This is a genomic window from Sphingobium sp. D43FB, assembly GCF_002312805.1.
Taxonomy (GTDB): Bacteria; Pseudomonadota; Alphaproteobacteria; order Sphingomonadales; family Sphingomonadaceae; genus Sphingobium.
Genome location: NZ_NMUA01000002.1, coordinates 110605 through 335429 on the forward strand (window position 1 = coordinate 110605; position 224825 = coordinate 335429).

Annotated in this window: 227 protein-coding genes and 1 tRNA gene (2 of these 228 only partly in view); 106 read left to right on the top strand and 122 right to left on the bottom strand. The window is 63.9% G+C overall.

All coding sequences use genetic code 11. The annotated features are described in order from the left end of the window. Positions 1 to 1547, bottom strand: partial view of a translational GTPase TypA gene (gene typA / locus SxD43FB_RS02340; RefSeq protein WP_037473516.1) — the 5' portion only. It extends 274 nt beyond the left edge of the window; 1547 of the gene's 1821 nt are visible here — the first part of the coding sequence; it begins with the start codon at positions 1545 to 1547; its stop codon lies off the left edge, out of view. A gap of 228 nt (positions 1548 to 1775) precedes the next feature. Between typA and SxD43FB_RS02345 the strand changes: the two genes are divergently transcribed. From SxD43FB_RS02345 to SxD43FB_RS25100, 3 genes are all read left to right on the top strand, one after another. Next, on the top strand, positions 1776 to 2999 hold the full coding sequence (locus tag SxD43FB_RS02345; RefSeq protein ID WP_037473514.1) for a toxic anion resistance protein: 1224 nt from the start codon (positions 1776 to 1778) through the stop codon (positions 2997 to 2999). 103 nt (positions 3000 to 3102) lie between these two features. Beyond that, the gene (locus tag SxD43FB_RS02350) at positions 3103 to 3813 is read left to right on the top strand and encodes a hypothetical protein (RefSeq protein ID WP_096060829.1); all 711 of its coding nucleotides are present in this window, start codon (positions 3103 to 3105) and stop codon (positions 3811 to 3813) included. A gap of 18 nt (positions 3814 to 3831) precedes the next feature. Beyond that, positions 3832 to 3987 (top strand): hypothetical protein, encoded by a 156-nt coding sequence (locus SxD43FB_RS25100; RefSeq protein ID WP_176482654.1) that lies wholly within the window; start codon positions 3832 to 3834, stop codon positions 3985 to 3987. Here SxD43FB_RS25100 and SxD43FB_RS02355 read toward each other — a convergent pair. The 11 genes from SxD43FB_RS02355 to SxD43FB_RS02405 all read right to left on the bottom strand — a co-directional run bounded on the left by SxD43FB_RS02355 (position 3984) and on the right by SxD43FB_RS02405 (position 14751). Next, positions 3984 to 4280 (bottom strand): PilZ domain-containing protein, encoded by a 297-nt coding sequence (locus tag SxD43FB_RS02355; RefSeq protein WP_255245579.1) that lies wholly within the window; start codon positions 4278 to 4280, stop codon positions 3984 to 3986. The genes SxD43FB_RS25100 and SxD43FB_RS02355 overlap by 4 nt on opposite strands. Before the next feature lie 83 nt (positions 4281 to 4363). Next, the gene (locus SxD43FB_RS02360; RefSeq protein ID WP_096060831.1) at positions 4364 to 5086 is read right to left on the bottom strand and encodes a methyltransferase domain-containing protein; all 723 of its coding nucleotides are present in this window, start codon (positions 5084 to 5086) and stop codon (positions 4364 to 4366) included. After that, on the bottom strand, positions 5086 to 6213 hold the full coding sequence (prfB, locus tag SxD43FB_RS02365) for a peptide chain release factor 2 (protein WP_096060832.1): 1128 nt from the start codon (positions 6211 to 6213) through the stop codon (positions 5086 to 5088). The genes SxD43FB_RS02360 and prfB overlap by 1 nt, the downstream gene beginning before the upstream one ends. Before the next feature lie 113 nt (positions 6214 to 6326). Further along, a complete protein-coding gene (yihA, locus tag SxD43FB_RS02370) occupies positions 6327 to 6974 on the bottom strand; it encodes a ribosome biogenesis GTP-binding protein YihA/YsxC (protein WP_096060833.1) in 648 nt (215 codons plus the stop codon). A gap of 147 nt (positions 6975 to 7121) precedes the next feature. Further along, positions 7122 to 8825: a membrane protein insertase YidC gene (yidC, locus tag SxD43FB_RS02375; RefSeq protein WP_096060834.1), complete on the bottom strand. Its 1704-nt coding sequence runs from the start codon at positions 8823 to 8825 to the stop codon at positions 7122 to 7124. Between the two features lie 32 nt (positions 8826 to 8857). Next, a complete protein-coding gene (gene yidD, locus SxD43FB_RS02380; protein ID WP_043150905.1) occupies positions 8858 to 9070 on the bottom strand; it encodes a membrane protein insertion efficiency factor YidD in 213 nt (70 codons plus the stop codon). Continuing rightward, a complete protein-coding gene (gene rnpA, locus SxD43FB_RS02385) occupies positions 9067 to 9483 on the bottom strand; it encodes a ribonuclease P protein component (protein ID WP_096060835.1) in 417 nt (138 codons plus the stop codon). The genes yidD and rnpA overlap by 4 nt, the downstream gene beginning before the upstream one ends. 32 nt (positions 9484 to 9515) lie before the next feature. Continuing rightward, on the bottom strand, positions 9516 to 9650 hold the full coding sequence (gene rpmH / locus SxD43FB_RS02390) for a 50S ribosomal protein L34 (RefSeq protein ID WP_006959075.1): 135 nt from the start codon (positions 9648 to 9650) through the stop codon (positions 9516 to 9518). A gap of 141 nt (positions 9651 to 9791) precedes the next feature. Next, positions 9792 to 10559 carry a DsbA family protein gene (locus SxD43FB_RS02395; RefSeq protein ID WP_096060836.1) on the bottom strand — a complete coding sequence of 256 codons (768 nt, stop codon included), beginning with the start codon at positions 10557 to 10559 and terminating at the stop codon, positions 9792 to 9794. Between the two features lie 2 nt (positions 10560 to 10561). After that, the gene (locus SxD43FB_RS02400) at positions 10562 to 11911 is read right to left on the bottom strand and encodes a M48 family metalloprotease (RefSeq protein WP_037473505.1); all 1350 of its coding nucleotides are present in this window, start codon (positions 11909 to 11911) and stop codon (positions 10562 to 10564) included. Between the two features lie 164 nt (positions 11912 to 12075). Further along, positions 12076 to 14751: a ribonuclease E/G gene (locus SxD43FB_RS02405; RefSeq protein ID WP_217988769.1), complete on the bottom strand. Its 2676-nt coding sequence runs from the start codon at positions 14749 to 14751 to the stop codon at positions 12076 to 12078. A 526-nt stretch (positions 14752 to 15277) separates the two neighbouring features. On the opposite strand from SxD43FB_RS02405, the gene SxD43FB_RS02410 reads away from it, so the two are divergent. From SxD43FB_RS02410 to SxD43FB_RS02435, 6 genes are all read left to right on the top strand, one after another. Further along, the gene (locus SxD43FB_RS02410; protein WP_096060838.1) at positions 15278 to 16558 is read left to right on the top strand and encodes an N-acetylmuramoyl-L-alanine amidase; all 1281 of its coding nucleotides are present in this window, start codon (positions 15278 to 15280) and stop codon (positions 16556 to 16558) included. A 61-nt stretch (positions 16559 to 16619) separates the two neighbouring features. Further along, complete coding sequence (locus SxD43FB_RS02415; protein WP_096060839.1) at positions 16620 to 19157, top strand: transglycosylase domain-containing protein; 2538 nt, start codon at positions 16620 to 16622, stop codon at positions 19155 to 19157. A 2-nt stretch (positions 19158 to 19159) separates the two neighbouring features. After that, positions 19160 to 19567: a DoxX family protein gene (locus SxD43FB_RS02420; RefSeq protein ID WP_176482655.1), complete on the top strand. Its 408-nt coding sequence runs from the start codon at positions 19160 to 19162 to the stop codon at positions 19565 to 19567. Between the two features lie 78 nt (positions 19568 to 19645). Next, positions 19646 to 21694, top strand: coding sequence for a carbon starvation CstA family protein (locus SxD43FB_RS02425; protein WP_096060840.1), 2049 nt, complete (start codon positions 19646 to 19648; stop codon positions 21692 to 21694). Beyond that, on the top strand, positions 21691 to 21876 hold the full coding sequence (locus SxD43FB_RS02430; protein WP_096060841.1) for a YbdD/YjiX family protein: 186 nt from the start codon (positions 21691 to 21693) through the stop codon (positions 21874 to 21876). The genes SxD43FB_RS02425 and SxD43FB_RS02430 overlap by 4 nt, the downstream gene beginning before the upstream one ends. 70 nt (positions 21877 to 21946) lie before the next feature. Further along, complete coding sequence (locus tag SxD43FB_RS02435; RefSeq protein ID WP_096060842.1) at positions 21947 to 22309, top strand: hypothetical protein; 363 nt, start codon at positions 21947 to 21949, stop codon at positions 22307 to 22309. A gap of 195 nt (positions 22310 to 22504) precedes the next feature. On the opposite strand, the gene SxD43FB_RS02440 is transcribed toward SxD43FB_RS02435, so the two are convergent. Both SxD43FB_RS02440 and SxD43FB_RS02445 read right to left on the bottom strand, forming a co-directional pair. Then, on the bottom strand, positions 22505 to 23422 hold the full coding sequence (locus SxD43FB_RS02440; protein ID WP_096060843.1) for an XdhC family protein: 918 nt from the start codon (positions 23420 to 23422) through the stop codon (positions 22505 to 22507). Between the two features lie 41 nt (positions 23423 to 23463). After that, complete coding sequence (locus SxD43FB_RS02445) at positions 23464 to 24138, bottom strand: S24 family peptidase (protein WP_037476398.1); 675 nt, start codon at positions 24136 to 24138, stop codon at positions 23464 to 23466. A 116-nt stretch (positions 24139 to 24254) separates the two neighbouring features. On the opposite strand from SxD43FB_RS02445, the gene SxD43FB_RS02450 reads away from it, so the two are divergent. Both SxD43FB_RS02450 and SxD43FB_RS02455 read left to right on the top strand, forming a co-directional pair. Continuing rightward, positions 24255 to 24440, top strand: coding sequence for a hypothetical protein (locus tag SxD43FB_RS02450; RefSeq protein ID WP_037476400.1), 186 nt, complete (start codon positions 24255 to 24257; stop codon positions 24438 to 24440). Then, positions 24437 to 24808 carry a hypothetical protein gene (locus SxD43FB_RS02455; RefSeq protein ID WP_037476402.1) on the top strand — a complete coding sequence of 124 codons (372 nt, stop codon included), beginning with the start codon at positions 24437 to 24439 and terminating at the stop codon, positions 24806 to 24808. The genes SxD43FB_RS02450 and SxD43FB_RS02455 overlap by 4 nt, the downstream gene beginning before the upstream one ends. 5 nt (positions 24809 to 24813) lie before the next feature. On the opposite strand, the gene SxD43FB_RS02460 is transcribed toward SxD43FB_RS02455, so the two are convergent. The 3 genes from SxD43FB_RS02460 to SxD43FB_RS24595 form a co-directional block, all read right to left on the bottom strand. Then, entirely contained in the window at positions 24814 to 25710 is an 897-nt protein-coding gene (locus tag SxD43FB_RS02460) for a hypothetical protein (protein ID WP_255245580.1), read from the bottom strand. Between the two features lie 39 nt (positions 25711 to 25749). After that, positions 25750 to 26994 carry a TIGR04063 family PEP-CTERM/XrtA system glycosyltransferase gene (locus tag SxD43FB_RS02465; RefSeq protein ID WP_096060844.1) on the bottom strand — a complete coding sequence of 415 codons (1245 nt, stop codon included), beginning with the start codon at positions 26992 to 26994 and terminating at the stop codon, positions 25750 to 25752. A 94-nt stretch (positions 26995 to 27088) separates the two neighbouring features. Further along, positions 27089 to 28054 (bottom strand): hypothetical protein, encoded by a 966-nt coding sequence (locus SxD43FB_RS24595; protein WP_141249444.1) that lies wholly within the window; start codon positions 28052 to 28054, stop codon positions 27089 to 27091. A 133-nt stretch (positions 28055 to 28187) separates the two neighbouring features. On the opposite strand from SxD43FB_RS24595, the gene SxD43FB_RS24600 reads away from it, so the two are divergent. From SxD43FB_RS24600 to SxD43FB_RS02480, 3 genes are read left to right on the top strand one after another with little or no spacing between them, the layout of a single operon-like run. Beyond that, on the top strand, positions 28188 to 28388 hold the full coding sequence (locus SxD43FB_RS24600) for a hypothetical protein (RefSeq protein WP_141249445.1): 201 nt from the start codon (positions 28188 to 28190) through the stop codon (positions 28386 to 28388). Continuing rightward, entirely contained in the window at positions 28381 to 29745 is a 1365-nt protein-coding gene (locus tag SxD43FB_RS02475; RefSeq protein WP_096060846.1) for a putative O-glycosylation ligase, exosortase A system-associated, read from the top strand. The genes SxD43FB_RS24600 and SxD43FB_RS02475 overlap by 8 nt, the downstream gene beginning before the upstream one ends. Then, positions 29742 to 30449 carry a hypothetical protein gene (locus SxD43FB_RS02480; protein ID WP_096060847.1) on the top strand — a complete coding sequence of 236 codons (708 nt, stop codon included), beginning with the start codon at positions 29742 to 29744 and terminating at the stop codon, positions 30447 to 30449. Before SxD43FB_RS02475 ends, SxD43FB_RS02480 begins: the two co-directional genes overlap by 4 nt. Here the strand turns inward: SxD43FB_RS02480 and SxD43FB_RS02485 are convergent. Continuing rightward, on the bottom strand, positions 30409 to 30963 hold the full coding sequence (locus tag SxD43FB_RS02485; protein WP_096060991.1) for a type 1 glutamine amidotransferase domain-containing protein: 555 nt from the start codon (positions 30961 to 30963) through the stop codon (positions 30409 to 30411). The two genes, SxD43FB_RS02480 and SxD43FB_RS02485, sit on opposite strands and share 41 nt — an antisense overlap. A gap of 103 nt (positions 30964 to 31066) precedes the next feature. Between SxD43FB_RS02485 and SxD43FB_RS02490 the strand changes: the two genes are divergently transcribed. After that, positions 31067 to 32074: a DNA topoisomerase IB gene (locus tag SxD43FB_RS02490; protein ID WP_096060992.1), complete on the top strand. Its 1008-nt coding sequence runs from the start codon at positions 31067 to 31069 to the stop codon at positions 32072 to 32074. A gap of 27 nt (positions 32075 to 32101) precedes the next feature. Beyond that, entirely contained in the window at positions 32102 to 33265 is a 1164-nt protein-coding gene (locus SxD43FB_RS02495) for a mechanosensitive ion channel domain-containing protein (protein WP_096060848.1), read from the top strand. 17 nt (positions 33266 to 33282) lie between these two features. Here SxD43FB_RS02495 and dgcA read toward each other — a convergent pair whose 3' ends face one another. Then, a complete protein-coding gene (gene dgcA, locus SxD43FB_RS02500; RefSeq protein WP_096060993.1) occupies positions 33283 to 34257 on the bottom strand; it encodes an N-acetyl-D-Glu racemase DgcA in 975 nt (324 codons plus the stop codon). Between the two features lie 101 nt (positions 34258 to 34358). Here dgcA and SxD43FB_RS02505 point away from each other — a divergent pair, with 101 nt between their 5' ends. Continuing rightward, the gene (locus SxD43FB_RS02505) at positions 34359 to 35663 is read left to right on the top strand and encodes a class I SAM-dependent methyltransferase (protein ID WP_096060849.1); all 1305 of its coding nucleotides are present in this window, start codon (positions 34359 to 34361) and stop codon (positions 35661 to 35663) included. A gap of 31 nt (positions 35664 to 35694) precedes the next feature. Next, the gene (locus SxD43FB_RS02510; protein WP_096060850.1) at positions 35695 to 37482 is read left to right on the top strand and encodes an ABC transporter transmembrane domain-containing protein; all 1788 of its coding nucleotides are present in this window, start codon (positions 35695 to 35697) and stop codon (positions 37480 to 37482) included. Positions 37483 to 37503: 21 nt separating this feature from the next. Here the strand turns inward: SxD43FB_RS02510 and SxD43FB_RS02515 are convergent, their stop codons facing one another. From SxD43FB_RS02515 to SxD43FB_RS02535, 5 genes are all read right to left on the bottom strand, one after another. After that, positions 37504 to 37833 carry a PilZ domain-containing protein gene (locus SxD43FB_RS02515; RefSeq protein ID WP_096060994.1) on the bottom strand — a complete coding sequence of 110 codons (330 nt, stop codon included), beginning with the start codon at positions 37831 to 37833 and terminating at the stop codon, positions 37504 to 37506. Between the two features lie 231 nt (positions 37834 to 38064). Then, positions 38065 to 38487, bottom strand: coding sequence for a biopolymer transporter ExbD (locus SxD43FB_RS02520; protein WP_037473523.1), 423 nt, complete (start codon positions 38485 to 38487; stop codon positions 38065 to 38067). 45 nt (positions 38488 to 38532) lie between these two features. Continuing rightward, positions 38533 to 39018: a biopolymer transporter ExbD gene (locus SxD43FB_RS02525; RefSeq protein WP_037473522.1), complete on the bottom strand. Its 486-nt coding sequence runs from the start codon at positions 39016 to 39018 to the stop codon at positions 38533 to 38535. 99 nt (positions 39019 to 39117) lie between these two features. Continuing rightward, the gene (locus tag SxD43FB_RS02530) at positions 39118 to 39888 is read right to left on the bottom strand and encodes a MotA/TolQ/ExbB proton channel family protein (RefSeq protein WP_037473520.1); all 771 of its coding nucleotides are present in this window, start codon (positions 39886 to 39888) and stop codon (positions 39118 to 39120) included. Between the two features lie 72 nt (positions 39889 to 39960). After that, positions 39961 to 40623 (bottom strand): energy transducer TonB, encoded by a 663-nt coding sequence (locus tag SxD43FB_RS02535; protein WP_069065925.1) that lies wholly within the window; start codon positions 40621 to 40623, stop codon positions 39961 to 39963. A 350-nt stretch (positions 40624 to 40973) separates the two neighbouring features. Here SxD43FB_RS02535 and SxD43FB_RS02540 point away from each other — a divergent pair, with 350 nt between their 5' ends. Further along, positions 40974 to 41750, top strand: coding sequence for a hypothetical protein (locus SxD43FB_RS02540; RefSeq protein WP_096060851.1), 777 nt, complete (start codon positions 40974 to 40976; stop codon positions 41748 to 41750). An 88-nt stretch (positions 41751 to 41838) separates the two neighbouring features. After that, positions 41839 to 43143 carry a homoserine dehydrogenase gene (locus SxD43FB_RS02545; RefSeq protein WP_096060995.1) on the top strand — a complete coding sequence of 435 codons (1305 nt, stop codon included), beginning with the start codon at positions 41839 to 41841 and terminating at the stop codon, positions 43141 to 43143. A gap of 7 nt (positions 43144 to 43150) precedes the next feature. Here SxD43FB_RS02545 and SxD43FB_RS02550 read toward each other — a convergent pair whose 3' ends face one another. Then, on the bottom strand, positions 43151 to 43594 hold the full coding sequence (locus SxD43FB_RS02550; RefSeq protein WP_096060852.1) for a hypothetical protein: 444 nt from the start codon (positions 43592 to 43594) through the stop codon (positions 43151 to 43153). Between the two features lie 107 nt (positions 43595 to 43701). Between SxD43FB_RS02550 and glpX the strand changes: the two genes are divergently transcribed. After that, on the top strand, positions 43702 to 44685 hold the full coding sequence (gene glpX, locus SxD43FB_RS02555) for a class II fructose-bisphosphatase (RefSeq protein ID WP_037478160.1): 984 nt from the start codon (positions 43702 to 43704) through the stop codon (positions 44683 to 44685). A 19-nt stretch (positions 44686 to 44704) separates the two neighbouring features. On the opposite strand, the gene SxD43FB_RS02560 is transcribed toward glpX, so the two are convergent. The 6 genes from SxD43FB_RS02560 to phaC all read right to left on the bottom strand — a co-directional run bounded on the left by SxD43FB_RS02560 (position 44705) and on the right by phaC (position 52019). Continuing rightward, positions 44705 to 45082 carry a MerC domain-containing protein gene (locus tag SxD43FB_RS02560; protein ID WP_037478159.1) on the bottom strand — a complete coding sequence of 126 codons (378 nt, stop codon included), beginning with the start codon at positions 45080 to 45082 and terminating at the stop codon, positions 44705 to 44707. A 74-nt stretch (positions 45083 to 45156) separates the two neighbouring features. Beyond that, on the bottom strand, positions 45157 to 46938 hold the full coding sequence (locus SxD43FB_RS02565; protein ID WP_096060853.1) for a sensor domain-containing diguanylate cyclase: 1782 nt from the start codon (positions 46936 to 46938) through the stop codon (positions 45157 to 45159). Between the two features lie 128 nt (positions 46939 to 47066). After that, entirely contained in the window at positions 47067 to 48566 is a 1500-nt protein-coding gene (locus SxD43FB_RS02570) for a catalase (RefSeq protein WP_096060996.1), read from the bottom strand. Positions 48567 to 48701: 135 nt separating this feature from the next. After that, positions 48702 to 49112 (bottom strand): ATP-dependent Clp protease adapter ClpS, encoded by a 411-nt coding sequence (gene clpS / locus SxD43FB_RS02575; RefSeq protein WP_096060854.1) that lies wholly within the window; start codon positions 49110 to 49112, stop codon positions 48702 to 48704. 119 nt (positions 49113 to 49231) lie between these two features. After that, positions 49232 to 50140 (bottom strand): phasin family protein, encoded by a 909-nt coding sequence (locus tag SxD43FB_RS02580; protein ID WP_096060997.1) that lies wholly within the window; start codon positions 50138 to 50140, stop codon positions 49232 to 49234. A gap of 139 nt (positions 50141 to 50279) precedes the next feature. Next, positions 50280 to 52019, bottom strand: a complete 1740-nt coding sequence (phaC, locus tag SxD43FB_RS02585) for a class I poly(R)-hydroxyalkanoic acid synthase (RefSeq protein WP_096060855.1) — start codon at positions 52017 to 52019, stop codon at positions 50280 to 50282. 143 nt (positions 52020 to 52162) lie between these two features. Between phaC and SxD43FB_RS02590 the strand changes: the two genes are divergently transcribed. From SxD43FB_RS02590 to SxD43FB_RS02600, 3 genes are read left to right on the top strand one after another with little or no spacing between them, the layout of a single operon-like run. After that, on the top strand, positions 52163 to 53371 hold the full coding sequence (locus SxD43FB_RS02590) for an LL-diaminopimelate aminotransferase (RefSeq protein WP_037474771.1): 1209 nt from the start codon (positions 52163 to 52165) through the stop codon (positions 53369 to 53371). Positions 53372 to 53393: 22 nt separating this feature from the next. Beyond that, positions 53394 to 53885 (top strand): DUF2721 domain-containing protein, encoded by a 492-nt coding sequence (locus tag SxD43FB_RS02595; protein WP_037474768.1) that lies wholly within the window; start codon positions 53394 to 53396, stop codon positions 53883 to 53885. After that, complete coding sequence (locus SxD43FB_RS02600; RefSeq protein ID WP_037474766.1) at positions 53882 to 54418, top strand: (2Fe-2S)-binding protein; 537 nt, start codon at positions 53882 to 53884, stop codon at positions 54416 to 54418. Before SxD43FB_RS02595 ends, SxD43FB_RS02600 begins: the two co-directional genes overlap by 4 nt. A gap of 4 nt (positions 54419 to 54422) precedes the next feature. Here SxD43FB_RS02600 and SxD43FB_RS02605 read toward each other — a convergent pair whose 3' ends face one another. Continuing rightward, complete coding sequence (locus SxD43FB_RS02605) at positions 54423 to 56984, bottom strand: HWE histidine kinase domain-containing protein (RefSeq protein WP_096060856.1); 2562 nt, start codon at positions 56982 to 56984, stop codon at positions 54423 to 54425. After that, positions 56977 to 57516, bottom strand: coding sequence for a biliverdin-producing heme oxygenase (locus tag SxD43FB_RS02610; RefSeq protein ID WP_096060857.1), 540 nt, complete (start codon positions 57514 to 57516; stop codon positions 56977 to 56979). Before SxD43FB_RS02610 ends, SxD43FB_RS02605 begins: the two co-directional genes overlap by 8 nt. A 228-nt stretch (positions 57517 to 57744) precedes the next feature. Here SxD43FB_RS02610 and SxD43FB_RS02615 point away from each other — a divergent pair, with 228 nt between their 5' ends. From SxD43FB_RS02615 to SxD43FB_RS02625, 3 genes are all read left to right on the top strand, one after another. Further along, positions 57745 to 58719 (top strand): RcnB family protein, encoded by a 975-nt coding sequence (locus SxD43FB_RS02615; RefSeq protein ID WP_255245581.1) that lies wholly within the window; start codon positions 57745 to 57747, stop codon positions 58717 to 58719. Between the two features lie 102 nt (positions 58720 to 58821). Then, positions 58822 to 59502 (top strand): 2OG-Fe(II) oxygenase, encoded by a 681-nt coding sequence (locus SxD43FB_RS02620; RefSeq protein ID WP_096060858.1) that lies wholly within the window; start codon positions 58822 to 58824, stop codon positions 59500 to 59502. A gap of 146 nt (positions 59503 to 59648) precedes the next feature. Further along, entirely contained in the window at positions 59649 to 60119 is a 471-nt protein-coding gene (locus SxD43FB_RS02625; RefSeq protein WP_096060859.1) for an RcnB family protein, read from the top strand. 194 nt (positions 60120 to 60313) lie between these two features. Here SxD43FB_RS02625 and SxD43FB_RS02630 read toward each other — a convergent pair whose 3' ends face one another. Further along, positions 60314 to 61909 carry a lysine--tRNA ligase gene (locus tag SxD43FB_RS02630; protein WP_069065915.1) on the bottom strand — a complete coding sequence of 532 codons (1596 nt, stop codon included), beginning with the start codon at positions 61907 to 61909 and terminating at the stop codon, positions 60314 to 60316. Between the two features lie 127 nt (positions 61910 to 62036). Between SxD43FB_RS02630 and SxD43FB_RS02635 the strand changes: the two genes are divergently transcribed. From SxD43FB_RS02635 to SxD43FB_RS02650, 4 genes are read left to right on the top strand one after another with little or no spacing between them, the layout of a single operon-like run. Further along, the gene (locus tag SxD43FB_RS02635) at positions 62037 to 62399 is read left to right on the top strand and encodes a PilZ domain-containing protein (protein WP_037472688.1); all 363 of its coding nucleotides are present in this window, start codon (positions 62037 to 62039) and stop codon (positions 62397 to 62399) included. A gap of 52 nt (positions 62400 to 62451) precedes the next feature. Then, positions 62452 to 65205 (top strand): ATP-dependent DNA helicase, encoded by a 2754-nt coding sequence (locus tag SxD43FB_RS02640; protein ID WP_096060860.1) that lies wholly within the window; start codon positions 62452 to 62454, stop codon positions 65203 to 65205. Beyond that, entirely contained in the window at positions 65202 to 65744 is a 543-nt protein-coding gene (locus SxD43FB_RS02645; protein WP_037472246.1) for a histidine phosphatase family protein, read from the top strand. Before SxD43FB_RS02640 ends, SxD43FB_RS02645 begins: the two co-directional genes overlap by 4 nt. After that, entirely contained in the window at positions 65741 to 66262 is a 522-nt protein-coding gene (locus SxD43FB_RS02650) for a GNAT family N-acetyltransferase (protein ID WP_096060861.1), read from the top strand. The genes SxD43FB_RS02645 and SxD43FB_RS02650 overlap by 4 nt, the downstream gene beginning before the upstream one ends. Here SxD43FB_RS02650 and SxD43FB_RS02655 read toward each other — a convergent pair. From SxD43FB_RS02655 to rpmF, 5 genes are all read right to left on the bottom strand, one after another. Beyond that, positions 66257 to 66595: a MerR family transcriptional regulator gene (locus tag SxD43FB_RS02655; RefSeq protein ID WP_096060862.1), complete on the bottom strand. Its 339-nt coding sequence runs from the start codon at positions 66593 to 66595 to the stop codon at positions 66257 to 66259. The genes SxD43FB_RS02650 and SxD43FB_RS02655 overlap by 6 nt on opposite strands. An 88-nt stretch (positions 66596 to 66683) precedes the next feature. Continuing rightward, on the bottom strand, positions 66684 to 66974 hold the full coding sequence (ihfA, locus tag SxD43FB_RS02660) for an integration host factor subunit alpha (protein WP_037472241.1): 291 nt from the start codon (positions 66972 to 66974) through the stop codon (positions 66684 to 66686). A gap of 76 nt (positions 66975 to 67050) precedes the next feature. Then, complete coding sequence (locus tag SxD43FB_RS02665; protein WP_096060863.1) at positions 67051 to 68019, bottom strand: beta-ketoacyl-ACP synthase III; 969 nt, start codon at positions 68017 to 68019, stop codon at positions 67051 to 67053. Next, positions 68016 to 69044, bottom strand: coding sequence for a phosphate acyltransferase PlsX (gene plsX, locus SxD43FB_RS02670; RefSeq protein ID WP_255245589.1), 1029 nt, complete (start codon positions 69042 to 69044; stop codon positions 68016 to 68018). The genes SxD43FB_RS02665 and plsX overlap by 4 nt, the downstream gene beginning before the upstream one ends. A gap of 66 nt (positions 69045 to 69110) precedes the next feature. Further along, positions 69111 to 69290, bottom strand: a complete 180-nt coding sequence (gene rpmF, locus SxD43FB_RS02675; RefSeq protein ID WP_006957677.1) for a 50S ribosomal protein L32 — start codon at positions 69288 to 69290, stop codon at positions 69111 to 69113. A 208-nt stretch (positions 69291 to 69498) separates the two neighbouring features. Between rpmF and SxD43FB_RS02680 the strand changes: the two genes are divergently transcribed. Beyond that, positions 69499 to 69930, top strand: coding sequence for an MAPEG family protein (locus tag SxD43FB_RS02680; RefSeq protein WP_096060864.1), 432 nt, complete (start codon positions 69499 to 69501; stop codon positions 69928 to 69930). A gap of 3 nt (positions 69931 to 69933) precedes the next feature. On the opposite strand, the gene SxD43FB_RS02685 is transcribed toward SxD43FB_RS02680, so the two are convergent. The 5 genes from SxD43FB_RS02685 to SxD43FB_RS02705 are packed head-to-tail and all read right to left on the bottom strand — an operon-like array spanning position 69934 to position 72880. Continuing rightward, positions 69934 to 70593: an MBL fold metallo-hydrolase gene (locus SxD43FB_RS02685; protein WP_096060865.1), complete on the bottom strand. Its 660-nt coding sequence runs from the start codon at positions 70591 to 70593 to the stop codon at positions 69934 to 69936. A 37-nt stretch (positions 70594 to 70630) separates the two neighbouring features. Beyond that, positions 70631 to 71059, bottom strand: a complete 429-nt coding sequence (locus SxD43FB_RS02690; RefSeq protein ID WP_037473224.1) for an Rrf2 family transcriptional regulator — start codon at positions 71057 to 71059, stop codon at positions 70631 to 70633. Between the two features lie 40 nt (positions 71060 to 71099). Further along, positions 71100 to 72140, bottom strand: coding sequence for a glycerophosphodiester phosphodiesterase (locus SxD43FB_RS02695; RefSeq protein WP_096060866.1), 1041 nt, complete (start codon positions 72138 to 72140; stop codon positions 71100 to 71102). After that, a complete protein-coding gene (locus SxD43FB_RS02700) occupies positions 72137 to 72493 on the bottom strand; it encodes an ArsC family reductase (RefSeq protein ID WP_037473222.1) in 357 nt (118 codons plus the stop codon). The genes SxD43FB_RS02695 and SxD43FB_RS02700 overlap by 4 nt, the downstream gene beginning before the upstream one ends. A gap of 6 nt (positions 72494 to 72499) precedes the next feature. After that, positions 72500 to 72880, bottom strand: a complete 381-nt coding sequence (locus SxD43FB_RS02705; protein WP_096060867.1) for a RidA family protein — start codon at positions 72878 to 72880, stop codon at positions 72500 to 72502. Between the two features lie 135 nt (positions 72881 to 73015). Between SxD43FB_RS02705 and SxD43FB_RS02710 the strand changes: the two genes are divergently transcribed. Further along, on the top strand, positions 73016 to 73306 hold the full coding sequence (locus SxD43FB_RS02710) for a hypothetical protein (protein WP_069065905.1): 291 nt from the start codon (positions 73016 to 73018) through the stop codon (positions 73304 to 73306). 4 nt (positions 73307 to 73310) lie between these two features. On the opposite strand, the gene SxD43FB_RS02715 is transcribed toward SxD43FB_RS02710, so the two are convergent. Then, complete coding sequence (locus tag SxD43FB_RS02715) at positions 73311 to 73721, bottom strand: group II truncated hemoglobin (RefSeq protein WP_096060868.1); 411 nt, start codon at positions 73719 to 73721, stop codon at positions 73311 to 73313. Positions 73722 to 73865: 144 nt separating this feature from the next. Here SxD43FB_RS02715 and SxD43FB_RS02720 point away from each other — a divergent pair, with 144 nt between their 5' ends. Beyond that, positions 73866 to 74387: a thermonuclease family protein gene (locus SxD43FB_RS02720; RefSeq protein WP_096060869.1), complete on the top strand. Its 522-nt coding sequence runs from the start codon at positions 73866 to 73868 to the stop codon at positions 74385 to 74387. Positions 74388 to 74409: 22 nt separating this feature from the next. Here the strand turns inward: SxD43FB_RS02720 and SxD43FB_RS02725 are convergent, their stop codons facing one another. From SxD43FB_RS02725 to SxD43FB_RS02750, 7 genes are all read right to left on the bottom strand, one after another. Further along, positions 74410 to 75033, bottom strand: coding sequence for a glycine zipper 2TM domain-containing protein (locus SxD43FB_RS02725; RefSeq protein WP_096060870.1), 624 nt, complete (start codon positions 75031 to 75033; stop codon positions 74410 to 74412). Positions 75034 to 75209: 176 nt separating this feature from the next. Beyond that, on the bottom strand, positions 75210 to 75464 hold the full coding sequence (locus SxD43FB_RS02730) for a DUF2442 domain-containing protein (protein WP_043150980.1): 255 nt from the start codon (positions 75462 to 75464) through the stop codon (positions 75210 to 75212). Continuing rightward, positions 75448 to 75690, bottom strand: coding sequence for a DUF4160 domain-containing protein (locus SxD43FB_RS02735; RefSeq protein ID WP_096060871.1), 243 nt, complete (start codon positions 75688 to 75690; stop codon positions 75448 to 75450). The genes SxD43FB_RS02730 and SxD43FB_RS02735 overlap by 17 nt, the downstream gene beginning before the upstream one ends. A 3-nt stretch (positions 75691 to 75693) precedes the next feature. Continuing rightward, entirely contained in the window at positions 75694 to 76302 is a 609-nt protein-coding gene (locus SxD43FB_RS24605; protein ID WP_141249446.1) for a hypothetical protein, read from the bottom strand. A gap of 35 nt (positions 76303 to 76337) precedes the next feature. Continuing rightward, complete coding sequence (locus SxD43FB_RS02740; protein WP_037473212.1) at positions 76338 to 77384, bottom strand: ribonucleotide-diphosphate reductase subunit beta; 1047 nt, start codon at positions 77382 to 77384, stop codon at positions 76338 to 76340. An 8-nt stretch (positions 77385 to 77392) separates the two neighbouring features. Next, complete coding sequence (locus SxD43FB_RS02745; RefSeq protein WP_141249447.1) at positions 77393 to 77668, bottom strand: hypothetical protein; 276 nt, start codon at positions 77666 to 77668, stop codon at positions 77393 to 77395. Positions 77669 to 77709: 41 nt separating this feature from the next. Beyond that, positions 77710 to 79602: a ribonucleoside-diphosphate reductase subunit alpha gene (locus SxD43FB_RS02750; RefSeq protein WP_037477715.1), complete on the bottom strand. Its 1893-nt coding sequence runs from the start codon at positions 79600 to 79602 to the stop codon at positions 77710 to 77712. Positions 79603 to 80189: 587 nt separating this feature from the next. Here SxD43FB_RS02750 and SxD43FB_RS02755 point away from each other — a divergent pair. The 18 genes from SxD43FB_RS02755 to SxD43FB_RS02840 all read left to right on the top strand — a co-directional run bounded on the left by SxD43FB_RS02755 (position 80190) and on the right by SxD43FB_RS02840 (position 96341). Further along, positions 80190 to 81710: a fumarate hydratase gene (locus SxD43FB_RS02755; protein WP_096060872.1), complete on the top strand. Its 1521-nt coding sequence runs from the start codon at positions 80190 to 80192 to the stop codon at positions 81708 to 81710. Between the two features lie 88 nt (positions 81711 to 81798). Beyond that, positions 81799 to 83160, top strand: coding sequence for a methyl-accepting chemotaxis protein (locus SxD43FB_RS02760; RefSeq protein WP_096061000.1), 1362 nt, complete (start codon positions 81799 to 81801; stop codon positions 83158 to 83160). A 538-nt stretch (positions 83161 to 83698) separates the two neighbouring features. Next, complete coding sequence (locus SxD43FB_RS02765) at positions 83699 to 84418, top strand: DUF433 domain-containing protein (protein ID WP_141249448.1); 720 nt, start codon at positions 83699 to 83701, stop codon at positions 84416 to 84418. Then, the gene (locus tag SxD43FB_RS02770) at positions 84415 to 84807 is read left to right on the top strand and encodes a hypothetical protein (RefSeq protein WP_096060874.1); all 393 of its coding nucleotides are present in this window, start codon (positions 84415 to 84417) and stop codon (positions 84805 to 84807) included. The genes SxD43FB_RS02765 and SxD43FB_RS02770 overlap by 4 nt, the downstream gene beginning before the upstream one ends. Positions 84808 to 84965: 158 nt before the next feature. Next, the gene (locus SxD43FB_RS02775; protein WP_176482657.1) at positions 84966 to 85325 is read left to right on the top strand and encodes a hypothetical protein; all 360 of its coding nucleotides are present in this window, start codon (positions 84966 to 84968) and stop codon (positions 85323 to 85325) included. A gap of 129 nt (positions 85326 to 85454) precedes the next feature. Next, the gene (locus tag SxD43FB_RS02780) at positions 85455 to 85745 is read left to right on the top strand and encodes a UvrB/UvrC motif-containing protein (RefSeq protein WP_096060875.1); all 291 of its coding nucleotides are present in this window, start codon (positions 85455 to 85457) and stop codon (positions 85743 to 85745) included. Positions 85746 to 85826: 81 nt separating this feature from the next. Next, positions 85827 to 86114: a CopG family ribbon-helix-helix protein gene (locus tag SxD43FB_RS02785; RefSeq protein ID WP_096061002.1), complete on the top strand. Its 288-nt coding sequence runs from the start codon at positions 85827 to 85829 to the stop codon at positions 86112 to 86114. A 183-nt stretch (positions 86115 to 86297) separates the two neighbouring features. Continuing rightward, complete coding sequence (locus tag SxD43FB_RS02790; RefSeq protein ID WP_096061003.1) at positions 86298 to 87515, top strand: MBL fold metallo-hydrolase; 1218 nt, start codon at positions 86298 to 86300, stop codon at positions 87513 to 87515. Positions 87516 to 87566: 51 nt separating this feature from the next. Further along, complete coding sequence (locus tag SxD43FB_RS02795; RefSeq protein WP_096060876.1) at positions 87567 to 89585, top strand: TonB-dependent receptor; 2019 nt, start codon at positions 87567 to 87569, stop codon at positions 89583 to 89585. Positions 89586 to 89613: 28 nt separating this feature from the next. After that, a complete protein-coding gene (locus SxD43FB_RS02800) occupies positions 89614 to 90459 on the top strand; it encodes a D-amino-acid transaminase (protein ID WP_096060877.1) in 846 nt (281 codons plus the stop codon). A 202-nt stretch (positions 90460 to 90661) separates the two neighbouring features. Next, on the top strand, positions 90662 to 91654 hold the full coding sequence (locus tag SxD43FB_RS02805; protein WP_096060878.1) for a MarR family transcriptional regulator: 993 nt from the start codon (positions 90662 to 90664) through the stop codon (positions 91652 to 91654). A gap of 69 nt (positions 91655 to 91723) precedes the next feature. Continuing rightward, positions 91724 to 91799: transfer RNA gene (locus SxD43FB_RS02810), tRNA-Val, on the top strand. Positions 91800 to 91916: 117 nt separating this feature from the next. Continuing rightward, positions 91917 to 92102, top strand: a complete 186-nt coding sequence (locus tag SxD43FB_RS24610; protein ID WP_141249449.1) for a hypothetical protein — start codon at positions 91917 to 91919, stop codon at positions 92100 to 92102. Positions 92103 to 92146: 44 nt separating this feature from the next. Beyond that, a complete protein-coding gene (locus SxD43FB_RS02820) occupies positions 92147 to 92374 on the top strand; it encodes a zinc-finger domain-containing protein (protein ID WP_176482658.1) in 228 nt (75 codons plus the stop codon). Positions 92375 to 92418: 44 nt separating this feature from the next. Beyond that, positions 92419 to 93861, top strand: a complete 1443-nt coding sequence (gene tldD, locus SxD43FB_RS02825) for a metalloprotease TldD (RefSeq protein ID WP_096061004.1) — start codon at positions 92419 to 92421, stop codon at positions 93859 to 93861. Positions 93862 to 93917: 56 nt separating this feature from the next. Beyond that, on the top strand, positions 93918 to 94493 hold the full coding sequence (locus SxD43FB_RS02830; protein WP_096060881.1) for a DUF924 family protein: 576 nt from the start codon (positions 93918 to 93920) through the stop codon (positions 94491 to 94493). Between the two features lie 158 nt (positions 94494 to 94651). After that, on the top strand, positions 94652 to 94990 hold the full coding sequence (locus SxD43FB_RS02835) for a P-II family nitrogen regulator (protein WP_037476545.1): 339 nt from the start codon (positions 94652 to 94654) through the stop codon (positions 94988 to 94990). Positions 94991 to 95003: 13 nt separating this feature from the next. Continuing rightward, entirely contained in the window at positions 95004 to 96341 is a 1338-nt protein-coding gene (locus tag SxD43FB_RS02840; protein WP_096061005.1) for an ammonium transporter, read from the top strand. Positions 96342 to 96571: 230 nt separating this feature from the next. On the opposite strand, the gene SxD43FB_RS02845 is transcribed toward SxD43FB_RS02840, so the two are convergent. The 4 genes from SxD43FB_RS02845 to crtY form a co-directional block, all read right to left on the bottom strand. Beyond that, the gene (locus SxD43FB_RS02845) at positions 96572 to 97528 is read right to left on the bottom strand and encodes a phytoene/squalene synthase family protein (RefSeq protein ID WP_096060882.1); all 957 of its coding nucleotides are present in this window, start codon (positions 97526 to 97528) and stop codon (positions 96572 to 96574) included. A gap of 63 nt (positions 97529 to 97591) precedes the next feature. Next, a complete protein-coding gene (locus SxD43FB_RS02850; RefSeq protein ID WP_096060883.1) occupies positions 97592 to 98173 on the bottom strand; it encodes a TIGR00730 family Rossman fold protein in 582 nt (193 codons plus the stop codon). Positions 98174 to 98178: 5 nt separating this feature from the next. After that, complete coding sequence (locus tag SxD43FB_RS02855; protein WP_096060884.1) at positions 98179 to 99660, bottom strand: phytoene desaturase; 1482 nt, start codon at positions 99658 to 99660, stop codon at positions 98179 to 98181. Further along, positions 99660 to 100808, bottom strand: coding sequence for a lycopene beta-cyclase CrtY (crtY, locus tag SxD43FB_RS02860; RefSeq protein ID WP_096060885.1), 1149 nt, complete (start codon positions 100806 to 100808; stop codon positions 99660 to 99662). The genes SxD43FB_RS02855 and crtY overlap by 1 nt, the downstream gene beginning before the upstream one ends. Positions 100809 to 100927: 119 nt before the next feature. On the opposite strand from crtY, the gene SxD43FB_RS02865 reads away from it, so the two are divergent. Both SxD43FB_RS02865 and dmeF read left to right on the top strand, forming a co-directional pair. Beyond that, on the top strand, positions 100928 to 101200 hold the full coding sequence (locus SxD43FB_RS02865; RefSeq protein ID WP_037474755.1) for a metal/formaldehyde-sensitive transcriptional repressor: 273 nt from the start codon (positions 100928 to 100930) through the stop codon (positions 101198 to 101200). Then, positions 101197 to 102183, top strand: a complete 987-nt coding sequence (gene dmeF, locus SxD43FB_RS02870; RefSeq protein WP_096060886.1) for a CDF family Co(II)/Ni(II) efflux transporter DmeF — start codon at positions 101197 to 101199, stop codon at positions 102181 to 102183. The genes SxD43FB_RS02865 and dmeF overlap by 4 nt, the downstream gene beginning before the upstream one ends. Before the next feature lie 131 nt (positions 102184 to 102314). On the opposite strand, the gene SxD43FB_RS02875 is transcribed toward dmeF, so the two are convergent. The 3 genes from SxD43FB_RS02875 to SxD43FB_RS02885 form a co-directional block, all read right to left on the bottom strand. Next, positions 102315 to 102746 (bottom strand): TIGR01244 family sulfur transferase, encoded by a 432-nt coding sequence (locus SxD43FB_RS02875; RefSeq protein WP_096060887.1) that lies wholly within the window; start codon positions 102744 to 102746, stop codon positions 102315 to 102317. Between the two features lie 327 nt (positions 102747 to 103073). Further along, the gene (recQ, locus tag SxD43FB_RS02880) at positions 103074 to 104846 is read right to left on the bottom strand and encodes a DNA helicase RecQ (RefSeq protein WP_096060888.1); all 1773 of its coding nucleotides are present in this window, start codon (positions 104844 to 104846) and stop codon (positions 103074 to 103076) included. A gap of 48 nt (positions 104847 to 104894) precedes the next feature. Continuing rightward, on the bottom strand, positions 104895 to 105215 hold the full coding sequence (locus tag SxD43FB_RS02885) for a hypothetical protein (RefSeq protein WP_096060889.1): 321 nt from the start codon (positions 105213 to 105215) through the stop codon (positions 104895 to 104897). A 38-nt stretch (positions 105216 to 105253) separates the two neighbouring features. On the opposite strand from SxD43FB_RS02885, the gene SxD43FB_RS02890 reads away from it, so the two are divergent. Continuing rightward, complete coding sequence (locus SxD43FB_RS02890; RefSeq protein WP_096060890.1) at positions 105254 to 106378, top strand: serine hydrolase; 1125 nt, start codon at positions 105254 to 105256, stop codon at positions 106376 to 106378. On the opposite strand, the gene SxD43FB_RS02895 is transcribed toward SxD43FB_RS02890, so the two are convergent. The 6 genes from SxD43FB_RS02895 to SxD43FB_RS02920 all read right to left on the bottom strand — a co-directional run bounded on the left by SxD43FB_RS02895 (position 106375) and on the right by SxD43FB_RS02920 (position 113042). Then, on the bottom strand, positions 106375 to 107163 hold the full coding sequence (locus tag SxD43FB_RS02895; RefSeq protein WP_096060891.1) for a PhzF family phenazine biosynthesis protein: 789 nt from the start codon (positions 107161 to 107163) through the stop codon (positions 106375 to 106377). The genes SxD43FB_RS02890 and SxD43FB_RS02895 overlap by 4 nt on opposite strands. Before the next feature lie 78 nt (positions 107164 to 107241). Next, the gene (locus SxD43FB_RS02900; RefSeq protein ID WP_096060892.1) at positions 107242 to 109023 is read right to left on the bottom strand and encodes an SLC13 family permease; all 1782 of its coding nucleotides are present in this window, start codon (positions 109021 to 109023) and stop codon (positions 107242 to 107244) included. Between the two features lie 250 nt (positions 109024 to 109273). Then, positions 109274 to 110344 (bottom strand): chorismate synthase, encoded by a 1071-nt coding sequence (gene aroC / locus SxD43FB_RS02905; RefSeq protein WP_096060893.1) that lies wholly within the window; start codon positions 110342 to 110344, stop codon positions 109274 to 109276. Then, positions 110341 to 111147: an enoyl-ACP reductase FabI gene (gene fabI, locus SxD43FB_RS02910; RefSeq protein WP_096060894.1), complete on the bottom strand. Its 807-nt coding sequence runs from the start codon at positions 111145 to 111147 to the stop codon at positions 110341 to 110343. The genes aroC and fabI overlap by 4 nt, the downstream gene beginning before the upstream one ends. Next, the gene (locus SxD43FB_RS02915; protein ID WP_176482659.1) at positions 111144 to 112109 is read right to left on the bottom strand and encodes a YihY/virulence factor BrkB family protein; all 966 of its coding nucleotides are present in this window, start codon (positions 112107 to 112109) and stop codon (positions 111144 to 111146) included. The genes fabI and SxD43FB_RS02915 overlap by 4 nt, the downstream gene beginning before the upstream one ends. Positions 112110 to 112124: 15 nt before the next feature. Next, on the bottom strand, positions 112125 to 113042 hold the full coding sequence (locus SxD43FB_RS02920; RefSeq protein WP_096060895.1) for a DnaJ C-terminal domain-containing protein: 918 nt from the start codon (positions 113040 to 113042) through the stop codon (positions 112125 to 112127). Between the two features lie 127 nt (positions 113043 to 113169). Between SxD43FB_RS02920 and pdxH the strand changes: the two genes are divergently transcribed. Continuing rightward, entirely contained in the window at positions 113170 to 113745 is a 576-nt protein-coding gene (pdxH, locus tag SxD43FB_RS02925) for a pyridoxamine 5'-phosphate oxidase (RefSeq protein WP_096060896.1), read from the top strand. 174 nt (positions 113746 to 113919) lie between these two features. After that, a complete protein-coding gene (locus tag SxD43FB_RS02930) occupies positions 113920 to 115251 on the top strand; it encodes a dicarboxylate/amino acid:cation symporter (protein ID WP_096060897.1) in 1332 nt (443 codons plus the stop codon). Between the two features lie 75 nt (positions 115252 to 115326). Here the strand turns inward: SxD43FB_RS02930 and SxD43FB_RS02935 are convergent, their stop codons facing one another. Further along, positions 115327 to 116211: a bestrophin family ion channel gene (locus SxD43FB_RS02935; RefSeq protein WP_096060898.1), complete on the bottom strand. Its 885-nt coding sequence runs from the start codon at positions 116209 to 116211 to the stop codon at positions 115327 to 115329. 144 nt (positions 116212 to 116355) lie between these two features. Between SxD43FB_RS02935 and SxD43FB_RS02940 the strand changes: the two genes are divergently transcribed. Further along, positions 116356 to 117678, top strand: a complete 1323-nt coding sequence (locus SxD43FB_RS02940) for a dicarboxylate/amino acid:cation symporter (RefSeq protein WP_096060899.1) — start codon at positions 116356 to 116358, stop codon at positions 117676 to 117678. A 45-nt stretch (positions 117679 to 117723) separates the two neighbouring features. Here the strand turns inward: SxD43FB_RS02940 and SxD43FB_RS02945 are convergent, their stop codons facing one another. The 6 genes from SxD43FB_RS02945 to SxD43FB_RS02970 form a co-directional block, all read right to left on the bottom strand. Further along, positions 117724 to 117906: a hypothetical protein gene (locus SxD43FB_RS02945; protein ID WP_096060900.1), complete on the bottom strand. Its 183-nt coding sequence runs from the start codon at positions 117904 to 117906 to the stop codon at positions 117724 to 117726. 5 nt (positions 117907 to 117911) lie between these two features. Beyond that, positions 117912 to 119201: an adenylosuccinate synthase gene (locus SxD43FB_RS02950; protein ID WP_096060901.1), complete on the bottom strand. Its 1290-nt coding sequence runs from the start codon at positions 119199 to 119201 to the stop codon at positions 117912 to 117914. A gap of 132 nt (positions 119202 to 119333) precedes the next feature. Then, positions 119334 to 120464: an ATP phosphoribosyltransferase regulatory subunit gene (locus tag SxD43FB_RS02955; protein WP_096060902.1), complete on the bottom strand. Its 1131-nt coding sequence runs from the start codon at positions 120462 to 120464 to the stop codon at positions 119334 to 119336. A gap of 3 nt (positions 120465 to 120467) precedes the next feature. Then, complete coding sequence (locus tag SxD43FB_RS02960; protein ID WP_255245582.1) at positions 120468 to 120851, bottom strand: endonuclease domain-containing protein; 384 nt, start codon at positions 120849 to 120851, stop codon at positions 120468 to 120470. A gap of 56 nt (positions 120852 to 120907) precedes the next feature. Further along, the gene (gene serA / locus SxD43FB_RS02965) at positions 120908 to 122488 is read right to left on the bottom strand and encodes a phosphoglycerate dehydrogenase (protein ID WP_096060903.1); all 1581 of its coding nucleotides are present in this window, start codon (positions 122486 to 122488) and stop codon (positions 120908 to 120910) included. Positions 122489 to 122606: 118 nt separating this feature from the next. Next, positions 122607 to 123767, bottom strand: coding sequence for a phosphoserine transaminase (locus tag SxD43FB_RS02970; protein WP_096060904.1), 1161 nt, complete (start codon positions 123765 to 123767; stop codon positions 122607 to 122609). A gap of 158 nt (positions 123768 to 123925) precedes the next feature. Between SxD43FB_RS02970 and SxD43FB_RS02975 the strand changes: the two genes are divergently transcribed. The 4 genes from SxD43FB_RS02975 (at position 123926) to dapD (ending at position 127246) form a co-directional block, all read left to right on the top strand. Then, positions 123926 to 124606, top strand: a complete 681-nt coding sequence (locus SxD43FB_RS02975; RefSeq protein WP_096060905.1) for an extensin family protein — start codon at positions 123926 to 123928, stop codon at positions 124604 to 124606. Between the two features lie 112 nt (positions 124607 to 124718). After that, on the top strand, positions 124719 to 125594 hold the full coding sequence (locus SxD43FB_RS02980; RefSeq protein WP_037472301.1) for a TIGR00730 family Rossman fold protein: 876 nt from the start codon (positions 124719 to 124721) through the stop codon (positions 125592 to 125594). A gap of 147 nt (positions 125595 to 125741) precedes the next feature. After that, the gene (locus tag SxD43FB_RS02985; RefSeq protein WP_096060906.1) at positions 125742 to 126413 is read left to right on the top strand and encodes a pyrimidine 5'-nucleotidase; all 672 of its coding nucleotides are present in this window, start codon (positions 125742 to 125744) and stop codon (positions 126411 to 126413) included. Further along, entirely contained in the window at positions 126410 to 127246 is an 837-nt protein-coding gene (gene dapD, locus SxD43FB_RS02990; protein ID WP_069065778.1) for a 2,3,4,5-tetrahydropyridine-2,6-dicarboxylate N-succinyltransferase, read from the top strand. The genes SxD43FB_RS02985 and dapD overlap by 4 nt, the downstream gene beginning before the upstream one ends. A 51-nt stretch (positions 127247 to 127297) precedes the next feature. On the opposite strand, the gene SxD43FB_RS02995 is transcribed toward dapD, so the two are convergent. Then, complete coding sequence (locus SxD43FB_RS02995) at positions 127298 to 127885, bottom strand: PAS domain-containing protein (RefSeq protein WP_037472297.1); 588 nt, start codon at positions 127883 to 127885, stop codon at positions 127298 to 127300. Positions 127886 to 128154: 269 nt separating this feature from the next. On the opposite strand from SxD43FB_RS02995, the gene SxD43FB_RS03000 reads away from it, so the two are divergent. Beyond that, positions 128155 to 128694 (top strand): glycosyl hydrolase 108 family protein, encoded by a 540-nt coding sequence (locus SxD43FB_RS03000; RefSeq protein WP_096061007.1) that lies wholly within the window; start codon positions 128155 to 128157, stop codon positions 128692 to 128694. Between the two features lie 10 nt (positions 128695 to 128704). Beyond that, positions 128705 to 128977, top strand: a complete 273-nt coding sequence (locus tag SxD43FB_RS03005; protein WP_096060907.1) for a 3TM-type holin — start codon at positions 128705 to 128707, stop codon at positions 128975 to 128977. A gap of 4 nt (positions 128978 to 128981) precedes the next feature. Here SxD43FB_RS03005 and SxD43FB_RS03010 read toward each other — a convergent pair whose 3' ends face one another. From SxD43FB_RS03010 to coxB, 12 genes are all read right to left on the bottom strand, one after another. After that, positions 128982 to 129653, bottom strand: coding sequence for a hypothetical protein (locus SxD43FB_RS03010; protein ID WP_096060908.1), 672 nt, complete (start codon positions 129651 to 129653; stop codon positions 128982 to 128984). Between the two features lie 26 nt (positions 129654 to 129679). Further along, positions 129680 to 130513 (bottom strand): hypothetical protein, encoded by an 834-nt coding sequence (locus tag SxD43FB_RS03015; RefSeq protein ID WP_255245583.1) that lies wholly within the window; start codon positions 130511 to 130513, stop codon positions 129680 to 129682. Between the two features lie 496 nt (positions 130514 to 131009). Continuing rightward, on the bottom strand, positions 131010 to 131561 hold the full coding sequence (locus tag SxD43FB_RS03020; protein WP_096061008.1) for a hypothetical protein: 552 nt from the start codon (positions 131559 to 131561) through the stop codon (positions 131010 to 131012). A gap of 57 nt (positions 131562 to 131618) precedes the next feature. After that, positions 131619 to 132488: a class I SAM-dependent methyltransferase gene (locus SxD43FB_RS03025; protein ID WP_096060910.1), complete on the bottom strand. Its 870-nt coding sequence runs from the start codon at positions 132486 to 132488 to the stop codon at positions 131619 to 131621. A 116-nt stretch (positions 132489 to 132604) separates the two neighbouring features. Then, positions 132605 to 134005 carry a threonine synthase gene (gene thrC, locus SxD43FB_RS03030; protein WP_096060911.1) on the bottom strand — a complete coding sequence of 467 codons (1401 nt, stop codon included), beginning with the start codon at positions 134003 to 134005 and terminating at the stop codon, positions 132605 to 132607. A 44-nt stretch (positions 134006 to 134049) separates the two neighbouring features. Then, positions 134050 to 134709 (bottom strand): SURF1 family cytochrome oxidase biogenesis protein, encoded by a 660-nt coding sequence (locus tag SxD43FB_RS03035; RefSeq protein ID WP_096060912.1) that lies wholly within the window; start codon positions 134707 to 134709, stop codon positions 134050 to 134052. Between the two features lie 85 nt (positions 134710 to 134794). Continuing rightward, positions 134795 to 135622, bottom strand: a complete 828-nt coding sequence (locus tag SxD43FB_RS03040) for a cytochrome c oxidase subunit 3 (RefSeq protein ID WP_096060913.1) — start codon at positions 135620 to 135622, stop codon at positions 134795 to 134797. 37 nt (positions 135623 to 135659) lie between these two features. Beyond that, the gene (locus tag SxD43FB_RS03045) at positions 135660 to 136235 is read right to left on the bottom strand and encodes a cytochrome c oxidase assembly protein (protein ID WP_096061009.1); all 576 of its coding nucleotides are present in this window, start codon (positions 136233 to 136235) and stop codon (positions 135660 to 135662) included. Beyond that, a complete protein-coding gene (locus SxD43FB_RS25105) occupies positions 136235 to 136372 on the bottom strand; it encodes a hypothetical protein (RefSeq protein WP_171899237.1) in 138 nt (45 codons plus the stop codon). Before SxD43FB_RS25105 ends, SxD43FB_RS03045 begins: the two co-directional genes overlap by 1 nt. Continuing rightward, positions 136369 to 137277, bottom strand: coding sequence for a heme o synthase (locus tag SxD43FB_RS03050; protein ID WP_096060914.1), 909 nt, complete (start codon positions 137275 to 137277; stop codon positions 136369 to 136371). The genes SxD43FB_RS25105 and SxD43FB_RS03050 overlap by 4 nt, the downstream gene beginning before the upstream one ends. Positions 137278 to 137367: 90 nt before the next feature. Beyond that, complete coding sequence (gene ctaD / locus SxD43FB_RS03055) at positions 137368 to 139062, bottom strand: cytochrome c oxidase subunit I (protein ID WP_069065770.1); 1695 nt, start codon at positions 139060 to 139062, stop codon at positions 137368 to 137370. A gap of 15 nt (positions 139063 to 139077) precedes the next feature. Continuing rightward, a complete protein-coding gene (gene coxB, locus SxD43FB_RS03060; protein ID WP_096060915.1) occupies positions 139078 to 140121 on the bottom strand; it encodes a cytochrome c oxidase subunit II in 1044 nt (347 codons plus the stop codon). Positions 140122 to 140405: 284 nt separating this feature from the next. Here coxB and pyrE point away from each other — a divergent pair, with 284 nt between their 5' ends. The 4 genes from pyrE to lepB all read left to right on the top strand — a co-directional run bounded on the left by pyrE (position 140406) and on the right by lepB (position 143159). Next, positions 140406 to 140987 (top strand): orotate phosphoribosyltransferase, encoded by a 582-nt coding sequence (gene pyrE, locus SxD43FB_RS03065; protein WP_037475784.1) that lies wholly within the window; start codon positions 140406 to 140408, stop codon positions 140985 to 140987. A gap of 3 nt (positions 140988 to 140990) precedes the next feature. Beyond that, positions 140991 to 141728: a pyridoxine 5'-phosphate synthase gene (locus SxD43FB_RS03070; protein WP_096060916.1), complete on the top strand. Its 738-nt coding sequence runs from the start codon at positions 140991 to 140993 to the stop codon at positions 141726 to 141728. Between the two features lie 142 nt (positions 141729 to 141870). Further along, positions 141871 to 142272 carry a holo-ACP synthase gene (acpS, locus tag SxD43FB_RS03075; protein ID WP_096060917.1) on the top strand — a complete coding sequence of 134 codons (402 nt, stop codon included), beginning with the start codon at positions 141871 to 141873 and terminating at the stop codon, positions 142270 to 142272. A 62-nt stretch (positions 142273 to 142334) separates the two neighbouring features. Beyond that, complete coding sequence (gene lepB / locus SxD43FB_RS03080) at positions 142335 to 143159, top strand: signal peptidase I (RefSeq protein WP_096061010.1); 825 nt, start codon at positions 142335 to 142337, stop codon at positions 143157 to 143159. Positions 143160 to 143203: 44 nt separating this feature from the next. Here lepB and SxD43FB_RS03085 read toward each other — a convergent pair whose 3' ends face one another. The 3 genes from SxD43FB_RS03085 to rpsU all read right to left on the bottom strand — a co-directional run bounded on the left by SxD43FB_RS03085 (position 143204) and on the right by rpsU (position 144500). Beyond that, the gene (locus SxD43FB_RS03085) at positions 143204 to 143569 is read right to left on the bottom strand and encodes a hypothetical protein (protein ID WP_096060918.1); all 366 of its coding nucleotides are present in this window, start codon (positions 143567 to 143569) and stop codon (positions 143204 to 143206) included. Between the two features lie 72 nt (positions 143570 to 143641). After that, a complete protein-coding gene (locus SxD43FB_RS03090; RefSeq protein WP_037477641.1) occupies positions 143642 to 144220 on the bottom strand; it encodes an FKBP-type peptidyl-prolyl cis-trans isomerase in 579 nt (192 codons plus the stop codon). 73 nt (positions 144221 to 144293) lie between these two features. Continuing rightward, complete coding sequence (rpsU, locus tag SxD43FB_RS03095; RefSeq protein ID WP_006957190.1) at positions 144294 to 144500, bottom strand: 30S ribosomal protein S21; 207 nt, start codon at positions 144498 to 144500, stop codon at positions 144294 to 144296. A gap of 229 nt (positions 144501 to 144729) precedes the next feature. On the opposite strand from rpsU, the gene SxD43FB_RS03100 reads away from it, so the two are divergent. Further along, on the top strand, positions 144730 to 145488 hold the full coding sequence (locus SxD43FB_RS03100) for a class II aldolase/adducin family protein (RefSeq protein WP_096060919.1): 759 nt from the start codon (positions 144730 to 144732) through the stop codon (positions 145486 to 145488). Positions 145489 to 145499: 11 nt separating this feature from the next. On the opposite strand, the gene SxD43FB_RS03105 is transcribed toward SxD43FB_RS03100, so the two are convergent. From SxD43FB_RS03105 to htpX, 5 genes are all read right to left on the bottom strand, one after another. Further along, on the bottom strand, positions 145500 to 147215 hold the full coding sequence (locus SxD43FB_RS03105) for a heparinase II/III family protein (RefSeq protein WP_255245584.1): 1716 nt from the start codon (positions 147213 to 147215) through the stop codon (positions 145500 to 145502). Between the two features lie 50 nt (positions 147216 to 147265). After that, entirely contained in the window at positions 147266 to 147928 is a 663-nt protein-coding gene (rpe, locus tag SxD43FB_RS03110) for a ribulose-phosphate 3-epimerase (RefSeq protein WP_096060921.1), read from the bottom strand. A 77-nt stretch (positions 147929 to 148005) separates the two neighbouring features. Beyond that, positions 148006 to 148497, bottom strand: coding sequence for a diguanylate cyclase (locus tag SxD43FB_RS03115; protein ID WP_069065438.1), 492 nt, complete (start codon positions 148495 to 148497; stop codon positions 148006 to 148008). Between the two features lie 54 nt (positions 148498 to 148551). After that, positions 148552 to 149844, bottom strand: coding sequence for a transcription antitermination factor NusB (locus SxD43FB_RS03120; RefSeq protein WP_096060922.1), 1293 nt, complete (start codon positions 149842 to 149844; stop codon positions 148552 to 148554). Between the two features lie 51 nt (positions 149845 to 149895). Beyond that, positions 149896 to 150828, bottom strand: coding sequence for a zinc metalloprotease HtpX (htpX, locus tag SxD43FB_RS03125; RefSeq protein ID WP_176482660.1), 933 nt, complete (start codon positions 150826 to 150828; stop codon positions 149896 to 149898). Positions 150829 to 150918: 90 nt separating this feature from the next. Between htpX and SxD43FB_RS03130 the strand changes: the two genes are divergently transcribed. From SxD43FB_RS03130 to SxD43FB_RS03140, 3 genes are all read left to right on the top strand, one after another. Continuing rightward, entirely contained in the window at positions 150919 to 151092 is a 174-nt protein-coding gene (locus tag SxD43FB_RS03130) for a DUF1674 domain-containing protein (RefSeq protein WP_069065441.1), read from the top strand. A 163-nt stretch (positions 151093 to 151255) separates the two neighbouring features. Further along, entirely contained in the window at positions 151256 to 151699 is a 444-nt protein-coding gene (locus tag SxD43FB_RS03135) for a hypothetical protein (RefSeq protein ID WP_037477155.1), read from the top strand. Between the two features lie 121 nt (positions 151700 to 151820). Continuing rightward, positions 151821 to 152702, top strand: coding sequence for a UTP--glucose-1-phosphate uridylyltransferase (locus SxD43FB_RS03140; protein ID WP_069065442.1), 882 nt, complete (start codon positions 151821 to 151823; stop codon positions 152700 to 152702). Between the two features lie 125 nt (positions 152703 to 152827). Here SxD43FB_RS03140 and SxD43FB_RS03145 read toward each other — a convergent pair whose 3' ends face one another. From SxD43FB_RS03145 to SxD43FB_RS03170, 6 genes are all read right to left on the bottom strand, one after another. Continuing rightward, on the bottom strand, positions 152828 to 153904 hold the full coding sequence (locus tag SxD43FB_RS03145; RefSeq protein WP_096060924.1) for an ISAs1 family transposase: 1077 nt from the start codon (positions 153902 to 153904) through the stop codon (positions 152828 to 152830). Positions 153905 to 154178: 274 nt separating this feature from the next. Continuing rightward, on the bottom strand, positions 154179 to 154766 hold the full coding sequence (ssb, locus tag SxD43FB_RS03150) for a single-stranded DNA-binding protein (protein WP_096060925.1): 588 nt from the start codon (positions 154764 to 154766) through the stop codon (positions 154179 to 154181). Between the two features lie 551 nt (positions 154767 to 155317). Then, positions 155318 to 157174 (bottom strand): ferrous iron transporter B, encoded by a 1857-nt coding sequence (locus SxD43FB_RS03155; RefSeq protein WP_096060926.1) that lies wholly within the window; start codon positions 157172 to 157174, stop codon positions 155318 to 155320. Continuing rightward, complete coding sequence (locus tag SxD43FB_RS03160; protein WP_096060927.1) at positions 157171 to 157440, bottom strand: FeoA family protein; 270 nt, start codon at positions 157438 to 157440, stop codon at positions 157171 to 157173. Before SxD43FB_RS03160 ends, SxD43FB_RS03155 begins: the two co-directional genes overlap by 4 nt. Positions 157441 to 157520: 80 nt before the next feature. After that, positions 157521 to 158177 (bottom strand): COQ9 family protein, encoded by a 657-nt coding sequence (locus tag SxD43FB_RS03165; RefSeq protein WP_255245585.1) that lies wholly within the window; start codon positions 158175 to 158177, stop codon positions 157521 to 157523. A 9-nt stretch (positions 158178 to 158186) separates the two neighbouring features. Continuing rightward, positions 158187 to 159068 (bottom strand): DMT family transporter, encoded by an 882-nt coding sequence (locus tag SxD43FB_RS03170; RefSeq protein ID WP_096060928.1) that lies wholly within the window; start codon positions 159066 to 159068, stop codon positions 158187 to 158189. 71 nt (positions 159069 to 159139) lie between these two features. Here SxD43FB_RS03170 and SxD43FB_RS03175 point away from each other — a divergent pair, with 71 nt between their 5' ends. After that, complete coding sequence (locus SxD43FB_RS03175; protein WP_096060929.1) at positions 159140 to 160234, top strand: alkene reductase; 1095 nt, start codon at positions 159140 to 159142, stop codon at positions 160232 to 160234. 65 nt (positions 160235 to 160299) lie between these two features. Here SxD43FB_RS03175 and ribH read toward each other — a convergent pair whose 3' ends face one another. The 9 genes from ribH to SxD43FB_RS03220 all read right to left on the bottom strand — a co-directional run bounded on the left by ribH (position 160300) and on the right by SxD43FB_RS03220 (position 170841). Continuing rightward, positions 160300 to 160722, bottom strand: coding sequence for a 6,7-dimethyl-8-ribityllumazine synthase (ribH, locus tag SxD43FB_RS03180; RefSeq protein WP_096060930.1), 423 nt, complete (start codon positions 160720 to 160722; stop codon positions 160300 to 160302). A 10-nt stretch (positions 160723 to 160732) separates the two neighbouring features. Then, entirely contained in the window at positions 160733 to 162013 is a 1281-nt protein-coding gene (gene ribB, locus SxD43FB_RS03185; protein ID WP_096060931.1) for a 3,4-dihydroxy-2-butanone-4-phosphate synthase, read from the bottom strand. Positions 162014 to 162083: 70 nt separating this feature from the next. Continuing rightward, positions 162084 to 162698 carry a riboflavin synthase gene (locus SxD43FB_RS03190; RefSeq protein WP_069065449.1) on the bottom strand — a complete coding sequence of 205 codons (615 nt, stop codon included), beginning with the start codon at positions 162696 to 162698 and terminating at the stop codon, positions 162084 to 162086. Between the two features lie 38 nt (positions 162699 to 162736). After that, entirely contained in the window at positions 162737 to 163726 is a 990-nt protein-coding gene (gene ribD / locus SxD43FB_RS03195) for a bifunctional diaminohydroxyphosphoribosylaminopyrimidine deaminase/5-amino-6-(5-phosphoribosylamino)uracil reductase RibD (RefSeq protein WP_255245586.1), read from the bottom strand. Positions 163727 to 163734: 8 nt separating this feature from the next. Then, positions 163735 to 164187, bottom strand: a complete 453-nt coding sequence (locus SxD43FB_RS03200) for a hypothetical protein (RefSeq protein ID WP_096060932.1) — start codon at positions 164185 to 164187, stop codon at positions 163735 to 163737. Between the two features lie 97 nt (positions 164188 to 164284). After that, the gene (locus tag SxD43FB_RS03205; RefSeq protein WP_096060933.1) at positions 164285 to 164998 is read right to left on the bottom strand and encodes an energy transducer TonB; all 714 of its coding nucleotides are present in this window, start codon (positions 164996 to 164998) and stop codon (positions 164285 to 164287) included. A 117-nt stretch (positions 164999 to 165115) separates the two neighbouring features. Next, the gene (locus SxD43FB_RS03210) at positions 165116 to 166381 is read right to left on the bottom strand and encodes a DUF445 domain-containing protein (protein WP_096060934.1); all 1266 of its coding nucleotides are present in this window, start codon (positions 166379 to 166381) and stop codon (positions 165116 to 165118) included. Positions 166382 to 166436: 55 nt separating this feature from the next. Continuing rightward, a complete protein-coding gene (locus SxD43FB_RS03215; RefSeq protein WP_096060935.1) occupies positions 166437 to 169592 on the bottom strand; it encodes an efflux RND transporter permease subunit in 3156 nt (1051 codons plus the stop codon). A gap of 79 nt (positions 169593 to 169671) precedes the next feature. Further along, the gene (locus SxD43FB_RS03220; RefSeq protein WP_096060936.1) at positions 169672 to 170841 is read right to left on the bottom strand and encodes an efflux RND transporter periplasmic adaptor subunit; all 1170 of its coding nucleotides are present in this window, start codon (positions 170839 to 170841) and stop codon (positions 169672 to 169674) included. Positions 170842 to 171067: 226 nt separating this feature from the next. Here SxD43FB_RS03220 and SxD43FB_RS03225 point away from each other — a divergent pair, with 226 nt between their 5' ends. Then, the gene (locus SxD43FB_RS03225; protein WP_037476498.1) at positions 171068 to 171316 is read left to right on the top strand and encodes a GlsB/YeaQ/YmgE family stress response membrane protein; all 249 of its coding nucleotides are present in this window, start codon (positions 171068 to 171070) and stop codon (positions 171314 to 171316) included. Positions 171317 to 171398: 82 nt separating this feature from the next. Here SxD43FB_RS03225 and SxD43FB_RS03230 read toward each other — a convergent pair whose 3' ends face one another. Beyond that, positions 171399 to 171653: a GlsB/YeaQ/YmgE family stress response membrane protein gene (locus tag SxD43FB_RS03230; RefSeq protein ID WP_037476499.1), complete on the bottom strand. Its 255-nt coding sequence runs from the start codon at positions 171651 to 171653 to the stop codon at positions 171399 to 171401. 209 nt (positions 171654 to 171862) lie between these two features. After that, positions 171863 to 172162 (bottom strand): DUF1153 domain-containing protein, encoded by a 300-nt coding sequence (locus SxD43FB_RS03235; protein ID WP_037476500.1) that lies wholly within the window; start codon positions 172160 to 172162, stop codon positions 171863 to 171865. Between the two features lie 533 nt (positions 172163 to 172695). Here SxD43FB_RS03235 and mnmA point away from each other — a divergent pair. The 9 genes from mnmA to SxD43FB_RS03285 all read left to right on the top strand — a co-directional run bounded on the left by mnmA (position 172696) and on the right by SxD43FB_RS03285 (position 186453). Next, a complete protein-coding gene (mnmA, locus tag SxD43FB_RS03245; protein WP_096060938.1) occupies positions 172696 to 173802 on the top strand; it encodes a tRNA 2-thiouridine(34) synthase MnmA in 1107 nt (368 codons plus the stop codon). 226 nt (positions 173803 to 174028) lie between these two features. After that, the gene (gene hisG / locus SxD43FB_RS03250; RefSeq protein ID WP_037476505.1) at positions 174029 to 174691 is read left to right on the top strand and encodes an ATP phosphoribosyltransferase; all 663 of its coding nucleotides are present in this window, start codon (positions 174029 to 174031) and stop codon (positions 174689 to 174691) included. 144 nt (positions 174692 to 174835) lie between these two features. Beyond that, complete coding sequence (gene hisD, locus SxD43FB_RS03255) at positions 174836 to 176125, top strand: histidinol dehydrogenase (protein ID WP_096060939.1); 1290 nt, start codon at positions 174836 to 174838, stop codon at positions 176123 to 176125. 21 nt (positions 176126 to 176146) lie between these two features. Then, complete coding sequence (gene nusB, locus SxD43FB_RS03260) at positions 176147 to 176593, top strand: transcription antitermination factor NusB (RefSeq protein WP_096060940.1); 447 nt, start codon at positions 176147 to 176149, stop codon at positions 176591 to 176593. Positions 176594 to 176753: 160 nt separating this feature from the next. Next, on the top strand, positions 176754 to 177668 hold the full coding sequence (gene thiL, locus SxD43FB_RS03265; protein WP_096060941.1) for a thiamine-phosphate kinase: 915 nt from the start codon (positions 176754 to 176756) through the stop codon (positions 177666 to 177668). A 354-nt stretch (positions 177669 to 178022) separates the two neighbouring features. Continuing rightward, a complete protein-coding gene (locus tag SxD43FB_RS03270) occupies positions 178023 to 180146 on the top strand; it encodes a sodium-translocating pyrophosphatase (protein ID WP_096060942.1) in 2124 nt (707 codons plus the stop codon). Positions 180147 to 180247: 101 nt separating this feature from the next. Beyond that, positions 180248 to 182197 (top strand): S9 family peptidase, encoded by a 1950-nt coding sequence (locus tag SxD43FB_RS03275; protein ID WP_096060943.1) that lies wholly within the window; start codon positions 180248 to 180250, stop codon positions 182195 to 182197. A gap of 263 nt (positions 182198 to 182460) precedes the next feature. Then, positions 182461 to 183456, top strand: coding sequence for a sensor domain-containing diguanylate cyclase (locus SxD43FB_RS03280; protein WP_096060944.1), 996 nt, complete (start codon positions 182461 to 182463; stop codon positions 183454 to 183456). 159 nt (positions 183457 to 183615) lie between these two features. Next, complete coding sequence (locus tag SxD43FB_RS03285) at positions 183616 to 186453, top strand: DNA methyltransferase (protein ID WP_096060945.1); 2838 nt, start codon at positions 183616 to 183618, stop codon at positions 186451 to 186453. On the opposite strand, the gene SxD43FB_RS03290 is transcribed toward SxD43FB_RS03285, so the two are convergent. After that, positions 186432 to 187103 (bottom strand): glutathione S-transferase family protein, encoded by a 672-nt coding sequence (locus SxD43FB_RS03290; RefSeq protein ID WP_037476369.1) that lies wholly within the window; start codon positions 187101 to 187103, stop codon positions 186432 to 186434. The two genes, SxD43FB_RS03285 and SxD43FB_RS03290, sit on opposite strands and share 22 nt — an antisense overlap. A 185-nt stretch (positions 187104 to 187288) precedes the next feature. On the opposite strand from SxD43FB_RS03290, the gene acs reads away from it, so the two are divergent. The 3 genes from acs (at position 187289) to SxD43FB_RS03305 (ending at position 192571) form a co-directional block, all read left to right on the top strand. After that, positions 187289 to 189232: an acetate--CoA ligase gene (gene acs, locus SxD43FB_RS03295; RefSeq protein ID WP_096060946.1), complete on the top strand. Its 1944-nt coding sequence runs from the start codon at positions 187289 to 187291 to the stop codon at positions 189230 to 189232. Between the two features lie 25 nt (positions 189233 to 189257). Continuing rightward, positions 189258 to 189770 carry a cytochrome b gene (locus tag SxD43FB_RS03300; RefSeq protein ID WP_096060947.1) on the top strand — a complete coding sequence of 171 codons (513 nt, stop codon included), beginning with the start codon at positions 189258 to 189260 and terminating at the stop codon, positions 189768 to 189770. 155 nt (positions 189771 to 189925) lie between these two features. Next, entirely contained in the window at positions 189926 to 192571 is a 2646-nt protein-coding gene (locus SxD43FB_RS03305; RefSeq protein ID WP_096061013.1) for a M1 family metallopeptidase, read from the top strand. A gap of 180 nt (positions 192572 to 192751) precedes the next feature. On the opposite strand, the gene ggt is transcribed toward SxD43FB_RS03305, so the two are convergent. Both ggt and SxD43FB_RS03315 read right to left on the bottom strand, forming a co-directional pair. Further along, positions 192752 to 194452 carry a gamma-glutamyltransferase gene (gene ggt, locus SxD43FB_RS03310; protein WP_096060948.1) on the bottom strand — a complete coding sequence of 567 codons (1701 nt, stop codon included), beginning with the start codon at positions 194450 to 194452 and terminating at the stop codon, positions 192752 to 192754. Positions 194453 to 194510: 58 nt separating this feature from the next. Then, a complete protein-coding gene (locus tag SxD43FB_RS03315) occupies positions 194511 to 195563 on the bottom strand; it encodes a quinone-dependent dihydroorotate dehydrogenase (RefSeq protein ID WP_096060949.1) in 1053 nt (350 codons plus the stop codon). A 352-nt stretch (positions 195564 to 195915) separates the two neighbouring features. On the opposite strand from SxD43FB_RS03315, the gene SxD43FB_RS03320 reads away from it, so the two are divergent. From SxD43FB_RS03320 to SxD43FB_RS25110, 12 genes are all read left to right on the top strand, one after another. Continuing rightward, a complete protein-coding gene (locus tag SxD43FB_RS03320) occupies positions 195916 to 196860 on the top strand; it encodes a helix-turn-helix domain-containing protein (RefSeq protein ID WP_096060950.1) in 945 nt (314 codons plus the stop codon). Between the two features lie 82 nt (positions 196861 to 196942). Beyond that, the gene (locus SxD43FB_RS03325; protein WP_043149212.1) at positions 196943 to 197353 is read left to right on the top strand and encodes an Rrf2 family transcriptional regulator; all 411 of its coding nucleotides are present in this window, start codon (positions 196943 to 196945) and stop codon (positions 197351 to 197353) included. Further along, positions 197350 to 198834 carry a Fe-S cluster assembly protein SufB gene (sufB, locus tag SxD43FB_RS03330; protein WP_043149210.1) on the top strand — a complete coding sequence of 495 codons (1485 nt, stop codon included), beginning with the start codon at positions 197350 to 197352 and terminating at the stop codon, positions 198832 to 198834. Before SxD43FB_RS03325 ends, sufB begins: the two co-directional genes overlap by 4 nt. Positions 198835 to 198968: 134 nt before the next feature. Beyond that, on the top strand, positions 198969 to 199376 hold the full coding sequence (locus SxD43FB_RS03335) for an endonuclease domain-containing protein (protein WP_255245591.1): 408 nt from the start codon (positions 198969 to 198971) through the stop codon (positions 199374 to 199376). Continuing rightward, the gene (locus SxD43FB_RS03340; protein ID WP_037476824.1) at positions 199373 to 199828 is read left to right on the top strand and encodes a hypothetical protein; all 456 of its coding nucleotides are present in this window, start codon (positions 199373 to 199375) and stop codon (positions 199826 to 199828) included. The genes SxD43FB_RS03335 and SxD43FB_RS03340 overlap by 4 nt, the downstream gene beginning before the upstream one ends. Before the next feature lie 173 nt (positions 199829 to 200001). Next, entirely contained in the window at positions 200002 to 200748 is a 747-nt protein-coding gene (sufC, locus tag SxD43FB_RS03345; RefSeq protein ID WP_096060951.1) for a Fe-S cluster assembly ATPase SufC, read from the top strand. 97 nt (positions 200749 to 200845) lie between these two features. Beyond that, positions 200846 to 201598, top strand: a complete 753-nt coding sequence (locus SxD43FB_RS03350; protein WP_096061015.1) for a SufD family Fe-S cluster assembly protein — start codon at positions 200846 to 200848, stop codon at positions 201596 to 201598. A 74-nt stretch (positions 201599 to 201672) separates the two neighbouring features. Beyond that, positions 201673 to 202926 (top strand): cysteine desulfurase, encoded by a 1254-nt coding sequence (locus tag SxD43FB_RS03355; RefSeq protein WP_096060952.1) that lies wholly within the window; start codon positions 201673 to 201675, stop codon positions 202924 to 202926. Next, a complete protein-coding gene (locus SxD43FB_RS03360) occupies positions 202926 to 203390 on the top strand; it encodes an SUF system Fe-S cluster assembly protein (RefSeq protein WP_096061016.1) in 465 nt (154 codons plus the stop codon). Before SxD43FB_RS03355 ends, SxD43FB_RS03360 begins: the two co-directional genes overlap by 1 nt. After that, a complete protein-coding gene (locus SxD43FB_RS03365; RefSeq protein ID WP_069065862.1) occupies positions 203390 to 203749 on the top strand; it encodes an iron-sulfur cluster assembly accessory protein in 360 nt (119 codons plus the stop codon). Before SxD43FB_RS03360 ends, SxD43FB_RS03365 begins: the two co-directional genes overlap by 1 nt. Positions 203750 to 203875: 126 nt before the next feature. Beyond that, a complete protein-coding gene (locus SxD43FB_RS03370) occupies positions 203876 to 204718 on the top strand; it encodes an NAD(P)-dependent oxidoreductase (RefSeq protein WP_096060953.1) in 843 nt (280 codons plus the stop codon). 49 nt (positions 204719 to 204767) lie between these two features. Then, complete coding sequence (locus SxD43FB_RS25110) at positions 204768 to 204923, top strand: hypothetical protein (protein WP_176482661.1); 156 nt, start codon at positions 204768 to 204770, stop codon at positions 204921 to 204923. Here SxD43FB_RS25110 and SxD43FB_RS03375 read toward each other — a convergent pair. Both SxD43FB_RS03375 and SxD43FB_RS03380 read right to left on the bottom strand, forming a co-directional pair. Next, a complete protein-coding gene (locus SxD43FB_RS03375) occupies positions 204920 to 205816 on the bottom strand; it encodes an EamA family transporter (RefSeq protein ID WP_096061017.1) in 897 nt (298 codons plus the stop codon). The genes SxD43FB_RS25110 and SxD43FB_RS03375 overlap by 4 nt on opposite strands. Further along, entirely contained in the window at positions 205809 to 206828 is a 1020-nt protein-coding gene (locus SxD43FB_RS03380; protein WP_096060954.1) for a beta-eliminating lyase-related protein, read from the bottom strand. The genes SxD43FB_RS03375 and SxD43FB_RS03380 overlap by 8 nt, the downstream gene beginning before the upstream one ends. 138 nt (positions 206829 to 206966) lie before the next feature. Between SxD43FB_RS03380 and SxD43FB_RS03385 the strand changes: the two genes are divergently transcribed. Together SxD43FB_RS03385 and SxD43FB_RS03390 are read left to right on the top strand one after the other, a co-directional pair. Further along, complete coding sequence (locus SxD43FB_RS03385; RefSeq protein WP_096060955.1) at positions 206967 to 208058, top strand: branched-chain amino acid aminotransferase; 1092 nt, start codon at positions 206967 to 206969, stop codon at positions 208056 to 208058. Between the two features lie 84 nt (positions 208059 to 208142). Then, positions 208143 to 209354: a UbiH/UbiF/VisC/COQ6 family ubiquinone biosynthesis hydroxylase gene (locus tag SxD43FB_RS03390; RefSeq protein WP_096060956.1), complete on the top strand. Its 1212-nt coding sequence runs from the start codon at positions 208143 to 208145 to the stop codon at positions 209352 to 209354. Between the two features lie 7 nt (positions 209355 to 209361). On the opposite strand, the gene queF is transcribed toward SxD43FB_RS03390, so the two are convergent. Then, positions 209362 to 209823: a preQ(1) synthase gene (queF, locus tag SxD43FB_RS03395; protein WP_096060957.1), complete on the bottom strand. Its 462-nt coding sequence runs from the start codon at positions 209821 to 209823 to the stop codon at positions 209362 to 209364. Between the two features lie 100 nt (positions 209824 to 209923). On the opposite strand from queF, the gene SxD43FB_RS03400 reads away from it, so the two are divergent. From SxD43FB_RS03400 to SxD43FB_RS03420, 5 genes are all read left to right on the top strand, one after another. Then, positions 209924 to 211111: a hypothetical protein gene (locus tag SxD43FB_RS03400; protein WP_096060958.1), complete on the top strand. Its 1188-nt coding sequence runs from the start codon at positions 209924 to 209926 to the stop codon at positions 211109 to 211111. Between the two features lie 69 nt (positions 211112 to 211180). After that, positions 211181 to 212026, top strand: a complete 846-nt coding sequence (locus SxD43FB_RS03405; protein ID WP_096060959.1) for a sulfurtransferase — start codon at positions 211181 to 211183, stop codon at positions 212024 to 212026. Beyond that, positions 212023 to 213228, top strand: a complete 1206-nt coding sequence (metC, locus tag SxD43FB_RS03410) for a cystathionine beta-lyase (protein ID WP_096060960.1) — start codon at positions 212023 to 212025, stop codon at positions 213226 to 213228. The genes SxD43FB_RS03405 and metC overlap by 4 nt, the downstream gene beginning before the upstream one ends. After that, the gene (locus tag SxD43FB_RS03415; RefSeq protein WP_037472127.1) at positions 213225 to 214481 is read left to right on the top strand and encodes a mechanosensitive ion channel domain-containing protein; all 1257 of its coding nucleotides are present in this window, start codon (positions 213225 to 213227) and stop codon (positions 214479 to 214481) included. Before metC ends, SxD43FB_RS03415 begins: the two co-directional genes overlap by 4 nt. A 45-nt stretch (positions 214482 to 214526) precedes the next feature. Continuing rightward, the gene (locus tag SxD43FB_RS03420) at positions 214527 to 215063 is read left to right on the top strand and encodes a sterol desaturase family protein (RefSeq protein WP_096060961.1); all 537 of its coding nucleotides are present in this window, start codon (positions 214527 to 214529) and stop codon (positions 215061 to 215063) included. Here SxD43FB_RS03420 and SxD43FB_RS03425 read toward each other — a convergent pair. The 4 genes from SxD43FB_RS03425 to SxD43FB_RS03440 all read right to left on the bottom strand — a co-directional run bounded on the left by SxD43FB_RS03425 (position 215032) and on the right by SxD43FB_RS03440 (position 219753). Beyond that, positions 215032 to 215523: a hypothetical protein gene (locus SxD43FB_RS03425; RefSeq protein ID WP_096060962.1), complete on the bottom strand. Its 492-nt coding sequence runs from the start codon at positions 215521 to 215523 to the stop codon at positions 215032 to 215034. The genes SxD43FB_RS03420 and SxD43FB_RS03425 overlap by 32 nt on opposite strands. A gap of 65 nt (positions 215524 to 215588) precedes the next feature. Beyond that, entirely contained in the window at positions 215589 to 215996 is a 408-nt protein-coding gene (locus SxD43FB_RS03430) for a SufE family protein (RefSeq protein WP_096060963.1), read from the bottom strand. A gap of 48 nt (positions 215997 to 216044) precedes the next feature. Continuing rightward, positions 216045 to 217304, bottom strand: a complete 1260-nt coding sequence (locus tag SxD43FB_RS03435; RefSeq protein WP_096060964.1) for an MFS transporter — start codon at positions 217302 to 217304, stop codon at positions 216045 to 216047. A 94-nt stretch (positions 217305 to 217398) separates the two neighbouring features. Then, on the bottom strand, positions 217399 to 219753 hold the full coding sequence (locus SxD43FB_RS03440; protein ID WP_096060965.1) for a TonB-dependent receptor: 2355 nt from the start codon (positions 219751 to 219753) through the stop codon (positions 217399 to 217401). Between the two features lie 162 nt (positions 219754 to 219915). Between SxD43FB_RS03440 and SxD43FB_RS03445 the strand changes: the two genes are divergently transcribed. Then, positions 219916 to 220530, top strand: a complete 615-nt coding sequence (locus SxD43FB_RS03445) for a TetR/AcrR family transcriptional regulator (RefSeq protein ID WP_096060966.1) — start codon at positions 219916 to 219918, stop codon at positions 220528 to 220530. A gap of 10 nt (positions 220531 to 220540) precedes the next feature. On the opposite strand, the gene SxD43FB_RS03450 is transcribed toward SxD43FB_RS03445, so the two are convergent. Further along, the gene (locus SxD43FB_RS03450) at positions 220541 to 223348 is read right to left on the bottom strand and encodes an EAL domain-containing protein (RefSeq protein WP_096060967.1); all 2808 of its coding nucleotides are present in this window, start codon (positions 223346 to 223348) and stop codon (positions 220541 to 220543) included. Positions 223349 to 224316: 968 nt separating this feature from the next. Beyond that, on the bottom strand, positions 224317 to 224825 hold the final stretch of the coding sequence (locus SxD43FB_RS03455; protein ID WP_217988770.1) for a 4-hydroxyphenylacetate 3-hydroxylase N-terminal domain-containing protein. The gene runs 964 nt beyond the window's last position; only the last 509 of its 1473 coding nucleotides appear in the window; its start codon lies beyond the right edge, outside the window — the gene reads right to left on this strand; its stop codon occupies positions 224317 to 224319.

The window sequence follows — 224825 nt, forward strand, 5'->3', positions numbered from 1 at the left end:
TCGCCGACGCCCACCATCAGGATGCCGCGTTCTTCAAGCGGACCCAGCGCATAGGCATTGGCTTCGCCCGACCCGTTGGAGATGAGGACGCCATTCTTGCGGCCTTCGATCGTGCCCTTGTGGGGGCCATATTTCTCGAACAGGCGGTTCATGATGCCGGTGCCGCGCGTGTCGGACAGGAATTCGCCATGATAGCCGATCAGGCCACGCGAAGGCGCGGAGAAGGTGATGCGGGTCTTGCCACCGCCCGAAGGACGCATGTCGGTCATTTCCGCCTTGCGCAGGTTCATCTTCTCGACAACCGTGCCGGAAAATTCATCATCGACGTCGATCATGACGGTTTCATAAGGCTCGGTCTTGTTGCCGTCCTCGTCCGTGCCGAACAGCACGCGCGGGCGGCTGATCGAGAGTTCGAAGCCTTCGCGGCGCATCGTTTCGATGAGCACGCCAAGCTGCAATTCGCCGCGGCCGGCGACTTCGAAACTGTCCTTGTCGGCGCTCTCCGTGACCTTCACGGCGACATTCGATTCGGCTTCGCGAGCGAGGCGATCGCGGATCATGCGGCTGGTGACCTTGGTGCCTTCGCGGCCGGCCATCGGCGAATCATTCACGGCAAAGCGCATCGAGAGCGTTGGCGGATCGATCGGCTGCGCCTGGATCGGTTCGGTGACCGAGATGTCGCAGATGGTGTTGGCGACGGTCGCGACGGAGAGGCCCGCCAGCGAGATGATGTCACCTGCCTTGGCTTCGTCAACAGGGACGCGGTCAAGGCCATGGAACGCCATGATCTTCGACGCACGACCGGTTTCAATGACCGTGCCGTCCATGTCGAGCGCGTGGATTGCCTGGTTCACCTTGACCGAACCGCTGGTCACGCGGCCGGTGAGGATGCGGCCAAGGAAGTTGTCGCGGTCGAGCAACGTCACCAGGAAGGTGAAGGGCACGCCATCGACTTCCACGGCGGGCGCGGGAACGTGATCGACAATCTTTTGGAACAGCGGCTTCAACGTGCCCGCCCGCAGCGTGGGGTCTTCATTGGCATAGCCATTGCGACCCGACGCATAGAGGACGGGGAAATCGAGCTGCTCATCGGTCGCTTCGAGCGACACGAACAGGTCGAACACTTCGTCCAGCACTTCCTGGATACGCTCGTCGGGGCGGTCGACCTTGTTGACGACGACGATGGGCTTCAAACCCAGCGCCAGCGCCTTGCCGGTCACGAACTTCGTCTGCGGCATCGCGCCTTCGGACGAATCGACCAGCAGAACGACGCCATCGACCATCGAGAGGATGCGTTCGACTTCGCCGCCGAAATCGGCGTGGCCCGGTGTATCGACGATGTTGATGCGGGTGCCTTCCCACTCGACCGAGGTCGGCTTGGCGAGAATGGTGATGCCGCGCTCTTTTTCGAGATCGTTGCTGTCCATCGCGCGCTCTTCGACGCGCTGATTGTCGCGGAAGGTGCCGGACTGGCGGAAAAGCTGGTCGACGAGGGTTGTTTTGCCGTGATCGACGTGCGCGATGATGGCGATATTACGCAGGGACATGTCTTGCCTTCGGGATATGTGTTGGCCCACGCCGACACAAGGTCACGCAGAGGCTTCGGCCGCGCCCCTACAGGAAATGACGCGTTGCGGCAAGAGCAGGGCCGCAGCCAAGCCAAAGGCCAAGTGCCTTCGTGCTTCCCATCGCGCGACGCGGCTCCTATCATCATCGTGATGATTGCGCCTTGAAGCGCAGGTGTTCTATATCGATATGACACCCAAGGAGATAGCATGGCTACGACTGCGCCCACCGCGACCCAGACCGCGACCGCCGATATGTTGAACCTGACCGCGCCCGACCCGGTGCCGGTCGTCGCGGCCGACAAGGCGGCCGGGCTGGTGCCGATTGACGAAGCGAAAAAGTCCAAGCTGGACGAGAAGGTCGATGCCTTCATCGACGATCTGGTGGCGCAGGATGCCAACAGTCCCGAATTCGGCGTGCGGGTCGACCAGTTGACCAATATGGGGCGCAAGGAAATCGCCGAAGCGGCCGGGCACAGCAACCGCTTCCTCGATCGCCCGGTACGCGCGATGGACAGCGACACCAAGGTCGGCGCGGACCTCGCCGAACTGCGCCGCACGGTCGAGGATCTGGACCCTGGCAAGCGCGGCAACCTGCTCGCGCCCAAGAAGCTGTTCGGGATCATCCCGTTCGGCAACAAGATGCGCGACTATTTCGACGGCTATAAAAGTGCGCAGGGGCATATCAATGCGATCCTGGGGTCGCTGGCCAGCGGCAAGGATACGCTGATCAAGGATAATGCCGCGATCGACGTGGAGCGGCAGAATATGTGGCAGACCATGGGTCGGCTGGAACAGATGATCCATATCAGCAAGACGATGGATGCGCGGTTGGAGGCCAAGGCGCTGGAGCTGGATTCGAGCGATCCGGCCAAGGCCAAGGCGATCCGCGAAAGCGCGCTCTTCTACATCCGCCAGCGGACGCAGGATCTGCTGACGCAGATGGCGGTGACGGTGCAGGGCTATCTGGCGCTCGATCTGGTGAAGAAGAATAATATCGAACTGGTCAAGGGCGTGGACCGCGCCAGCACGACCACGGTCGCAGCGTTGCGGACGGCTGTGACGGTGGCGCAGGCACTGGCCGGGCAGCGGCTGGTGCTGGAGCAGATCAGCGCGCTCAACACCACGACCGCGAACATGATCGATCGCACCGGCGAATTGCTGAAAAGCCAGACCGCGCAAATCCACGAGCAGGCTGCGTCCAGCACGATCCCGATCGAAACGCTGCAACGGGCGTTCCAGAATATCTATGACACGATGGACAATATCGACGCGTTCAAGATGAAGGCGCTAGAAAATATGAAGACGACGGTGACCACGCTGTCGGGCGAAGTGGAGAAGTCCAAGGGCTATATCGCGCGGGCGCAGGGCCAGGCCGAAGCTTCGCGCGATGTACGCGTGGATAATTCGCTGTTGAGCGCGATCGAGGGGTGAGAATGATCTGCCCCCCTCTCCCTTCGCTTCGAGCGTGTCGAGAAGCGGCTCGTGCAATGCCTGCGTTTCTCGACTTCGCTCGAAACGAACGGAGGTTGCAGCTATGAGCCGGTCCGATCGCGTCTTGGCCGATGCCGAAGCTGTGCTGCGCCGTCATAGCGAGCGCGGGCAGAGCCTGAGCGCGCGGGCGCGGCAGCGGCGCAATGCCGGGCTGATGCGCAAGGTCAAATATGCCTTCTGGGCTGTGCTGGCGGTGCTGCTGGGCAGCCTGGTCGCAGGGTTCGTGCTGCCGCTCGGCACCACCGGCGTGATGATTGCGCTGGGTGTGATGATCGCCGCGCTATTGCTGATTGCGCTGTTGCCAACGGAGACGAAGGTGAAGTCCGAGGCGCTGGCGCAGACGCCGCTCACCGCCTTGCCGCTGCAGACCGAAATCTGGCTGGAAAATCAGCGCAAGGCGCTGCCCGCGCCCGCGATCACGCTGGTCGACAGTATCGGCATCAAGCTGGAGACGTTGGCGCCGCAACTGGAACGGCTCGACCCGCAAGACCCGGCCGCGCAGGATGTGCGCCGCTTGCTGTCGGATCATCTGCCCGAACTGGTGACCGGCTATCAGTCCATCCCCCAGCCGATGCGGCGCGAAGAGCGGAACGGGCGCGTGCCCGAACAGCAGTTGATCGACGGGCTGGGCGTCATCGACGCGGAAATCGCGCGGATGAGCGAGCAATTGGCGAGCGGCGACCTCAACAAATTGGCGACGCAGAACCGGTTTCTGGAACTGAAATATCAGGAGGCGAAGGAATTGGGGGCGTAAGGCTCCCGCCCTTCCCCCATGATCCACCTCACGCTAATCATCGTCGATTTTCTGACAGGACTGCTGGCGGCGGGAGCCTGGGCGCTGGCGTCAGCGGGTGGCGCGATGGCAGCGCTGGTTGGCGGCGGGCTATTGGGGGTGTCGCTATTCCGGCGCTGGCGGCGCAGGCGCTAGTCGCCGCGCACCACGCGATCGACGGTCGGTTGCGGGAGCGGCAGGTCGAAATGGATGCCGAAGCGTTTGGCCCGGACCCACATGCCCCGCCCCGCCACACTCAGCGCGCTCGCTTCGATCACGACATGGTCGCCGACCTGTGGTGGACTGTCGCTATGCGCCAGCGCGCCCGTCATCGACAGGTCAAGCAGATGCGCGCGCACCGGCAAACCCTGCACGCGTAACAGAACCGGCTCGAACAATTTGAGCCGCGTTGCGCGACGGGCCGCGCCAAGCGAATGATGTTCCTGCAATCCTGTGCCTCCCGTTGGGAAGCATAACATGGGCGAGGACGATGCGTTCCCAACAAGAACCCTCAGGACGGCATTAACCCTCTTTATCGGTCATTGAGCGCGCAAGGAACAATACTGGCTGGATCGGGGCGCGCGGCGATGCGGCGGAACCGGGCGAAATAGCCGCCTGCGGTCGGCTTGGGGATCAGTTCTTCCATGCGGAAGCCCATGGCGGCCAGTTCGCAGGCAAGCAGGCGCGGCGGTGTGCCATGCTGGTCGGTCGGTCGATCGGCATCGACGACGATCAGTTCGCCATCCTTTTTCAACGCTGGGGACAGGTGCCACAGGAAGGCATAGGGCTCGGCGATCTCATGATACATATGCACCATCATGATCCGGTCGAAGCTATTTTCGGGAAGCCGGGGATCTTCGGGCGCGCCCAGCTTGACGCTGACATTATCCCATTTTTCGCGGGTGATGCGGCGCGAGAGTGCTTCGATCACTTCGGGCATGATGTCTTCGGCCAGCACGCGGCCCTGCGCGCCCACGCGCGCGGCGAGGCGGACAGTATAATAGCCCTCGCCTGCGCCAATGTCGGCCACGGTCATGCCGGGGCGGATGCCCGCCCGGTCCATGATATCCTCCGCCTCATGCACGCGGTCGCGCGCTTCCTCGCTGGACCAGCGGGTCGAAACGATCGGCGCGACCGGGCGATCGGCCTGGGGAAAAGGCTGGGCGGCGACGGCGCGCCTGGTCCCGTCGCCCGGCGACAGCATGTCGCAAGCGGCCAGCAGGACGGAGATGCCCACCAGCGCCAGGCGCATCATCAGTCGACATCCTCCACATCGACCTTTTCGCCCGTCACCTTTTGCGACAGCGCAGCGGCCATGAAAGGATCGAGCGCGCCGTCGAGAACATCGTCGGGCGCGGTCGAGGTGACGCCGGTGCGCAAATCCTTCACCAGCTGATAGGGTTGCAGCACATAGGAGCGGATCTGATGGCCCCAGCCGATCTCCGTCTTGGCCGCATATTCGCCTGCCGTGACGGCTTCGCGCTTGGCCAATTCGGCTTCGTAGAGCCGGGCTTTAAGCATGTTCATCGCGGTCGCGCGGTTCTTGTGCTGCGACCGGTCATTCTGTGACGCGACGATGATGCCGGACGGAACGTGGGTGATGCGGACAGCCGAATCGGTGGTGTTGACGTGCTGCCCGCCTGCGCCCGACGCGCGATAGGTATCGATCTTGAGGTCGCTTTCCTTGACCTCGATATCGATATCGTCGTCGATCACCGGATAGACCCACACCGACGAGAAGCTGGTATGGCGGCGCGCCGCGCTGTCATAGGGGCTTATGCGGACCAGCCGGTGGACGCCGCTTTCGGTCTTGGCATAGCCATAGGCATTTTCGCCCTTGATCAGGAAAGTCGCGGACTTGATGCCCGCCTGATCGCCCGCCTGATAATCGACCAGTTCTACCTTATAGCCGCGCCGCTCCGCCCAGCGGCGATACATGCGGGACAGGATTTCGGCCCAGTCCTGGCTTTCGGTGCCGCCAGCCCCGGCGTGGATTTCGAGATAGGTGTCGCTGGCATCGGCTTCGCCCGCCAGCAGCGCCTTGATCTTGTCCTCATCGGCGCGGTCGGCCAACGCCTTCAAGGAGGCGATGGCTTCGTTGACCATATCCTCATCGCCTTCGGCCTCGGCCATTTCGATGAGTTCGGCATTGTCCGCCTTTTCAGAGGCGATCGCGCGGGTCGCGCCGATCGCGCTGTCCAGCCGGGTGCGTTCGCGCATGACTTCCTGCGCCAGCTTCGCATTGTCCCACAGCGTCGGATCTTCGACGCGGGCGTTCAACTCGTCGAGGCGGCGCAGCGCGCGGTCCCAGTCGAGGAAGCGGCGCAACAGGTCCAGCGCGGCGTCGATACGATCGATATATTGCTGCGCTTCGGCGCGCATAGTCTCATCTCCAAGTGACGGCGGCCCGGCCGACGCTGCACGCTCCTTAGCGCGTCGCGGCGGGCTTGTCGAAGCGCGCTTCCTTCCCGATGCCGGGCCGGTTCGTCAAGCGCTTAGCCCTGGGTCACGCTTTCCAGCACGGCGGCACGCAGTTCGGGGATGCCCATGCCTTTTTCCGCCGACGTCGCGATGATGTCGGGATGGGCGGCGGGACGCTTGCGGATCGCGGCGGCCGTATCGACGAACACCTGTTCCAATTCGCTCGCCTTGATCTTGTCCGCCTTGGTCAGGATGATGCGGTAGCTGACCGCCGCGCCATCGAGCATGTCGAGCATGTCGGTATCGACATCCTTAATGCCATGGCGGCTGTCGATCAGGACCAGGGTGCGCTTGAGCGCGGCGCGACCGCGCAGATAGTCGTTCACCAGGAACTTCCATTTGCGCACGACGTCCTTGGGTGCCTTGGCATAGCCATAGCCCGGCATGTCCACGAGGCGGAAGCGCAGCGGTTCGCCCACGTCGAAGAAGTTCAACTCCTGCGTGCGACCCGGCGTGTTCGACGTGCGCGCCAGCGTGTTGCGGTTGGTCAGCGCGTTGAGCAGCGAGGATTTGCCGACATTGGAGCGGCCCGCAAAGGCGACTTCGTTCACTGCCATGTCGGGCAGGAATTCCAGCGCGGGCGCGGATTTGAGGAAAGCGATCGGGCCGGAAAAGACCTTGCGCGCTTCTTCGATGATGTCGGGATCTTCCATATCAGTCATCTTTCATTCCTCCCCTGCAAGGGGAGGGGGACCGGCGAAGCCGGTGGAGGGGGAGCGCCCCAAGCGCTAACGATGAAAGGGAAGCATGGACCGCCTGCCCCCTCCACCAGCCTTCGGCTGGCCCCCCTCCCCGTGCCGGGGAGGATATCATTTTACGACCGCCACGCTGAGCGCAGGATGGCGTTTGTAGAGCCACCATTGTTGCGCCATCGACAGGCAGTTGTTGGTGATCCAGTAGACCAGCAGGCCCGCCGCGAAGGGGGCCATGATGAACATCATCATCCAGGGCATGATCGAGAAGATCTGCTGCTGCATCGGGTCCATCTGGGCCGGGTTGAGCTTGAACTGCAACCACATCGAAATGCCGAGCAGCACCGCCAGCACACCGATCGCCAGGAAGGATGGCGGGGTGAAGGGCAGCAGGCCGAACAGGTTGAGGATATGCAGCGGATCGGGCGCGGACAGATCCTTGATCCACAACACGAAGGGCTGGTGGCGCATTTCGATCGTCAGCATCAGCACTTTGTAGAGGGCGAAGAAGATTGGGATCTGGATGAAGATGGGCAGGCAGCCCGCGAGCGGGTTGACCTTTTCCGTCTTGTAGAGCGCCATCATCTCCTGCTGGAGCTTGGGCTTGTCGTCCTTATATTTCTCTTGCAGCAGCTTCATCTTGGGCTGCACCGCGCGCATCGCGGCCATGCTGGCGAACTGGCGCTGGGCGACGGGGAACATCAGCGCGCGGACCACGAAGGTCAGGCAGATGATGGCGACGCCGAAATTGCCAAGCGTTTCGAACAGCCAGTGGAGCAGCGCGAAGATCGGCTGTTCAAACCAGTAGAACCAGCCCCAGTCGATCGCACGGTCGAACAGCTTCACGCCATCGCGCTCATAGGCCTGGAGCGTTTTGACTTCCTTGGCACCGACGAACAGGCGCTGGGTCTGGGTGACAGCCTTGCCGGGCGCGAGCATGGTCGAGCCGAGCGCGACATCGGCCTGATACTGGGTGCCCGCCCCTTTGCGGAACTGGCCCGCAAAGTCGGTATCCTTGCCAGGCACGAGCGCCGAGAGCCAATATTTGTCGGTGAAGCCGATCCAGCCACCCTTCGACTGAAACTCGCGGGTCGAGGGGCCTTCGTCGAGATCACTATAGTTGACGTCGTAATTAGCCGCGTTGTTGAACACGCCCATCGGCCCGATATGGATGGTCCAGGTGTCGGGATCCTTTGGCACGCCGGTACGGCTAATATAGCCATAGGGCTTCACGCCGACCGTGCCGGTGCCGCTGTTCGACACTTTCTGCGCGGCGGTGATCATGTAATTTTCATCGACCGACAGGCGGATTTCGAAGAGCTGGCCCGCACCATTGTTCCACGTCAGGGTGACGGGGCTGGTGGGCGTCAAGGCGCTGCCCTGCGCGGTCCAGACCGTATCCTTGTTCGGGGTCTTGAGCCCCTCCCCCTGCCAGCCGAAGCCAGCGAAATAGGCATCCTGCGTTCCGGCCGGGCTGTAGAGACGGACGTCGGCGGAATCCTTGGCGATCGTTTCCTTGTAGGTCGGCAGGACGATATCGTCGATGCGCGCGCCCTTGAGGTTGATCGAGCCAACCAGCTTGGGCGTGCGGATGGGGACGCGCGGGCCTTCCTTCAGCACGACGGCGCGGTCGCGAATCGCGGCGGGGCTGTCGGCGGCCGGGTCCGCAGCGGGGTTGGCGACCGGGGTGGTCTTGCCCCCTTCGATCCGGGTGACGGGCGGATTGGCGGCCGGAAAGAAATAGCCCGATACATAGGGCCAGCCGAACAGGATCGCTGCGGTCAGCAAAACCGCGAGAATGATATTCTTCTTGTCGTCCACGCTATTCGGCTCCGCCGTCTCTTGTGTCTTTGTCAGGGAACCGGGTCATAGCCCGACCCGCCCCATGGGTGGCATCGCATTAGCCGCTTGCCCGCCAGCCAGCTACCCTTGATCGCGCCATATTTGCGGATCGCGAGAATCGCATATTCCGAGCAGGAGGGCGCGAAGCGGCAGGAGGGCGGCAGGATGCGCGAAGGGCCAAGCTGCCAGGCGCGCGCGATCAGGATGAGCAGGCGACCGATCATGGGACTTTGCCCCTGTCCCCGCCGCTGCCACCGCCCTTGCCCCGGCCATGTCCCGTCCGCGCGCCATGGCGCGGCGGGCTATCGCCTGCTTGCGGCGCGCGCGCAATCTTGCCTAGCGCCTTTTGCAATTCGGTGCGCAGCAGGGTGAAATCGCGCTCGATCCCGCCATCGCGGCCAATCAGCACATGGTCTGCACCGGCAAAGCCATGGAGCGGCAGCAATTCGCGCGCGAGAACGCGAAAGCGGCGCTTCATCCGGTTACGGATGACGGCGCCGCCCACTTTTTTCGTGACCGTGATGCCAAAGCGCATCGCCGGATCGCCATCGGCCCGGTCGCGCACCAGCAGGACAAAGCCCGGCATGGGTGCACGCTTGCCGCGATTGGCCGCCAGAAAATCGGCCCGCTTGCCCATGATGGCAGGCGTAGCCGAAGGCAACCCTTCGATCAGGCGCTCAGGCTCTTGCGACCGCGCGCACGACGGGCGCGGATGATGTTGCGGCCGCCGGGGGTCGCCATGCGGGCGCGATAACCGTGACGGCGCTTCCGAACCAGATTGCTCGGCTGAAAAGTGCGCTTCATCGTTCATTCCTCAAAAAACAACTAGAGAATCGGGCGTGACAAAAAAGGGCCGCCAAAGCAGCGGCCGCAAGTCAGGGTGCGTCCGATAGGCAAAGGAGGGGTGGAAGTCAATGGCGGAGCGTGGCGCCCTTGGCGGTCGGATTATTTCCCGCGCGCGGCGGCGACGCCGCTCTGGAGCGCATCATAGCCGACCGCGCCGTTCAACACCTGGCCACCGATCACAAAGGTCGGCGTGCCGCTGGCCTGCAATTTCTGGGCGAGCGCGATGTTGGACTGGATTTCGGCGTCATATTTGCTCGATGCGATGGCGGCTTCGGCGTCAGCCTTGCTGATCCCCGCCTTGCCCGCTGCAGCGATGATGCTGTCGCGCGTCACCCGGCCCGCGCCATACATGGCCTTGTGATAGGCCATATATTGGCCGCGTTCGGCGGCGAGCAACGACACCTTGGCCGCGTCGCTGCTTTCTTCCGACAGGATGGGGAGTTCGCGATAGACGACCTTCACCTTGGCATCGGCGGCGACCAGCTTGGCAAGGTCCGGCAGCGAGGCGCGACAATAGCCGCAAGCATAGTCGAAAAATTCGACCACGGTGACGTCGGCATTGGCCGCGCCTTCCCATGCCCCGGCATAGGGCTTTTCAAGCGCGGCGCGGTTGTCAGCGATGGTGGTCGACATCCGGTTGGCCTGCAATTTCTCGATCGCCTGCGGGATGATCTCCGGGTGATCGAGAATATAGTCATGGACGATCTTCTCGATCGCTGCTTTATCCGTAGCGGCAACGGTCGCGGGTGCCTGCACGGCGAGCGCAGTGCCAGCGGCGGCCGCGATAAAGGCGATAGCGCCAAGAGTCATCTGGATCGTCCTGTTGGAAAGGGCCGCGCGAAAGCTGGGCCGGGGCTGGTCTGTCATCTTTATCTTTTCTTCCGCTGCTGCTCGATCGCCGCGCGCGAGGTCATGGCGATATCCTGCGCCCGCAGATAGTCAACCGTGCCCTGCTGCAACCCCTGCATCGCGGCGTCGGCGCTGCGCAGCGCCATGGGATGCTGGCCCATCATCGCATAGCGTTCCGCCGTCGCGAGCGCGGCACGCGGCGTGTCACCACGGCGGGCATAGACCACGCCCAGCTGATACCAGGCGAAGGGATTTTCCCGGTCGCGCGCTACCGCAATGCGGAGCACATCTTCGGCTTCGGCGAAATTGGCCTCATCCTCGGTCGCGATCAGGGCGTGGGCAAGCAGGACGGAAATCAACGGCTGGTTGGTGCGCTTGACCGCTTCGCGCAAGGGCGCGACCGCATCCTTGGGACGGCCGCTTTCGAGCAATATCTGGCCCTTGAGCTCCAGAAAATAGGGGTCGTTCGGCGCAGCCGCGAGCAGCGCGTCGGCCTCGTACAAGGCGCGCTGCGGATAGGCGCTTTTGTGCCAGGCATAAGCCCTGGCATAATGGGCCGGAATCGACTGGTCGCTTTCGGGATATTTGATCAATGTCTGCGTCGGTTCGGACACGAAGCCAACGAGCTTGGCCTTGATGCGCTCGAACCGGGCTTCAAGCTGCGGGTCGACCGGCTTTTCCCATGCCGGGTCGACGGTATAGACTTCGCGCAGCACATTGATGCGCTCGCCCGACAGCGGATGGGTGCGGCCGTAGCTATTGTCCTGTGGGATCGCGAGGCGATATTCCTGATTTTGCAGCTTCTTGAAGAATTCGAGGCTGCCCTTGCCGCTGACCCCGGCGGCGCTCAGATAGCGCGCACCCGCCAGATCCGCCGAGCTTTCCTGGCCGCGGGAAAAGGCGAGGAACCGGCTCATCGCGGCCTGCTGGCCCAGGCCCATGATGCCCAGGCCCGCTTCCGCGCCGCCCGCGGCGATCGCCGCCGCGCCCAGCACGAGGCTAAGCAGGGTGACGCCGGTCGCCTCACGCATGCCCTCGCCGAAACGGACGATATGCCCGCCCTCAATATGGCCAAGCTCATGCGCGACCACGCCCTGCACCTGGTTCACATTGTCCGCCTGCGCGATCAGCCCGCTATGCACCCAGACATATTGGCCGCCCGCAACGAAGGCGTTAATTTCAGGGTCGTTGATGACCATGATCTCGACATTGCGCGGCTGCATGCCGGCCGCTTTGACCAGCGGGGCGGACATATCCGCCATGAAGGCTTCGGTTTCAGCATCGCGCAAGATGCTTTGCGCCAGCGCGGGGCGCGCGACGCTGGTCAGCGCCAGGGCCGCGAGCGCGACGAGTTTCAACCGGCCCCGCATCAGCGGTGACCGTGGCATATAGGAGAGCAGACCATCACCGCCGCGCGGTGCCATGGTCGCCCTGAACCGCGCGTGAAGCGGGGCGGAATGAAAAGCGCCGCTGCGCTCCGGTCGGGACCGGCAAGGCAGCGGCGCTTGTTCATGGCGGTGGCGTCCCGTCCGGCTTATTGGCCGAAGGTGCGCTGCCACCAGCCGCGACGGGGCGTGCCGTCTTCATTCTGACCGTCGTCACTCTGAGCTTCTGCCGCATCGCCATCAGCGACGACCGATTCGGCCACCGGTGCCGGTGTCGGTTCGACCGGAGCAGGTGCCTCAATCGCGGCGTCGGGTGCGGCATCCTGGGCCACGGCGTCCGCCTTCTTGCGGCGGGTGCGCTTGGGCTTGGCGGGGGCTTCGACGGCAGTCGGTGCTTCGGCCGCCGCAGCCGCTTCCGCTTCGATCTGCGCCTTGGTGCGGCGGGTGCGCTTGGGCTTGACCGGGGCTTCGACCGGCGCCTCCTCGGCGACAACCGCTTCGGCCGGGGCTTCGACGGTCTCTACGACCGCTTCGGCTTCAGCCTTGGGCTTGCGGGCACGGGGACGGCGGCGAGTCTTGGGGGCTTCCTCTGCAGGAGCCTCCTCGTCGGGCGCTTGCTCGACCGGCGCATCTTCCACGACCGGCTCGGCGTCGGCCGATTCGGTGGCTTCCGCGTTCACAGTCTCATCACCACCTTCGCGACGGCGACGACCACCACGACGACCACGACGACCGCGACGACGGGCGCCGCCTTCCTCTTCGGTACCATCATTGGCTTCGATCGACTCGGCTTCGGCTTCACCCTCTGCGTCGGCATCGGCTTCGCTATCGCCTTCGACAGCGCCCTCGCCCTCGGCGGTGCCTTCGGTCTGGCCATCCTCACGCGGACCGCCACGACGGCGACGACGGCGGCGACGGCGGCGACCGCCTTCGCGATCCTCGCCCCGTTCGGCGCGATCGGCGGCTTCGGCCGGCGTTTCGGGCTCTTCGGCCTCCTCTTCCTCGGCCTCCGCTTCTTCCTCTTCCTCGATGACGTCGAAATCCTCGTCGTCTTCGGGAAGCGGCGCGTAGCTTACGACGCGCTCAGGGCGCGGGCCGCTGGCCTCGACCGACATGCGCGCACCCTCGACTTCGCCATCGGGCAAGATTTCGATCCGCACGCCATAGCGCTGCTCGATCTCGTCCAGTTCGCGACGCTTGTTGTTGAGGACGTAGAAGGCTGCTTCCTGGCTGGCGCGCAGGGTGATGCAGTTGCCGCGACCACGGGCCGCTTCTTCTTCCAACATGCGCAACGCCGACAGGCCCGCAGACGAGGCGGTGCGGACAAGACCGGTGCCTTCGCAATGCGGGCATTGGCGGGTCGAGGCTTCCAGCACGCCGGTGCGCAGGCGCTGACGGCTCATTTCCATGAGGCCGAAGCCCGAAATGCGGCCGACCTGGATGCGGGCGCGATCATCGCGCAGCGCTTCCTTCATCGCCTTCTCGACCTTACGGATGTTGGAGTTATTCTCCATGTCGATAAAGTCGATGACGACGAGGCCCGCCATGTCGCGCAGGCGCAACTGGCGCGCAATTTCGCGCGCGGCTTCCAGGTTGGTGGCGACGGCGGTCTGTTCGATGCCATGTTCACGGGTCGAGCGGCCGGAGTTGATGTCGATCGACACCAAGGCTTCGGTCGGGTTGATGACCAGATAGCCACCCGATTTCAGTTGCACGACCGGGTTGTACATGGCGGCCAGCTGATCTTCGACGCTGGCGCGCTGGAACAGCGATACCGGGTCGGCATATTGCTTCACGCGACGCACATGGCTCGGCATCAGCAGGCGCATGAAATCCTTAGCGGCGCGATAGCCTTCCTCGCCCTCGACGATGACTTCTTCGATATCCTTATTGTAGATATCGCGGATCGCCCGCTTGATGAGGTCACTGTCATTGTGGATCAGTTCAGGCGCAGCGGCCTGCAGCGTCTTTTCGCGAATCTCGTCCCACAGGCGGGCGAGATAGTCGAAGTCGCGCTTGATTTCCGGCTTGGTGCGCTGAAGCCCGGCGGTGCGGACGATGCAGCCCATGGACGACGGCAGCGCCATTTCGGCGATGATCGTCTTCAGCCGCTTGCGGTCGGCCGCGTTGCTGATCTTGCGCGAAATACCGCCGCCATGGCTGGTGTTCGGCATCAGCACGCAATAGCGACCGGCGAGCGACAAATAGGTGGTCAGCGCCGCGCCCTTATTGCCGCGCTCTTCCTTGACGACCTGGACCAGCAGCACCTGGCGGCGCTTGATGACGTCCTGAATCTTGTAGCGGCGGCGCAGCGCCATGCGCTTGCGGCGCAGTTCCTCGGCGGCATCATCGCCGGGCTTGCCGCGACGGCCCCGGTTCGGACGACCGCCTTCGGACGCCTCGCCCTCGGCCGCTTCGCCTTCGGGTGCGCTATCTTCATCATCGTCATGATGATGCGTCGCTTCGACGATCTCGACGCCCTCGCCATCCTCGTCCTCATCGTCGAAGTCGGCGCGCAACGCGGCCTCTTCTTCGGCATGCTCGCGCTCTTCGCGCAGCAGGGCTTCGCGATCTTCGCGCGGGATCTGATAATAGTCGGGGTGGATTTCGCTGAAAGCGAGGAAGCCGTGGCGGTTGCCGCCATAATCGACAAAGGCCGCCTGGAGCGAGGGTTCGACCCGCGTCACCTTGGCCAGATAGATATTGCCCTTGAGCTGCTTGTGCTCGGAGGATTCGAAGTCGAATTCTTCGATCCGGTTACCTTTGACGACCGCGACACGGGTTTCTTCCCGGTGGCGCGCGTCGATCAGCATACGCATTGTCATTTATGATTCTCCGGCGATGGCGGTCGACGGCGCTGGGCCGGGCCACCATGCGATAGTGAAGGGACGGCCGCCTGCGCGCCGGTAAGGGCGCGGATGTCGGCATCGTCCGGGTTAGATGGAAAAACTGCGCGTCTGCTGCGTCGGCAGGGCCGGACATGGCGCCGGGCCGAACCAACCACGCCGCGACGCCCGTTGCCGGGGTCAGCGTGGATGGAAATTCATGCCTCATGCAGCGTCAACCTGTTCATAACATCGGCGCGGCGGCGCGGATCGCGCCAACCTGCCGTCTTCTTGGGCCTGCGCCGCGCCGTATGGAAAAGACGGACATTGCAGGAATGTGAATGGGTAGCAGCCAAAGCGGTAGGGAGCAACGGTTGCAGGAAATATTATGTCGCGGACACCCTCCGCCACGCCCCTTCTGCCGCTTCATGCTGAAAATGCTGTTAACTCTCTCATTTTACCGAATCCAAGGCGGCGATGCTTAATCCGGTCTTTAGCGTGGGGACGCTGGACGGATGTAAACAGCATGAAATTTGGCTGGACGGCTGACTGGGCTGCGTTGCACAAGCGGTACATGTTTCTGAGCCTTGCCCTGGCAAGCACGATCGCCCTGTCGGTTCCCGGCAGCGCCGGTGGTATTTCCGGTGTCTTCGTGCAGAATGACCGGGTTGTTGTCCGCTTCGACGATCGCGTGAATGGCGCGTCGGCCTTCCTGCTGGACGCGCCGCGCCGGATCGCGCTGGATATCGATGGTGCGCAGGTCGGACGCGGCCATTTCGCCCCCGCCAGCAGCGCGGTGTCAGCCGTGCGACAGGGGCAGCTAAGCGACGACACGGCGCGGGTGGTGCTGGACCTCGTCAGCCCCGCCACGCTCGACCAGGCACAGATCGCCGCCGATGGCAAATCGCTGAGCTTCGCGCTGCAGGGCGTGACCGACAGCCGCTTTCGCAGCGAAGTGGGCAAGGGCCGCATGCGCTTCGACGCGCCGGCCGAGATGGCGGCCCGCCCGCAAAAGCGCCTCCATTCGATCACTGTGCCGATCCCGGCGGCGGCACGCGGCGTCTCGCTGCCCTCAGTCGAAGGGTCGCGCGATGGCGCACGGCCGCTGGTGGTGATCGACGCTGGCCATGGCGGCCATGATCCGGGTGCGATCAACACCGACATGGGCAAGCGCGAAAAGGATGTGACGCTGGCGATCGCGCAGGCGATCCGCGACCAGCTCGTCAAATCGGGCCGGGTGCGCGTCGCGCTGACCCGCGACGATGACAAATATCTGATTCTGCAGGAACGCTATGGCATCGCGCGCAAACTCGGCGCCGACCTGTTCATCTCCATCCATGCCGACGCGGCGGAGAATACGCAGGCGCAGGGCGCGACCGTCTATACCCTGTCGGAAACCGCGTCCGACCGCGAGGCGGCACGGCTGGCAGCGCGCGAAAACAAGGCCGACATCATCAATGGCGTCAATCTGGGCGGCCAGTCGGGCGACGTGTCCTCAATCCTGATCGACCTGACCCAGCGCGAATCGCTCAATATCTCGGCGAGCTTCGCCCGGTTGCTCCAGCGTGAAGCCGCGCCCTATGTGCCGTTCCGCAGCAGCTATCATCGTTTCGCGTCGCTGATGGTGCTCAAAGCGCCGGATACGCCCTCGATCCTGTTCGAGACCGGCTATATCAGCAATGCCGACGACGCGGCGTTTCTGTCATCACGCGAAGGCCAGTCGAAGATCGCGCGCGGCGTGGCCCGCGCGATCGAGGTCCATTTTGCGCGGAAGCTGGCGATGCGGAGCGGCACAGCGGGCGGGTAAGCCCATCGCCCGTCGATCCATACTGGCATTGCCCGCAATTTGACCCTAGAGCCTCGTACCCATGGAAGAGGCCAGCCCCGATACCGCCCCGTCATCCTTTGCCTATCGCTTGCGTCGCGACGCCAGTGGCGCAGGCGGCCTGCTGCGTCGCCTGTGGCAGCGGCGGCTGGTGCGCTGGGGCGCGATTGCGCTGGGCGGATTCCTCACCGCTTGCCTGCTGTTCTGGCTGATCTTTGCGCGCGGCCTGCCGGATGCCGCGACGCTGCTCGAATATGAGCCGCCGCTGCCGACGATCGTGCGCGATATCAATGGCCAGCCAGTCCACAGCTATGCCCGCGAACGGCGCGTCCAGTTGCAATATAGCGATTATCCGCCGCTGCTGATCCGCGCCTATCTGGCGGCGGAGGACAAGACTTTCTTCGAACATCATGGCGTCGATATTCCGGGCTTTGCGGGCGCGGTGGTCGATTATGCGAGCAAGCTCGGCTCCGGCCAGCGCGCACGCGGCGGTTCGACGATCACCCAGCAGGTCGCGAAGAATCTGCTGATCGGCGATGAATATTCGCCCACGCGCAAGGTGAAGGAGATGATCCTCGCCTACCGCATGGAAAATGTGCTGAGCAAGCAGCAGATCCTCGAACTCTATCTCAACCAGATCTTCCTCGGCCGGAACGCCTATGGCGTGCAGGCGGCCTCGCGCGCCTATTTCAACAAGGACGTTGCCGACCTCGCCCTGCATGAAATGGCCTATCTGTCGATCCTGCCCAAGGGTCCGGCCAATTATCGCCCCGAAAGCGAAAGCGGCATGGCCCGCGCGCTCGACCGGCGCAATTGGGCGCTGGGCGAGATGGTGAAGAGCGGCTGGATCACGCCTGCACAACGCAACGCGGCGGCGGCGCTGCCGCTCGGCACGGTCGCCATGCACAGTTCCAGCTTCGATGCGCGCGCGGGCGGCTATTATATGGAGGAAGTGCGTCGTCGCCTGATCGGCCTGTTCGGCGAAAAGGCGGAAGACGGCCCCAACAGCGTCTATGCCGGTGGCCTGTGGGTGCGCAGCCCCTATGATCCGGTGGTGCAGGACAGCACCGCCAACGCCCTGCGCAACGGCCTGCTGCGTTTCGACGCCGGGCGTGGTTGGTCGGGTCCGGTCGCCAAGATCAAGATCGACAATGGCTGGGAACGCGAACTGGCGGCGAGCTATATCGACGTCGATTATGCCGAATGGCGCGTCGCCGTCATCATCAGCCGCACCTCTTCGGAAGCGCAGATCGGCTTTGCCGACGGCAGCACCGGGACTCTGCCCGCAAGCGCGGCGCAAATGGCCTATCGCAAGAGCGGTGGCCCGGCCTTTTCCGCGATGCAGCCCGGCGACTTGATCGTCGTGGCGCGCAATGGTGCCAATTGGGCGCTGCGCAACATTCCCGAAGTGTCGGGCGGCATGGTGGTGGAAGAGGTGCATTCGGGCCGCATCCGCGCGATGCAGGGCGGGTTCGATGCGCGCCTCTCCTCCTATAACCGCGCGACGCAGGCGATGCGCCAGCCAGGCTCTACGATCAAACCGTTCGTCTATGCCGCCGCGCTCGATAGCGGGATGACGCCCGCCTCGATCATCGTCGATGGCCCTTTGTGCGTCTATCAGGGCGCAGGCCTGGGGCAGAAATGCTTCCGCAATTTTTCCGGCGGCAGCGCCGGGCCGCAGACGATGCGTTGGGGCGTGGAGCAATCGCGCAACCTGATGACCGTGCGCGCCGCCAGCCAGACCGGCATGGAAAAGGTCGTGCGGACCATCAAGGGATTGGGCATCGGCGATTATCAGCCCTACCTCTCCTTCGCGCTGGGCGCGGGGGAAACGACGGTGGAGAAGATGGTCAATGCCTATGCGACGCTGGCCAATCAGGGGCGGCAATTCCCGTCCAAGGTGATGGATTATGTGCAGGACCGGCGCGGCAAGGTGATCTGGCCCGAACGCTGGCGGCCGTGCGATGGATGCAACATGGCGAACTGGGACGGCAACCCGATGCCCCGCTTCGGCATGGAGGGCAAACAGGTGATGAACCCGATGACTGCCTATCAGGTCGTCCATATCACCGAAGGCGTAGTCCAGCGCGGCACCGCCACGGTGTTGGCGGATTTGAAGCGCCCGCTGTTCGGCAAGACCGGCACCACCAACGGCCCGACCAATGTGTGGTTCGTGGGCGGATCGCCCGACCTCGTCGCGGGGGTCTATATCGGCTATGATCAGCCGCGCAGCCTGGGCGGTTGGGCGCAGGGCGGCCGCATCGCCGCGCCGATCTGGAAAGCGGCGATGGCCCCCATCCTGGAAACGATGCCCAAGACGCCCTTCGTCGCCCCGGCTGGCATCCGCATGGTGCCGATCGACCGGCGATCGGGCAAGCGCGTCTATGGTGCCTGGCCGACCAGCGAGCCCAAGGCCGCGGTCATCTGGGAAGCGTTCAAGCCCGAATCGGAACCGCGCCGTACCATCCGCAAGGAGGAGGCCGAGGCGCAGGCGAAGGTCGCCGCCGCCAAGGCCGCGTCCGGCCAGCGCCGCCAGCGTACCGACAGCGACTTTTTGCAGGATCAGGGCGGGATCTACTAAGGGTGCGGCGGGACAGCCGCGCCCGACAGATTGCGCGCGTCATTTTGGCGCTGGCCTATCTGGTGGCGGGCGTCGCGCATTTGCGGTCGCCGGGCGGGTTCATCGCGATCACGCCCGACTGGGTGCCCTTCCCCGCCACCGTCGTCTGGTTGACCGGGATAGCAGAGATTGCCGGGGCATTGGGCTTGATGTTGCCGCCGCTGCGCAGGGCGGCCGGTATCGGCCTGGCGCTCTATGCGCTGTGCGTATGGCCCGCGAATATCCACCATGCGCTGGGCGACATTCCGCTGGGCGGGGTGCATTTGAGCTGGTGGTATCATGGACCGCGCCTGGCGCTGCAGCCCATACTCATCTGGTGGGCGCTATGGGCGAGCGGCGTGATCGACTGGCCGTTCGCGCGGCGGCGCTGATCCGACCATCGTGCGATTGTCTTTTGAGGCAAGCGGCTTACTGTGCCCCCTCCTGACCGACGATCACAAGAGAGAGCGATGACCCGGCATCTTCCCTGGATAGCGTTGGCGATTGTCGGCGCGGTGGCGCTCAGCGTCGTGGCGGTGTCACGGGGCGAGGCGGTCAATGCGCTGTGGATCGTGGTCGCGGCGGTCAGCAGCTTCCTGGTCGCCTATCGCTATTATGCGCTGTTCATCGCGCGCCATGTGATGCGGCTCGATCCGTCACGGCCGACGCCTGCCGTCCGCCGCGCCGACGGGCTGGACTATGTAGCGACCGAGCGGACCGTGTTGTTCGGCCATCATTTCGCGGCGATCGCGGGCGCAGGGCCGCTGGTGGGGCCTGTGCTGGCGGCTCAGATGGGCTATCTGCCCGGTACACTCTGGATCATCGTGGGCGTCGTGCTGGCGGGCGCGGTGCAGGATTTCATGGTGTTGTTCATCTCCATGCGCCGCGACGGCAAGTCACTGGGCGAACTGATCCGCATGGAGATGGGGCAATGGGCCGGGACGATCGCGCTGATCGGCGCGTTCATGATCATGGTCATCATCCTCGCAGTGCTGGCGCTGATCGTCGTCAAGGCGCTGGCAGAAAGTCCGTGGGGCATGTTCACGGTCGCGGCGACCGTGCCGCTGGCAATGTTCATGGGCGTCTATACCCGCTGGATCCGGCCGGGGCGGATCGGCGAAGTGTCGCTGCTGGGCCTGGTCGGGCTGCTCGCCGCGATCGTCTATGGGCAGGCCATTGCCGCCTCGCCGGTCTGGGGGCCGATCTTCACCTTCACGCCGGTGCAATTGTGCTGGATATTGATCGGCTATGGCGCGGTGGCGTCTGTGCTGCCGGTGTGGCTGTTGCTCGCGCCGCGCGACTATCTCTCGACCTTCCTCAAGATCGGGGCGATCGCGGCGCTGGCGATCGGCATCGTCATCATGGCTCCGCCGCTCAAAATGCCCGCGCTGACCCAGTTCGTCGATGGCGGCGGGCCGGTTTGGGCGGGCGGCCTCTTCCCCTTCCTGTTCATCACCATCGCCTGCGGCGCGGTGTCGGGTTTCCATGCGCTGATTTCCAGCGGCACCACGCCCAAGCTGATCGCCAGCGAAGCCCATGCCCCGGTGATCGGCTATGGCGCGATGCTGATGGAGGCGTTCGTGGCGATCATGGCGCTGGTCGGCGCGTCGATTCTGGACCCCGGCATCTATTTCACGATGAACAGCCCCGGCGCGATCATCGGCACCGATGCCGCGAGCGCGTCGGCCGCCGTCACGGCGATGGGCTTCCCGATCTCGGCCGACCTCATCACCCAGACGGCGAAGGATGTCGGCGAACATAGCATCATTTCGCGCACCGGCGGCGCGCCGACACTGGCGGTGGCGATGGCGGAAATTTTCAGCCATGTCGTCGGCGGCCCGGCGATGAAGGCCTTCTGGTATCATTTCGCCATCCTGTTCGAGGCGCTGTTCATCCTGACCGCGGTGGATGCGGGCACCCGCGCCGGGCGCTTCATGCTGCAGGATCTGATCGCGCTGGCGGTGCCGTCCTTCAAGGAGAGCAAAAGCCATGTGCCAGGCGTCGTCGCAACCGCGCTGACGGTCGCGGCCTGGGGCTTCTTCCTTTATCAAGGCGTCACCGATCCGCTGGGTGGGGTGAATACGCTGTGGCCGGTCTTCGGCATCTCGAACCAGATGCTCGCCGCAATCGCGCTGATGCTGGCGACGGCCGTGCTGTTCCGCATGAAGCGCGACCGCTTCGCCTGGGTGACGATGATCCCGACCGCCTGGCTGCTGGTCTGTACCCTGTCGGCGGGGTGGCTCAAGCTCTTCTCGCCTGATCCCAAGCTCGGCTTCCTCGCTCATGCGGCCAAGTTCGGCGCGGCGGCGGACAAGGGCGAAGTGCTTAGCCCCGCCAAGTCGATGGCGGAGATGGAGCGGATCATATTCAACGACCGGATCGACGCGACGCTGGTCGCGCTGTTCCTCGCCGTGGTCTTGTCGCTGCTGGTCTTCACGATCCGCACCTGCCTCGCCGCGCGCCGCAGCACAGAGCCGACCGCGCAGGAAATCCCCGCGCAACTGGTCCCGACGGCATGAGCGGGCTGTTCGACACACTGCGCCAGACCGCGCGGTTGATGGTCGGAATGCCCGACTATGACGCCTATCTGCGGCATTGTGAGGCCCATCATCCGGGGCAGCCGGTGATGGACCGCATCACCTTTTTCCGCGACCGCCAGGAGGCGCGCTATGGCGGGAAGAATGGCGGGCGGTGTTGTTAGGGGAGTGAAGCGTCCAGCAACACACGCTTACTGAGCTGATACAGTATCACCTCAAAAAGGGGACGAGAGCGTGTTTAGCTGGTTCAGGAAGAAGCCAAAGCCGTTACAGCCTGAAGGCAAGTGGGTAGTCGCTATCGAAGATGATCAAATCAGCGTCCGCAACGAATCCGGTCGTTTAAAATCGGTTGCTAAGTCAGATTTATCCGGGGTTGCCATCGAGACTAACGACAGCGGTCCTTGGGGTGCAGATGTGTGGTGGATGTTATTCGACGCTACTGACCAAATGGCCTGTACATTCCCTCAGGGGGCCAAAGGCGAGGATGCTGCAATCAATTGGCTGACGGCACTCCCTTCGTTCAATCACGGCGAAATGATCAGGGCGATGGGGTCCACGAACAACGCAGTTTTCGCAGTTTGGCGAAAGGAACTGTAACGTCCGCCATCCACCCCCTTGCCGTCATGCCGGGCTTGACCCGGCATCTATTGGCTCAAGGGTTCGGCGTCATTGAGAGGTTTAGGCTCATGGACCCCGGATCAAGCCTGTCCTGAGCCAGTCGAAGGGTCCGGGGTGACGGCATTTGGGGGCGGTTTCGTTCTTCAATCTGCCTGCCCTGTATCCACCTCCCCCTCACCGCATCCGGTTGAATCCCGCCACCATGCCCGCCGTGATCGACAGCGCGATTTCCGCGGCGCCGATCGCGCCAATGTCCAGCCCCGCCGGGCCGTCGATTCGTGCCAGATCGTCCGCGCCAAAGCCCATGGCCGCGAGCCGCTCCAGCCTTGCCGCGTGGCTTTTGCGCGAGCCTAGCGCCGCGATGTAGCCGGTCGGTGCGCGCAGGGCGGCGGCCAGCGCAGGGTCGTCGATCTTGATGTCGTGGCTGAGCGTGACCACGGCGGTCGATTCGCCGGGGAAGCGCGCGGCGATGGCGTCGTCGGGCCAGCGGTCGTCCAGTTCGACGCCGGGGAAGCGTTCGGCGGTGAGGAAGCGGCCGCGCGGGTCGATCAGCAACGGGGTCACGCCGATCGCCTGTGCCAGCGGCACGAGCGACTGGGCGATCTGCACCGCGCCGACGATCAGCAGGCGGCGGGGCGGATCGTAGCGGTTGAGGAACAATCCCTCCCCGCTCCCTTCCTGCGTCGTTCCGGTCGCCAGGTCGGTCGCCAGCGTGACGGCGCGCCCGCGCGCGCTGGCGGCGTCGATCGCTTCGAACAGGTCGGGGGGAAAGCCACCCTCCCCCACCGGCTGGACCAGCACTGCGATCTCGCCGCCGCAGGGCAGGCCGACCTCCCACGCATCGCCATCGGCCACGCCATAGGTTTCGACATGCGCCGCACGTCCGGCGATGACTTCAGCGGCGCGCTGCAAGACATCGGTTTCAACGCAGCCGCCCGAAATACTGCCTTCGAACCGGCCGTCTTCATGGACGATCATATGGCTGCCGCGTGGGCGCGGGGCCGATCCCCAGGTCGATACCACCGTCGCCAGCGCCAGCCGCGCGCCGCGCCACTCCAAGCCCTTGCGGATCACCGCGCCATTGTCGTTCACACCGATACTCCTTTGGCGCACAGATAGGGTGGCCTCATCCCCTACACCAGACGCCTGCCGGTCCAGACGACACGGCCGACGATGTCCACCAGCGCCGGGTCGATATCGGCCCAGTCGGGATAATGGACATTGTCGCTGACCACGCTGAACCGGCCGCGCAACGGTCCCATGGCGATTCGCTTGACCATCAGCACGCCATCGAGCCGCAGCACATAGACGCCATCGCGCAGCCGCAGCGCATCATCATCATGATCGACCATGATGTCGTCGCCGTCGCTCAGCGTCGGGGCCATCGATTCGCCATCGACGCGGATGATCGACACGCGCTGCGGCCGGACGCCCAAGTGCCGCAGCCAGTGCGCGTCGAACGCCATCACGCCCGCCGCGCGTTCATCCTCGTCCAGCGTGCCGCCGCCCGCCGACGCGCCCAGCGCCAGCCGGGGTACGGCGACCACGGCCGGCACGCTGCGCATCCGGCCGGACGTTGCCGACAGGGGCGCTGCCGCTGTCCCGCCCAGCATCTGTTCGGGTACGCCGAAATAGCGGGCCAGCACGCGGCGATCATCCTCATCCAATTTGCGCGGCGTCCCGCGCTTGATGAACTGCTGGATATAGGCGGGGTTGCGGCCGATCAGCCGGGACAGATCGGCATAATTCTCCCCCCGATCGGCGATCAGCCGTTCCAGCGCGATACGAGCGTCCTGCGATTCATCCATGATCCGTCCATTACTGATAAGATTTTTCCTAGACAAGTAGGAAATTGGCTTTGAGATAGGAATATACCTAACGGCTCGCGCGGGGCGAGTCGCCATGACAGGGGAGATTGAGGCCGATGCTGTTGCGCATGATCGAGACATTCCTTCGCCGCCACGAGATGCCGCCCGCCACCTTCGGGCGGGCCAGCGTGCGCGATCCACGGCTGGTCTTCGACCTGCGCGGCGGACGCGAGCCGGGCGAACGGATAAAGAGACGTGTAGAACATTTCATGAACACATATCGCAGGAGCAGCGGCCAATGACAAGCATCGATCCGCATGTGCGCGCGGGCAACCTGATCCGAAATCAAGCAATAGGAAAAGGCACGGCCGACCCCCTGCCCCGCCTGCTGGCCCAATTGCTCGCGCGGGCGGGCGACAATGCCCGCGTCGAACGGGCAGTGAGCCGCCCTTGGGCCAGCGCTTTGTTCGAGGGGCGACGCCATGTCGTGCGGCTGGCGATCAGCGGGGCGGAGGCGCAGGCGAGCAAGGCGCGCCTGCTCGATGGGATCAGCGAAGCGCAATGGGTGTTGCCGCGCCATTTCGTCGCCGACATCTGCGTCGATGCAGAGGGCGACAGCGCCGACGGCCTATGGGTGGAGCTGTCGGCGCTGACGATCGAGGAATGGTAGGAGAGTTAGCGCGCCCGGCCGGTCATGCTGCGCAACGTGCCCAGCGCGGCGCGCAATGCGGCGTCGGTGTCGGTATCGGGCGTGTCGCGCACCGGCACCGGCATGGCGGGCGGCATGTCGGCCAGCACCCGGATGTCATCGTCAGATGCGGTGCGGCGACGCTGGGACAGGCCGCGTTCCAGCCGCTCGGTCAACTGGCCGATCGTAAGCCCCTGGGTCGAGGGGCGCGGCGCTGGGGTTGGCAGGGGCGCCGGGGGTGCCTTGGCTTCGATGGCCGGTACGGCCTCTTCTGCCACCTCCGGCTCGACCATGGGCGCGGCCGGGCGCAGGAAGGCGGGCTGGGGCAAGTCCGCCTCGGCAACCGGCAGGGGCGCGGCGGGCATAGGGAAATCCGGCGTGGACCGGATGGCGGGCGCCTCCACCACGGACTGCGCCACCAGCCCGCGCCGTCCTGATTCGGGGCGGGCGAAAATATCGACGCCGTTCAGGTCGCGGCTGGCGAAGATCGGTGCGCGCGCCGGCGCATCGGGATGGGCATCGGCCCGGCGCAGCGTCGGCGGCGCGCCTTCGACTGATTCGATGGAACGGCCCCGCGCCAGTGCGGCCCATTTGGAAAATGCGAAACCCATTTTTCGTGCTCCCTTTGCGCGTTCGACGCGCTGCTTCTTTTCACTTGGTTCCGTCGCCACAATTGCGTCGCGCCGCATCGTCAAAATGATCCCCATCACCATTATAGCGGCGAAAAGAGCGATCAGTATTCGGGCCTTGAGGCCAAGTGGCGGCGCGGCGGCGGGCAGCGCTTCGCTCAGCCCACTGGACGCCACCAGCATTTCGATCAGCCCCACCGGGGTCAACAACACCGCCAGCGCGGCGACGAGGCCGCCCAGCGCTGCCATCACCATGGCCCGGTCTGGTCTTGATCCGCGTGGCGCCATATGCCGTCAGGCCGCCGCCCGCGCGCCGTCGGCTTGGGCCAGCAAGTGCTGGTAGACCGGTTCGTAGCGCAGGATATTGGCCGACCAGTTGCGCTCACGCTCGACAAAGGCGCGTGCGACGGCGCGGCGTTCATCCCAGGGCGCGCGATCGGCGAACAGCCCGGCAAGCGCGGCGGCGATGCTCGCCGGATCGTCGGGGGCAAAGAGTGTGCCGGTGACGCCATCCTCGATCAACTCGCGATGGCCGCCGACGCTCGACGCAGCGACGAGCCGCCCCTGCGCCATGGCTTCCAGCGGCTTGAGCGGGGTCACCAGATCGGTCAGCCGCATCGCCTTGCGTGGGTAAGCAAGAATATCGACCTGCGCATAATAATGTTCGACCTGGTCGTGCGGCACGCGGCCGACGAAGATGATATGATCGGCAAAAGGCGACGCCATCGCCTGTTCGCGCAACGCCTGTTCGCGCGGGCCACCGCCCACCATCAACAGCTTCGCTTTGGGCCGGGCACGCACGAGTCGCGGCATCGCGGCGATCAGGTCGTCCAGCCCTTCATAATCATAGAAGCTGCCGATGAAGCCGACGACATCGGCCCCCTCCAGCCCTAGCCTGGCCGTCAGCGCAGGGTCGCGCGGGACCGGATCGCCAAATTGTTCCATGTCGACGCCATTGGGCGACACGATGATCTTGCCCTTGTCGATGCCGCGCGCGATCAGGTCGCCGCGCAGCCCTTCGCAGATCACCGCCACCGCATCGGCCGCGCGCACGGCATGGGTTTCAAGCTGGCGGGTGAGCCAATAGCGCGGGCTGCCCTGCGTCCCCGTGCCGTTGCCGACCGCGGCATCCTCCCAGAAAGCACGGATTTCGTAGATCATCGGGATGCCGTGCCGCTTGGCGACGCGCTGCGCCGCGATGGCGTTGAGCACCGGCGAATGGGCGTGGATGATGTCGGGCCGCCAGTCGCGCACCAGCGATTCGATCGCTTCGGCATGGGCCGATATGTCGCGCCATTCGCGAATCAGGGGATTGCCGGTCGCGGGTTGTCCCGGCGTGCGGTGGAAATGGAGGCCATCGACCGCCTCTTCCAGCGGTGCCGTGCCGTCCTGTGGCTGTGGCGCGACATGGCGATGGCCGGTGATACCACGCACCGCCCAGCCCTTGGCCATCTGCGCGCGCAGGATCGCACGGGTCCGAAAGGTGTAGCCGCTGTGGAGCGGGAGGCTGTGGTCCAGCACATGGAGGATGCGAGTCATAGCCACATCTTCCTGCCCAAAAAGGATTAACGCCTCGTCAACTGTGCCTGAACGCCATGTCTCCCGCTCTTGCTAGGCGCGATTTGCCCAGCAGTCAGATAAGAAAATTGGCCAGTGGCTTTACGCTTTGCAACTGCGCCTCCAGTGAAAGCGTGTCTGGCACAGTTCGGGCATCGCCATATCGCGTGGCCAGCACGGCGGGTCTGGTTGCTGCCCTGTCAAGATAATCCATCACCGAGCCAACATCCAGTGCTATGCCGCCGCGCGACGCCCATATTGGTCCAATCACCTTCGTCCATATGCCTGCCGAAATGAACATCGGTTCACCGGGATAGGATGGCACGATCGCGTCCGCGAGCGACATCCATCGTTGCCAGAGAAAAGCATGATCACCACCCCATTTGCGCTCTGCCTTGGGGTAGCAAGGGCACTCGAAGTAGCGCATCCGATTGGGCAAGGCGTCAGCAATACGCTCAACAACCGCCCGACGATCTGCAGAGGTCACCAGAGCGAAGGAGGAAGCGTCAAACATGAGGGCCGACAGGAAACCAGCTTCCGCCAGGGATACATGGACCCAGGCGTCGGTAAGCAGCGCGCCTTCTGGAAGAACGAAGGCTTCCATCGCTTTTCGGGTTTGCGCGAGCCGCCTCGCATCGTCAGGCCCCAACCGTGTCCGTTCAAATTCACGTATGGGATATGTGGCTACCAGACGGCGGCGAATGGCATCATCGGGCGCGTGTAATATATGTGCCGAGATATCCTGTCCCAGCAGATCAGAACGCAGGCCGATTACGTCCGCCGACACTATAGATCGCTCCACGCAGCCAGCAAGAAAATCCACCTGCTCGGGCGTTACCGATAATCCCAGAAAAGATTTCAGATACTCATATTCGGACGTTCCAAGATCAGGCCTCGCGATAAGGCGCCCCGATGTGTCGCCATAACGCATCAAGGAACAGGATTTCCCGTTGTGAAAGCGCTCCGCGATCAACTTTGCGACTTCAGATGATGACGCAAGTTCAGCGGCTGAGTACGGCAGATTTCTTTTTGGCATGTGCAATCTGTAAATCCTAGCCCACCGGGACTTTGGGATATCGTAGGATGCTTTGTATCTGCAACGACATTGTGCCCGCAATCTGCTGCCCGGTGCGACGCGCCAGAGGGCCGCTGTGGTCACGCAGGGATTATGCGGGATGGACATGCAGCTTAACGCGCCGTCAACCCCGTCGCGCTACATGCTGGGAGGTGCGCACCCGGAACCCCATTACGCAATGATCGACACCTTATCCTTGCTGGTCAGCCATGGCGTGATCCTGCTGACGGCCTGGCGCCTGCTGTCGCGCCCCGACCTTGATCGCGATCCAGAGCCAGAGGGTGAGACGGGCGATGCGTGACCTGTTCTTCCTCGCCTTTCTGGGCGTCTTCTTCCTGATGGGGTTCAGGCGGCCGTTCCTGCTGGTCGCGGTCTATGCCTATATCGACATCGTCTCGCCCCAGCGCCTGTCCTATTTCCTGCTCAATTCGATCCCGATCTCCTTCATCGCCTTTGGCGCGATGGTGGGCGCCTGGCTGGTGATGGACGACAAGAAGGATTGCCGATTCTCGGCGCGGCAGGGGCTGATGCTCGTGCTGCTTGCCTGGTGCGGCTATACCACGATGACCGCCGATTTCCCGGTCGAGGCGCTGACCAAATGGAATTGGGTGTGGAAGGCGATCATCGCAGGCGTGTTCCTGCCGCTGGTGTTGCGCACGCGCTTGCGAATCGAGGCGATGACCGTTTTCATGATCCTGTGCGCCAGCACGATCATCATCAATGGCGGCCTCAAGACCGCCTTGTCGGGTGGCGGCTATGGCGTGCTCAACCTGATGGTCGACAATAATAGCGGGCTATATGAAGGCTCCATCATCAGCTGCGTCGCCATCTCGCTGATCCCGCTGATCCTGTGGCTCGCCAAACATGGCACCATCTTTCCGCCCGATTGGAAGGTGAAGGGTTTTTGCTATTGCCTGTGCCTCGCCTGCCTGTTGATGCCGATCGGCACAGAGGCCCGCACGGGCCTTGTCTGCATCGTCATCATGGCCGGGCTGATGCTGATGCGGTCGCCCCGGCGCTTCGTCTATGGGCCGCTGATGCTGCTGGCGGCATTGGTGTCGATCCCCTTCTTGCCCGCCAGCTTCACGCAGCGGATGCAGACGATCGAAAATCATCAGGGCGACGAAAGCGCCTCCACCCGCGTCGCGGTGTGGATGTGGACGCTCGACTATGTGAAGGACCACCCGGGCGGCGGCGGGTTCGACAATTATCTGCAGAACAGCTTTACCTATGTCGCGCGCAGCACAGTGACCGACAGCGGCGGCAGTCGCTTGGAAAGCCGGATCGTCACGGACAAGGGCCGCGCCTATCATAGCGCCTATTTCGAGCTGCTGGGTGAGCAGGGCTATTTCGGCTTTGCGGTCTGGGCGCTCATTCACCTTATCTGCTTCATTCGCACCGAATCGATCCGCCGCTTCTACCGCAAGCGCGACGGACCGCAGGAAGCGTGGATTTCGCCCTTCGCGCTGGCGCTGCAACAGGGGCATATCGTCTATATGATCGGATCGCTGTTCGTGGGTATCGCTTATCAGCCATTCATCTTCATGATGCTGGCGCTGCAGATTGGTCTCGACACCTATCTGACCCGCAAGCGCAAGACGGCGGCACGGCAGGATCTGGCCGCAGCGCTCGTCGCGCGGCAGGGCGTTCCGGCATGAGCGGAGAATTGCGGGCGCTGGGGTTAGCGCATGGATTGTTGCTGGGGCTGCTGCTGGCCTCGCCGATGATGGCACCGGCGCTTTTTTCGGCGGGTGTCGGCGCGCTGTTCGTGATGGGCGGCTTCCAACTGCGCCTTGCCGATCGACGCTGGGAGAGGCGCGATGGCGTGGGCGATTGGGTCAGCCATATCCGCATGGCCCCGCGACGGCTGTTCCCCTGGGGCGGAACGGCCACCGTAGCCGTCATCGCGGGGCGACCAACGGAGGCGCTGGCGATCCTGATGGCGGTGCTGGCGTGCGAGATGCTGCTCTATCCGCTGCTCGCGCCAGCCATGGGACGGCTGACGCGCGGCGGGATCGTGCTGATGCTTTTGTTGATGCTGCCGCTATGGGGGGCCGATGTCGCGGCGCTGCGCTACACCAGCGCCTATTTGGTCGGGATGGGCGGATGCGTGTTCTGGCTGCGCGGACCGGATGGCGATGGCCGGGCGCTGGGATGGGCCATCGCCGGATCGTGCGCCTCCGCTATGATCGCCGTCTTAGCGCCGGAGACCCGCGCCCACATGCTGGCGGGTGGCACATTATGCGCCACGCTGGCGCTCGCGCATCTATCGGTATTGCGCCGCCGCCCAGTGCCATGGCATCCGGGCGGCGGCACATCGTTCAGGCGGCTACGCTGGCCCCTTCGGTCACGGCCTTCGTAAAGGCTTCGACAAAGGCAGGGATGTCGTCGGGGTTACGGCTGGTGATGATATTGCCGTCGATCGCGACGGCCCGATCGACAACCGTTCCACCGGCGTTGGTGAGGTCGGTACGCACCGAAGGCCAGGACGTGACGGTGCGGCCGTTCACTACGCCCGCCTCGATCAGCAGCCAGGGACCATGGCAGATGGCGGCGACGGGCTTGCCTGCATCAGCGAAGGCACGGATGAGCGCGATCGCCTTTTCATTCACGCGCAGCGTATCGGGATTGGCGACGCCGCCGGGCAGGATCAGCCCGTCATAATCGTCCATCGAAACGGCATCGAGTGTGATGTCGGGGGTGATGGTATCGCCCTTTTCATCATGCTTCATGCCCTGGATCGGGTCGCTCTCAGGTGAGGCCAAGGTCACCTTGGCACCGGCTTTCATTAACATGTCGCGCGGATCGAACAGTTCGGATTGTTCGAACCCATCCGTGGCGATGATGAGAATATGGCTGTTTTCGATGGCGGACATAAGCGTCTCCTGCATGGGGGGAATGGCCGTTTAACGGCCCGGAGCCCCCATGGTTGCGGAACGAAGCGACGAAAGGCGGGTTTGGGGAGACGAGAAGGACATTATGCCCCAAACCGCCATAATTCATGCCAATGACAGCGTGCCCGGCATCACGCGCCGCGCGTTGAAACGGGGTTGGGCCTATCGCGACGCCGATGGTGCGCGGATCACCGACCGGGACGAGATCGACCGGCTGAACGCCATCGCCCTGCCGCCCGCCTATCGCGACTGCTGGTTCTGCCCCTCGCCTTATGGGCATATCCAAGCGACCGGCTATGACGACAAGGGGCGCAAGCAATATCGCTATCATGCCGACTTTCGCGCCGCGCGCGAGGCGGAGAAATATGCTGGATGCCCCAATTTCGGTCGCACCCTGCCCAAGTTGCGCGCCCGGCTGGAGGCGGACCTGTCCAAGCGGGGGCTGCGCAAGGATCGCACCATTGCGGCGGTCATACGCTTGCTCGACCTCGCCAAATTGCGCGTCGGCAATGAACATTATGCCACGACCAACAGGAGCTTCGGCGCGACGACGCTGCGTCGCCGTCACCTCGACCTCAACGGTCGGTCGTTGACACTGCGCTATCGCGCCAAGTCGGGCAAGGAACAACAATTGACCGTGACCGACAGTCGCCTGCTGCGCTTCGTGCGGCAGGTACAGGATCTGCCGGGCCAGCATCTGTTTCAATATCTGGACGAGGAGGGCGAAGCCCGGCCGATCACGTCAAGCGACGTCAATGCCTATATCGCCGATGCCATGGGCGGGCCGTTCACCGCCAAGCATTTCCGCACCTGGGGCGCGTCCACGATCGCCTTTGAAACATTGGCGGCCGGGCATGTTTCTTTGAAGGAGATGATCGACCCGGTGGCGGTGGCTTTGGGCAACACGCCGGCGATCAGCCGCAAATCCTATGTTCATCCCGCACTTATTGCCCTATGCAAGGAGGGGCAGGATGAATGGCGCGACGAGCTTCGCTTGCCGCGTCGAACACGATATCTGTCGCGAGAGGAACGCGGATTGATCGCCTTTCTCGATACTTTGGTGGACTGCGCCCCGCTTGCAGCGGCGGCCTGATCCGCACTCAACAGACTACAGGATAGCATGGCCAATACGAAAACCCCCGCCGACCCCGTCATCACGGTGCGGCCGCCCGATCTCGGCGCGATGTGGCGCTCGACCAGCGACTGGCTTGCCGTCCATTATGTCCAGATATTGATCGCCATCGGTGTCGGCGTCCTGATCTACCTCGCGCTGACGGCGCTGCGCGGGGTTGGCAAGCGGCACAAGGGGACGCGCGGCGATCCGCTAGGCTATGCCAATGTGCTGGGGCGGGCCGCCGCGCGCACGACGCATTTCTTCATGGTCATGGTCGCGGCGCGGCTGGTGGCGGGCTATGCCGATGCACCGGCTCCGCTCTACAAAACGATCGCCTTTCTCTTCACCATCGCGGCGGTGTGGCAAGCGGCCTTGTGGGCGCGCGAGATCATCCTGGGGTTGGTGGAGCGCAAGACGCTGGCGCAGGATGGCGGCGGCGAGACGCTCGCGAACGCGATGGGGCTTATCCGCCTGTTGGTCAGCGTCGTCCTCTTTGCCGTCGCGACGATCGTCGTACTGGATAATCTGGGCGTCAACGTCACTGGACTTGTCGCGGGTCTTGGTATTGGCGGCATCGCCATCGGCCTTGCGGCGCAGGGCATATTTTCCGATCTGTTCGCCGCCCTGTCGATCATCTTCGACAAGCCGTTCCGCCGGGGCGAGACGATCAATTATGACATGACGACCGCCACGGTCGAAAAAATCGGTCTGAAATCCACCCGCCTGCGCGCCATTACCGGCGAGAAGAAGGTGATCTCCAACGCCAATCTGCTGCAGAAGGAGATAACCAGCTATTTCACGCTCGACCATCGCCGGATCAAATTCGCGATCGGTGTCATCTACCAGACGCCGCCCGACGTCGCCGAACAGATTCCCGAAATATTGAAAACGATCGTCACGGATCTCGGCGCGAATTTCGTTCGGTCCGGTTTCATCAGCTTTGGTGCGTCGAGCCTGGATTTCGAAGTCGAGTTCGACGTCTATCTGCCCGATTGGGATGCTATCTACGTCATCCGGCATAAGGTCGGCCTGGCCATCCTGCGCCAGTTCAACGAACGCGGAATCGAATTCGCCTATCCAACCCAGACCAGCTTTACCGCGGCACCGGACGGGCGGATGGTTCTACCCTATCCCGATGTTCAGGCGGTGCGCCAGGTCGAGAAGGAATGAGGCTGTCGCTGAACGGATCAGCCCATGCCCCAGAGCGGGCCGGGTTGCAGTTGCCCGTCGCACAGCGCCAGCCCACCGTCGCGATCCTCCGCCAGTAATAGCGCGCCGTCCAGGTCGATCCAGTCCGCGCCCTGCGCCAACAGAGCGGCAGGTGCAATGCCAAGCGACGTGCCGAGCATGCAGCCGACCATGAGCCGGAATCCGCGCTCTTTCGCTTCGCGCGCCAAAGCCAAGGCTTCGGTCAGCCCGCCTGCCTTGTCGAGCTTGATATTGACCGCGTCGAAATCGCCTAGCCGGTCGAGATCGGCGCGCGTGTGGCAGCTTTCGTCGGCGCAGAGCGGCAGCGGCGCATGAACGCCCGCGAGGCGCGCCTCCTGCCCATGGATTACCGGTTGTTCGACCATCTCCACGCCCAAGGCCGCGAGTGCTGCTGCTTCTGCAGCGATGTCGCGATCATGCCAGCTTTCATTGGCATCGACGATCAGCCGCGCCGTGGGTGCGCCGCGCCGCACGGCGGCGATGCGGTCCTGGTCGCCCTCCCCCGTCAACTTGCATTTGAGCAACGCAAAGCCCCGCGCCGCCGCGACCCGCGCATCCTCCTCCATCCGATCGGGATCGCCCAAGCTGATCGTGAAAGCGGTCGCCAGCGGTGCGGGTGGTGCCAGACCGGCCAACTGCCACACCGACGCGCCCGCCTGCTTGGCCTCCAAATCCCATAAGGCGCAATCGAGCGCGTTGCGCGCCGCGCCGCGCGGCATGGCGGTCAGCAAGGCTTGGCGGTCCAATGGTCCGGTATAGGCGTGCAGGGCGGCGACGCAGCTTTCCGCGCTTTCGCCCTCATAATAGATGGCCGTGCCCTCGCCTTGCCCGACATGGGTGCCATCGCCCACGGTGCAGACGACGACATCGACATGCGTCTTGGCCCCCCGGCTGATGACGAAGGCACCTGCCACCGGCCAGCGTTCGACGGTCGCAGAGACTATACGGATCATCGCGCTTTCCTGCGTCATCGGTTGACCATGGTCGAGACCGTCATATGAGCGAAACATAAAGTCCGGCATAGTCCCATGATGCAACAAGGAGCCTATTTTCCGTGACATCCCGCGACCTGACCGGCTTTTTGCCCCTCAATGAAGCCCATGCCGCGCAAAGCGAGTGGCCGCGCCGCCTGTCGGACATGGCGTGGCGCATCGGTTTCGGTGCGATCGGCTGGCCGTGGTTGCTCGCCAGCTTGTCGGGCGGACGCCCCGCGGACAAGCGCGCGTTGCTCGATGAACTCGGCCTGCCGCATGACGCGCTCCCACATCTGGGCAGTTGGAAGGCCGATGTCGGTTTTCTGCGCCATATCGTGCGGGAAATTGCACGGCTACGTCCCGCCCATGTGGTGGAGTTGGGCGCAGGCGCTTCCTCGCTGATCGCGGCGCGAGCCTTGCAATTGCACGGCGGCGGGCGGTTGCACAGCTTCGACCAGCATGGCGGCTTTGTCGAGGCGACCCGGCAATGGCTGGGCGACCATGCGATCGACGCCGACATCCGCCATGCGCCGCTGACCCATGACAGCGCCGATTGGCCCGGGCGTTGGTATGCGCTGGAGGGTGTGCCGGAGCGCATCGATCTGATCATCATCGACGGCCCGCCCTGGAGCGTTCATCCGCTGGTACGGGGCGCGGCGGACAGCCTGTTTGCGCGATTGTCGCCCAATGGCGTGGTGCTGCTGGACGATGCCGCGCGGCCGGGCGAACGTATCGTTGCGCGGCGCTGGCGCGAGCGTTGGCCGCATATCGACTTTCGCCTGATGCGCGACGGGACCAAGGGCACGCTGGTCGGCCGTCGCCGCGATCTGACCGCGCCGGTCGCCAACGACAATGAGGATGGGCGCACATGGCGGCATATGCGCCGCGCGGCAGCGGTTGCCGCACTACTGGGCATCGGCTGGATCGCGCGGGGCGAATTGGGCGAATTTCCCCAGAGCGCGCAGGCGAGCAGCTTTCTGGACGAAGCGGCCGCCTCGCGCCGCGCCGGACTGCTGCGGCAGGGCATGGCCTCGCAGATCGAAAGCGCGACGTTCGACGCGCAGGAAATCCAGCGGTCGACCGGCATCATCCTGCCTGCATTGCCGGGCGATTGGCGGGTGACCGACGTTCAACTATTTCCAACGACCGACAGCCCCGCCATCGCGATGACCATCGTGACGCCGGAACAGGAGACGCTGTCCCTGTTCGCCGATAAGGCCGAAACCCCCGCCGAGGCCACGCCGCTGGTCGCCCGACGCGCGGGCGATGTGGTGGCCTATTGGGAAGTCGGCACCATGGCCTATGCCTTGACCGGCGAGGGTGACACGCGCCGCATCCTGCACCTCGCTGGCACCATCGCCCCCATGGGCAGGACGCCCCATTGAGGCTTTAGGGGCGGCCTGCTAAGCGCCGCGCATGGAGGATAGCCCGCAACCCACCGTCCGCGCCAATGCGCGACCCGCCCTTGGCAGCCTGGCGATGTTGTGGCGGTTCGCCCGGCGCTATCCGGCGCGCATTGCCGGGGCATTGGCTGCGTTGATCGTCTCGTCGGCGGCGACGCTCGGTATCCCCAGCGGCTTTCGTCTGGTGATCGACAAGGGGTTCATGGGCGGCGGCGACATCAGCCGCTGGTTCGAATATCTGCTGCTGATCGTCATCATCCTGGCGTTGGCGAGCGCGCTGCGCTTTTACTTCGTGTCCTGGCTTGGCGAACGAGTCGTCGCCGATATTCGCAGCGCCACCCAGGCCAATTTGTTGCGGCAGGCACCGCGCTTCTTTGAAGAAAACCGCCCGTCCGAAATCGCGTCGCGCATGACCGCCGACACGGCTATCGTCGAGCAGGTGGTCGGATCGACCGTGTCCGTGGCGCTCCGCAATCTGGTGACTGGGCTTGGCGGGCTGATCTATCTCTTCGCGCTGGCACCCAAGCTGGCGGCGCTGTTGTTGCTGGGCATTCCCGTCATCCTGCTGGTGCTGATCAGCCTGGGCCGCAAGGTGCGCGGCCTGTCGCGCGCCAGTCAAGATCGGCTGGCCGATGTCGGCAGCGTCACCAGCGAAGTGTTGGGCGCGATGAAGATCGTGCAGGCCTTTGGCCAGGAGGCCCGCGAGGCGATGCGGTTCAATGCAACCGTCGAGGCGGGTTTTGCGACCGCGCGCCGCCGCATCGGGCTGCGCGCGATCATGACCGCAGTAGTGATCGCTTTGGTGTTCGGATCAATCACTGCCGTCATGTGGCAGGGCGCGCTGGATGTTGCCGCGGGGCGATTGTCGGGCGGCAGCATCGCCGCGTTCGTGCTGACCGGCGGACTGGTCGCAGGGGCGTTCGGTTCGCTGTCCGAAAGCTGGGGCGACCTGTTGCGCGGCGCGGGGGCGGCCAGCCGCCTGCACGAATTGATGAGCGCGACGCCTGACATCCTGCCGCCTGCCGTGCCTGTACCGATCCCGGTCACCACCCATGGCGCGCGGCTGACCTTTGCCGATGTCTATTTTCATTATCCCACCCGCCCCGATCAAGCCGCGCTGAACGGCGTGTCGCTGGACATCGCGCCGGGCGAGACAGTCGCGGTCGTCGGGCCGTCGGGCGCAGGCAAGACGACCTTGATCCAGTTGGCGCAGCGCTTCTACGATCCCGACCAAGGCGTCGTGCGTCTGAACGGCGTGGCCCTGCCCGATGCCGATCCAGCCGCTGCGCGCGCTATGATGGCGATGGTGCCGCAGGATAGCGTGATCTTCGCAGCCTCAGCACGCGACAATCTGCGCTATGGTTGCTGGGATGCCAGCGATGACGAGATTTGGGAAGCGGCCCGCGCCGCCAACGCCGAAAGTTTCCTGCGCGCGCTGCCGCAGGGTCTCGACACATTCATGGGCGAAGGCGGGGCGCGTCTGTCGGGCGGCCAGCGCCAGCGGCTCTCGATCGCGCGCGCCCTGCTGCGTGATGCGCCGATCCTGCTGCTGGACGAGGCAACATCAGCGCTGGATGCGGAGTCCGAACGATTGGTGCAGGATGCGTTGGGGCGGCTGATCCAGGGACGGACCACCATCGTCATCGCGCATCGGCTGGCGACCGTGCGCGCGGCCGATCGGATCATCGTGATGGATGAGGGCCGGATCGTCGAACAGGGCGACCATGCGTCGCTGGTCGCCCAAGGCGGGCTCTATGCCCGGCTCGCCAGCTTGCAATTTCAGGATATGCCCGCCGCCTGACCCGTACCGTTGCGCCGTCCTTCAGGCGCGATTGGCGGCCTCGTGCAGTTTCACGACATGGTCGAGGATCGCCGGATGGAGCGGGTTTTCAAAGGCGCAACCCGCCTCATGCCCGCGCGTCCAGAGGACTCGCGCACGACGCCCCTCGAAGCCAGGCAACATGATCCATAAATCGCCACCAGGCAGCAGCTTCATGAAACTTTGCAACCGAAAGCCCGACACCGAGAGATCGGCGATCGCGCTCTTGACCCAGGTTTCGCCGGGCCGCCGAATCTTGACGCTGATCCGCACATGACGGCGTTCGGCAGCGCGCGCCTTATGGCTGGCTTGATGATGTCGATCGGCGCCCATGGCTTGCACTTCATTCCATTCACCGTTCAGTGTCGGGGATTGAGGTAAGGAAATGGTTAAACCCGCACATATCCGGTCAGTTTTGCGGTCCTGGAGATAGGTCAAAACCAAAAAAAAAGGGCCGCCCGAAGGCGACCCCTGATGGTCCGGCATGATCATGAGGTCCGTCTGCTATCCACTGCCCGCCAAACTGGGAAGTCCTGACGCGGGCAGAGAGAGGCAGATCAGGCCTTAAAAATTGCCATATTGTTCGTTGCCGACGAAACCCAATTTGGTGACGCCTGCCCGCTTGATCTCGGCGAGCACTTCATCAACGGTCACATAGCGGGTCTGCGCGTTCGGCTGGAACTGAAGTTCCGGCTCGACGGGCAGGCGCAACGACTGTTGCAGATACTGGCGCAGCGTCAGCAGATCGATCGCCGAACCGTTCCAGGTGATGATCCCGGCTGCGTCGATCGCAACCTTGTTCTTCACTGGATCGACCATGGGGGCGTCGTTCGTCGAGGACTGCGGCAGATCGATCTTCACCGCGTGGGTTTGGATCGGGATGGTGATGATGAACATGATGAGGAGCACGAGCATGACGTCGATCAACGGCGTCGTGTTCATTTCCATCATCGGTTCGCCATCGTCGCTACCGGCGCTCATTGCCATGGGGCGTACTCCTAGAAATTCACAATAATCAGCACGTATCGGATGTTACATACGGGTAGTTTTCATACCTGGTTCCGGCTCGGAAATGAAGCCGACCTTCGGAAAACCTGCGCGCTGCATCGTGTAGATCGTGCCGCCGATGCACCGATAGGGGGTATTGATGTCACCGCGGATATGCACTTCGGGCAGATCCTCCGGCGTCATATTCTCGATGCCGCCAACCTTCTTGATGTCCGCTTCCAGCTTGGCAACGGCGCGGTTGAGCAGGTCTTCGGAATTGACCTTGGTCATGTTCCAGTAAACCGCACAGCTACCGTCTTCTGCTGGCATGATGGACAGCGAGACGTTCTCCGGCTTGGTCGTCGTCGGTTCGAATTCGACCTTGGGAAGCTCTAGATCGACCGTCTGAAGCACGACAGGGACGGCGATCAGGAAGATGATGAGAAGCACCAGCATGACGTCGACGAGCGGCGTCGTGTTGATATCTGTGATCGGCTTTTCTTCGCCGGAGCCACCAACGCTCATTGCCATTGATCAGTATCCTAACATGTCTGTCATTTTAGACCGCACGCCAGGAGCGGCGATCTTGGGAGCCGAAGATGCGCGATGCATTCCGGCTCCCATATTTGATCAGGCCTTGGTGGCGGCTGCAGGAACCGGCTTGCCCACCTGGGCAGGAGCAGGCGTGCCGACAACCGGCTTCACTGCACCGTTCGAAACCATGTAGCCCAGCAGGTCGGTCGAGAAGGACGAGAGGTCCTCGGCGATCGCCTTATTACGGCGCTGCAGGAAGTTGTAGGCAAGCACGGCGGGAACCGCGACGACCAGACCCAGAGCGGTCATGATCAGCGCTTCACCGACCGGACCGGCAACGGCGTCGATCGATGCCTGACCCGAAGCACCGATCTTGATCAGCGCGCGGTAGATACCGATAACCGTACCGAACAGACCGACGAACGGCGAGGTCGAACCAACGGTCGCGAGGAAAGCGAGACCGCCGCCCAGCTTCCAGTTGATGGCATTTTCCGAACGGGCCAGCGAACCGTGCAGCCAGTCATGCGCTTCGACCGGATCGGTCAGCTTGCTGTGCTGTTCCTGAGCGGCGATGCCGTCATCGACCAACTGCTTGTAGGCGCTGTTCTTTTCCAGCTTGGCGACGCCTTCCTTCAGGCTGTTCGAACGCCAGAAGGTCGTGCGGACCTTCTTATACTGGTTGATGACCTTCTGCTGTTCGATCAGCTTGGTGAACAGCACATAGAAGGTGCCGACCGACATGCCGACCAGGATGATGAACACGGTCCAGGCAATGATGCCGCCCTGTTCCAGAGCTTCCATGAGGCCGTAGGGGTTGGCGGCTTCCGCGGCAGGTGCGGCAGCGGCCGCGATGATGGAGTTCAACATGATCAAGACTTCCCTCTCAATGAGATCAAGCGAAGGAAAGGCGGCGCGGTGCGCCCGCCCTTCCGTTCTGAATTATTCCGGCAAACGCCAAGTAATACGACCGTTGTACGTGTCGGACATATCCCTGCCATCGGAACCCTTGGCCGGCTTGAAGCGTGCGCGACGCGGCAGCAGGCGGCAGGTCGCTTCATCCAGATCGGAATGACCGGTCGATGAAGTGATGGTGCAGTTGGTCACGCGACCATCCGGGCCAATTTCCAGACGGAAACCAGCCGTACCCGAACGTTCTTCGCGCTGTGCGCGGCTCGGATAGTCGGCATCGCTGAGCCAGCTGCCTGGCGACCCACGCGGCGAAGCGCGCGTTGCAGCCTGAGGCGGCGGCGGCGGTGCAGCCGGTGGTGGGGGCGGTGCTGCGACCGGGACGGGGTTGAACACCGGAGGCGGTGTCCGAACCGTCTGAATCGGCGGCGCCGGGGTCGGAGTCTGCACGATCGGCGGCGGAGCCACTACCGGCGGCGGCTCGATCGGCTGATCTGGCGGCGGCGGTGGCGGCTCTTCGTCCGGTGGTGGCGGTTCCTCTTTCACGTCGATCACGTTCAGCTGTTCTGCCGCTTGTTTGACATATTTCATGCCAAGGCCGGAGACGAAGGCATAGCCAAGAACAGCGTGAATCAGGGCGACGATGATGATCGATATCGTGCGACTCGATCCTTCCGAGTGGTCAGCATAGGCCATTCAGCAACGACACTCCTTAACTCATCTTACCAATGGGTTCTACAAATCAGCCAAAAACGACCCCAACCGTCCGGGCTCCCCCCGGTCAGCTTTGGCCCCTGTCCTTCTATTTGCTACCGCGCAAACTCCTATCGCGGTGCATCGCGGCACGCAAACGCTTTATCGATATGTTCATTTGCGGTTACCACTTCATATAGGAATGACTTGCCTGTGACATCCTTGCCACTGGCCAATAACACAGGACGAAGCTGACCATGAAACCCGCCACCCTGATCCGCCGCCTCCTGCCGCCATGCCTCATTTTGGCCGCAAACATCCCCGTTTTTCCAGCTTTAGCGCTACAACAGCCGATGGTAGCGCAACCGGCCGGAACCGGTACGGGCCTGTCCTACGCAGACCTCGCCGACTTCGCCGATACCGCCCCGATGGTCGCGGTTGTGCGAATCCGCAACATCATCACTTTGAAGCCCGATCAGGCGCAAGGCGTCCCGCCGGGGCATAAACGGCTCTATATCGAGGCGGATGTGACGAGCTTGATTCGCGGCGAGGCGGGAATCAGCCCCCTTGTAACCTACCTGTACGACGCGCGATTGGACGCCCGCGGCAAGCTGCCCAAGCTCAAGAAGGCGTCGTTCATCCTGTTCGCCCGTCCCGCGACCCGCCCCGGCGAAGTGCAGTTGGTCGCCCCCGACGCGCAGATCGCAGCGACGCCAGTGATGGTGGACAGGGTCAAGTCCCTCCTGTCGTCTATGGTCGCGCGCGATGCGCCGCCGCGCATATTAGGCCTGGGCGATGCCTTCCATGTGGCGGGCACGGTGGCGGGCGAAGGCGAGACGCAGATTTTCCTGCGGACCGAAAATGGTGACCCGGTATCGCTGTCGGTGCTGCGTCGTCCGGGGCAGCCGCCGCGCTGGGCCGTCGCGCTCGGCGAAATCGTCGATGAAGCGGCGCGCGCGCCAGTGCCCGGTACGCTGCTCTGGTATCGACTTGCGTGCAGCCTGCCCCCTGTCCTCCCCGCCCGCGCGGTCCGCACCTTGGCCGTGGCTGACGCAGAGGCAGCGCGCGCCGACTATCGCCTGGTGATCGAAGCGCTGGGACCATGCGGACGGACCCGCATAGCGCCATGATCGAGGAGGGCAGCTTTTGCTTGGACCGCCGGGCGCGGGCGGCTATCAGCCCGGCTTTCATCATCTTCGCCAAGAAAGTGACGCCACCATGACCAATCTGCACCGCCATGCCCCGTTGCGCGTCGCGCTCGTCGGTCTCGGTACGGTGGGCGGCGGGGTCATTCGGCTGCTCAACACCAATGGCGACCTGATTGCCCGGCGTGCGGGGTGCCCGATCCAGATCGTCGCCATTTCCGCGCGCGACCGGAACAAGGATCGCGGCGTCGACCTGTCACCCTATGAATGGGTGGACGATATGAACAGCCTCGCCACCCGCGACGATGTCGATGTGGTGGTGGAATTGATCGGCGGATCGGACGGCCCGGCCCTCACCCTGGCGCGCCAGTGCCTGACTGCGGGCAAGCCGTTCGTCACCGCGAACAAGGCGATGCTGGCCCATCATGGACTGGACCTCGCCCGGCTTGCCGAAAAGGGCGGCATCGCCCTGAAATATGAAGCGGCGGTCGCGGGCGGCATCCCGGTCATCAAGGGGATGCGCGAAGGGGCTGCCGCCAACGAGATCAGCCGTGTTTACGGCATCCTCAACGGCACCTGCAATTACATCCTGACGACGATGGAGAAGGAAGGTCGGGGCTTCGACGAGGTTCTCAAGGAAGCACAAGAACTGGGCTATGCCGAGGCTGATCCCAGCTTCGACATTGATGGCGTAGATGCGGCGCACAAGCTGACCATACTTGCGAGCCTGGCGTTCGGTACGGAGTTGGATTTCGACGCGGTCGCCACCACCGGCATCCGCGACGTCATCGCCGCCGACATTGCCGAGGCCGCCGCGCTGGGCTTCCGCATCCGTCTGGTCGGCATGGCGCAGAATGGCGCGGACGGGCTGTTCCAGCGGGTGCATCCGATGCTGGTGCCGCTCGACCACCCGCTCGCGCATGTGGACGGGTCGCTGAACGCCGTCGTGGCCGAAGGGAATTTCGTCGGGCGCCTCTTCTTCCAGGGGCGTGGCGCGGGCGATGGGCCGACCGCGTCGGCGGTGGTGGCCGACCTGATCGACGTGGCGCGCGACGAATATGGCGATGCCTTCGCCATGCCGGTCGCCGCCCTGACGCCGCAGAACACCGCCGACGCCGGCGCGCGCATCGGCCGCACCTATCTGCGCTTCATGGTGCAGGATCGTCCCGGCGTGCTGGCGGAGATCGCCGCCGCCACGCGCGATGCGGGCGTGTCGATCGAAAGCATGATTCAGCGCGGCGCGCATCAGGAAGACGGCGTGCTGGTCGCCATCGTCACCCATGCGGGCGAGGAACGCTGCATCCGCGACACGCTCGAACGGCTCGCCGGGTCGGACAGTCTGCTCGGCACCCCGATGGTGATGCATATTCTCGACTGAGTGCCGCTCACCGTTGCCCCGTGCCCTTGAAGCGATCGGGCAGTGGGGGCGGTGGGGCAAGGTCGGCATCGGGGTCGACGATCGCCGTGATGCTCTTGCCGATCATGTCGGCCGCCTTCAAGACGGACAGGCCACCGACGCAACCCGCCCCCTGCCCGCCCGATACGCCACAACTGCCTTGCTTGACCGGCGCGGCCGAGGCGCGGGGCGTGTCACCACGCATCGGTGCGTTGCTGTCTGCCTCCTCTCGCGGGAGCGGGAGCCGCTCGCGCGCATTACGCTCTGCCTGGCTCTCCCCGCAGACGACGATGGCGTCCCCGCTACGGTCGCATCGCCGGATCACCTGCGTCTTGGTGCGATAGGCCGCCATCAGCGATTCGGTGTCGCGCGCCAGCGCCGTGCCTGGGTGGCTTGCGAGAAGGACGGTTGCAAAGAGGGTCAGGCGAACCATGCGCTCACAAGAGCAAGCGATCATGGCGGCATCATGGCCATGCTGCTCGACAAGGTTGGGGCGACCGCCTATCGCCTGCCCCCATAAGAAAAGGCAGAGGAATGACGATGGTACAGGCAAGTTCGCCCCTTGATCGGGTATTGGTGCTCGAAATGGTCCGCGTCACCGAAGCGGCCGCGATCGCCGCGTCGAAACTGATCGGCCGGGGCGATGAAAAGGCCGCCGATGCCGCCGCCGTCGAAGCCATGCGCCTGGCCTTCAATGACCTCTATATGGACGGCACCGTCGTCATCGGTGAGGGCGAACGCGACGAAGCGCCGATGCTCTATATCGGCGAGAAGGTCGGCAATGCGATCGGCACAGGTCCGCGAATCGACATCGCGCTCGATCCGCTGGAAGGCACCACCATCACTGCCAAGGCCGGACCCAATGCGCTGGCTGTCCTCGCCATTTCCGAGGAAGGTGGACTGCTCAATGCGCCCGACGTCTATATGGACAAGCTGGCGGTCGGCCCCGGCTATCCCGATGGCGTCATCGACCTCAACCGGTCGGCCAAGGAGAATGTCGAAGCCGTGGCCGCCGCCAAGGGTGTGGAGCCGAGCGACATCATCGTGTGCGTCCTTGATCGGCCGCGCCACGAGCGACTGATTGCGGAGTTGCGCGCCATTGGGTGCGGCATCATGCTGATCCCCGATGGCGACGTGGCAGGCGTGATCGCCACCACCGACCCGGAAACGACGATCGACCTCTATATGGGGTCAGGTGGCGCACCTGAAGGCGTGCTGGCCTGCGCGGCGCTGCGCTGCGTCGGGGGTCAGTTCAAGGGTCGGCTGCTGTTCCGCAACGAGGATGAGAAGCAGCGCGCGCGCAAATGGGGCATCACCGACCTCGACAAGATTTATGACCTGAAGGAATTGGCCAAGGGCGATTGCATCTTCGCCGCCACCGGCGTCACCGACGGATCACTGCTCGACGGGGTGAAGCGCCTGCCCGGCGGCAAGCTGACCACCGAAAGCGTCGTGATGCGCGCCAGCACCGGAACGGTGCGATGGGTGAAGGGCGAGCATCGCAACAGCCATAAGCCGCTCTGACGAGCGACGATGGCCGAGCCTAGCGCCCGGCGCGGTGATTGAGGTCGTGACCGAGCGCGAGGATGGCAACGCCAATCAGCGTATAGATGCTTTCCTGCCAGCCATGATCCATCGTCATCGCGCCCGCCATGACGCCAAGGCCGAGCGAACCGATCGCGGCGGGCATCATGAACCGGTGGACCATCGCGCCATGGCCGAGCGCGATCGCGCCCAACAGGATCGCCAGCACCAGGCCGACCTCATGGAACAGCGGGCTTTCGAAAATGCCCCCGGCGCTGGCCAATACGCCCAGCACGACGGCGGTAACGAAGCAATGCGCGACGCAGAGCCCCGATAGCGCCATCGCAATGCGATCGACGCGACCGGTCAACAGGGATTGGCGAAGGGTCGAGGACATGGACACCACATAGGCCAAGCCAGCGTAGGTTACAACATTACATCGACATTTTTTGTGAAAGCTCGCCGGGCGGTTCAGGCGGCGAGGCGCAGGCAGTTCCGGCCGCTATGTTTTGCGCGGTAGAGTGCCTTATCCGCCGCTTCGAGCATCGCCGATCGCGTGGACGTGTCATCCAGTTCGACCAGGCCCGCGCTAAAGGTGATGCCGATATGTTTGCCACAGGACACCGGGATCGGATCGAGCAATAGCGCGCGCAGACGTTCGCAGAGCAGACTTGCCCGATCGATGTCGCTGTCCGGCAGCAATATCGCGAACTCCTCGCCGCCCAACCGGCCTATACTGTCCTGGGCAGAAAGCCCCGGCGTCAACCGATCGACAAAGGCGGTCAGCACTTCATCGCCGACACCATGACCATGAACGTCGTTGACCGCCTTGAAATGGTCGATGTCGATCAGCAGCAGGCTGGACCGGACGCCATGCCGGGTCCGCAATATCTCGGCTTCCAGCTTTTCGAGGAAGGCGCGGCGACTATCCGCCCCCGTCAGCGAATCGCGGGCTGCGACTTGTTGCAGCGCGCGCTGCCGCGCCTTGTGGCGGGACATGTCGCGGATCGTGCTGATGACGCCGCTGGGCTGCCCCCGTTCGTCGACCACCGCGCGTGTGACCATTTCGCACCATTCCATGGCACCGATCGACAGGAGCGGCCGGAACTCGACCGTGTGGATCGACCCAGGGCGCATCAGGGCGCGACGATGGGCGGCGATCACCTGTGGCCGATCCTGCGGATCGACCAGATCGGCGGCGGATTGGCCGATCAGCAATTCCGGGGCGCAACCGACCTGTTCGAAGGCCGAGGGCGAAGCATAGTCGATTATGCCGGTGACGCCGATGTTCAGCACCACGTCGCCGCTATGTTCGGCGATCGCCCGGTAACGTGCTTCGCTTTCCCGCAACAGTTGGAACAAGCGCCGGCGTCCGTTCAATTCGGCGGCGACCGGCATCGACAGCAGGAAACTGAGCGCCAGATAGAATTGGAACGCCTGGATGCGCGCGCCCATATCGGCGGACACGATCGTCAACGGCCCCCCGCCCGACAGCGTGGCCGTGCCACCGACCAGCGCCAGGATCACGATCGAGGCCGCGGCACCCATATGTCCGACGCGAAAGGCGATCAGGACGAGCGGCAGGAGCGGCGCGAACAGCATCGGATACCGCGCCCAGTAAAAGATATGGACGATGATCAGGGTGAACAGCGCCAAGATGAGGACGGCCTCGATCTTTTCCGCCCTCGACTTGTCCCGCCGCCAGCGGCGCAACTCGCCTTGCATCAGCATCACCAATATCGGCGCGCAGATCAGCCCGCCCAGCGCATGGCCGGTATACCATTGGACCCACGACGCGCCGAACGACACCGGCGTCAACAACGACGCGACCGCCGCCGCCGGGATGCCCGTGATGACGTCGGCCACTGCGCACAAAGCCAGGATGAAGATCATCAACGGCCGGGTGGCGCCGATCGTCGGCCGATCCGACAGGAAATGACGGCAGATCAACGCCACGATCAACGCTTCGGCCATGTTGATGACCGCCATTGGGATCGCCGCCAGCGGCCCCATGCCGAACAGGCTGGTAGAAAGGGCGCTCGCTATGGCGCAGGTCAGAATGATGGGGGGCCAGCGCCGGACCCGCGTGGTCAGCAGCTTGGCCATCACATAGGCGTTCGCACCCCAGATGAACGCCAGACCGCCCTCGAAGCGCGACAATAGCAAAGCAAAAGTCGCCGCGACAAAGTAAAGGCTGCCGGTCAGAACCAGCGAAAGCAAGGCGCGGGATAGTCGAGAAGTGGAACGTTGCATGTTCCAACCTGGGATAGAGCGATATCGTTAAAATTTGCTCACGGCTCCTTTTGTCCAACAAAAGTCAAAGAAAACCCCCGGCGCGCAAACACCGGGGGAAGACTGGACGGGCGCTATCAGACCGGCTGTCAGGCGGATGCGTCGGCCAGGGTCTGATCGGTGGGAGCGGAGATGGACGGGTTGCGGTCCTTGATCGCCGCACGTGCCGATCGCACGCCTGCGCCATAGTCGGGGTGGACTTGATCGAACAGCTTGCACTGACGCTCTTCGATGAAGTCGGGGATGTCGCCCATGGCCGCGGCGATATTGGCAAACAGGCGGGCCTTTTGCCCTTCGTCGAACAAGTTGAACAGCGCGCGAGGCTGGACGAAATCATCATTGCCCTCGCGGTGGTTCCACCGATCGGCGTCGCCCGATATTTTGAGCGGCGGCTCGTCGAAGCGATGATCCTCGACCGGCCCGCCAAAGCTGTTCGGCTCATAATAGGCCGCCGGATTGGGATTGTTGGGGAAGAAACGCATCGCCCCATCCTTGTGATAATGGTTCACCGGACAGTGCGGCGCATTGATCGGCAACGCTTCATAATGGGTGCCGATGCGATGGCGATGGGCGTCGGCATAGGCGAAGATACGCGCCTGGAGCATCTTGTCGGGCGAAAAGCCGATACCCGGCACGATGTTGGACGGGCTGAACGCCGCCTGTTCGATTTCCGCGAAATAATTGTCGGGGTTGCGGTTCAACTCCATCACGCCGATGTCGATCGGCGGATAGTCCGCATGGGGCCAAACCTTCGTCAGGTCGAACGGGTTGTAGGACGTCTTGTCGGCGTCCGCTTCCGGCATGATCTGGACCTGCATCTTCCATTTGGGGAAATTGCCGGTCTCGATCGCCTCGAACAGATCCTCCTGCGTGGATTCGCGGGTGCGGCCGACGACTTGTGCCGCTTCCTCATTGGTCCAATGACGGTGACCCTGCATCGTCTTGAAATGGAATTTCACCCAGAAGCGCTCGCCTGCATCGTTGATCAGCGCAAAGGTGTGGCTGCCATAGCCGTTAATGTGCCGTATGTCGGTGGGCAGACCACGGTCGGACATCAGGATCGTCACCTGGTGCAGCGATTCGGGCGATAACGACCAGAAATCCCACATCGCGGTGGGTGACCGCAAGTTCGTGCGGGGATGACGCTTTTGCGTGTGGATGAAGTCGGGGAATTTCAGCGGATCGCGCACGAAGAAGACCGGCGTATTGTTACCGACCAGATCCCAATTGCCTTCGGGCGTATAGAATTTCAGCGCAAAGCCGCGCACGTCGCGTTCAGCGTCGGCGGCGCCCGCTTCGCCCGCCACGGTGGAGCAGCGCAGGATCATCGGCGTCTGCGCGCCGGGTTGTAGCACCTTGGCCTTGGTATATTTGGAAATGTCACCGGTGATCGTCAACACGCCATGCGCGCCCCACCCCTTGGCATGCACGACTCGCTCCGGCACCCGTTCGCGATTCTGGTGGGCCAGCTTCTCGATCAATTGATAGTCCTGCAGCAGCAAGGGGCCGCGCGGCCCTGCAGACAGGCTATTTTGATTGTCGGCGATCGGCGCACCCGCGCTGGTGGTCATGGTCGGCTTGTCGGCCATCATCATTCTCCTCATCTTGGATGAGGGGAGAATAGGCCCGAATGGCATTTCGACAAAACAGTATATACCGCGCTCGATGATCGATTTTACCGATCAACAAAAGCGCTATGCGCTTTTAGCCATGCACCCGAATGGTCAGGCTTTCTCCAGCGTGCATTGCAACGGATGCTGGTTCTGCCGGGCGAAATCCATCACCTGGTTGACCTTGGTCTCTGCAACTTCGTAGCTGAAAATGCCGCATACGCCGACGCCGCGTTGATGGACGTGCAGCATGACGCGGGTCGCCTGCTCCATGTCCATGCGGAAGAAATGCTGGAGAACGTGGACGACGAATTCCATCGGGGTGTAATCGTCGTTGAGCATCAGCACCTTGTAAAGCGAAGGCTTTTTGGTGCGCGTACGGGTGCGGGTCGCGATGCCGACGCTGGGGCCGCCAGGGCCTTCGCCTTGGTCGTCCTGGTCCTGACCCGCCATTGTCGCAGGGTCGGCATAGGCTGAGGTGATGCTGTTCATGATGCTGCAGAATATGGCGATTTGTCCGGCCATGGCAAGGGGCCGATGGGGCAGGACGGTGCAGCAGAGCGGATTTCAGCGTTAACGCAAAGGGGCGCCCTTCCCATCGGGGAAGAGCGCCCTTTCAACTACAGGCAGGAAAGCGCGGGCGCTTAAGCGGCCAGCGACTTCACCTTGTCGGTGACGAGCGTCACGCGCGCGGTCAGCGGCTGGGCGATGTCGCCAGCAACCTTCATCATCGCTTCGCTGTTCTTCGCGGCTTCCTTGGTGAATTCGTCGAAGCTGCTGGAGAACATCTGGCTCTGCAGCTGGAAGAATTCGGTCGGCGTCTTGACGGTCGCGAAGCTCTTGAGGGCGGCGGTAGCCTTCTCGAAATTCTTGCGGCTGTAGTCGACGGCTTCCTGGCTCATCGTTTCCATGGCCTTGGCAGCGATCTTGCTCGATTCGACCATGGCTTCGACATTGCCCTTGGCGATGTCGCTCATTTCTTCGATCGCCTTGGTCGACTTCTCGACGCTGGCCTTCGCCTTTTCATTCATGTCGGCATAGGCGGTTTCGAGCTTGGCCTTGGTGTCCTCGGCGAACTTCTTTCCGGTTTCCATCACGTCGTTCATGATCTTCGTTCCTTCTGTTGCCGGCAGCGGCAGGGTTGCGGTCGTCTTGGCCTTTTCGTCGAGGCTCTTTGGTGTCTCAGCTTCGGGGGCCGCCTCAGCGGCCACTTCCGTATCGGGTTCGGGCATGGCATCGACGGCCGTCGTTGCAGCGACGATCGCCGCGGGACTGGCATCTGTTGCCTTCACCGATTTGGCGGATGGATTGGCATCCATCGCAGGCACGGATTTGGCGGACGGATTGGCGTCCATTGCGGGGACCGATTTAGCCGATGGATTGGCGTCCATCGCCGGAACGCTCGATGCCGCCTTGCGCGGGGCAGGTTTCCGAACGGCCGGTGCAGGCTCGATCGCCGCCTCAGCCGCTTTCAATGCTTCGCTTGCCGATAATGTCGCCGAGTCGCGTTTACCGGGCTGGGCATTGCGTCCGGTCTTTGGGGTAACAGCCATGACCATCCTCCGTTTGTTGCACTGCACAATAAGCCTGCGAATAAGAAATTGCAAGATTTATTGTGCAGTGCAACAAAAGTGCCATCTGCGGCCTGTCGCATACCGCGAACGGCTCGCCGCAGCGTGGTGAAGGGCGTGCTTATTCGCCTTTCACATAGCGCCCTGGCGCATCTTCGATCGCCTTGAGCCGCCCCTTGCCTGGCTGGCGCGCGCCCTTGACCGCGACGGTGCGCGAATCGATCGTTTCGAGCCAGCCGCGCCAGTCCGGCCACCAGCTTCCTTTGGTTTCCTTGGCCTGCGCGACGAAGGCGTCGAGCGTCGGCTGGGCCTCGTCGCAGACCCAATATTGATATTTGTTGGCGGCAGGCGGATTGATGACGCCAGCAATATGCCCGGATCCTGCCAGCACGAAGCGGATCGGGCCGGACAGATTTTCAGTCAGCTTCCAGACGCTTTCCAGCGGCGCGATATGATCTTCCTTGCCAGCCTGAACATAAGCGGGCGTCTGCACCGTCTTGAGGTCGATCGGCGTGCCATCGACACTGATTGCGCCGGGGGTCACCAACAGATTGTCGCGATAGAGCTGGGTCAGATAGTCGCGATGCCAGCGCGCGGGCAGGTTGGTGGTGTCGCCATTCCAGTAGAGCAGGTCGAACGGCGGATAATCCTGCCCCAACAGATAGTTATTGACGACATAGTTCCAGATCAGGTCGCGCCCGCGCAGGAGGTTGAAGGTCAGCGCCATGTAGCGCCCGTCAAGGAAACCGCCGGTCGATAATTTGTCCACCAGCTTCATCTGTTCATCGTCCACGAACAGGGTCAGGTCGCCTGCCTTGCTGAAATCGACCTGGGCGGTGAAGAAAGTCGCGCTCGCCACCTTGTCCGCCTCGCCCCGTGCCGCCAGCAGCGCCAGCGTCGCCGCCAACGTGGTGCCCGCCACGCAATAGCCGATCGTATGGACGCTCTTGACCTTGAGCAGGCCTCGCACCGTGTCGATCGCATCGACTTGGCCGCGCAGGATATAATCGTCCCAGGTCAGATCCTTCATCGAGGCATCGGCGGATTTCCACGACACCAGGAAGACGCTGATCCCCTGATCCACGGCCCATTTGACGAAGCTTTTTTGTGGGGACAGGTCGAGAATATAGAAACGGTTGATCCACGGCGGGAAAATGATCAGCGGGGTCTCCAGCACCGTGTCCGTCGATGGCGCATAATGGATCAATTGGTAGAGCGGGGTTTCATGGATGACCTTGCCCGGCGTCGCGGCGATATTGCGGCCCAGTTCGAACTGGGTGCCGTCGGTGTGGGTCAGTTGCCCCTTTTCCATGTCGGCTAGCATATGCTGCAGGCCCTTGACCAGATTCTCGCCGCCGCTTTCGATCGTCTTCTGGACAACCGCCGGATTGGTCAGCGGAAAGTTGGAGGGCGACAGCGCATCGAGCATGCCCCCGGTCGCAAAGCGCAGCTTGGCCTTCTGCTTGGGGTCCACGCCATCCACCGCATCGGCCAATTGGGTCATATAGTCCGATACCAGCAGATAGCTCTGCCGGATGATGTCGTAGAAGGGATTTTGCGTCCAGGCCGGGTCGGCGAAGCGGCGGTCCTTGCGCGCGGCGGGGCTGTCGGCCGGAACGGGGGCTGGTTCATCTCGCCACATGCCGCCCGAATCGATGAAGCGTTGCCACATTGCCAGCCCTTCGTCGGCAAAGCTCGATTGAATGCGCGCCACGGTTTGCGGATCGAAAGGCAGCGTCATGCCCGACGCGCCTGCCGCCTGCTCCAGCATCAATTGCTGGGCGCGACCGATCGCATGCGTCCATTGCTGCATCTGGTCCAGCGTCGGCAGATGCGGCTCCATGACATCAGCTTTATCCATGGCCACTCTCCTCTTCCTGGCATCAATTCATCGCGCCGCTTTTTCTGGCGTGGCGCAGGCTGGCCGGTTATAGCCAGATTGTGACGCGACAACGGCGTGCGCCGCACTATTCCCTACCGAGAGCTTTCAGGAAAGCCCCTATAATGTCCGAAGAATTCTACCGCATGAAGCGCCTGCCCCCTTATGTCATCGCCGAAGTCAATGCGATGCGGGCGGCGGCACGCGCGGCGGGGGAGGATATTATCGACCTTGGCATGGGCAATCCCGACCTGCCGCCGCCGCCGCATGTCATCGACAAGTTGATCGAGGTGGTGCGCAAGCCCGACGCCCATGGCTATTCCCAGTCCAAGGGCATTCCCGGCCTTCGCAAGGCACAGGCCAATTATTATGGTCGCCGCTTCGGCGTCGATGTCGACCCGGAAACCGAAGTCGTCGTGACCATGGGGTCGAAGGAAGGGCTGGCGAGCCTCGCCACCGCGATCACCGCGCCGGGCGATGTCGTACTGGCCCCCAACCCTAGCTATCCGATCCATATGTTCGGCTTCATCCTGGCGGGCGCTACGATCCGGTCGGTGCCGACCACGCCGGATGAGAATTATTTTCGCTCGCTCGACCGGGCGATGGCCTTCACCGTGCCGCGCCCGTCGATCCTGGTCGTCAATTATCCGTCCAACCCGACCGCCGAGACGGTGGACTTGGCCTTTTACGAGCGGCTCGTTGCCTGGGCGAAGGAGAATAAGGTCTGGATCTTGTCCGACCTTGCCTATTCCGAACTTTATTATGACGGCAAACCGACGCCCTCGATCCTGCAGGTGCCGGGCGCGAAGGACATCGCAGTCGAGTTCACCTCGCTCAGCAAAACCTATTCCATGGCGGGCTGGCGGATCGGCTTTGCGGTCGGCAACAAACAGTTGATAGCGGCGATGAGCCGGGTGAAATCCTATTTGGACTATGGCGCGTTCACACCGATTCAGGCAGCGGCTTGCGCAGCGCTCAACGGGCCGCAGGATATCGTCGCAAAGAACCGCGAGCTTTATCACAAGCGCCGCGACGTGCTGGTGGAAAGTTTCGGCCGCGCCGGATGGGACATCCCTGCCCCGCCCGCCTCCATGTTCGCCTGGGCACCGCTGCCGCCTGCGCTCAAAGAGATGGGGAGCCTCGAATTTTCCAAGCAATTGCTCACCCATGCCAAGGTCGCGGTCGCGCCAGGCGTGGGTTATGGCGAGGATGGCGAAGGCTATGTCCGCATCGCCCTGGTGGAGAATGAGCAGCGGTTGCGGCAGGCCGCGCGCAACGTGAAGAAATATCTCCAGTCGATGGGTATCAACACGCCCGCTAAGGGCGCAGCCTGATCAACAGGCGAACAGGAGCGTGATGAGCGGCTTTATTTCCCTGCCCCAGGTTTCGCAGGTCGCCCAGACGATCCAGCTGGCCGTGGCACCTGTGTTTCTGCTCGCCGGGATCGGCGCATTCCTCAACGTTTGCGCCGCGCGTCTGGCGCGCGTCATTGATCGGGCGCGGGTCGTCGAAAAGGCCGTGATGGTGTCGCGTGGCGAGGAACATGACCGGTTGGTCGGCGAAATTCGTGTACTCGACCGGCGGATGAGCGTGGTCAACGGCGCGATTTTCCTGTGCGTGGCGTCGGGTTGCGCCATCTGCCTGGTCGTGATCCTGCTGTTCGCCTCCGAACTGGTCGATGCCCATCTCGGCACGGCGATTGCCATCCTGTTCATTCTGGCGATGCTGTTGCAGGCAGCGGCATTCGGCACCTTCATTCAGGAAATCCGGCTGGCCGCTCGCACCATCCATATCCGCAACGAAGTCCTCTATCACAAGGCCGAGGCGGAGGAAGAAAACGCGGCATGACCCGCTTCACCGTCAATGACCGGCCCGTACAATATCGCATGGACCCGGAAACGCCGCTGCTTTGGGCGTTGCGCGATGCGTCGAACCTGACCGGCACCAAATATGGCTGCGGCACCGGCGATTGCGGTGCCTGCACGGTGGACATCGACGGCGAAGCGGTCCGGTCCTGCCAGGTCACGATCGGCAAGACCGAAGGGCGGTTCGTCACGACGATCGAGGCGCTGTCGCCCGATCGCGGCCATCCGCTGCAACAAGCGTTCGCCGCCGACAATGTATCGCAATGCGGCTATTGCATTCCCGGCATGATCATGGCCGCGTCGGTGCTGCTGCGCCGGAGCAATGACCCCAGCGATGAGGATATCGACGCCGCGATCACCAATATCTGCCGATGCGGCATCTATCCCCGGTTGCGTGGCGCGATCAAAAGGGCGGGACGAATCATGCGCGGGGAAGAACGGGTTGCCGCCGCGCCGCCGCCCGGCATCACCCCGGAAAATGCTTCGAAGACGGTGCCAGCGCTCGGAAAACCCTGACTGCTTAGTCGGACGGCGCGATCATCGGTCCCAAGGCCTGAGCGAGCGTCGTGCCCGAATAGGGTTTCTTGACCAGCACGATATGCGCGAACCGTTCGGGCAATTCCAGTCCGTCGCCATAGCCGGTGGCAAAGAGGAAGGGGATGCCCTTCTGTGTCAGCAGGTCCGCCACCGGCAGGCTGGTTTCGTGGCCGAGATTGAAGTCCAACACCGCCAGGTCGATCGACTGGACCATGATCGCTTCCTGGGCGCGACCGACGCTGGCGACGGTCGAGACGTCGGCCCCCAGATCGCGCAGCGCATCCTCGCCATCCATGGCGATGATCATATTATCCTCGACCAGCAGGACGTTGCGGCCACGCAGCAGGCCGGGCGTCACGGCTGTTGCCGGCTTTGCCCGATCCCGCGACACGGCTTCGGGCAGGACCGAGACGATATGCCGCGAGGGAATGCAGAAATGCGCTTGGATCCCGGCCAGCCGGTAGTTGATTTCGGCATGTCCCTCCAGATCATAGGGGATGGAGCGTTCGATGACGGTCGAGCCGAAACCCCGGCGCGTCGGCGCGACCACGGCGGGGCCACCGCTTTCAGTCCAGTCCAGCAGCAGGCTGCCATCCTCGTCCACGCGCCAGTCGATCGTCACGGTGCCGCTGTCCGACAGCGCACCATATTTGGCGGCATTGGTCAGCATTTCATGGATGACCAGCGCCATGACGGTGAAACAGCCGGGCGTCAGCAACACATTAGGACCGGACAATTGCACCCGGTCGCGGCGCTCGCCCAGATAGGCGCCTGCTTCCACCTCTATGAGGTCGTACAGGCGCGCAGGGCTCCAGCGATCAGCGGTGATCTGATCATGCGCCCGCGCAAGCGCATGGACGCGGCTTTCGAGCGTACCGATAAATTCCTCGACCGTCGCCGCACTATCACGGGTCTGCGACAACAGGCCGCGGATCAGCGAAAGGATGTTGCGGACACGGTGATTGAGTTCCGCGATCAGCAATTCCTGCTTCTCGTTGGCGCGCTGCCGTTCCTGATCCGCCGAATCGGAGAGGCGCAGAACGACTTCGAGCAGGGCGGTGCGCAGCGCTTCTGCCACACGCAATTCGGCAGGGGCAAAGGGCAGCGCTACGCCCTTGACCAGCTGCGACCAGCTTTCGAAGCTCTTGCGCGGGGTCAGGCGCGGGCCGTTGGGGCCATATTCGATATGCTTGTCCTGCTGCCCGGCCCAGCGCACCGAGCGCAGCTGTTCGGCCCGGAACAGCACGACATAATCGCGCGGACGACGCGACAGCGGGATCGCCAGCAGTCCGGCTGCGCGGTCGGCATAATCGGCCGCACCCGGCAGCACCGCAGAAAGATTGTCCGTGGTATAGATTTGGCTGGCCGCCACGCGATTGAGCATCGTGACGATGGCCGAGAAGGCCGCAGGATCGGGCGTCAGGCCGGAAAAGGTCATCTGCCCGTCGATATAGATGCCCACGCCATCGGCCGGAATCGTGTCGAAAATGATGTCGCCAAGCCAGCGGGCATTGGACAGCAGGTCATGATCCTGCGCGACGGCAGCCATCAACCGGTCGGCCACCTGCCGCGCTTTGCCCTCATAGGTGGCCGTTTCGGCACGCTCGCGACTTTCGAGCATCATCGAGAAGATCTGGCCGAACAATTCGGCCGCGCTGCGCTGCGCGAAAGTCGGCAGGCGGGGCGCATAATGGTGGCAGGCAAACAGCCCCCATAATTTGCCTTCGACGATGATCGAGATGGAGAGCGATGCCCCCACCCCCATATTGCCGAGATATTCGATGTGGATCGGCGACACGGCGCGGGTGAGGCACAGCGACATGTCGAGCGCCGCTCCGGTGGGATCGAGCGCAGGCACCACCGGAACCGGCACGGCCTTCACATCGGCGATCACGCGGAAGATATTGCGCAGATAGAGGGCGCGGGCCTGCACCGGAATATCCGATGCGGGGTAATGGAGGCCATAAAAACTATCGACACCAGAGCGCAGCGCTTCGGCGACCACCTCGCCGTCGCCGCCCTCCGCAAAGCGATAGACCATGACCCGGTCGAAACCGGTCAGCGCCCGCACCTGCCGCGCGCCATCGCGCAGGAACGGGGCCATGCCCTCCACCTGCGCCAGCCGGGAGACCATCGAGCGGACGATGCTGCTTGCCTCCATCTCGTCATGGGAAGCGGGTTCGCCCTCGATCACAACCAACTGCCCGGAAAAATGCACGGCGATGTCGAACGCCGGGCCACCGTCCATCAGCGCCAGAGAGAAGATACGCTCGACCGAATCGGGACCGCGCAGCAGGGTGATGCGGTTGCGCAGCATATGGATCGCATCGGCGGAAAAGACCGCACTGATCGGCTGGCCGAGCAAGGCTTCGGGTTCATGGCCGATGAAGGCGGCACTATTGGCCGATACGCGCGACACCAGCCAGTCGGCAGTCAGCGCGATCAGAAAACCGAACGGCTGGATCGTGCCAAGGACATGGATCGGCTCGCGATCGCAATTGGTAAGGTCGACGGCGAAGCCAGTCGCTCCGTCGACATCAGCCATGCGCAGCCGCTCGCTCTGCCGTGCCCGCTTGCGAGAAGAGGGCGAAGGCCGCCTGGGCACCCTGCACGGCGTCGTCCAGCCAGCCTTCGCCGCCTTCCGCACCAGCGCTATCGAGCGCGTGCTGGAAGGCAATCCATTCGCCCTTGCCATGGACCGCCGAGAGATAGGCAGTGGGCAGATCGGGTGCGACCTTGCGCGCCAACATGGCACCGCCAAGCCGCGAGCCTTCGAGCGCGTAGAGCAGCCCCCAGCGATAGCCCTCGCTGGCACGATCCTCCAGCGGCAGGGGCGCGGGCATGGCCTGTCCCAGTGCCGCGATGTCGGACGCCAACAGCGGCAGGCGGGGCACCGACGGCCGTGCAACCGGCTCCAGCGCACCCAAAGCGCGGGCATGGGCCGTCAGAAAGCGGCGATAGCTGTCGGGCGAATCCATCGCATGATCAGCAAACAACGCATCGACCTGTCGATGATTGTCTGTCGTTGCGTCGCGCAAGGCCAGGCGGATTGCGCCAACATGGGGGGATTTTTTCACGGCGCAGTCCTATAGCGAGTTCGTGACCGCTGCACTGATCTGGATCAGCTTTTATGCTTGCACAGCACATATCGAACATCGGGCACGCGATATTTATCATGATCGCAAGATGAACCATAGTCCATGTTCACCATCGTCCAATGCTTTCAAATGGCTGACGAACGGGTTCAGACTTGCGACACGCCGAATGGCATAGTCGTACACCATCAGGGCGCAATGTGTGCCCGCATGAAGAAAGTCCGAACCATGTTCAGGAAGATGATGCTGGCGGGGTTGATGAGCGCGACATTGCTGAGCGGCATCGCGCCTGCCTATGCACAAAGTGAGCCGCGCGACCGTGGCAATCGCAGCGAGCGGATGCAACGGCCTGATCGTGGTGCGGGCGAACAGCGGGGCAATCGCATGGTTCGGCCGCAAGGCGAGCAATCCTACCGCTGGCAGCAGCGCGGGAATGTAAGCGCGCAAGGGCAACCACAGATACAGCGTCCGGCCCAGGCACCAAGGCCCGCCGTCGGGATGGCACCCTATCGCCCCGACATGCGCGATCAGCGCCGTGCCGACCCGCGCGTGCGCGCCACGCCTGATCGCAACCTGCCCAACCGGGTCGTGACCACACCTGGCCAACGCGACGGATGGCAGGACCGACGCGAGGAACGGCGAGACGATCGCCGGGATGTCCGCGCAGACCGCCGGGATGGACGGCAGGACTGGCGTAATGATCGACGCGACGATCGCCGTGATGATCGACAGGATCGGCGCGACGACCGCAGGGACGATCGGCGCGACGACCAGCGGTGGAACAATAACCGTGGCTGGGTAGCGGGCGTCGGCAACAATAATTGGAACAATGGCCGCCGCTATGACGATCGCGCGCGCTGGAGCAACCAGAGGCGCTGGGACAATGGCTGGCGGCAGGATCGGCGCTATGACTGGAACAGCTATCGCAGCCGCAATGGCAACCAATTCCGCATGGGCCGCTATTATGCCCCGCGTGGGTGGGACTATGGCTATCGTCGCTTTTCGGTCGGGATCACCCTGTCCAGCCTGCTCTATGCCAATAATTATTGGCTGAACGATCCCTATGCCTATCGCCTGCCGCCTGCCTACGGCACGCTGCGCTGGGTCCGCTATTATGACGACGCCATGCTGGTGGATGTTCGCGATGGCTATGTCGTCGATGTGATCCACGGGTTCTTCTGGTGACGTGACGATACTTCCTGAACTGGCCTTCAGGAACCCCTGACCCCGGAGCGGCAACGCTTCGGGGTCTTTTCATGCGCCTGCGGTCTGTGGCAGGAAGCCCCAATGACGGACATAGTGGATGATGGCGGCATTGCCTCCCCTGCGCGCGCACAGATCGGTGCGGGCGTGCGCGCTCGGCTGGAGCGCAACCCGATGGTCAGCCGCATCGACAGCGACCGGATCGACATCTTCGGACGCCACGGTTTTCTGAGCAGCGCGGAATGTGCGGGTCTCCGCGCGATCATCGACGCAGGCGCGCAGCCATCGACATTGTTTTCGGGCAGCGCGAATGCGGACTATCGCACCAGCCATAGCTGTAATCTCGACCCCTTCGACGACTTGGTCCGAACGGTCAGCGATCGGATCTGCGCCTTGACCGGCTTGCCCGCCGATCATGGCGAAACCTTGCAAGGCCAGCGCTATGCGGCGGGGCAGGAATATAAGGTTCATTGCGACTATTTTCCGGTCACCGCCGATTATTGGCAGCGGATGCGCAAGAGCGGCGGACAGCGTAGTTGGACCGCCATGATCTATCTGTCGGACGTGGAAGCGGGCGGCGAGACGCATTTCCCGCATTGCGAATTCATGGTGCCGCCGGTTGAGGGCATGTTGCTGGCATGGGACAATATGGACCGGACAGGCGCGCCCAACGCCATGAGCCTGCACGCCGCGCGTCCCGTGGAAGCTGGCACCAAATATGTCGTGACCAAATGGTTTCGCGAGCATCGCTGGGGCACGGGATGACAGTTACAATTTGCGACATAAATGACTGAAAACTGACAGACGCATTCGCGCATCGTTCAGCCGCGGAGCGGCATATCTCTGTGTGTTGGCAGCGGAACCGGACCTTTTCCTCTCGGTTGAGCCGCCAGACACAATGGAGACGAGATATGCGTAAACTGATCATCCTGGGCCTGCTGGCCGCAACGGTTGCGCCGAGCGTTGGATCGGCGCAGTCCGCCCGCGAAGTCCGCCAAAGCCAGCGCGAACTGCGCGAAGAGCAGCGCGATCTGCGCCAGGCGCAGCGCTATGGCGACCGCCGCGATGTGCGCGATGAACGACGCGACGTGCGCGAGGCGCGCCGCGAAGTACGCGAAGACTGGCGCGACTATCGCCGCAGCCATCGCAGCGTCTATCGCGCCGGCAACTGGCGCGCCCCCTTCCGCTACAATCAGTGGAATGCAGGCGCGCAGCTTCGCCCGGCCTATTACAACTCGCGCTATTATATCAGCGACCCCTATCGCTATCGCCTGCCCCGTCCGGGCATGAACCAGCGCTGGGTCCGGCATTATAACGATGTGATGCTGGTGAATGTGCGCAATGGTCGCGTGATCCAGGTGCATCGCGGCTTCTTCTGGTAAGAGTCCGCCGACAGGAGAACGGCCCCAACGCACAAGCGTTGGGGCCGTTTCTCTGGTTTCATCCCTTGGCCGCGCTGCCCGTTGCCGGGCAGGCGCGGCCGATGGCACGCAGGGCGCGCCATCAGTCCGAAAGGGGGGTGGACTGACCCGCAAACGGCTTGTCCGGGCAAATGTTCCAGCGCGAAGCGCTGCCTTTACGCCGCCAGCGCTTCCGCAATCAGAGCGCGGCTGTTGGCGATGCCGTAAAGCGCGATAAAGCTGCCCATGCGCGGCCCCTGATCCGCGCCGAGCAGCGTCTGGTAGAGCGCTTTGAACCAGTCGCGCAGTTCAGCGAAACCGAACGCCTCGTCCTTGCCGATGGCATAGACGATATTCTGGATATCCTCGGCCGATGCGCCTTCCGGCAGCGCGGCAAGTTCCGCATCCAGCCTGCGCAGAGCCGCCGCCTCATGCTCGTCGGGCGCGCGACGTTGCAGCGTGGGGGCCACGAAATCGCGATGATAGGCCAGAGCATGGCCGATCAGCGCGTCCAATTCCGGGTAGGTTTCCGCATTGGCATCAGCGACGTAATTTTTGAGATAGGCCCAAACCTGATCGCGGCTGGCATCCCCCATCACGCCGACAAGGTTCAGCAACAGGCCGAAAGTCACTGGCAGCGTGCCGTCCGGCAGCTTGCCATCATGCACATGATGGACCGGGTTGCCGAGCTGCTGCTCGATCGCCTGGTTGGCATAATTGCCGCGAAACTGCCAATATTCATCGACCGCGCGCGGGATGACGCCCATGTGCAACTGCTTCGCCTTCTTCGGCTCGCGATAGGCATAGAAAGCCAGGCTTTCCTGCGGACCATAGGTCAGCCATTGTTCAAGGCTGAGGCCATTGCCCTTAGACTTGGAGATTTTCTCGCCCTTTTCGTCGAGGAACATCTCGTAATTGAAGCCTTCGGGCGGCCGTGCGCCGAGCGCGCGGCAGATTTTGGACGATTGGGTCACCGAATCGATCAGATCCTTGCCCGCCATCTCATAATCGACGCCCAGCGCGACCCAGCGCATCGCCCAGTCGACCTTCCATTGCAGCTTGGCTGCCCCGGACAGGATCGATTGTTCGATCATCTCGCCCTCATCCTCGAAACGGATGAGGCCAGCGTCGGCGTCGATCACCTCGACCGGCACCTGCAGGACGATGCCGCTCTTGGGGCTGATCGGCAGCACCGGCGAATAAGTTGCCTGCCGTTCCTTGCGCAGGGTCGGCAGCATGATGTCCATGATGGCCTGATAATGGCGCAGGACATTTTTGAGCGCATCGTCGAACGCACCCGCCTGATACCGGTCGGTGGCGGACACGAATTCATAATCGAATCCGAAACGGTCCAGAAACTCCCGCAGCATCGCATTATTGTGGTGCGCGAAACTTTCGAACTTTTCGAACGGATCGGGCACCTGTGTCAGCGGCTTGCCCAGATGCTGCGTCAACATCGCCTGGTTGGGCACATTGTCGGGCACCTTGCGCAGCCCGTCCATATCGTCGCTGAACGCGATCAGCCGGGTCGGCACATCCGACAGCGCATGCCAAGCATTGCGGACCATGGTGGTGCGCAGCACTTCGTTGAACGTACCGATATGCGGCAGGCCCGATGGACCATAGCCGGTTTCGAACAGGATATGTCCCTTGGCCGGAACGCCGCCGTCCGGCCCATGGGGCGGATAGCGTTTGAGCAGCTTGCGCGCTTCTTCATAGGGCCAGGCCTTGGCCGCCTGCGCGGCGGTACGGAGCGTGTCGGATACGGTCATGCCCGGCCTCTACCGCCCCGCCCCGCGAAAGGGAACGGCTTTTGCTGACAATCCCCGTTAGGAATTGGCCGTCTTTGCCTTTCATTAACCTTGAATGTTGATAATGGCTGCGGTGATTGGAGGCGATATGCAGATCAAGCGCAGCCGTGAGCGCATCTCCGTCGAGATCCCCATCGTCGTCACGACGGTGCTCGACAGCTTGCGCGGCGTGATCGTCGACTTGAGCGAAGGCGGTGCCCAGGTCGTTGGCTGCACGCTCCCCCCGAAATCCCAGTGCCAGCTCGACTTGGATGGCTATAGCGTGTTCGGCACCGTTCGCTGGTCCGAAGAGGACCGGATGGGCATTCGCTTTCCCTACGAATTGACCGAGGGGCCGCTGTTCGAAAAGCTAGAAGCGGTAAAGGCAGCCCGCCGTGCGCCACTCCCCTTTCAACCACGCCCGCAATCCATGGGCATGGGGGGTGGCGGATTTGGCCGCCGTACAGGCTGAAAGCCAACCAAAACAGGTTTTCCTTTTGTTCCTGTTCGCCTAAGCCGGGCAGGTGATCGACCCCGCCGACCTTCCCGCCCTTCACGCCAGCCATGGCGGCATCTGGTTGCGCGATAGCGGCCGCACGCAGGGGCTCGCCAAGGGACGAGCGATCGCCCGCGCGGCCGAAACCCCCGTGCTGCTGCTCAATGCACCTTTGACCGGCCAGCGGCTCGGCTATCCCGAATTGAACGGCCTCGACCTGCTGGAATTATGGGCTTTTCTCCACCCCGCCCGCTTTCTGGTGCCCACACCCAAGGGGCTGGCGGCGGCGCTCAATTTGGCGGTTCCGGCCAGCGAAGGCGACATTCCCGGCCTGCTGCAACAAGCGGCACAAGTGATGCTCGATCGGCTGGGATCGACCGACTGGACCGAGCGCGAAGGCGGCTGGACCGCAGCGCAATCGCTGCACCGGTTGCGCTGGACCTGGGCACCGCTGGTCGCGCCGCGCATCGCCAAGCCCAAGGAAGCCGAACGCTGGCTCTTTTCCAAATTGCCCGAATGGGAGGAGGCGCAGCCCCGCCCCGCCCCGCGCACGATCGCGCTGGATGAAGGACAGGTGCTGGCCCGGCTCGACGCACTGACCGGTGCAGGAGCCGAACCGCGTCCTGGTCAGCGCGCTTATGCCGCCGCCGCCAGCGCTGCCTTCCTGCCGCGTCGCCATCGCGACCAACCCAATATGCTGCTCGCCGAAGCAGGCACCGGCATCGGCAAGACGCTGGGCTATCTCGCCCCCGCCTCGCTCTGGGCGGGACAGGCGCAGGGGACGGTGTGGGTGTCGACCTATACCAAGGCGCTGCAGCGCCAACTCGATCGCGAATCGCTGCGCCTCTTTCCCGACCCCGCCATTGCGGCGAAGCGGGTGGTGGTGCGCAAGGGGCGGGAAAATTATCTTTGCCTGCTCAATCTGGAAGACGCGCTACAGGGCGGCTTTACCGGCCGCGCGGCGATATTGGCACAACTGGTCGCGCGCTGGGCAGCGTTCAGCAAGGATGGCGACATGGTCGGCGGCGACCTGCCCGGCTGGTTGCCAACGCTGTTCCGGCGCAATGGATCGACCGCGCTGACCGACCGGCGGGGCGAGTGCATCTATGCCGGCTGCCCCCATTATCGCAAATGCTTCATCGAGCGGTCGTCGCGGGCGAGCGCGGATGCGGACATCGTTATCGCCAATCATGCGCTGGTCATGATCAACGCCGCGCGCGGGCGGGAAACCGGCCAGCGACCACAGCGAATCATCTTCGACGAGGGCCATCATCTATTCGATGCCGCCGATTCGACCTTTTCAGTCGCGCTGTCGGGGCAAGAAGCGATCGAGCTGCGCCGCTGGATCATGGGGCCGGAGGGCGGATCGCGCGGGCGGCGGCGCGGGCTGGCGGCGCGCCTGTCCGATCTTGCCAGCTATGACGAGGAAGGCGGACAAGCGATCCGCGCAGCGATCGACGCAGCGCAGGCGCTGCCCGCTGACGAATGGCTCAAGCGCGTCGTCGCAGGCGAACCGTTCGGGGGGCTGGAAGCCTTGCTGACCGCGGTACGCGCCACCGTCTACGCCCGCGCCGCCGATACGGGCGAGGCGGATGCAGGCTATGGCATGGAAACCGAGCTGGCCGAACCGGACGGCGCACTGGTCGAGGCGGCACAGGAAGCGGCGCTGGCGCTCGACGCGCTCATCAAGCCATTGGTGCGGCTGGGGCGGCGGCTGGAAGCGGTGATAGAGGATGCGCCCGACTGGCTGGACAGCGCGGCGCGGGCGCGGATCGAGGGCGCAGTGGCATCGCTCGGCTGGCGGCGCGACCTGATCGCGGCCTGGCTAGCGCTACTCACGCGCATCGGCGGCCCGGCGGACCCCGACTATGTCGACTGGCTGGCCGTCGACAGGATCGAGGGGCGCGAGTTCGACATCGGCATCCACCGCCACTGGCTCGACCCCAGCCGTCCGCTCGCCGAAGCTGTGCTGAAACCGGCGCAGGGGGTGATCGTCACCAGCGCGACTCTCAAAGGCGGCGGCGAATGGAGCAATGCGGAGGGGCGCAGCGGCGCAGTCCACCTGCCCCATGGTGCCGAGCGGTTCGAGGCAGCCAGCCCCTTCGACTATCCGGGGCGCGCCGAAGTCTTGATCGTCACCGACATCAAACGGGGCGACATCGCCGGGCTCTCCGGTGCCTATGGCCGCTTGATCGAGGCGGCGAGCGGCGGCACGCTGGGGCTGTTCACCGCGATCCGGCGGCTGCGCGGCGTCCACGCGCGCATTGCCGACCGGCTGGCGCGCGCGGGCCTTCCGCTTTACGCGCAGCATGTCGACCCGATCGACACCGGCACGCTGGTCGATATCTTCCGCGACGATCCGCGCGCCTCGCTGCTCGGCACCGATGCCTTGCGCGATGGTGTGGACGTACCGGGCCATTCGCTGCGGCTGGTGGTGATGGAGGGGGTACCCTGGTCCAAGCCTACAGTGCTGCACGCGGCGCGGCGACTGGCTGGCGGCGGCAATGCCTATGACGACCGGCTGATCCGCGCGCGGCTGGCGCAGGCGTTCGGACGGCTGATCCGCCGGGCCGAGGACAGGGGCAGTTTCGTGATCCTGTCGGCCGCCATGCCCAGCCGACTATTGAGCGCCTTCCCGCCGGGAACGCCCATCCGTCGCCTGACGCTGGACGAAGCGATCCTGGCGGTCAACGCCAGTGCGCGCGCGCAAACGCTTGGCGAAGCCGCCGCTTTGGGGCATCAGGGGGCCGAATCCGGCATGCCCCCCCAGGAGACAGAATGAAACGGCTGACCCTGTTGCGCCACGCCAAGTCGGACTGGGACGATCCGGTGGCTCGGGATTTCGACCGGCCGCTGAACCGCCGGGGCGAAAAGGCTGCCATATTGATGGGCCAGTTCGCCGCGCGCCGCGCCATGCAGTTCGACATGCTGGTCGCCTCGCCTGCTGTGCGGGTCGTGGAGACGCTGGACGTCTTCTTCACGGGCTATGGTCAGATACTCGACGCGCATTGGGACCGGCGCATCTACCTCGCCTCCTCCCCCATCCTGTTCGACGTCGTCCGCGACCTGCCCGACAAGGCCGACAGCGTTTTGATGGCAGGACATAATCCGGGGCTGGAGGAGTTGATCCTCGACCTCGTCCCGGATGACGGCAACAATGACTTGCGCGAGAATGTGGAGGCGAAGTTCCCGACCGCCAGCATAGCAGTGCTTGACCTCGCCATCGACCGCTGGTCGCAGGCAAAAGAAGGTGTCGCAACACTAGCCAGCTTCACCCGACCGCGCGACCTCGACCCCGCATTGGGGCCAAGTTCGCGGTGACGCCGATCACGTGGCGCCGGGCGGAGGCACGCGACGCCCCTGCCCTCTCCATCTTGGGCGGCGCGACTTTCCTCACAAGCTTTGCCCATGATCATCCGGGCGCGGCGCTGACCGCCCATATCCGCACCGCGCATGGCGAGGCCTATTATGCATCAGCGCTCGCCGATCCGGCGCAGACGGTACTGATCGGCGAAACTCCGCTGGGCGCGGCGGTGGGCTATGCGATGATCACCCCGCCCGACCTGCCGATAGCCACCGACCCGGCGCGTGACGTGGAATTGAAGCGCGTCTACCTGCTGCATGGCTGGCAGGGTGGCGGGCATGGCGATGCGATCATGGCGCTGGTGGTCGAAGAAGCGCAGCGGCGCGGGGCGCGCCGATTGCTACTTGCCGTCTATCCGCAGAACGAACGCGCACGTCGCTTCTATGCGCGACATGGCTTTGGCGAGATCGGCGAATTGACCTTCATGGTCGGGGACGTGCCGTTCCGCGACCTCATCTATGCGCGAACGCTATAAAGCGATCGCACGCGCCAGCGTAGCACGGATGGTTTCGAGACGCGTCAGCAGGTCTTCTTCGGCCTGCGGCGGCGAAACCGGAGGAGCAGCACCATTGCCATCCTCCAGCGCCTTTTGCGCACCCTTGACGGTGAAGCCCTCCACGTTGAGCAGATGGTGAATGCGGCGGGCGAGATCGACGTCGGCGGGGCGGTAATAGCGCCGATTGCCGGAACGTTGCAGCGGTCGCAACTGCGGAAACCGCGTTTCCCAATAGCGCAAGATATGCTGGGCCAGACCCAGTTCACCGGCCAGTTCGCCGATGGTCAGAAATGCCCCCTCCGTCTTTTTCATGACAGCGATGTTGCACCCACAGCCGGGCGCGCGTCAACCATGGTAAATGTCGGAGAAAGAAGAAAAAGCCAGCGGGCTATGATGGGAATCAGGCGACCCGGTCGCGCATCGTCTGGCTGGCGCGAAACGTCAGCACCCGACGCGGCTGGATCGGCACCTCGACTCCGGTCTTGGGGTTGCGACCCATGCGCTGCGTCTTGTCGCGCAGGACGAAGGTGCCGAAGCTGGAGATCTTCACATTCTCGCCGCGCTCCAGCGCGACCGACATATGATCGAGGATCGATTCGACCAGCGCAGCGGCTTCCGCCCGCGACAAGCCGACATGGCGGTTGAGGCTTTCCGCCAGATCCGCGCGCGTCAATGTACCCGTGCCGCTCATAACCCGTCGCTCCCCGATGACAGAGCGCCAAATTGACCGATTTATGCCAAATGTGCAAGCATTGCCTGCCGTTACGTCACAGGCGAATGACGCAGGCGCCCCAAGTGAAGCCACCACCCATCGCTTCCAGGACGATGAGTTCGCCCGGCTTGATCCGCCCGTCGCGCACCGCGAGGTCGAGCGCCAGCGGAACCGACGCAGCGGATGTATTGGCGTGGCGGTCAACGGTCACCACCACCCGGTCGGGTGACAGCTTCAATTTGCGCGCCGTCGCGTCGAGAATGCGGGCATTGGCCTGGTGCGGGACCAGCCAGTCGATGTCGGCATTGGTCAGGCCCGCCATCGCCATGACTTCGTTGAGGACCGAGGCGAGGTTGACGACCGCATGGCGGAACACCTCCTGCCCGCGCATCCGCAATTTGCCCACGGTCTGCGTCGTTGACGGGCCGCCATCGACATAGAGAAGCTGGTTATGGCGACCGTCGGCGTGCAGTTTCGACGCCAGTATGCCGCGCGCGCCACCCGCGCTTTCCTCCGCCCCCAGCACCACAGCGCCCGCGCCATCGCCAAACAGGACGCAAGTTGCGCGATCCTCCCAGTCGAGGATGCGGCTGAAGGTTTCCGCGCCGATCACCAGCGCGCGGTTCGCGGCGCCCGACCGGATCATGCTGTCCGCCACGGTCATGGCGTAGAGAAAGCCTGAGCACACGGCGGCAACGTCGAACGCGACACAATCGTCGATGCCAAGCGCGGCCTGGACGGTGGTCGCGGTGGCAGGAAAAGTCTGGTCCGGCGTTGCCGTCGCCAGGATGATAAGGTCGATATCCTGCGCCGCGACACCCGCTGCGTCGAGCGCAGCGCGGGCAGCATCGGTCGCCAACGTAGAGGTCGTTTCACCCTCTCCCGCGATATGGCGGTTACGGATGCCGGTGCGCTCGACGATCCATTCGTCGCTGGTATCGACAGTCTGCGCCAGTTCGGCATTGCTGACCGCGCGAACGGGCAGGGCCGAGCCCGTGCCCAGCAATATCGATCGACGGATCACTTGACGGGCAGCTCCAGCTTGGCGGCTTTAGTAGCCGACAGGTCCGCAATGCCCGCCATATCGGCGGCGATGCGGCGGGTGATGTCCTCTTCCAGCAGCCGCGCGGCAACATGGACCGCATTGGCCACGCCCTTGGCATCGGCGCTGCCATGGCTTTTCACGACGACGCCGTTGAGGCCCAGGAAAACCGCGCCATTATGGTTGTTGGGGTCGAGATGATGTTTGAGCAGGTGCATGGCAGGCTTGGAGATCAGGAAGCCGATCTTCGAGCGGATCGAGCTGGTGAACGCCTTGCGCAGCACGTCGGTAACGAAGCGGGCGGTGCCCTCCGCCGTCTTGAGCGCGACATTGCCTGAAAAACCGTCGCACACGATCACGTCGGTATCACCGCGGCTGATCTTGTCGCCCTCGGTAAAACCATCGAACTGAAGCGGCAGGGTGTCGGCGGCGCGCAATATGGCGGCGGCGTCGCGAATCTCGTCCGTGCCCTTGAGATCCTCGGTGCCGATGTTGAGCAGGCGCACGCGCGGCCGTTCAAGGTCGAAGGCGATACGCGAATAGGCCGCGCCCATCACCGCGAACTGGACGAGGTTGCGCGCGTCGCATTCGGTATTGGCGCCCAGGTCGAGCATGATGACGTCATTGTCGCCCAGCGTCGGCAGCATCGCGGCCAGCGCAGGGCGATCGACGCCCGGCATGGTCCGCAGCGCCACTTTCGCCATCGCCATCAGCGCGCCGGTATTGCCCGCCGATACCGCCGCCCCGGCCTGACCCGATTTCACGGCCGCAATGGCCATGCTCATCGAGCTGTCCTTCTTGCGGATCGCGACGCCGGGCTTGTCCGCGCCATCGACCACCGAAGCGGCATGAACGACGTCCGATGCGGCCCGCAAATTAGGGTGGCTGTCGAGCGCGGCCTTGATCCGCACTTCGTCACCGAACAGGGTGAAAAGGAGTCCATCGTGCCGGTGACGCGCGAGTGCAACACCCGCGATCATCACACGCACGCCTTCATCCCCGCCCATCGCGTCAATTGCGATTCGCGGTTGCCTGGACACGCTGATCACCCCTTTGCGGAGATCGAGACTGGCTTACGCCCCGACGGCGACGATTTCGCGACCGTTATAATGGCCACAGGCACCGCACAGATTGTGCGGGCGCTTGAGTTCGCCACAGTTGGAGCATTCCTGGAATGCTTCGACGCGCAGCGAATCGTGGCTACGGCGCATACCGCGCTTGGAGGGGGACGTTTTCCTTTTGGGGACAGCCATGTCGGCACCTTGTTCCGTAAATTATCTGGTTGTGCGACTGGCCGGTTTCCGATGGAGACGCAGACGCCACAAGGCGCCGCAGACCCATGCGGCCCGGGTGATCGCGAAGCCCTGCGCCTATAGCGGTTTTTGTTCGGGGTGCAAGTCCTTCCTTGCCGATCGCGCCCCACGCCCTAGACTGAAGCCCTACCGCAACGGGGGAATTTTCATGGCTTTGCCGATCACGCTGACCTTTGCCGCAGCCTGCGCGCTGCTCAACCTGTGGCTGGCGATTCGCTGCGTCCGGCTGCGCGCCAAGGACAAGGTGCTTCATGGCGACGGCGGCAGCGGGCTACTGGCGCGGCGGATGCGCGCCCAGGCCAACTTCATCGAATATACGCCGATCGTGCTGATCCTGTTCGCCCTCGTCGAGCTAGCGGTGGGTGGCTCCTTATGGCTGTCCATCGCGGCATTGGTCTATGTGCTGGCGCGCGTAGCGCACGGCTTTGGCATGGATGCGGACAAGCCCACCGTCTGGCGGGCCGTTGGCGCATTGGTCACCTGGCTGGTGATGGTGGGTCTCGCGATCACGGCGCTGACGATCGCCTACACCGCCACGCGCGAAGTGCCTGTGCCGCCCGCGCTGGCGGCACAGGTGTAGGCTTTAGCCCGCCAGCACCGAATCGGCGACAAAGGGGTTGGTGCGGCGTTCATGGGCGAAATTGCTCATCGCGCCGTGGCCGGGGACGAAGGCCGTGTCGCCCCCCAATGGCCACAGCTTGCCGGTAATCGCGTCGATCAAATCCTGATGATTGCCGCGCGGGAAATCGGTGCGGCCGATCGATCCCTGGAACAGCACGTCACCGACGATCGCGAGTTTGCTCGGCGCATGGTGGAACACGACATGGCCCGGCGTATGGCCAGGACAATGGATGACGTCGAAGGTCAGGTTGCCGACCGTCACATGGTCCCCATCCTGCAGCCAGCGATCAGGCTCGAAGCTCTCCCCCGGTACGCCCCAGCGTTTGCCGTCTTCGGCCAAGCGCTCGATCCAGAAACGATCCTCTTCGTGCGGCCCTTCAATCGGCACGCCAAGATCGCGGGCCAAAACCCCCGCCTGCCCACAATGGTCGATATGGCCATGGGTGACGAGCAATTTCTCGATCGTGACCCCCTGCTCCGCCGCCGCGCGTTTCAACACCGGCAGGTCGCCGCCCGGATCGACGAAGGCACCGCGCATGGTTTGGGTACACCAAAAGAGGGTGCAATTCTGCTGGAGCGGGGTGACCGGGATCAGCATGGCTTTGAGCGGAGGTGTCGTCATGCCCCCGATGTGGCGAAGCGAGGCGGCGGGCGCAAGGCTAGACCGCCTCGTCCAGCGCCGCAAAGGGCTCGGCCAGGCTGATGCTGTCCAGCACCTTGGCAGTTTCATCGCGAACGCGCAGCATTACGCGGTGCAGGCGGCATTCCGACTCGGGCAGGCAATTGGTGCAGCTTTCATGCGCGAAACGACTGGCGCAGGGGGTCAGGGCGAGCGACCCGCGCGTCATCCGCACGATGTCGCCATAGCTGATATCGACCGGCGCCAGCGCCAACCAATAGCCCCCGTCCCGCCCGCGCTGGGTCGCGACCAGCCCTTCGCGCGACAATTCGGAGAGGATGACGGTCAGGAATTTCGCCGGGATATTCTGGCGTGTGGAAATCTCGCCGAGCGGCACCGGACCCTGGCGGTAGCGATCGGCAAGATGTTGCAGCGCGCGGATGGCGTAACGGGTCTTCTGGGACAACATAGCGTCGTTATTCGCCCCCTCGTCCGATTTTACAACCCGCTCAACGCGCGGGCACAAGCGCCGCCCGCGCCTGGCCTGGAAAGTCGCTGAACAGGCCGTCGACCCCGGTGGCGACGATGGCGCGGACATAGCCCGTGAAATCACCTAACCCCTGAGGATCGTCGAGCCGCTGATATTGCGGCGGCAGGAAGCTATTTTCCATCCGCATCGTCCAGACATGGACCTGCAAGCCTGCATCATGCGCGCGCCCGACCAGCGCAGTCGCCCCTTCGGGTGCGATCACCAGCGCCGTCGACGGCCCGATCCCATCGGCATAGGCCGCGACATCGGTCAGCCCCTGAACGGTGAGCATATCCGCATAGCTGGTGCCGGGCAGGTCGGCAGGGCCGCCCTCGGCATCGACCAGCTGGATGAGGCGCAGGCGCGAGGCTGCGCGGATCGCTTTCAGATTGCCGACCTCGAACGACTGGATGAAGACCGGATCTGCCTCGGTCTGATAGCCATAGCGGCTCAGCAGATCGAGCAACGGAGCCTGATGCGGCAGGCCAAGCCCAGCGAAATAGCTCGGATGCTTGGTTTCGGGATAAAGCCCGATGCGGCGGCTGCTCTCGGCCTCCTTGGCGCGCACCAGTTGCACTATCTCTTCGAAGGTGGGAATCGGATAGAGGCCGTCGAACCGCTTGTTGGCAGTGCGCAGGTCCGGCAACCGCTCGCGGGCGCGCAGCGTGCGCAGTTCGGCAAGGGTGAAATCCTCGGTGAACCAGCCCGACATTTCTAGGCCGTCGATCGTCTTGCTCGTCTTGCGATCGGCAAATTCGGGATGGTTGGCGACATCGGTGGTGCCGCCAATCTCATTTTCATGCCGGGCGACGAGGACGCCGTCCTTGGTCAGCACCAGATCCGGCTCGATATAGTCCGCGCCCTGGTCGATCGCCCGCTCATAGCTGGCAAGCGTATGTTCGGGCCGCTCCCCGCTGGCACCGCGATGGGCGATGATCAGCGGATCGGCCCGCGCGGCAGAAAGGGGGATGAGGCTCATCAACAGCAACAAGCCGATCCGCACCACATCCCCGCCCCTCAAGCCGAAACGCCTTGCAGCGCGTTTTCGTAGGTCGTGGCCTTGAACCCGATGATCGTGCCCTTGCCGGTGTCGAGGATCGGCCGCTTGATCAGCGACGGGTTGGTGATCATCAGCAGGATCGCCTTGTCCGCATCGATATGCGCCTTGTCCCCCGCATCAAGTGCGCGAAAGCTGGTGCCAGACCGGTTGAAGATGGTTTCCCAGCCATGTTCCATGACCCATTCCTCCAGCTTGGCTTTATCCACGCCCGAAACCTTATAGTCGTGGAAGCTGTAGGGGACGCGCTCATTGTCCAGCCAGTTACGGGCCTTCTTGATCGTGTCGCAATTTTTGATGCCGTACATGGTGATCATGGCGACTTATCCTTTGAAGGCGGTGACTTCGATTTCGATCTTCATCTCCGGCTTGATAAGGCCGGTGACGACGCAACTGGCGGCGGGACGGATCGTGCCGAACACCGGCGCGGTCGCCTGGCCCAGATCGTCCCAATAAACAGGGTCGGTGATATAATAAGTAACGCGCACGACATCGGCGAACGAGAAGCCCGCATCGTCCAGCGCCTTGCCGATGACCTTGAGCGCATTGGCGGCCTGATCGACCACGCTGTCGGGCATCGTCTTGGTTTCGGGGTCCGTGCCGGTGGTTCCGGCGACGAAGCACCAGTCGCCCTGGACGACGGCGCGCGAATAGCCGACCTGCGCCTCGAAGGGCGAGCCGGACGAGATGAGCTGGCGAGGCATGGGGATTCCTGTTGCAGTGCGAAAAGGATCGCCTGGGCCTTTGGCCTTTTGCCCTCGCTCTGTCCAGTGGTTTCCGGGGAACGCGCTGCGATGCCGACCGTTGAAGAGCGATCAATCCCTATAAGGAGACCGGCCATGGACCGCCCTACCCCCGACACGGAAGACAATAGCGAACAGGCCGATGCGGGCACGCAGGCGCAGGACGTCGCCGCCGACGCGCAGGCGCGCGCGACCGATCCGTCGGAAGATAGCGAGCGGGGCGGCGATGCCAATCCGGCGCAGATCATTCCCGACGATGTGCCCGACCTGGTCGAGCGGATGAACGATATGAACCGGTCGGGCCGGATCGACATGGATGCCTATGCGGGGGAGCCGCAGATGGACGATGAGGATGACGCCTTCGGAACGACCGAAGACGACGAGTAAGTCGTCAGGCGGCGGCGCTGCCATCCAGCCCGAAATTGATCATGCCCCGCGCCATATGGCCAAGCGCCTGCGTCATCGAATCGGCAATGGCGGGATCGATATCCTCCTGCGCTGCAATGGCGCAGGTCATCGCCATCGCCCATTGATCCGCCAACGCCGGGGTGATCGGAAAGGCGCGATGCAGCGACATGATGCACGGCCCGCGCTCAAACCAGTCGCGCGGGCCGCCCAGCCAGCCGGTCAGGAAGCGGGTCAGGCCGTGCCGTACCGGACCGAGGTCCGCTGCGTGAACGTTGCGCAGGTCCGCATAGGCTTTGTCCTCTTCCAGCAGATCGTAAAAGCGGGCGACGATGGCGCGAACGGCGGGTTCGCCGCCGATACAGGCATAGGGGCTGGGCGGCGCGGCTGCGTTCATGGGAGATGGCTCCGTTTCGGATAACCCTTTCAGCATGACGTTGGTGTGCGCCCTGTCTTTGATCCCGGTCAAAACGCGCCGGATCGGAGCGAAGATGGTCGCGCTTTAACCTGTCATTTGCTGTTGGGCGCCTACGCTCGCCCGATGGCAAGACAAGCATATGGGCGCGGCAAGCAGCGCAGCGGTGCCATCAGCGGCCCATCTTTCATTTATATCCTATGTCTGGGGCTGCTGCTGGGCTGGTATGGACCGGAGTGGATCGAGCGGGGAACGCTGCCGACGATCCCGGTAACCGGGCAAAGCCAGAGCAGCGATACGCTATCGGCGCAGTTCGGCTTTTGCCATAGCGGCGGCGGGGTCGATTGCGTCGTGGATGGCGACACATTCTGGTTCAAGGGCGCGAAATATCGGATCGCCGACATCGACACACCCGAAACCCATGGGCCGCGCTGCGCCGCCGAGGGCGCATTGGGCGCGCAGGCCACGCAGCGGCTGCAAGTCTTGCTCAATGCCGGTCCCTTCACGCTGGACAGCGTGGATCGCGATGTGGACCGCTATGGCCGGTCGTTGCGGGTCGTGACGCGCGGCGGTAGCTCGATCGGCGGGATGCTGGTGGCCGAAGGGCTGGCGCGGGAATGGGACGGGGCGCGGCGTCCCTGGTGTTGAACGCAGCGCCCCTATTCTCCTGTTAGCGGCAGTTCACGCCGCCACGGTCGATTTCGCGGCCCAGCAGCGCGCCCGCGCCGCCCCCGATCAGGATACCGGCGATGTTGGACTGGCCCCGGTCGATCTGGCCGCCGAGCAATCCGCCCAGCGCCGCGCCGACGATCAGGCCCGTGGTGCCGTCCGAGCGGCGGCAATAATAGCGGTCGTCATAGCCGCGATAAATGCGGGTGCGGCGATCGACGCGGATCGGCTGGTAGCCAGCGCGATAATAGCGATCGGGCCGATAGCTGCGGCCATAGCGCGGGTCGGGGCGGTTCCAGTCATAGCTGTAGACCGGACGGCCAGGGCGGCGATAGGTCACGCGCTGGTCGTTGCGGCGATCCTGACGCCAGTCGCGGCGATCATCCCGACGATCCACCCGGCGGTCCTGGCGATCATCGCGGCGGTCGGCCCGGCGATCCTGACGATTGTCGCGACGGTCATCCTTGCGGTCGGCGCGGCGATCCTGTCGGTCATCACGGCGATCCTCGCGCCGTTCGCGATTGTCGCGGCCCGGCTGCGCAAAGGCGGGGGTGGTAGCCAAGCCAGTCAGCGTCATCGCGCCAAGCGACAGGGCGGCAATGGCCTGTTTGAAGGTGAATGTCATGGGCGGGTCCTTCCCTGGGGTCGTGTCTCTGCTGTTAGAACCCCAGTGGATACAGGATGTTGCATGAACGGAACAAAACAGGGTGTTCATCGTGGGTTTGGTCGATGGGGAATGGCTGCGGTAGCGAGAACAGGTTTATTGCAGGACCATCACGACACCGGCGCGTCGCGTCGCAATCAGGCGGCGACTTTGCGCGCATGGGTCTGATCGCCCCGGCCTGCCAGCAGGCCCGCGATCGAAATATCCTCGTCCAATTCTTCCCAATGCAGGCCTGCACGGCTGAGTTCGACCTGGGCGCGCTGCTCCATCGTCGCATGCAACAGGCGCGGAAACCAGGCGAGCGGCACGCCCAGCGTACGACCATCATCAAGCTCGACCCAGAAACTATCCGCATCGAACCGGACGGCGAGGGGTTCAGGGGAAAAGGTCATTCCAAGCGCTCTCTATCTCTTCGCGTCTAGCCTCTATAACATGGGAAAGTTGCGAAAGCATATGGGCAGGAAAACCGCGGCGTTCAGCTACCACCACTTCAGGCCAAAGCCAAAATTTCGCATTGTCCCGCCCCTTGCGAACGTGGATATGCACCGGCTCACGCGGATCACCTTCGTTAGCGAAAAAGTGGAAGCGATAGCCGTTCCAGTGAAAGACTTTGGGCATTGGTCAATATCCAAGCGACTTCAATGCCTCGACAACCTGTGGGCGCAAAAGCCACTCGAAGTGAGGCGCTTCCAAATGCCGTTCAAGAGCAGCATATAGCTGCGCCTGATCTAAATTGTCAGCATCAGCATCTGGCGCTTTTGCAATTGCGTATGTCCAAATCGGTGTTCCGTTTTCCCTTTCCGGAGGTTCGTAACCGATGTCTTCCGCAACACGCCGGGCTAATTTCCCATAGTGCAGGTTGGCTGCTGACCAATTGTCAAAATTGGCGGCCTTAGCCAGCCGATTAGCGCTTATCATATAATCATCTGCTTGCAGGTGAGCGCGAAGCATTGCCCGGTAACTTTCGGGAAAAAATTGATCAAGCCTCTGAAATGCACCTAAATAAACACGAGAAGGAGGCGCACCATCACTCGACTGTTCGCTTAACTCTTTATCACCAATACGAGCGAGTTCCAATTTTACTTGCGCAATAGCTGCATCTCGATTCAATCCAGATTGCGTAGTCACAACAATGTAACCGCGAAATGCGCGAGCTGTCCAAACGTTTTTCAGCAAAGCCGATTTGATCACATGCTTGCCATAATCTTCAGTGACGACACTATCGGGCATCGTATGATCCCTTAAATTTTAGCAAACAGCAATCTTTACTCCGCCGCGATCCCGGCAGCCTTGAACATGTCCGGGTCGACCTCGTCCGCATTGGCGGGCACGGCGCGGGTCTTGCGGCGGTCGAAGGCGTCCCATACGTCGTTCCATTGGCCGCGCGTCGCGCCCTTTGAATATTCCGTCGCACGGGTTTCGAAGAAATTGGCATGTTCCACGCCGTTGAGCAGCGGGCTCAGCCAAGGGAGCGGATGCTCTTCGATCATGTAGATGGGCTTGAAGCCCAGCTGGCCCAGCCGCCAGTCGGCGATGTAGCGGACATATTTCTTGATGTCCTTCGCCGTCATGCCAGGCACCGGCCCCATTTCGAAGACCAGATCGATGAACGCATCCTCGATCCGCACCGTCTTCTGGCACATGTCCATGATGTCTTCCCTGACCGCCGGGGTCAGGCAGCCGCGTTCGGCGCAGAAGGCGTGGAACAGCTTGATGATGCCCTCGCAATGCAGCGTCTCGTCACGGATCGACCAGGTGACGATCTGGCCCATGCCCTTCATCTTGTTGAAGCGCGGGAAGTTCATCAGCATCGCGAAGGACGCAAAGAGCTGCAGGCCTTCGGTAAAGCCGCCGAACATCGCCAGGGTGCGAGCAATATCCTCGTCGGTATCGACGCCGAATTGCTGCAGATAGTCATGCTTGTCCTTCATCTCCTTATATTGGAGGAAGGCGCTATATTCGCTTTCGGGCATGCCGATCGTGTCGAGCAGATGCGAGTAAGCCGCGATATGGACAGTCTCCATGTTGCTGAACGCGGTCAGCATCATCTTGACTTCCGTGGGCTTGAACACGCGGCCATATTTTTCGTGGTAGCAATCCTGCACTTCCACGTCGGCCTGGGTGAAGAAGCGGAAGATCTGCGTCAGCAGGTTGCGCTCATGATCGGACAGCTTCTGCGCCCAATCGCGGCAATCCTCGCCCAAGGGGACTTCCTCCGGCAGCCAGTGCAGCTGTTGCTGGCGCTTCCAGAAGTCGTAGGCCCAGGGATATTCGAACGGCTTATATTGCTTGGAGGCTTGAAGAAGAGACATGGTGAACCTCAGTTAAATTTGATCGTTTCAACGCCCTCAACAGGGCCAAATAATCCGAATATCATCGCCATCATAATCAGTAGAAACAGAGGCGCAAAAACCATCTGTATTCTTCCAATCATATTTATGTCTTTGACCGACAGTTCAGTACCTTGAATCGGCTGGCCAAAAATCTTGCGCCCTTCAAACGGATTTCTAGTCATCCGCGAGAAACGAACGCCATTGAAGAAAACACAGAGTGAAATAAGCGACACAATAGTAAGAAAAATCCAACCATCAGTCAAAACGACCCTCCTACTCGGTCAAAGTATCACTTTGACCGAAATCACTGACAGGCCAGACACTCGTCATAGTCTGTGCTTTCGATTTCGAACTTGGGCGCATCGATCGTGTTGTCGGCTTCCACGCCGCCCGCAAAACCGGCGCGCTGCACGCTCTTCGACCGCAGATAATAAAGCGATTTGATGCCCAGTTCCCAGGCGCGGAAGTGGAGCATGAGCAGATCCCATTTTTCTACATCGGCCGGGATGAACAGGTTCAGCGACTGCGCTTGGTCGATATAGGGGGTGCGGTCGGCCGCGAGTTCGAGCAGCCAGCGCTGGTCGATCTCGAAGCTGGTCTTGAACGTGTCCTTTTCTTCCTGGCTCAGGAAGTCGAGATGCTGGACGCTGCCGCCATGTTCGAGGATCGAGTTCCAGACATTATTGCTGTCCTTCGCCTTCTCGATCAGCAGCTTTTCGAGATAGGGATTCTTGATCGAGAAGCTGCCCGACAGCGTCTTGTGGGTGTAGATATTAGCCGGGATCGGTTCGATGCACGCGCTGGTGCCGCCACAAATGATGCTGATCGACGCGGTCGGCGCGATCGCCATCTTGCAGCTGAAACGCTCCATCACGCCCTGGTCGGCGGCGTCCGGGCACGGGCCGCGCTCGATGGCGAGCTGCATCGAGGCTTCGTCGACCTGGCCCTTGATGTGCTTGAACATGCGCAGGTTCCACGACTTGGCCATCGCACCCTCGAACGGGATGCCCCGCGCCTGGAGGAAGCTGTGGAAGCCCATGACGCCAAGGCCAACCGAGCGTTCGCGGCTGGCGCTGTACTTGGCGCGCGCCATTTCGGGCGGGGCGCGGTCGATATAGTCCTGCAACACATTGTCGAGGAAGCGCATAATGTCTTCGGCGAAGAGCTTTTCGTCCTTCCACTCGTCCCAGGTTTCCAGATTCATCGACGACAGACAACAGACCGCCGTGCGGTCATTGCCAAGGTGATCGCGCCCGGTCGGCAGGGTGATTTCCGAACAGAGATTGGACGTCGAGACTTTCAGCCCCAGGTCGCGATGATGTTTGGGCATCATGCGGTTCACCGTGTCGTTGAACACGATATAGGGCTCACCGGTCGCCAACCGGGTTTCGACCAGCTTCTGGAACAGCGCGCGTGCGTCGATGGTGGAGCGGATCGACTGGTCCTTGGGGCTGCGCAGATGAAATTCACGGCCGTCGCGCACGGCTTCCATGAATTCGTCGGTCAGAAGGACGCCATGATGCAGGTTGAGCGCCTTGCGGTTGAAGTCGCCGCTGGGCTTGCGGATTTCGAGGAATTCTTCGATTTCCGGGTGCGACACGTCGAGATAGCAGGCGGCCGAACCGCGACGCAGGCTGCCCTGGCTGATCGCCAGCGTCAGGCTGTCCATCACGCGGACGAAGGGAATGATGCCGCTGGTCTTGCCGTTGAGGCCGACCGGCTCGCCGATGCCGCGCACGCTGCCCCAATAGGTGCCGATGCCGCCGCCACGCGAGGCAAGCCAGACATTCTCGTTCCAGGTGTTAACGATGCCTTCCAGGCTGTCGTCCACCGAGTTCAGATAGCAGCTGATCGGCAGGCCGCGCCCGGTGCCGCCATTGGACAGGACCGGGGTGGCGGGCATGAACCAGAGTTTGGAGATATAGTCATAGACACGCTGAGCGTGGTCCTGATTGTCCGAATAGGCCGACGCGACGCGGGCGAACAGATCCTGATAGGATTCGCCGGGCAGCAGATAGCGATCGTTCAGCGTATCCTTGCCGAATTCGGTCAGCAACGCATCGCGCGACGCATCGGTCACGATATCGAAACGACGCTCCACCACGGTCGAGGAGGTCAGGGGTGCCGCCTCCTTGGGCTGCGCCTTGGCCGGAGCCGCCTTATTCGTTGCCGCTACCGCGTCCAACACTTCATCCATCACAGTCGCCACGTCGCCAGTACCACCTTGTCCGCTATCTCGAAAATCCATCTCAGCCCCCGAATGTTCCTGTTCCGTTCGATTCGGTCAAGCCCCGCGCCATCCAGTCGCGCATCAGCCGCAAACCGTTTCGTGCCGGGACCGGAACGAGGCCCGCAAGACCGCGATCGCACGGACAAAATGCCCTTCAAGCGAAACCAGGTTCCGCGACGCAATCACAATCTGTTGGGTGACCCCCGTTAACCCGATACAAGGGATAGTGCCATAGCCCCTTTGGGACGCAAGAGGGTAAATGACCGTTTAGCGACTCCGTTCGTCGCTCGCCCGATTCATTTCATCGCCGCTTTTGCCTGTCGCAACGCCGCGACGCATGGACTTCCCTGCCCCCCGCAAAAGGCAAGGGGGACCGTGGCCCCAAAAAAATATATAGGGGCTTGCCACGCAAATGCGTGCGCGGCCGGAGTCGGGCTTCGCACCTATGTACCTGTCTGCCTACGCTGGACTTGGGAGCGGGGATGCGTATAGCCCCAGCCCAAGCAGGAACCCGCCGTGCAGGGCCGGGCCGCAGATATGGGGACTAGGGTAAGATGACGCTCATCAAAACCGCCGATCTGATCGAGAGCGTGGCCGACGCGCTCCAGTTCATCAGCTATTATCACCCGATGGATTATATCCGCGCGCTCGGCAAAGCCTATGAGGCGGAGCAAAGCCCGGCGGCCAAGGACGCCATCGCCCAGATCCTGACCAACAGCCGCATGTGCGCGGAGGGGCATCGTCCGATCTGCCAGGATACCGGCATCGTCAATGTCTTCGTCAAATGGGGCATGGAATGCCGGTTGGACGATAATAGCCGCTCGATGCAGGATGTGATCGATGAGGGCGTGCGGCGCGCTTATCTGAACCCCGAAAATCGCTTGCGCGCCTCGATCTTGCGCGATCCCGCTTTCTCCCGCCAGAATACCAAGGACAACACGCCCTGCGTCCTGTCGGTCGAGATGGTGCCGGGCAACAAGGTCGTCATCGATGTCGCGGCCAAGGGTGGCGGGTCGGAGAATAAGACCAAGTTCAAGATGATGAACCCCAGCGATTCGATCGTCGACTGGGTGCTGGACATGATCCCGCAAATGGGCGCTGGCTGGTGCCCGCCCGGCATGTTGGGCATCGGCATCGGCGGCACCGCGGAAAAGGCGGTGGCGCTGGCCAAGGAAAGTCTGATGGAGCCTATCGACATGGGCGAACTCAAGGCGCGCGGGCCACAGACCGAGATCGAGAAGATGCGGGTCGAAATTTTCGACAAGGTCAATGCGTTGGGCATCGGTGCGCAGGGTCTGGGTGGCCTCTCCACCATCCTCGACGTCAAGATTTACGACTATCCCTGCCATGCGGCAGGCAAGCCCGTGGCGATGATCCCCAATTGCGCCGCGACCCGCCACGCGCATTTCACGCTCGATGGCTCTGGCCCCGCCTATCTGGAAGCGCCCAAGCTGTCCGAATGGCCCGATGTTAACTGGACGCCCAGCAAGGAAGCGATCCGCGTCGATCTCAACACCTTGACGCCGGAAGTAGTGCAAAGCTGGAAGCATGGCGACCGGCTGCTGCTGAACGGCAAGATGCTGACCGGCCGTGACGCCGCGCATAAGCGGATCAAGGATATGCTGAGCCGGGGCGAACAGCTGCCGGTCGATTTCAAGGGCCGCGTCATCTATTATGTCGGCCCGGTCGATCCGGTCGGCGACGAAGTGGTCGGCCCGGCCGGTCCCACCACCGCCACCCGCATGGACAGCTTCATGGACATGATGCTGGAACAGGGGCTGCTCGGCTGCGTCGGCAAGGCGGAGCGCGGCGTCGCCGCGACCAAAGCCATCGCCAAGCATAAGAGCGCCTATCTGATGGCGGTCGGCGGCGCGGCCTATCTGGTCGCGCGCGCCATCAAGGGCGCGAAGGTCGTCGGCTTCGAGGATCTGGGCATGGAAGCGATCTACGAATTCGATGTGCAGGACATGCCGGTGACCGTCGCGGTGGACAGCGAAGGGCAGAATGTCCACCATCTCGCCCCGCTGGTCTGGCAGGAAAAGATCAAGCGCGAAGGCTTGCTGGAAGGGGTGTGAGCGCGCGCTAACGCTTCCTTCACCATGCTGCGATACCCCCATGGAAATGGGGAATATCGCAGACATCGGAACCGTCGCCAGAGCGGTCATGAAGGTCGCCAAATTGTCGGGCGACCTGGGCATTCGCACGCTCGATTTGCAGGCCGACATCAGCGAACTGGCCGACCGGGTGACGCAGCAGGCGCAGATGATCGAGGCGATCAGCGGTGCCGCCGGGCAATTGTCGCGCGATGGCGACAGCGTGGCGCTGGCCGGGCAGGATGCGCGGGAACAGGCGATCGCGGCGCGCGCCATCATCGACGATTCGGGCCGCCAGCTCTCCGCAGCCAACAGCAATTTCGTCGACCTGATCGACCAGGTCAGCCATATCCATGCGCGGCTCGACGGCTTTGGCGAGGCGCTGCGCACCGTCGCCCATGTCACCAGCATGATCAGCGGGATTGCCAGCCAGACCAACCTTCTAGCGCTCAACGCCACGATCGAGGCGGCGCGGGCGGGCGATGCGGGGCGCGGCTTTGCCGTGGTCGCGGCCGAGGTGAAGAAACTGGCGCAGGAAACCGCCGCCGCCACCCAGACCATCGAACAGTCGATCGCTGCGCTGACCGGCGAGGCGGGCGGGATGCTCGCCAGCATCACCCAGGGCGCGCAGACCGCGCGCACCGCCCAGTCGGACACGCGCAACATCGAAACGCTGGTCGAACGGCTCGCCGCGCTGATGCTCGACCTGTCGAGCAACAGCGAGACGGTGGCGCGGCGGATCGCGTCGATGGTCGGGTCCGCGGGCGAAATCCGCACCGGCATCGCGACGCTGGCCAGCACGTCGAGCGCCAATGCCGACGGGCTGCAACGGCTGTCGGGCCGCGTGTCGACCGCCAGCAGCGACACCAATATGCTGCTGCAATATCTGGCCGAAAGCGGGGTCGATATTCCCGACTCGCCCTATATCCGCTTCAGCCTGGAGTCGGCGCAAAAGGTCGCGGACGCCATAGAGCGGGCGATCGAGCGCGGTGAGGCAAGCGAAGCGGCGATCTTCAGCGACGCTTATGCGCCGATCCCCGGCACCAACCCGCCGCAATATACGCATCCGGTGCAGGCGGTGATCCTGCCCGTCGCCCGCGCGCAGCAGGAACGGGCACGCGGCTTTACCGGGCTGTTCGGCATGACCTTCACCGACCGCAACGCCTATGGCGCAGTGGCCATGCCCGAACGCGCGCAGCCGCAGCGGCCGGGCGACGACGCCTGGAACGCGGAACATGCGCGGCAGGGGCTGATCTTCGACTTTCCCGACACGCGCGAACAGGCGCGGACCACCCAGCCCTTCTGCATCAAAGCCTATCGCCGTCTGACCGCCAGCGGCGAAGTGCTGCTGCTCAAACAGGTGATCGCGTCGATCCATGTGAAGGGGCGGCACTGGGGCATTTTGCAGATGGCCTATCAGGACCAGGGCTAAGCGCGGCCCGGCAAAGCGGCCGGCGCGCCCTTGCCAAATCTGTGAAGTTCACACCGTCGCAGGCCACGCAATCGTAGGCGAACGGACGGGTAGCGTCGATTTCGCAATAGGAGAAATTTTGCGAGGTGCGGGCGCGCGCTTATGGGCGCGCGGGTCGAGGGGGACGGACGGCGAGAAAGAGCGGGGCGAGTGTGGCATGGTTTGGGGGATGTAGGACAGAGGGGTGTTGGCCGGTTGCAGAACGACCGGTTCAGAGCGGATGTACAGAGATATCTGACGTTTGCGTGGGGTCAGATCGGTCTGGATGACCAATGTCAAATAGGCGTTATATATAGCACCCACTTACTCCCAACTGCTGCCGCCCGTTCACCGCCGCCGTCGGTGTGGTGATGATTAGCCGCTCCTATTGGTCCAGACGCAAAGCGTCTGCGACCGACATTTTAGATCGCCATCGGCGCTGAAGGGTTGGCAGGTCTGTAAGCCATCTCGATGCCACACGGTCGTCGAATTGCATAACAGCCAGTTGCAAGCAAAGCGCTTGGCGCGCGGCAAACGCTGTGGCTATAAAGCAGATATGGAAACCGCTGAATTTGGCATAGGTGTATACACCGCACTGGAAGCGGCTCGCATGGTCGGGATGAGCCCCGCCACCCTGCGGCGGTGGCTCCTTGGCTATGCACATGATGGTCGTTCGGAGGACGCCCTATGGCGTCCCCAATATGCGCATGACGAGGACGGCGTTCTACTTGGATTTCGCGATCTCATTGAAGCGAGAATCGTTAACGCACTGCGCGAGAAGCGCATCGGCCTCCCTACGATCAGGAAGTGCATTGAACGCGCCCGAGAGATTGTGGGCGATGAGCGCCCATTTTCGACGCAACAGTTCAAGACCGATGGAAAGACAATCTTTCTCGAAATCACCCGTAACCTCGACGAGCCAGTTTTCATCGACCTGCGCAAGAGCCAAGGTGTTTTCAAAAGGGTAGTCGAGCCAAGCCTACAGGATTTGGATTTTGGTCCGACTGGTGCAGAGCGCTGGTGGTTGCTGCATGGCAAGAAGACTGTCGTGGCAGATCCCACCCGTTCATTCGGCCAACCGATCTTAGCCGACTATGGGATCTCCACTGCGCGAATTGTTGAGATTGTGGAGGCAGAAGGTTCGGTGGATCGGGCAGCGAAGGTCTACGAGATCAAACCACGCGTAATCCGTGATGCCATTGCCTACGAGGTCAGCATCGGCAATCGCAAAGCAGCGTGAAGCTCCTAGTCGATAACAACCTGCCTCCACGCCTTGCCCGAGGGCTCGGCGCGTTCTTTGATGACGAGCATGTCGTCATCCACATCAAGGACAAGTTTGGAAGAGGTAACCTCTCTGACGAAGATTGGATCAAGATGCTCGGGCAGGAAGGGCGCTGGTGCGTTCTGACTGGAGATCGCAACATTGCAAAGAAGCGTCCGTCTCGGCAGTTGTTCTTAGCCTCCGGCCTGATCGGCTTCTTCCCATCACCATCGGTTGCCAAATGGCCAACGGAGCGTATCGCAGCACGACTGCTGACGCTGTGGCCATCCCTCGTCAACCTATCGGAATCGGTAAGCTCAGGCTGCTATGAGATCAGCGCGACAGGGGATCGATTGCGCGGGTTCTGACGTCCAACGCGCGAGTGTCCGCTTCTAAACGCAGAGAAATTGCAGGCGAACGGCGACAACTGCCGCATATCGGTCGAGCAGTTGCCTCCTTCCATCATGGTAGCTTCTCCACTCTCCTCCTCTATGGGTGCCATGATGACCAAGATGTGGAGTAAATCATGAGCGAGCCGTCGATAGCGTGGGATGGGGCGGTGGTGCGGCACTGGTTGGCGCGGCGGTGCGATGCGGCGCGGCTGGATCAGGCGGCGGCGGATCGGCGCGGTTATGAATCGCGCGATGAGTATGACAAGGCCGCTGCCGAGGAATGGGTGTGCCGTGCCCTGCAATTGCCCGATTGCATCGAGACGCAGGCGCTGTTCGCCCAGCGCCTCAAGGATCTGATCCGCCAGGAAGACTATGCGGCGACGGGCGTTTATGACGATGGGCGGTTCGAGCGGCATGTCCGCAGCCAGCTGCGCAAGATCGCCAAGATGGCCAAGGCGAATGAGGGGTTCGACAAGAAGCTGCATTATCAGTGAGGCGGTATCGGTGAGGCGATGGCGGTTGGCGGCCGAACGAAGGTCCGTTCCGGGCTTGGTTGACACCACGCCGACTGGCCGACGCTCGCCGCCATGCAGCCTAACGCACCGATCGCGCGTTCACCCGCCATGGACGACACGATCGAAACCCTGTTACGCAAGATGGCGGCGGCTGCCGAAGCGCTCGATTTCGAGGAAGCGAAGCGGTGCCGCGACGCGATCAGCCTGATGCGCGGGGGCGCCAGCGCGGCGGAGGCGAAGGCGGCCGACCTGTCCGGGGTGGAGCGGTCCCGACCCGGCGCAATGGGCCTTGGCACCAGCCAGCAACGCATGACCCCGCCGCCGGGCTGGACCCCGCCGACGAAGCCCGATCCGATGACGGCGGCGCGGGGGAAGCGGGGGAAGCGGGGGAGGTCGTGAGCGACGCTGCCCGATGGACATAGGCGCCCCGAACACCTACAGTAGCGTAAGGTATTACCTTTCACTATGGAGGCCCATGCGATGACCGTCGCCACATCGATCAAGCTCGACGACGCGCTGAAAGGGCGTGTGCGGCAATTGGCCGAGGCGCGGCGGCGGAGCGCGCACTGGATCATGCGCGAGGCTATCACCCAATATGTCGAGCGCGAGGAACAGCGCGAGGCCTTGCGGCAGGATACGCTCAAGGCGTGGGAGGAATTTCAGGCGACCGGGCTGCATGCGACGGCCGAGGAGGTCGATCGATGGCTGGCAAGCTGGGGCACGGAGCATGAATTGCCTGCGCCTCCCTATAAACCGCTCCCCCTTTGAGGGGGAGGTTGGGTGGGGGTGTGCCGCCGCCGGCGTGGACGCTCGGCTTTGCCTCGCTCCCCCTCCCCCGGCCCCTCCCCGCCGGGGAGGGGAGATTAAGAGGCGCGGATAATCTTATAGGGTGCCCATCATCACCCCCACACCCCCCTTGCTCCCCCGCCCCCGTCCGCTATGGCGCTCCGCATGGGTCGCCTTATCCGCATCGTCAGGGGCTTGGGGGTCGCGCTGTTGTTCGCGGTGGTGGCGTTGTGCCTCGCGATCACCATCGTTCCGCCTTTCCTCGACCGCATCTATTATGACGGGCCGGTCAGCCGCCATTATGATGGCGCGCATTTCTTCAATCCCGATGGCGCGATCGAACCGCCAGCGCCGCCCGGCACCAGCCGGACGGGCTTCCTGCTGCGCTGGCTGCTGGGCGATGACGATCGGCCGGAATGGCCGGTCGGGATTGCGGTCAAGCCCGCCCAGCCCGCACCCTTCGCCGCGCCGCGCGGCATGGTGGCGACCTGGGTCGGGCATGCGAGCGTGCTGGTGCAGGCGGCGGGGCTGAACATATTGACCGATCCGATCTGGTCGGACCATGCCAGCCCCCTGCCCCCCGTCGGCCCCAAGCGGGTGGCGGAGCCGGGCATCCGCTTCGACGATCTGCCCAAGATCGACCTGATCGTCATCAGCCATAATCATTACGACCATCTCGACCTGCCGACGCTCAAGCGCCTGTGGGAACGGGACAAGCCCAAGATCGTCACTAGCCTTGGCAATGACGCGCTGTTGCGCGCGCATGGCATTCCCGCGACCGCGCTCGATTGGGGCCAGTCGGTCAGCGGCGCGGCGCTCAACGGGCTGGCGCCGGGCGCGGTGATCCAGTGCGGCAATTACGAACATTGCCCCGATTATCGCGTGCATGTGACCCGCAACCATCATTGGAGCAGCCGCTGGGGCAGCGACCGCAACCGGGCGCTGTGGTCGAGCTTCGTCATCGCGACGCGGGCGGGCAATATCTTCTTTGCAGGCGACACGGGCGCGGGCGACATGGGCTGGCCGATCGAGGCCGCCCGGATCGGGCCGATTCGGCTGGCGCTGATCCCCATCGGCGCGTTCCGCTTCTGGAAGGGGCAGATGCAGTCGGACGCGCATGTCGGGCCAGTGCAGGCGGTGGAGATGTTCAAGCGGCTGGGCGCCTCGACCGCCATCCCCATTCATTGGGGCACGTTCCGCCTGTCCTACGAACAATGGGACACGCCGCCGCGCATGCTGGAACTGGCGCTGCGCTGCCAGGGGATCGCGCGCAAGCGGTTCGCGCCGCTGCGCATCGGGCAATCGCTCCAGGTGCCCGGCGTCAGTCCGGTCGAGCGCGTCACGCCCACTTGCGACGAACGGGCGATCCGCCGACTGGAGTGAGGCGCGGCCTTTCCATTTGCAAAAGGCGGCCGAAATGGGGAGAGCGGGGGCATGAAATCTCTCCCCCTCCCCGCCATCCTGTTCTTCCTGCCGACGATCGCGCTGGCGCAACCGGCGGCGGGTGACCCGGCCACCATCGTCGTGACCGGCGCGGGGCTGGACCTGCCGCCCGGCACGCCCGCTTATGGATCCGTGGTGATCGACCGCCAACGCCTGCAGGACAGCGCGTCGGGCCGGATCGAAAGCGTGCTGGGCGATGTCGCGGGTTTCCAGCAATTCCGCCGGTCGGACAGCCGATCGGCCAACCCCTCGGCGCAGGGGGCGACGCTGCGCGCGCTGGGCGGCAATGCGTCGAGCCGGACGCTGGTGCTGCTCGACGGCGTGCCGATGGCGGACCCGTTTTTCGGTTATATCCCCTTCAGCGCGCTGGTGCCCGACCGGCTTTCGGTGGTGCGGGTGACGCGCGGCGGCGGCATCGGCGCGTTCGGCGCGGGCGCGGTGGCGGGGACGATCGAACTGGCGAGCGCGACGCGCGACCAGTTGCCCGGCTTTGCCGCCAGCGCCTTCTATGGCAGCCGCGATTCGACCGAACTGTCCGCCAGCGTCACGCCCGACCTTGGCAGCGGCTATGTCTCGCTGTCGGGACGGTGGGACCGGGGCGACGGGTTCCAGACCACGCCCAAAGACCAGCGCGTTGCCGCGACCGTGCCCGCCGCCTATGATGGCTGGTCCACCAATTTGCGCGCGGTCGCGCCGATCTCCGCCACGTCGGAGGTGCAATTTCGCGCGACCCTGTTCGAGGATCAGCGGACGCTGCGCTTCGCCGGAGCCGACAATAGCAGCCAGGGGCAGGACGCCAGCATCCGCTATATCGATCGCGGCCGGTGGCAGGTCGATGCGCTCGCCTATGTGCAGGTGCGCAATTTCTCGAACATCGTCATCTCCTCCTCCACCTTCCGCCGGACGTTGGATCAGCGCAACACGCCCTCGACCGGGATCGGCGGCAAGATCGAGCTGCGCCCGCCGGTGGGGGAAGCGCATGTGCTGCGCGTGGGCGTCGACAGCCGCTTTGCGAGCGGCGACATGTTCGAGGACGCCTATAATGCCAATAGCGCCAGCAATCCCGCCACCTTCCGCCGCCATGCCGGGGGGCAGCAATGGACGCGCGGGGTTTTCGTGGAGGATGACTGGACGCCCGCCGGGCCGGACGGGCGGCTGGTGCTAACCGGCGGCGTGCGCGCCGATCGCTGGTCGATCAGCGACGGCTTCTACCGGCAGGTCAGCGCAACCAGCGGCGTCGGCACGTCGAGCGACTATGCCGACCGGTCGGACTGGGAAGTGTCGGGCCGGGCGGGCGCGCTCTATCGGGCGAGCGACGCGATCGCCCTGCGCGGCGCGGCCTATAGCGGCTTCCGCCTGCCGACGCTCAACGAACTCTATCGCCCCTTCGTGGTGTTTCCGATCACGACGCAGGCCAATGACGCGCTGACGCCGGAAAAGCTGAAAGGCGCGGAAGTCGGCATCGATCTGACCCCGGCACCGGGCATCAGCCTGTCGGCGACCGGCTTCATCAACCGGCTGGACGATGCGGTCGCCAATGTGACGCTGACCGCCACCACGCGCCAACGCCGCAATATCGACCGGATCGTCGCCAAGGGGGTAGAACTGACGGCGGACGCGACGGCCGGCGCCATGCGCCTGTCCGCCTCCTATGCCTATAGCCGCAGCCGCGTCCATGCGCCGGGCGAAGCGTTCGATGGCCTCACCCCGGCGCAAAGCCCGCGCCATGCCGCCAGCGCCACCATCGCCTACAGCCCGGCGCAGGGACCGACGCTGTCGACCACGCTGCGCTATGTCGCGAAACAATATGAGGATGATCTGCAAAGCGACGTCCTGCCGCACGCGATCACCGTCGATGCCATCGCGCGGCTGCCGTTGGCGGGCGGCGTGACGTTGGTGGCGCGGGGCGAAAATCTGTTGGATGAGACGATCGTGACGCGCAATGCGGGCGGATCGATGGATCTGGGCACGCCGCGCACGCTCTGGATCGGCGTCAGCTTCAGCGGTTAGAGACGGATCAGAGCGGAGGACGGGCCTTATGGCGATCGCCTATCTGAACGGCACCTTCCTGCCACTGGACGAGGCGCGTATTTCACCGCTCGATCGCGGCTTCCTCTTCGCCGATGGCGTCTATGAGGTCGCGGCGGTGATCGACGGGCGGCTGATCGACAGCGCCAGCCATCTCGCGCGACTGGAGCGGTCGGCGGACGCGCTCGGCATTCGCCTGCCCGTGTCGCTTTCGCAAATCGAGGCGGTGCAGCGGGAACTGGTCGCACGCAACGGGGTGACCGAGGGGCTGGTCTACCTCCAGCTCACGCGCGGGGCGGAGGCGGGTCGCGATTTCCTGGCCGCGCCCGATATCGAACCCACGCTCTTCCTGTTCGTCGCGGAAAAGCCGGTGCTCGACGTGCCCGCCGTGCGCACGGGCATCGCCGTCGCAACCATGGCCGACCTGCGCTGGGCGCGGCGGGACATCAAAAGCGTCGGGCTGCTCGCCCAGGTCATGGCGAAACAGGCCGCGCGCGACGCGGGCGCGCAGGAGGCGTGGATGGTCGAGGATGGCTTCGTGACCGAAGGCGCATCCTCGACTGCCTTCATCGTCACTGACGAAGGCATCGTCACCCGACCCTATAGCCAGGCGGTGCTGGCGGGCTGCACCGGCGCGGCGCTGACCGCACTGGCGGAAGAAAGCGGCATCGCAGTCGTGCATCGGCCCTTCACCGTGGCGGAAGCGCTCGCCGCGCGGGAAGCCTTCATCGCCAGCGCCTCGACCCTCTGCCAATCAGTGGTGCGAATCGACGGGCAGAGGATCGGCGACGGCACCCCCGGCCCGGTCGCGATGCGGCTGCGCGCGCTCTACATCGCCTTCGCGCGCGCCATCTGACAAATGACTCCATAATGGAGGGATGGGGCGACTCCCACTCTCCTCCCGCCAGATCGGCGCGAAGATGGTGGAAAAACACCCGTACAGAGCCAGCATCCCACCCCTTTGCACCAGATTATCGTCACTATGGCGACAGATGCGGCTGCTTTGATCCGTTCTTGCTTTATTCCCAGGAACGAAGCTAGAACGGGGCGGGGCAATAATGGAAGATTTTTCCTACAGCATGGGCAGGGCGGATCATTTGCGGCGCGATCATCGGTCAGGATTGCTCGTCGTCGCCGACCGAATCGATGCGGCGGACCTGACGCCGGTGGCCGATGCCGCCGGGTTGCGGTTGCTCGGCGTTGCGCCGCTCGCCGACGCTCCGGCCCGGCTGGATGGCCAGTTGCAATGCGACGTGCTGCTGCTCTTCTGCCCCGCATCGACCCCCGCGCTGGAATCGCTGCTGGCGCAAGTGGAGGCACAGGCGGTCCGACAGGGGATGGCCGTCATCCTGGTCGCGGGATGGGAGACGATCGACCTGGCCTATGCAACGGCCCAAGGATCGCACACCCAATTATTGTGCGACCCCGACCATAGCGACCTGGCCGCGGCCCTGGTGACGGCAGGCGAAGAACGCCCCGCTCCCGGTCAGGTCCATGACCGGGATGGCGACAGCAGTCGGCTCGAACAGTTAAGCGCGGAGGTCAGCCGCCTCGCCCGCACGCTCGACGCGCTGACGCAGCGGTCGCACTTTGCCGCACCCTCCTTCGACCCCGGCCCGCGCATCGCCGACCGGCCGAGCGACTATATAGGCATGCCCGCGCTCGCGCCGATGAGCGCCGCCGCGCCCCATAGCTATGCGCAGACGCCGACGCTCAGCGCGACGCAGGTGCGCGACTTGCTGCGTGCGCGCCGCATCCGCGCCGACTTCCTACCCGGCGACCTGTTCGCCGACCCGGCCTGGGACATGCTGCTCGACCTGCTCGCCGCCCGGCTGGAGCAGGAGCGCGTCTCCGTCTCCAGCCTGTGCATCGCCGCTGCCGTGCCGCCGACCACGGCGCTACGCTGGATTCGCACCCTGACCGCCAAGGGCTTGGTCGAGCGGCAGGCCGACCCGCAGGACGGCCGCCGCATCTTCATCGCCCTGGCGCAGGACGCCGCCGACGCCATGATCCGCTGGTTCGGGGCCAGCCGCCGCCTGCTGGCGAGTTGACGCGCCTGTCGTGACGGCCCGGCTTGACGGCACCGCTTTTTCGCCTAGATAGGCGGTTCTCCGCAAAGGGGGCGATTAGCTCAGTTGGTAGAGCGTCTCGTTTACACCGAGAATGTCGGCGGTTCGAGCCCGTCATCGCCCACCAGTTTTGCCGAACAGAAACCGTCCGGCGGACGGTTTCCGGCAAAACGCCGAGCACCTATGCTGCGAGGCCACCATCAATCCGACCGCCTGCGTAACGTTCATCGTGCAGCAAGCCTGGATGCGGCATCTTGTTCCCATGCCCAACCCCATCTTCCTCGGCAGCACCCTCGCGCCTGCCCTGCTGATGCTGTCGCCGCTCGCGGTGATCGCGGCCAAGGATTGCACCGACTGGCAACCCGCTGCCAAGGCCCGGAAAGGCGATGCCTCGCTCCCATGCAAGGCACCACCGCTACCTTTGATGTAGCGGCATATTGCGGCGCAGCGTCCGCACTGCTAATTCCCCCAGCCATGATCCAGCCGCCAGAAATCCTCCGAGTCTCCAAAACCCGCGTTTCCTGTGACGGATCAGGCGACATTCCCGCCGCGCTCGGCCATCCGCGCATCTTTCTGGAGATTGACGAACATGGCTATGTCGATTGCGGCTATTGCGACCGGCGCTTCGTGCTGATGGGCGGCGTGGCCGACACGGCGGACATTGGCGACAAGCCCGACATCGCATCCGGGGCCAGCCTCTAACTTTTCCGTTGGGCTTGGGTGATGCCGTCCCTATATCGGATGGCATGACCGATATTTCCGCGCACTTTACCGACGCCCGTGGCCTGCTCTATCGTCCGGGCCTGCTCGATCCCGACGGCGCTCGCCGCCTGACCGCCGACGCGCTCAAAAGCTGCGACGATGGCGAACTTTATCTCCAATATCGCGCGAGCGAGAGTTTCGGCTTCGATGACGGTCGATTGAAGACCGCCGATTATTCGACCGATGCCGGTTTCGGCCTGCGCGGCGTGTCGGGCGAAATGACCGGCTTTGCCCATGCCAATGACATCAGCGAAGCGGCGATCCGCAAGGCGGCGCAGACGCTGACCCTGCTCGATCCCGCCGCCGCGCCGCCTGCCCCACCGCCGCAGCGCACCAACCGCCATCTCTATACCGATGCCAATCCGCTGGAGATCGTCCCCTTCGCCGAAAAGGTGACGCTGTGCGCCGCGATCGACGCCGCCGCCCGTGCCCGCGATCCGCGCGTCGCGCAGGTATCGGTCAATCTGGCGGGCAGCTGGTCGGTGGTCGAAATCGTCCGCGCCGACGGCTTTACCGCCACCGACATCCGCCCGCTCGTGCGCCTCAACGTCTCGGTCATCCTCGAAGACAATGGCCGCCGCGAAACCGGCAGCTTCGGCATCGGCGGACGCTATCTCTACGATCAGGTCATGGACCCGGCCGTGTGGAACCGCGCGATCGACGAAGCGCTGGCCCAGGCGCGCGTCAACATGCGCTCGGTCGCTGCGCCTGCGGGCGAGATGACCGTCCTGCTTGGCCCCGGCTGGCCCGGCGTGCTGGTGCATGAAGCGATCGGCCATGGCCTTGAGGGCGATTTCAACCGCAAGGGCACCAGCGCCTTTTCCGGCCGCATCGGCGAGCGCGTCGCCGCGCCCGGCGTCACCGTGGTCGATGACGGCGCGATCGCCGACCGGCGCGGGTCGCTGTCGATCGACGATGAAGGCACCCCGACGCGCGAGAACATCCTGATCGAGGATGGCATCTTGCGCGGCTATATGCAGGATCGGCTCAACGCCCGGCTGATGGGGGTCGAACCCACCGGCAATGGCCGCCGCGAAAGCTATGCCCATGGTCCCATGCCGCGCATGACCAACACCTTCATCAAGGGCGGCAATGACGATCCCGAAGAGCTGCTCTCGCGCATGAAGACCGGCATCTTCGCCAAAAGCTTTGGCGGGGGCCAGGTCGACATCGTGTCGGGCAAGTTCGTCTTCTCCTGCACTGAGGCCTATAAAGTCGAAAATGGCAAGCTGGGCGACCCGATCAAGGGCGCGACGCTGATCGGCGATGGCCCCACCGCCCTGACCAAGGTGGTCGGCATCGGCAACGACTGGGCGCTGGACGAAGGCATCGGCATGTGCGGCAAGGGCGGGCAAAGCGTGCCCGCAGGCGTCGGCCAGCCGACGCTGCTGCTGCAGGGGCTGACGGTGGGTGGCACGGCGACCTGATCGCCAGAAGCGGTCTATGGTGGAACCGGATCGGCCGCTCGTCTGTATAGGTCGGTATGAACATGCTCACCGACAGCCATGATGCCGTGACCGCCGACTGGGCCGCAGCCCTGCTCGACTTCTGGTTCAACGAAGTCGGCGAGGCCGGATGGTGGGAGAAAGACCCCGCATTGGACCAGCGCTGCATCGCCCGTTTTGGCGATTTGTGGCAGGAAAAGCAGGCATTGCCGCCCGAAGCCTTCCTCGACCGCGCCGATGAGGCCTTGGCCGCGATCCTGCTGTTCGATCAACTGCCCCGCAACATGTTCCGCGATACCGCACAGGCCTTCGCCAGCGATCCGCTGGCCCGCGATGTCGCGCGCGGGGCGATCGCCCATGGCTATGACATTCAGATCGGCGGCACCGGGCGGCTCTTCTTCTACATGCCCTTCATGCATAGCGAGGCGCTGGAGGATCAGGAGACGGCGCTGACCCTGTTCGAAGGGGCGGGCAACGATCATTGGCTCGGCTTTGCGCGGGATCACCACGCGATCATTGAACGGTTCGGCCGCTTCCCGCACCGCAACGCCGCCCTAGGGCGCACGACGCTGCCCGATGAAGAGGCGGCCATCGCAGAAGGCAGCCAATGGTAGGCTGATGCTGCCTGTTTTTTGAGCAGGCGCGCGCCGCTGCTCAATTTTTCGGCGCTGCTTTTCGTCGCGCCGCACGCTAAGCCCGTATTAACGCGCCATTAGCAAATTGGCACGCCTCTTGCTGAGTATGTCCCCGCACACCAGTAACAGGGGGCGACATGAAACTTGTCATGGCTATCATTAAGCCGTTCAAGCTCGACGATGTTCGCGAGGCACTATCCTCGCTCGGCATCGCAGGCATGACGGTCAGCGAAGTGAAGGGCTTTGGTCGCCAAAAGGGGCAGACCGAAATTTATCGCGGCGCGGAATATTCCACCAACATGGTTCCCAAGATCAAGGTCGAGGTCGTTTGCGACGACGACCTGGCACCGCGCGTCGTGGAAGCGACGCAGGCGGCCGCCAATTCGGGTGCCATCGGCGATGGCAAGATCTTCGTCCTCGATGTCGGTCAGGCCGTGCGCATCCGCACCGGCGAGACCGGCGAAACCGCGCTGTAAGAAGGGGGGAATGATGACCTTTTCCAAGAAACTTTGCGGGATGGCGGGGGCAGCGGGGCTGTCGCTCTTCGCCGCCCTGCCTGCCTGGGCGCAGGATGCCGCCGAAGCGGCACCCGCCGCAGCCGTGCCAAATCCGGGCAACAACGCCTGGATGATGACATCGACCGTCCTCGTCCTGCTCATGATCCTGCCCGGCCTTGCGCTGTTCTACGGCGGCCTGACCCGGTCGAAGAATATGCTGGCGACGATGACGCAGATCGGCGCGGCCGCCTGCCTCGCCATGCTCATCTGGGTCATGTACGGCTATGGCCTGGCCTTCGGTCCTGAAGGCAATGCCTTCATTTCGTGGGGCAAATGGTTCCTGGTCGGCGTCACCACCGACAGCACGGCCGCCACCTTCTCCGACGAAGTGATTTCGGAATATGTGTTCGTCAGCTTCCAGATGACCTTTGCCGCCATCACGGCCGCCCTGGTCCTGGGTTCGGTGGTCGAGCGCATGAAATTCTCGGCGGTCATGCTCTTCACCGCCATCTGGCTCACGATCGTCTATTTCCCGATCGCCCACATGGTCTGGGCTGGCGGCGGTCTGCTGTTCGACATGGGCGCGCTGGACTTTGCCGGCGGTACCGTGGTGCATATCAACGCTGGCGTGTCCGCTCTGGTCGCCTGCCTCATCCTTGGCAAGCGTATCGGCTATCCCAAGGAGCCGATGGCCCCGCACAGCATGACGATGACGATGATCGGCACCGGCATGCTCTGGGTTGGCTGGTTCGGCTTCAACGCGGGTTCCGAACTGGAAGCCGACGGCACGGCGGCGCTCGCCATGATCAACACCTTCGTCGCCACCGCGGCAGGGGCGCTGTTCTGGATGCTCGCTGAAAAGGCCCATGGTCACAAGGCTTCGGCTCTCGGCTTCTGCTCCGGCGTGATCGCCGGTCTGGTCGCCGTGACCCCGGCTGCGGGCAATTCCGGGCCATTCGGTGCCATCGTCCTTGGTGCCATCGCCTCGATCATCTGCTTCTACTTCGTGTCGGTCATCAAGCCCAAGCTTGGCTATGACGACAGCCTGGACGCCTTCGGCATCCATGGTGTGGGCGGCATCGTCGGCGCCATCGGCACCGGCATCGTCTACCAGCCCTTCTTGGGTGGCCCCGGCGACGGTTCGACCGCCATGGGCGCCCAGGTAATGACGCAGATCATCGCCGTGGTCGTCTCCATCGTCTGGGCCTCTGTCGGCACCGCCATCGCCATCTTCATCGCCAAGGCCGTCACCGGTCTGCGGGTGAGCGAAGAAGTCGAGCATCAAGGTCTCGACCTCGGTGAGCACGGCGAGCGCGCCTACAATATGTAAGTTTGGCAGGGCGGGCCGCCCCACCGGGGACATGGCCCGCTCGCCCCACCTTGTTCCTCCTGCGAACAGCCCTGGGGCCGGTGCGAAAGCATCGGCCCTCTTTTTTTGCGCTCGCGGTGAAGGGCATGTCTAGCGGCAATGGATGTCGTTCCCCGGCGAAAGCCGGGGCCCAGTTCAGACCGTGAGACTGAACCCCGGCCTCCGCCGGGCAACAGCGATGTGCGTTGCGATCAAACGGCCGGGCGCGTCCATAAATACGCGGGCCGGGGCGCATCGGCAGGCCAGCGCCTCGCGCGACCGATGACCTGCATGCCCGCCCGCGTGACCCAGCCGAGCTTCGCCGCCTTGGTCGTGATCACCCGCGCGTCCCAGGCCTGCTCGCCCCGGCGCGCGACTTCGCGGGCGATGTCGCCATAGATGCCCGCCGCCGCCAGCACCGCCCAGGCCGCCCGTGGCGGCAGCGCGCCAGTGCCATGGCGCGCGCTTTCCTCATAGGCCGCGGCCATGTCCGCCATGCGCCGCGCCAATATGGCTAGACGCGGGCGGAGCCAGGGCTTCATATGTTCGCCGGGCGGCATATCCATTTCGGCCAGCCATTCCTGCGGCAGATAGCAACGGTCGGCGGCCTCATCCTCGCTGATGTCGCGGGCGATATTGGCGAGCTGGAACGCCAGCCCCAGGTCGCAGGCGCGGTCGAGCGTCGCCTGGTCATCGGGATCGACCCCCATCAGCACCGCCATCATGCAGCCGACCGCGCCCGCGACATGATAGCAATAGCGCAGCATATCGTCCTGGCTGCGCGGCCGCCATTCGCGCGCGTCGAGCGCAAACCCCTCGATCAGATCATGGGCATAGCGCGCCGGAATGGCGCATTCGCGCATCACCACGCCAAAGCCGTCAAAGGCCGGATCGCCGGTCGGTTCGCCGCGCAGCGCGCTGTCGGTCATCACCCGGATGGTCGAGAGCCGCGCCTGCCCGTCCACGACGCCCTGCAATGTGCCGCCATGATCCTGCCCATCGGCGATATCGTCGCATTTGCGGCACCAGGCGTAGAGCAGCCAGGCGCGCTCGCGGGTCTGCGGATCGAACAGGGTCGATGCCATGGCAAAGGATTTGGAGCCGCGCGCAATGCTCTGTCTGGCATGGGCGACGAGCGCGGGGCGGTCGAATATGGGCAGGTCGGTCATGCCATCGCCATGCCCTGCCCGCCTGCCCAAGTCATCCCCTATCCCCACGCTTGCGCTACAGGATTAGAGCCGATCCGCCTTCATCGCAAAGATGGTCTCATGCGGCTGATAGGCGGCCAGCGCATCCAGCAGTTCATCGATCCCCTCGGCATGGATCAAGATGCCGGCATGTTGCGCGCGGATGAAGCCCGCTTCCACCATCTGCCGGTTGAAGCCGATCAACTGGTCATAAAAGCCCGCGACGTTCAGCAGCCCGACCGGCTTTTGATGATAGCCAAGCTGCGCCCAACTGATCGCTTCCCACAATTCGTCCATCGTGCCGACCCCGCCGGGCAGCGTGATGAAGCCGTCCGACAGGTCGGTGAAGAGCTGCTTACGCTGATGCATCGTCTGGACGACGTGCAACTCCGTGCAGCCGCGATGGGCCACCTCCGCGCCGACCAGCGCTTCGGGTATCACGCCGATCACCTCGCCGCCCGCCTCCAGCGCCGCATCGGCGACCGCGCCCATCAGGCCGAGCCGCCCGCCGCCATAGACGACGCCGATGCCCCGCTCCGCCAGCGTGCGGCCCACCATGCGCGCCGCGTCGATATAGGTCAGGTCGGCCGGCGTCGCCGAACCGCAATAGACCGCCAATTTCTTCATCGTCTCTAACCCAGATCTTCCAGCATCAGCGCGGCGGTTGCCTTGGCGCTGCCCACCACGCCGGGGATACCCGCGCCGGGATGGGTGCCGGCCCCTACCAGATAGAGATTGGGAATGACATCGTCGCGATTATGCGCGCGGAACCAGGCGCTTTGCGTTAGCAACGGCTCCAGGCTGAAGGCGCTGCCCAGATGCGCGTTGAGGTCACGGCCGAAATCGGACGGCGCATAATGGAATTGCGTGACGATGCGCGAGCGGATGTCAGGGATCAACCGATGCTGGATCTCGTCCAAGATACGCTCGGCATAGGCTGGCGCAAACTGGTCCCAGTCGATCGGCAGCTTGCCCATATGCGGCACCGGGGCGAGCGCATAGAAGGTCGAATGGCCTTCGGGCGCCATCGACGGATCGGTCACGGTCGGGTGGTGCAGATAGAGCGAGAAATCCTCCGGCAACACGCCATGATCGTAAATATCGGTGAGCAGCCCTTCATAGCGCGGCCCGAACAGGATCATATGATGCGGAATGCCGGGCCAACTGCCCTTGATACCGAAATGCAGCACGAACAGGCTGGGCGACCAGCGCTTGTTGGCGAGCTTGCCGCCCTGCTTCTGTCCCCGTGGATGATGGCCCAGCAGATCGCGATAGCTGTGCATCAGGTCGGCATTGCTGGCGACGGCATCGGCCTCCCCGCGCCAGCCCGACGCGGTGTGGACCGCCGTGACCTTGTCGCCATAGGTTTCGATGCGCGTGACCTTGTCGCCCAGCCGCAACGTGCCGCCCAGCCGCTCGAAATGGGTCGCCATGCCCTCGACCAGCTTGTTGGTGCCGCCCTTGGCGAACCAGACGCCGCCATCCTTTTCCAGCTTGTGGATCAGGGCATAGATGGCGCTGGTCTTCATCGGATTGCCGCCGACCAGCAGCGTGTGGAAGGACAGCGCCTCGCGCAGCTTCTCATTCTTCACATAGGACGACACGACCGAATAGACCGACCGCCACGCCTGATAGCGGGCCAGCGCCGGGGCGGCCTTGATCATCGAGGCGAAGTCGAGGAAGGCGACCGATCCGAGCTTGCGATAGCCCTCTTCGAACACGCCTGCGGCATAATCGAGGAAGCGCTCATAGCCCGCGACATCGCCGGGATCGAGCTTGGCGATTTCGGCGCGCAGCGACACTTCGTCATTGCTGTAATCGAAATTGGTGCCGTCGCGCCAGTTGAGCCGGTAGAAGGGGCTGACCGGCATCAACGTCACGTCCTGCGCCATGTCATGGCCGGACAGGCGCCACAGCTCGTTCAGGCAATCGGGGTCGGTGATGACGGTCGGCCCGGCGTCGAAGGTGAAGCCGTCCTTCTGCCACATATAGGCCCGGCCGCCGGGGCGATCGCGCGCCTCGACCAGCGTGGTGTCGATGCCGGCGGATTGCAGGCGGATGGCCAGCGCCAGGCCGCCAAAGCCCGCGCCGATGATTATCGCTTTCCTGGTCATCAGGCGGGCGGATTCAGCAATGTTCGCATGGCATCCCTTATGGGCACGGGGGGGCGTCCGCACAAGATGCGGACACGGTCAGTAATGGTGGAACGTCCGGCGTAGAAACGCTGGATGAGGGGCGCGCGCAGGCCGTAGAAGCGCGCGAAGATACGCCAGCGCTGGTCGGGGATCGCCGCACCGAACAGCATCTTGCCGAGCAGCCGATAATAGCCACCGCTGCGCCAATGCGCCGCCGCATGGGCGCGCGTGACGGTCGCCAGTTGATCGAGCGGCTGATCGACCAACCAGGTAGCGAAGCGTACCGCGTCGGGCAGCGAATAGCCGGTCATCGGCTGGAACAGCCCGGCCCGCACGCCGGCGCGCGCGACCGGATCATCCTTGGGCCAATAAAGATCGAAATCGCCGCCATGGACCACGGGCAACACGCCCTGTTCGCGGTGGATCACCGTGCCGGTCCAGCCCTTGTCGCTGGCATAGGCCGCAATGCGCGCATCGATGGCGGGCACGTCCAGGTCGGGCGTATCGCTATAATAAGTGTCCTCGACGAAGATGGTGCGCTCGTCCCACGGCAGCAGATAGACGAAGCGATAGCCGTCCATCTGCTCGACCGTCGCATCCATGATCACCGGCCGGTCGATGCCATGTGGCGCATCGAGCCGCAGCGCATGGCCGACGAACTTCTGCCAGCCACAGCGCAACGGCGACAGGTCCGCCGCCCCGCGCGCATCGATCACAGCCCCCGCGTCGATCTCCCGCTCGTCGGTCAGGCGGACGCTGGTCGGCCTAACGGCGGCGACGCTCGCGCCCGTCATCGTCACATCCCCCAGCGTTGCGCGGACATGCGCGTCGAGCCGGGGCGAGGCGATGCTGTTATAGGCCGTGTCGAGACGGCGACGATGCCCTGGAAAGCGGACCTCATGCCCCTGTGCCCAGCGATGGGTAACAAGCGGGTCGACCAGCCAGCGATCCTGCGCGGCCACGTCGCCATCAAAGAAGGACCAGATATGGTTGCCGCCGATCGCTGCGCCGCATTCGATCAGCCGGACACGGACATCGGGCCGCTTGGCCGCGAAGGCAAGCGCGATCAGGCTGCCGGACAGGCCGCCGCCAAGGATCGCCAGATCGCAGTCCAACCGGTTCGTCATTGCTCCCTGTTAGGCGAGGGGGGCTGGCAAAGCCATGGCCGAAGTGGTGGCATGCTATGGTTTTTGGGGCAGGTGATGGGCCTTGTCGCGACCGCACCTATAGTATAGGGGGATACCCTATGCATATAGTCGCGGATCGAGACAAATTACTGGCGCGGGTGCGCCGGATCGCGGGGCAGGTCGCCGCCGTCGAGCGTCAACTGACGGGCGAGGCGGGCTGTTCGGAAACATTGCAACTGGTCGCTTCGGTGCGCGGCGCGGTCGGCAGCCTGATGGAGGAACTGATCGAGCAGCATATGCGCGAACATGTCGCCTGCCCCGGCCTGTCCGACGAGGCCCGCGCGGCGGCCGCCGAAGAGATGCTGGCGCTGATCCGCCGTTACGGGAAATGACGATGCACGACGATCACTCTCACGGCACCGGGCACGGCCACGCCCATCACGACCACGCGCCATCGCCCGCCAGCATGGATGGCGAGGAAAGCCATTATTTCGACCATATCTATCTGTCGGACGGGCATGATAAAAATGCCCGGCGGACGCTGTGGGTCGTCTGGCTGACCGCCGCGACCATGGTGGTGGAGATCGTCGCGGGCTGGATGACCGGTTCGATGGCGCTGCTGGCCGATGGTTTTCACATGGCGACCCATGCGGGCGCGCTCGCCGTGGCGGCGGCGGCTTATGGCTATGCCAGGCGGCATGCGCGCAATCCGCGCTTCACCTTCGGCACCGGCAAGGTCGGCGACCTGTCGGGCTTTGCGTCGGCGCTGCTGCTCGGCTTCATGGCGCTGTTCATCGCGATCGAATCGGGGATGCGCTTCCTGGAACCGGTGCAGGTCGCCTTCGGTGAAGCGACGCTGGTGGCGATCGTCGGCCTCATCATCAACATCATCAGCGCGTTTTTGCTGGGCCATGACCATAGCCATGATCATGGACACGGACATGATCATGATGACGGGCACCAGCATGGCCATGCCGACAACAACCTGCGCGCCGCCTATGTCCATGTGCTGACCGACGCGCTGACATCGGTGCTGGCGATCGCGGCGCTGCTCGCCGGGCGCTATCTCGGCTGGTGGTGGCTGGACCCTGCGGTCGGCATATTGGGATCGATCGTCATCGCGCGCTGGGCCTGGGGCCTGATGAAGGACACCGCCGCCATCCTGCTCGACACCGCCGAACCCGCGCTGACGGCCAAGGTCCGCGCGCTGGCGGAAGCCGAAGGCGCCACCATCCGCGACCTCCACGTCTGGCGCATCGGCCCCCACGCCCACGCCGTCATCCTCAGCCTGGCACCGGGCGCGAATGGTGCCGCCGTCCGCGCGCGCCTGCACGCGCTCCCCCGCATGGCGCATGTAACGGTGGAATGCGGGTAGGCCTCAGCCCCCCCTTCTCCCCGGCGGGGAGAAGGATAGGAAGCCTTGGTGCCAAAGGCACCTAGGCGCAGTTGGAAGAGGGGGCTCGACGCTGATGTAGCGCGCTATCGAGAGGCCTCACCCGACCCCTCTCACTGCCCCTTCACCGCATCCATGATCTGCCGCACCGGCGCGATGTCATAGCCGGCCGCTGCCGCCTGCGCCGCCAGCACGTCGCCATCATCGCCCGCGCGCGCGCGGGTCAGTGCCCATAGCAAGGTGCTGCGCGTGCCCGACCGGCAATAAGCAAGCATCTTGCCGCCTGCCTCCGTCTGTTCCAGCGCGCTTGCCATCTCGTCCAACTGCCAGGGCGCGAAACCGCCATGCGCCACCGGCACCGCGACATAGGCGATGCCCGCCGCCTTGGCAGCGGCTTCGATCGCCGCGCCGTTGACCTGTCCCGGTTCCTCGTCATCGGGGCGGTTGTTGACGATGATCGTCACGCCCTGCGCCTTGGCGTCGGCCACCTGATCCAGCGTGATCTGCGGCGAGACAAGGATGCGGTCGGTCAATTTGCGGAACATGGGGCTTCTCCTTTGGCACAGGCCATGCGCCGGTCAGGATCAGGATTCAAGAGCGGCCTCTTCCTCCCGTCGTTGCGCAAAGCCCTTCCAATGTAGGATTTCCAATGATCTACACTGTCGGATGAAACGCGCTCGCACCCCACCCTGCCCTGCATCCCGGATCGACCGTCGCGTGCCTGCCGCGTCACAGGCGCGTCACTGTCGCGCCGGTGTCGCGTTACCGGGTCTTCGGACGCAATTTACCGGTACTTTTCGGTCGCAATCGGCCCGAATATGCGCCCACGACATCGTGAATTTCGATGTGACGCGGACCTGTGACCCTTGGCGCTACAGAAACGGCCGAATCGCCGCCAGAAAGGCGTCGCCCCAGGCGTCCAGCTTCTTCTGCCCCACGCCGCTGATCGTGCCCAGATCGCGGATCGAGGACGGCCGCTGTTCGGCCATTTCGCGCAGCGTCGAATCATGAAAGATCACATAGGGCGGCACGCCCGCCTCCTGCGCCAGTTCCCGGCGGCAGGCGCGCAGCGCGTCGAACAGCGGATCGCCGACCGGGTTCGCGTCGGCCCCGTTGCGGGCATTGCGGGACCGCCGCTCGCGCTTGGGCGGCACCAGGATGCGGACTTCTTCCTCGCCGCGCAGGATGGGCCGCGCATTGGGGCCAAGCATCAGCCCGCCATGCTCGGTGGTTTCCAGCGCATCGCGCACCAGCAGCGCGCGCGATACGGGACGCAGCAGCACGATCTCGTCCCCCGACACGATGCCATGCACCGAAATCTTGTCATGGCCGCGCTCGCGTACCTTGTCGTTGGGCGCCCCGGTCAGCACCGCTTCGATATGGCCGGACCCGAAACTCTGGCCGGTGCGATAGACGGCGGACAGATATTTGCGCGCCGTCTCGGTCGCGTCGATGCTGGCGGGCGGCGAGAGGCAATTGTCGCAATTGCCGCACATGGCAGGCGGATCTTCGCCAAAATGGCGCAGCAATATGGCGCGGCGGCAAGTCGCGGTCTCGACCAGCGCGCCCAGCGCCGCGATCCGCGTGCGCTCGCCCTGCTGGCGGCTCTGTTCCAGTTCCATGATTCGCTGGCGGGCACGGGCGAAATCCTCCGCGCCCCAGAAAAGATGCGCGACCGCCGGCTCGCCGTCGCGGCCCGCGCGGCCCGATTCCTGATAATAGCCCTCGATCGACTTGGGCAGGCCTGCATGCGCGACGAAGCGCACATCGGGCTTGTCGATCCCCATGCCGAAGGCGACGGTGGCGACCATCACCATATCCTCGCTGGCGATGAAGGCGGACTGGTTGGCGGCGCGGACCTTGGGGTCGAGCCCGGCATGATACGCGCGCACGGCGCGACCGCCCCGCCCCAGCGTTTCAGCGAGCTTCTCGGTCGCGGCGCGGGTCTGGGCATAGACGATGCCGGGGCCGGGATTGGCGGCGACCAGATCGGCCAGCTGCCGCGTCAGGCCATCACGCGGATGGACGGCATAGCGGATATTGGGCCGGTCGAAGCCCGAAATGATGAGGCCATCGTCGGGAATGCCGAGCTGGACGAGAATATCCTTGCGCGTATGCGCGTCGGCCGTGGCGGTCAGTGCCAGCCGGGGGACATCGGGAAATTCGTCGAGCAGCGGGCGCAGCAGGCGATAGTCGGGGCGGAAATCATGGCCCCATTCGGACACGCAATGCGCTTCGTCGATGGCGAACAGCGCGACCCTGGCCGATCGCAGCAGATTGCGGAACCCCTCCTGGCTGGCGCGTTCGGGGGCGACATAGAGCAGGTCGAGATCGCCATTGCGCAACCGGTCCTGCGTCTCGCGCCAGTCGGCATCGACGCTGGTCAGGCTGGCGGCGCGAATGCCGACGGCCGTGGCGGCGCGCAACTGGTCGTGCATCAGCGCGATCAGTGGCGAGACGACGACGCAGCAGCCGTCGAGCGCGACCGAGGGCAATTGGTAGCAGAGCGACTTGCCCGCCCCGGTCGGCATGATCGCCAGCGTCGGCTGGCCCGCCATGACGCGCGCGACCACCTGTTCCTGCACCCCGCGAAAGCGGGTGAAGCCGAATATGTCGTGAAGGAGCGTGGGAATGTCGGGCCGCATGACGCGGCCTTAGCGGGGGAAAGCGCGGGGGGCCAGCCTTGCCGCCGCTTAAGAGGTTGGATCGAGCAGGCAGCCCCAGCCGGGTCGATAACGGGCGGTGCGCGTGGCGATCAAGGGCACGCGGGCCACCACGGCCCTGTCTTCGGGCCGGTCGGTCAGCGTGACGAGCGCCATGCCCGGCTCCTTGTCTTCCTCGCAACTGCCCATCGCCCGCCCTTCGACATAGCGGCACGAACAAGCGAGGCGCGCGCCATAGGCGGTGCCCAGTTCTGCCTGACCGCGCAAACCGCTCCAATGCCAGCCAAGCACGGCGAGCAGCGACAGGATAAGCACAAGGGCAAGATAAATGATCGTCCGGCGGCCCGGCATATTCCCGACTCGGTTGGGGATGGCTAAGGGCGCGGCTTATGAAGATCGAATGGAACAGCGTAAAGCGGCTTGGCCTTGGCGCCGCCCTGGTGGCCCTCGTCGGCGCGGGCGGGCTATGGAGCGTGCGCGCGGCCGATCCGCAGCCGCTCTACCATGTGGCGCGCGACGCGACAGTGGGCGAGGCTGCGCTGCGCGCCGCGATCGACCCCTTGTTCGACGATGCGGCGATGGGCGACACCCGCGCGCTGCTGGTGATGCGCGACGGCGAAATCGTCGCGGAACGCTATGCGCCGGGTTTCGGGCCGGACACGAAACTCCTGTCCTGGTCGATCGCCAAGAGCGTGACGGCGGTGCTGGTCGGGCTGATGGTGGCGGACGGGCGGCTGGCGATCGACGCGCCGGTGCCGGTGGCAGCGTGGAGCCAGCCGGGCGACCCGCGCGGCAAGATCACGCTGCGCCAATTGCTCCAGATGACGAGCGGTCTCGATCATGTCGAGGATGGCGAACCGATCCAGAGCGGCGACACGGTGCGGATGCTGTTCACCGACGGCGCACAGGATATGCGCGCCTATGCCGAGGCCAAACCGCTGGGTCAGGCGCCGGGCGCCCACTTCGCCTATTCGACCGGCAGCAGCATCATCCTGTCCGACCTGATGACGCGGATGCTGACCAACAGCAGCGATCCCGACGTGCGGCGCCGGGCGATGGCGATGTTCATCGACGGGCGATTGAAGGCTCCGGGCAAGCTGCCCAGCCTGACGCCCGAATATGACGCGGCGGGCACGATGATCGGCGGCAGCATGATGCATATGACCGCGCGCGACTATGGCCGCTTTGGCGAATTGCTGCGGCGGCAGGGGCGCGGCCCTACCGGGCATCAGATATTGCCGGAAAAATGGGTCGACTTCATGCGCACGCCATCGAAGCGCAACCCGGCCTATGGCGCGCATCTCTGGCTCAACCGCGAAGGCAGCGAAAGCGCGCTGATGCCGGGCCTGGCCCCCACCAGCCTGTTCGGCTGTGTGGGGCATAATGGCCAATATATTCTCGTGTCGCCCAGCCAGCGCCTGACCGTGGTACGGATCGGCATGTCACCACACAAGGAACAGCGGGCCGCGGTGAAGGCGGCACTGGCACGCGTGATCGGGCTGTTTCCAGGCTAGAGGTGGAAGCGGCCCTCGATCACCGTGCGGCACTGGCCGGTCAGGATCACCCGGTCGCCATCGAGGGTGCAACCAAGCCGACCGCCGCGCCCCGACGCCTGAAACGCGCTGAGCGTCGTCTTGTTGAGGCGCTTGGCCCAGAAGGGGGTGAGCAGGCCATGGGCGGACCCCGTGACCGGATCTTCATCCACGCCGCCGCCCGGCACGAAGACGCGACTGACGATATCGCTATCCTCACCCGGCGCGGTGGCGATGAGCATGACGTCGCCCTGCGCCTTCAACGCCGCGAAGTCGGGCGCGAGCGCGCGCACCGCAGCGGCATCGGGGAAGAGGAACAGGCTGTAGCCACCATCCCGCCAATGCGACTCGACTGGAGTGCCCCCCAGCCCTGCCGCCAGTTCCGGCAAAGCACGGGGCGCCATATCCCAGGCCGGAAGCGACAGCGCATAGCCCTCGCCAGCGCGCGATACGGTCAATATGCCCGCATGGCGCGTGCGAAAGCGCACCACATCCCCCTGCCCCATCAGCACATGGCCGCTGGCGAGCGTCGCATGGCCGCACAATTTGACTTCAACGGTGGGCGTGAACCAGCGCAGCACATGGTCCGCCTCCGGGTCGTCAGGCGTCGCCAGCGTGAAGGCGGTCTCCGACAGGTTATTCTCCGCCGCAATGGCCTGCAGCGTGGCATCGTCGAGCCAGGCATCGAGTGGCATCACGGCGGCCGGATTGCCGGTGAAAGGGGCATCGGCGAAAGCATCGACCTGGGTGAAGGGCAGGCTGGTCATGGAACGGTTCCTTGTCGTTTGATCCGGTCTGGCGGAGGCATGGCCCTGCGAACAGAGCCAGCCCAACCGGATTGGCGCTTAACCCAGCAACACCAGCGCGCTGCACACCGCGATGCCGACCACGATGTTGATCGGCACGCCGATCCGCACGAAATCGGCAAAGCGATAATCGCCCGCGGCATAGACCAGCGCATTGGTCTGATAGCCGATCGGCGTCGCGAAACAGGCCGATGCGCCGATCATCAGCGCGATGATGAGGGGACGGGGATCGACCCCCAATTGCTGCGCGATCGCGATGATGATGGGCGTCAACAGGGCCGCCACCGCATTGTTGCTGAGCAGTTCAGAGAGGATCAGGGCGAAGAAATAGATGAGGAAAACCAGCGACCAGGCCGGTGCATTTTGCAGCAGCGGGGTGATCCAGCCGACCATCAAGGCGACGCTGCCCGCCTGTTCGAGCGCCAGCCCGACCGCCAGCATCGCGAAGATCAGGATCAGCACGTCACCGTCGATCGCGCCCCAGGCCTCTTCCGGGTCGATGCAACGGCTGAGCAGGATGACACCGACCGCGATGACGGCAGCCAGGCCGATGCCGATGACATCGAGCGCCGAGAGCAGCACCACGCCCGCCATCGCAACTATGGCGATCCACGCCTTCTTGCGGCGGAAGGCGCGCACCCGGCTGACATCGACGCCGATCAGATGCGGATTGTCGCGCAACGACCGCATCGCATCGTCGCTGCCTGCAATCAGCAACCGGTCGGCACCGCGCACCCGCGTATTGGACAGATCGGGTCCGGACAAATGGCGCGCGCGATGAATGCCGATAATCCGCACGCGCAGCGCATGGAGGAAGGGAATATCCGCCAGCCGCTCGCCAATGGAAGGATGGCTGGGCGCTACCATTGCCTCCACGACCGTCCCGTCCTGCCCCGACGTACGCGAGTCGGCGGCGATGCCGAGGTCGAAGTCCCCCGCCTCCCGCAATGTCATAATCGCCGCGCCATCGGCACGGACGATCAGCCGGTCGCCGCTATGCAGTTCTTCTTCCATCAGCTCGCGGCGACGAATGTCACCGCCGCGCTTGATGCCGAGCAGCTTGACCGACCGCCCGAACATGCCGAGCGTGCTGACGTCCCGGCCAACCAGATCGCTATCCTGCGGCACCACCAATTCGGTCAGATAATCCTGCACATTGCCGCCATTTTCTCCGGCAATGGTAGGCGGGTCGCTTGGCAGCAGGAAGGACAGCAGCAGCAGCGCGCCGACGCCCGCCACTGTCCCAGCCAGGCCGTAAAGGGTTATGTCGAAAATGCCGAAGGGGGCCATGCCCTGATCCGCGGCAATGCCCGCGACGATCAGATTGGTCGACGTGCCGACGAGCGTCAGGCAGCCGCCCAGCACCGCGACGGTGTTCATCGGGATCAGTAGCTTCTTGACAGGGTAACCGGTCGCCTGCGCCAATTTGAACATGATGGGGATCAGGATCACGACCACCGGCGTATTGTTGAGGAAAGCCGACAGGATGATCGTGCCGATCGCGACTTCGGCGAGGGCGAGCCGGGGACGCTTTTCCGCGCGGGTCATGATGAGGTCGGCAACGCGGCTGATGACACCGGTGCGAATCAACGCGCCCGACAGGATGAACATCGCCCCGACGGTCAGCGGCGCACTGTTGGAAAAGACGGAAAACATCGCCTTTTCATCCAGCATGCCGAGCAGCGCAAAAACACAGGCCCCCACCACTGCGATCACCGTGGGCGAATAGCGTTCGCGCACGAAAGCGATGAACATGGCGGCCAGAACCGCCAGCCCGATTTCGGCCCGATACACGCCCAGCAGCGCGGTGATGAAATGCATGGTGCCCCTTGTCCCCAACAAGATTGGCGCTGGCCGCTGATCTTGCCGGGCTGAAACGAAATGGGCCAGCCATGGTTGCATGGCTGGCCCGTGTCGCGGCGGTCAGGGGACGTTTTGACCGTCAATCCGCGCAATGCGTGGTGACGCTCCCCAGGCTTACGCTCTGCCGCTTGCCCGTCGAACGGGCGATGACGTCATTCTATCGTAACAAAAGTGAGTCGTCTCGCTTTTTTACGATCGGTTCGGCGCGTCATTCCCCGCATTGAGCGCGGTGAAGCAATTTCTGGTCGGCCAGCACCAGCGCCATCATCGCTTCGACCACCGGCACACCGCGGATGCCGACACAGGGATCGTGGCGGCCCTTGGTTATGATGTCGGATGCTGTGCCGTCGCGCGTCACGGTCTCGACCGGGATCAGGATCGAACTGGTGGGCTTGAAGGCGACGCGCAGCTTGATCGGCTGGCCCGTCGCGATGCCCCCCGCAATGCCGCCTGCATGATTGGCAAGGAAGGTCGGTCCATCGGGACCGGGACGCATCGGGTCGGCATTCTGTTCGCCGCGCAGGCTGGCAGCGGCAAAGCCATCGCCAATCTCCACGCCCTTGACCGCGTTGATGCTCATCATCGCGGCGGCCAGTTCGCTGTCGAGCTTGGCATAGAGCGGCGCCCCCCAGCCGGCCGGAACGCCACTGGCGACGCATTCTACGATCGCGCCGAGCGAGGAGCCATCGCGTCGAGCATCGTCCACCAGTTTTTCCCAGCGCATGGCCGCTTCCGGGTCAGGGCAGAAGAAAGGATTCTGCCCGATCTGCGCCGCGTCGAAATTGTCATATTCGATCGCGTCGCCGCCGATCGCGCTGACATAGGCGAAGATGTCGACATCAGGGATGACGGCACGCGCAACCGCGCCCGCCGCCACGCGCGACGCCGTCTCGCGCGCAGACGAACGTCCGCCGCCGCGATAGTCGCGAAAGCCATATTTGGCGTCATAGGCATAGTCGGCATGACCGGGGCGATAGGCCTTGGCGACGTCGGAATAATCCTTGGATCGCTGATCGGTATTCTCGATCATCAGGCTGATCGGCGTGCCGGTCGTTCGCCCTTCGAACACCCCCGACAGAATGCGAACCTCATCCGCCTCGCGACGCTGGGTAGTGAATTTGGACGTGCCGGGCTTGCGCAGGTCGAGCCAGGGCTGGATGTCCGCTTCGCTGAGCGGCAGGCCGGGCGGGCAGCCGTCCACGACCGCGCCGATCGCCGGACCATGGCTCTCGCCCCAGGTGGTAAAGCGGAACATGCGACCGAATGTGTTGACGCTCATTTGTCGAGCGCGATGTCCGGGGCGTCTTCGGCTTTCATGCCGATCACATTATAGCCTGCGTCGACATGGTGGATTTCGCCGGTCACGCCGCTGGCCAGGTCCGACAGCAGATACAGGCCTGCGCCGCCGACATCCTCGATGGTCACATTGCGACGCAGCGGGGCGTTCAGTTCGTTCCATTTGAGGATATAGCGGAAGTCGCCAATGCCGCTGGCCGCCAGCGTCTTGATCGGACCAGCCGAGATGGCATTGACGCGGATATTTTCGCGACCCAGATCCATCGCCAGATATTTGACGCTGGTTTCCAGCGCCGCCTTGGCCACGCCCATGACGTTATAATGGGGGATGACCTTTTCCGCGCCATAATAGCTGAGCGTCAGGATGCTGCCGCCATTGGGCATCAGCGCGCGGGCGCGGCGCGTGACTGCCACGAAACTGTAAGCAGACACGTTCATGGTCATCAGGAAGTTGTCGAGGCTGGTATCGACATAGAGACCGCGCAGCTCGTTCTTGTCCGAAAAACCAATCGCATGAACGACGAAGTCGAGCGTGCCCCAGCGCGCCTCAATCTCCGCAAAGGCGGCGTCGAGCTTGTCCATGTCCGTCACGTCGCAATCGATCAGGAAGTCCGACCCTACCTGCTCCGCCAAAGGCCGGACCCGCTTGGCGAGCGCGTCGCCCTGATAGGAAAAGGCCAGTTCAGCGCCCTGTTCATGCAAGGATTTGGCAATGCCCCAAGCCAACGACTTGTCGTTCGCCAGACCCATGATGAGGCCGCGTTTACCCGCCATCAAGCCGTTCATATCTTCGTTCCGTTCCCTTGGTCTTCGGGCAGCAAGGCCACTTCCTCTTCGGGAAATTCCGCCAGCGCCGCATTCAATTCCGCGCCAATTACCACGCCAAGCCCGACTAGGAAGAAAAAAATGAGCGTGATCATGACGCCGGCCAAGCTGCCATAGGTCCGGTCATAGCCGCCCAGCAGCGACAGGGTCGGCGGCAACAGCAATGTCGTGCCATACCACCAGAGCGATGTCGCGACCGCGCCGGGCCATTTGGGGAAACGACGATCCTTGTAGATGGTCGGCGTCAGGGAGACGAACAACGACCAAAGCGCGATGCACACTATCACCATCGGTATGAGCTTGGCCGACGCGACGAGCGCGATGGCATCATCGGCCCAGGGAAGGAGATGGGTCAGAAACTGGTCGATGCCCGTGATCACCACTTGGAGCGAGAAGGCGAACATCACCGCCACGACGCTAGCCAAAGTGATGCCCACCGCGCTTAGCCGATAATGCCAGAAGGATTTGGTGCTTTTGGTGCCATAGGCGCGGCGCAATATGTCGCGGATGGTTTCGATGAGACTGCCGACGGTCCACAGACCGACGAATCCGCCCAGCCAGAGCAAAGGGCCGGAGCGGGCATTGAGCACATCGCTGATCGGTTGGCGCACGACATCGGCGACGCCGCGGGGAACCGTTGTCAGGAAGGCGTTGACCGCGGCCAGGCCATCTTCGGTGCGGCCGAAGATACTCGCCACCGCCGCTGCGACGATGAAGAAGGGAAACAGCGTCATCAGCGAGAGATAGGCAAGATTCCCGGCGTGAATGAAGCCATCGCTATAGGTGCCGACCGCGACCCGCTTCATCACCTCGAACGCCTGCGAACCGGGGCGCACCCGCTTCATCTGGCGATGAAAATGAGCGCGTGTCCGTGCCGCCATATGGCGACGGGATTCGGGCGTATAGGGCGAATTCAGCGGCATCCGCCCCCTAACGCCTCAAACGCCGAGATGGGCGCGCACGGGTCGACTGTCCTGCCAGCTTTCGACCAGCGCCCGGATCGCGGGATCATCGGCAGGCACATCGATTTGCAGGGTCACAAGCTGATCCCCGCGCGCACCATCCTTGCCGGTGAAGCCCTTGCCCCGCAGCCGCAGCGTCTTGCCCGATGTCGCACCCGTCGGCACGCCCAGCATCACCGCGCCATCGACAGTGGGCACCTTGACCTTGCCACCCTTCACCGCCTCGTCGAGCGTGATCGGCAGGTCGAGCAGGACATTGTCGCCATCGCGGGTGAAGAAGGGATGGGGCTTCACTTCGATCGTGACGATCGCGTCACCTGCGCCCCCTGGCCCCACCTGCCCCTTGCCCGACAGGCGCATCTGCGTACCGGTGTCGACCCCGGCGGGCAATTTGAGGTCGATGGTCTTGCCATCCTGCAGCGTGATCCGCTGCGGCGCGAGGGTGGCAGCGTCCGTGAACTGTACCGCCAGGCGATAAGCGACGTTCGCGCCCTTGGACGGCGGCGCCTGTCGGCCAAAACCACCGCCACCCGCACGGCGACCCGCGCCGCCGAACAGGCCTTCGAAGATATCGCCGAAATCCGCGCCGCCCTGATCGAAACCGCCGCCGCCGGGCTGGCCGCGAAAACCGCCACCGCCTCCTCCGCCGCCAAAGCCGAAGGGCGCGGTCGGATTGCCGTCGCCGTCAATCTCGCCCCGGTCGAAGCGGGCGCGCTTGTCCTTGTCGGACAACAGATCATAGGCATTGGTGGCAGCGGAAAACTTCTCCGACGCCTTGGGATTGTCCTTATTCTTGTCGGGGTGCAGTTCCTTGGCCAGCTTGCGATAGGCCGACTTGATCTCTGCCTCGGTCGCGCCGCGCGCAACGCCAAGGGTGGAATAGGGATCAGCCATCGATACTCTGGTGCCTCTTGTTCTGGGACGGGAAATTGCCGTCCTATGTGGCGAAAGCGACGCGTCGGTTCAAGTTGCGCAATAGCCCGTATCGACACTATCACATCGCCCGCCTAGACAGTGGGGCATGATCGATCCTTTTGCCTTGTTCGACGACTGGTACAGCCAGGCGCGTGAAACCGAAATCAACGACAGCAACGCCATGGCTCTTGCCACCGCCGATGCGCGCGGCTGTCCGTCCGTCCGCATGGTCTTGTTGAAGGGCCATGGACCGGACGGCTTCATCTTTTACACCAATTTCGAAGGGCGCAAGGCGGGCGACCTCGTAGAAAATCCCCATGCTGCCCTGCTCTTCCACTGGAAATCGATGCGGCGACAGATACGGATCGAGGGTACGGTTGGCCCCGTGGATGATGCCACGGCCGATGCCTATTTCGCGACGCGCAGCCGCGACAGCCAGCTGGGGGCCTGGGCCTCCGACCAGTCGCGCCCCCTACCCTCGCGCGAAATCTTCATGGCCCGGTTCGAAGAAGCCAATGCGCGGTTCGAGGGCCAGCCGGTGCCGCGTCCACCCCATTGGTCGGGGTTCCGCCTCGCCCCTGAACGCATCGAATTCTGGCAGGATCGCGAACATCGCCTGCACGAACGCCGCCTGTTCACACGGGACGATGCGGGCTGGACCGAAGGGCTGCTCTACCCCTGATAGGCGCGGATTGCACCGTTTGGGATGAACCGAGGCGCGGAAAGCGGCGGCTTGTTCGTCTATCTCAAGGCGGGGGCCGCACGCCGATTGCGGGTGGCCCATGCGCCTGTTAGGTGTTCCCTGACGGTTGTAATAATATTGCGAGCCGCGTCCGCGCGGCTCATGAGGGAATAGATGCGCAACAGACTGACGGCCTTCATCCTCACCGGCATGGTCCTTGGGGTGATCGTAGGGTTCGCCGCGAACCTGTGGGTGGGTGGCGACGAAACGCTGGCCAAGCAGGTCGCGGGCTATTTCCACCTGCTGGCCGACATCTTTTTGCATTTGATCAAGATGATCATCGCGCCGCTGGTCTTCTCCACGCTGGTTGCGGGCATCGCCCATATGGGCGACAGCGCGGCGCTGGGGCGCATCGGCGGGCGGGCGCTGGCCTGGTTCGTCATCGCCAGCCTGATTTCGCTGACGCTGGGCCTCATCTTCGTCAATTTCTTCGCGCCGGGCGAAGGGCTCAACCTGGTCCGCAATGGTGCGGAATCGGGCGTGAATACCGAATCGCTCAATTTCCGTGACTTCATTCTGCATGTCTTTCCGACCTCCATGGTCGGCGCGATGGCGGAAAATTCGATCCTCCAGATCGTCGTCTTCTCACTGTTCGTCGGCGTCGCGCTGACCGCGATCGGCGAGAAGGGCAAACCGATCGTCGGCGTGATCGAGGCGATGGTCGAACTGATGCTGCAGGTGACGGGCTATGTCATGCGCGTCGCGCCCTTCGCCGTTTTCGGTGCCTTAGCGTCGGTGATCACCACGGAAGGGCTGGGTGTGCTGGTCACGTTCGGCGAGTTGATCGGCGAATTCTACATCGCGCTTTTCTGCCTCTGGCTGCTGCTGTTCGCGGCGGGATCGGTTTTCCTGGGCAAGCGGATGTTCACGCTGATCCGCTATGTCCGCGAACCGATCCTGATCGCCTTCTCCACCGCCTCGTCGGAAGCCGCCTATCCCAAGATGCTGGAACAGCTCGACCGGTTCGGCGTGCCGCGCCGCATCTATAGCTTCGTGCTGCCACTCGGCTACAGCTTCAACCTCGACGGCTCGATGATGTATGCGACCTTCGCGACGATCTTCATCGCGCAAGCCTATGGCATCGACCTGCCGATCGCGACGCAGATCACGATTCTGCTGGTGTTGATGGTGACCAGCAAAGGCATCGCCGCCGTGCCGCGCGCATCCTTGGTGGTGGTCGCCGCGACGCTGGGCCAGTTCGACCTGCCGGTCGAGGGCGTAGCCTTCATCCTGGCGGTCGATCACTTCATGGACATGGGCCGCACCGCAACCAACGTGCTGGGCAACGCCATCGCCACGTCGGTCATCACCAAATGGGAAGGGATGCTGGAGGTCGAGGAGCCGATCGACGTGCCCCATCCCAAAGCCCCCGCCCACACCGCCGCGCATGGCCGCGCGGGGCTGGAACTGGCATCCGACATGGTGGACGAGGACAAGAAGGGCTGAGCGGCGTCGGTTTTCGTCCGAAGTTCACACCGTCGCTGGACGGTCGGGTCGGCTGCGGACTTGTCCCGACCGCCATCACCATAGACAGCCGCGGACCGGTTTGAGCGGTTCCGGGGCGGGGTCGCCGATGGACTGGAGCAGGTCGATCTCGATCGTGCGACACATGGCGCTCATCGATACGTCGTGGACGGTGTTGGCGAAGGGATCGACCAGATCGTCGCCGATGCGCAGGACCGCGAGGAACATGAGGCCCGCCACGGTCGAGCCGAGCGGGGTTGCTAGGCCCAGCGTTTCGACCAGGCCGATAGGCAGGAAGATGCAGAAAAGATGGGTAAATATCGTCGGTAGATAGCGATATTGGACCGGCAACGGCGTGTTTTTGAGCCGCTCCATCCCGCCCTGGGCATTGGCGATGTCGACCAGCACGGCCTCCATCTGCGTTTGCTGGATCGTGTCGATCCAGCCTGCGCGTCGGGCCATATCGATACGGCGGCCCGTGCTGTCGAGCAGGCCGTTGGCGGCGTTAGTCCGCGCCAGCGCCAGCCCCTTGTCCTTTTCCTCCAGAAAGCGCGTCACATCCTCATCGAGAGGCTGCCGCCGCAACTGGCAGCGCAGCGCGTTCACATAAGCGATCTGGCGCTTGACGATCTCGCGCTTCATGTCGCGGCCATCGGGGTCGGGCAGGAAGTTGCGGGTCGCGCGCGCCAAGCTGCGCGAGGCGTTGATCATCGCGCCCCACAGCACCCGCCCTTCCCACCAGCGTTGATAGGCGGAGTTGGAGCGAAAGCCCAGGAACAGCGCCAGCGCCGAACCGAAGATGGTCAGCGGCAGCGAGGGTGCCTTGAAGGGCAGGACATAATAAGTGACAGTGACGACGCAGTCCCAGACGAACAATATCGTCAGCGGTTTCCAGACTTCGGAGGCCATGCGCCGCATGGAAGGAACGGGATCGACAATCATGCGGGTCTCCGAGAGAATGGACCGCGCCAACGCGAGAGGCGCGTAAAAGCTCCCTCGATACCCTAGCGCAATGACTGGAAAGTCGTGCAACCGGCACCCCGGCCGAGTGGTTGACCCGTAACGGTAGCCCAAAAGGATGAACCATTGACCGGCACGACACCCACGACAGGCGCCGAAACCGGCCGGAAAAGCGCAGCATTATCGCTGCAATGGCAGATGCTCGCGGGCTTCGGCATCGGCCTGCTATCGGGCCTTGGCGTCTATATGGCGGCACCCGATGCCCCTTGGGTCAGTGGCTTCACCACCTATGTCACCGGGCCGATCGGCCAGATTTTCCTGCGGCTGTTGTTCATGCTGGTGATCCCATTGCTGGTATCGGCACTGATCGTCGGGATTGCGGAAATGGGCGAGATTCGGGCGTTGCGGCGCGTCGGGCTTCGCACGCTCGTCTATACCTTCATTGTGTCGGCCATTGCGGTGGCGGTCAGTCTGTTGGTGGTCGATCTGTTGCGGCCAGGCGCGGGCATCGACCCTGTCGCCGCGCGCGCGATGCTGAGCGATGCGGGGCCGGGGGCGCAGGCGATATTGAGCCGGGGTAGCGACGCACCGCAGGGGATCAATGCCTTCATCGCCATCGTGCCCGACAACATCATCGCGGCAATGGCGGGCAACGATATATTGGCGGTGATGGTCTTTTCGCTCTTCTTCGGCATTGGACTGGTGCTGGTGCGGACGCCGCAGACGCAGATGCTGCTGACCGCGATGGAGGGCGTGCTGGCGGTGACGATGCGGCTGATGGGGCTGGTCATCCGCCTCGCGCCGATCGCCATTGCCTGCTTCATGTTCAATCTGGCGTCGCAATTTGGCTGGGATTTGCTGATCCGGTTGTCGGCCTATGTCGGCGTCGTGCTGCTCGCGCTGGCAATCCAGATGTTCGGCGTCTATTCACTGCTGATTGCGTTCATCGCCAAACGCTCGCCTTGGCGCTTCTTTGCCGATGTGCAGGAGGCGACGGTCATGGCCTTTGCCACTGCCTCCTCCAATGCGACTTTACCCACGGCGCTCCGCGTGGCGGAGGATAATCTGCGCCTGCCGCGCCGCATCGCGCGCTTCGTCCTGACCATCGGCGCGACCGCCAACCAGAATGGCACGGCGATGTTCGAGGGGATCACCGTGATCTTCCTTGCCCAGTTTTTCAGCATTGAGCTGAGCATCCCGCAGCAGGTCATGGTGATGATGATGTGCATATTGGGCGGCGTCGGCACGGCGGGCGTGCCGGCCGGATCGCTGCCGGTCGTGGCGATGATCCTGGGGATGGTCGGCATACCGCCCGAAGGCATCGGGCTGGTGCTGGGGGTGGACCGATTGCTCGACATGTGCCGCACCGCGCTCAACGTCACCGGCGATCTGGTCGCGGCGACGGTGATCGCGGCAGGCGAGGAGGATCAGCCGAGCGTTGGCTCGTAACCTTGCGGGACATAGTTCCCCGGCCTTCGCCGGGGAACAGCGCCGTTAGCGCAGTTTAGCGATGTTCAATCCGTCTTCCTTGGCGCGGGCCTTGGTCGATTCCTCTGTCCGGGTCAGCGCCTTGGCGATCGCCTTCAGCCCCATGCCCTTCTTGGCCAGGGTATGCAGCTTCTGGATTTCGTCCTGAGTCCAAGCCTGCTTGTGCCGTTCGAACTTTTCGCCCGCCATCGCCTTTAATCCGCGAAGGGATCGCGCACGAGGATGGTATCCTCGCGCTCAGGACTGGTGGAGACGAGCGTGACCGGGCAGCCGATCAGTTCTTCGATCCGGCGGATATATTTGATCGCCTGCGCGGGCAATTCTGCCCAGCTGCGCGCGCCCGCCGTGGTGTCGTGCCAGCCTTCGATGCTTTCGTAGATCGGCTGCGCCTTGGCCTGATCCTGCGCATGGGCCGGCAGATAGTCGAACGTCTGTTCGCCAATCTTGTAGCCGACGCAAATCTGGAGCGTGTCGAACCCGTCCAGCACGTCGAGCTTGGTGAGCGCGATGCCGGTGACGCCCGATACCGCGACCGACTGGCGCACCAGGACCGCGTCGAACCAGCCGCAGCGGCGCTTGCGCCCGGTGACGGTGCCAAATTCATGGCCGCGTTCGCCCAGCCGCTGGCCGGTGGCGTCCTCCAGTTCGGTGGGGAAGGGGCCGGAGCCGACGCGGGTGGTATAGGCCTTGACGATGCCCAGCACGAAGCCCGCCGCATTGGGACCAAGGCCGGTGCCGCTCGCCGCCGTACCCGCCACCGTGTTGGACGAGGTGACGAAGGGATAAGTGCCATGGTCGATGTCGAGCAACGTGCCCTGTGCGCCTTCGAACAGGATGCGCTTGCTCGCCGCCTTGGCGCGGTTGAGCGTCAGCCAGACCGGCTTGACGAAGGGCAGGATGAAGTCGGCGATTTCGGTCAATTCCGCCATCAGCGCGGCGCGGTCGATCGGCGGTTCGCCAAAGCCGGTGCGCAGCGCGTCATGATGGGCGGTCAGGCGATCGAGCTGAGGGCCAAGATCGTCGAGATGCGCGAGGTCGCACACGCGGATGGCGCGGCGGCCGACCTTGTCTTCATAGGCAGGGCCAATGCCGCGCCGGGTGGTGCCGATCTTGCCCGCGCCGCTCGCATCTTCACGCAGCCCGTCCAGGTCGCGGTGGAAGGGCAGGATCAGCGGGCAGGTTTCGGCAATCTGAAGATTGTCGGGCGTGATGGCCACGCCCTGCGCCGACAATTTCGCGACTTCATCGCGGAAATGCCAGGGATCGAGCACCACGCCATTGCCGATGACGCTGAGCGTCCCACGCACGATGCCCGACGGCAGCAGCGAGAGCTTATAGACTTTCTCGCCAACCACGAGCGTGTGGCCCGCATTATGACCGCCCTGGAAACGAGCGACGACATCGGCGCGCTCCGAGAGCCAATCGACGATCTTGCCCTTGCCCTCGTCACCCCATTGGGCGCCGATTACGGTTACATTTGCCATGAATACAGATCTCCGCCCGCCGCGCGGACCGGCCATGCCCTTCGACGGGACTCGGCATGCCGGTAGGATCGATTGGACGCAAAGCCGCCCTGTTCGCGCGGCGGTTAGCCCTGCCGCGGCCTCCAAGTCAAGTCAGAAGGGGCGAAGCTCCGTGCCGTCGAGCCAGTGCGAACAGCGCAGCTTCGCGCCATCCTCATCCCCGACCAGCGCCGCGACGGTGTGCCAACCCTCGCCGCGCAGTTCGGCGGCGCGGGTCGCATCGGCGCCCAGCGGCAGGAACAGGCGCTTGGGGGTTTCGCCGCCAAAGCCGGCGTCGATCAGCGGATCGGGATAGAGCGAGAAGCCCATCGCTGGTTCATCCTGTCCATTGGCGTGGCAGATGGCATAGCTGCCGCCGCGTCCGATTTCGCCGATGAAGCCTTCGGCGAAGATCGAGAAGCCGAACCAGTTCTGATATTCAAAGCCATGCCGTTCGGTCGGGTCGAGCGTCAGCGTGATATCCCAGCCGATCGGTTTCGCGATGGCGCGCAGGCCCGCGATGCGGCTGTCGATCGCGCCGCCGAGGCTTGCGTTAAAGGCTTCCAGGCGCTCCATCGCGGCGTGGAACGGGCCGGTCGCTTCGATGAGGGGCAGATAGGCGGCGGCCTGCGGGCCAAGCGCCACCAGCGCGCCCGCATCCTTGGCGTCGAGTTCGGTACGCACCGCTTCCATTTCGCCCGCCGCCAATGGCAGCGGCCCTGCGGCCAGCATGTCGATCAGGTCGGGCAGGGTGAAGTCGATGGTGAGGCCGGTGACGCCCGCCGCCTGCAAGGCTTCGATCGCGACATTGACGATTTCGACCGCGGCGGCGACGCTGTCCGTGCCGATCAGTTCAGCGCCGACCTGCAATTTCTCGCGCTCCGGACGCAACTGGTTGGCCTTGAGGCGGATGACCGGCCCGGCATAGGACAGGCGCAAGGGGCGCGGCGCGGCGGCGAGGCGCGTGGCGGCGATGCGGCCGACCTGCGCGGTCATGTCCGGGCGAAGCGCGAGGCTGCGTTGCGACACGGGATCGACGGCGCGGACCAGATCCTGCGCGCGCATGGATTTGAGGCGCTGGGTGAGCGTGTCTTCGAATTCCGCGAGCGGGGGCATGACCCGCTCATAGCCATGGGTCGCCACCGTATCGAGCACGCGCCGCGCGAGGCGCGCGGAAGCTTCGGCCTGGGGCGGCAGGCGGTCGGATAATCCTTCGGGAAGAAGGCCGGGCGGGATCATGGTCATACCTTAGCTCCCTCCCCCTTGGGGGGGAGGGTTGGGGAGAGGGGGAGTATGCAACGCCTGCGCAATCACGCCCAACACGCTCTCGATATTGTGCATGACATCGGGATTGGCAAAACGGATCACAGTGTAGCCCAGCGATTCCAGAAACTCGGTTCGTCGGGCGTCATAGCGATCTTTGGCGGAATGTGTATCCCCATCAACTTCGATGATGAGGCGCGCGGCCTTTGAGGCGAAATCGACGATATAGGGGGCAATAATCGTCTGGCGCGTGAATTGCTGATTTTCGAAGCGGTTGGCACGCAGGGCGAGCCATAGCTTTTGTTCTGCGGGGGTGGGGTTGGCACGCATATGTTTGGCGCGCTGCTTCAGTGTGGGATCCAGCCGCACCGTTGCTCCCCCTCTCCCAACCCTCTCCCCGGAGGGGAGAGGGCTTTCAGGCCTGTTTACGCAAAGCGCAGCAGCTTGACCTGCTTCACGCCGGTCAGGTTGCAGATTTCCCAGCGTAGCGGTTCGGTGACGGTGCCATCGACCGAGAGCAGCAGCACGGCTTCGCCGCCCTGGTTGCGACGGCCGAGGTGGAAGGTGCCGACATTGACGCCCGCCTCGCCCAGCGTCGACCCCAGACGACCGATGAAGCCGGGCGCGTCCTGGTTGACGATATAGAGCATGGTGCCGTCGAGATCGGCCTCCACCTTGATGCCGAACAGTTCGACGAGGCGCGGGCTGGTGGGGCCGAACAGCGTGCCGGCCACCGACTTGTCGCCATTTTCGGTGGTCACGGTGACACGGATCAGCGTCTGATAGGCGCCTTCGCGGTCATGGCGCACTTCGCGCACGTCCAGGCCGCGTTCCTTGGCGAGGAAAGGCGCGTTGACCATATTCACCGTGTCCGAATAGACGCGCATCAGGCCAGCGAGAACGGCGGCGGTGATTGGCTTCTGGTTCAGTTCGGCGGCATGACCTTCGACTTCGACGGCAACGCCGGTGATGGCGTCGCCTTCGAGCTGGCCGACGAGGCTGCCCAGCTTTTCGGCGATCGCCATATAGGGCTTGAGCTTGGGCGCTTCCTCGGCCGACAGCGACGGGACGTTGAGCGCATTGGTGATGCCGCCGTCGAGCAAATAGTCGGACAGCTGGTCGGCGACCTGCAGCGCGACATTGACCTGCGCTTCGTCGGTCGATGCACCCAGATGCGGCGTGCAGATGAAGTTCGGCGTGCCGAACAGGGGCGAATCCTTGGCCGGTTCGGTTTGGAACACGTCGAGCGCGGCGCCCGCGACCTGGCCCGAATCAAGCGCATCCTTGAGCGCGGCTTCGTCGATCAGGCCGCCGCGCGCGCAGTTGATGATGCGCACGCCCTTCTTGGTCTTGGCGAGGTTTTCGCGGCTCAGGATATTGCGGGTCTGGTCGGTCAGCGGCGTGTGCAGCGTGATGAAGTCGGCCTTCGCCAGCAACGTATCGAGATCGGCCTTTTCCACGCCCATTTCGATGGCGCGTTCGGGCGTCAGGAAGGGATCGAACGCGACGACCTTCATCTTGAGGCCGAGCGCACGGCTGGCGACGATCGAGCCGATATTGCCCGCGCCGATGAGGCCCAGCGTCTTGCCGGTGACTTCCACGCCCATGAAGCCGTTTTTGGGCCACAGGCCCTGCTGGGTCTGGGCATTGGCTTCGGGCAGTTGGCGGGCGAGCGCGAACATCAGCGCGATGGCATGTTCGGCGGTCGTGATCGAATTGCCGAACGGCGTATTCATGACGATCACGCCCTTGGCGCTGGCATAGGGGATGTCGACATTGTCGACGCCGATGCCGGCGCGGCCGATGACCTTCAGGTTGGCGGCGGCGTCTAGGATCGCCTTGGTCACCTTGGTCGAGCTGCGGATGGCGAGGCCGTCATAGTCGCCGATGATGGCGATCAGTTCTTCGGGCGTCTTGCCGGTGATTTCATCGACTTCCACGCCGCGTTCGCGGAAGATTGCGGCGGCGCGGGGGTCCATTTTGTCGGAAATAAGGACTTTGGGCATGGATTTGATCCTTAATATTACACCGTTCGGGCTGAGCCTGTCGAAGCCCTGCCCTTCTTGAAACGGTCAAAAGAAGTGCGGCCCTTCGACAAGCTCAGGGCGAACGGATGGTGGGAGTTCAGGCGGCCTTGGTCTGCGCATAGGCCCAGTCGAGCCACGGACCCAGCGCTTCGATATCCGCCGTTTCCACGGTCGCGCCGCACCAGATGCGCAGGCCTGCCGGGGCATCGCGATAGCCTGCAATGTCATAGGCTGCGCCTTCCTTTTCGAGGAGAGCGGCGAAGGCCTTGATGAAGGCTTCGTCGGCACCCGCGACGGTCAGGCAGACGCTGGTTTTCGAGCGCGTCGCTTCATCGAGCGCGAGATGGCCGAGCCAGTCGCGCTCCGCTACGATCTTGCCGAGCGCAGCGGCATTAGCGTCCGAGCGGGCAATGAGGCCCTGCAGCCCGCCCAACGACTTGCCCCATTCCAGCGCGAAGATCGCGTCTTCGACCGCCAGCATGGAGGGGGTGTTGATCGTCTCGCCCTTGAAAATGCCTTCGGCGAGCTTGCCCTTGGCCATCAGGCGGAACACCTTGGGCAGCGGCCAGGCGGGCGTGTGGCTTTCGAGCCGTTCGACCGCGCGGGGGCCGAGGATCAGCACGCCATGGCCGCCCTCGCCGCCCAGCACCTTCTGCCAGGAGAAGGTCGCGACGTCGATCTTGGCCCAGTCGATGTCATAAGCGAATACCGCGCTGGTCGCGTCGGCGAAGGTAAGGCCCTCGCGGTCGGCGGGAATCCAGTCGGCATTGGGCACGCGCACGCCGGATGTGGTGCCGTTCCAGGTGAACAGCACGTCATGCGCGAAGTTCACACCGTCCAAGTCGGGCAGTTGCCCATAGTCGGCGCGGATGATCGTGGGGTCGAGCTTCAACTGCTTGGCGGCATCGGTGACCCAGCCTTCGCCGAAGCTTTCCCAGGCAAGCGTGGTGACGGGGCGTGCGCCGAGCATCGTCCACATCGCCATTTCGAACGCGCCGGTGTCGGAGCCGGGTACGATGCCGATGCGGTGGGTGTCGGGCAGGCCGAGCAATTCGCGCATCAGGTCGATGCAATAGGCCAAGCGGGTCTTGCCGATCTTGGCGCGGTGCGAGCGGCCGAGCGAGTCGGTTGCCAGCTTGTCGGCGCTCCAGCCGGGTGGCTTGGCGCAGGGACCGGAAGAAAAGAAGGGGCGGACCGGACGGGTGGCGGGCTTTTGCGCACGCGCAAGGGTGGCGTCAACGGCAGTCAAATCAGTCATGTAGCGTCTCCTTACAGAGAGCAGCGCGGCGTTGGGACCGCGTGGCCCGCCGATCGCCCTAGAGATTTCGGCGGGCCTGTCAAGGATGTTGCGAAAACGGGACGAGCTGATCGCGGCGTTAACTATCGTAAAGATTCGGGCTGCTACAGTGGCGACTCATGGAAAAGCAGGCGAGCGATATGACCCTATTGCGCGGCGCGGCCCTGGCCGTGGCCATGGCGATGATGCTGAGTGCGTGCGGCGGCGATCTGGTGCCGCGCGGACGGGTGGAACGCGCATCGAAACCCGTGCGCGCCGCCGTGGTGCCGACCATGGAAGCGCGCCAATGTTTCGCGAAGCTGCAGTCGCAGGACGTGGCCTTCACCCCCCTGCCCGACCGCACCTTCGGCGGCGGATGCAGCGCGCTCAATAGCGTCAAGCTGCTCGACATCGGCGTGCCCGCCACCAATTTGGGGGCGATGACGTGTAATCTGGCGGCCAATTTCGCCGCCTGGGCGCGTTATGGCGTGCAACCCGCCGCGCGCAGCATATTGGGGGCGGAAATCGTGCGGATCGAGACGTTCGGCACCTATAATTGCCGCCCGATCGCAGGTAGCGGTAAATTGTCCGAACATGCGCATAGCAATGCGATCGACATCGCCGCCTTCGTGTTGGCCGATGGCCGCAAGATTTCGGTGCAGCAGGGCTGGCAGGGCGACCGGGATACGCGGCAGTTCCTGAAAACCGTTCACGCCAGCGCGTGCAAGCGGTTCAACACGGTGCTGAGCCCCGATTATAATGCGGCGCATCACGACCATTTTCATTTCGACATGGGCGGGCGCGGCGGCTTTTGCCGCTAAGCGTCAGAAAACAAATATGGCGGCTTTTGCCGCTGAGCGTAAAAAGGGCATGCGGCGGCTTCTGTCGGTAATCCGACTTGGCAATGTCATCTCCACTCCTTAAATCGTGGGGATGACTAAGAAAGAGATTGAAGAACGTAAATTCCGCCCGGCCCGCGAAGAGGCCGACGATGCGGCCAAGCAGGCCGGCACCCCCCAGACCCAAAGCGCGGCCTATCGCCTTGCCTTTCAGGACACCGAGTTCCTGTTGCGCGAAGATTTGCGCCCGGTGCGATTCCAGCTGGAATTGTTGAAGCCCCAATTGCTGATGGACGAGGCGCGGATCGAGTCGACCTTCGTCTTCTACGGGTCGGCGCGGATTCCCGAACCCGACCAGGCGCAGGCACGGATCGACGCGGCGACCACGCCGCAACAGCGGAAAATTGCGGAGAATCTGGCGGCCAAGGCGCGCTATTATGAAGAGGCGCGCGCACTGGCGCGGATCGCGGCGCAATATCCGGTGAACGAGGCGGGATGCCGCCATTTCGTGGTCTGTTCGGGCGGTGGCCCCTCGATCATGGAAGCGGCCAATCGCGGCGCGCAAGATGTCGGCCAGACGACGATCGGCATGAACATCGTCCTGCCGCACGAACAGGCGCCCAATCGGTTCGTCACCCCAGAGCTGAGTTTCCAGTTCCATTATTTCGCGCTGCGCAAGATGCATTTCCTGCTCCGCGCCCGCGCGCTTGCCGTCTTCCCCGGTGGTTTTGGCACGTTCGACGAGATGTTCGAGCTGTTGACGCTGATCCAGACCGGCAAGATGAAGCCCATCCCTATCCTGCTGTTCGGCAAGGATTTCTGGAACCGGGTGGTGGATTTCGAGGCGCTGGCCGATGAAGGCGTGATTTCGCATGCTGACCTTGACCTGCTGACATGGGTCGAGACAGCCGAAGACGCCTGGCAGGCCGTGCAGGCTTTTTATCATGACAGCGAACCGCTGGGATGTTGACGCCTCAAGTCATTTAGCGGCCGGTACGTCGATCTGAGATGAGAGGTGGGGAGATGGGTCCCCGCCTGCGCGGGGATGACGGTGAAGGTGAGGGTTCGGCCCCCCTCGCCCCTTGCCCTTCCCCGCGCACGAGATTAGGGCGCGGCCATGTTTGGCGCACTGGACCATGTCGACACCTGGATCTTCGATCTGGACAACACGCTCTATCCGGCGAAGACGGACCTGTTCGCGCTAATCGACGTGAAGATGGGCGAATTTATCCAAGGCTTGTTGGGATGCGATCCCGTCGTCGCCCGCGAAACGCAGAAGCGCTATTTCATGGAGCATGGCACGACGCTGTCGGGGCTGATGCACCATCATGGCATCGCGCCGCATGATTTCCTCGACTATGTCCATGATATTTCCATGGATCGACTGGAGGTCGATGCCGACCTTAACGCGCATATCGCTGCATTACCGGGCCGTCGGCTGATCTTCACCAATGGCGATGCGGCCTATGCGGGACGGGTGCTGGACAAGCTCGGCCTGGGCGACGCATTCGAGCTGATCCACGATATTCATGCCTGCCAATATGTGCCCAAGCCTGATCCGTCGGGTTACGCCGAATTGTGTCGGGTCCATGCCATCGATCCGACCCGTGCCGCCTTTTTCGAGGATATGGCCCGCAATCTGGCGCCCGCCAAGGCGATCGGCATGGCGACCATCTGGGTCAATAATGGATCGGAAGCGGGCAATCACGATCATCATCCCGATTTCATCGATTTCGAAACCGACCATCTGAGGCCTTTTCTGGCCAGCATCCTTGGGGAAACCGCATGACCGACCTTATCGCCACGATCGACGCCGCCTGGGAAGACCGGGCCAATGTCAGCCTTTCGACGCAGGGCGCGATCCGCGATGCCGTGAATGAAGCACTCGCGTTGCTCGACAGCGGCAAGGGCCGCGTCGCCGAACCGACGGCGGACGGCTGGCAGGTCAATCAGTGGCTGAAGAAAGCCGTGCTGCTGTCGTTCCGGCTGAACGACAATGTGCTGATCGAAAACGGCCCTGGTGGCGGTTTCTGGTGGGACAAGGTGCCGAGCAAATTCGCTGGCTGGGGCGAGGCGGAGTTTCGCGCCGCCGGCTTCCGCGCGGTGCCGGGCGCGTTCGCGCGGGCGGGCGCGCATATCGCCAAGAACGCCATCCTAATGCCCAGCTTCGTCAATATCGGCGCATTCGTCGATGAAGGCACGATGGTCGACGCCTGGGTGACGGTAGGTAGCTGCGCCCAGATCGGCAAGAATGTCCATCTGTCGGGCGGCGTCGGCATTGGCGGCGTGCTGGAACCGTTGCAGGCCGATCCGGTCATCATCGAAGACGACTGCTTCATCGGCGCGCGGTCCGAAGTGGTCGAGGGCGTCCGCATCGGCAAGGGGTCGGTGCTGTCGATGGGCGTGTTCATCGGCCAGTCGACCAAGATCATCGACCGCACCACCGGCGAAATCTTCATGGGCGAAGTCCCACCTTATTCGGTGATCGTCCCCGGCAGCCTGCCCGGCAAGCCCCTGCCCGACGGCACGCCCGGCCCCAGCCTCTATTGCGCGGTGATCGTCAAGCGGGTGGACGCCCAGACCCGGTCCAAGACCGGTATCAACGAATTGCTACGCGACTGATGTATAGCCGGTCGGTGCCCTTTGCGGTGCCGACCAGTCGCCGGATGCCGCTTAGTAGCCCGCCTCGATCGCCAAGCGGATCGCTTCGGCCCCGGTCCGCACGCCGAGCGCCTTGAGCATGGCCGCCCGGTGCATCTTCACCGTGCGTTCGGTCAGGCCCATGTCCCAGGCGATCTGTTTGTTGAGCTTGCCCGCCGTCATCGCCACCAGCACGTCGCGCTGGCGCGCGGTGAGTGCGTCGATCCGCAGGCGCGCTTCGGCGGATCGCTGGGTCGCCTGTCCGTCCGGCTCGCCCACCGCCATCTGCGATCCCAGGAAATATTCGACTTCGCCCGTGTCGCCGAAGATCGGCGCGACCATCACGGCATTGCGGAACGGCGTGCCGTCCTTGCGATAATTCCACAATTCCACGATCGCGGGGCGTCTTTCGCGAACGGCCTGACGCAGTTCGTCGGTTCGCTCCGCTTCGGTCGCTGCGCCTTTGAGGAAGCGGCAATTATGCCCGATAATCTCGTCGCGGCCATAGCCGGTGAGCGCCATGAAGGCGTCATTGCAATCGACGATCGGATTGTCGGGCAGGCGCGGATCGCTGATGACGGCGGGGATCGCGCTGTTGGCGATCATGTCGGAAAGAGGCATGGACAAACGCACTCACATGGGGGGAGCGGGCAACAGAGACGAAACCGCACCCTTTGGTCCATATTGCCCCATATTTAGTGCTTCCTGCAAGGGTATGGCCACAGCAAGGCGACAATTTCCCGGTGCCTGCCCTTGGGCTTCACCGCTGTCGATTGCATCCGCCGCCGCTCGATCGCGCATCCTATTCTTGCCCTATCCCGTTTTTTCCCTGTCCTACATATAACCATATGGGATAAATGATTCGCCTCTTCAATAGTTGGGAGGCGGATATGGACGTTGCGGATCTGATCGACGAAGTCATTGCGCGGGAGGGAGGCTACAGCAACCATCCGGCCGATCGCGGCGGGCCGACCCATTGGGGGATTAGCCAGGCTGTGGCGCGGGCGAATGGCTATGTCGGCCCGATGCAGGCGCTACCCCGCGCGCAGGCGGTGGCGATCTATCGACGGCTCTATTGGGACCAGCCCGGCTATGGCTTCGTTGCCGAACGCGCGCCCGGCATTGCCGCAGAACTGTTCGATACCGCCGTCAATATGGGCGTTGCGACCGCGACCGGCTTTTTGCAGCGGGCCCTCAACGCGCTCAATCGCAACCAACAGGATTATCCCGATCTCAAGCTCGACCGGGTGATCGGCGCGCGGACGCTGGCGGCGCTCCGGGCCTTTCGGGCGTTGCGCGGTGCGGCGGGCGAGAGCGTGCTGCTCAAGGCGATCGAAGCGATGCAGGGTGAACGCTATATCGCGCTCGCCGAAAGCCGCCCCGCCAATGAGGCCTTCCTCTATGGCTGGCTGGCCAACCGGATCGGTTAGGGAGGGACGCATGACGCAGGCACATCCCGCAACACCCGCCGCCGACCCCTGGACGCGGCGGGCGCGACCGACCTTCCTCTATGTCATCTATGCCCTGCTGCTCTGGTCGGTGCCGATGGGCCTGATCGCAGGCTGGCGACCGGCGGTGGCAGGCGCGATCATCGGCGGGATGCGTGCCTATTTCAACGCCCTGCCCGAACCGCTCTATGCGCTCTTTGGCACCGGCTATCTGGGCTATACTGCGGCGCGCGCCTGGGGCAAGGCGAAGGGCGCGGACCTATAAGCGCTTAGCGCCCGATCGTGAGCAGCGAAACCAGAATAGCGGTCAGAAAGGCGGCGACGAACACCAGGATCGCACCGCCCCATGCCCGCAATGGGCGCATGTTCAACATCGTGCGGAACAGCATGGATTGCACCCACAGATACCAGAGCGTCGCGAATCCGGCGCCGCTCAGGCCCAGCGCCCATTTCCATGCACCGATATGCTGGGCCGTCATCGTGGCAATCGCAACCATCAAGGCATAGGCCGATACGAGATAGCATTGGCCAAAGAAGGGCGGTCGCAGATATTTGCGTTCGAGCGGCTGCCCCTTGCGCCGCACGACATGCAGCGCGGCGAACAGCGGGAGCAGGCCATAGACGAAGGAGCACCAGAGGATGAGATTTTGATCCGAACTGACCACCATCGCGCCCACCGCATTATGCGCCTGGATATGCTGCGTGTTGAGGCCCAATTCCAAGGCATGGAGCAAAGCCAGCGTGATCAGCAGCAGCAGGGGTGGACTGAGCGTATCGGTATATTGATCCTCGTCGGCATCGGTCTGTTCGTGATTGGAATAATCGATCATGCGCAGCGGGTGCCGCACCACCAGCCAGAGGGTGCGGGGATAATAGATCAGCCAGCACAGCAGTTCGAAAAGCAGATCTTCGAACGAACGGATGAGCTTGAGAAAATCCAATCCCCGTCCCTTTCCTTGTGCGATCGTCAGAAGCGCCGATGCGCTGCGGCATCCACGGTATCGCAGGTGCCGCGAAAGGCGTAGTCGGCCAGGCCCTTTATGCTGATCTGTCCACTGGTGCGATTGATGTCGATCCGGGGCTTGTTAAGGCCATTCAGCCGATATTCGCCGGTAATCCGGTCGGGCTGCATCGAGACATTGTAGATGTCCCACCAACCATCCTCGGTGCCCCGCGAATGCAGCGGCGGGATGAGCTTCTTGGGCAGCTTGATATGGCCACCGCCTTCCCAGAACTGGATCATGACCGAAGCGTCGAACTGTTCCGCCGTCATTTCGACGCGATTGCCATAGTGATAGCGTTTTTTGTCGGAATCCCAGGTCCAGCCATAGCTGTTGGCAACGCCGGGCCGCTGTCCATCACCAAAGCAGACCAGGCCGAGTTGGACCCTGTCGTTCATTTGGGCGCTGTCATCGGCAGCATAGCTGGGCGCGACGCGGTCGGGCCGGGGCCGCGCATAGCCGATATCGGGTCGATGGGGCGCGCCACCATGGCCGCTGGGCGTGCGGGCGGATTCGCCGCAATCGGGTGCGGGGGATTCGGTGATGGCCTGATAGCGACCGTCATAAGTCACGACGCTGAGGCATTGCCGCCGATCGCCGTTCCACCAAAAGGTCCATTTGCGGTCATCGCCGGTTTCGATCCGCACGAACCGGTAGCCGCGCGCTTTGAGCTGAGTCTCGCCGCCTGCACCCTTGGCACCGACCAGATCGGCAACGTCGGCGGGCGTCTGGGCGAGGGCTGGAGCCGAAATCAGCAGGCCAAAAGGAAGAAGGATATGGGACGCACGCATTACGGGCATGGAGATACTCCCTGTTTCGTCCGCCTGCCTGCCCGCAAAGGAGCATAGCGACTTCAAGCGTCGGGAAAATAGCAAAAAGATGCGGTACGCTGAAAATGAGAGGGGCCGCCGAACCCAAAGGTTCGACGGCCCATCATTGACATGGTCAGCGGCCGAAAGTGCCGCCCAGGGGAAATGATTGTCGCGCTATCCTGCCTGCACGGGGATGGCCTGTCTGTTGGCGCTTGAAATCCCGTTTGCAGGGAGGATCGACGGCACAGCGTCGCTCAGCGGCGCATTTCCCGAATGGACTTGACCGACCCCATTGCTGAACCATGAGACATCGGATCACCTCCTTTCGCTATGTTGAAGCCCGCGTGGCCCGCTTCAGGCGTCTGCCCTTGGCCTGTCCACACCGCGAATGTGAATCAGGTGGGGAGGATGATCAAGCCTTGTAAAATTCTTTTTTCGAATCATACTTCTTCGTCCGCGCTTTTCCCAACTGCGTCGAAATTCCCTAGCCCCGGCAATCTTCGATCACCCGTGCGACTTCCGCCCAGGCAGGCAGGATCAGCGGGGCAAGCCCCTGCACCTCCACCGCAAACTTACCCCGGCTATAGGCAATCTGGTCCAGCGTGACGTCGGAAGCGGCGCGGACGGCCTGGACCTGCGATTGCGGCGCGGGGACGCTGGTGGTCGGCCAAAGGACGGCGCCATAGCTGGTGCGCAGTGTCATCGCCCCCTGCCCTGTGCCCATGCGCACTACGGCTATCCGGCTCGTCGCCCGGTCGCAGCGGACGGCGAGGTGCGGGGCGGTCGCGCTGGGGCCGAAGGACGCGACCGATCCGGTCGGTTCCGGCCGGTAGGTCCAGGTGCCGGGCGTCGTCGGACGATTATGCCATTCCGTGGCCACCGGCGCGGGGGTGGCAGGCGCGATCGGCGGTGGCGCCGGAGCCGGGCGCGGCGCTGGCGTCGGCGCTGGAGCGGGTGCCCGCTGCGCGGGGCCGACACAGGAGCCGAGCAGGACCAGCAGGGGGGACAGGGCGGCAAAGGAAGGGATGAGGCGCATCACCAACCCATGCCGGAGCCGGGCGGGCGGCTCAAGGCGAAAAGGTCCAAGCGACGCTTAGCGCCGCCAGCGTGCCCAGATGGCGGTGGGCAACAACAGGCCGCGTGCTTCCTCCCGCACGGCCAGTTCCCCGACCTCGACCGTGCCAGGCAGGTCGGCGAACGCCTGCCGCAGCAATTCGCCGATCGCCAGCGCCGACATGCGAACGGCATAGACGGTGAGGAACAGGAAGCGGCTGTCGGCATCGAGCAACTGACGGCAATTGGCGATGAGGGCGGGCAAATCCTCCTCCAGTCGCCAGACTTCGCCGTCAGGGCCGCGCCCATATTTGGGCGGGTCGAGCAAGATGCCGTCATAGCGGCGGCCGCGCCGGACTTCGCGGGCGACGAATTTGGCCGCATCTTCGACGATCCAGCGAATCGGTTTGTCCGCCATGCCCGACAGATCGGCATTGGCGCGGGCCTGCGCCACCGACTTCTTCGACGCATCGACATGGACCATGCGCGCGCCGCTGGCCGACATGGCGAGCGTGCCGACCCCGGTATAGCCGAACAGGTTCATGACTTCGGCCTCCGCCTTGTCGGCGGTGCGTTCCCGCATCCAGTCCCACACGGGGGCCATGTCCGGGAAGAAGCCGAGATGGCGGAAGGGTGTGCAACTCGACTGGAAGGTCACTTCCTGCCAGCTCAGCGGCCAGCCATCGGCGGGGGCTGGCTGGTCATAATACCAGCGACCGCCGCCATCCTCGTCCGATCCGGGAACAAATTCGGCGTCGGCCTTCCAATCTTCGGTCGCGGGCGCCCACATCGCCTGGGGTTCGGGGCGGATGAAGCGGTAGCGGCCATAGCGCTCCAGCTTGCGGCCGTTGCCGCAATCGATCAGGCCATAATCGGCCCAGGGTTCGCCGATGAGGGTTTGCAGATTCATACCAACCTCCGTTCGCCCTGAGCCTGTCGAAGCCTGTCCTGAGCTTCGCCGAAGGGGGCCGCACTGTTCTTCAAGAAAGGACAGGGCTTCGACAAGCTCAGCCCGAACGGTGGTTGTCAGGCGCGCGGCGTCGCGCGCTCGGCGACATAGGCGGTTACCGCCTCGAACGTGCCAGGCAGCTTCACATAGCTTTCCTCACGCGCGAACAGGTCGCCGACGCGCGCGGGCAGCGGCGGGCGGGTGCCGGTGGCGCGCTCGACCGCGTCGCGGAACTTGGCCGGGTGCGCCGTCGCCAGCGTGACGACCGGGATCGACGCATCGACGCCTGCCTCACGCGCAGCGGCAAGGCCGATGGCGCTGTGCGGGTCGATGATCTGCCCCGACCCGTCATAGGCCCAGCGCATCGCCATGGTCATGCTGTCGGCATCGATGCGTGCCGAAGAAAAGAGCGCCGCCGCCCCGTCGCGCTGGGCGTTGGTCAGCCGCATCGCCTTGCTGGCTTCGAACCCGCGCATCTGGTCGGCCAGCGCCTGGCCATTGCGCCCGCCCGCGTCGAACAGCAGTCGTTCGAAATTGGAGCTGACCTGAATGTCCATGCTGGGCGTCGCGGTCGGCACGACCTGACCCTGGCTGTAATCGCCATCGGACAAGGCGCGATGCAAGATGTCGTTGACGTTGGTGGCCACGATCAGCTTGGCGACGGGCAACCCCATCTTCGCGGCGACATAGCCCGCGAACACGTCACCGAAATTGCCCGTGGGGACCGAGAAGGCCACCGGGCGTTCGGGCGACCCCAAGCGCACGGCGGCGTAGAAATAATAGACGACCTGCGCCATCAACCGGGCCCAGTTGATCGAGTTGACGGCCGACAGGTTGAACCGGCGCGAGAAATCCGCGTCGTTGAACATGCGCTTCACCAGCGCCTGCGCATCGTCGAAACTGCCGTCGATCGCGATATTATAGACGTTGGGCGCGCGCACCGTGGTCATCTGCCGCCGTTGCACGTCGGACACCCGGCCATCGGGATGGAGCATGAAAATGTCGATCTTCTCGCGCCCCGCCACGGCGTCGATCGCCGCCGACCCGGTATCGCCCGACGTCGCGCCGACGATGGTCAGGTGATCGTCACGGCGCGACAGGAAGCGTTCGAACAATTGTCCCAGCAATTGCAGCGCGACATCCTTGAACGCCAGGGTCGGGCCGTGGAACAGTTCGAGCAGCCAATGCTGATGATCGAGCTGCACCAGCGGCACGACCGCCTGATGGCTGAACCGGCTATAGGCGGTGGTGCATAGTTCGCGTAATTCGTCCTCGGTCAGCGAACCGGCGACGAAGGGGGTCATGACCCGCACCGCGGTTTCGACATAGGACAGGCCACCAAGGGCGCGAATGTCTTCGGGAGAGAAACTGGGCCAGCTTGTCGGCAGATACAGCCCGCCATCGGACGCCAGCCCCGCCAGCGTCACATCCTCGAAACCGAGCGACGGCGCGCTCCCCCTGGTGCTTTGATATTGCATGATGGGAAAGCGCGGTAGCGACCCCTGCGCCGCTGGGCAAGTATTTACGGGGCTTTGGCCGCGTTCCGACGGCGCAGTGCGAGAATATAGATGACGATGGCGATCGCGGCGAAGAAGAACCACTGCACCGCATAGGCGAGATGATTGTTGGGAACGTCGGCGGCGCTGGGCGGTGCGCTGGCCTTCATGCCCGTTGGCGCGGTGCGCGCGATGAGCATGGGCCGGAGCGGCGTCGCCTTGCCGCCTATGCGCGAAATGAGGGCGCGATGGTCGGGCTCTTCGCTGATCCAGCCTGCAATCTGACCGCCGGTCCAATCGGGCTTGGCATCGGGCCGCTGCGTCACGCCGACCGCGACGAGCGCACCCGGTCCTTCCGCGCCGGTCGCGCATTGGGCGATATGGCGATAGCCGGTGCTGCCGTCAGCGGCGCGGCCAGCCTCCACCTGCCAGCCGACCACGCGCAGGCAATGGAGCGACGAGGGGCGAAAGAGCAGGTCGGGTCCGACCGGGGGCATCGCCGGAAAGGCGACGGGCGGCTTGCCGGGATTGCTGGCGGCGAGGTTCAAGGCCGCTGCCTTTTCCGCGCGGCGATCGATTTGCCAGATGCCGAGGCCGATCATCACCAGCACGGCGAGCGCGACGATGATGGTCGGGATCAGGGGGATGCGCGTGATGCGCGGGGCGGGATCGGGCAAGGGGTCCATGGGCTGGATACATAGCGCCCCGCAGCACAAAAGAAAACGGCCGGAGCGATGCCCCGGCCGTGCGTCTCATTTTAGGAGATGGTGCTTAGCCGTGAACCGGCGCGCCCCAGCCACCCCAGACATAAATGGCGACGAAGAGGAACAACCACACCACGTCGACAAAGTGCCAGTACCAGGCGGCGGCTTCGAAGCCGAAATGCTGGCGCGGGGTGAAGTGGCCCTTGTAGGCGCGGGCCAGGTTGACGATCAGGAAGATCGTGCCGACCAGAACGTGGAAGCCATGGAAGCCGGTCGCCATATAGAAGGCGGAGCTGTAGGGGTTGCCGCCGAAGTCGAACGGGGCGTGGGCATATTCATAAGCCTGCACGCAGGAGAAGACCGCGCCCAGGATGATGGTGCACCACAGACCCTTGATCATGCCATCGCGATCGCCGTGGATCAGCGCGTGGTGCGACCAGGTGATGGTCGTGCCCGAACAGAGCAGGATCAGCGTGTTGAGCAAGGGCAGTTCGAAGGCGTTCATGACTTCCACGCCCTTGGACGGGAACAAGCCGTCGATCGGGGGAAGCGCGCTGGGGAAGAGGGCAAAGTCGAAGAACGCCCAGAACCAGCCGACGAAGAACATGACTTCCGACGCGATGAACAGGATCATGCCGTAGCGCAGATGCAACTGGACCACAGGCGTATGGTCACCCGCATGGGCTTCGGCGACGACATGCGCCCACCAGCTGTAGAAGGTGAAGAGGACGCCGGCGAAACCGAGCATGAACACCCAGCCGCCGCCAGCGGGCAGCGCATCTGGATGCATCCACATGATCGCGCCCATCGCCATGACGAGCACCGACATCGAACCGAACAACGGCCAGATGCTGGGCGGGAGAATATGATAATCGTGATTCTTGGCGCCTGCCATGACGTGCTCTTCCCTGTTCGCGTTATCGTTGCTTGCCTTAGCTTGCCTTCTTGCCCGGCTCAACCGGGTAGAATGTGTAGCTTAGCGTAATCTGTTGCGTGTCCTTGTTGTCGGCATCGTCGAGGATCTTGGGATCGACGAAATAGAGGACGGGCATCCGCACCTCCTGGCCCGGCTGCAAGGTCTGCTCGGTGAAGCAGAAACACTGGATCTTGGTGAAATAGGCGCCCGCCTGGGTCGGCGTGACGTTGAAACTGGCCGTGCCGGTCACGGGCTTGTCGGACATGTTCTTCGCGATGAAGATCGCCATGTCCTTGCGCCCCACGGTGACGGTATCCGTCCGATGTTCGGGGTAGAATTGCCAGGGCATGCCCGGCTGCACATTCGAATCGAAGCGGATGGACATGGTGTGGCCAGCCGCTTCGCTGACCTGCACATTGGCGTCCGCGCGCATGGTGGTGCCGCCGAACCCGGTCTGTTCGCAAAAGATGCGATAGAGCGGAACCGACGCGAAACCGAGCGCCAGCATCGACAGGCCGACGCCCGCCATGGTCAGCATCGTCCGGCGGTTGCGCCGGTCGCGGTCGAAGGGGGACGGCGGTAGGGTGGCCATCATAGCGTGTCGCTCGTGCCGATCTTCGCCAGGGTGATGGCGAAGAAGAGGATGACGAAAAAGCCGAGCAGCAGGCCCGTGACGAGCGAGCGCGACTTCTGCCGGGCGCGGATGATATCTTCTTCTTCGGGGGTCATGCCATTACCCAGCGGTCTACGACCACTGCTCCAAAGAGAAGGAAAAGATAGAGGATCGAATATTTGAACAAGCGCCGCTCTGGCTGCATCCGCGTCTGATCGCTTTCGCGGCGGCGATAGACCTGGAAGGCAAATACGGCGAACAATGCTGTGCCGAGCAGCGCGACGGTGCCGTAGATCGGCCCGGTTAGGCGCAACAGCACCGGGGCCATGGCCGCTACCGCCATGATCGCGGTGTAGAACCATATCTGGCGGCGGGTGACGACCTCGCCCGACACGACGGGCAGCATCGGGATGCCAGCAGCAGCATAATCGGTCTTCACGAACAGCGCGAGCGCCCAGAAATGGGGCGGTGTCCAGAAGAAGATCAGCATGAACAGGGCGATCGGCATCGCGGTGATATCGCCAGTGACGGCGGCCCAGCCGATGACCGGCGGGAATGCGCCCGCTGCGCCGCCGATCACGATATTCTGCGCCGTGCGGGGCTTGAGCCAGATGGTGTAGATGAAGACGTAGAAGAGGATCGAGACGGCCAGCACCGCGGCGGCGAGCCAGTTGGTCGCCATGCCCATCAGGATGACCGAGAAGAAGGATAGGCCGACACCGAAGTGCAGCGCCGACTGGCGATCCATACGCCCGGCGGGCAGCGGCCGGTTGGCGGTGCGCTTCATCTTCGCGTCGATATCCGCCTCATACCATTGATTGAGGCTAGCAGCGGATCCGGCGCCAAGGGCGATGCAGAGGATGGCCGTGAAAGCGAGAACCGGGTGGATGGTGCCGGGTGCCGCCAGCAGGCCGCACAGGCCCGTGAACACGACCAATGTCATGACGCGCGGCTTGGTCAGCGCGAGGAAGTCGCGCCAATGGGCCGTGATCGGGGTCGATATCATCGTCGCGGTCGTCATACTTGTTCCGGCCCCACCATTTGGGGGCATATAGCATAAGGGGGGCGGGCGACTGTCACCCGCCCCCGATCATGTCAGTCCGTCCAGCGATCAGTGATGCGCCGCATCATCGATCACGGGCAGGGTTTCGAACTGGTGGAAGGGCGGCGGGCTGGACAAGGTCCATTCCAGCGTCGTTGCGCCTTCACCCCAGGGATTGCCTGCGGCCTTCTTGCCGGCCGCAAGCGACCAGAAGATGTTGATGAAGAAGATCAGCACGCCGACGGCCATGATTTCATAGCCATGGCTGGCGATCTTGTTCCAGTAGGCGAAGGCTTCCGGATAATCGGGGTAGCGACGCGGCATGCCCGACAGGCCCAGGAAATGCATCGGGAAGAACAGCAGGTTCACGCCCACGAAGAACACCCAGAAATGCAGGTGGCCGAGGAATTCGTTATACATGCGGCCCGACATCTTCGGGAACCAGTAATAGAAGCCCGCGAACAGGCCGAACACGGCACCCAGCGAAAGGACATAGTGGAAGTGCGCCACGACATAATAGGTGTCGTGCAACACGTCGTCGACGCCGCCATTGGCCAGCACGACGCCGGTCACGCCGCCCACGGTGAAGAGGAAGATGAAGCCCAGCGCCCAGACCATCGGGGTCTTGAAGCTGATAGACCCACCCCAGATGGTCGCGATCCACGAGAAGATCTTGATGCCCGTGGGCACGGCGATGACCATGGTGGCGGCGGTGAAATACATCTTCACATTGACCGACATGCCGGTCGTGAACATGTGGTGCGCCCACACGACGAAGCCGACGACACCGATCGCGACCATGGCATAGGCCATGCCGAGATAGCCGAACACCGGCTTGCGGCTGAAGGTCGAGATGATCTGGCTGACGATGCCGAAACCGGGCAGGATCATGATGTAGACTTCGGGGTGACCGAAGAACCAGAAGAGATGCTGGTAGAGTTCAGGATCGCCGCCACCGGCTGCGTCATAGAAGGTGGTGCCGAAGTTGCGGTCGGTCAGCAACATAGTGATCGCGGCGGCCAGAACCGGCAGCGCGAGCAGCAGCAGGAAAGCGGTAACCAGCACCGACCAGACGAACAGCGGCATTTTGTGCAGGGTCATGCCCGGCGCGCGCATATTGAGGATGGTGGTGATGAAGTTGACCGCACCCAGGATCGAGCCAGCGCCTGCGATATGCAGCGACAGGATTGCCATGTCGACGGCGGGGCCAGCCGAACCGCTGGTCGACAGCGGCGCATAGACCGTCCAGCCAGTGCCCGCGCCATAGCCGGTGCCGCCGGGCACGAAGGCCGAGCCGAGCAGCAGCGCGAAGGCGGGGATGAGCAGCCAGAAGCTGATATTGTTCATCCGCGGGAAGGCCATGTCCGGCGCGCCGATCATGATCGGCACGAACCAGTTGCCAAAGCCGCCGATGATCGCGGGCATCACCATGAAGAAGACCATGATGAGGCCGTGCGCGGTGATCAGCGCGTTCCAGAGGTGATAGGCCTGGTCGAGCGAGGCAGGCTCCGCACCCAGCATCGCATGCTGGATATTGGCCCAGCCCTGCAGATATTGGATGCCTGGCTCCGCCAGTTCGACGCGCATCAGACCCGAAATCGCGCCGCCGACGACGCCGGCGAAGATCGCGAAGATCAGATAGAGAGTGCCGATATCCTTGTGGTTGGTGGACATGAACCAGCGCTGGAAGAAGGCTGGCTTGTGATCGGCGTCATGATGATCATGAGCATGATCGCCATATTGATCTGCGGTGATGGTGGTCATGGCGTATCTGCCCTCTTAAAGCGCGTTGTTGCCGACGGCGTCAGCCGGCGGGGCGGGCAGCACACTGCCCTGTTGCGGGCCCATCGGCGCATCCGGCGCGGCGGTGCCGTTCTTGAGCGAGCCACCCTGCGACAGCACCCACTGGTCGAACTGCTCAGGCGGCAGCGCTTCGATCGCGATCGGCATGAAGCCATGGCGCGCGCCGCACAGTTCCGAACATTGCCCGTAATAGACGCCGGGCTTTTCGATGGTGAAGCTCTTTTCGTTCAGACGGCCAGGAACCGCATCCATCTTCACCCAGAGCGACGGCACGGCAAAACTGTGAATTACGTCGGCGGCGGTGATGATGAGCTTCACCGGACGACCGGCGGGCAGGATCAGGCGGTTGTCGACGGCCAGCTGGAACGGTTCGCCACCGGCCTTCGCCTGTTCCTTGGTCAGCATGTTCGACACATATTCGGGGATGCCCGCGTCGGGATATTCATAGCCCCAATACCATTGATAGCCGGTGACCTTGACGGTCAGCGCATCCTTAGGCGCGGGCTTATACTGGTCGGCGAGCAGCCCGATCGACGGCACCGCGATCACCAGCAGGATGATGACCGGAACGACCGTCCAGATCACTTCGATGAAGGTGTTGTGCGACGTCTTGGACGGCACCGGGTTGGCGCTGCGGCGATAGCGGACCATCACATAGAGCATCAGCGCCAGCACCAGCACGGAGATGAGCGTGATGAGCGGCAGCAGCATCACGTCATGCAACCAGCGCGCGCTGTGCCCGGTCGAGGTGAACTGCTCCTGCAGGGTGATCTCGCCCGGTTTGGGCATGCCGATGCCTTCGGTCGGCTTCATGCGCGGCGGCGCGGCGACCTTGGCAGCTGGCGCAGCGTCGGCGGCGGGCGCAGCGGCGTTCGCTGCCGAATCAGCAGGCGCGGCGACAGTGGCCGCCGCCGGAGCGGCAGCGGTTGCATTGTCCTGCGCGAAGGCCGGACCGTTCATCGCCATTGCTGGCGCAAAGGCCAACAATCCTGCGAGAACGAGCGATTTCACCTGTATCATAGCGTCTTCTTACCCCGTAACCCCTTGGCGCCGCTGCAACGAAGACGCGCGCATGCACATCGTCCCCGCCCGGTCGGTTCTGCCGCGGCTTATAGGCATGGTTTTTTGATGCCTCAAGCTAGCAGGAGCAGATTTTCTTCGCTGTTGCAACGTTCCCTTCCGGCCCCTATTTCGCTGCTGCGCGCACAGGGGCGCGTTCATGGTGCGCCGATGCGTGCCGTGCCGATAGGGAAGCGGGCCGTGCCATATAGGGGCCGGACCGCGCGACAGGATAGATAAACGGCATGACCGACGAAGAAGTTTTGGCGGAATTCCGGGCAGCAGGGGCGCTGCTCGAAGGACATTTCATCCTGTCTTCGGGCCGCCGCAGCGCCAATTATCTGCAATGCGCCCGCGTCCTGATGAGCGCCGAGCGCGCGGGCAGGCTCGCGCTGGCCGTGGTGCAGAAATTGCCGCGTGAATTGCGGCAGGAGATCGACCTGGTAGTTTCGCCAGCCATGGGCGGCCTCATCATCGGTCATGAAGTCGGCCGGGCGCTGGGCAAGGACGCGGTATTCCTCGAACGGCCCGAAGGGACATTCGAACTGCGCCGCGGCTTTGCCATATCGCCGGGGCAGAAAATCCTGATGGTCGAAGATGTCGTCACCACCGGCCTGTCCTCGCGCCAGGCGATCGAGGCCGTCGCGGCCGAGGGCGGCATCGTCATCGCCGAAGCGGCGCTTGTCGATCGCTCGGCGGGCGAGGTGGATCTGGGCGTGCCCTTCTATCCACTCGTGTCGATCAATTTCCCGGTCTATGACGCTGATGCCCTGCCGCCCGAACTGGCGGCGATCCCGGCGATCAAGCCGGGCAGCCGGAAGGTCTAGCCGATGCCCCACTCCCCCGCTCCGCTGCGCCTGGGCGTCAATATCGACCATGTGGCGACCATCCGCAACGCGCGTGGCGGGGATCATCCCGATCCGGTCAAGGCAGCGCTGCTAGCGGTGAAAGCGGGGGCGGACGGCATCACCGCGCATCTGCGCGAGGATCGTCGACATATACGCGACGAAGATGTCGCCACCCTGATGGCAGCGCTGAGCGTGCCGCTCAATCTGGAGATGGCGGCGACGGCCGAGATGCTGGACATCGCGCTACGCTACAAGCCGCATGCCGCCTGTATCGTGCCGGAAAAGCGCGAGGAGCGCACGACCGAGGGCGGGCTGGACGCGGCCGGGCAGTTCGACACACTGCGGCCGATCGTCGCGGCGCTCAATGACGCGGGTATCCGCGTCAGCCTGTTCATTGAAGCCGACGCTGCCCAAATCGACGCGGCGATCCGGCTGAACGTACCCGTCGTGGAACTGCATACCGGCGCCTATGCCCATCTGACCGGCGAACCGCGCGCCGCCGAACTGCGCCGTATCGCCGACGCGGCGGCGCTGGCCGCGAAGAACGGGGTCGAGCCCCATGCGGGCCATGGCCTGACCTTCGACAATGTCGGGCCGATCGCCGCCATCCCGCAGGTCGCCGAACTCAATATCGGCCACTTCCTGATCGGCGAGGCGATCTTCGGCGGCCTGGAAGGCAGCATCCGCGAAATGCGGCGGCAAATGGATTTGGCGCGGTGATTCCTCCCCGGCACGGGGAGGGGGACCAGCCGCAGGCTGGTGGAGGGGGCGTGCCTCCTGCCGCTTCCTATTGGATTCTGGCGCTCCCCCCCTCCACCACCGCTTCGCGGCGGTCCCCCTCCCCGTGCCGGGGAGGAATGGCGTGATCATCGGTCTCGGCTCCGACCTCTGCAATATCGAGCGAATCCAAAGTTCGCTCGATCGCTTCGGCGCGCGCTTCGAGAGCCGCGTGTTCACCGATGTTGAACAGACCAAGGCCAATCGCCGCCCCTTCACCAAGGCCGGCACGCTGGCCAAGCGCTTCGCCGCCAAGGAAGCCTTTTCCAAGGCGGTCGGCACTGGATTCAAATCGGGCGTGTTCATGAAGGATATCGGCGTGGTCAATGCCCCTTCCGGCGCGCCGACGCTGAACCTTACCGGTGGCGCACTGGCCCGGCTCGACGCGTTGGTGCCGGCGGGACATAGACCCGTCATCCACCTGACCCTGACCGACGATCATCCCTGGGCGCAGGCCTTTGTCATTATCGAGGCGCTTCCCCTGTGACGACCGATCCCACCAGCCTGCACGACACAACCACCGACGCGCATAGCCCTTCCGAGGACGTGATGCCCAAATCGGACGTCAATTGGTGGCAGGAGATCAAGAGCATCACGCTGCTGATCCTGGCGGTGCTGGCCTTCCACAGCTTCGTCGCCAAGCCCTTCTATATCCCGTCCGAATCGATGATGCCGGTGCTGCTGACCGGCGACCGGCTGGTGGTGAGCAAATTCCCCTATGGCTGGTCCTATGTCTCGCCCAGCTTCCATCCGCTGCCCTTCCTGAAGGGCCGGATTTTCGGGCGACTACCGGCACGCGGCGACATCGTCATCGTGTCGCCGCAGAATCGGCGCGAGGATTATATCAAGCGAGTCATCGGCCTGCCCGGCGACATCATCGAAGTGCGCGGTGGGCAGGTGCTGCTCAACGGCGTGGCGGTGAAGCAGCGCATCTTGAAGCCGCTGCGCCTGCCCGTCGATAGCAATGCCCCCTGCCCCCCGCTGCAATTCCCCGGCGCGCGGATGCAGGGCGCGGACGGCAAGGATTATTGCGAATTGCCGGTGCGGCAGGAAATCCTGCCCAATGGAAAAACCTATCTCACCATCGACATGGGGCCGAGTGCGCTCGATTGGTATGGCCCGGTGCGCGTGCCGGAAAATCACGTCTTCCTGATGGGCGACAATCGCGACAATAGCGCCGACAGCCGCGCGCCGCTGGAGGAAAACGGCCTGGGCGGTCCCGTACCCTGGGAAGCGATCGGCGGCCGCGCCGAGTTCATCACCTTCAGCTTGGACGGCGATTCAAGCTGGAACCCGCTGACCTGGTTCGGTGCTTTCCGCAGCGGCCGGGCCGGTAACAGCCTGCGGCCGATGAGCGTGACCGAGGTAGAATAGTCCGTTGGTGGGCGAGGCGTAGGTGGGAAAGTGGCCCCACCTTGCTAGCCTTGCGCCGCCAGCCATTCCCGTGCGGCCTCCAGCGTCAGGAACACGCGCAGTCGCGGGTGAGCCAGCGTCCGTTCGGCCTGCGCCTTGTTGAGCTGGCTGCCGACAACAACCGCAGCATAGCCATTGGTGAAGCTCATGCCGCCCCGCATGATGTTGGTCAGCATATCCGCCACATCGTGCGCCTGAACCGGAAATTCGAATGATTCGACCAGCACGTTGAAATCATCCCGAATCGCCTGCGCCTCACGGGCCTTCGATCCCACTTCCCTGGCGAGAGGTGCTACATCTTCAGGCTTCCAGAAGCCCTTGACCGTCAGGGTCAGGCAATTGGTCGTCCGGTCATAGTCTACCTGAAACATGGCTCTGTCATCCGATGCACAAAAAAGGGGCCGATTGCGGCCCCTTTTTCCCATCTCATCTGGCTTTGGCGGTCAGTTGCCCGGCATCGGCTGGGGCGCTGCACCCGGCGCGCCGCCCTGCTGTTGCTGCATCATCTGCTGCATCTGCATGATTTCGGCGCGGGACTTGAAGTCGTGCAGTTCGACGTCGAACACCAGCACGGACCCTGCCGGGATCGGGCCAGCGGCCTGATCGCCATAACCCAGTTCTGCCGGGATCCAGAGGCGGTATTTGCCGCCCTTCTTCATCTTCTGCAGGCCTTCGGAGAAGCCGGGCACGACGCCATCGACGGGCATTGGCGCCTGCGGATTCTCGTCGAACACGGTGCCGTCGAGCAACGTGCCCTTATAGCCCACCAGCGCCACGTCGGCGGTGGTCGGGCTGGGGCCGGTGCCTTCGGTCAGGACTTTATACTGCAGGCCCGACTCGGTCGTCACCACGCCTTCGGCATCGGCATTGTCCGCCAGGAACGCCGAGGGCGTCGATTCGACATGCTGCTGGCCCGCCCAGGCGAGACCGCCAGCCGCCAGTGCTATGGCAGCAACACCGATCCAGAGGCGCGTCAGCGACCCCTTGGCAATCGAACGAAGGGGAACAGCCGTCGTGGACATGGCGACAAGTCTCGCAATTAGGGGCGGGATAGCAGCAGGAAAGCGGGACGGCGCATGCCGCCCCGAACGACGCTTACTTCGCGCCGTCGCGTTCGGCGCGCTTGCGGTCCATCTTGCGAGCGCGACGGACAGCAGCAGCCTTTTCACGGGCACGCTTTTCCGAAGGCTTCTCGTAGTGACGACGCAGCTTCATTTCGCGATACACGCCTTCACGCTGCAGCTTCTTCTTGAGCGCGCGGAGGGCCTGGTCGACATTATTGTCGCGAACGATGATCTGCATAAGTCCGTCTATCTCCAATCGAAAACGAGCGGTTCGCCGGGATTCTATGATCCGTCCCGACAGCCCGACCGAATAGCAAAGCCAATGAGTCGTCGCAGGTCACCCTACGCCGTGTGGAGCGCGCCCTACCAGTAGAGTCGCGGCACATCAACCCTTAAGCATGCAGAGTCTCGACTCCCATGCCGGAAAGGTCGATGGTGTCGAGCAAGACTATAAGAGAGGATCGCCCATGGCCAGCGCCGCAGAACGCACCGACATGTCCAACGCCGAATGGGAAGCGCGCCAGCAGCTTGCCGCCTGCTACCGCATTTTCGAGCATATGGGCTGGTCGGAACTGATCTACAACCACATCACCCTGCGCGTGCCGGGGGAGGATCATGCCTTCCTAATCAACCCGTTCGGGCTGGGTTATGGCGAGGTTTGCGCATCCAACCTCGTCAAGATCGACATCGATGGCACGGTGCTGGATGGCAGCCCCTATCCGGTCAACCGGGCGGGCTTCACCCAGCATAGCGTGTTCCACCGCTATCTGCCCGATGCCCATTGCATCATTCATACCCATACGACGGCGGGGATGGCGGTCAGCGCGACGCGCGAAGGGTTACGGCCGATCAGCTTCTATGCCGCCGCCTTTACCGGGCAGATCGCCTATCATGATTTCGAAGGCATCACGATTCGCCCCGAAGAGGGCGAGCGGCTGGTCGCCAATCTAGGGACCAAGCGCGTGATGATGCTGCGCAACCATGGCACATTGGTCATGGCCTCCACTCTGCCCGAAGCCTTTCTGAAACACTGGTCGCTCCAGCGCGCATGCGAAATCCAGGTGGCCGCAGGTGCGGCGGGCACGCCGATGGAGATCGCGCCGGAGGTGATTGGGGTGCATCAGCGCGACCTGTCGGGGATTCAGTTGCCGGTGGGGCCAGGCGTGCCCGATTTTCAGGCGATGGTGCGCGTGATCGACCGGATCGACAAAAGCTGGCGAGAGTGATTCAGCTGCGCTTAGCCTGACCGCTTGAACAGCCAGCCGATGCTTGACCCGCCCGGCAGCGCTTCGCTGGTCACCACCAGCTGGCGCGTCGGGTGTGGGCGACCATCGCCATCGACCCACAGGCTTTCCTCGACGCTCAGCACGCCCGTACCGGTGCGGAATTGCCAGAGCGCGCCCATATCGACGCGCAGCAACGCGCCCTGGCTGTCGGCGGTCAGAGTCGGTTCGACACCGGGCGCGAGGTGGAAGCGCAGCATGACGGGCAGCTTCGATGGCTTGCGCCGCCGTTCTGCGGGGGTCAGCATATCTTCGCCCCGTATTTCCTTGCCGTCACCACTGACCAGCAGCAGGCGGCGGTGGATATAGCCCAGCCGCCGGACATAGCCGTCATGCGACAGATCGACCCGGCTGCCATTGTCCAGCTCCTGCCGGTTCAACTCCACTTCGGTCACGCCCTTGCCGAGCGTGCCGTCGGGCAAGAGCGCGGTGCTGTTGCAATCGTCCAGCACCAGCGTGCTGTGGGCGGCGGTGGTGCGCAGCCCTTGCGCGAGGTCGGTGGGAATCCACGCCCCCTCCAGCCCCGCGCCGCCGCAATTGACGACCAGCCGGTGCGGGCCGTCGCTGATTTCGATCGCGCCGGTGGAGGCGCAGCCAGCTTCGGCAAGACGCGCGACCGGCGGCGGCGCGGCATCGACCTGCACCACGGTCGCGCCCGCCGCAATCCGTTGATAGCCCCAGTCGCGCGCCTGCCGCAGCGGGCGGCTGCGCACCCGGCTGGCCTGCACCACGGCGTTGACGGTGACAGGATCGATCGCGCCCGAACCCTGCCAGCTACCCAGCCCGCCATCGCCATGGATGAGGCCGAGCAGCGCTGGAACAGCGCGGCCGAGCCCTTCGTCCAGAAAGGCAGGTATCGTTTCGCGGCGGACGTCATAGACAGCACGCAGCATGGCAAGCGCCATCACCGCCTCGACCTGCGCCAAGGGCGAGCGCGATACGATGCCGCCATCGGGGTGGAAGCTGCTCTCGATCGCGCGCTTGAGGCCGGCTTCGCCGAAAATCTTGCGCGACGCACCGCCGGGGATCAGCATCGAGGCCGCCACGATCGCACTCCAGGCGACGATGCGCGGCAGGCCCATGGGGGCCTTGTCGGCAATGCGGTCGAGATGCCGGGCGGTGCGGGCAATGCAGTTGAGGACCAGCGAGCGATAGACAAGGTCGCTCGATGACAGGATCAGCGGGGCATGGGCGGTCCAGAACAGCAGCCGCCAGCCCGCATTGTCCGCGCGCCAGGCCGGTTCGCTCGGCGTTTCGGCATGGGCCGCCAGCCAGCGCCGCATCACCCCTTCGGCGATCGGCGCGGCCTGCTCGCGGGTCGCCGTGCTGGCAAGGTCGCGCAGCCAGCGGAAGCTGTGGATATGATCGGCAAAGGCCGGGCCAAGGTCGAGCCGAGCGAAATCGACCGTGTCGATAATCTGCTTGCGGCCGCGAAACAGGAAATAGCCCGCGCGGAGTGCCTGCCCCGCCCGTGCATCGCCGGGAATATCGTCGTCGGGCACGGCCAGCAGCTTGAGCGGATATTTGCCGCGCAGCTTGCGACCGTGGATCGGCGTCTTCCAGCTGAGCAGGTAGAAATGATTGGCGATCCGCTGCGCCAGCGACAGCCCCTTGTCATCCGCGACGCGGATGAGGCGCTTGCCCTGTTCTATTCCATCGTCCGTGGCCACGGGATCGGCCGCTTTCCCGGTGGAAGCGGGGGAGATGCGCCGCGCGTCGTTCACCCGCCCCGCAGCTTCCGAATATTGTCGGCATAGGCGTCCGGCCCGCCCCGGAAGGTAGCGGTGCCCGCGACCAGCACGTCGGCTCCCGCGGCGATCGCCATCGGCGCGGTGGTAAGGTCGATACCACCATCGACCTGCAGGCGGATGTCGCGGCCGGACTTGTCGATCATCTTGCGGATCGCCTCGATCTTGCGCAGCTGGTTCATGATGAAGCTTTGCCCGCCAAAACCGGGATTGACGCTCATCACCAGGATGAGGTCGACATCGTCGATCAGATAATCGAGCATCTTGGCAGGCGTGCCGGGATTGAGCACCACGCCCGCCTGCACGCCCAGCGACTTGATATGCTGGATCGAGCGATGGATATGCGGTCCGGCTTCGGGATGGACGGTGATGATGTCCGCGCCGGCCTGCGCAAAGGCGTCGAGATATTGGTCCACCGGCGAGATCATCAAATGGACGTCGAACGTCTTGGCGCTATGCGGGCGCAGCGCCTTCACGACGGCGGGACCGATCGTGATGTTGGGCACGAAATGCCCGTCCATGACGTCGATATGCACCCAATCGCAGCCAGCCGCATCGATAGTGCGAACCTCCTCGCCCAGGCGGGCGAAGTCGGCGGAGAGGATGGACGGAGAGATGAGAATGGGCCGGGTCATTAACCGGTTGCCTTAGCTACGGCTTGGACTCAGGGCAACGGGGATTTGGCGATGAAGCGATAGTTTGTGCGGTGCGCCTAGAGCATCACGAAGACGGTCGGGTCGAGGCGGCGCGAGCAAGGTGCGCCGGGCGGCAGCAATTGCTTGACGCCATGCAGGGCGGTCACCTCGCCCGCTTCGTCCAGCAAGGGGGCCGCGATCAGGCGCAGGGCACATTGGCCCATGCCGTCGGCCTGATGGATATCGACATCGAGCGTGAAGCCGCGCTTGTGGCGGATGGCATAGCTGCGCAACCGTTCCATGGGTTCCCGCGATTCCGATGCGTACAGCGACACGGACAAGGTTCGTGGTACGACACTATGCCGTTCCAACCCGAACATGTCATAGACGCCCGCCGTCCAGCTCAGCGTTTCGTTCGCCAGATCGCAATGCCATAGGCCGAGGCCCCGTTCGGCCAGGGCGACGTCGTTGCGCGCCAGCGACGGGTCGAGCGCGACCGGCGCCAGATAGTCATGCAGGTCGAACAGCGGCCAGCTATGATGCAGGGGCAGAGGCTCGATCGGTCTCAAGATGCACCTTTCCTATGAGGGCGGGCTGCAACGTAACTGTCTAATGGTTAAGGCTTAGTTCGCCGCCCTGGCAAGCCGTACAATGAAAAATCCGTCCGCGCCGCCGCGATCGGACAGCGTATCGGGCAAGGTGCGCAGCCAGCCGCGCGGCGTCGGCGCAAAACCGTCGGGCAATTCGCCGGGCTGCACCGGATCGATCGCGAAATCGGATCGCGCGGCGAGGAAACGGGTGATCTGATCCTCGCCCTCCGCCTGTTCCAGCGAGCAAGTGGCGTAGAGGATGCGCCCGCACGGCTTGACCCAATCGGCGGCGCGGGCGAGCAGGTCGCCCTGCAACGTCGCCAGTTCCTCGATCTGGCGCGCGCAGATGCGGTGCAGCACGTCGGGATGGCGGCGATAGATGCCGGTCGCGGTGCAGGGCGCGTCGAGCAGGATCGCATCGACTGGCGCGTCAGGCTGCCATGTACGCAGATCGGCTTGGGCGACTTGGGCAACAAGGCCGGTGCGCGTCAGATTTTCAGTCAGCCGCGCCAGTCGCTTGGCGGACTGGTCGAGCGCGGTGACATGCCACCCCGCCGCCGCCAGTTGCATCGTCTTGCCGCCCGGTGCGGCGCACAGGTCGAGCGCGCTGCGCCCTGCCCCCTGCCCCAGCAACCGCGCCGCGCAGGAGGCAGCGATGTCCTGCACCCACCAGGCGCCTTCGGCAAAGCCGGGCAATTCGGGAATAGGAACGCCATCGGGCAGGCGGACATGGCCAGGGGCGAAGCTGGTGCCGCCCAATTCTTCGGTCCAGCGCGCGGTTTCCGCTGGGGCGCGCAGGCTGATGTCCACCGGCGGCCGGATGGCATAGGCGCGGGCCGCCGCCTCGACCATCGCCGCGCCCCATTGCGCGTCCCAGCGAGCCGCAACCTCGGCGGGTAGCGTGGGGGGCACGGGCAGCGTCGGCGTCGCGCGCGTCACCGTGCCGAACACGCCATGGACCAGCTTGCGCGGCCCGCCATCGACCAGCGGCAGCGCGGTGGCGATTGCGGCATGGGGCGGCGTGTCGAGCGCCAGCGTCTGGACGAGCGCAATGCGCAATACCATCCGCGCCTTGGCATCGGGCGGCAAGACCTGCTGCGTCGCGCCGTCGATCAGCGCGTCGAGATCGGGCAGATGGCGCAGCGTTTCGGCGGCGATGGCATGGACCAGCGCGCGATCGGCGGGCGGCAACCCCTGCGCCGCGCCATGCAGCGCCAGTTCGAGCGGATCGCCCCGCCGCAGCACCGCATCGAGCAGCCGAAGCGCGGCGCGGCGGGCAGGAAGGCCGGGGACAGTGTCGGGATGGGGTTGTGATTTACGGACCATGGACGGTCCCTAGGCGGAAACGTCCGAAAAGACACGCCTGATTGGCGAACGCTAATCCCGCCCGTGCGGATCGAGGGCGCTGCGGCGGCATGGGCGCGCGGTAACGGGCGAGAGGGCCGAGGCGCGCGGTGCCGTGCGCAGCGCAGGGGCGCCCATGTGCACGGCCATATCCTCCAGCGCGGCAATGCGCTTGTCGGTCGCCGGGTGGGTGGAGAAAAGTTCGCTGACATGGGTCGGCACGATATAGAGCTGCGCGGCAGCCGGATTGCGCTGTGCCACCGGATTGGGGATGCGTTCGGCCTGGCCCGCAATCTTGGCGAGGGCGGAGGCGAGCGCACGGGGATTGCCGCTGATTTTAGCGCCGCCCGCGTCCGCGCCATATTCGCGATGGCGGCTGATCGCCATTTGCACGATCATTGCGGCGAAGGGCGCGACGATCACGGCCAGGATGGTGGCGATCATATTGCCATGGCCATTTTGATTGTCGCTGCTGCGGAAGAAGAGGCCGAAATTGGCGAGCATCGAAATGGCACCCGCGATCGTCGCCACCATCGTCATGATCAAGGTGTCGCGATTTTGCACATGCGCCAGTTCATGCGCCATCACGCCCGCCACTTCGTCGCGGTTCAGCATCGCGAGCAGGCCGGTGGTCGCGGCAACGGCGGCATGATCGGGATCGCGGCCGGTAGCGAAGGCATTGGGCGCAGGCTGGTCGATCAGATAGACGCGCGGCATCGGCAATCCGGCCCGTTGCGCCAGGTCGCGCACCAGCCCGTAAAATTCCGGCGCGCTGCTGGCATCCACTTCGCGGGCATTGTGCATCGACAGCACGATCTTGTCGGCGTTCCAGAAGGTGACGAGGTTCATCCCCGCCGCAACCAGCAGCGCGATGATCGCCCCGCCGCTGCCGCCCAGCATATAGCCCAGCCCCATGAACAGCGCCGTCAGCGCCGCCAGCAACATGGTGGTCTTCAACCCGTTCACTTGCACTTGCCTCCGTTGCAACCCAGATAGATCATCGCAGATGAATATGGGGTTGCTCCGGCAGCGCCGCAATCGAGAGGCAGCAGGATCATGGGAAGTTTCAACGGCAAGCGCCCCGCGCATGTGCAGGCCCCCGCGCACCTGTCGAAAAGCCCCCCCGTGCCGCAGCCCGACCCGATCGACGCCCCTACGCGCCATACCGAGGAGATGAGCCCGGTGCGCTATGGCGATTGGGAGCGGAAGGGGATTGCGATTGATTTTTGAGGCTTAGCGCCTTTCCTCCGCTCGCCGCCCTTTTTGCACGGCTGCCGCTGGCCCGTGCCCATGATGCGAGCGGACACATGTCCGGCTCTGGCCTTTTGTCCCGCCTGCTGTGCAGGAATTGGACAAAGGAGTGCGGGGCGTGGGGTTACAGTTAGTTTCCGATATGACGATGAAGCCGGTTTCGGATTATGCGCCGCAGGATGCCGCCCTGCTCTGCGCGGTGGGGCGACTGGTCTGCGCCTGGACGATGCTCGAACAAAGCCTGGAGGCCAAGATCGGCCTGCTGCGCGAGGCGATGGGTGATATTCGCACCGTGGGCGCGCGCACCCGGCCGAGCATGGCCAAGCTGATGACCGAATTGCGCACGATGGTCGCGATGCGCGACCGGCGCAATGCCAGCGCACTGACCGAAATCTCCGCGATCGAACGCGACATGCAGCGGATCGACCGGTTCCGTTCGCTCATCATCAATGGCTTTCAGCAACCGGCCGAGGGTGGCTTTACCTGCCGCGACGGGCGTAATACCCAGATTCATGTGTCGCTGGATCAGCTCGAAATCGAGATCGGCTCGCTCGATCATCTCGCCCAGCGACTTCTGGCGGTATAATAGCCGCGCTGGATGAACATCGCGATGCCAAAGGCGTTATGGTCCTGTCGTAAGGCTTGACCTTTGCGACGGGGATGGCGATGCCTTGCTCCATCCCGCGTTGCAGCGAGAATGGAGTAGCATGTCCAACAAACCTATCCGCAAAGCCATTTTCCCCGTTGCGGGACTCGGCACTCGCTTCCTGCCCGCAACCAAGGCGGTGCCCAAGGAATTGCTGCCGGTCGTCGATCGTCCGTTGATCCAGTACGCAGTGGACGAAGCGTTGGAGGCGGGGATCGAGCAGATGATCTTCGTCACTGGGCGCGGCAAGGGCGCGATCGAGGATTATTTCGACATTGCCTATGAGACGGAGGCGACGCAGCGCGAGCGCGGCAAGGATCTGTCGGCGCTCGACGGGACGCGGTTGCTGCCGGGCAATGCGGTGTTTCTGCGCCAGCAGGAGCCGCTGGGGCTGGGTCACGCCATCTGGTGTGCGCGCGACATCATTGGCGACGAACCCTTTGCCATCCTGTTGCCCGACGAGTTCATGAAGGGTGCGCCGGGGCATGGCTGCATGAAGCAGATGGTCGATGCCTATGAACAGGTCGGCGGCAATCTGGTCTGCGCGCTCGAAATTCCGATGGAACAGACGCCGAGCTATGGCGTGATCGATCCGGGTGCGCGCGATGGCGTGCTGACGGAGGTCAAGGGGCTGGTCGAAAAGCCTGCGCTTGGCACCGCGCCCTCCAATCTCATCCTGCCTGGCCGCTATATCCTGCAGCCCGACGTGATGAAGATCCTCGAAACGCAGGAAAAGGGGGCTGGTGGCGAAATCCAGCTGACCGACGCCATGGCCTCGCTGATCGGACAGCAGCCCTTCCATGGCGTGACCTTTGATGGTCGCCGATTCGATTGCGGGTCGAAGGCAGGCTATGTCGAGGCCAATCTGGTGCTGGCACTGGAGCGTGAGGATATGGGCGCGCATATCCGCGCTTTTGCTGCGGCAGAACTGGCGCGGGGCTAAAAAGAGATCATCCTCCCCCTGTGGGGGAGGTGGCTGGCGAAGCCAGACGGAGGGGTGTCGCCTTTTCGATAGGGTGACACCCCTCCGTCAGGGCTATGCCCTGCCACCTCCCCTGACAGGCAGGGCTATCGCATATGACCAAGCATTGAGAGAAGGAATGCATCGTTCCAGCCCGCCCGTTTGATTTTGCCTTTGATTGATCCCTTGTCCGGGTGGGTTCTCAAGATGTTGAGCGCAAGTTTCCTGATCAGCGCGAGGTTTTGCGGGGCATGGTCCTTTCGGCTTCGGGCGGCGTCTTCCTCGAAGGCGACGTCGAGCACCCAGTGCAGTTGGTTTTCGATGGTCCAATGCGCGCGCGCGACTTCGATCAGCCGTTTGGCGGTCAAAGGTCGGGACAGAAGGAACCAGCGTTTGACCGGTGGCTCGTCCCGACCAGCGTTGCGGCGGCACGTTTCCACTTGCCCCACCGCCGCGATGCCGGGGAAGTCGAGGGCTTCGGCGGGCACCACGATCGCGTGTCGAATTTCCGTGCGATCATGGGCCGGGCCTGACCGGATCGTGGCGACATCCGCCTGCTCGCCCCTTGCGATCAGCGCTTTGGCGCTGGCTAGCAGCTTTGGCCGGTTTTCCTTGATCGCCAGGGCATAGTCGGCACCGGTTGCGAGAATGGCCTGCGCCGTGTCGGGCCGGCAATGCAGGGCATCGGCGGTGACGATACAGCCGTCCAGACGCAACAGCGTCAGCACCTCCAGCACGCCGGCGACTTCATTGCGACCGGGTGCCAGCCGCTGGCCAATGACCAGACGCTTCTCGGCTGCCCAGACATTGACGAGATGCAGCGGCGTCGCCTTGCGCCCACGTTCATACGCCCCGCGCAACGCCTTGCCATCAATCGCCACCACGCCTTCGAGGGCACCTGCGAATGCCGCCGTAAAGCGTGCAAACGCCGCTTCGAACGGCTCGGGATCGAGCAACCGGAAGACCCGGCTGAACGTGTCGTGGCTCGGTGGACCATGCTCCAGATCCACCACCTGACGCAGCAGGCCCAGCTTGGCACGGGCAAACTCCGCCATATCCGTACAATCTTCGGCACCGCACAGAACCGCCGCAAGCGCAACGAAGATCAGTTCGAGAAGATTGTGCCGCGCATTGCCCGCGCGCGGATCATCAACTTCCCCAAAATATGCGGAAAAATCATCCATCGGTCGCCTCCAACTATGGAGACCACCCAAGAATCCCATTCGATCAATCGTTCAAGCCCATATGCGATTCCCCTGCCCTGGCAGGGGAGGATTTTTTAGAGCGTGATGACTTTACTCAGAACCGTTCGTCCTGAGTAGCCATTGAGCGAAGTCGAAATGGCGTATCGAAGGATGTAAGCGCAGCCGACCCTTCGATACGGGTCTTCGACAAGCTCAGCCCCTACTCAGGGCGAACGGAGTGATGCGACTTAAAGTCATCATGCTCTAGTGCTAGTCAGAACGGCACTTCGTCGTCCAGGTCGTTGTCGAAATTGGGGCTGCCTGCGCCGCCGCGGCTGCCGCCGGATGCACCACCCGAAGCGCGGCCGCCACCGAAGCCGCCGCCCTGGCCACCACCAAAGTCGTCGGCATCGCCGCCGCCATAGCCGCTCGATCCGCCGCCCCAGTCGCTCACGCTCTGCTGCGCGCGACCGCCGCCGCCATAGCCGCCACCCTGACCGCCGCCGCCCGGCGCGCCGTCCAGCATGGTGAGGACCGAGCCCAGACCCTGCAACACGACTTCGGTGGAATAGCGGTCGTTACCCGACTGGTCCTGCCATTTGCGGGTACGGAGTTGGCCTTCGATATAGACTTTGCTGCCCTTGCGCAGGAAGCGTTCGGCCACGCCGACCAGACCTTCGGAGAAGATCGCGACCGTATGCCATTCGGTACGCTCCTTCTTCTCGCCGGTCATCCGGTCCTTCCAGCTTTCGGATGTGGCGATGCGCAGGTTGCACACCTTGCCGCCATTCTGGAAGCTCTTGACCTCCGGGTCCGCGCCCAGATTGCCGACCAGAATGACCTTGTTGACAGACCCTGCCATGATTCCTCCGAATGCCTTGAAAGCGGCCCCTTATAGTCCGGCGGCCAGAGCAGTCCAGCGGGCGGCAACAGGAAACCTCAACACAACTTGTTATCGCTAACGACTAGCAATATTAAAATATATTCGCATGCGGGCGGAAAGTCGCAATTGGCGCTTGCAAAAGAGGAAAGATTTTCGCATTTTCAGCGCGCGCTGGCGCTCTTGGCCGTCGCTTCGTTAAGAGTGATAGCCGCGCTACCATCGTTGGATCCTAGGGATTAGAAACCGAACGAATACTGACGCGGCCAACGACGAGTATGTTTGCAGACACACTCTAAATTGCCATAGCGCCAGCGTGTATAAGAACGGACATGAACCCGTTTCATACTTACCTCACTTTTTAAAAGCTGGTTGAAGACCAGCACCCCGAAGGCCCCTTGCCCTCACGCCTAAAAGGACGCGTGGGAATCAGGAAAAAAGTGCGGTAGCGCGACTATCGATGGCATTATCAGACGCATGAAGATTTGCGTCAACCCTCGCTTAGAAATCCGTTCATGGTTTGTTGGCTGCTATTACAATCCGGCAGCCGTTGCAGTCCAGAAAGTCAGGCCCGCCGCGACATAGGCGAGCGCAAACAAATAGCCGACCATGAACATGGGCCATTTCCAGCCATTGGTTTCCCGCCGCGTGACGGCGATCGTCGAAATACATTGCGGCGCGAAGATGAACCAGGCGAGGAAGGCGAGCGCGGTGGGCAGCGGCCACTGGTCCTTGAGCCGGTCGCCCAGGCTTTTTTCCAGCAGTGCCTCGTCATCGCCCGCGTCGATCGAATAGACGGTGGCGAGGGCCGACACCGCCACTTCGCGCGCCGCCATGGCCGGGATGAGCGCCAGCGAAATGTCGCGGTTGAAGCCGATCGGCTCCAACACGACGGTCAGGCCATTGGCGATACGCCCGGCAACGGAATAATCGACCTGACTGACCGGACTGCCATCGGGGACTTTGGGGAAGGTCAGCAACAGCCAGAGGATCACGGTAGAAGCGAAAATGATCGTGCCTGCGCGCTTGAGGAAGGTCATGGCCCGCTGCCACAGGCCGAGCAGGATGTCCTGCGCGCTCGGCCACTGATATTTGGGCATTTCCATCAGGAAGCCGCCGCTTGCGCCCTTGGTCACGGTCATCCGCAGGATCAGCGCCACCAGCATCGCGCCGACAATGCCCGCGACATAGAGGCAGAAGAGCACGAAGCCCTGCAAGCCCACGCCCGGCAGCACGTCGCGCGCTGGGATGAAGGCGCCGATGATGACGGCATAGACCGGCAGGCGCGCCGAGCAGGTCATCAGCGGCGCGATGAGGATCGTCGTCAACCGATCGCGCGGGTCGGCGATCGTCCGCGTCGCCATGATGCCGGGAATCGCGCAGGCGAAGGAGGAAAGCAGGGGAATGAACGCCCGGCCCGACAGGCCGACCCTCGCCATGATGCCATCCATCAGGAAGGCAGCGCGGACCATATAGCCGGTCGCCTCCAGCATGAGGATGAAGAAGAAGAGGATCAGAATCTGCGGCAGGAACACCACGACTGAGCCGACGCCGTTGATGACGCCATCGACCAGGAAGGAGCGGATGATGCCATCGGGCAGCGTGTCGCGCACGGTGCTGGCGGCGGCTTCGGCTACTCCCTCGATCATCGCGATCGGCGCTTCGGACCAGGCATAGACCGCCTGGAACATGACGAACAGCAAGGCGAGCAGCAGCATCAGGCCAAAGACGGGATGCAGCGCGACCCGATCGACCGCCGCCGTCAGGCGGCGCGAGGGGGTTTCGCGCACGATCCCGGCGCGGGCGATGCGCCGCGCTTCGGCGCGCAGGGCATCGAAATCGCGGTCGGGCGCCGCGGCGCGCACCGCGCGGCCCTCGCCCAGCATATCGCCCAGTGCTTCGCGCAGATGATCGAGGCCGCGCTTGCGCACCGCGACGGTCGCGATCACCGGCACGCCCAGTTCGCGCGACAAGGTCGCGGCATCCAGTTCCAGCCCGTCGCGAGTGGCGAGATCGACCATGTTGAGCGCCACGATCGTCGGCAGGCCAAGCGCGATCAGTTCCAACGCGAACCGCAGATGATTGTCGAGATTGGCGGCATCGACCACGATCACCAGCGCGTCGGGGCGTTTTTCACCCACCTGCTTGCCCATCACGACATCGCGGGTCACTTGCTCGTCGGGGCTGCCGGGATCAAGGCTGTAGGTGCCGGGCAGGTCGACCAGTTCGATCGGGCGGCCATCGCTGAGCGACAGGCGGCCCGCCTTGCGCTCGACGGTGACACCGGGATAATTGCCGAGCTTCTGCCGCGCGCCGGTGAGCGCATTGAATAGCGCGCTCTTGCCGGCATTGGGATTGCCGACCAGCGCGACCAGGGGCAGCGCGCTCATGCGGCGCGGTCCTGATCCAAGCTATCCGGGCCGGTGCGGACCGTGACGGCGGCGGCATGGCTGCGGCGCATGGCGATGGTCATGCGGCCGACCTTGCAGGCGATCGGCCCGCGTCCGAACATGCCGCCCCGGTGCAGCGCCTCTACACTTGCGCCTTCGCACAGGCCGAATTCGCGCAAGCGCTGGCCTTCGGAGGGGGACAGAACGGACCAGTCGATCAGATCAACATAAGCGGGCTGGCGCAGCGGCAGGTCGGTCAGGCGCACGGTAAGGGATACTCTCAGCTTGATTGCTGCGAGTGACTATCAATACCGATTGGGAAAGGCCAGCGCGAATCGCGTCTGCGTCAGATCGCGGGGTAGCGAAGCCGCCCGACGAAGCGCGCGAAGCTGAGCCGTTCGCCGCCGCCGACGCCCTTGATCTTGGCCTTGAGCTTCTCGAAGCGCATGACGCCTTCGATCCGCCGGGCAAGGAAAGCGCGGCTGTCGGCATGGCCTTCGCTGGCGTCATCGACGAACACCAGCAGCGTGGCGGCATAGACGCCAGCCAGCGTCATCCGCTTGGTATAATGGGCCAGGTCCGTGCTGGTGTCGCCCGCCGCACGCCACATGGCATCGGCCGCGCGCCAGCCCAGCCGGGCGGCGCGAGCGGCATTGGTTGGCATGGCGAGGATCGCCAACGCACGGCGCAGCGCCTCGCGATCAGGCGCAACCAAGGCCAGCCGTGCTTCGACCAGCGCGATGATCTTCTTGCGGATCGACAGGGCATCCAGCGTTTCGGGTGGCAACGCATCGAGCATCGCCGCATCGATGCTGGCGAACCAGGCGTCGATCATGTCGACCGGGCCATCGGCGAAGGCGAGCGCGGCAATATCGGCATCGACGCCCTTTTCCGCCGCCGCCATCATCACGGCCTCCTTGCGCCAGCCGTCGAAGGCAGCATGGCGGGCCAGCACGGGGGCCAGAAGATCGCGGATTTCGTCGAGGGTCATGTCCTGGGTCATGGCCCCAATCTAGGAGCGGGTGGGCAGTCGCACAAGCACCAGCGCCACCCCAACCGCAACCGTTCCGACCATGTCGGTGATGCTGAGCCATTCGCCGAACATCAGCCAGCCCAGCAGCACCGATACGGCGGGTTGCAGCAACAGGCTCAACCCCAAGATCAGCGGCGAAAACCAGCCGATCGCATAGGTAAGCAGCCCCTGCCCGATCAACTGGCTCGACATGGCCAGGATCAGCAGCGGGGTCCAGTTGCCGGGCATGATGCGTTCGCCCAGCCATAATGCACAGAGCAGCAGGGTCGGCGCGCTGGCGACGCTCGACACCGCCAGCACCGACCAGCTGTCGAGACGGCCCCGCGCGCGCTGGATGATCAGGATATAGGCGGTGTAAAGAATGCCCGCGAGCAGGCAGAGCAGGTCGCCGCGCAGGTTGACCGGCGACAGGTCATAGCTGCCCCCCATCAATATCAGCGCGCCCGCGCCCGCCAGCAGCAGCGCGATCGCCTGGATTCGCGTCGGCCGCTGGCGCAGCACCAGCAGCGCCCAGGCCGGGAGCAGCAGCGCGCTCATATTGCCGAAGAGCGTCGCATTGGCGACCTTGGTATGGATGATGCCCAGATGCCAGGCCGCAAGGTCGCCCGCGAACACCACGCCCGCCAGCAGCATCACGCCCCATTCGCGCCGCGTGGGCGGGGTGCGTGTGAGCCGCGGGATCGCCAGCAGCAACAGGACCGGTAGCGCCAGCGTCAACCGCCAGAAGGCCGCCGCAACCGGCCCGACATCGGCCAGCCGCACCAGGACTGGGCCGAGCGACAACATGATATTGGCCAGGATCAGCGCCGGAAAAGCGAGGCGCGGTATGTCCATCGGGGGTGTAGGGGTTGAACTGGGCATCGCGGCTCCCTAGCTGGCTTTGGCACCCAAGTCCCGTTGCAAATTGCAACCTTGAAAGTTCGGGAGATTCCATGACCAGCCTGTTCGACCCTATCCAGATCGGCACGATCGACGCGCCCAACCGCATCCTGATGGCGCCGCTGACCCGTGGCCGCGCGACCCGCGACCATGTGCCCACCCCGATCATGGTGGACTATTATCGCCAATGCGCTGGCGCGGGCCTGATTATCAGCGAAGCGACCGGCATTTCGCGCCAGGGCCTTGGCTGGCCCTATGCGCCTGGCCTCTGGTCCGATGAGCAGGTCACCGCCTGGCAACCCGTGACGCAGGCCGTGCATGATGCAGGCGGGCGGATCATTGCCCAGCTATGGCATATGGGGCGTCAGGTGCATTCGAGCGTTACGGGCGAACAGCCGGTATCGTCCAGCGCCACCGCAACGGCGGGCGACGCGCACACCTATGACGGCAAGGCACCGTTCGAGACCGCTCGGCCGCTGGCCATCGAGGAGATTCCCGCGCTGATCGAAACCTATGTCCGGGCCGCGCATAATGCGATTCGCGCCGGGTTCGACGGGGTGCAGATCCATGCCGCCAATGGCTATCTGATCGACCAGTTCCTGCGCGACAATGCCAATTTCCGCGACGATGATTATGGTGGCAGCGTCGAAAACCGCGTCCGCCTGCTGCGCGAGGTCACCCAGGCGGTGGTCGATGCGATCGGCGCGGACAAGGTTTCGGTGCGCTTGTCACCCAATGGCGACAGCCAGGGCGTGGACGATAGCGATCCCGCTACGCTGTTCGCCCATGCCGCCGACGTGCTGAACGCGATCGGCATCGCCTCGCTCGAACTGCGCGAGCCGGGTCCGAACGGCACCTTCGGCGCGACCGACGTGCCACGCCAGTCGCCGCTGATCCGCCAGCATTTCAAGGGGCCGCTGATCCTGAACAGCGATTATGACAAGGATCGGGCGCAGGCCGATCTCGACAGCGGCCTTGCCGATGCGATCAGCTTTGGCCGTCCCTTCATGGCCAATCCCGATCTGGTCGAGCGGCTGCACGCCGATGCGCCGCTGACCCCGCCCCAGCCTATGCCGACCTGGTATGGTCCCGGCGAGGCTGGCTATACCGACTACCCGACGCTGGAGGCGGTCGCTCCCACCGCCTGATCGGGTCGATAGTCGGCCGGACCGTCTCCCCCTCCGGCCGACTATCATATTTTTATAGCGCGAATTTAGATCGCGAACTTCTGGCGCAGGCCGAGCATGGCGATCGCTGCCTTGGCCGCCTCGCCACCCTTGTCCTTTTCCGTCATCTTGGCGCGGGTCAGGGCCTGCGCCTCATTTTCGACCGTCAATATGCCGTTGCCGATCGGGATACCGTCCATCGACAAGGCCATCAGGCCGCGTGCGCTTTCGTTCGACACGACTTCGAAATGATAGGTTTCGCCACGGATCACCACGCCAATAGCGATGAAGCCGTCATAGCGCCCGGTCTCCGCCGCTAGCGCCACCGCGCCCGGAATCTCCAGCGCGCCTGGCACCGTCACCACCTCATATTTATGCCCCTCCTCATCGAGCGCAGCGGTCGCGCCCTCGATCAGCAGGTCGTTGAGATGGTCGTAGAAGCGCGCTTCGACGATCAGGAATTTGGCCATGATAAATCCTTTACAGCTCGATCGGACGTTGCCCAACCACGGCCAGGTCATAGCCGTCAAGCGCGATAAGGCTATGGTTGCTGTTGGTCAGCAGGATCATGTCATGCACGCCAAGTTCGGCCAATATCTGCGCGCCCGCACCATAGTTGCGCAGTTCGTCCATGTCGCCCTGCGCGATGCCGGAATGATGCTGTAACATGCGGGTCAGCATGTCCGGTTCGTCGCCGCGCAGCACCACGATGATGCCTGCGCCTTCTTCGCCGATGATTTTCATCGAGCGTGCCAGCATTCCCGCGCGTGGCCCCTCCTGTCCGAACGTGTCGGTCAGCGGCGAAAACTGGTGCATCCGTACCAGCGTCGGCTGATCGGGCGTCACATGCCCCTTCTGAAGGGCCAGCTGTTCGGTCTGTGTCGCCTTGTTATAAAAGCTGATCGCCTTCCAGTCGCCGCCCCATTGGCTCTCAAAGGTCGTTTCCGCACGGCGTTCGACGATATGGTCATGGCGGCGGCGATAGGCGATGAGGTCGCGGATCGTGCCGATCTTCATCTTGTGCTTCTGGGCGAAGGGGATGAGGTCGTCCAGGCGCGCCATGGTGCCATCGTCCTTCATCACTTCGCAGATGACGCCCGATGGGTTCAGGCCCGCCAGACGGGCGACGTCCACGGCCGCTTCGGTATGGCCGGTGCGGACCAGCACGCCGCCATCCTTGGCCACCAGCGGAAAGACATGGCCCGGCGTCACGATGTCTGCCTTGCCCTTCGACCCGTCGATCGCGACCGATACGGTGCGCGCGCGGTCGGCGGCGCTGATGCCGGTGGTCACGCCTTCGCGCGCCTCGATCGATACGGTGAAGGCGGTTTCGTGGCGGGTGCCATTGTTGCGGCTCATGAGGCCGAGGCCCAGTTCCTCGACCCGCGCCTTGGTCAGCGCCAGGCAGATGAGGCCGCGGCCATGGGTGGCCATGAAATTGATCGCGTCGGGCGTTGCCATTTGCGCGGGAATGACCAGGTCGCCCTCATTTTCGCGATCCTCGTCATCGACCAGGATGAACATGCGGCCATTGCGGGCTTCGTTGATGATCTCTTCCGGCGAGGCGAGCGCGGTGCCGCCCTCGCGCTTCAACAAATAGGCTTCCAGCTTGCCCAACGTGTCGGCGGTCGGATTCCAGTCGCCCTCGCCCAGCTTGCGCAGGGAATTGGCGTGCAGACCAGCGGCGCGCGCCAGGCCGGAACGGGACATGCCGCCGTCTGTGACGAGGCGGCGAACGGTATCGAGAAGTGCGGACGACATGAAAACGACTCCTGCCCGGAAAAGACTGGAGCCGTATATCACATTGCAATGTGATAATTACAAGCCGCAATCACATTGCACGATTGCGAAGGCTCATCATCCGGTCGAGATAGCGCGCCAGCACGTCGATCTCCAGATTGAAGGCGCGCCCTTCCGGCAGCGCATTGAGCGTGGTGGCCGCAGCGGTGTGGGGGATGATGTTGAGGCCGAAATGGACGCTGCCATCGGCCTGGTCCTCGACACTGTTCACGGTCAGCGAAATGCCGTCGAGCGTGATCGATCCCTTGGCCGCCAGCGCCGCCGCCAGCGCAGCGGGCGCGGCAATGACAAGGCGCATCGAATCGCCTTCGGGTGTGGCCGACACCAGATGCCCGACGCCATCGACATGGCCAGTCACGATATGCCCGCCCAATTCGTCACCGACCCTGAGCGCGCGTTCGAGGTTCAGGCGCCCCCCTTGCGCCCACAGGCCGGGCGCTGTGCGCTCTACCGTCTCGGCCGACAGGTCGACCGCGAACCAGTCTGGGCCCTTTTCCACCACCGTCAGGCACGCGCCCGAACAGGCGATCGACGCGCCGATCGCCACGCCGTCCATCGCATAGCCGCTGCCGATGACCAGCCGCAGGTCGCCGCGCTGCTCCGCGCTGCGGATGGTGCCGATGTCGGTGATGATGCCGGTGAACATGCGTCCTGATCCATCTATTGAGGCCTGTGCCTCGGCCTCTAAGCGCTCCGAACCGCCTCGTAAACCTCAAGTCCGTCGGCCCCCAACCGCCGCTCGTCGATCAGCCGCCAGCGGCCATGCGCCTCGCTCAAGCCGGTCAGTCCGATGTCGCCGATGCCAGCAAAGCCATTGCCGATGAGGATCGGCCCGCGATAGAGCAGCAGCCGATCGACCAGATCCGCGCGCAGGAAGGCCGCCGCCGTCGCCGCGCCGCCCTCGACCAGCAGATGATCGACCCGGTCGAGCGTCGATATGTCCTCCGGCGCGCCAATCCGTTCCCAGCCATGGGGTGCCGCGCCCCGGCTCAGCAGGATGCGGCGCGGGCTGCGCCCTTCAAGCCCGGCGATCCGCACATCGAGTCGCGGTGCATCGGCGCGCAGCGTGCCGCCGCCGACCAGGATCGCGTCGTGCCGCGCTCGTTCCATATGCGCGTGGGCGCGGGCTTGCGGTCCCGTGATCCAGCGGCTGGAGCCATTGGCGAGCGCGATTTGCCCGTCGAGCGAGAGGCCGAGCTTGAGCGTAACATGTGGCCGCCCCAGCGTCTGGCCCAAAACGAACCCCGCCATGGCGCGGGCGGCATCCTCTGCCATCAGGCCCATCTCGACCGCGATGCCCCGTTCGCGCAGCCAGGCCGCCCCCTGCCCGTCGGTGCGCGGATCGGGATCGCGCAGCGCGATCACCACGCGCGCCACGCCAGCGCGTGCCAGCAGGTCAGCGCAGCGCGGGCCGCGCGGGGACAGATGAAAACAGGGTTCCAGCGTCACATAGCAGCAAGCGCCATGCGCCCGGTCGAGCGCCTGTTCCAGCGCCTGCGCCTCGGCATGGGGTCGCCCGCCCTTTTGCGTCCAGCCACGCCCCACGACCCGGCCGTCCCGCACGATGATGCAGCCGACATTGGGATTGGGGGTGGAAAGCCCGCGTCCGCGCCGCGACAGCGCGATGGCGGCGGCCATGAAGCGCCGGTCGGTGGCCGGGTCGGCTATCGGCATCGATGCGCTCAGGGCTGTTGCGCCCCTTCGGCCTGCTTGGCCTTGGCGAGTCGTTCGTCCAGCATTGCGTTGATCCGCGTCAGCGCTTCCTTGCGCTTGGCGCTGTTGCGCTCGGCGTCCTCGCGCCATTCGATCCCGACCATGTCGGCGACCTTCTGCATGTCCTTCTGGCTGCGCGAGAGCGCCACTTCATAGCGGGCGATGTCCATCTTCTGCTGCAGGATCACGGCCGCGTCGGATCGGTTGGCGTCCCAGCTTTTGACATAGATGATCTTGTTGCGCGTCGGCATCGTATTGGTGTTGCCATCGACGATGAACGCCCAGATGATGACATAGGTGATCGCAGCCGACAGGCCCAGCAACGGCCATTTATGGGGCCGGCTTTCGCGAAAATAACCCCACAGATCATTGGCTGCTCTTTTGGGGGAAACGGGACGGGGAAAAATCGCCATATCGTCCATATAGGCCAGCCTGCGCCAGGATGCAAAAGGGTCCGTCGCAGCTGGCGCAAATGGATAAGGTCCGCCCTGCCCAACGGACAGGGCGGAAGCCGTAGGCTTACCGGTCAGTCAACGTGAACCGCACGGTCAATATTTTGGTCGTCGCCACCGCCACGCCATCGCGGGTCGCGGGGCGGAACCGCCATTTGCGCAGCGCGTGCCGTTCCGTCGCGCGCCAGAAACTCTCGTCGCTGGCGGCCATGCGGGCAATGTCGGTCACACGACCCTGCGCATTGATCGTCACCCGCACCGTCACGCTGCCTTCCATCCCTTGCCGGATCATGACGCCGGGATAGTCGGGCTGGAACGCCGACAGCGCGCGTGGGTCGATCGCCGCCTCGATCATCACCGGCTCGCGCGGCGGGTCGGCGGGCGGCAGGATGATGGTGGGACCGGGGTCGATACCTTCGCCCGACCCGGTGCTGCCGGTCAGGACGGAATCGCCTCCGCTCGACGGCACGATCGGATCGACCGTGGTCGGGCGCTGCTCTGTCGGTCGAGTCGGTATCCGCTTTGTGGTCGTCGGCTCGGTCTGTTCGGGCGGGGGCGGATCACGCAGCGGAACGTTGGTGGTGATCAGCGGCGGCGGCGTGAACACCGTGTCGATCATTTCCTGCGGGATCATCAGCCAGACGCCGACGGCCAGCGCGTGGACCGCAATCGCGCCGCCTATTCCAAAGGACGATCCCCTGCTGCCCTGATAGCCCGAAGGCCGGATCACTTCCGCCTGATGCCCCCGCTTGTCCGTCGCTTGCATTACGAATGTACGCATCGCTCGACTCCTCTCCACACCGCCCGCCTTTGGACGGATAATGACATGTTACATCATATTTCTATGATATGTTGCAACATCATTTTATTGAGTCGCTGGAGAAGCTGTCGGGAAGGGTTAAAGCGCCACGTCAATGGCATGCAGGATGAGCCCAACGAGGCCACCGACCAGCGTGCCATTGATGCGGATATATTGCAGGTCGCGGCCGACCGCGCCTTCCAGCCGGTTGGTGATGGTGCCCGCGTCCCAGCCGCGCACCGTGTCGCTGACCAGCCGCACGATCGCATCGCCATAGGTGGCAGTCGCCCCCACCGCCGCGCGGCGCACGAAGCGGTTGATGACCAGCCGCAGCCGCGCATCCTCCTGCAAGGTGCCGCCCAATTGGCGCAGCGCTTCGCCCAGCCGCCCGGCCATCGCCTTGCCGGGATCGCGCACCGCGCGCAGCAGCCCGCCACGCGCCTGTTCCCACAGCCCGTCGATCCAGCGCTGCATGGCGGGATTGTCGAGTATCTCGTCGCGGATCTTCGCCGCCTTCGCCTGGGTTTCCAAGTCGAATTGCAGGTCGAAGGCCAGTTTTGCCATGCCCTCTTCCGCCTTCAAGCGCAGTTCATGGCCCGGATCGGCGGCCATTTCGGCGAGCATCCGGCGCAAGCCGTCGATAATCGCATTGGCCAGATTTTCATCCAGCCCGGTCCAGCGCAGCACTTTGCCCGCCTTGTCATGCACCATCTGGCGGATCAGATGGTCATTGGCTTCCAGCGTCTTGTCGGCCCAGTGGATGATGCCGTCCATGACCGGGGTGTGGCGACCATCCCGCATTGCCGCCTCGATCGCCTGGCCGATCAGCGGGCCGACATGAATGCCGCGCAGCCGCTGGCCGATCGCGCCCTTGACCATGCCGCCCAACCGTTCCTGGTCCAACGCTTCAAGCATGTCGGCGATCAGGCGCGACGCGCCCGCGCGGAGCCGCCCGTCACCCGCCGAAGGACTGGCGAGGAAGCGGCCTGCTGCCGACGCCACATCCATCGTCCGCATCCGTCGTGCGACGACCGCAGGGGTGAGGAAATTGTCGCGCAGGAAGACGGCCAGTGTCTCGCCGATCCGGTCCTTGTTGCGGGGGATGATCGCGGTGTGGGGGATGGGCAGGCCGAGCGGATGGCGAAACAGCGCGGTGACTGCGAACCAGTCGGCCAGGCCGCCCACCATCGCCGCTTCGGCAAAGGCCTGCACGAAGCCGATGGCGGGATGGATATGGACGGTCGCCCGCGCCGCGATGAATATCGCCGCCATGACCAGCAGCATCGCGGTCGCGAACATCCGCATGCGCCGTGCGGGATTGGGCAGGATGTCACCGGTCGACCGGGAGGCGCGGAGCAATGTCATGGCTGCTTAACGGTTACGCCGCCGTTTCGTTCAGGCAAAGCCCTAATCCATCCGGCTATTCCGCAGGCAGGGCGACTCCCTTGTCATCGCCCGGCTTGTACGTCAGCAGCCCCCGGCCAAGGCGCGGCCCAACCCAGCTTTCGAGCGCGACGGCCAGGCTGAAGGTCGCCGGCACGATCACCAGCGTCAGCACGGTCGACAGCAGCAGGCCGCCGATCACGGTGATGCCCATCGGCGCGCGCCAGGCGCCATCGCCCGACAGCGACAGCGCGGTCGGCACCATGCCCGCCACCATCGCCACCGTCGTCATGACGATCGGCTGGGCGCGTTTATGCCCGGCGTCCACGATCGCTTCGAACTTGGGCACGCCCTTGTCCATTTCCTCCAGCGCGAAGTCGATGACGAGGATCGAGTTTTTGGCGACAATCCCCAGCAGCATCAGCAGGCCGATGAACACCGGCATCGACAGGGGCTGTCCTGCGACATGCAGGGCAAGCGCCCCGCCCAGCGGCGCGAGCAGTAGCGAGCCGAGATTGACGAAGGGCGGCATGATCCGCTTGTAGAGCAGCGTCAGCACCGCCAGCACGAGCAGGATGCCCGACGCCACGGCGATGGCGAAATTGACCAGCATTTCCGCCTGCCACTTGGCATCGCCGGCGTCGATCTTTTGCACGCCCTGAATACGGCCTTCGTTGATCGCCTTCATCAGCGGCAGAGCGTTGATCTTCTTGGTCGCCTCACTGGTCACGACGCCCGGTGCCATGTCGGCCCCGACGACGATGCGGCGGATCTGGTTGTAGCGGCGGATCTGCGTCGGCCCGGCGCCGAAGGTGATGTCGGCCACCACCTTGAGCGGCACCGATCCGCGATTGACGGTGGGCACGGGCATATTTTCAATCGTGCCGAGATCCTTGCGGCTATCCTCCGCAATCGCCACGCGGATCGGAATCTGGCGATCGGCCAGCGAGAATTTCGCGCTGTTCTGGTCGATGTCGCCGATCGTTGCGATACGGATCGACTGGCTGAGTGCGGCCGTCGTCACGCCCAGGCTGGCCGCCAGGTCGAGCCGGGGCTTGATGATGATCTCAGGCCGCTGCATGTCGCCCTGAACGCGCGGCGCGCGCAATTCAGGGATGCGGGCCATTTCCGCGACCAACTGGTTTGCGACCTGCTCCAGTTTCACGGGATCGTCGGACCCGAACATCATGATGATGTCGCGGCCAAAGCCGCCGCCCGATTGCGACTGGAAATTCACCCGTGCGTCGGCGATCGTCTGGAACTTCGGCGCAATCTTGCGCTCCCATTCGACCGACGTCATCGGCCGGTCCTTTTTCAGCGTCAGGAAGATATCGGCATTGGTGGTTTCGATATCGGCAAAGGCGGCATCGACCACCTTCGTATCGGCCGCCAGCATGTCGGCGACCTTGCGGGTAATCGCCGTCGTCTGCGCCAGGGTGCTGCCCGGTACGGTTTCGATCTTCACCTGGCTGAAATCGGTGTTGGTCGTGGGCTGGAAGGTCATAGGCAGCGTCGCGAAGGCGATGATGGTCGCGATGAAGGCCAGCGCGCCAAAGCCGACGGTCCACATCCGATGATCCAGGAAAATCGCCGTGAACCGCCGCCAGCCACCGCGCGCGCGGTGCGCGATGGCCCGGCGCTCGTCGAGCGACCAGCGCAGCACGCTCATATAGCGGTCCATCAGCCAGCCTTCGCCATGGCTTGCCTCGCCATGGGCTTTGAGGAAATAGGCCGCAATCATCGGCGTGATCAGGCGCGCGACAGCCAGGCTCATCAGCACCGCGACCACGACGGTCATGCCGAACTGGATGAAGAACTGTCCCGAAATACCCGGCATCAAGGCGACCGGCAGGAACACCGCCACGATCGCCATGGTGGTCGCCAACACGGCCAGGCCGATCTCGTCAGCCGCGTCGATCGATGCCTGATAGGCGCTTTTGCCCATGCGCATATGGCGCACGATATTCTCGATCTCCACGATCGCGTCATCGACCAGCACGCCCGCGACCAGGCTGAGCGCCAGCAGCGAGATGCCGTTGAGCGTGAAGCCCATCATGTCCATGAACCAGAAGGTCGGGATCGCCGAGAGCGGGATCGCCAAAGCGGATATCATCGTCGCGCGCCAATCGCGCAGGAACAGGAAGACGATGACGACCGCCAGCACCGCACCCTCGATCATCGCGGCCATGGCCGAATGATATTGGTCCTTGGTGTAATCGACGCTGGTATAGAGCTGCTTGTAGGTAACCTTGGGGTTTTCCTTGCGCAGCTTGTCCAGCTGAACCATCGCATCGTCATAGACGGTGACGTCCGACGAACCCTTGGCCTTTTCCAGGCTGAAACTGGTGACCTGCCGCCCGTTCATCAGCGCCAGGCTACGCTGTTCGGCATACATGTCACGCACGTCGGCTATGTCGGCCAGCTTGACGGTGCGGCCGCCGGTGATGGCGATCTGCGTCGCGCCCAGGTCGCGCGCATTGCGCGCATTGCCCAGCACGCGGATCGATTGTTCGGCCCCGGCGATTTCGGTGCGGCCGCCCGCTGCGTTCAGATTGACTTGATTGAGCTGGCTGTTCACTTGTGCAGCGGTGATGCCGAACGCCTGCAATTTGGCGGGGTCCAGGATGACGCGGATTTCGCGGCTGACGCCGCCGCCGCGATTGACCGCCGCCATGCCGCTGACCGACAGCAGCCGCTTGGCGACCGTATTATCGACATACCAGGACAATTCCTCCAGCGTCATGTCGGTCGCTTCGGCGCTGAAATAGGCGATCGGTCCGCCGTCGATATCGACACGGGTGACCTGCGGCTCCAAAATGCCGTCGGGCAAATCGCTGCGGATCTGGTCGACCGCATTCTTCACGTCGTTGACGGCGCGATCGACGGGCGTGCCGATCTGGAACTGGACATTGGTCAGCGATTGGCCTTCGGAGGCGAAGGAGGTGATTTCGTCCACGCCGCTGATGCCGCGCACCGCCGCCTCGATCCGTTGCGTGACCTGCGTTTCCAGTTCGGTCGGCGCGGCACCCGGCTGGCTGACGATCACGGTAACGGCCGGGAAGCTAATGTCGGGATTATTGTTGACGTCCATCCGCGTGAAACTGACGATCCCCGCCAGCAACAGGGCGGCGAACATCACCAATGGCGTCACCGGATTGCGGATCGCCCAAGCGGATATATTGCGAAAACTCATGACGGGCTTTCCCTCGCCGGACGGATCGCCGTCCCTTCCAAATCCATCCAGCGCAGGCCGCGACGCGGCCCCGCCAGCCCTAACTGCCCTTGATCGCTTCCGGCTTGACCTTCTGCCCCGGTGCCAGGAAGGCACCGGCCGACGTCACGATCTTTTCCGTGCCCGTGATGCCGCTGGTTACCGCGACGCCCGCATCGGACACCTGGCCAACGGTCACGTCACGCCGCTCGACCATATTCTTGGCATTGATGACATAGACATAATTGCCTTTGGGATCGCTCTGCACCGCCGATTCCGGCAGCAGCGGCGCGGTCCCCGATCCGCTGGTGATCGTCACCGCGGCAAAACCGCCGGGCCGGATCGCGGGATTATAAGGAATGGCGATGCGGGCGATACCCTGCCGCACGGTCGGATCGACCACCGGGGATACCTGCCACACACGTCCGGCGAACTGATCCTTGCCGCCGATCGGCGTCACCACAGCACTGTTACCGGGGCGCAGCGTCGCAAGGTCGCCCTCGGCCACCTGCGCCTGCAATTCCATCTCGCCATCCTTGGCCATGCGGAACAGCACGCCGCTGCCCGAACCGACGATCTGGCCCGGTTCGACCGCGCGCGTCAGGATCAGGCCCTTGGCGGGCGCACGAATGTCGAGGCGTCCGGTGCGGGCGCGCTGTTCGGCCAATTGTGCGACTGCGACATTGACGCGCGCTTGCGCCGCATCCCGTGTCGCCGTGCGTTGATCAATGTCGGCCGCGCTGATGAACCCGCGCCCGACCAGCGCCTTGGCGCGATCGAGCTGCGCCTGCGCCAGTTTCGCATCGGCGCGCGCCACTTCGACCTGGGCCGCGAGCGAGCGGACCTGTTCGACCTGGACCGAGCGTTCGATGATGGCGAGCGGCTGGCCTGCGCGCACCCAATCGCCCGGCTGTACCAGCACGCGGCTGACCATGCCGCCCTCGCCGATCACGCCAACCGGCATTTCGACGCGCGCGGCGAGCGATCCTGTTGCCGTGACGGTGCGGGCGACGGTCGATTGGCCGGGACTTGTTACCGTTACCACCGGCACCTGCGCGCTTGGCGCAGGCGCAGCTGCATCGCCGCCGCGCATGGACATCCATATCGCCACCGCAATCAGGATCAGCGCGACCACGCCGCCCACGATCAACAGCTTCTTGCGTCCGTTGCGTGAGTCGTCGTCGCCAAGGACAACCGTCGAGTCGCGCAAGACCTGGGTTTCGTAATTCATGCCGATTCCATCTTTCCGGCCTTCGCCATCCAGCGACTGTGTTATATGAATATAGCACCTGCCTCAACCCCCAATATCACGGGGTCGGGCGCAAGGGCAAAGCGATAATGTATCGGCACGGGACGGTGGATCGCGGATGTCGGTTCGTTACGCCTGCTTAGCATATTGCCAAGCGAACCGGACTGTGGCGCTATATCGACGCGGGGTACGGGGAGAGGAGCGCGCCATGGACTTGTTGGGATGGATCGTCATCGGCCTGTTGGCCGGGGCACTTGCGAAGCTGATCATGCCGGGACGCGACCCCGGTGGCTGCATCGTGACGATGTTGCTGGGGATCGCCGGGGCGCTGCTGGCCGGCTTCATGGGCAGGCTGGCGGGCCTTTATGCGCCGGGGCAAAGCGCCGGGTTCATCGCCGCCGTGCTGGGCGCGATCGCCATATTGATCGTGTATCGTTTCTTGGCAGCCAAGCGATAGCCGCAGCACCTGCAGTCATAAAAAAAGGGCCGCGCTTCGGATGAAGCGCAGCCCTTTTGACCGGAAGGTCGGGTTGGGCGCGTTAGCGCACCGAACCGCGACGGACCAGGTTGATGATCGCCAGCAGAATGATCGCACCGACCAGCGACACGAGAAAGCTGTAGAGCGTAACGCCGTCGTTGATCGAACCGCCGCTGAAAATCAGACCGCCGATGAAAGCGCCGACGATGCCGACGACGATGTTCAGCAGGATGCCCTGCTGCGCGTCAGTGCGCATGACCATGCTGGCCAGCCAGCCAACGACGCCACCGATGATAAGCCACAGAATGATGCCCATGATAATCTCCTTGAACCACGCCCCCTGCGGGTTGGGTAATCATTGAACGGGGGACAGAGCATCTCGTTCCATCGCACAAAAATGATTCCGCCCCTGCAACCATCGCGGCTTTGCGCCGTTAGGATGCGCCCGCAAAGGGATGCAAAAAGGGCCGCCGGAGCGATGCTCCGACGGCCCCTGCCAATCCCGTCACGCCAGCTGGCGCGAATTCAATATTTCTGCTGCCGCTCATAGAGAGACTTATAATATTGGATGCGCGTGACGCGCAGCCCATGCATGCCCGACCGGTCGACGGCGCGCTGCCAGCCGGCAAATTCCTCCAGCGTCAGATTGTAACGCGCGCATGCCTCATCGACGGTCAGCAGGCCGCCATTGACGGCCGCGACCACCTCTGCCTTGCGCCGCACCACCCAGCGCGTCGTGTCCGCAGGCGGCAGGCTATCCAGCGTCAGGGGTTCTCCGAGCGGCCCGACGACCTGGGCAGGCCTGATTTTCTGGTTCTCGATCATTCTTAACCCTCAACTTGCGGCATTTGGTGTTGCAAAATCCAACAGCGTTATCCTTTTTGCGCTTCAGCCCTGAACATCGGCTAAAGCGCCACGGTAAACGCCATCTTCATCTTCCTTGCCCCCCAGCTAAACGGCTCGCGACGAGTGGATTGAAACTTCCCGCGAGACGAACGGCCTCGATCATGCCGCCGGAACGTGGCGCAAACACTGCCGCCAGCTCCTGGACCCAGTCTTCCTCTTCGCCCTGCCCCCGCAGGACGCCCGCAACCGCCTGCGCCGTCGGACTGGCCGCCTGTGCAGCCGCGCAAGCAGCTCGCAGGAACGGCCAGACCGGCATGCGCGGTCGGTCGAGGGCTCTGGCATGGACGGGCTTAAGCCCGCTTGCCCGAAGGAAACTAAGGTCCATGCCCTCTTTCTAGGTGGCAATGGATAAGGGTCCGTAAACTCGGACCAACGCTTCGTCGCATAGCGGGGCGGGCTATCGCATCACTCGCCACTGGCATGGCAGGCGCGCGGAGCGTATAGGCGCGGCCATGCAGCCAGAATTTCAGCTAGCCCAGCCGCTCGACGCGCGGCGGATCGTCGTTGCCATGTCGGGCGGCGTGGACAGTAGCGTCGTCGCCGCGCTGGCCGCGAAGACCGGCGCGGAAGTGATCGGCGTGACGCTCCAGCTTTACGATCATGGCGCGGCGGTGGGCCGCACCGGAAGCTGCTGCGCGGGCCAAGACATACGCGACGCGCGCGCCGTCGCCGACCGCATCGGCATCGCCCATTATGTGTTCGACTATGAAAGCCGCTTCCGCGATTCGGTGATCGCCGACTTTGCCGACGAATATATGGCTGGGCGCACCCCCATCCCCTGCGTGAAGTGCAATATGGGGGTGAAGTTCACCGATCTGTTTCAGATCGCGCGCGACCTGGGTGCCGATTGCCTCGCCACCGGCCATTATGTCCGCCGGGTGGAAGGGCCAAACGGCGCGGAACTGCACCGCGCCGCCGACCCGGCGCGCGACCAGAGCTATTTCCTCTTCGCCACGACACAGGCGCAGCTCGACTATCTGCGCTTTCCGCTCGGCGGATTGCCCAAGCCGATGGTCCGCGAAATCGCCGCGGAACTCGGGCTGGCGGTGGCATTGAAGCCCGACAGTCAGGACATCTGCTTCGTCCCCGACGGCGATTATGCCAAGATCGTGCGCAAGCTGCGCCCCGACGCGGATGAGGGTGGCGACATCGTCCATATCGATGGCCGGGTGCTGGGTCGGCACAAAGGCATGATCCATTACACCGTGGGTCAGCGTAAGGGGCTGGAGATTGGCGGCCAGCCCGACCCGCTCTACGTCATCCGCCTGGATGCGGCGGCCAAGCGGGTGATTGTGGGCCCCAAGGCGGCGCTGGCGGTATCGGGCGCGACGCTCACCGACATCAACTGGCTGGGTCGTGATTTTGCCGGGCCGCTGACCGCCAAGGTACGGTCGATGGCCAAGCCGGTGCCTGCGCGGATGATGGACGGACAACTCTTGTTCGACGCCCCGGAATATGGCGTCGCACCGGGACAGGCAGCGGTGCTCTATGATGGCGACCATGTGCTGGGCGGCGGCTGGATTGCTAGCACGCAGAGCGCGATGGCGGAGGCTCTATAACCCTCTCCCTTGAGGGGGAGGGATGCGTAGACTTGGCAGCTTGCTGCCTTAGTCGTAGCTGGGTGAGGGTGTACCGCCCTAACGATAGCGCACCGCCACCCTCATCCAACTCCGCCTAACCTCACTCCGTTCGGTAAGGCTCCATATCCTTCTCCCTCAAGGGAGAAGGAGTATGCCCCCCCAAATCCTTGCCCTGCCCCCCGCGCCCGGCTAAGGCCCGCGCGTCATGACTCGCACCCTCACCTTCGCCATTCCCAAGGGCCGCATCCTCGATGAAGCGCTGCCCTTGCTCGCCAAAGCCGGTATCGAGCCGGAGGCGGAGTTTCATGACAAGAAAAGCCGGGCGCTGCGCTTTGCTACCAACCGCCCCGACGTGTCGATCATCCGCGTGCGCGCGTTCGACGTCGCCACCTTCGTCGCCCATGGCGCGGCGCAGATCGGCATCGTCGGATCGGACGTGGTGGAAGAGTTCGACTATTCCGAACTTTACGCGCCAGTGGACCTCGACATCGGCCATTGCCGCCTGTCGGTCGCCCAGCCCGCGGACGCCGCCGATGAAGATGAAGCCGCGATCAGCCATGTCCGCGTCGCGACCAAATATCCGCACCTCACGCGCAAATATTATGAAGCGCGCGGGCTGCAGGCGGAATGTGTGAAGCTCAACGGCGCGATGGAATTGGCCCCTTCGCTGGGGCTTTCGCGGCGCATCGTCGACCTCGTCTCGTCGGGTGCGACGCTGAAGGCCAATGGCCTCGTCGAAACCGATATCATCATGCCGATTTCCGCCCGCCTGATCGTCAACCGCGCCGCCTTCAAGATGCGCTCGGCGGAATTGGCGCCGATGGTCGAGGCGTTTCGCCGGGCCGTGGGGGTGCGGGATGCGGCGTGACGCCTATTCAATCCTCCCCTTGCAGGGGAGGTGGCTGGCCGCAGGCCAGACGGAGGGGTGTTACCCTTCCGATAGCGTGACACCCCTCCACCACCGCCTTCGGCGGCGGTCCCCCTCCCCCGCCGGGGGAGGAATAGAGTAATCATGACCCAACGCCTTACCACCACCTCGCCCGACTTCGCAGCCGCCTTCACCACCTTGGTCGATGCGCGCCGCGAAGCCGATGAAGATGTCTCGCGCGATGTCACCGCGATCCTCAAAGCCGTGCGCGCGGGCGGCGACGCGGCGCTGGCGGACTATACCCAGCGCTTCGACCATCACGACCTGAACGTCACCGGCTGGGCGGTCACGCGCGCCGAATGCCGCGCCGCGCTCGATGGCATTTCCACCACCCTGCGCGACGCGCTCGAACTCGCCGCCGCGCGCATCACCACCTACCATGAAAAGCAGCGCCCGGTGGACAGCGACGGCGTGGACAGCGCGGGCGTGCGCCTTGGCGCGCGCTGGAGCGCGGTCGACGCGGCGGGGCTTTACGTCCCCGGCGGTCGCGCCGCCTATCCCAGCTCGCTGCTGATGAATGTCATTCCTGCCAAGGTCGCGGGCGTCAGCCGCATCGCGATGGTGACGCCGACGCCGAATGGCGAGATCAACCGGCTGGTGCTGGCCGCCGCCCAGATTGCGGGGATCGAGGAAATCTGGCGCGTTGGCGGGGCGCAGGCCGTCGCCGCACTCGCTTATGGCACGGACCGGATCGCACCGGTGGATGTCATCACCGGCCCCGGCAATGCCTGGGTCGCCGAAGCCAAACGGCAGCTTTACGGCGTGGTCGGCATCGACATGGTCGCCGGCCCATCGGAAATCCTGGTCGTCGCCGACGCCAAGAATGACCCCGACTGGATTGCCGCCGACCTGCTCAGCCAGTCCGAACATGATCCGACCAGCCAGTCGATCCTCTTCACCGACGATGCCGCCTTCGCCGATGCGGTCGAACAGGCGGTGCAGCGCCGCCTGCCGCTGCTCTCGACCCAGGCCGTGGCGACCACCAGTTGGGAAGCCAATGGCGCGATCATCGTCGTGCGCGATTTCGAAGAGGCAATGCCGCTGGTCAACCGGCTCGCCGCTGAACATCTCGAACTGGCGGTGGATGATCCCGATGCGCTGTTCGCCAAGGTGCGCCATGCTGGTTCGGTGTTCCTTGGCCGGATGACGCCCGAAGCGGTCGGCGATTATGTCGCCGGGCCGAACCACGTCCTGCCCACCGGCCGCCGTGCGCGCTTCTCGTCGGGCCTGTCCGTGCTGGACTTCATGAAGCGCACCAGCTTCTTGAGTCTTGATGCCGCCGCGATCGGCGCGATCGGCCCGGCGGCGGTTGCGCTGGCGGAAGCGGAAGGCTTGCCCGCCCATGCCGCATCCGTGGCGTTGCGCCTGAAGTAACACAGGCGTAGGGGGCATCCGATGAACGAACGATCCAAATCCCGCTCCGCCGCGCGCCTTGCCGCGGTCCAGGCGCTCTACCAGCTCGAAATGGAGGGCACGCCGCTCCACATCCTGCTGCATGAATTTCACACCCATCGCCTCGGCGCGACGATCGAGGATGTGACCTATGCCCCGGCCGAACAGTCGTTTTTCGACGATGTCGTGTCCGGCGTCGACAAGCGCCGCGACGAGATCGACGCGCTGATCGCCGCCCGCCTGTCGACCGGCTGGAGCCTCGATCGGCTCGACAAGCCGATGCGCCAGATATTGCGCGCGGGCACCTATGAACTGCTCGCCCGCGCCGATGTCGGCACCGGCACGGTCATCAGCGAATATGTCGATGTCGCCCACGCCTTTTACGACAAGCGCGAATCGGGCTTCGTCAACGGCCTGCTTGATGGCGTGGCCAAGGATGTGCGGGCGTAAGCACCGCCCTCCGTTCGTTTCGAGCGAAGTCGAGAAACCTGCGCGCGGCGTTTCTCGACGTAGTTTATCCAGAGCGCCTGCCGCAGGCGGGCAGTCGAAGGGCTCGAAACGAACGGAGGAAAGCATTTCGGATCGGCGGTGAGAAGGCTAGACTCCCGCCATGTCCGCCGAATCCCGCTTCCTCACCCTGCTGCGCCTATTGGCGAATGATCCCGCCGCGCAAGGGTTGATGGATGATGTCGCGATCCTGCCGGTTGGCGGCACCCGCCTGATCCTGACCAGCGACACGATGGTCGAGGGCGTCCATTACCTCCCCACCGATCCGCCCGCCGATATCGGCTGGAAACTCGCGGCGGTGAACCTGTCCGACCTGGCGGCGAAGGGCGCGCGGCCGGTCGGCTGCCTGCTCAACTATGCGCTGTCGGGCGACGAAGCATGGGACGCAGCCTTTATCGCGGGGCTGGGCGAAGCGCTCGATCGCCACGCCATGCCGCTGCTCGGCGGCGATACCGTCGCCATGCCATCCGCCAGCGCGCGCAGCTATAGCCTGACCGCGATCGGACAAGCGACCGGCCCAATCCCCGCGCGGAATGGCGCGCAACCAGGCGACATTCTCTATGTTACTGGCCCCGTGGGCGACGCGGGCATTGGCCTCGACCTTGCCCGTGCCGACCCGGCCGCGTCCGGCCCACTGGTCGATGCCTATCGCCGCCCGCGCCCACGCCTCGCCGAAGGCACACTACTCGCCCCCCACGCCAGCGCCATGATGGACCTGTCGGACGGGCTGTTGATCGACGCGCAGCGCATGGGTCAGGCCAGCGGCGTCGCGATCATCATCGACCATATCCCCCTCTCCCCGGCGCTGGAAAAGGCGCGCGGGGCCAGCACCGCGGTCCAGATCGCCGCCGCGCGCGCGGGCGATGATTATGAGTTGCTCTTCACGTTGCCGCGGGGGCTGGCTCCCCCGGTGCGGTCCATTCCGGTCGGGCATGTCAGCACGGGCGCAGGCCTCACCTTGATGATCGACGGCGCGATCGTGCCGCTGCCCGACCGGCTTGGCTGGGAACATGGATAAGTCGAGAGGGTCCGTTCGTTTCGAGCCCTTCGACTGCCCGCCTGCGGCAGGCGCTCTGGATAAACTACGTCGAGAAACGCCGCGTAATCGTTTCTCGACTGCGCTCGAAACGAACGGGTGAGGTTGGTGAGGTTTCTGCGCCAACCCGCTTGACGCACGCCCTCCACCCTGTAGCTTCGCTTCACCCTATTCTCAGCCCGTTTGGACCGCTTATGTGCGTGTGCCCACTGCTGATTGACGCGGTGATCGATGCCGGAGCCAACCCGCCCGGCCGCCCGCCCCTGCGCCTTTCGTTCGCCCGTCATTCCCTGCGGAGCGGCCGATGACAGCCATAACAGGGGGAGAGGAACAAGCATGCAGATCGTCTATATCGCCATAGGATGTGGCCTATTGGCCATCCTCTATGGCCTGTTCACCAGCCGACAGGTGCTAAGTGCGCCCGCAGGCAACGCCACCATGCAGGAGATTGCGGGCGCGATTCAGGAGGGGGCGAGGGCCTATCTGGGCCGCCAATATACCACCATCGCCATTGTCGGCGTAGTCGTCGCCGCGCTGGTCCTGCTCTTCTTGGGGATCACATCCGCCATCGCCTTCCTGATCGGCGCGATCCTGTCGGGGGCGGCGGGTTTCATCGGCATGAACATTTCGGTGCGCGCCAATGTCCGCACGGCCGAAGCCTGTCGCGGCACGCTGCAAAGCGGGTTGACGGTGGCGTTCCGCGCGGGCGCGATCACCGGCATGCTGGTGGCGGGCCTGGCTTTGCTCGCGATATCCGTCTTCTTCTGGTATCTGACCGGCCCGTCGGGCTATGCGCCCGACGACCGGCTCGTCATCGACAGCCTCGTCGCGCTGGCCTTCGGCGCATCGCTCATTTCCATCTTCGCGCGGCTGGGCGGCGGCATCTTTACCAAGGCCGCCGATGTCGGCGCGGACCTCGTTGGCAAGGTCGAGGCTGGAATCCCCGAAGACGACCCCCGCAACCCCGCCGTCATCGCCGATAATGTCGGCGACAATGTCGGCGATTGTGCAGGGATGGCCGCCGACCTGTTCGAAACCTATGTCGTCACCATCGGCGCAACCATGGTGCTGACCGCGCTGCTGGTCACCGGCCTCGACAATGCCGTGCTGCTCAACCTGATGGCACTGCCGCTGATCGTGGGCGGCGTGTGCATCATCACCTCGATCATCGGCACCTATATGGTGCGGCTCGGCTCCAGCCAGTCGATCATGGGCGCGCTCTACAAGGGCTTCTGGACCACCGCTCTGCTCTCCATCCCGGCCATCTATTATGTCACCTGGCGCACGCTGGGCGACATGAACGCAGTGTTCGGCGCGGACCTGGATGGCGTGGGCGGCTATACCGGCATGGCGCTGTTCTGGTCGATGATGGTGGGCCTCGCCGTCACCGGGCTTTTGGTGGTCATCACCGAATATTATACCGGCACCAATTATCGCCCGGTCCGCTCCATCGCCAAGGCGTCGGAAACCGGCCATGGCACCAACGTCATTCAGGGTCTGGCGATCAGCCTGGAGTCCACTGCCCTGCCGACGCTGGTGATCGTCATCGGCATCATCGTGGCACATCAACTGGCGGGCCTCATCGGCATCGCCTTCGCCGCCACTGCCATGCTGGCGCTGGCGGGCATGGTCGTCGCATTGGACGCTTATGGTCCGGTGACGGACAATGCAGGCGGCATCGCCGAAATGGCGCATCTCGACGATAGCGTGCGGGTCAAGACTGACGCACTGGACGCGGTGGGCAACACGACCAAGGCGGTGACGAAGGGCTATGCCATCGGCTCTGCGGGCCTCGCCGCGCTCGTGCTGTTCGGTGCCTATACCGAGGATTTGAAATATTATAACAGCGCGCTTGGCCTCACCGCGCCGGTCGATTTCAGCCTCTCCAACCCCTATGTCATCGTCGGCCTGCTGCTGGGCGCGCTGCTACCCTATCTGTTCGGGGCGATGGGAATGACCGCGGTGGGCCGCGCCGCGGGCGACGTGGTCAAGGATGTCCGCGCGCAATTTGCCGAGAATAAGGGCATCATGGATGGCACCAGCAAGCCCGACTATGCCCGCACCGTCGATCTGGTAACGAAGGCCGCGATCAAGGAAATGATCGTCCCCAGCCTGTTGCCGGTGCTGGCCCCGATCGTCGTCTATTTCGCCATCTCGGCGGTCGCGGGCGTCTCCAACGGCTTCGCAGCGCTCGGCGCGCTGCTGCTCGGCGTCATCGTCTCCGGCCTGTTCGTCGCGCTGTCGATGACATCGGGCGGCGGCGCATGGGACAATGCGAAGAAATATATCGAGGATGGCCATCATGGCGGCAAGGGCAGCGAAGCCCATAAGGCGGCTGTGACCGGCGACACGGTGGGCGATCCCTACAAGGATACCGCCGGGCCAGCGGTCAACCCGATGATCAAGATCACCAACATCGTCGCGCTGCTGCTGCTCGCCGCGCTGGCGCATGGGGGATAGGATCATCCCAACCATCTGAGCATTCGCCAAAAAAGCAGATGACGGCGCGTCGACCTCGCCCTATTCCCTGGGGCGGGGTCGATCTGTCTGGGGGGAAATCGATGAAGGCTATTCTTACGTCGCTGATGGGCAGCGCGCTGTTTCTGGCGTTGCCGGTATCAGCCCAATCCCCGGCCCCTGACAGTGCGCCGACCTGGACGGTCAAGGATTTCGCTGCCCTGCCCCTGATGGAGCAACCTGCCCTCTCGCCCGACGGCTTGCACATCGCCAGCCGGGTCGCGGTCAACGGTGAGCAATTGCTGGTGATCGCCGATGTGCATGACGGCCCTAACCGCGTCCGTTCGCTGGCCCTGGGCGACAATGATCTCAATTGGTGGCAATGGGTCAATGACGACTGGCTGATCGCGGGCATCGGCGCGGAAAGCAATGTTCAGGGCATGCCCTGGTATGTCAGCCGCGTCGCCAGCGTGAAGCGCGACGGCAGCAAGATCAATATGCTCGCCAAATCAGCCGCGGCGCAAAACGCCGATGACGTCATCTGGATCGCGCGCGATGGCACGCCACGCATCCTCCTCGCCTACCAGACATCGATCTTCTCCAACGACCCCGGCTTCTGGCCGAAGGTCGATGAGGTCGATGTCGGCACGGGGAAGATGCGCAGCGTCATTGCCTCCCGCCAGCATGTGCGAAACTGGTATGCCGACGCCACCGGTGCGGTGCGCATGGGGGTGGGCTATAATGACAGTAGCCGCACGGGCAAGCTGCTCTACCGCCCCGATGGGCGGGCCAATTTCCGCGTCGTCGACCGGGCCGATCGCCGCCGCGATGAATCGCTGGTGGTGCCGCTGCTCTTCACCGCTGATCCCGCCAAGGCGATCGCCAGCGATGATCGCGAAGGCACCGATGCGCTCTACGAACTGGATCTCGCCACGCTCGAACTGGGGCGCAAGATATTTTCGGCGCCGGGTTTCGATCTGGGCGGGATAACCGAGGATGCCGCCGGGACCGGCCTTGCCGGGGTGCGCTACACCGGCGACGCGCCTGCGGTTCATTGGTTCGACGCCAATCTGGCCAAGATTCAAGCGGATATCGACAAGGCGGTCGGTGAGCGGCGCGCGCGCATCATTTCCACCAGCCGGGACGGCCAGCGCATGGTCGTGCATGTCGGCACGCCCGATCAGCCCGGTGCCTATTATTATTACGATACGGCGGCAGGCGCCATGAGCATCCTGTCCAGGGTGAGCGACCGCTTCACCACCAAGACCCGCCTCGCACCCGTCAAGACCATCCGCTACAAGGCGCGCGACGGGCTGGAGATTGCCGCCGTGCTGACGGTTCCGGCCGGGCGCGACGCAAAGAACCTGCCGTTCATCCTGATGCCCCATGGCGGCCCTTTCGCCCGCGATGCGGAGGAGTGGGACTGGTGGGTCCAGTTTCTGGCGTGGCGCGGCTATGCCGTGCTGCAACCCAATTATCGCGGCTCGTCTGGCTATGGCAGAGCCTTCGCCGAAAAGGGCGAGGGACAATGGGGCCTGGCCATGCAGGACGACCTCAACGACGCGGTCGATTGGGCGGTGCAGCAGGGTATTGCCGATCCCAAGCGCGTCTGCATGGTCGGCGCATCCTATGGCGGCTATGCCGCGATGCGAGCGGCCCAGCGTGACCCCGCCAAATATCGCTGCGCCGTATCCTATGCCGGCGTTTCCGACCTTGCCGCCATGATGCGCTATGACCAGCGCTTCCTCTATCATAGCACGCGCAAGGATTGGATGAAGGAGCAGGCCCCCGATTTCGCTGCCGTCTCGCCGATCCACTTCGCCGGACAATTCGCCACGCCCATCCTGTTGATGCACGGCAAAAAGGACCGTCGCGTCCAGGTAAGCCAGTCGCGCGAAATGGCGGAAAAGCTCAAGGCCGCCGGGAAGGTCCAGGGCCGCGACTATCTCTATGTCGAACAGCCGCTGGCCGATCATCACTTCTCGCGCGAGGCCGATAGGCTGGAGTTTCTGGAAAAGCTCGATGCCTTCCTGAAAGACCATAACCCGGCCTGACTTTGGGGCTCGGCCCGGCTGAAGCAGCATTATTGGGGTAACGGCCCTGTCCGACGGGCCGCTATGCTGCTACGACATACGTACGGCGAAAGACAGGCTCGAACGCGCGATATCCCTTGCCGCTCCGCGCCTGTTTTAACCCTTTGTTCAGAACCCAGGCCCACTCTGGTACACCGGTCGGCCAAGGGGGGTGGCCAGACCCCGCCGGATTTCCTCGCCATGCCCGAAGCGGCAGGCATAATATGATAACCGGATACCGTGAAATGCCCTGTGCCATACCTATCGATGAACCCGCCCGGATAGCGGCGCTGCGCCGCTATGGGATTTTGGACACCCCGGCCGAAGGTGCCTTTGACAAGGTGACCGATTTGGTGCGGACCTTGTTCGATGTGCCCATTTCGGCCGTGTCGCTGATCGACACCGAACGCCAATGGTTCAAGTCGATCACGGGCCTCGACATATCCGAAACCGCCCGCAGCATGGCCTTTTGCGACCATGCCATCCGCCAGGACGAACCGCTCGTCATCACCGATGCGCAGGCCGATCCGCGCTTTTGCGACAATCCGCTGGTGACCGGAGAGCCGGGCATCCGCAGCTATGCCGGGGTGCAGTTGCGCACGCCTGATGGCCATAATCTGGGGTCGCTCTGCGCCATCGACACCCGGCCCCGCACCTTTTCGCCCGAACAGATGGAAGTACTCAAGGGCCTTGCCCCCATCGTCGTGGAGCAGATGGAATTGCGTCTGCTGGCCGAGCGCGACCATCTGAGCGGAGCGCTGACCCGGCGCGCCTTCATCGCCGAAATGGACAAGCGGATCGCGCTCTTCACCCGCCACCGCCGCCCGGCCGCGCTGGTGCTGCTCGATATCGACCATTTCAAGCAGATCAACGACCGCCACGGCCATCCGGCGGGCGACCGCGTGATCGAAGCGGTCGCGGCGCTCTGCAAAGGCCTGTCCCGCCCCAGCGATGCGTTCGGCCGGATCGGCGGCGAGGAATTCGGCCTGCTGCTGCCCGAAGCGCAGGAGGCCGATGCGCTGGCGGTCGCCAATCGGATACGCGCCGCGATCGAGCGGTTCGAGATCACCAACAATCCACCACTGCATGTCACCGCCAGCTTCGGCGTCGCCACGATCGGCGCGGGGCGCATGTCGAGCGAAGCCTGGCTGTCGGCCGCCGACGCCGCGCTCTACCAGGCCAAGCGCGCGGGGCGCAACCGGGCCATACTGGCCCCGATCGAGGCCGTCCGCGCCGCCTGATCCGCATGGGGTGACGCGACCATAATGGACGGAAATCCGGCCTGATCCGGCCCACAATTTTGCGCCATATCGGACCAGCGCCATAATGGTCCAGGGTCTGCTTGGCGCGGATCACCCCTGCATCCACCCCGTCTCCCTCATCATGGGGGGAGGGCAGGGATGCGGCTCAGCTGGCCGGAAATTCGCACGAACGCGGCCCATTTCGCCGCCGAATGGCACGGTAAGGGCTATGAAAAAGGCCAGACCCACAGCTTCTACGACGAATTTTTCGGCATTTTCGGCGTGCCGCGCAAGCAGGTCGCCGTTTACGAACAGCGGGTCAAATCGCTCGATCCCGCGCGGTCCGGCGGTTTCATCGACCTGTTCTGGCCCGGCACGCTGATCGTCGAACAGAAGAGCGCGGGCCGCAACCTCGACCGCGCCATGGCCCAGGCGCTCGATTATTATGACTGGCTGCCAGACGTGCAGCGCCCCCGCCACATGATGGTGTGCGATTTCCAGCGTTTCGAACTGGTCGACCTGGAAACCCGCCGCGAATGGCGCTTCCCACTCACCGACCTCAAACGCCATGTCGAGGCCTTCGGCTTCATCATCGGCGTCCAGCCGCGCCTGTTCCGCAACCAGTCGCCGGTCAATCGCCAGGCGTCGGAACTGATGGGCCGCCTGCACAATGCGCTCGCCGCTGACGGCTATGTCGGCCATGATCTGGAACGGCTGCTCGTCCGCCTGCTCTTCATCCTCTTTGCCGACGATACCGGCATTTTCGAGCGCAAGGACCAGTTCCTCACCTTCCTCGAACGGCGCACCCGCGCCGATGGCCGCGACCTGGGCCGATGGCTCGGCGAACTGTTCCAGACGCTCGACACCCCGCCCGACCGGCGACAGCAGAGCCTCGACGCCGATCTCGCCGACTTTCCTTACATCAACGGCGAACTGTTCCGCGAACGCATCGCCATGCCCAGTTTCGACGCCGCGATGCGCACGATGCTGCTCGACGCCAGCCTCTTCAACTGGGGCGATGTGTCGCCCGCGATATTCGGGTCGCTGTTCGAAAGCGTGATCGACACGGTGACGCGGCGCAAGCAGGGCGCGCACTACACGCCCGAACAGGCGATCCTCAAGGTCATCGAACCGCTGTTTCTGGACGATTTGCGCGCCGACTTCACCCGCGCCAGCGCGCTCAAATCGGGCCGCGAGCGTGCCTTGCGCGCGCTGCATCAGCGGCTGGGGACGATGGCTTTCCTCGACCCGGCCTGTGGCGCTGGCAATTTCCTGGTCGTCGCCTATCGCGAGCTGCGCGAACTGGAACGCGACATATTGCGCGAATTGCTCACCATCCACGGCCGGGTCGAACTGGTGATGGATGTCGCGGCGCTCTCGAAACTGGATGTCGATCATTTCTTCGGCATCGAAATCGACGAGTTTCCCGCCATGATCGCGCAGGTGGCGCTGTGGATGACCGACCATATCGCCAACACCCGCCTGGCCGAGGATTTCGGCCAGCATTATGCCCGCATCCCGCTAGTGAAGGCACCCGGCATCCACCATGGCGACGCACTGGAACTGGACTGGAATCAGGTCATTCCGGCGCAGGGCTGCACCTTCGTCTTCGGCAACCCGCCCTTTGTCGGCGCGAAATATCAGAGCGAAGCGCAGCGGTCGCAGGTCCGCCGCCTCGCCGCCCTGCCCGGCAGCGGCGGCACGCTGGACTATGTCGCCGCCTGGTTCCTCAAGGCCGCCCGCTATGTCGCGGGCGGCGACGCGCGCATCGCCTTCGTATCGACCAATTCGATCGTGCAGGGCGAACAGGTGGCGCAGCTCTGGCCGCTGATCTTTCGCGCAGGCGTCGAAATCGCCTTCGCCCACCGCACCTTCGTCTGGCCCGGCCGGGCGGCGGTCCATTGCGTCATCATCGGCCTCGCCCAGCGCCGCGACGAACCGGCGCAAAAGCGGCTGTTCAGCTATGCCGACGCCAAGGGCGAGCCGACCGAAACCCGCCATAGCGCGCTGACCGCCTATCTGTTCGACGCCCGCGATGCCGACCGCCATCTGGTGGTGCGGGAGGAGAGCCGACCGATCAACGGCGCACCGCGCATCGTCATCGGGTCCAAGCCGATTGATGGCGGCTATCTGATCTTCGACGCCGACGCGCGGGCGAAGTTGCTGGCGCAGGAACCGGACGCCGAACCCTTTTTGCGCCCCTATGTCGGCGCACAGGAATATCTCAATGGCGGCGAACGGTGGATATTGGCGCTACAGGATGCCGCCCCGGCGGATATTCGCCAGCTTCCCACCGTCCGGCAAAGGCTGCGCCAGGTGACGGCCTATCGCCGCGGCGAGATTGCGGCGCTGGGCAAAGCGGAAGAGAGCAAGAAGACGCCCGGCCGGTCCTCGCTGGCGCTGGCCGATACGCCATCGGCCTTTCACGTCACGGTCATCCCGACCCTGCCCTTCCTCGCCATCCCCGAAGTCAGTTCGGAACGGCGCGACTATATCCCGATCGGCTGGCTGGAACCGCCGACCATTCCGAGTAACAAGTTACGCATCCTGCCCGATGCGACGCTGTGGCATTTCGGTGTCCTGACCAGCCACATGCACATGGCATGGACAATGCACATCGGCGGCCGCCTCAAGAGCGACTTTCAATATGCCATTGGCCTAAATTATAACTGCTTCCCTTGGCCCGATGCCATCCCAGCCCAGCGCACCAGGATCGAAACCCTCGCCCAAGCCGTTCTCAACGCCCGCGCCCTGCCCCGCAATGCGACATCGACCCTGGCCGATCTCTACGACCCCGACACCATGCCCGCGCAATTGCGCAAGGCGCATCATGATCTCGATCTCGCGATCGACCGACTCTATCGCAAGGCGCCCTTCGGGTCCGACCGCGAACGGGTGGAATATCTCTTCACCCTCTACCAGCGACTGATCGACCCGCTCCACAATGCAAAGCGCAGCCGACCTGTCAGGCCTGCTCAAAAATCCGGCTTTTCATAATGGGGCGGCGGCGCGATCACTTCCATCCGTTCCGACAATAAGGGCCGAAAAGACGGCCTCGACTTGAACCCGGCATACCAGCGCCGCACCGGCTCATGCCCCTGCCAATCGATCCCGCCCAGATAGTCCGCGACCGACAGATGCGCCGCCGCCGCGATGTCCGCGAGGCTGAGCGTACCCCCCGCCATCCAACTACGATGGTCGAGCAGATAGTCCATATAATCCATATGCACATTCGCGCGCTTCATCGCTTCGCGCAGGATGCGGGCTTCGGGCGGCGCGCGCTCGATCAGCCGTTTCTTCATCCGTTCGTGCAGCAGCGGGCCGACGACGTCGCCATAGAAATTCTGGTCGAAAAAGGCGGTCAGCCGCCGCACTTCGGCGCGCCCGGCGGCGGTGCCGGAAATCAGTGGCACCTTCTCCACCGTTTCCTCGAAATATTCGCAGATCGCCTGGCTGTCGATCAGGGTCAGACCCTTGTCATGATCGGCCATGACCGGCGTGGTGCCGGCCGGGTTGAGATCAAGAAATTCGTCGCGCATCGCCCAGGGCGATTCGCGGACCAGATCATAGCCGATCCCCTTTTCGCCCAGCAGTAGCCGGACCTTGCGCGAGAAAGGGCAAAGCGGAAATTGATAAAGCAGCCACATAGGCGATCCCTGTTAGGCGCGCGCGGGTCGGGGGGGAAGCGGCAAAATGGTGGAAGCCGCCTCAACAATTTCGGTCATATCGTCCAAAAGCATGGCAAGAAACGGCATGGTCCGACCTTCCGATCCGTACAGCGGGACGATAGAAGAGACTGCGATAATGATTACGCGATGGAAAGGATGCCCCCATGCCTGACGATTTCTTCCCGGTGCCGGGGGACTGGGCCAGCCGCGCGCTGATGGACCGGGCCGCGCGTGATGCCGACTATGCGCGTTCGATCGAGGCGCCCCACGACTATTGGCTGGAGCGCGCCCAACGGCTCGACTGGATCACGCCGCCGACCAAAAGCGACGAAAGCAGCTTTGCCGAAGCGGATTTCGGTATCCAATGGTTCGCGGACGGTGTGCTCAACGTCAGCGCCAACTGCATCGACCGCCATCTGGCCACGCGCGGCGATCAGGTCGCGATCCTGTGGGAACCGGACAGCCCCGACGAAGCGCCACGCCGCTACACCTATCGCCAACTCCATGAAGAAGTGTGCCGCTTCGCCAATGTCCTGAAAAGGGCTGGCGCGCGCAAGGGCGACCGAATCACCATCTATATGCCGATGATCCCGGAGGCCGCCTTCGCCCTGCTCGCCTGCGCGCGGATCGGCGCGGTGCATAGCGTGGTGTTCGGCGGCTTTTCGCCCGAAGCGCTGGCGGGCCGCATCATCGATTGCGATTCAACGCTGGTCATCACCGCTGACGAAGGCCGCCGCGCGGGCAAGACCGTCCCCTTGAAGGCCAATGTCGATGCCGCGCTCACACATAGCCCCGGCGTCAAACATGTCGTCGTCGTGCAGGCGACCGGCGGCGCAGTGACGATGGCGGAGGGCCGCGACCTGTGGCTGCATGAAGCCGCCGCGACCGTCGAGACCGACTGTCCGCCCGAACCCATGCAAGCCGAAGACCCGCTGTTCATCCTCTACACATCGGGATCGACCGGCAAGCCCAAGGGCGTGCTGCACACATCGGGGGGCTATCTGCTCTGGGCCGCGCTCACCCATGAACTCTGCTTCGACTATCGGCCCGGCGACATCTACTGGTGCGCGGCCGATATCGGTTGGGTCACGGGGCACAGCTATATCGTCTATGGCCCGCTGGCGAACGGCGCGACGACGCTGATGTATGAAGGCGTGCCCAACTGGCCGACCCCGGCGCGGATGTGGGAAGTGGTCGACCGGCATCAGGTCCAGACCCTCTTCACCGCCCCCACCGCGCTGCGCGCGCTGATGAAGGAGGGCGACGCCCATGTGAAGGCGACCAGCCGCGCCTCGCTCCGCCTGCTCGGCACCGTCGGCGAACCGATCAACCCGGAGGCATGGCGCTGGTATCATGGTATCGTGGGCGAAGGCCGCTGCCCGATCATCGATACTTGGTGGCAGACCGAAACCGGTGGCGCGATGATCGCGCCGATGCCGGGTGCGACCGACCTCAAACCCGGTTCCGCCACCTTGCCCATGCCGGGCGTGATGCCGCAGATCGTCGATACCGAGGGCAAAGTGCTGGACGGCGCGACCGAGGGCAATCTGGTCATCGCGCATAGCTGGCCGGGGCAGATGCGGACCGTCTATGGCGACCATGACCGCTTCTTCCAGACCTATTTCACCACCTATCCCGGCAAATATACAACGGGCGATGGCGCACGCCGCGATGCCGATGGCTATTATTGGATCACCGGGCGCGTCGATGACGTCATCAACGTATCTGGCCATCGCATGGGTACGGCCGAGGTCGAAAGCGCGCTGGTGCTGCACGAAAGCGTCGCCGAAGCGGCGGTGGTCGGCTTTCCCCATGATATCAAGGGACAGGGCATCTATGCCTATGTCACGTTGAATGCCGGGATCGAGCCGGACGACGCATTGCGCCAGACGCTGGTCAAATGGGTCCGCAGCGAAATCGGCCCGATCGCCACCCCCGACGTCATCCAGTTCGCGCCCGGCCTGCCTAAGACCCGCTCCGGCAAGATCATGCGCCGCATCCTACGTAAAATTGCGGAAGGCGAAGTGTCTGCGCAGGCGCTAGGCGATACCAGCACCCTGGCCGATCCTTCGGTGGTGGACAATCTGGTCGCCAATCGTCACGGTTAGGAAACGAACAGAAGGAAGCGCTGCCATGGACCGCTATAATGGAGTCGCCCGCGCCCTGCATTGGGCCATGGCCTTGCTCATCATCCTCGCCCTGGTGCTTGGCATCGGCCATGATGCACTGCCCAAGGATTGGGCCGTGATCCCGATCCACAAGTCGATCGGGCTGACCGTCCTGGCGCTGACTTTGGTGCGGATCGTTTGGCGGCTGGCCAATCCCGCGCCGCGCTTGACCGTCGCCATGCCCAGTTGGGAAAAAGGCGCGGCGCACGCCACCCACGCGCTCTTCTATATCTTCATGATCGTGCTGCCCCTGTCGGGCTGGATCATGACGTCGGCGGGCACGCGGCCCTTGAACTGGTTCTTCCTGTTCGACGTCCCCAAATTTCCAGTGACCAAGGGCGACTTGATCGTCGATCTGGCGGGCGAAGGGCATGAGATTATGGGCTTTGTCTGGGCGGCGTTGATCCTGCTCCATATCGGCGCGGCGTTGCGGCATCATTATCTGCTCAAGGACAATGTGATGCGGCGGATGCTGTAGGCACCCGCCGACCAACGGGCGTTCGGGTTCGACCAACGACGTTGTAATAGCATTACATCGCTTGACCGACGCAGCGAAACGGTTGATCCCGCGTTGCATCAGGGCGCAGAGCCATGTGGCCGCGCCGTCAAGACGTGTCGGAGTCTCAAAAGCCTATGTCCCTCGCCAAAATCCTGCCGCTGCTGCTGGCCGCCGCCCCCATCGCCCTTGCCACGCCCGCGCTGGCGCAGACGGCTCCCACCGGCCCCGCCGCCGGGATCACCACCCAATTGCCGCGCGGCGCCGTGCCCAGCCATTATGCGATCACGGTTACGCCGGACGCCGCCAATCTGAAGTTTACCGGCACGGTGACGATCGACGTGGCGGTCAGCACGGCCATGCCGACGCTGGTGCTGAACGCCGCCGACCTGAGCTTCGGCGACATCATGCTGACGCCCGCCAAGGGCAAGGCAATCAAGGGCATGGCCAAGGTCGATGCCGATGCGCAGACGGTGACGCTCGACTTCGGCAAGCCGCTGGCACCCGGCAACTATAAGCTCGCCATCGCCTATGCCGGCGTCATCAACACCCAGGCGAACGGCCTGTTCGCGCTCGACTATACCGACAATGACGGCGCAGCGAAGCGCGCGCTCTTCACCCAGTTCGAAGCGCCCGACGCGCGCCGTTTCGTGCCGAGCTGGGACGAGCCAAGCTATAAGGCGACCTTTGACCTCAGCGCCATCATCCCCACCGGCGAACTGGCGGTCGGCAACATGCCGGTCACATCCACCAAGGATCTGGGCGGCGGCAAGACCCAGGTGACGTTCGGCACCAGCCCCAAAATGTCCTCCTACCTGCTCTTCTTTGGCCTGGGCGAACTGGAACGCGCGACGAAGATGTCCGGCGCGACCGAAATCGGCGTGATTACCGGCAAGGGCAATACGGGCAAGGCGCAACTGGCGCTCGACGCATCGGTGTCGATCCTGCCCTATTTCAACGATTATTTCGGCGTCCCCTACCCGCTGCCCAAGCTCGACAATGTCGCTGGCCCCGGCCAGAGCCAGTTTTTCAGCGCGATGGAAAATTGGGGCGCGATCTTCACCTTCGAGCGCGCCTTGCTGGTCGATCCGCGCTTTACGTCGGAGGCGACCAAGCGCCGCATCTATGAAACCGTCGCGCATGAAATGGCGCATCAGTGGTTCGGCGATCTCGTCACCATGGCCTGGTGGGACGATCTATGGCTGAACGAAGGCTTTGCGAGCTGGATGGCGACCAAGGTCACCGACAAGTTGCAGCCCGACTGGCAAATGCTGCTGACCCGCGTCGATGGTCGCGAGGCGGCAATGAGCCTCGACTCGCTCGCCACCACCCACCCCGTCGTTCAGAAGATCACCACCGTCGATCAGGTGAACCAGGCGTTCGACGCCATCACCTATCAGAAGGGTGAAGCCGTCATCACCATGCTGGAGGGCTATGCCGGCGAAGATGTGTGGAAGACCGGCATCCGCAGCTATATGAAGGCCCATGCCTATGGCAACACCGTCACTGACGACCTGTGGAAGGCGGTCGAGGGCGCAGGCGCCAAGGGGCTGGTGTCGATCGCACATGACTTCACGTCGAAGCCCGGCATCCCGCTGGTCAAGGTCGACAGCGCGCAATGCCAGGGCGGCAACACGCTGCTGACGCTGAGCCAAGGCGAGTTCAGCCGCGACAAGAAGGACAAGACCCCCTTGAGCTGGAATGTGCCGGTCATGGCGCAGACCATCGGCGCCGCGCCGCAGCGGCTGATCCTGCAGGGCAAGGGGCAAATGACGCTGCCGGGCTGCGGCGCCTATGTCGTCAATGCCGGGCAGACGGGCTATTATCGTTCGCTCTACCCCGCCGCCAATGTCGAGGCGCTGGCCGCCGGTTTCACCAAGCTGCCCGCAATCGACCAGACCGGGCTGCTGGCCGATAATTTCCAGCTTGGCTTGGGCGGTTATCAGCCGATGGGCCTGGCGCTCGACCTGATCGACGCCGTGCCCGCCACCGCCACCCCTGCCGTGCTGGCGCAGGTGCCCGGCTATCTGGACAGCGCCTATGCCATGCTGGAGGGCGACACGGCCGGGCAGGCTAAGGTCGCGGCCTACACGTCGGCCAAGCTGACACCGGTTCTGACCGGCATCGGTTATGATGCCAAGCCGGGCGAAAATCCGCAGGTGCCCGTGCTGCGGTCGGCGCTGGTCGGTACATTGGGCGAGATGGGCGACAAGGCCGTGGTCGCCGAAGCCAATCGCCGTTTTGCCGCACTGGCGAGCGATCCCGCCGCGCTCGACGGCCCGCTGCGCAACGTCTGGATGGCGATCATCGCCAAAAATGCCGATCAAGCGACGTGGGACAGGCTGCGCGCGCTAGCCAAGGGCGCAAAGACCGACCTGGAAAAAAGCACGCTCTATGCGCTGCTCGGCGGGGCCAAGGATGAAAAGCTCGCCCGCCAAGCGCTCGACCTCGCACTGACCGACGAACCGGGCAAGACCACCAGCGCGGCGATCATTTCGCAGGTCGGATACGAACATCCGATGCTGGCGGTGGACTATGTGCTGGCGCACCGCGCGCAATATGAAGGGTTGATCGACGTGTCCGCCCGCAGCCAGGCGCTCGCGCGGCTGGGCGGGGGGTCGGCCGACCCGGCGATGGCGACCAAGCTGGACGCCTATGCGACCCAATATCTGACGCCGGAGTCCCGCAAGGTGGTCGATCGCGCCATCGCCGCGATCAACACCCGCATCGAAACCCGCACCCGCCTGAAGCCAGCACTGACGGCCTGGTTCGCCGAAAAGTAAACGGAAAAGGGCGGCCTGTGAGCCGCCCTTTTTTTGCCAACTCCCTTAAATCCTCCCCTGTAAGGGGAGGGGGACCACGAAGTGGTGGAGGGGTGTCACCCTATCGAGAGCGTGACACCCCTCCGTCCGCCCTACGCGCAGCCACCTCCCCTGCCAGGGGAGGAAGGCACCCAATAGACCTCACTCCTGCAACGACACGCCCGGACTGCGCGGGTCGGCCGCGCCCTGCCAGCGGCCATCGGGCAGGCGCTCGGCCGCATTGGCCTTGAGGCCCATGCGCGACAACGACACGCGATGGCCGAGCTTTTCGAGCGGTGCCTTCATCGCCTCCAGCGACGTGCCCTGTTCCAGCACCAGCCCTTCGCCGTTGAAGTAGATCAGCCCATGCGCGATCGACTCCTGCGCTGACAGGCCCCAGTCGAAATGGGCGATCAGCGCCTTGGCCACCTGCATGATGATCGTCTTGCCCCCCGCCGCCCCAACAGTGAAGACGGGCGTCCCCGCTTCATCATAGACGATGGTCGGCGACATGGACGATAGCGGGCGCTTGCCCGGCTCGACCCGGTTGGCGACCGGCGCGCCATCCTTTTCCGGGGTGAAGCTGAAATCGGTCAGTTCATTGTTCAGGATCACGCCGTTCGCGATCAACTGGCTGCCAAAGAAGCTCTCGACCGTCGATGTCCAGGCGGCGATGTCGCCATCCCGGTCCACCGCGACGAAATGGCTGGTGCCGCTTTCGGGCTGCGGCCGCGAAGCCGTGCGCGGCTGCGCGCCGGGCGGCGTGCCGGGCTGATAGTCGTTGAGCGCCTTGTTCAAACGGATGCGCGCCGACCGCTGCTTGAGATAGGCGGGATCGATCATCTCCGTCAGCGGCACCGACACGAAATCCGGGTCGCCCAGCCATGTGCCACGATCAGCATAGGCCAGTTGCATCGCCTCGCCAATGACATGCCAGGACCGAGGATCATCCTTGCCCCAAGTGCCGAGCGGAAAACGCTCGACCATGCCCAATATCTCCAGCACCGTGACCCCGCCCGACGAGGCCGGCCCCATGCCGCATACGGTATAGACGCGATATTTGCCGCAGATGGGCTTGCGCAGCTTGGTCTGATAGCCCGCAATGTCCGCTTCCGTCATCGGCACCGGGTTTTTCGGCGCGTTGGTGACGGTCTGCGCCAGGATGCGGGCATTTTCGCCCGTATAGAAAGCGTCCGGCCCTTCCGCCGCAATCCGCTTGAACAATGCGGCGAGCGGCGGGTTTTTGAGCATCGTGCCCATCGGCGCAGGCTTGCCATCGATCCAGAAATAGCGCTGGATTTCAGGGAAGTCGGCCCACACCCCCGCGACCGCCTTCATCGCGGTGTCGAGCCGCTGGCGCACTTCATAGCCCTCTTCCGCCGCGCGAATGGCGGGCTGGAACAGATCGGCCCAGGGCAGCTTGCCCCATTTGCGATGCGCGTCCCACGCCAACCGCACATTGCCCGGCACCCCGACCGAATAGCCGCCCGGCCAGGCGTTGCGGAAGGACAGCGGTTGGCCATCGGCCCCCATGAACCGGTCGGGCCGGGCGGCGGCCGGTGCCGTCTCGCGCCCGTCGATCGATTCCAGCAGCCCGGTCTCCCCGTCATGATGCATCAGGAAACCACCGCCGCCGATGCCGCTATTATGCGGCTCGACCACGTTCAGCGTCAGCATCATGGCGATGGCGGCATCCGTGGCGCTGCCCCCCTTGCGAAATATCTCCTGCCCCGCCTGCGCCGCGCGCGGATCGGCGGCCGAAACGGTGGCATTGGTCGATACCGGCTCGCGCGCGACGGCGGGCAGCGGTACCAGGGCAAGAAGGGCGAAAGGGGCCAGCAGGCCAGAAAAACGAGATGTCATGGGGCTTACCCTATAGCGGGAGTTGCCGATCGCAACCCTTTCCAGCCCCTTGGACGGATCAGCCGTCGATACCCACCAGATCGGCAATGGTCGCCACCCCGTCGCGCGCCATCAGCGCCTTCAACTCCCGGTTGATCCGCCGCGCCAGATACGGCCCTTCATAGACCAGCGCGCTATAAAGCTGGATCAGCGACGCCCCCGCCCGGATGCGGGCATAAGCCTGCGCGCCCGTAGCGATGCCCCCCACCCCGATCAGCGGCAACCGATCGCCCAGCAGGCGACGGAAATCGCGCAGCCGCGACAGCGACAGGTCGGTCAGCGGCGCACCCGACAGCCCGCCCGCTTCGCCGGCATGGGCCGATCGCAGCGCGGGCCGGGTGATGGTGGTGTTGGACACGATCAGCGCATCGACCCTGTGGTCGATACAGGCCGCGGCGATATCCTCGACATCGGCCGGTTCCAGGTCGGGCGCGACCTTCAGGAAAATGGGCGGGCCTCCAGGCGCGCGCGCGGCCATTACGGCACTCAGCAAGGCGTCTAGCGCACTGCGATCCTGCAGCGCGCGCAGGCCCGGCGTATTGGGGGACGAGATGTTGACCGTCAGATAGTCGGCCAGCGGTGCCATGCAGGTGACGCCGGTGACATAGTCGGCAATGCCCCGCCCGGCGGCGGCCGCATCCTTGTTCGCGCCGATATTGATGCCGATCACGGGGCCGTCGCCGACCGGGCGGCGATAGCGGGCGATACGATCCGCCGCCGCGCCCTGCCCACCATTGTTGAACCCGAACCGGTTGATCACCGCCTTGTCCTCGACCAGCCGGAATAGGCGCGGCTGCGGATTGCCCGGCTGGGCCAGCGGCGTCAGCGTTCCCAGTTCGGCAAAGCCAAAGCCAAGGCCGTGCATCTTGTGTGCGATCCGCCCATCCTTGTCATAACCCGCCGCCAATCCGACCGGATTGGGAAAGCGAATGCCCGCCACCATGGTTGCGAGCATCGGATCGGGTGCCAGCGGCGCGCGTGTCGGCATCATCCGCAGCGCAGCAAGAGAGAGATGATGGGCACGCTCGGCATCGAGCGCAAACAGCAGCGGGCGGATCAGACGATAGGACATGGGACGTGCCTATGACAGCGCCGCGCCGACACGTCGAGTCGCTGTGGCCAAAGCGCCACAACCGCCTGTTAGTGACATATCATGACAGGAAACGTCATGAATGAGACGGTTTAGGGCAGTGGAATGTCTGATTCATCCAATAATATTACGGCGATTCCGGCGTAAAGCACCCCTGCGACCCGAAGGCTCGACGGCTTCCAGCCGATGAGACCTTTTCCTGACCCGGCGATGAAAATCGCCGGGTCATTTTTATGTGCAGTGCAGTAGCGAGGCAGAAAAGTAACAGTTCTTTCACCATGTTACTTGCGCGCGGGTGCAGTTGGCGCATAGTAAACCCCTTGGGGTGAAAAAAATGGGGTTGCACAAATTCGGAATGGCCGGGGGCGCAGTCGCCCTGCCGGACGAAGGGGGTCCGCTGTCCTATACAGTGGCCGCCGCGCAGGGACCGGTGCGGCTGCGCTATTTCGCGCCGCCTGAACAATTGCGTGCCTATTTCGGTTCGCTTTATCTGTTCACCGTCGACGCCGATCATTATGGCGACGCCACCCGTGCTGACGTGCCACAGCTGCGTTTCATGCTGTCGGGCGGCGGTAACTATCATTTTCAGGACGATGTCGTGATGCCGACGCCCGACGTCTGCCTGCTCGGCCCGACCATGGGCGCGACCCGCTTCGAATTGAACCGGCCCAGCCGGGTCGTCGGCATCTCCCTCCTGCCCGCCGGGTGGCAATCGCTCCATGGCGGCGATGCCAGCCTGTTGGCTGACCGCCTGTGCGACCTCGCGGCGGTCGGCGGCGCGCATCATGCAGAGCTACTGGCGGAATTGCGGGCGATCGGCGAGACGGAGGCCGACGAGATCGCGGCGCGTTGCTGGGCCGCACTGGGCCGCTTGGTCAAACCGCTGCGCGGCACCACCTGGGCTTTGCTCGACGCGGTCGATGGCTGGCTGATGGGGGAAGGATCGCCGCGAATCGAGGCGCTGGCCGAAGCCACCGATCTGTCGCCGCGCCAGCTCGCGCGCCTCACCAACAAATATTATGGTGCCCCGCCCAAGCTGCTGGCACGCAAATATCGTGCCCTGCGCTGTTCCGCCCGAATCGCACTGGACGGCGAAAGCTGGCAGCAATTATGCGAGGAGGCGGGCTTCTACGACCAGTCCCATTGTATCCGCGAAATCAAACACTTCATCGGCCTGACCCCGCATCAGTTGCAGAACGAGCCCTCTGCCGTCGCCCAGCTCACCCTGCTGCGCCGTTCGCTGGGCAGCGACGTGGCGATGCTCAACCGCCTATCCTAATTAGCCCTTGATTCCCGAGCCTGAGAGGACCAAATGCCAATCGGACGATATTGATCCGATTTAAGAATGGTTCGCAACTGGCATGAGATTATCAAGCTTCGCTGATTATGCGGTCGTGCTGATGTCCGCCGCTGCGCGCCATTGCGGCGCTGCCAAGATGAACGCGACCACCCTGGCCGCCGAAACCGGCATCCCGTTGCCTACGGCGCAAAAGCTGGTGGGGCGCTTGTCGTCGGCAGGCCTGCTCGAATCGAGCCGGGGCACGGGCGGCGGCGTCCGCCTGTCGCGCCCGCCCGCCACCATCACGCTGGCTGATGTGGTGGAGGCGGTCGAAGGGCCGATCGCCATGACCGCCTGCGCCGACACGGGCACGCATGACTGCACGCTGGAGCAGGATTGCCGCATTCGCCCGCATATGAACGTCGCCAATGAAGCGATCCGCGCTGCCCTGGCTGGCGTGACCATCGCCAGCCTTACACGAGAAATGGCATGACCGAGCAAATCACGACTGTCCGTAACCAGGAAGCGCAGGACGCGGCCGACCGCGCGTCGACCTACGAACATGGCTGGTCGTCCGCCATCGAACAGGATTTCGCGCCCAAGGGGCTGAACGAAGACACGGTCCGCTTCATCTCCGCCAAGAAAAACGAACCGCAATGGCTGCTCGACTGGCGGCTGAAGGCGTTCGCGATGTGGAAGACGATGACGCCGCCCGACTGGGCGAAGCTCAACGTGCCCCCGATCGATTATCAGGACGCCTATTATTACGCCGAACCGAAAAAGAAGGTAGAGCTGGATTCGCTCGATGAAGTCGATCCCGAAATCCTCGCCACCTACAAGAAATTGGGCATCCCCATCGCCGAACAGGAAGTGCTGGCCGGGGTGAAGGGCAGCCGCCGCGTCGCGGTCGATGCCGTGTTCGATTCGGTGTCCGTCGCCACCACTTTCCGCAAGGAGTTGGAGGAGGCAGGCGTCATCTTCCGCTCGATCAGCGAAGCGGTGCGCGAATATCCCGATCTGGTGAAAAAGTGGATGGGCAAGATCGTACCCATGCACGACAATTATTTCGCGACGCTCAACTGCGCCGTCTTTTCTGACGGCACCTTCGTATATATCCCGAAGGGCGTCCGCTGCCCGATGGAGCTGTCCACCTATTTCCGCATCAACGCGGAAAATACCGGCCAGTTCGAACGCACGCTGATCGTGGCCGACGAAGGCAGCTATGTCTCCTATCTCGAAGGCTGCACCGCGCCGATGCGCGACGAAAATCAGCTGCACGCCGCGGTCGTGGAACTGGTCGCGCTGGACGATGCGGAGATCAAATATTCGACTGTCCAGAACTGGTATCCCGGCGACGCGGACGGCAAGGGCGGCATCTATAATTTCGTGACCAAGCGCGCCTTGTGCCAGGGCAAGAACAGCAAGGTGAGCTGGACCCAGGTGGAAACCGGGTCGGCGATCACCTGGAAATACCCGTCCTGCGTCCTGAACGGCGACAACAGCGTCGGCGAATTCTACTCGGTCGCGCTGACCAATAACAGGCAGCAGGCCGATACCGGCACCAAGATGATCCACAACGGGAAAAACACCCGCTCGACCATCGTGTCGAAGGGGATCAGCGCGGGCCGATCGAACAACACTTATCGCGGGCTAGTGCGGGTTGCACCGGGCGCGGAGGGCGTGCGCAACTTCACCCAATGCGACAGCCTGCTGCTGGGTGACCAGTGCGGCGCACATACCGTCCCCTATATCGAGGTCCGCAACCCCAGCGCGCAGATCGAGCATGAAGCGACGACCAGCAAGATCAGCGACGACCAGCTCTTCTACGCCATGCAACGCGGGCTGGACGCCGAAAGCGCCGTCAGCCTGATCGTGAATGGTTTTGCGCGGGAAGTGCTGCAGCAATTGCCGATGGAATTCGCGGTCGAGGCGCAGAAATTGCTGGGTATTTCGCTTGAGGGGTCTGTCGGGTGATGCACGCCCCCACCCCAACCCCTCCCCTGAAGGGGAGGGGCTTAAGTAGTCGCGAGACGAGTGAGCGTAGCAACTCCCCTCCCCTTCAGGGGAGGGGCCGGGGGTGGGGGCTCTCGGCTGAGCGCCTCGCCCAACTGGATGGCTTCGCGCGCGACATGCGCAAAGACCCGACCGAACCGGAGAAGCGCCTATGGACCCGTCTATCTAGCTCCCAACTTGGCGGTCACAAATTTCGTCGTCAGTCCGTAATAGGTCCGTTCATTGCCGATTTCTTCTGCCCGCAAAAGGGGTTGGTGATCGAAGTGGATGGCGACACACACGACATTCTGGCGGATCTCAAACGCGATGCCGCAATGAACAGGCTGGAACTAAAGGTGCTGCACGTCGGGAATGCAGACGTGATCCGCAATCTTGAAGGCGTGTGCGAAAACATACTTCGCACGCTTGAACTGATGCCTGATCGTTGGGCTAGCCCCCACCCCAACCCCTCCCCTGAAGGGGAGGGGCTTTTAGAACAACACTCCAAGGGAACAGAGTTTTGAGCGACGAAGACGATATTCAGGATGCCCTCGCGGATTTCGCGGAGGATGTCGGCAATGGCCAGTCATGGACCGCCGCGATCCGTATCCTGACCGAGGATTATGAGCTGGAAGAGGGCGAGCTGGAGCCCCGCGCCCGCGCCGATTTCGGCGATCTCGACGCGTTCGAGGCGGCCAGCCGCGATGCCCTGCAAAAGGCGGACGCGGCGATGACCGAGAAGCTGCGCAAGGACAAGGCGTTCCACAAGGCGAAGGCGCCTAACCTCGCCCGCATGGGTCCGGTCAGCGAATTCGTCGTCGCCCTGCTGGAAAAGGGACCGCCAGAGGGCGAGGCCGACTGGTGGCCCTATATGCCGGTCAAGCGCTACATCGACACGCTCTTCCCCGCGCCGGGCGACGTGCGCGACATGGCCTTCTGGACCGCCCGCACCCTCCAGCGCGCGCATGAAGGATAAGGCGATGCGCGGAGCATCCTTCATCCTCCCCTGGCAGGGGAGGTGGCAGGGCGCAGCCCTGACGGAGGGGTGTCCCGCCATCGATAGGGTGACACCCCTCCACCATCGCGATGCGATGGTCCCCCTCCCCTTACAAGGGAGGATTTCAAATATTGCACCGCCGGGAATGATCCATGCTTAATATCGACAACCTGACCAACACCATCGACGGCAAGACGATCCTCAAAGGGCTCTCGCTCACCATCAATGCGGGCGAAATCCACGCGATCATGGGGCCGAACGGCGCGGGCAAGTCGACGCTGGCCTATACGCTGGGCGGACGGCCAGGCTATGACGTGACCGGCGGCGAGGCGCTCTACGACGGTGTGAACTTGTTCACATTGGAGCCGCATGAGCGCGCCGCGGCAGGTCTGTTCCTGGGCTTTCAATATCCGGTCGAGATCCCCGGCGTATCCAACCTCCAATTCCTGCGCGAAAGCCTCAACAGCCAGAAGCGCGCGCGCGGCGAGAAGGAATTGAACGGCGGCGAATTTATCCGCCTTGCCAAGGAAAAGGCCGCGCTGCTCGGCCTCGACATGGACATGCTCAAGCGCCCGGTGAATGTCGGCTTTTCGGGCGGCGAAAAGAAGCGCGCCGAAATGGTGCAGATGGGCATCCTCGATCCCAAGCTGGCGATCCTCGACGAGACCGACTCCGGCCTCGACATCGACGCGCTCAAGATCGTGGGCGCAGGCATCAACGCCATCATGCGCAAGCCCGACAAGGCCGTGCTGCTCATCACCCATTATCAGCGGCTGCTCGACTATGTGAAGCCCGACTTCGTACATGTGCTGGCGGACGGACGCATCGTCAAATCGGGTGGCCCCGAACTGGCGCTGGAACTGGAACGCGAAGGCTATGCTGAGGTAGTCGCCGCATGAGCGCCGCAGGCATCTCCCTTTTTCTCCGCGTCTCTGCGCCTCCGCGTGAGATGACTTTGTTCACGCGGAGACGCAGAGACGCGGAGGAGTCGTGCCTGTGACCGCCCTCGCTCTGCCGACCCGCCGCCAGGAAGACTGGCGCTATAGCGACCTGGAGGCGCTCGCCTCGCTGTGGCCCTTGCCCGCACCGACCCGCATCAATGTGGCCACCGGCGAAACCGCCAACCATCATTTGTTGCAGGACGCTGCCGATGGCAGCGCAGCCGTGCATGACTATGTCATCACCGTCGCCGACGATGCGCGCTGTGATTTCCACCTGCTCAACATCGGCGGCAAGCTCGGCCGCGTGACCTTTGCCGTCACACTGGGCGCGCGCGCGCATTTCGGGCTGCATGGCGCGATCATCGGCGGCGGCGACCAGACGCTGGAGATCATCACCTCGGTCACCCATGCGCAGCCCGACGCGACCAGCGGCCAAACCGTCCGGTCGGTCCTGGGCAGCCGCGCCACCGGCAGTTATCTCGGCAGCATCAACGTCGCCCGCGACGCCCAGCGCACCGATGCGTTCCAGTCGATCAAGGCGATGCTGCTCGATCGCACCGCGACGGCCAATGCCAAGCCGGAACTCGAAATCTACGCCGACGACGTCAAATGTGCCCATGGCGCGACTGTGGGCGAACTGGACAAGGCCGCGCTCTTCTACATGGCCTCGCGCGGCATGGACCCGGCGACCGCCAAGACGCTGCTGCTGCGCTCCTTCGTCGCCGGCGTGTTCGACGACATGCCCGACGAAGCCCTGCGCGAACAGTTCGAAGCGGCGGCGATCGCCAAGCTGGAGTCGCTGGTATGAGTGAAGATACATATGCTCCCCTCCCCTTCAGGGGAGGGGCCGGGGGTGGGGGCCATCCTCTTGACCCAGCGCGTGTGGCATCCCCCCACCCCAACCCTTCAAACGAGGCACGTGACTCGTTTGAACCTGAAGGGGAGGGGCTTAAGGGACTCCGCCACGACTTCCCCGGCGTTCTCGACTGGCACTATCTCGACAGCGCCGCCACCGCGCAAAAGCCGCAGGCCGTCATCGACGCCATCGCCCGCGCCTATGGCCCGGACTATGCGACCGTCCATCGCGGCGTCTACGAGCGCTCGGCCAATATGACGCTCGCCTATGAAGCCGCGCGTCGCAAGGTCGCCAGCTTCATCGGCGCGGCATCGGACAGTGAAATCGTCTATGTCCGTGGCGCGACGGAGGGGATCAACCTCGTCGCCCAATGCTGGGCAGCCGAACAATTGAAGGCGGGCGACCGCATCCTGCTCTCCACCCTCGAACATCATAGCAATATCGTGCCGTGGCAGATGGTGGCGGAAAAGGTCGGCGCGCATATCGACGTCCTTCCCCTGACCGCCGATGGCCAGATCGACCTCGACGCGATGCGCGCGATGATCACGCCCCGTCACCGGATGGTCGCGCTGTCCCATGTGTCGAACGTGCTGGGCAGCGTGCTCGATTGCCGCCGTGCCGCCGACATCGCCCATATGGTCGGTGCCAAGATCCTGATCGACGGCTGCCAGGCAGTCCCTCGCATCGCCGTGGATGTGCAGGCGCTGGATTGCGATTTCTACGTCTTTTCCGCGCATAAACTTTATGGCCCGACCGGCATCGGCGTGCTGTGGGGTCGTGGGGAACTGCTCGACGCCATGCCCCCCTATCAGGGCGGCGGATCGATGATCGACAAGGTGACGTTCGAGAAAACAACCTACGCCCCTGCCCCGACCCGGTTCGAAGCGGGCACCCCGCACATCACCGGCGTCGTCGGCCTGTCGGCGGCGATCGACTATGTCGAGGCGATCGGGCTGGACGCGATCCACGCGCATGAAGGCGCGCTGGTGGCCAAGGCCCGCGCGGCCCTGGAAAACCTCAACAGCATCCGCGTCTTCGGCCCCGAAGACTCGGCCGGCATCCTCTCCTTCGCGGTCGAGGGGGTGCATCCGCACGATGTCGGCACCATATTGGACGAAACCGGGGTCGCGATCCGGGCCGGGCATCATTGCGCCCAGCCCCTGATGCGGCATCTGGGCGTCGAAGCGACCGCGCGGGCGAGCTTTGGCATTTACAGTGATGAAAGCGACGTGGACGCGCTGGTGCGCGGCCTGGAGCGGGTAAGAAAGATTTTTGGATGATGAGCGAAGAGCGCAAGATCATGGTGGAAGAAGTCGAAACGGTGCAAGCCCCGCCCAAGGCGCGCGTCGACAGCCCGCCCGCGTCCGGCGAACGCCAGCGCGACTATCTCGACGGCTTCCTCGCGGCTAAGCCGACCCCGATCGCCGCGGGCGAGCCGGGCGGCAATCTCTATGACGCCGTCGTCGATGCGCTCAAGGAGATTTACGACCCGGAAATCCCGGTCAACATCTATGATCTTGGCCTCATCTACGGCGTCGATGTGACCGACGAAGCGCATGTCGTCGTCACCATGACGCTGACCACGCCGCATTGCCCGGTCGCCGAATCCATGCCCGGCGAAGTCGAACTGCGCGTCGGCGCGGTGCCCGGCGTCGGCGACGCGCAGGTCAACCTGATCTGGGATCCGCCCTGGGATCCGCAGAAGATGAGCGACGAAGCCAAGCTCGAACTGGGAATGCTGTAATGACTGTCGAGACCAAGACCCGCGCCCGCCCGGCTGCCGTCATCCTGACGAAGAGCGCCGAGCAGCGTATCGCAGACCTGATGGCGCAGGCGCCCGCAGGTACGATCGGCGTCAAGCTCTCGACCCCCAAGCGCGGCTGTTCGGGCCTTGCCTATTCGGTCGACTATGTCACCGAAGAAGCGAAATTCGATGAGAAGATCGAGACCCCCGGCGGCATTTTCTACATTGATGGCGGGTCGGTCCTCTATCTGATCGGATCGACCATGGACTGGGTGGAGGATGATTTCACCGCCGGCTTCACCTTCGCCAACCCCAATGCCAAGGGCAGCTGCGGCTGCGGCGAGAGCTTCACGGTTTAATCTCTACAGCCGTTCGTTTCGAGCGCAGTCGAGAAACATGGACGCGGCGTTTCTCGACCTTGGTCGGTTCTGAACGCCTGCCTTGGCAGGCAGTCGAAGGGCTCAAAACGAACGGAGATATGGTTTTTGCCCCATTTGCTGATCTTCGGGCTGGGCTACACCGCCGCCCGCCTCGCCACCCGGCTGCGAACCGAAGGCTGGCACGTCACCGGCACGCGCCGTAGCGCCGGGGCCGACACGCTGGCCTTCGATGACGCACCCGCCGTCCGCGCCGCCATCGCCAGCGCCACGCATATCCTTTCCTCGGTCCCGCCCGAAGGCGAAGTCGATCCCGTCCTGGTCCGCTACGGCGCTGCCATCTCCGCCGCACCCGCGCGCTGGACCGGCTATCTTTCCTCCACCGGCGTCTATGGCGATACCGGCGGCGCATGGGTGGACGAAGCCAGCCCTATCGGCGCAGGCCGCCGCACCGCCCGCGCCGATGCTGATGGCGATTGGGGCACGCTCCGGCCCGATATGCGCCGCTTTCGCCTGCCGGGCATCTATGGGCCGGGCCGATCGGCGCTGGACCGGGTGCGGGAGGGGCGCGCGCATCGCATCGACCTGCCGGACCAGGTGTTCAGCCGCGTCCATGTCGATGACATTGTTGCGGGCATTCTCGCCTCCTTCGACGGCCCGCCCGGCATCTATAATCTGTCGGATGATCTGCCCTGCGCCCAAAATCGGGTGATCGAGGCTGCCTGCGATATGCTGGCCCTGCCCCATCCGCCGCTGCTGACGATGGATCAGGCGCAGTTATCGCCCATGGCGCGCGGCTTCTATGCCGAAAACCGCCGCGTCGCCAATGGTCGCGCCAAGCGGTTGCTCGGATGGCAACTGCGCTATCCCACTTATGCACAGGGGCTGGCGGCATGTCTGAAGGCGGAAATCGGTTCGCCGCAAGCGCGGATTATGCTTACCCCTTCTTAACCATATCGACGCGAAGAGGGCCTTGCCGCAACAGAGCAGGACGCCCCCCATGGACAGTATCGAAACCACCTTCACCGCGCTCAGCCGCCGCATGACCCGCCTGTCCCCGCCCGCACCGATCGCAGGCGTCCAGCCGTCGCTGTCCAGCCTGATCGACCGGGTCAACGCCGCCAAGCAGCACTATCAGCCAGGCCTGCGCCGCTAAGCCTTTTTCGCACGCAACGCGATCACCATGCCGACGACCGCCAACAGCGCGCCCGACGCCGCAAGCCCCGTCCAGCGATAACCCTCGACCAGCGTCGAAATCAGCATCGCGATGACCGGGATCAGCACCGCCGTATAGGCCGCCCGCCCGGCGCCCAATCGCTGGATCAGGCGGAAATAGAGCGGGAAGGTGACCACCGATCCCGCCAGCGCAAGCCAGCCTATCCCCAACAGATAGGTGAGGCGCGGTTCGATCACCGGTGGTCCGGTCGTGACCCAGGCGAACAGCGCGTTGATCCCCGCCCCGATCAGCATCGCCCAAGCCAGCATCGCCACCATCGGCAGCCGCCGTGCGATATCCATGCCCTGCATCACATTGGCGGCCGAAGCGCTGAACAGCCCGATGACCGAGAAGCCGACGCCCAAAAGAACCTTGTCCGGATCGACGCTGGCGGCCCGATATTCATGCACCAACATCATCGCGATCCCAGTCATGGCCACCGCCGACCCGGCGATGAAAGCACGGCTGACCGGCTGACGAAACACGATCCACGCCAGAATCGAATTGGGGATCAGCAACATCGCGTAGAAAACCGCGACCACCCCGGACGTCAGATGTTCTTCGGCGCGATAAACGAAGTTGAAGTTCAGCACGAATTGCGCCGTCCCCAGCAAGGCCGCGAACAGCATCCCAGCCCCACCGATCCGCAGCGATACGCCGCGCATCCGCGCAAAGGCCATCATCGCGACCCCGGCCAGCGCAAAACGATAGCAGACCGACCAGCTGGCGGGCACGCTGCCCAACTGATCGCGAATGACGATCCAGGTCGAACTCCAGATCAGCGTGACGAGGATGAAGGGCAGGACGATGCTGCCCCGATCGTCATCAGCCATGGTCGAGCCTGCGCAGCGCATCCGCTAGCGGCGCAACACTGTCCGCATCCTGCGACCAGTTGGTCACGATCCGCGCAGCGCCCGCGCCCCAGTCGTAGAAATCGAACCCCTGCGCCCGCAGGCTGGCAGCCTCCGGGGCGGAAAGCCGCAGAAACAGCTCGTTCGCCTCGACCGGATGCAGCAACCGCCCCGCCGCCGCTCGGGCAAGCGCCTGCGCAGCCGCATTGGCGGCGCTGGCATTGGCTAGCCACAAGCCATCCTCGACCATCGCCAATATCTGCGCGGCGAGATAGCGGCCCTTGGAAAATAAATGGCCCGACCGCTTGCGCCAGCGCATCGCTTCTGCGGCCCGGCGCTCTCGCTCCGGCCCGAAGAACAGCAGCGCTTCCCCGACCATCCCGCCATTTTTGACGCAACCGAAACTCAGGGCATCGACGCCAGCGCGCCAGGTGACATCGGCGGGCGCGCAGCCCAGAAAGGCCACCGCATTGGCGAACCGCGCGCCATCCATGTGAAAGCCCAACCCATGCGCGCGCGCAATATCCCCCAGCGCCGCAACCTCGTCGGGCGTGTAGACGCGACCATATTCAGTGGCATTGGTGATGCTGATCGCGCGCGCGGGCACTTGATGCACATCCGGGCGAATCGCCGCCAACCGCTCCGCCACCACGTCCGGCGTGAGTTTCGCGCCCTCGCCCGGCAGCGGCATCAGGCTCGCGCCATGGGTGAAGAAGCCCGGCGCACCACATTCGTCGACGACGATATGCGCCTCGTCATGGCAGAGGATGCCGCCATAAGGCGGGCACAGGCAGGCCAGCGCGATGCTGTTCGCTGCCGTACCGGTCGCCACCCACAACGCGCTGACCGGCGCTTCGAACAGATCGCTAAAGGCCGCGTCGAGCCGCGCGCTCCATTGGTCGCCATCATAGCCATGATCCTCCCGGTCGGCGGCGGCGATCGCGGCCATGACGGGCGGGCAAAGCGGAGTGGCGTTATCGGAGAAAAAATGCATCGGCCAGCGTTAGCGAGGCTATGGCCCAGCGCCAAGAGGCCAGCTTGAGCCGAGCGGCCTGATGGGTCAGCATAGGTGACGTTGTTTCCCGCCCCGCTTTGTGACATAGGCAGCCCGTCCAACCCAAGGAGACAGATTATGGACGGCCAGCATAGTTCGCGTTTCACCGTTACCCGCAGCAGCAAGACTGTGGCGGCGAGCGAGCGCGCCACCCTGCTGGAGGATCCCGGTTTCGGCCGCCTCTTCACCGACCATATGGTGACGATCCGCTATACCGAGGGCGAGGGCTGGCATAGCCACAGCGTCGGTCCGCGCGAACCGTTTCAGATCGACCCGGCCTGCGCCGTGCTGCATTATGCCCAGGAAATTTTCGAAGGCATGAAGGCCTACCGCCTTGCCGACGGCAGCATCGCGATGTTCCGGCCGGAGGAAAATGCCCGCCGCTTCGCCCAGTCGGCCGAACGGCTGGCTATGCCCGAAATCCCCGAAGACCTGTTCCTCGAAGCCGTCGCGCAACTGGTGAAGATCGACGCCGACTGGATTCCGAGCGGCGAAGGCAGCCTTTATCTGCGCCCCTTCCTGTTCGCGAGCGAGGCCTTCCTCGGCGTGCGCCCGTCGAAGGAATATATTTTCTGCGTCATCGCTTCGCCGGCCGGGGCCTATTTCAAGGGCGGCAAGAAGGCCGTGACCCTGTGGGTGTCCGAACATTATACCCGCGCCGCGCGCGGTGGCACGGGTGCCGCCAAATGCGGCGGCAACTATGCCGCCAGCCTGGTCGCACAGAAGGAAGCGACCGAGCAAGGCTGCGATCAGGTCGTCTTCCTCGATGCCGCCGAAAATAAGTGGGTCGAGGAATTGGGCGGTATGAACGTCTTCTTCGTGATGGAGGACGGCTCGATCGTCACCCCGCCGCTGACCGGCACCATCCTGCCCGGCATCACCCGCAACAGCATCATCACCCTCGCCCGCGCCAAGGGCCATGATGTGCGCGAAGAGCCCTACAGCTTTGCTCAGTGGCGCGCCGATGCCGCCAGCGGCGCGCTGCGCGAAGCCTTCGCCTGCGGCACGGCAGCGGTGGTCACCGCGATCGGCACGGTCAGGAGCAAGGATGGTGACTTCACCATCGGCAATGGCGATGGCGGCCTCGTCACCGAAAGCCTGCGCGGCGAACTGACCGGCATACAGCGCGGGACCGTCGCCGATCCCGCCGGTTGGGTGCATATCGTCTGAGGTGATCAGGCTGGCCCCTGCCCTTTTGGGCGAGCGGGCCAGCCATCGCTTTTCAAGTCGGTCCCGACCGCCTAGACAGGGGTCATGGAACGCTTCGACGTCGTGATATTGGGCGGTGGCCTTGTCGGCCTGACCCTTGGCATAGCTCTTTCCGGCCATGGCGTACGCACCGCCATCGTCGATCCCGCCGATCCGGTGGATACAACTGCCAGCGGCTTCGACGGCCGCGTCTCGGCCATCTCCTCGACCAGTTGCGCCATGCTCTCGGCGATCGGGGTCATGCCCTTCCTCGATGGCAAGGGCTGCCCGATCGACCGCATCTGGGTGAGCGATGGGCTGGAACCGGGCGCGCTCGATTTCGTGCCGGACGCCGACGATGACGGCGTAATGGGAACGATGTTTCCCAATCGCGATTTACGCGTCGCGCTCGAACAAACCGCCCAACGGGCCACAAACCTGACCCGCTACCAGCCCGACCGCGCGACACATGTCGATCGCAACGAGGATGGCGTCGTGTTGACGCTGGCCAGCGGCGCGGCGATTCGCGGCGCGCTGCTGGTGGCGGCGGAGGGGCGCAACAGCCCGACCCGCGAGGCGGCGGGCATCCGCACCACCCGTTGGCAATATAGCCACACCGCCATGGTCAGCGCGATCGACCATGACGTGCCGCACGGCAACACCGCTTATGAGATTTTCTATGTCGGCGGCCCCTTTGCGCTACTGCCCATGCTGCCGGGTACCCGCTCCGCGATCGTGTGGACCGTGCCGAGCGAGCAGGCGCCCGCCATGCTCAAACTGTCCGAACGCGCCTGGCTCGCCGAAGCACAGAAGCGCATCGGCGGTTTCCTGGGCGAGATCCGCATGGCTGGCCCCCGCTCCTCCTATCCGCTGGGCTTCCATCACGCCGCCCGCATCACCGATACGCGGCTCGCGCTGGTCGGCGACAGCGCCCATGCGATCCACCCGATTGCGGGCCAGGGGCTGAATCTTGGCCTGCGCGACGTCGCCGCGCTGGTCGAAGTGCTGGTCGATGGCATGCGCCTCGGCCTCGATCCGGGCGATGCGCAACTGCTTGCTCGCTATCAGCGCTGGCGCGGGCTGGACGCGATCATGACCAGCGTGGCGATGGACGGCCTCGTGCGCCTGTTCGACATTCCGGGCCGCCTGCCAAAGCTGGCGCGGCGAGCGGGGCTCGCAGCGGTGCAGCGCACATCGCTGCTCAAGGGGCGCTTCATGGCCGAAGCGCGCGGCCAGTCCGGGGCGCTGCCCCGGCTGCTGACCGGCGAGTTGGTCTGATCGGCGCTCAGCCCCGGCCGCGATAGCCGGGCACGTCCTGCGTGGGCAGCCACAGCCCCGCAGGGGGATCGCCCGATTGCCAGAAAACGTCGATCGGGATGCCGCCGCGCGGATACCAATAGCCGCCTATTCGCAGCCAAATGGGGTTCATTTCGGCGAACAGCCGCTCGCCGATCCCCACCGTGCAATCCTCATGGAAGGCCGCATGGTTGCGGAACGCCCCCAGAAACAGTTTGAGCGACTTGGATTCAACGATCGTCGCAGCGGGCGCATAGTCGATCACCAGATGGGCGAAGTCGGGCTGGCCGGTCACCGGGCAGAGCGAGGTGAATTCCGGCGCGGTAAAGCGCACCAGATAGGGTTTGCCCGGTCGCGGATTGGGCACATAATCGAGGATGGCGGCTTCCGGCGTGGCGGGAAGCGCGCTGGTCTGGCCCAGATGGAGCGGGGTTTGGCTAAGGTCGGTCATGCGCGCCCCTTACGCGATTGCCCGCCCGCTGTCATCGGTCCAACGGGGCAGGCGACGTTGTTCACTTGCCATTCAGCGCGGCTTGTGCCTTGGCCACGTCATGGGGTCTGTTCGTTCACTTATGCTCGCCGCGCCGCTTTTGCTGGCCGCGCCCGTCCATGCCCAACAGGCCGACGAGCCTGCGCCGGGCGGTTTCAGCCTGCCGCCGTCGCGGACGGCCCCGCCCGTCGATACCCGGCGACAGGGGCCGGAACTGGATGTCTTCCGCGCGCCCGACACCCCGGTCGCGTCGCCCCCCATCGTCGCGCCGACTGTGACGCCGCCGCCCGTTGCCGTGCCGGTCCCAACTCCAGCACAGCCAGCCACGCGGCAGCCTACTCGACCAACCGAAACCCGCCCTGCGCCAACACCCGCCCCCCGCGCCGAGCCGGAACCGGAACCGGCCAATGACAGCGCGCCGACGCCAGAAGCGCCCCTGCCCCAGCCTGTGGTCAATGAGACCGCCCCCGCCGTCACCGTCACACCGCCCCCAGCGGCAACGCCCGCGCCATCGGCCAGCGCCGATACGACGCCTTGGGGCTGGATCATCGCTGGTCTGCTTGCCCTCGCAGCCATCGCCGTCGCCCTGTTGTTGCGTCGCCGTCGCTCGCCCGTCGAAGCCGAGACGGTCGAAGCGGCACCTGCCGAACAGCCCATCGCTGCCCCTCCGCCCCCACCACCTCCGCCCCCCGCGCCCGTCGCGCCACCCCCGCCGCCGCCTGCCCCCGTCGACACCGACCGCGCCTGGATCGACATGCAGCTTATCGTGACGCAGGCGCGCTATTCGCTGATGGGCGTCACCATCGCCTATGGCCTGTTGCTGCACAATCGCGGCTCGCTTGCCGCGCAGGACGTGCTGGTGCGTGGCATTATCGGCAATGGCGGCGCGAACCAGCAGGCGCTGCTCGACGGCTTCTTCATCGGCGAAACCGGCTTGCCGCTCCATGCCGCCGTGGCGCTGGCACCGGGCGAAACGCTGCGGCTGGACGGCGAACTGCGCCTTGCACCCGACCAGATCGTGCCAGTGCCCATGGGCGATCGCAGCCTGCTGATCCCGATCGCGGCCTTCGATACGGCCTATCAATATAGCGACGCAGAAGACGACAAGGGCCGCACCGCCCGCGCCTTCATCGTCGGGCAGGAGCAGGAGCCGCCCGCCGAGCGCCTCGCACCGCTGCGCTTCGACCAGGGGCCGCGCCAATATCGCCGCCCCGCTGCCCGCGCCGCCGCCGAACTGCCACCCCGCTAGGCTTGGCCCTTTTCAGCCCCCGCCCCCCGGCCTAGAAGGGGCGGCAAGACGCAGGCCATAGGGGACCGCATGACCATTTTCATATCCACCGACTGGCTCGCCGCGCAGTTGGGCGCGCCGGACCTCTGCATCCTCGACGCCAGCCTGTTCCTGCCCGGCACGCCATGCGATCCGCTCGTCGAATATGAGACAGCGCACATTCCCGGCGCCGTATTTATGGACCTGGCGACGCTCAACGACCCTGATGACGCGACGCCAGGCATGTTGCCGCCCGATAGGCTTATGACGCAGCGCTGCCAGGCACTAGGGATCAACCCCGACAGCCGGATCATCGTCTATGACAATAGCCCGCTGCACAGCGCGGCGCGCGGCTGGTGGATGATGCGCCTCTATGGCCTGGGCACTTCGGTCGCGATCCTCGACGGCGGCCTGTCCAAATGGGTGGCGGAAGGTCGCCCGACAGAGGCTGGCATCGTCACCCCCACCCCCGGCACCGCCATCGCCCGCCGCGCAGCCGGACAGGTTCGGACCAAGGCGGACCTGATCGCCAATCTCGCCACTGGCGCGGAACAAGTGCTGGACGCGCGCGGCGCTGGCCGCTTCACCGGCGCGGAGGCCGAACCGCGCCCTGGCATGGCATCAGGCCATATCCCCGGATCACGCAACTTGCCCTCCCCTTCCCTGTTCAATCCCGATAACAGCATGAAGTCGGGCAACGCATTGCGCGCCCTCTACGCCGACGCCGGGATCGATTTCGACCGCCCTGTCATCACCAGTTGCGGCAGCGGCGTCACCGCCGCCATCCTCCTCGCCGGACTGGAGTCGCTCGGCAAGGACGATGTGACCCTCTATGATGGCAGCTGGTCCGAATGGGGTTTCGATCCCGCCACGCCCAAGGCGACAGGCCCGGCATGAGTGACGACCGCAAGCCGCTGACGAAACTGGTACAGGCCGGGCGCAAGCCCGAATGGACCGGCATGCCCGGTCAGCCCGGCGGCATCGTCAGCCCCCCGGTCTGGCGCGCCTCGACCATCCTCTATGACGATGTCGCCCATCTGCGAAAGGCCGCCGGCAGCAGCACGCATGAACGGCTCTTCTACGGGCGCAAGGGCACGCCGACCGCCTGGTCCCTCGCCGACGCGCTGACCGAAATGGAACCGGGCGCGGAAGGCACGATGCTCTTCCCGTCGGGCGTCGCCGCGATCGCCTGCGCGCTGATGGCGGTGCTGAAACCCGGCGACCGACTGCTGATGCCCGACAGCACCTATGATCCGACCCGCAATTTCTGCGATCACATGCTCAATAGTTACGGTATCGAAACAATCTATTATGATCCGTGCGATGCTGTCCGGGTCGCTGTCCGTCTTGCCGATGAAAAGGTGCACGCCATCTTCCTCGAAAGCCCCGGCAGCCTGACGTTCGAGGTGCAGGACATTCCCGCCATCACCGCCATCGCGCGCGAGCGGGGCATCGTAACCCTGCTCGACAATACCTGGGCGACGCCGCTCTTTTTCCCGGCAATGGCCCATGGCGTGGACATCACAATTCTGGCCTGCACCAAATATATCGTCGGCCATAGCGACGTGATGATGGGCAGCGTCACGGCGAACGCCCAATGGTTCGGCAAGGTCCGCCAGACCGCCTATCTGTTCGGCCAGATGACCAGCCCCGACGATGCCTGGCTAGCTTCGCGCGGCCTCCGCACGTTGGGCGTGCGATTGCGCCAGCATCAGGACGGCGCGCTGGCGGTCGCCCATTGGCTCAAGGACCAGCCCGGCGTCGCGCGCGTGCTGCATCCCGCTCTGCCCGATTGCCCCGGCCATGCGCTATGGCAGCGCGACTTTTCCGGCTCGACCGGCCTGTTCAGTTTTATCCTCGACGGTGGCGATGAAGCCACCCGCGCCGCCCTGATCGACGGCCTCGCTCATTTCGGCATCGGCTATAGCTGGGGCGGTTTTGAAAGCCTTGCTCTACCGGTCGATCCCGCCCGCCACCGCACCGCAACCCGCTGGGAAGCAGAAGGGCCGATGGTGCGCCTGCATATCGGCCTGGAAGACCCCGACGATCTGATCGCCGATCTCGACGCGGGTCTTGGCCGCTACCGGGCGGCGCGATGACGCTCAGCATCGCCTGGCTGCTCAACCGCGTGCCCGATAGCGGTGGGTTGATCCATCCGCTGATCGCGCTGGGTGTCGCGCTCCTGCTGCATCTCGCCGCAGCGGGCCTCTCGCGCCGAGTCGAACCGCGGCTGCGCGGCCCCATGGAAGCCTTGGGCGAATCCTTCGCCACCCGGCTGCGGGCGATCTTGCGCTACGCTTTCTCAGCGCTGTTGATCGGAGTCGCCACCGCCTTCTGGCCCGCCGATTCGGTCGGCCATCTGGTGCTCGGCATCGGCCTTGGCCTCTCGGTCGCTTTGCTGGCTGGCTATGCGCTACGCACCCTCTCCATCCCGCGCTGGGCCACGCTGCCGCTGGCGCTCTTGCTGTTCCTGACGATCGTCTCCGGTACCAATGGCGGTCTCGCGCCCGTCGGCGCAACGCTCGACACGGTCGGGATCAGCCTGGGCAAACGCCGGGTCACGCTGCTCAGCCTGCTGTCGATCGCCGCCACTTGCGTCGCCCTGTTCGCGCTCGTCCGCCTAGCCAACAAGCTGATCGGCCGGTCGATCAGCCAGGCGGATGGCTTCGACCCCACCCAGAAGCTGCTGGCGCAGAAACTCGCCGCCATCGCCATCATCATCGCCGCCTTCTTCATTGGCGTCGACATGCTCGGCATCGACCTCACCGCCTTTGCCGTCTTTTCCGGCGCGCTGGGCCTCGCGGTCGGCTTTGGTCTGCAAAAGACGTTCGGCAATCTTATCGCGGGCATCATCCTGCTGATGGACCGATCGATCAAGCCGGGCGATGTCATCGTCGTGGGGGAGAGTTTCGGCTGGGTGAACAAGATCGGCGTGCGCGCCGTCAGCGTCATCACCCGCGACGGCAAAGAACATCTGATCCCGAACGAGAATCTGATGACGCAGGAGGTGGAGAACTGGTCCTATTCCGACCGCAACGTCCGCGTCCGCATTCCCGTCGGCATCGGCTATGACAGCGACCTCAAGCTCGCTCAGGCGCTGATGCTGCAAGCTGCAGCCGAAAGCCCGCGCGTGCTGCGCAATCCCAAGCCCAATGTCTGGCTGACCGGCTTCGGCGAAAGCCGCGTCGAACATGACATATTGGTGTGGATCAGCGACCCGGAGGGCGGGGTCGGCAATGTGAAGTCCGATGTGCTGGGCCGCGTCTGGCAGCTCTTCCGCGACAATGGCATCACCATCCCCTATCCGCAGCGGGTCATCCATGGCGCGGCCGAGCTACCCCAAAAGCCGTAACTTTACGGGGTCGCTTCCATCGGCCTGCGCGCCTATATCAAGCCCATGAACCTTGTCCTGCTCCTGCTGATCTTCCTCGCTACGGTCATCGCGATGGAGGGTTTCGCCTATGTCATGCACCGCTGGATCATGCACGGTCCCGGCTGGTTCCTGCATGCCAGCCATCATCGCCCGCGCCTTGGCCGGTGGGAAGCCAATGACCTCTATTTCGTGATCTTCGCCCTGCCCTCCATCCTTCTGCTGCTAGGCGGCGTGCAATGGGGCTGGGGCGGCTGGGCAACGGCCATCGGTGCCGGGATCGCCGCCTATGGTGCCATCTATCTCGGCTTCCACGACATCATCGTGCATCAGCGCGTCAAGAACCGCTATGTCGCCCGCTCACCCTATATAAAGCGGATCGTCCAGGCCCACCGCCTGCATCATGTGGTCGAAACCAAGGAAGGCAATGTCAGCTTCGGCTTTCTGGTCGCCCCCCGCCCGGAGGATCTGAAACGCGAACTCGCCCGCCGCAACCGTGCGGGCGTGCGCGCGCCGTCCGCTGCCGACCCGGTCACCTCGGCAGGTCGAGTTCCGCCACGTTGAAGGCGAAGGGCACGGTCTTGTCCTGCGGGCCAACCACCAGATCGACCTTCACCGTCTTGGCCTTGGCGATGACGTCATAGGCATTTTGCGACGGCATGATTTCGATCCCGTCCTTCGCATCGGTCAGCCGACCTTGCCAGCTATGCGTCTTGCCATCTTCGCCCGTCGCGCTGACCGTGCAGGCCGACAGGTCGCACTGGAACGGCGCGCCGACCAGCTTCACGGTCACGGTCTTTTCGCCATTGCTCATCGGCTGCACCAGCAGCACGGCGAAAGTGTCGGGCGCCGTCATCGTCGCGACCGTATTGGCGCTGCCGATATAGGCGACCTTCGCGGCATCGCCGGTCCCGCCCTCATATTTCCATGCCTGGCCGATTTGCTCGCGCTGGCTGGGTTGTTCAGGTTCCTGCGAACAGGCGGCCAGCAATGCCATGGCCGTCATCATCAACGGGATGCGCATAGGCTCTTGTCCTTCCATCTGGTTACGGAAGGACAATGGTCGACGCCCCTTGCGGGTTGCAGCGTTCAGCCGGTGTAGCGACCAGCCGTTTGCCGGATAAGGGCAATCATGTTGGGAATGCCCTGCGTCCGGTTGGAACTCAGCTGATTGCGCAGGTCGAAGGGGGCAAGCGCTTCCTCGATATCCGCCGCGGCGATCGCGGCTGGCGGCTGGTCCTGCACCGTCTGCAGCACCAGAGCGATGATCCCCTTGGTGATCGCGGCATTGCTGTCCGCCAGGAAATGCAGTCGCCCATCGTCCAGCACGGTCGGATAGACCCACACGGCCGCTGAACAGCCGCGCACCAGCGTCGCATCGGTCTTGAGCGCGTCCGGCATCGGCTCAAGCGCGCGGCCAAGGTCGATCAGCAAGCGATAGCGGTCGTCCGCATCGAGAAACTGATATTCTTCTTGGATGTCGGCAAGGTTCGTCATGCCCGCCCCTATAGGGCGAAAAGGACGGCAGGTAAGCCCCCCTCTTGGTCAGGCCGCCACCCAATCCTTGCGCAGCGCCCGCCCGCCCAACGCCATGAACAGCCCGGCAAGCAGATAGAAACCAAGCGCCGCGACGATGGCGTAGCGCAGCGCCTCGATCCCATAAGCCGGGGTCAGCGCGTCGGACAAAGCGCCGACGAACCAGCTGCCAAGTCCCAGCCCCACCAGATTGTTGATCAGCAGGAAACTCGCCGCCGCACTGGCGCGCATATGGGCGGGGACGAGATGCTGCACGGCGGTCAGCACCGGGCCGAGCCAGACATAGACCAACGCCTGCGGCACGAGGAACAGGGCAAAGGCAAAGCCGACGCTGTCGGACAGCACCCCGATGACGAACAACGGCATGCCTACCACATAGCTGATCGCGGGAACCCAGGCATAATAGGCCTTGTCCTTGCCACCCATCGCGTCGCCCAGCCAACCGCCCAGCAACACGCCCGCCACCCCGCCGATCAGCAGCAGCCCACCCAGAAACTGCCCCGCGCCCATCAGGTCGAGGCCAAAGCTGCGCATCAGCAGGCTGGGCAGCCAGAAAGCGACGCCATAGCCGCACATCGAACTGCACGCCGCACCCACCGCCAGGAACCAGAAGCTACGCTTGGCCGCGAGGATGCCGAACACAGCGGACACGGGCGCAGCATCGCTCGCCTGCACTGGCCGGGCGGGCTCGCGCACCACCAGGCGGAAGACAGGCGCGATCAGCAGGCCGAGCAAGCCGACAACGATGAAGGCGGTGCGCCACTCTACGGTTTGGGCGATATAGCCGCCGAGCAGCACGCCGCCCGCCGAGCCCAGCGGAATGCCGAGCGAGTAAATGGACAGCGCCCGCGCCCGCTGATGCGCCGGGAAATAGTCGGAGATCACCGCATAGGATGGCGCGACCCCGCCCGCTTCGCCCACGCCCACGCCGATGCGGCACAGGAATAGCTGCATGAAATTGCCCGCCAGCCCGCATAAAGCCGTAAAGCCGCTCCATACCGCGAGGCTGACGGTAATGACCCAGGTCCGGCTGGTGCGATCGGCCAGCAACGCCAGCGGGATCGCCAGCGTCGAATAGAGCAGCGCAAAGGCGATACCGCCCAGCGCCCCCAATTGCGTATCGCTCAGCCCCAGCTCCGCCTTGATCGGCCCGGCAAGGATGCCAAGGATCTGCCGGTCGAGGAAGTTAAACGTATAGACCAGCAACAGCATCGCCAGCACGACGCCGCGATAGGCGGGGGGAGCAGCGGGGGCGGATCGGTCGGTCATAGGGCTTTACCCATCTCCGTTCAGTTCGAGCTTGTCGAGAACCGTTGCGCAAGGGTTCTCGACAGGCGCGAACCGAACGGAGATAGGGTGAAGATCAGAACTTGACCGTCCCCGTCAAGAACACCTGCCGGGGATTGCCGTAGAAGGCGGTCAGCGTGCCTTCGCGGCCCAGCGTGGGCGTCGGGAAACCGGCGGCATTGTTGATGATGGCGCCCGTCACTGCGTTGGCCGCGACGAAGGTATAGCCCGACGTCTTATATTCCTTGTCCATCAGATTCTTGCCATGCAGGCCCAAAGTCCAGCGATCGTCTGGCGCGGTATAGACGATGCTGGCGTCCCACAGCGCAAAGCCCTTCTGGTCGATATAGGGGTTGGGAATCTCGAACTGATAGGTCTTGCTGCGCCACGACACGCTGCTCGCCAGATAGAGGCTGCCCGCGCCTACCGGGGTCGAATAGCTCATCGTGCCGCTGGCGGTCCATTTGGGCGTATTCTGTACTTCGCGATTGGCCGCCACATCGGTCGGCACGCCGCCGATGTTGGTGATATATTCGCGATATTCCGCGTCGATATAGCCGACAGCAGTCGACAGGTTCAGCCGATCGCCCGGCGTCATCAGATCACGGCCCAGCCGCGCGGTGCTTTCAAACTCCAGCCCCTTGAACCGCGCCTTGCCCGCATTGGACACCACGCCGCAGAAGGAGGGCGTGGCGACGCCGCCGACGCTGACAGTGCAGGCGACCGATCCCGGAATCTGCACATCCTTATAATCGGCATAGAAGCCCGCGACCGCGACATAGAGCGCGCCGTCCAGGAAATTGCCCTTATAGCCGACTTCATAGCTATCGACCTGTTCGGGCGCGAAGCTCAGGAACGACGCGATTTCATCGTCCTGCCGGATGCCGTCGCCATTAAGGTCAGGCGCATTGGTGCCGACGCCGCGCGGATCGAAGCCGCCGCCCTTGAAGCCCTGCGAGAAGCTGGCGTAAATATTATGATCGGGCGTCGGCTTGTAGCTGATCGAGACGCGCGGGGTAAATTTCTTATATTCGCGCTCACCGTTGAAATTGGTGCTGGGCGCGCCGAACGCCACGCCCGCGCCGCCGAACAAGGGCGACCCGCCACCCAGATAATTTTGCCGCAATATGTCGGCCCGGCGCTTGTCCCAGGTGTAGCGGCCACCGGCCGACAGGCTGAGCTGTTCCGTAATGTCGAAGGTAAAGTCACCGAACACGGCATAGGTTTCGGTGTCCACATCGGCCTGCGTATAGGCGGTCAGCCCCGCAACCGTCGTGAACAAGCGCACGTCGAACGCGGTGTCGGCCTTGGCATCGAGATAATAGAAGCCGACCATGCCGTGCAGCGGCCCCTGATCGTAGAGCAGCTGGAATTCTTGGCTCAGTTGCTCGTTGAAGTAGAAGGCGGGCACATCGACATCGACTGCGGGCAGCGCATCGAAATCGATCGGCGAGGCGCTGTCATCCTTGCGCCACGCACTGATCGAGCGCAGCGTGACCGCGTCGCTCAGTTCCGCCGTGATATTCATGGAAAGACCATAGGACTCCACATATTGTTTGGGATCAGTGAGGCCGCCGCGCGTGTCGAACACATCGTCCAGCACCGGCGCGCCCGATAGCTGGCCGGGAATCAGCCGATGGCCACCGCGCGCGCTGCTATTATCCTTGGTATAATCGCCAGTGATCCGCATCAGCACGGGCTGGCCATAACCACCCATTTCAAAGGTAGCGCGGCCCGCCCAGATATCCTTGTTGTAATTTTCATCGCCGGTGGTGAGATTGTCGCCAAAGCCACCACGCGACAGCCGGGCAAAGGCCCCGCCGACACGGATCATGTCGCTCAACGGCGCCGACACGCTGATGATGCCATCGGCCTGGTCATAGCTGCCATAGGTGCCCTTGAGCTTGAGCGAAAATTCCTGCGGCAGCATCTTCGTCACATATTTGACCGCACCACCGATGGTGTTGCGCCCATAGAGCGTGCCCTGCGGCCCGCGCAGCACTTCGATCCGCTCGACATCATAAATGTCGAGAATCGCGCCCTGCGGCCGGTTGAGATAGACATCGTCAAGATAGATGCCCACGCCCTGTTCGAAACCCGACACCGGGTCTTGTTGGCCGACGCCCCGGATGAAGGCGGTCAGCGTCGAATTGGTGCCGCGCGAGGCTTCCAGCGTAGTGTTGGGGGTCATGTTGGCAAGGTCGGTAATGTCGATCGCCCCGCCCCGTTCCAGCGCTTCGCCCGAAAAGGCGCTGACCGCGATCGGCACGCTGACCAGCGTTTCCTCGCGGCGCCGAGCGGTAACGACGATCGCGCCTTCCTCCTCGACGGCCGGGACGGCGGCGTCCTGCGCAAGGGCAGGCATGGCCAGCGCACCGCTCCAGGCAGCGGAGGCAAGGGCGATGGCGCGGATGCTGAAATGGGCCTTCATGGTCGGTCCTCTCCTGAAAATGGGGTGCCCGGTCTGCCGGATCACTTTGCGTTGACCGATTCGATAATGAAAGTTGAACCATCTTTCAACTTCAAATAGAGAGGCGGAGACAAGGCCGGTTCAGTGCGGCAAAAAGAACACAGATTTTCGCAAGGAGTGGACATGGCCGAGGACGCCGCCGCCAAGGACGACAAGACGCCGCGCACCGCCAGGGGTGAGCGAACTCGCCGCGCATTGCTGGCGGCGGCGGCAGCCGAATTTGGCGAAAAGGGCTTTCACGACGGCTCGATCAGCGGCATCACCCGCCGCGCGGGCTGTGCGCTGGGCAGTTTCTACACCTATTTTGATAGCAAGGATGATATCTTCCGCGCGCTCGTCGCCGATATGTCGGGCCAGGTGCGCGATTATGTGTCCCCGCGCATCGCCGACGCCCGCGACGGGATCGACGCCGAGCGGATAGGCCTACTCAGCTTCCTGGAGTTTGCGCGCGAACATAAGGAAATCTATCGCATCATCGACGAAGCGGAGTTCGTCGATCAGGCCGCCTATCGCGCTCATTATGAAAATACCGCGTCCCGCATGACCGCCCGCCTGACCAAGGCGGCGGTACGCGGCGATGTCCGCGCCGATGTCGAGGAAGTCCATGCCTGGGCGATCATGGGCATGAACGTGTTTCTGGGCCTGCGTTTTGGCGTATGGGATGACAGCCGCCCGCCAGAGGAGGTCGCGGCCATCGCCAATGCATTGGTGGAACGGGGCATCGGCACGAAAATCTGACCAGGCCGGATCAACGCCCCGATTCCGAGAGGGAGAGCGGCCCGCTGTTATGCATCCCCATGCTGGACCGCAGCATGTCCGCCCAGTCCGACCCGGCGCACAGACCGATCATGCCGGGTGCATCCCACTTCGCCAGGATAGGGGCGATTTGCGACCGTGCCATGGGGCGCCCGAATAGGAAGCCCTGACCGACATCGCACCCCTTGACCATCAGATGCGCCGCTTGTGCAGCCGTCTCTATGCCTTCGGCGACCGTGGTTATGCCCAGATTTTTCGCAAGGTCGATGACCGCCCCGACAATGGCGGCATCACCCGTTTCTGCGGCATTGAGGCGCGACACGAAAGACCGGTCGATCTTGATCGTGTGAACCGGAAATTGTTGCAGGTGCGTCAGCGACGCATAGCCTGTTCCGAAATCATCCAGGGCAATCGTCACGCCCGCCGCGGCCAACGTCTCCAGGCAATTATGGACCCGATCGGACAATTGCCCCACGAACACGGTTTCCGTGACCTCCAGTTCCAGCAGGCTGGCGGGCAGTCCCAGCTTGTGCATCCGCCCCAGGATGCGATCGACGAAATCACCCCGACGAAAATCGCCCGGTGCGCCGTTGAACGCGATCCGGCCAAAGGCGAGGCCCTGGTCACGCCAGGCGACCATATCGGCCATGATGCAATCGAGCATCCGATCGGTCAGCCGGACCGCCAGATCCGCGTCTTCGAACGCCGCGCGAATTGCGCCGGGCGGCTGCAGCCCCTGCTGTTGATCGTGAATGCGCAGCAAGGCTTCGAAACCCTCCAACGCCCCGGTGCGCAGGTTCACCTTCGGCTGATAAAAGGGGATGATATGGTTGTTGGTCAGGGCCGCCCGCGCCTTGGTCAACATGGCCTTTTCCATGTCTACCGCTTCGCGCATGGCGGGCGTGAAGCCTCGTATCTGACCTGGCCCCTCGCTCTTGGCGGCATAGAGCGCCAGATCCGCGCATTTATGCAGCTCTTCGGCGTCCAACCCATCCCGAAACGCCAGCGCACCACCCGCGCTCAGGCTGACATCGATATGGCGTCCATCATGCAGCAGGGAGCCCGTCAGGCTACCCATGATGGTGTCGACGGTTTCCTGTCGCGCCTGTTCCGGGGTCAATCCCGGCAGGATGATCGCGAACTCGTCCCCACCCAGACGCGCCAAAGTCGCACCGACCGGCAAACGCTTGCTCAGTTTGGCTGCCACGTCATGCAGCACCGCATCGCCCGCATGATGGCCAAGCGTATCGTTGATGGTCTTGAACCGATCGACATCGAGCACAATCAGGCCGACGCACTGCCCCTGTCGGCGCGCCTCCTCTAACGCTTGGTCCAGGCGCTCGGCGAACATCGCGCGATTGGGCAGCCCGGTCAGGGCATCATGCGACGCCGACCATTTGAGCTTGGCCTCATATTGCAACTGCGCGGTGACATCATGCAGCGAACCCAGCAGACGGACCGGCTTGCCATCCTTGTTGCGCACAACATAGCCCCGCGCGACGAGATTGAGATAGCGCCCATCGGCCGCGCGAAATCGGAATTGTTCGACCCATTGGTTGAAATGCGCGTCCTCCAGGCTGGCGAGGTTGTCGACCACGCGCTTTTGATCGTCCGCATGGATATGGTCGACCCACCATGACCGGGACGTGCCCGTGCGGGTTTCGGCATAGCCCAGAACATCGAAAGCGGCCTCGCTCCAATCGATCCGATCCTGTTCAAGTGAGCAGTCCCAGATGATGTCGTTGGTTGCCCGCGACGCCAGCCGATACCGCTCCTCGCTCTCTCTCAGCGCATTTTCCGCTTTGACCTGATCATCGATATCCTCCAGCGTCCCATACCATTTCAGGATGGTGCCATCTTCAGCCCGACGCGGCTGCGCGCGGGCGCGATGCCAGTGATACACGCCACCACGATCGCGCAAACGATAGCGCACATCCACAGCCGAGGCATCTGGCGCGCTAGTCGTTCGGTGCCACAGATCGAGAATTGCGGGGAGATCGGCGGGATGAACAGCGGCCGTCCACCCACTACCCAACGCATCCGCCGTCGGCATGCCGGTCACCGCCTCCCATTTGGGACTGAGTTCGAGGATCGCGCCGACAGCGTCGCTGATCCACGGCATTTGCGGATTGAGGTCGACCGAATAGCGATAATGATCTTCACTCTGCCGAAGCGCGGTGACCACCGCGCTCATCTCGGACCGCGAGATCAAAAGCTTGCTGAACGCCGACTGGCTGGTCGCGAGAGTGCGGACGATAACGGCGGCGATGATGAGGAAAGTGACACCGATCCCAATCAGGTAGACGTCGGACGATGTCAGCAGGCACAAGGTAACCGGCGCCGCACCGAACAGCAGGACAAATCGGCCGGCCACGGGCAAGGATTGCAAGCAATAACAACAGCTGATCGAGCCAACGAACACATAGAGCGCAACCGATGTGATCCGGTCGGTCGCCACTTCATTGAGCAGGAACAACCCCCAAGCCCCGAACGCGGCGCTCAGGACCGCCGACATGACGATGGTCCCGGCAAGATGCCGCCGCATCTTGCTTGGGGAGGGTACGCTCCTCTTGCGCGCCATCCACAGGAAACCCCGGACGACGATAATGACGGACAGGGTAGCCGGAACGCTGAGGCTCAGCCAGACCGGCACATCGCCATAGGTCACCATCGCCAGGCAAAAGACGTTGATGAACATCAAGGCGTACATCAGGGGAATCTGCCCCGTCAGCGCCTTATACTGCTCGTGCAACGCCACCTGCGATTTTTCGGCAATCCGTCTGAACCGAGCAAATACCATATACGCGCACCAAGCTCTCCCTCGCTATATATAGGAGCAACCCGTTAACAAACGCATAGAGCCAGCAATATCGAACGTTCATGCAGGAAGCATGGTCGATGCGCGTGAGCGTCCCGCTATCTGATCATATTTATTGGGGGGAGAGTAAAAATGGTGCCCGGAGACGGAACCCAAGAGATCAAATAAATATTTGATTTCAAATTCTTGATTGCTCGTCAGCTGGAGAGTGATACCGCAAAATATACCACGAGGCGCAAAGGATGAGCCTAGGTCGTCTCTAAGCTTATAATATCATTAAAGAATTTTGCAAGGGGCATCCATTTCTGGCCACGTGTGTCCAAACATCGAGAAATCCTCAGGTTTTGGACCCGGGTTCGGTTCCCATCTGATCAGCTTTGGGGCTCATTTTGGGTAGCTATCGACCCATGCCGGACGCTCAGCGCCCGATTTTGGATCCTCAGCAGCAGACGTTCCGCTTTTCTGACGGCTGTCGACAAAAGGCGGTCGTCCAGATCTGCTGCCGCGAACGTCCGCTCCTGACAAAAGCTGCCTATGAACCGCTCCGATGCAGATCGTCAGGAAAGCGCCCTAATTCGGTCATTCAGCATACCGCCGTCTCGGCCCGAAAGCTGCCATCGCGACATAGCGGCGGGAAGTACGCATTTCGGTGGTTGGCAAACGGCAGTTCACGAGCTTGCGATTGCTGCCCTTTTTTATCGGCAGGATCTCGCAGTTCTGCTTGTGCCAGCTGGTTAGCTTTAAGCTCGTATTGCTTCTGCCTCTTACGATGTGCTGGCAGGCCTCGATCGGATCCTCCAGGTCACCAGTGGTTTCTCGCGCTGGCGGGGTAGCGGCTGGCCCCGACCGTACAGCGTAGGCCCCGCCAACCACCCAAGCCGCCCGACTTCATTCCGCGGTTGGTGGGATATCATGCACTTCGCGCCTTTCCGCACACGACCCGCCCAACCTCAGGCCGCGGCTTCGCTCAGCGCCATATCGCTCCCGACCGAGTAGCTTGCCATGACATTGTCGACGAGGCCGGTCGCCTGTGCCCAGTCATAGGTGCGAAAGCTGTGTCCCTTAGTGACGAAGGTCGCGCCCGCGTAGAACATTTCATACTGGCTATGCCGGCTTGCGAATTCCGACCCGATTGCGTCCCAGGCTAGCTTGAAGAACTTGACCCGCTCCTCGGAACTCGCGGTCGGTGACTGCTGCGTTTTGCCGATGATCCGCGCGATTTCGGGATTTGCGAAATCGCGCGTGCTCGACGGCAGCATGATCAGACCGCCGCCCGCGAGATCGCGCAGCGAATTGATCACCTTGGCGTAGAGCTGCTGGGTGAGGACCTGCGCCGAATAGAGGATCTGGGCGTCAGGGACGTAAAAGCCGTTCACGACCTTGCCCTTGGCCTCCATTCCATAGACCATTCCCTCGACCAGCGTCGCCTCCGCTGCCAGCTGGCCGAGCGTGTCGCGAA

Bases quoted from the DNA above. Each gene is read 5' to 3' on its own strand.
- SxD43FB_RS03020 (WP_096061008.1), bottom strand. From the start codon at position 131,561: ATGCGCCTCATCCCTTCCTTTGCCGCCCTGTCCCCCCTGCTGGTCCTG.
- SxD43FB_RS02645 (WP_037472246.1), top strand. From the start codon at position 65,202: ATGAAACGGCTGACCCTGTTGCGCCACGCCAAGTCGGACTGGGACGAT.
- rpmF (WP_006957677.1), bottom strand. From the start codon at position 69,290: ATGGCTGTCCCCAAAAGGAAAACGTCCCCCTCCAAGCGCGGTATGCGC.
- aroC (WP_096060893.1), bottom strand. From the start codon at position 110,344: ATGAGCGTCAACACATTCGGTCGCATGTTCCGCTTTACCACCTGGGGC.
- SxD43FB_RS03315 (WP_096060949.1), bottom strand. From the start codon at position 195,563: ATGTCCTATCGTCTGATCCGCCCGCTGCTGTTTGCGCTCGATGCCGAG.
- SxD43FB_RS02710 (WP_069065905.1), top strand. From the start codon at position 73,016: ATGGACCGCCCTACCCCCGACACGGAAGACAATAGCGAACAGGCCGAT.
- SxD43FB_RS02415 (WP_096060839.1), top strand. From the start codon at position 16,620: ATGGAAGAGGCCAGCCCCGATACCGCCCCGTCATCCTTTGCCTATCGC.
- SxD43FB_RS02430 (WP_096060841.1), top strand. From the start codon at position 21,691: ATGAGCGGGCTGTTCGACACACTGCGCCAGACCGCGCGGTTGATGGTC.
- yidD (WP_043150905.1), bottom strand. From the start codon at position 9,070: ATGATCGGTCGCCTGCTCATCCTGATCGCGCGCGCCTGGCAGCTTGGC.
- plsX (WP_255245589.1), bottom strand. From the start codon at position 69,044: ATGGGCGGGGATGAAGGCGTGCGTGTGATGATCGCGGGTGTTGCACTC.
- pdxH (WP_096060896.1), top strand. From the start codon at position 113,170: ATGATCGATCCTTTTGCCTTGTTCGACGACTGGTACAGCCAGGCGCGT.
- yihA (WP_096060833.1), bottom strand. From the start codon at position 6,974: ATGACTGATATGGAAGATCCCGACATCATCGAAGAAGCGCGCAAGGTC.
- SxD43FB_RS02975 (WP_096060905.1), top strand. From the start codon at position 123,926: ATGGAAAAGCAGGCGAGCGATATGACCCTATTGCGCGGCGCGGCCCTG.
- lepB (WP_096061010.1), top strand. From the start codon at position 142,335: ATGCCCAAATCGGACGTCAATTGGTGGCAGGAGATCAAGAGCATCACG.
- SxD43FB_RS02480 (WP_096060847.1), top strand. From the start codon at position 29,742: ATGAGCGGAGAATTGCGGGCGCTGGGGTTAGCGCATGGATTGTTGCTG.
- SxD43FB_RS25100 (WP_176482654.1), top strand. From the start codon at position 3,832: ATGATCCACCTCACGCTAATCATCGTCGATTTTCTGACAGGACTGCTG.
- SxD43FB_RS03100 (WP_096060919.1), top strand. From the start codon at position 144,730: ATGGCCAGCGCCGCAGAACGCACCGACATGTCCAACGCCGAATGGGAA.
- SxD43FB_RS02360 (WP_096060831.1), bottom strand. From the start codon at position 5,086: ATGATGCGCCTGGCGCTGGTGGGCATCTCCGTCCTGCTGGCCGCTTGC.
- ctaD (WP_069065770.1), bottom strand. From the start codon at position 139,062: ATGACCACCATCACCGCAGATCAATATGGCGATCATGCTCATGATCAT.
- SxD43FB_RS02700 (WP_037473222.1), bottom strand. From the start codon at position 72,493: ATGATCACCATGTACGGCATCAAAAATTGCGACACGATCAAGAAGGCC.
- SxD43FB_RS02950 (WP_096060901.1), bottom strand. From the start codon at position 119,201: ATGGCAAATGTAACCGTAATCGGCGCCCAATGGGGTGACGAGGGCAAG.
- SxD43FB_RS02875 (WP_096060887.1), bottom strand. From the start codon at position 102,746: ATGTTCCGCAAATTGACCGACCGCATCCTTGTCTCGCCGCAGATCACG.
- SxD43FB_RS03155 (WP_096060926.1), bottom strand. From the start codon at position 157,174: ATGAGCGCGCTGCCCCTGGTCGCGCTGGTCGGCAATCCCAATGCCGGC.
- SxD43FB_RS02625 (WP_096060859.1), top strand. From the start codon at position 59,649: ATGCGTAAACTGATCATCCTGGGCCTGCTGGCCGCAACGGTTGCGCCG.
- SxD43FB_RS02895 (WP_096060891.1), bottom strand. From the start codon at position 107,163: ATGACCAGCCTGCCCTTCACCCAGGTCGATGCTTTCGCCGATGCCCCT.
- SxD43FB_RS03365 (WP_069065862.1), top strand. From the start codon at position 203,390: ATGACTGTCGAGACCAAGACCCGCGCCCGCCCGGCTGCCGTCATCCTG.
- SxD43FB_RS02835 (WP_037476545.1), top strand. From the start codon at position 94,652: ATGAAACTTGTCATGGCTATCATTAAGCCGTTCAAGCTCGACGATGTT.
- SxD43FB_RS03175 (WP_096060929.1), top strand. From the start codon at position 159,140: ATGACCAGCCTGTTCGACCCTATCCAGATCGGCACGATCGACGCGCCC.
- SxD43FB_RS02735 (WP_096060871.1), bottom strand. From the start codon at position 75,690: ATGCCCAAAGTCTTTCACTGGAACGGCTATCGCTTCCACTTTTTCGCT.
- SxD43FB_RS02510 (WP_096060850.1), top strand. From the start codon at position 35,695: ATGGAGGATAGCCCGCAACCCACCGTCCGCGCCAATGCGCGACCCGCC.
- SxD43FB_RS02775 (WP_176482657.1), top strand. From the start codon at position 84,966: ATGAGCGAGCCGTCGATAGCGTGGGATGGGGCGGTGGTGCGGCACTGG.
- SxD43FB_RS03445 (WP_096060966.1), top strand. From the start codon at position 219,916: ATGGCCGAGGACGCCGCCGCCAAGGACGACAAGACGCCGCGCACCGCC.
- SxD43FB_RS02750 (WP_037477715.1), bottom strand. From the start codon at position 79,602: ATGGATGAAGTGTTGGACGCGGTAGCGGCAACGAATAAGGCGGCTCCG.
- SxD43FB_RS02455 (WP_037476402.1), top strand. From the start codon at position 24,437: ATGACAAGCATCGATCCGCATGTGCGCGCGGGCAACCTGATCCGAAAT.
- SxD43FB_RS03145 (WP_096060924.1), bottom strand. From the start codon at position 153,904: ATGGATGATTTTTCCGCATATTTTGGGGAAGTTGATGATCCGCGCGCG.
- SxD43FB_RS02515 (WP_096060994.1), bottom strand. From the start codon at position 37,833: ATGGGCGCCGATCGACATCATCAAGCCAGCCATAAGGCGCGCGCTGCC.
- SxD43FB_RS02840 (WP_096061005.1), top strand. From the start codon at position 95,004: ATGACCTTTTCCAAGAAACTTTGCGGGATGGCGGGGGCAGCGGGGCTG.
- SxD43FB_RS02680 (WP_096060864.1), top strand. From the start codon at position 69,499: ATGGCTTTGCCGATCACGCTGACCTTTGCCGCAGCCTGCGCGCTGCTC.
- SxD43FB_RS03390 (WP_096060956.1), top strand. From the start codon at position 208,143: ATGGAACGCTTCGACGTCGTGATATTGGGCGGTGGCCTTGTCGGCCTG.
- SxD43FB_RS02570 (WP_096060996.1), bottom strand. From the start codon at position 48,566: ATGGCCGACAAGCCGACCATGACCACCAGCGCGGGTGCGCCGATCGCC.
- recQ (WP_096060888.1), bottom strand. From the start codon at position 104,846: ATGCGGCCCGACATTCCCACGCTCCTTCACGACATATTCGGCTTCACC.
- ribH (WP_096060930.1), bottom strand. From the start codon at position 160,722: ATGGCCAAATTCCTGATCGTCGAAGCGCGCTTCTACGACCATCTCAAC.
- SxD43FB_RS02540 (WP_096060851.1), top strand. From the start codon at position 40,974: ATGGTAGCGCAACCGGCCGGAACCGGTACGGGCCTGTCCTACGCAGAC.
- SxD43FB_RS03375 (WP_096061017.1), bottom strand. From the start codon at position 205,816: ATGGCTGATGACGATCGGGGCAGCATCGTCCTGCCCTTCATCCTCGTC.
- SxD43FB_RS02410 (WP_096060838.1), top strand. From the start codon at position 15,278: ATGAAATTTGGCTGGACGGCTGACTGGGCTGCGTTGCACAAGCGGTAC.
- hisG (WP_037476505.1), top strand. From the start codon at position 174,029: ATGACTCGCACCCTCACCTTCGCCATTCCCAAGGGCCGCATCCTCGAT.
- SxD43FB_RS03415 (WP_037472127.1), top strand. From the start codon at position 213,225: ATGACGCTCAGCATCGCCTGGCTGCTCAACCGCGTGCCCGATAGCGGT.
- SxD43FB_RS02495 (WP_096060848.1), top strand. From the start codon at position 32,102: ATGGCCAATACGAAAACCCCCGCCGACCCCGTCATCACGGTGCGGCCG.
- SxD43FB_RS03120 (WP_096060922.1), bottom strand. From the start codon at position 149,844: ATGGTCCGTAAATCACAACCCCATCCCGACACTGTCCCCGGCCTTCCT.
- rpsU (WP_006957190.1), bottom strand. From the start codon at position 144,500: ATGCAGATCATCGTTCGCGACAATAATGTCGACCAGGCCCTCCGCGCG.
- SxD43FB_RS24600 (WP_141249445.1), top strand. From the start codon at position 28,188: ATGGACATGCAGCTTAACGCGCCGTCAACCCCGTCGCGCTACATGCTG.
- SxD43FB_RS02945 (WP_096060900.1), bottom strand. From the start codon at position 117,906: ATGGCGGGCGAAAAGTTCGAACGGCACAAGCAGGCTTGGACTCAGGAC.
- SxD43FB_RS02530 (WP_037473520.1), bottom strand. From the start codon at position 39,888: ATGTTGAACTCCATCATCGCGGCCGCTGCCGCACCTGCCGCGGAAGCC.
- SxD43FB_RS02620 (WP_096060858.1), top strand. From the start codon at position 58,822: ATGACGGACATAGTGGATGATGGCGGCATTGCCTCCCCTGCGCGCGCA.
- SxD43FB_RS02885 (WP_096060889.1), bottom strand. From the start codon at position 105,215: ATGCCGGGCCGCCGGACGATCATTTATCTTGCCCTTGTGCTTATCCTG.
- rnpA (WP_096060835.1), bottom strand. From the start codon at position 9,483: ATGGGCAAGCGGGCCGATTTTCTGGCGGCCAATCGCGGCAAGCGTGCA.
- SxD43FB_RS02350 (WP_096060829.1), top strand. From the start codon at position 3,103: ATGAGCCGGTCCGATCGCGTCTTGGCCGATGCCGAAGCTGTGCTGCGC.
- SxD43FB_RS02490 (WP_096060992.1), top strand. From the start codon at position 31,067: ATGCCCCAAACCGCCATAATTCATGCCAATGACAGCGTGCCCGGCATC.
- queF (WP_096060957.1), bottom strand. From the start codon at position 209,823: ATGACCGACCTTAGCCAAACCCCGCTCCATCTGGGCCAGACCAGCGCG.
- ssb (WP_096060925.1), bottom strand. From the start codon at position 154,766: ATGGCAGGGTCTGTCAACAAGGTCATTCTGGTCGGCAATCTGGGCGCG.
- SxD43FB_RS02935 (WP_096060898.1), bottom strand. From the start codon at position 116,211: ATGATTGTCGATCCCGTTCCTTCCATGCGGCGCATGGCCTCCGAAGTC.
- SxD43FB_RS03130 (WP_069065441.1), top strand. From the start codon at position 150,919: ATGGGAAGTTTCAACGGCAAGCGCCCCGCGCATGTGCAGGCCCCCGCG.
- SxD43FB_RS02820 (WP_176482658.1), top strand. From the start codon at position 92,147: ATGATCCAGCCGCCAGAAATCCTCCGAGTCTCCAAAACCCGCGTTTCC.
- glpX (WP_037478160.1), top strand. From the start codon at position 43,702: ATGGTACAGGCAAGTTCGCCCCTTGATCGGGTATTGGTGCTCGAAATG.
- ihfA (WP_037472241.1), bottom strand. From the start codon at position 66,974: ATGAGCGGCACGGGTACATTGACGCGCGCGGATCTGGCGGAAAGCCTC.
- SxD43FB_RS03275 (WP_096060943.1), top strand. From the start codon at position 180,248: ATGAAGGCTATTCTTACGTCGCTGATGGGCAGCGCGCTGTTTCTGGCG.
- SxD43FB_RS03235 (WP_037476500.1), bottom strand. From the start codon at position 172,162: ATGATCGAGAACCAGAAAATCAGGCCTGCCCAGGTCGTCGGGCCGCTC.
- fabI (WP_096060894.1), bottom strand. From the start codon at position 111,147: ATGAACGGCTTGATGGCGGGTAAACGCGGCCTCATCATGGGTCTGGCG.
- rpe (WP_096060921.1), bottom strand. From the start codon at position 147,928: ATGACCCGGCCCATTCTCATCTCTCCGTCCATCCTCTCCGCCGACTTC.
- SxD43FB_RS03215 (WP_096060935.1), bottom strand. From the start codon at position 169,592: ATGAGTTTTCGCAATATATCCGCTTGGGCGATCCGCAATCCGGTGACG.
- SxD43FB_RS03430 (WP_096060963.1), bottom strand. From the start codon at position 215,996: ATGACGAACCTTGCCGACATCCAAGAAGAATATCAGTTTCTCGATGCG.
- acs (WP_096060946.1), top strand. From the start codon at position 187,289: ATGCCTGACGATTTCTTCCCGGTGCCGGGGGACTGGGCCAGCCGCGCG.
- SxD43FB_RS03400 (WP_096060958.1), top strand. From the start codon at position 209,924: ATGGGGTCTGTTCGTTCACTTATGCTCGCCGCGCCGCTTTTGCTGGCC.
- SxD43FB_RS02890 (WP_096060890.1), top strand. From the start codon at position 105,254: ATGAAGATCGAATGGAACAGCGTAAAGCGGCTTGGCCTTGGCGCCGCC.
- SxD43FB_RS02850 (WP_096060883.1), bottom strand. From the start codon at position 98,173: ATGAAGAAATTGGCGGTCTATTGCGGTTCGGCGACGCCGGCCGACCTG.
- SxD43FB_RS03050 (WP_096060914.1), bottom strand. From the start codon at position 137,277: ATGACGACCGCGACGATGATATCGACCCCGATCACGGCCCATTGGCGC.
- SxD43FB_RS02800 (WP_096060877.1), top strand. From the start codon at position 89,614: ATGGCGATCGCCTATCTGAACGGCACCTTCCTGCCACTGGACGAGGCG.
- SxD43FB_RS25105 (WP_171899237.1), bottom strand. From the start codon at position 136,372: ATGACCCCCGAAGAAGAAGATATCATCCGCGCCCGGCAGAAGTCGCGC.
- SxD43FB_RS02725 (WP_096060870.1), bottom strand. From the start codon at position 75,033: ATGACATTCACCTTCAAACAGGCCATTGCCGCCCTGTCGCTTGGCGCG.
- SxD43FB_RS03385 (WP_096060955.1), top strand. From the start codon at position 206,967: ATGGACGGCCAGCATAGTTCGCGTTTCACCGTTACCCGCAGCAGCAAG.
- SxD43FB_RS03420 (WP_096060961.1), top strand. From the start codon at position 214,527: ATGAACCTTGTCCTGCTCCTGCTGATCTTCCTCGCTACGGTCATCGCG.
- SxD43FB_RS02715 (WP_096060868.1), bottom strand. From the start codon at position 73,721: ATGAACGCAGCCGCGCCGCCCAGCCCCTATGCCTGTATCGGCGGCGAA.
- ribB (WP_096060931.1), bottom strand. From the start codon at position 162,013: ATGTCGTCCGCACTTCTCGATACCGTTCGCCGCCTCGTCACAGACGGC.
- SxD43FB_RS03325 (WP_043149212.1), top strand. From the start codon at position 196,943: ATGAGATTATCAAGCTTCGCTGATTATGCGGTCGTGCTGATGTCCGCC.
- SxD43FB_RS03405 (WP_096060959.1), top strand. From the start codon at position 211,181: ATGACCATTTTCATATCCACCGACTGGCTCGCCGCGCAGTTGGGCGCG.
- SxD43FB_RS02980 (WP_037472301.1), top strand. From the start codon at position 124,719: ATGACTAAGAAAGAGATTGAAGAACGTAAATTCCGCCCGGCCCGCGAA.
- clpS (WP_096060854.1), bottom strand. From the start codon at position 49,112: ATGGCCGGACAAATCGCCATATTCTGCAGCATCATGAACAGCATCACC.
- SxD43FB_RS02550 (WP_096060852.1), bottom strand. From the start codon at position 43,594: ATGGTTCGCCTGACCCTCTTTGCAACCGTCCTTCTCGCAAGCCACCCA.
- SxD43FB_RS02595 (WP_037474768.1), top strand. From the start codon at position 53,394: ATGAGCGGCTTTATTTCCCTGCCCCAGGTTTCGCAGGTCGCCCAGACG.
- tldD (WP_096061004.1), top strand. From the start codon at position 92,419: ATGACCGATATTTCCGCGCACTTTACCGACGCCCGTGGCCTGCTCTAT.
- SxD43FB_RS03205 (WP_096060933.1), bottom strand. From the start codon at position 164,998: ATGCGTACATTCGTAATGCAAGCGACGGACAAGCGGGGGCATCAGGCG.
- dapD (WP_069065778.1), top strand. From the start codon at position 126,410: ATGACCGACCTTATCGCCACGATCGACGCCGCCTGGGAAGACCGGGCC.
- SxD43FB_RS02450 (WP_037476400.1), top strand. From the start codon at position 24,255: ATGCTGTTGCGCATGATCGAGACATTCCTTCGCCGCCACGAGATGCCG.
- SxD43FB_RS02565 (WP_096060853.1), bottom strand. From the start codon at position 46,938: ATGCAACGTTCCACTTCTCGACTATCCCGCGCCTTGCTTTCGCTGGTT.
- SxD43FB_RS02395 (WP_096060836.1), bottom strand. From the start codon at position 10,559: ATGACAGACCAGCCCCGGCCCAGCTTTCGCGCGGCCCTTTCCAACAGG.
- phaC (WP_096060855.1), bottom strand. From the start codon at position 52,019: ATGGATAAAGCTGATGTCATGGAGCCGCATCTGCCGACGCTGGACCAG.
- SxD43FB_RS03320 (WP_096060950.1), top strand. From the start codon at position 195,916: ATGGGGTTGCACAAATTCGGAATGGCCGGGGGCGCAGTCGCCCTGCCG.
- SxD43FB_RS03170 (WP_096060928.1), bottom strand. From the start codon at position 159,068: ATGCCCAGTTCAACCCCTACACCCCCGATGGACATACCGCGCCTCGCT.
- SxD43FB_RS02485 (WP_096060991.1), bottom strand. From the start codon at position 30,963: ATGTCCGCCATCGAAAACAGCCATATTCTCATCATCGCCACGGATGGG.
- SxD43FB_RS02760 (WP_096061000.1), top strand. From the start codon at position 81,799: ATGAAGGTCGCCAAATTGTCGGGCGACCTGGGCATTCGCACGCTCGAT.
- SxD43FB_RS02615 (WP_255245581.1), top strand. From the start codon at position 57,745: ATGAAGAAAGTCCGAACCATGTTCAGGAAGATGATGCTGGCGGGGTTG.
- SxD43FB_RS03200 (WP_096060932.1), bottom strand. From the start codon at position 164,187: ATGGACGATATGGCGATTTTTCCCCGTCCCGTTTCCCCCAAAAGAGCA.
- mnmA (WP_096060938.1), top strand. From the start codon at position 172,696: ATGCAGCCAGAATTTCAGCTAGCCCAGCCGCTCGACGCGCGGCGGATC.
- SxD43FB_RS02995 (WP_037472297.1), bottom strand. From the start codon at position 127,885: ATGCCTCTTTCCGACATGATCGCCAACAGCGCGATCCCCGCCGTCATC.
- hisD (WP_096060939.1), top strand. From the start codon at position 174,836: ATGACCCAACGCCTTACCACCACCTCGCCCGACTTCGCAGCCGCCTTC.
- sufB (WP_043149210.1), top strand. From the start codon at position 197,350: ATGACCGAGCAAATCACGACTGTCCGTAACCAGGAAGCGCAGGACGCG.
- SxD43FB_RS03035 (WP_096060912.1), bottom strand. From the start codon at position 134,709: ATGGACCCCTTGCCCGATCCCGCCCCGCGCATCACGCGCATCCCCCTG.
- SxD43FB_RS03450 (WP_096060967.1), bottom strand. From the start codon at position 223,348: ATGGTATTTGCTCGGTTCAGACGGATTGCCGAAAAATCGCAGGTGGCG.
- SxD43FB_RS02690 (WP_037473224.1), bottom strand. From the start codon at position 71,059: ATGTTGTCCCAGAAGACCCGTTACGCCATCCGCGCGCTGCAACATCTT.
- SxD43FB_RS02475 (WP_096060846.1), top strand. From the start codon at position 28,381: ATGCGTGACCTGTTCTTCCTCGCCTTTCTGGGCGTCTTCTTCCTGATG.
- SxD43FB_RS02685 (WP_096060865.1), bottom strand. From the start codon at position 70,593: ATGACGACACCTCCGCTCAAAGCCATGCTGATCCCGGTCACCCCGCTC.
- SxD43FB_RS03230 (WP_037476499.1), bottom strand. From the start codon at position 171,653: ATGGGCATCATTCTGTGGCTTATCATCGGTGGCGTCGTTGGCTGGCTG.
- SxD43FB_RS02865 (WP_037474755.1), top strand. From the start codon at position 100,928: ATGCATATAGTCGCGGATCGAGACAAATTACTGGCGCGGGTGCGCCGG.
- crtY (WP_096060885.1), bottom strand. From the start codon at position 100,808: ATGACGAACCGGTTGGACTGCGATCTGGCGATCCTTGGCGGCGGCCTG.
- SxD43FB_RS03425 (WP_096060962.1), bottom strand. From the start codon at position 215,523: ATGCGCATCCCGTTGATGATGACGGCCATGGCATTGCTGGCCGCCTGT.
- SxD43FB_RS03165 (WP_255245585.1), bottom strand. From the start codon at position 158,177: ATGACCCAGGACATGACCCTCGACGAAATCCGCGATCTTCTGGCCCCC.
- SxD43FB_RS03435 (WP_096060964.1), bottom strand. From the start codon at position 217,304: ATGACCGACCGATCCGCCCCCGCTGCTCCCCCCGCCTATCGCGGCGTC.
- SxD43FB_RS03070 (WP_096060916.1), top strand. From the start codon at position 140,991: ATGCCCCACTCCCCCGCTCCGCTGCGCCTGGGCGTCAATATCGACCAT.
- SxD43FB_RS03285 (WP_096060945.1), top strand. From the start codon at position 183,616: ATGCGGCTCAGCTGGCCGGAAATTCGCACGAACGCGGCCCATTTCGCC.
- SxD43FB_RS02400 (WP_037473505.1), bottom strand. From the start codon at position 11,911: ATGCGGGGCCGGTTGAAACTCGTCGCGCTCGCGGCCCTGGCGCTGACC.
- SxD43FB_RS02605 (WP_096060856.1), bottom strand. From the start codon at position 56,984: ATGGCTGATGTCGACGGAGCGACTGGCTTCGCCGTCGACCTTACCAAT.
- SxD43FB_RS02805 (WP_096060878.1), top strand. From the start codon at position 90,662: ATGGAAGATTTTTCCTACAGCATGGGCAGGGCGGATCATTTGCGGCGC.
- SxD43FB_RS02795 (WP_096060876.1), top strand. From the start codon at position 87,567: ATGAAATCTCTCCCCCTCCCCGCCATCCTGTTCTTCCTGCCGACGATC.
- dmeF (WP_096060886.1), top strand. From the start codon at position 101,197: ATGACGATGCACGACGATCACTCTCACGGCACCGGGCACGGCCACGCC.
- SxD43FB_RS03380 (WP_096060954.1), bottom strand. From the start codon at position 206,828: ATGCATTTTTTCTCCGATAACGCCACTCCGCTTTGCCCGCCCGTCATG.
- serA (WP_096060903.1), bottom strand. From the start codon at position 122,488: ATGCCCAAAGTCCTTATTTCCGACAAAATGGACCCCCGCGCCGCCGCA.
- SxD43FB_RS02535 (WP_069065925.1), bottom strand. From the start codon at position 40,623: ATGGCCTATGCTGACCACTCGGAAGGATCGAGTCGCACGATATCGATC.
- thiL (WP_096060941.1), top strand. From the start codon at position 176,754: ATGTCCGCCGAATCCCGCTTCCTCACCCTGCTGCGCCTATTGGCGAAT.
- SxD43FB_RS03040 (WP_096060913.1), bottom strand. From the start codon at position 135,622: ATGGCAGGCGCCAAGAATCACGATTATCATATTCTCCCGCCCAGCATC.
- SxD43FB_RS02930 (WP_096060897.1), top strand. From the start codon at position 113,920: ATGCGCAACAGACTGACGGCCTTCATCCTCACCGGCATGGTCCTTGGG.
- sufC (WP_096060951.1), top strand. From the start codon at position 200,002: ATGCTTAATATCGACAACCTGACCAACACCATCGACGGCAAGACGATC.
- nusB (WP_096060940.1), top strand. From the start codon at position 176,147: ATGAACGAACGATCCAAATCCCGCTCCGCCGCGCGCCTTGCCGCGGTC.
- SxD43FB_RS03305 (WP_096061013.1), top strand. From the start codon at position 189,926: ATGTCCCTCGCCAAAATCCTGCCGCTGCTGCTGGCCGCCGCCCCCATC.
- SxD43FB_RS02755 (WP_096060872.1), top strand. From the start codon at position 80,190: ATGACGCTCATCAAAACCGCCGATCTGATCGAGAGCGTGGCCGACGCG.
- SxD43FB_RS02525 (WP_037473522.1), bottom strand. From the start codon at position 39,018: ATGGCAATGAGCGTTGGTGGCTCCGGCGAAGAAAAGCCGATCACAGAT.
- SxD43FB_RS02590 (WP_037474771.1), top strand. From the start codon at position 52,163: ATGTCCGAAGAATTCTACCGCATGAAGCGCCTGCCCCCTTATGTCATC.
- SxD43FB_RS24605 (WP_141249446.1), bottom strand. From the start codon at position 76,302: ATGCCCGATAGTGTCGTCACTGAAGATTATGGCAAGCATGTGATCAAA.
- SxD43FB_RS02785 (WP_096061002.1), top strand. From the start codon at position 85,827: ATGACCGTCGCCACATCGATCAAGCTCGACGACGCGCTGAAAGGGCGT.
- SxD43FB_RS03140 (WP_069065442.1), top strand. From the start codon at position 151,821: ATGTCCAACAAACCTATCCGCAAAGCCATTTTCCCCGTTGCGGGACTC.
- SxD43FB_RS03045 (WP_096061009.1), bottom strand. From the start codon at position 136,235: ATGGCCACCCTACCGCCGTCCCCCTTCGACCGCGACCGGCGCAACCGC.
- SxD43FB_RS03210 (WP_096060934.1), bottom strand. From the start codon at position 166,381: ATGACATTGCTCCGCGCCTCCCGGTCGACCGGTGACATCCTGCCCAAT.
- SxD43FB_RS02425 (WP_096060840.1), top strand. From the start codon at position 19,646: ATGACCCGGCATCTTCCCTGGATAGCGTTGGCGATTGTCGGCGCGGTG.
- SxD43FB_RS02955 (WP_096060902.1), bottom strand. From the start codon at position 120,464: ATGACCATGATCCCGCCCGGCCTTCTTCCCGAAGGATTATCCGACCGC.
- pyrE (WP_037475784.1), top strand. From the start codon at position 140,406: ATGACCGACGAAGAAGTTTTGGCGGAATTCCGGGCAGCAGGGGCGCTG.
- SxD43FB_RS02635 (WP_037472688.1), top strand. From the start codon at position 62,037: ATGCAGATCAAGCGCAGCCGTGAGCGCATCTCCGTCGAGATCCCCATC.
- thrC (WP_096060911.1), bottom strand. From the start codon at position 134,005: ATGCAATATCAAAGCACCAGGGGGAGCGCGCCGTCGCTCGGTTTCGAG.
- SxD43FB_RS02705 (WP_096060867.1), bottom strand. From the start codon at position 72,880: ATGCCTCGCCAGCTCATCTCGTCCGGCTCGCCCTTCGAGGCGCAGGTC.
- ribD (WP_255245586.1), bottom strand. From the start codon at position 163,726: ATGCCGATAGCCGACCCGGCCACCGACCGGCGCTTCATGGCCGCCGCC.
- SxD43FB_RS03015 (WP_255245583.1), bottom strand. From the start codon at position 130,513: ATGCCCGTAATGCGTGCGTCCCATATCCTTCTTCCTTTTGGCCTGCTG.
- SxD43FB_RS02900 (WP_096060892.1), bottom strand. From the start codon at position 109,023: ATGCATTTCATCACCGCGCTGCTGGGCGTGTATCGGGCCGAAATCGGG.
- SxD43FB_RS03440 (WP_096060965.1), bottom strand. From the start codon at position 219,753: ATGAAGGCCCATTTCAGCATCCGCGCCATCGCCCTTGCCTCCGCTGCC.
- SxD43FB_RS03270 (WP_096060942.1), top strand. From the start codon at position 178,023: ATGCAGATCGTCTATATCGCCATAGGATGTGGCCTATTGGCCATCCTC.
- SxD43FB_RS02460 (WP_255245580.1), bottom strand. From the start codon at position 25,710: ATGGTGATGGCAGCGCTGGGCGGCCTCGTCGCCGCGCTGGCGGTGTTG.
- SxD43FB_RS02465 (WP_096060844.1), bottom strand. From the start codon at position 26,994: ATGACTCGCATCCTCCATGTGCTGGACCACAGCCTCCCGCTCCACAGC.
- SxD43FB_RS03135 (WP_037477155.1), top strand. From the start codon at position 151,256: ATGACGATGAAGCCGGTTTCGGATTATGCGCCGCAGGATGCCGCCCTG.
- SxD43FB_RS03085 (WP_096060918.1), bottom strand. From the start codon at position 143,569: ATGTTTCAGGTAGACTATGACCGGACGACCAATTGCCTGACCCTGACG.
- SxD43FB_RS02445 (WP_037476398.1), bottom strand. From the start codon at position 24,138: ATGGATGAATCGCAGGACGCTCGTATCGCGCTGGAACGGCTGATCGCC.
- SxD43FB_RS02740 (WP_037473212.1), bottom strand. From the start codon at position 77,384: ATGTCTCTTCTTCAAGCCTCCAAGCAATATAAGCCGTTCGAATATCCC.
- SxD43FB_RS02920 (WP_096060895.1), bottom strand. From the start codon at position 113,042: ATGGCTGATCCCTATTCCACCCTTGGCGTTGCGCGCGGCGCGACCGAG.
- SxD43FB_RS03090 (WP_037477641.1), bottom strand. From the start codon at position 144,220: ATGTCCACGACGGCTGTTCCCCTTCGTTCGATTGCCAAGGGGTCGCTG.
- SxD43FB_RS03190 (WP_069065449.1), bottom strand. From the start codon at position 162,698: ATGTTCACCGGCATCATCACCGACATCGGCACCATCCGCAGCGCGGAG.
- SxD43FB_RS02915 (WP_176482659.1), bottom strand. From the start codon at position 112,109: ATGCCGCTGAATTCGCCCTATACGCCCGAATCCCGTCGCCATATGGCG.
- SxD43FB_RS25110 (WP_176482661.1), top strand. From the start codon at position 204,768: ATGGACAGTATCGAAACCACCTTCACCGCGCTCAGCCGCCGCATGACC.
- SxD43FB_RS02855 (WP_096060884.1), bottom strand. From the start codon at position 99,660: ATGACCAGGAAAGCGATAATCATCGGCGCGGGCTTTGGCGGCCTGGCG.
- SxD43FB_RS02970 (WP_096060904.1), bottom strand. From the start codon at position 123,767: ATGACTGATTTGACTGCCGTTGACGCCACCCTTGCGCGTGCGCAAAAG.
- SxD43FB_RS02545 (WP_096060995.1), top strand. From the start codon at position 41,839: ATGACCAATCTGCACCGCCATGCCCCGTTGCGCGTCGCGCTCGTCGGT.
- SxD43FB_RS02985 (WP_096060906.1), top strand. From the start codon at position 125,742: ATGTTTGGCGCACTGGACCATGTCGACACCTGGATCTTCGATCTGGAC.
- SxD43FB_RS02655 (WP_096060862.1), bottom strand. From the start codon at position 66,595: ATGAAAAAGACGGAGGGGGCATTTCTGACCATCGGCGAACTGGCCGGT.
- metC (WP_096060960.1), top strand. From the start codon at position 212,023: ATGAGTGACGACCGCAAGCCGCTGACGAAACTGGTACAGGCCGGGCGC.
- SxD43FB_RS02345 (WP_037473514.1), top strand. From the start codon at position 1,776: ATGGCTACGACTGCGCCCACCGCGACCCAGACCGCGACCGCCGATATG.
- SxD43FB_RS03360 (WP_096061016.1), top strand. From the start codon at position 202,926: ATGAGCGAAGAGCGCAAGATCATGGTGGAAGAAGTCGAAACGGTGCAA.
- ggt (WP_096060948.1), bottom strand. From the start codon at position 194,452: ATGACATCTCGTTTTTCTGGCCTGCTGGCCCCTTTCGCCCTTCTTGCC.
- SxD43FB_RS03220 (WP_096060936.1), bottom strand. From the start codon at position 170,841: ATGAATTACGAAACCCAGGTCTTGCGCGACTCGACGGTTGTCCTTGGC.
- SxD43FB_RS02790 (WP_096061003.1), top strand. From the start codon at position 86,298: ATGGGTCGCCTTATCCGCATCGTCAGGGGCTTGGGGGTCGCGCTGTTG.
- SxD43FB_RS24610 (WP_141249449.1), top strand. From the start codon at position 91,917: ATGCGGCATCTTGTTCCCATGCCCAACCCCATCTTCCTCGGCAGCACC.
- SxD43FB_RS02560 (WP_037478159.1), bottom strand. From the start codon at position 45,082: ATGTCCTCGACCCTTCGCCAATCCCTGTTGACCGGTCGCGTCGATCGC.
- SxD43FB_RS03025 (WP_096060910.1), bottom strand. From the start codon at position 132,488: ATGAATCTGCAAACCCTCATCGGCGAACCCTGGGCCGATTATGGCCTG.
- SxD43FB_RS03280 (WP_096060944.1), top strand. From the start codon at position 182,461: ATGCCCTGTGCCATACCTATCGATGAACCCGCCCGGATAGCGGCGCTG.
- rpmH (WP_006959075.1), bottom strand. From the start codon at position 9,650: ATGAAGCGCACTTTTCAGCCGAGCAATCTGGTTCGGAAGCGCCGTCAC.
- dgcA (WP_096060993.1), bottom strand. From the start codon at position 34,257: ATGATCCGTATAGTCTCTGCGACCGTCGAACGCTGGCCGGTGGCAGGT.
- SxD43FB_RS02730 (WP_043150980.1), bottom strand. From the start codon at position 75,464: ATGACCTTTTCCCCTGAACCCCTCGCCGTCCGGTTCGATGCGGATAGT.
- prfB (WP_096060832.1), bottom strand. From the start codon at position 6,213: ATGCGCGCCGAAGCGCAGCAATATATCGATCGTATCGACGCCGCGCTG.
- SxD43FB_RS02580 (WP_096060997.1), bottom strand. From the start codon at position 50,140: ATGGCTGTTACCCCAAAGACCGGACGCAATGCCCAGCCCGGTAAACGC.
- SxD43FB_RS02830 (WP_096060881.1), top strand. From the start codon at position 93,918: ATGAACATGCTCACCGACAGCCATGATGCCGTGACCGCCGACTGGGCC.
- SxD43FB_RS03290 (WP_037476369.1), bottom strand. From the start codon at position 187,103: ATGTGGCTGCTTTATCAATTTCCGCTTTGCCCTTTCTCGCGCAAGGTC.
- SxD43FB_RS02405 (WP_217988769.1), bottom strand. From the start codon at position 14,751: ATGACAATGCGTATGCTGATCGACGCGCGCCACCGGGAAGAAACCCGT.
- SxD43FB_RS03000 (WP_096061007.1), top strand. From the start codon at position 128,155: ATGGACGTTGCGGATCTGATCGACGAAGTCATTGCGCGGGAGGGAGGC.
- SxD43FB_RS03225 (WP_037476498.1), top strand. From the start codon at position 171,068: ATGGACTTGTTGGGATGGATCGTCATCGGCCTGTTGGCCGGGGCACTT.
- SxD43FB_RS02600 (WP_037474766.1), top strand. From the start codon at position 53,882: ATGACCCGCTTCACCGTCAATGACCGGCCCGTACAATATCGCATGGAC.
- SxD43FB_RS02845 (WP_096060882.1), bottom strand. From the start codon at position 97,528: ATGACCGACCTGCCCATATTCGACCGCCCCGCGCTCGTCGCCCATGCC.
- SxD43FB_RS02520 (WP_037473523.1), bottom strand. From the start codon at position 38,487: ATGGCAATGAGCGCCGGTAGCGACGATGGCGAACCGATGATGGAAATG.
- SxD43FB_RS02720 (WP_096060869.1), top strand. From the start codon at position 73,866: ATGGCAAGACAAGCATATGGGCGCGGCAAGCAGCGCAGCGGTGCCATC.
- coxB (WP_096060915.1), bottom strand. From the start codon at position 140,121: ATGATACAGGTGAAATCGCTCGTTCTCGCAGGATTGTTGGCCTTTGCG.
- SxD43FB_RS03005 (WP_096060907.1), top strand. From the start codon at position 128,705: ATGACGCAGGCACATCCCGCAACACCCGCCGCCGACCCCTGGACGCGG.
- SxD43FB_RS02630 (WP_069065915.1), bottom strand. From the start codon at position 61,909: ATGACCGTATCCGACACGCTCCGTACCGCCGCGCAGGCGGCCAAGGCC.
- SxD43FB_RS02780 (WP_096060875.1), top strand. From the start codon at position 85,455: ATGGACGACACGATCGAAACCCTGTTACGCAAGATGGCGGCGGCTGCC.
- SxD43FB_RS03300 (WP_096060947.1), top strand. From the start codon at position 189,258: ATGGACCGCTATAATGGAGTCGCCCGCGCCCTGCATTGGGCCATGGCC.